Annotated in this window: 191 protein-coding genes, 2 tRNA genes, 1 other RNA gene and 4 pseudogenes (2 of these 198 cut by a window edge); 128 read left to right on the top strand and 70 right to left on the bottom strand. The window is 73.3% G+C overall.

From position 1 onward, the window contains the following. On the bottom strand, positions 1-331 hold the 5' portion of the coding sequence (locus PVK37_RS11535) for an HDIG domain-containing metalloprotein (protein WP_275033852.1). 275 nt of this gene lie to the left of the window's left edge; 331 of the gene's 606 nt are visible here — the first part of the coding sequence; the start codon lies at positions 329-331; the stop codon falls past the left edge of the window. Positions 332-664: 333 nt separating this feature from the next. Here PVK37_RS11535 and PVK37_RS11540 point away from each other — a divergent pair, with 333 nt between their 5' ends. The 9 genes from PVK37_RS11540 (at position 665) to ahcY (ending at position 9,979) form a co-directional block, all read left to right on the top strand. Then, positions 665-868 (top strand): hypothetical protein, encoded by a 204-nt coding sequence (locus tag PVK37_RS11540; protein ID WP_275033853.1) that lies wholly within the window; start codon positions 665-667, stop codon positions 866-868. A 98-nt stretch (positions 869-966) separates the two neighbouring features. Further along, on the top strand, positions 967-1,647 hold the full coding sequence (gene nfi / locus PVK37_RS11545; RefSeq protein WP_275035087.1) for a deoxyribonuclease V: 681 nt from the start codon (positions 967-969) through the stop codon (positions 1,645-1,647). 99 nt (positions 1,648-1,746) lie between these two features. Further along, positions 1,747-2,922 (top strand): hypothetical protein, encoded by a 1,176-nt coding sequence (locus PVK37_RS11550; RefSeq protein ID WP_275033854.1) that lies wholly within the window; start codon positions 1,747-1,749, stop codon positions 2,920-2,922. A gap of 60 nt (positions 2,923-2,982) precedes the next feature. Beyond that, positions 2,983-4,368 (top strand): phosphomannomutase/phosphoglucomutase, encoded by a 1,386-nt coding sequence (locus tag PVK37_RS11555; RefSeq protein ID WP_275033855.1) that lies wholly within the window; start codon positions 2,983-2,985, stop codon positions 4,366-4,368. A gap of 62 nt (positions 4,369-4,430) precedes the next feature. Beyond that, the gene (locus PVK37_RS11560; protein ID WP_275033856.1) at positions 4,431-4,610 is read left to right on the top strand and encodes a Trm112 family protein; all 180 of its coding nucleotides are present in this window, start codon (positions 4,431-4,433) and stop codon (positions 4,608-4,610) included. Beyond that, positions 4,607-5,803 carry an SIS domain-containing protein gene (locus tag PVK37_RS11565; protein WP_275033857.1) on the top strand — a complete coding sequence of 399 codons (1,197 nt, stop codon included), beginning with the start codon at positions 4,607-4,609 and terminating at the stop codon, positions 5,801-5,803. The genes PVK37_RS11560 and PVK37_RS11565 overlap by 4 nt, the downstream gene beginning before the upstream one ends. A gap of 67 nt (positions 5,804-5,870) precedes the next feature. Beyond that, positions 5,871-6,935, top strand: a complete 1,065-nt coding sequence (locus tag PVK37_RS11570) for a cation diffusion facilitator family transporter (protein WP_275033858.1) — start codon at positions 5,871-5,873, stop codon at positions 6,933-6,935. Between the two features lie 2 nt (positions 6,936-6,937). Continuing rightward, on the top strand, positions 6,938-8,182 hold the full coding sequence (manA, locus tag PVK37_RS11575; protein WP_275033859.1) for a mannose-6-phosphate isomerase, class I: 1,245 nt from the start codon (positions 6,938-6,940) through the stop codon (positions 8,180-8,182). Between the two features lie 297 nt (positions 8,183-8,479). Then, positions 8,480-9,979 (top strand): adenosylhomocysteinase, encoded by a 1,500-nt coding sequence (gene ahcY / locus PVK37_RS11580; protein WP_275033860.1) that lies wholly within the window; start codon positions 8,480-8,482, stop codon positions 9,977-9,979. A gap of 115 nt (positions 9,980-10,094) precedes the next feature. Here the strand turns inward: ahcY and PVK37_RS11585 are convergent, their stop codons facing one another. Further along, positions 10,095-10,250, bottom strand: a complete 156-nt coding sequence (locus PVK37_RS11585) for a hypothetical protein (RefSeq protein ID WP_275033861.1) — start codon at positions 10,248-10,250, stop codon at positions 10,095-10,097. Positions 10,251-10,424: 174 nt separating this feature from the next. On the opposite strand from PVK37_RS11585, the gene mtrA reads away from it, so the two are divergent. The 5 genes from mtrA (at position 10,425) to hpf (ending at position 16,329) form a co-directional block, all read left to right on the top strand. Continuing rightward, a complete protein-coding gene (mtrA, locus tag PVK37_RS11590) occupies positions 10,425-11,114 on the top strand; it encodes an MtrAB system response regulator MtrA (RefSeq protein WP_275033862.1) in 690 nt (229 codons plus the stop codon). Positions 11,115-11,184: 70 nt separating this feature from the next. Beyond that, positions 11,185-12,918, top strand: a complete 1,734-nt coding sequence (mtrB, locus tag PVK37_RS11595) for an MtrAB system histidine kinase MtrB (protein ID WP_275035088.1) — start codon at positions 11,185-11,187, stop codon at positions 12,916-12,918. After that, entirely contained in the window at positions 12,915-14,747 is a 1,833-nt protein-coding gene (locus PVK37_RS11600; protein ID WP_275033863.1) for an LpqB family beta-propeller domain-containing protein, read from the top strand. The genes mtrB and PVK37_RS11600 overlap by 4 nt, the downstream gene beginning before the upstream one ends. Before the next feature lie 5 nt (positions 14,748-14,752). Continuing rightward, a complete protein-coding gene (locus tag PVK37_RS11605) occupies positions 14,753-15,454 on the top strand; it encodes a ComF family protein (RefSeq protein WP_275033864.1) in 702 nt (233 codons plus the stop codon). 248 nt (positions 15,455-15,702) lie between these two features. After that, complete coding sequence (hpf, locus tag PVK37_RS11610; protein WP_275033865.1) at positions 15,703-16,329, top strand: ribosome hibernation-promoting factor, HPF/YfiA family; 627 nt, start codon at positions 15,703-15,705, stop codon at positions 16,327-16,329. 95 nt (positions 16,330-16,424) lie between these two features. Here the strand turns inward: hpf and PVK37_RS11615 are convergent, their stop codons facing one another. Then, positions 16,425-17,534, bottom strand: coding sequence for a GNAT family N-acetyltransferase (locus PVK37_RS11615; RefSeq protein WP_275033866.1), 1,110 nt, complete (start codon positions 17,532-17,534; stop codon positions 16,425-16,427). A 26-nt stretch (positions 17,535-17,560) separates the two neighbouring features. Then, a complete protein-coding gene (locus PVK37_RS11620; RefSeq protein ID WP_275033867.1) occupies positions 17,561-18,730 on the bottom strand; it encodes a GNAT family N-acetyltransferase in 1,170 nt (389 codons plus the stop codon). 168 nt (positions 18,731-18,898) lie between these two features. Here PVK37_RS11620 and secA point away from each other — a divergent pair, with 168 nt between their 5' ends. Continuing rightward, complete coding sequence (gene secA, locus PVK37_RS11625; RefSeq protein WP_275033868.1) at positions 18,899-21,820, top strand: preprotein translocase subunit SecA; 2,922 nt, start codon at positions 18,899-18,901, stop codon at positions 21,818-21,820. A gap of 132 nt (positions 21,821-21,952) precedes the next feature. Here secA and PVK37_RS11630 read toward each other — a convergent pair whose 3' ends face one another. Both PVK37_RS11630 and PVK37_RS11635 read right to left on the bottom strand, forming a co-directional pair. After that, positions 21,953-22,549: an Rv3235 family protein gene (locus PVK37_RS11630; protein ID WP_275033869.1), complete on the bottom strand. Its 597-nt coding sequence runs from the start codon at positions 22,547-22,549 to the stop codon at positions 21,953-21,955. A 111-nt stretch (positions 22,550-22,660) separates the two neighbouring features. Then, positions 22,661-22,891, bottom strand: coding sequence for a helix-turn-helix transcriptional regulator (locus PVK37_RS11635; RefSeq protein WP_275033870.1), 231 nt, complete (start codon positions 22,889-22,891; stop codon positions 22,661-22,663). A gap of 190 nt (positions 22,892-23,081) precedes the next feature. Between PVK37_RS11635 and PVK37_RS11640 the strand changes: the two genes are divergently transcribed. After that, the gene (locus PVK37_RS11640; protein ID WP_275033871.1) at positions 23,082-23,591 is read left to right on the top strand and encodes a DUF6912 family protein; all 510 of its coding nucleotides are present in this window, start codon (positions 23,082-23,084) and stop codon (positions 23,589-23,591) included. 45 nt (positions 23,592-23,636) lie between these two features. Here the strand turns inward: PVK37_RS11640 and PVK37_RS11645 are convergent, their stop codons facing one another. Beyond that, the gene (locus tag PVK37_RS11645) at positions 23,637-24,782 is read right to left on the bottom strand and encodes a hypothetical protein (protein WP_275033872.1); all 1,146 of its coding nucleotides are present in this window, start codon (positions 24,780-24,782) and stop codon (positions 23,637-23,639) included. A gap of 269 nt (positions 24,783-25,051) precedes the next feature. Between PVK37_RS11645 and pruA the strand changes: the two genes are divergently transcribed. From pruA to PVK37_RS11685, 8 genes are all read left to right on the top strand, one after another. Further along, on the top strand, positions 25,052-26,680 hold the full coding sequence (gene pruA, locus PVK37_RS11650; RefSeq protein ID WP_275033873.1) for an L-glutamate gamma-semialdehyde dehydrogenase: 1,629 nt from the start codon (positions 25,052-25,054) through the stop codon (positions 26,678-26,680). A 429-nt stretch (positions 26,681-27,109) separates the two neighbouring features. Continuing rightward, positions 27,110-27,628 (top strand): PadR family transcriptional regulator, encoded by a 519-nt coding sequence (locus PVK37_RS11655; RefSeq protein ID WP_275033874.1) that lies wholly within the window; start codon positions 27,110-27,112, stop codon positions 27,626-27,628. Positions 27,629-27,902: 274 nt separating this feature from the next. Then, entirely contained in the window at positions 27,903-29,024 is a 1,122-nt protein-coding gene (prfB, locus tag PVK37_RS11660) for a peptide chain release factor 2 (RefSeq protein WP_275033875.1), read from the top strand. Positions 29,025-29,143: 119 nt separating this feature from the next. After that, positions 29,144-29,824, top strand: a complete 681-nt coding sequence (gene ftsE, locus PVK37_RS11665) for a cell division ATP-binding protein FtsE (protein WP_275033876.1) — start codon at positions 29,144-29,146, stop codon at positions 29,822-29,824. Positions 29,825-29,920: 96 nt separating this feature from the next. Continuing rightward, a complete protein-coding gene (gene ftsX / locus PVK37_RS11670) occupies positions 29,921-30,796 on the top strand; it encodes a permease-like cell division protein FtsX (protein ID WP_275033877.1) in 876 nt (291 codons plus the stop codon). Positions 30,797-30,977: 181 nt separating this feature from the next. Further along, positions 30,978-31,457 carry an SsrA-binding protein SmpB gene (gene smpB, locus PVK37_RS11675; protein ID WP_275033879.1) on the top strand — a complete coding sequence of 160 codons (480 nt, stop codon included), beginning with the start codon at positions 30,978-30,980 and terminating at the stop codon, positions 31,455-31,457. Positions 31,458-31,551: 94 nt separating this feature from the next. Next, positions 31,552-31,928: a transfer-messenger RNA gene (gene ssrA / locus PVK37_RS11680) on the top strand. A 118-nt stretch (positions 31,929-32,046) separates the two neighbouring features. Continuing rightward, positions 32,047-33,012 (top strand): hypothetical protein, encoded by a 966-nt coding sequence (locus tag PVK37_RS11685; protein WP_275033881.1) that lies wholly within the window; start codon positions 32,047-32,049, stop codon positions 33,010-33,012. 145 nt (positions 33,013-33,157) lie between these two features. Here PVK37_RS11685 and mdlC read toward each other — a convergent pair whose 3' ends face one another. After that, positions 33,158-34,753, bottom strand: coding sequence for a benzoylformate decarboxylase (gene mdlC, locus PVK37_RS11690; RefSeq protein ID WP_275033883.1), 1,596 nt, complete (start codon positions 34,751-34,753; stop codon positions 33,158-33,160). A 134-nt stretch (positions 34,754-34,887) separates the two neighbouring features. Further along, positions 34,888-35,691, bottom strand: a complete 804-nt coding sequence (locus PVK37_RS11695) for an S-methyl-5'-thioadenosine phosphorylase (RefSeq protein WP_275033885.1) — start codon at positions 35,689-35,691, stop codon at positions 34,888-34,890. A gap of 201 nt (positions 35,692-35,892) precedes the next feature. On the opposite strand from PVK37_RS11695, the gene PVK37_RS11700 reads away from it, so the two are divergent. Both PVK37_RS11700 and PVK37_RS11705 read left to right on the top strand, forming a co-directional pair. Further along, positions 35,893-36,483 (top strand): YqgE/AlgH family protein, encoded by a 591-nt coding sequence (locus PVK37_RS11700; protein ID WP_275033886.1) that lies wholly within the window; start codon positions 35,893-35,895, stop codon positions 36,481-36,483. A 98-nt stretch (positions 36,484-36,581) separates the two neighbouring features. Further along, a tRNA-Ala gene (locus PVK37_RS11705) sits at positions 36,582-36,654 on the top strand. 65 nt (positions 36,655-36,719) lie between these two features. Here PVK37_RS11705 and PVK37_RS11710 read toward each other — a convergent pair. Further along, complete coding sequence (locus PVK37_RS11710) at positions 36,720-39,605, bottom strand: hypothetical protein (RefSeq protein WP_275033887.1); 2,886 nt, start codon at positions 39,603-39,605, stop codon at positions 36,720-36,722. 220 nt (positions 39,606-39,825) lie between these two features. On the opposite strand from PVK37_RS11710, the gene PVK37_RS11715 reads away from it, so the two are divergent. Together PVK37_RS11715 and PVK37_RS11720 are read left to right on the top strand one after the other, a co-directional pair. After that, entirely contained in the window at positions 39,826-41,145 is a 1,320-nt protein-coding gene (locus PVK37_RS11715; RefSeq protein ID WP_275033888.1) for a hypothetical protein, read from the top strand. A gap of 144 nt (positions 41,146-41,289) precedes the next feature. Then, positions 41,290-43,188 carry a vWA domain-containing protein gene (locus tag PVK37_RS11720; RefSeq protein ID WP_275033890.1) on the top strand — a complete coding sequence of 633 codons (1,899 nt, stop codon included), beginning with the start codon at positions 41,290-41,292 and terminating at the stop codon, positions 43,186-43,188. 119 nt (positions 43,189-43,307) lie between these two features. On the opposite strand, the gene PVK37_RS11725 is transcribed toward PVK37_RS11720, so the two are convergent. The 4 genes from PVK37_RS11725 to PVK37_RS11740 form a co-directional block, all read right to left on the bottom strand. Continuing rightward, positions 43,308-43,700, bottom strand: a complete 393-nt coding sequence (locus tag PVK37_RS11725; RefSeq protein ID WP_275033891.1) for a PAAR domain-containing protein — start codon at positions 43,698-43,700, stop codon at positions 43,308-43,310. 39 nt (positions 43,701-43,739) lie between these two features. Then, positions 43,740-44,417 (bottom strand): helix-turn-helix transcriptional regulator, encoded by a 678-nt coding sequence (locus PVK37_RS11730; RefSeq protein WP_275033892.1) that lies wholly within the window; start codon positions 44,415-44,417, stop codon positions 43,740-43,742. Then, positions 44,414-45,763 (bottom strand): COG1470 family protein, encoded by a 1,350-nt coding sequence (locus tag PVK37_RS11735; RefSeq protein ID WP_275033893.1) that lies wholly within the window; start codon positions 45,761-45,763, stop codon positions 44,414-44,416. The genes PVK37_RS11730 and PVK37_RS11735 overlap by 4 nt, the downstream gene beginning before the upstream one ends. Positions 45,764-45,869: 106 nt before the next feature. Next, positions 45,870-46,502, bottom strand: coding sequence for a Pvc16 family protein (locus PVK37_RS11740; RefSeq protein WP_275033894.1), 633 nt, complete (start codon positions 46,500-46,502; stop codon positions 45,870-45,872). A 177-nt stretch (positions 46,503-46,679) separates the two neighbouring features. Here PVK37_RS11740 and PVK37_RS11745 point away from each other — a divergent pair, with 177 nt between their 5' ends. The 14 genes and pseudogenes from PVK37_RS11745 (at position 46,680) to PVK37_RS11810 (ending at position 63,685) form a co-directional block, all read left to right on the top strand. After that, positions 46,680-48,239: a phage tail sheath family protein gene (locus PVK37_RS11745; RefSeq protein ID WP_275033896.1), complete on the top strand. Its 1,560-nt coding sequence runs from the start codon at positions 46,680-46,682 to the stop codon at positions 48,237-48,239. A gap of 130 nt (positions 48,240-48,369) precedes the next feature. Beyond that, positions 48,370-48,852, top strand: a complete 483-nt coding sequence (locus PVK37_RS11750) for a phage tail protein (RefSeq protein ID WP_275033898.1) — start codon at positions 48,370-48,372, stop codon at positions 48,850-48,852. Then, positions 48,839-49,243: a hypothetical protein gene (locus PVK37_RS11755; protein WP_275033899.1), complete on the top strand. Its 405-nt coding sequence runs from the start codon at positions 48,839-48,841 to the stop codon at positions 49,241-49,243. Before PVK37_RS11750 ends, PVK37_RS11755 begins: the two co-directional genes overlap by 14 nt. A gap of 107 nt (positions 49,244-49,350) precedes the next feature. Then, on the top strand, positions 49,351-52,617 hold the full coding sequence (locus tag PVK37_RS11760) for an eCIS core domain-containing protein (protein WP_275033900.1): 3,267 nt from the start codon (positions 49,351-49,353) through the stop codon (positions 52,615-52,617). A 128-nt stretch (positions 52,618-52,745) separates the two neighbouring features. Next, positions 52,746-53,231 carry a phage tail protein gene (locus PVK37_RS11765; protein ID WP_275033901.1) on the top strand — a complete coding sequence of 162 codons (486 nt, stop codon included), beginning with the start codon at positions 52,746-52,748 and terminating at the stop codon, positions 53,229-53,231. Positions 53,232-53,279: 48 nt separating this feature from the next. Continuing rightward, complete coding sequence (locus PVK37_RS11770; RefSeq protein ID WP_275033902.1) at positions 53,280-54,413, top strand: phage tail protein; 1,134 nt, start codon at positions 53,280-53,282, stop codon at positions 54,411-54,413. A gap of 1,255 nt (positions 54,414-55,668) precedes the next feature. Further along, positions 55,669-55,821: pseudogene (locus tag PVK37_RS31865) on the top strand (phage baseplate assembly protein V); the annotation flags it as partial. A 147-nt stretch (positions 55,822-55,968) separates the two neighbouring features. After that, positions 55,969-56,346, top strand: a complete 378-nt coding sequence (locus PVK37_RS11780) for a hypothetical protein (RefSeq protein ID WP_275033905.1) — start codon at positions 55,969-55,971, stop codon at positions 56,344-56,346. A gap of 8 nt (positions 56,347-56,354) precedes the next feature. Continuing rightward, positions 56,355-56,783, top strand: a complete 429-nt coding sequence (locus PVK37_RS11785; protein WP_275033906.1) for a GPW/gp25 family protein — start codon at positions 56,355-56,357, stop codon at positions 56,781-56,783. Next, positions 56,783-58,723 carry a putative baseplate assembly protein gene (locus PVK37_RS11790; protein ID WP_275033907.1) on the top strand — a complete coding sequence of 647 codons (1,941 nt, stop codon included), beginning with the start codon at positions 56,783-56,785 and terminating at the stop codon, positions 58,721-58,723. Before PVK37_RS11785 ends, PVK37_RS11790 begins: the two co-directional genes overlap by 1 nt. Continuing rightward, a complete protein-coding gene (locus tag PVK37_RS11795) occupies positions 58,723-59,283 on the top strand; it encodes a phage tail protein (protein ID WP_275033909.1) in 561 nt (186 codons plus the stop codon). Before PVK37_RS11790 ends, PVK37_RS11795 begins: the two co-directional genes overlap by 1 nt. After that, a complete protein-coding gene (locus PVK37_RS11800) occupies positions 59,267-61,444 on the top strand; it encodes an NADase-type glycan-binding domain-containing protein (RefSeq protein ID WP_275033910.1) in 2,178 nt (725 codons plus the stop codon). Before PVK37_RS11795 ends, PVK37_RS11800 begins: the two co-directional genes overlap by 17 nt. 121 nt (positions 61,445-61,565) lie before the next feature. Beyond that, on the top strand, positions 61,566-62,969 hold the full coding sequence (locus PVK37_RS11805; protein ID WP_275033911.1) for a hypothetical protein: 1,404 nt from the start codon (positions 61,566-61,568) through the stop codon (positions 62,967-62,969). A 14-nt stretch (positions 62,970-62,983) separates the two neighbouring features. Then, on the top strand, positions 62,984-63,685 hold the full coding sequence (locus tag PVK37_RS11810) for a hypothetical protein (RefSeq protein WP_275033913.1): 702 nt from the start codon (positions 62,984-62,986) through the stop codon (positions 63,683-63,685). Between the two features lie 204 nt (positions 63,686-63,889). Here PVK37_RS11810 and PVK37_RS11815 read toward each other — a convergent pair whose 3' ends face one another. Then, the gene (locus PVK37_RS11815) at positions 63,890-67,375 is read right to left on the bottom strand and encodes a BTAD domain-containing putative transcriptional regulator (RefSeq protein WP_275033914.1); all 3,486 of its coding nucleotides are present in this window, start codon (positions 67,373-67,375) and stop codon (positions 63,890-63,892) included. Positions 67,376-67,834: 459 nt separating this feature from the next. Here PVK37_RS11815 and PVK37_RS11820 point away from each other — a divergent pair, with 459 nt between their 5' ends. Further along, complete coding sequence (locus PVK37_RS11820; protein WP_275033915.1) at positions 67,835-68,461, top strand: helix-turn-helix transcriptional regulator; 627 nt, start codon at positions 67,835-67,837, stop codon at positions 68,459-68,461. A gap of 93 nt (positions 68,462-68,554) precedes the next feature. Here PVK37_RS11820 and PVK37_RS11825 read toward each other — a convergent pair whose 3' ends face one another. Beyond that, positions 68,555-69,772, bottom strand: coding sequence for a hypothetical protein (locus tag PVK37_RS11825; RefSeq protein WP_275033916.1), 1,218 nt, complete (start codon positions 69,770-69,772; stop codon positions 68,555-68,557). A gap of 86 nt (positions 69,773-69,858) precedes the next feature. Continuing rightward, positions 69,859-70,257 carry a hypothetical protein gene (locus PVK37_RS11830; RefSeq protein WP_275033917.1) on the bottom strand — a complete coding sequence of 133 codons (399 nt, stop codon included), beginning with the start codon at positions 70,255-70,257 and terminating at the stop codon, positions 69,859-69,861. A gap of 392 nt (positions 70,258-70,649) precedes the next feature. Between PVK37_RS11830 and PVK37_RS11835 the strand changes: the two genes are divergently transcribed. Then, positions 70,650-72,119 carry a family 16 glycosylhydrolase gene (locus PVK37_RS11835; RefSeq protein WP_275033918.1) on the top strand — a complete coding sequence of 490 codons (1,470 nt, stop codon included), beginning with the start codon at positions 70,650-70,652 and terminating at the stop codon, positions 72,117-72,119. Here PVK37_RS11835 and PVK37_RS11840 read toward each other — a convergent pair. Continuing rightward, a complete protein-coding gene (locus PVK37_RS11840; protein WP_275033919.1) occupies positions 72,095-72,217 on the bottom strand; it encodes a hypothetical protein in 123 nt (40 codons plus the stop codon). The two genes, PVK37_RS11835 and PVK37_RS11840, sit on opposite strands and share 25 nt — an antisense overlap. 41 nt (positions 72,218-72,258) lie before the next feature. Between PVK37_RS11840 and PVK37_RS11845 the strand changes: the two genes are divergently transcribed. From PVK37_RS11845 to PVK37_RS11920, 16 genes are all read left to right on the top strand, one after another. Further along, positions 72,259-73,506: a hypothetical protein gene (locus PVK37_RS11845; protein WP_275033921.1), complete on the top strand. Its 1,248-nt coding sequence runs from the start codon at positions 72,259-72,261 to the stop codon at positions 73,504-73,506. A 469-nt stretch (positions 73,507-73,975) separates the two neighbouring features. Next, positions 73,976-74,821, top strand: a complete 846-nt coding sequence (locus PVK37_RS11850) for a phosphatase PAP2 family protein (protein ID WP_275033922.1) — start codon at positions 73,976-73,978, stop codon at positions 74,819-74,821. Beyond that, positions 74,818-75,762 (top strand): glycosyltransferase, encoded by a 945-nt coding sequence (locus PVK37_RS11855; protein ID WP_275033923.1) that lies wholly within the window; start codon positions 74,818-74,820, stop codon positions 75,760-75,762. The genes PVK37_RS11850 and PVK37_RS11855 overlap by 4 nt, the downstream gene beginning before the upstream one ends. Positions 75,763-75,938: 176 nt before the next feature. Continuing rightward, complete coding sequence (locus tag PVK37_RS11860; RefSeq protein WP_275033924.1) at positions 75,939-77,858, top strand: delta-60 repeat domain-containing protein; 1,920 nt, start codon at positions 75,939-75,941, stop codon at positions 77,856-77,858. A gap of 341 nt (positions 77,859-78,199) precedes the next feature. Continuing rightward, entirely contained in the window at positions 78,200-80,008 is a 1,809-nt protein-coding gene (locus tag PVK37_RS11865) for a hypothetical protein (RefSeq protein ID WP_275033925.1), read from the top strand. Further along, a complete protein-coding gene (locus PVK37_RS11870) occupies positions 80,001-80,942 on the top strand; it encodes a glycosyltransferase family 2 protein (RefSeq protein ID WP_275033926.1) in 942 nt (313 codons plus the stop codon). Before PVK37_RS11865 ends, PVK37_RS11870 begins: the two co-directional genes overlap by 8 nt. Beyond that, a complete protein-coding gene (locus tag PVK37_RS11875) occupies positions 80,935-82,902 on the top strand; it encodes an O-antigen ligase family protein (protein WP_275033927.1) in 1,968 nt (655 codons plus the stop codon). Before PVK37_RS11870 ends, PVK37_RS11875 begins: the two co-directional genes overlap by 8 nt. A gap of 29 nt (positions 82,903-82,931) precedes the next feature. Continuing rightward, the gene (locus PVK37_RS11880; protein ID WP_423791071.1) at positions 82,932-84,560 is read left to right on the top strand and encodes a lipopolysaccharide biosynthesis protein; all 1,629 of its coding nucleotides are present in this window, start codon (positions 82,932-82,934) and stop codon (positions 84,558-84,560) included. A gap of 49 nt (positions 84,561-84,609) precedes the next feature. After that, positions 84,610-85,503, top strand: a complete 894-nt coding sequence (locus PVK37_RS11885; RefSeq protein WP_275033929.1) for a sulfotransferase domain-containing protein — start codon at positions 84,610-84,612, stop codon at positions 85,501-85,503. Between the two features lie 99 nt (positions 85,504-85,602). Continuing rightward, complete coding sequence (locus tag PVK37_RS11890) at positions 85,603-86,259, top strand: class I SAM-dependent methyltransferase (protein WP_275033930.1); 657 nt, start codon at positions 85,603-85,605, stop codon at positions 86,257-86,259. 64 nt (positions 86,260-86,323) lie between these two features. After that, complete coding sequence (locus PVK37_RS11895) at positions 86,324-87,751, top strand: hypothetical protein (RefSeq protein ID WP_275033931.1); 1,428 nt, start codon at positions 86,324-86,326, stop codon at positions 87,749-87,751. Between the two features lie 489 nt (positions 87,752-88,240). Continuing rightward, a complete protein-coding gene (locus PVK37_RS11900) occupies positions 88,241-90,661 on the top strand; it encodes a glycosyltransferase (protein WP_275033932.1) in 2,421 nt (806 codons plus the stop codon). Beyond that, positions 90,658-92,259, top strand: coding sequence for an ArnT family glycosyltransferase (locus tag PVK37_RS11905; RefSeq protein ID WP_275033933.1), 1,602 nt, complete (start codon positions 90,658-90,660; stop codon positions 92,257-92,259). The genes PVK37_RS11900 and PVK37_RS11905 overlap by 4 nt, the downstream gene beginning before the upstream one ends. Continuing rightward, the gene (locus tag PVK37_RS11910) at positions 92,256-93,737 is read left to right on the top strand and encodes an alkaline phosphatase family protein (RefSeq protein WP_275033934.1); all 1,482 of its coding nucleotides are present in this window, start codon (positions 92,256-92,258) and stop codon (positions 93,735-93,737) included. The genes PVK37_RS11905 and PVK37_RS11910 overlap by 4 nt, the downstream gene beginning before the upstream one ends. Further along, the gene (locus PVK37_RS11915; protein WP_275033935.1) at positions 93,734-96,262 is read left to right on the top strand and encodes an endo-1,3-alpha-glucanase family glycosylhydrolase; all 2,529 of its coding nucleotides are present in this window, start codon (positions 93,734-93,736) and stop codon (positions 96,260-96,262) included. Before PVK37_RS11910 ends, PVK37_RS11915 begins: the two co-directional genes overlap by 4 nt. Before the next feature lie 68 nt (positions 96,263-96,330). Next, positions 96,331-97,992: a CBM96 family carbohydrate-binding protein gene (locus PVK37_RS11920; protein ID WP_275033936.1), complete on the top strand. Its 1,662-nt coding sequence runs from the start codon at positions 96,331-96,333 to the stop codon at positions 97,990-97,992. A 161-nt stretch (positions 97,993-98,153) separates the two neighbouring features. Here the strand turns inward: PVK37_RS11920 and mgrA are convergent, their stop codons facing one another. Next, positions 98,154-99,152 (bottom strand): L-glyceraldehyde 3-phosphate reductase, encoded by a 999-nt coding sequence (gene mgrA, locus PVK37_RS11925; protein ID WP_275033937.1) that lies wholly within the window; start codon positions 99,150-99,152, stop codon positions 98,154-98,156. A gap of 106 nt (positions 99,153-99,258) precedes the next feature. Between mgrA and PVK37_RS11930 the strand changes: the two genes are divergently transcribed. The 4 genes from PVK37_RS11930 (at position 99,259) to PVK37_RS11945 (ending at position 104,336) form a co-directional block, all read left to right on the top strand. Then, positions 99,259-100,218, top strand: coding sequence for an aldo/keto reductase (locus PVK37_RS11930; RefSeq protein ID WP_275033938.1), 960 nt, complete (start codon positions 99,259-99,261; stop codon positions 100,216-100,218). A gap of 75 nt (positions 100,219-100,293) precedes the next feature. Then, positions 100,294-101,733: a sigma 54-interacting transcriptional regulator gene (locus PVK37_RS11935; RefSeq protein ID WP_275033939.1), complete on the top strand. Its 1,440-nt coding sequence runs from the start codon at positions 100,294-100,296 to the stop codon at positions 101,731-101,733. A gap of 72 nt (positions 101,734-101,805) precedes the next feature. Beyond that, positions 101,806-103,767: a vWA domain-containing protein gene (locus PVK37_RS11940; protein ID WP_275033940.1), complete on the top strand. Its 1,962-nt coding sequence runs from the start codon at positions 101,806-101,808 to the stop codon at positions 103,765-103,767. 101 nt (positions 103,768-103,868) lie between these two features. Continuing rightward, entirely contained in the window at positions 103,869-104,336 is a 468-nt protein-coding gene (locus PVK37_RS11945) for a hypothetical protein (RefSeq protein WP_275033941.1), read from the top strand. Positions 104,337-104,399: 63 nt separating this feature from the next. On the opposite strand, the gene PVK37_RS11950 is transcribed toward PVK37_RS11945, so the two are convergent. Further along, complete coding sequence (locus PVK37_RS11950; protein WP_275033942.1) at positions 104,400-104,684, bottom strand: DUF427 domain-containing protein; 285 nt, start codon at positions 104,682-104,684, stop codon at positions 104,400-104,402. 72 nt (positions 104,685-104,756) lie between these two features. Here PVK37_RS11950 and PVK37_RS11955 point away from each other — a divergent pair, with 72 nt between their 5' ends. The 14 genes from PVK37_RS11955 (at position 104,757) to PVK37_RS12020 (ending at position 122,504) form a co-directional block, all read left to right on the top strand. Continuing rightward, positions 104,757-106,211 carry an FAD-binding oxidoreductase gene (locus PVK37_RS11955; protein ID WP_423791072.1) on the top strand — a complete coding sequence of 485 codons (1,455 nt, stop codon included), beginning with the start codon at positions 104,757-104,759 and terminating at the stop codon, positions 106,209-106,211. Continuing rightward, the gene (locus tag PVK37_RS11960) at positions 106,208-107,545 is read left to right on the top strand and encodes a class I SAM-dependent methyltransferase (protein WP_275033943.1); all 1,338 of its coding nucleotides are present in this window, start codon (positions 106,208-106,210) and stop codon (positions 107,543-107,545) included. The genes PVK37_RS11955 and PVK37_RS11960 overlap by 4 nt, the downstream gene beginning before the upstream one ends. Before the next feature lie 75 nt (positions 107,546-107,620). Further along, positions 107,621-108,178, top strand: coding sequence for an ArsR/SmtB family transcription factor (locus tag PVK37_RS11965; RefSeq protein ID WP_275033944.1), 558 nt, complete (start codon positions 107,621-107,623; stop codon positions 108,176-108,178). Further along, positions 108,171-108,998 (top strand): SRPBCC family protein, encoded by an 828-nt coding sequence (locus tag PVK37_RS11970; RefSeq protein ID WP_275033945.1) that lies wholly within the window; start codon positions 108,171-108,173, stop codon positions 108,996-108,998. Before PVK37_RS11965 ends, PVK37_RS11970 begins: the two co-directional genes overlap by 8 nt. Positions 108,999-109,081: 83 nt before the next feature. Next, on the top strand, positions 109,082-109,315 hold the full coding sequence (locus PVK37_RS11975) for a zinc-ribbon domain-containing protein (protein ID WP_275033946.1): 234 nt from the start codon (positions 109,082-109,084) through the stop codon (positions 109,313-109,315). 430 nt (positions 109,316-109,745) lie between these two features. After that, entirely contained in the window at positions 109,746-110,951 is a 1,206-nt protein-coding gene (locus tag PVK37_RS11980; RefSeq protein WP_275033947.1) for a hypothetical protein, read from the top strand. Further along, positions 110,948-112,459 carry a hypothetical protein gene (locus PVK37_RS11985; RefSeq protein ID WP_275033948.1) on the top strand — a complete coding sequence of 504 codons (1,512 nt, stop codon included), beginning with the start codon at positions 110,948-110,950 and terminating at the stop codon, positions 112,457-112,459. The genes PVK37_RS11980 and PVK37_RS11985 overlap by 4 nt, the downstream gene beginning before the upstream one ends. Positions 112,460-112,589: 130 nt before the next feature. Then, a complete protein-coding gene (locus tag PVK37_RS11990) occupies positions 112,590-114,137 on the top strand; it encodes a glycosyl hydrolase (protein WP_275033949.1) in 1,548 nt (515 codons plus the stop codon). A gap of 233 nt (positions 114,138-114,370) precedes the next feature. After that, positions 114,371-116,650: a putative bifunctional diguanylate cyclase/phosphodiesterase gene (locus PVK37_RS11995; RefSeq protein ID WP_275033950.1), complete on the top strand. Its 2,280-nt coding sequence runs from the start codon at positions 114,371-114,373 to the stop codon at positions 116,648-116,650. 148 nt (positions 116,651-116,798) lie between these two features. Further along, a complete protein-coding gene (locus PVK37_RS12000; protein WP_275033951.1) occupies positions 116,799-117,425 on the top strand; it encodes a hypothetical protein in 627 nt (208 codons plus the stop codon). A 158-nt stretch (positions 117,426-117,583) separates the two neighbouring features. Then, positions 117,584-118,342 (top strand): MerR family transcriptional regulator, encoded by a 759-nt coding sequence (locus PVK37_RS12005; RefSeq protein WP_275033952.1) that lies wholly within the window; start codon positions 117,584-117,586, stop codon positions 118,340-118,342. Between the two features lie 102 nt (positions 118,343-118,444). Continuing rightward, entirely contained in the window at positions 118,445-118,591 is a 147-nt protein-coding gene (locus PVK37_RS12010) for a hypothetical protein (RefSeq protein WP_275033953.1), read from the top strand. Between the two features lie 447 nt (positions 118,592-119,038). Further along, entirely contained in the window at positions 119,039-122,287 is a 3,249-nt protein-coding gene (locus tag PVK37_RS12015) for an RHS repeat domain-containing protein (RefSeq protein ID WP_275033954.1), read from the top strand. A 34-nt stretch (positions 122,288-122,321) separates the two neighbouring features. Next, positions 122,322-122,504 carry a hypothetical protein gene (locus PVK37_RS12020; protein WP_275033955.1) on the top strand — a complete coding sequence of 61 codons (183 nt, stop codon included), beginning with the start codon at positions 122,322-122,324 and terminating at the stop codon, positions 122,502-122,504. 67 nt (positions 122,505-122,571) lie between these two features. Here PVK37_RS12020 and PVK37_RS12025 read toward each other — a convergent pair whose 3' ends face one another. Both PVK37_RS12025 and PVK37_RS12030 read right to left on the bottom strand, forming a co-directional pair. Beyond that, on the bottom strand, positions 122,572-125,691 hold the full coding sequence (locus tag PVK37_RS12025; protein ID WP_275033956.1) for a DEAD/DEAH box helicase: 3,120 nt from the start codon (positions 125,689-125,691) through the stop codon (positions 122,572-122,574). A 54-nt stretch (positions 125,692-125,745) separates the two neighbouring features. Next, positions 125,746-126,180: a VOC family protein gene (locus PVK37_RS12030; protein ID WP_275033957.1), complete on the bottom strand. Its 435-nt coding sequence runs from the start codon at positions 126,178-126,180 to the stop codon at positions 125,746-125,748. Positions 126,181-126,351: 171 nt separating this feature from the next. Between PVK37_RS12030 and PVK37_RS12035 the strand changes: the two genes are divergently transcribed. The 4 genes from PVK37_RS12035 (at position 126,352) to PVK37_RS12050 (ending at position 130,813) form a co-directional block, all read left to right on the top strand. Beyond that, the gene (locus tag PVK37_RS12035; RefSeq protein WP_275033958.1) at positions 126,352-127,608 is read left to right on the top strand and encodes a DNA sulfur modification protein DndB; all 1,257 of its coding nucleotides are present in this window, start codon (positions 126,352-126,354) and stop codon (positions 127,606-127,608) included. Between the two features lie 177 nt (positions 127,609-127,785). Beyond that, a complete protein-coding gene (locus PVK37_RS12040; protein WP_275033959.1) occupies positions 127,786-129,105 on the top strand; it encodes an AAA domain-containing protein in 1,320 nt (439 codons plus the stop codon). A 269-nt stretch (positions 129,106-129,374) separates the two neighbouring features. Further along, positions 129,375-130,058, top strand: coding sequence for a hypothetical protein (locus PVK37_RS12045; RefSeq protein ID WP_275033960.1), 684 nt, complete (start codon positions 129,375-129,377; stop codon positions 130,056-130,058). After that, positions 130,055-130,813 carry a hypothetical protein gene (locus PVK37_RS12050; RefSeq protein ID WP_275033961.1) on the top strand — a complete coding sequence of 253 codons (759 nt, stop codon included), beginning with the start codon at positions 130,055-130,057 and terminating at the stop codon, positions 130,811-130,813. The genes PVK37_RS12045 and PVK37_RS12050 overlap by 4 nt, the downstream gene beginning before the upstream one ends. 360 nt (positions 130,814-131,173) lie before the next feature. Here the strand turns inward: PVK37_RS12050 and PVK37_RS12055 are convergent, their stop codons facing one another. Beyond that, entirely contained in the window at positions 131,174-131,674 is a 501-nt protein-coding gene (locus PVK37_RS12055; protein WP_275033962.1) for a flavoprotein, read from the bottom strand. A 101-nt stretch (positions 131,675-131,775) separates the two neighbouring features. Between PVK37_RS12055 and PVK37_RS12060 the strand changes: the two genes are divergently transcribed. Continuing rightward, positions 131,776-132,438 (top strand): hypothetical protein, encoded by a 663-nt coding sequence (locus PVK37_RS12060; protein WP_275033963.1) that lies wholly within the window; start codon positions 131,776-131,778, stop codon positions 132,436-132,438. Between the two features lie 16 nt (positions 132,439-132,454). Here the strand turns inward: PVK37_RS12060 and PVK37_RS12065 are convergent, their stop codons facing one another. Together PVK37_RS12065 and PVK37_RS12070 are read right to left on the bottom strand one after the other, a co-directional pair. Continuing rightward, the gene (locus PVK37_RS12065) at positions 132,455-134,797 is read right to left on the bottom strand and encodes an isoamylase (protein ID WP_275033964.1); all 2,343 of its coding nucleotides are present in this window, start codon (positions 134,795-134,797) and stop codon (positions 132,455-132,457) included. 156 nt (positions 134,798-134,953) lie between these two features. Then, positions 134,954-136,132 (bottom strand): endonuclease, encoded by a 1,179-nt coding sequence (locus PVK37_RS12070; protein ID WP_275033965.1) that lies wholly within the window; start codon positions 136,130-136,132, stop codon positions 134,954-134,956. Positions 136,133-136,328: 196 nt separating this feature from the next. Here PVK37_RS12070 and PVK37_RS12075 point away from each other — a divergent pair, with 196 nt between their 5' ends. The 3 genes from PVK37_RS12075 (at position 136,329) to PVK37_RS12085 (ending at position 140,489) form a co-directional block, all read left to right on the top strand. Continuing rightward, positions 136,329-138,212 (top strand): metallophosphoesterase family protein, encoded by a 1,884-nt coding sequence (locus tag PVK37_RS12075; protein WP_275033966.1) that lies wholly within the window; start codon positions 136,329-136,331, stop codon positions 138,210-138,212. A 281-nt stretch (positions 138,213-138,493) separates the two neighbouring features. Next, positions 138,494-138,997 (top strand): ArsR/SmtB family transcription factor, encoded by a 504-nt coding sequence (locus PVK37_RS12080; RefSeq protein WP_275033967.1) that lies wholly within the window; start codon positions 138,494-138,496, stop codon positions 138,995-138,997. Positions 138,998-139,019: 22 nt separating this feature from the next. Then, positions 139,020-140,489 (top strand): serine hydrolase domain-containing protein, encoded by a 1,470-nt coding sequence (locus tag PVK37_RS12085; protein ID WP_275033968.1) that lies wholly within the window; start codon positions 139,020-139,022, stop codon positions 140,487-140,489. Between the two features lie 100 nt (positions 140,490-140,589). Here PVK37_RS12085 and PVK37_RS12090 read toward each other — a convergent pair whose 3' ends face one another. The 4 genes from PVK37_RS12090 to PVK37_RS12105 form a co-directional block, all read right to left on the bottom strand. Then, a complete protein-coding gene (locus PVK37_RS12090; protein ID WP_275033969.1) occupies positions 140,590-142,020 on the bottom strand; it encodes an amino acid permease in 1,431 nt (476 codons plus the stop codon). A 120-nt stretch (positions 142,021-142,140) separates the two neighbouring features. Then, the gene (locus PVK37_RS12095) at positions 142,141-142,959 is read right to left on the bottom strand and encodes a YqeB family protein (protein WP_275033970.1); all 819 of its coding nucleotides are present in this window, start codon (positions 142,957-142,959) and stop codon (positions 142,141-142,143) included. Then, on the bottom strand, positions 142,956-143,744 hold the full coding sequence (locus PVK37_RS12100) for an ABC transporter permease (protein ID WP_275033971.1): 789 nt from the start codon (positions 143,742-143,744) through the stop codon (positions 142,956-142,958). Before PVK37_RS12100 ends, PVK37_RS12095 begins: the two co-directional genes overlap by 4 nt. Beyond that, on the bottom strand, positions 143,741-144,640 hold the full coding sequence (locus PVK37_RS12105; protein WP_275033972.1) for an ABC transporter ATP-binding protein: 900 nt from the start codon (positions 144,638-144,640) through the stop codon (positions 143,741-143,743). The genes PVK37_RS12100 and PVK37_RS12105 overlap by 4 nt, the downstream gene beginning before the upstream one ends. A gap of 133 nt (positions 144,641-144,773) precedes the next feature. Between PVK37_RS12105 and PVK37_RS12110 the strand changes: the two genes are divergently transcribed. The 6 genes from PVK37_RS12110 to PVK37_RS12135 all read left to right on the top strand — a co-directional run bounded on the left by PVK37_RS12110 (position 144,774) and on the right by PVK37_RS12135 (position 150,189). Then, positions 144,774-146,030: a sensor histidine kinase gene (locus PVK37_RS12110; RefSeq protein ID WP_275033973.1), complete on the top strand. Its 1,257-nt coding sequence runs from the start codon at positions 144,774-144,776 to the stop codon at positions 146,028-146,030. Further along, entirely contained in the window at positions 146,009-146,821 is an 813-nt protein-coding gene (locus PVK37_RS12115; RefSeq protein ID WP_423791073.1) for a response regulator, read from the top strand. The genes PVK37_RS12110 and PVK37_RS12115 overlap by 22 nt, the downstream gene beginning before the upstream one ends. Before the next feature lie 79 nt (positions 146,822-146,900). Beyond that, the gene (locus tag PVK37_RS12120) at positions 146,901-148,325 is read left to right on the top strand and encodes an ATP-binding protein (RefSeq protein ID WP_275033975.1); all 1,425 of its coding nucleotides are present in this window, start codon (positions 146,901-146,903) and stop codon (positions 148,323-148,325) included. Between the two features lie 82 nt (positions 148,326-148,407). Further along, positions 148,408-148,857, top strand: a complete 450-nt coding sequence (locus tag PVK37_RS12125) for a hypothetical protein (RefSeq protein WP_275033976.1) — start codon at positions 148,408-148,410, stop codon at positions 148,855-148,857. A gap of 157 nt (positions 148,858-149,014) precedes the next feature. Then, complete coding sequence (locus tag PVK37_RS12130; RefSeq protein WP_275033977.1) at positions 149,015-149,656, top strand: DUF6642 family protein; 642 nt, start codon at positions 149,015-149,017, stop codon at positions 149,654-149,656. 68 nt (positions 149,657-149,724) lie between these two features. Continuing rightward, positions 149,725-150,189, top strand: coding sequence for a PPOX class F420-dependent oxidoreductase (locus PVK37_RS12135; protein ID WP_275033978.1), 465 nt, complete (start codon positions 149,725-149,727; stop codon positions 150,187-150,189). A 27-nt stretch (positions 150,190-150,216) separates the two neighbouring features. Here PVK37_RS12135 and PVK37_RS12140 read toward each other — a convergent pair whose 3' ends face one another. Then, complete coding sequence (locus PVK37_RS12140; RefSeq protein ID WP_275033979.1) at positions 150,217-150,858, bottom strand: NAD(P)-dependent oxidoreductase; 642 nt, start codon at positions 150,856-150,858, stop codon at positions 150,217-150,219. Between the two features lie 138 nt (positions 150,859-150,996). Beyond that, the gene (locus PVK37_RS12145; RefSeq protein WP_275033980.1) at positions 150,997-152,229 is read right to left on the bottom strand and encodes a serine hydrolase domain-containing protein; all 1,233 of its coding nucleotides are present in this window, start codon (positions 152,227-152,229) and stop codon (positions 150,997-150,999) included. A 66-nt stretch (positions 152,230-152,295) separates the two neighbouring features. Here PVK37_RS12145 and PVK37_RS12150 point away from each other — a divergent pair, with 66 nt between their 5' ends. From PVK37_RS12150 to PVK37_RS12165, 4 genes are all read left to right on the top strand, one after another. Then, positions 152,296-152,889, top strand: coding sequence for a pentapeptide repeat-containing protein (locus tag PVK37_RS12150; RefSeq protein WP_275033981.1), 594 nt, complete (start codon positions 152,296-152,298; stop codon positions 152,887-152,889). 56 nt (positions 152,890-152,945) lie between these two features. After that, positions 152,946-153,395, top strand: a complete 450-nt coding sequence (locus PVK37_RS12155; protein WP_275033982.1) for a pyridoxamine 5'-phosphate oxidase family protein — start codon at positions 152,946-152,948, stop codon at positions 153,393-153,395. A 266-nt stretch (positions 153,396-153,661) separates the two neighbouring features. Next, positions 153,662-154,573, top strand: coding sequence for a hypothetical protein (locus PVK37_RS12160; RefSeq protein WP_275033983.1), 912 nt, complete (start codon positions 153,662-153,664; stop codon positions 154,571-154,573). Positions 154,574-154,699: 126 nt separating this feature from the next. Further along, positions 154,700-155,008, top strand: a complete 309-nt coding sequence (locus PVK37_RS12165) for a hypothetical protein (protein WP_275033984.1) — start codon at positions 154,700-154,702, stop codon at positions 155,006-155,008. A gap of 91 nt (positions 155,009-155,099) precedes the next feature. Here the strand turns inward: PVK37_RS12165 and dacB are convergent, their stop codons facing one another. Both dacB and PVK37_RS12175 read right to left on the bottom strand, forming a co-directional pair. Further along, complete coding sequence (gene dacB, locus PVK37_RS12170) at positions 155,100-156,692, bottom strand: D-alanyl-D-alanine carboxypeptidase/D-alanyl-D-alanine endopeptidase (protein ID WP_275033986.1); 1,593 nt, start codon at positions 156,690-156,692, stop codon at positions 155,100-155,102. 70 nt (positions 156,693-156,762) lie between these two features. Further along, positions 156,763-157,509 carry an MIP/aquaporin family protein gene (locus PVK37_RS12175; protein WP_275033987.1) on the bottom strand — a complete coding sequence of 249 codons (747 nt, stop codon included), beginning with the start codon at positions 157,507-157,509 and terminating at the stop codon, positions 156,763-156,765. 309 nt (positions 157,510-157,818) lie between these two features. Here PVK37_RS12175 and PVK37_RS12180 point away from each other — a divergent pair, with 309 nt between their 5' ends. Continuing rightward, the gene (locus tag PVK37_RS12180) at positions 157,819-158,106 is read left to right on the top strand and encodes a HesB/IscA family protein (RefSeq protein ID WP_275033988.1); all 288 of its coding nucleotides are present in this window, start codon (positions 157,819-157,821) and stop codon (positions 158,104-158,106) included. Positions 158,107-158,181: 75 nt separating this feature from the next. Here the strand turns inward: PVK37_RS12180 and PVK37_RS12185 are convergent, their stop codons facing one another. The 9 genes from PVK37_RS12185 to PVK37_RS12225 all read right to left on the bottom strand — a co-directional run bounded on the left by PVK37_RS12185 (position 158,182) and on the right by PVK37_RS12225 (position 170,127). Then, a complete protein-coding gene (locus PVK37_RS12185) occupies positions 158,182-159,408 on the bottom strand; it encodes a beta family protein (protein WP_275033989.1) in 1,227 nt (408 codons plus the stop codon). 49 nt (positions 159,409-159,457) lie between these two features. Continuing rightward, positions 159,458-159,787 carry a CU044_2847 family protein gene (locus PVK37_RS12190; RefSeq protein WP_275033990.1) on the bottom strand — a complete coding sequence of 110 codons (330 nt, stop codon included), beginning with the start codon at positions 159,785-159,787 and terminating at the stop codon, positions 159,458-159,460. Between the two features lie 21 nt (positions 159,788-159,808). Continuing rightward, positions 159,809-161,110 carry an ABC transporter substrate-binding protein gene (locus PVK37_RS12195; RefSeq protein ID WP_275033992.1) on the bottom strand — a complete coding sequence of 434 codons (1,302 nt, stop codon included), beginning with the start codon at positions 161,108-161,110 and terminating at the stop codon, positions 159,809-159,811. Beyond that, positions 161,107-162,240, bottom strand: coding sequence for a hypothetical protein (locus tag PVK37_RS12200; RefSeq protein ID WP_275033994.1), 1,134 nt, complete (start codon positions 162,238-162,240; stop codon positions 161,107-161,109). The genes PVK37_RS12195 and PVK37_RS12200 overlap by 4 nt, the downstream gene beginning before the upstream one ends. Further along, positions 162,237-163,784: a VWA domain-containing protein gene (locus PVK37_RS12205; protein ID WP_275033995.1), complete on the bottom strand. Its 1,548-nt coding sequence runs from the start codon at positions 163,782-163,784 to the stop codon at positions 162,237-162,239. Before PVK37_RS12205 ends, PVK37_RS12200 begins: the two co-directional genes overlap by 4 nt. A gap of 3 nt (positions 163,785-163,787) precedes the next feature. After that, on the bottom strand, positions 163,788-166,028 hold the full coding sequence (locus PVK37_RS12210) for a serine/threonine-protein kinase (protein WP_275033996.1): 2,241 nt from the start codon (positions 166,026-166,028) through the stop codon (positions 163,788-163,790). Beyond that, positions 166,028-167,956: a S1 family peptidase gene (locus PVK37_RS12215; protein WP_275033997.1), complete on the bottom strand. Its 1,929-nt coding sequence runs from the start codon at positions 167,954-167,956 to the stop codon at positions 166,028-166,030. The genes PVK37_RS12210 and PVK37_RS12215 overlap by 1 nt, the downstream gene beginning before the upstream one ends. 78 nt (positions 167,957-168,034) lie before the next feature. After that, on the bottom strand, positions 168,035-169,036 hold the full coding sequence (locus tag PVK37_RS12220) for a hypothetical protein (RefSeq protein ID WP_275033998.1): 1,002 nt from the start codon (positions 169,034-169,036) through the stop codon (positions 168,035-168,037). Beyond that, positions 169,000-170,127 (bottom strand): transporter substrate-binding domain-containing protein, encoded by a 1,128-nt coding sequence (locus PVK37_RS12225; protein WP_275034000.1) that lies wholly within the window; start codon positions 170,125-170,127, stop codon positions 169,000-169,002. The genes PVK37_RS12220 and PVK37_RS12225 overlap by 37 nt, the downstream gene beginning before the upstream one ends. A 384-nt stretch (positions 170,128-170,511) precedes the next feature. Between PVK37_RS12225 and PVK37_RS12230 the strand changes: the two genes are divergently transcribed. Further along, positions 170,512-170,904, top strand: coding sequence for a cupin domain-containing protein (locus PVK37_RS12230; protein ID WP_275034002.1), 393 nt, complete (start codon positions 170,512-170,514; stop codon positions 170,902-170,904). A 65-nt stretch (positions 170,905-170,969) separates the two neighbouring features. Continuing rightward, entirely contained in the window at positions 170,970-172,751 is a 1,782-nt protein-coding gene (locus PVK37_RS12235) for a glycoside hydrolase family 15 protein (protein WP_275034003.1), read from the top strand. 60 nt (positions 172,752-172,811) lie between these two features. Here PVK37_RS12235 and PVK37_RS12240 read toward each other — a convergent pair whose 3' ends face one another. Beyond that, entirely contained in the window at positions 172,812-173,870 is a 1,059-nt protein-coding gene (locus PVK37_RS12240; RefSeq protein WP_275034004.1) for a DNA polymerase ligase N-terminal domain-containing protein, read from the bottom strand. 72 nt (positions 173,871-173,942) lie between these two features. On the opposite strand from PVK37_RS12240, the gene PVK37_RS12245 reads away from it, so the two are divergent. Continuing rightward, positions 173,943-174,731 (top strand): aldo/keto reductase, encoded by a 789-nt coding sequence (locus PVK37_RS12245; protein WP_275034005.1) that lies wholly within the window; start codon positions 173,943-173,945, stop codon positions 174,729-174,731. 33 nt (positions 174,732-174,764) lie between these two features. Here PVK37_RS12245 and PVK37_RS12250 read toward each other — a convergent pair whose 3' ends face one another. Further along, positions 174,765-175,883 (bottom strand): glycoside hydrolase family 12 protein, encoded by a 1,119-nt coding sequence (locus PVK37_RS12250; RefSeq protein ID WP_275034006.1) that lies wholly within the window; start codon positions 175,881-175,883, stop codon positions 174,765-174,767. Between the two features lie 272 nt (positions 175,884-176,155). Here PVK37_RS12250 and PVK37_RS12255 point away from each other — a divergent pair, with 272 nt between their 5' ends. From PVK37_RS12255 to PVK37_RS12270, 4 genes are all read left to right on the top strand, one after another. After that, positions 176,156-177,262, top strand: a complete 1,107-nt coding sequence (locus tag PVK37_RS12255) for an FAD-dependent monooxygenase (protein ID WP_275034007.1) — start codon at positions 176,156-176,158, stop codon at positions 177,260-177,262. A gap of 301 nt (positions 177,263-177,563) precedes the next feature. Then, a complete protein-coding gene (ctaD, locus tag PVK37_RS12260) occupies positions 177,564-179,321 on the top strand; it encodes an aa3-type cytochrome oxidase subunit I (RefSeq protein WP_275034008.1) in 1,758 nt (585 codons plus the stop codon). 298 nt (positions 179,322-179,619) lie between these two features. Then, positions 179,620-179,850: a cation:proton antiporter regulatory subunit gene (locus tag PVK37_RS12265; protein WP_275034009.1), complete on the top strand. Its 231-nt coding sequence runs from the start codon at positions 179,620-179,622 to the stop codon at positions 179,848-179,850. 7 nt (positions 179,851-179,857) lie between these two features. Continuing rightward, positions 179,858-181,333, top strand: coding sequence for a cation:proton antiporter domain-containing protein (locus tag PVK37_RS12270; protein ID WP_341483430.1), 1,476 nt, complete (start codon positions 179,858-179,860; stop codon positions 181,331-181,333). A 162-nt stretch (positions 181,334-181,495) separates the two neighbouring features. Here the strand turns inward: PVK37_RS12270 and PVK37_RS12280 are convergent, their stop codons facing one another. From PVK37_RS12280 to PVK37_RS12305, 6 genes are all read right to left on the bottom strand, one after another. Beyond that, positions 181,496-182,932 carry an ATP-binding protein gene (locus PVK37_RS12280; protein ID WP_275034010.1) on the bottom strand — a complete coding sequence of 479 codons (1,437 nt, stop codon included), beginning with the start codon at positions 182,930-182,932 and terminating at the stop codon, positions 181,496-181,498. Further along, on the bottom strand, positions 182,929-184,587 hold the full coding sequence (locus PVK37_RS12285) for an NAD(P)/FAD-dependent oxidoreductase (RefSeq protein ID WP_423791074.1): 1,659 nt from the start codon (positions 184,585-184,587) through the stop codon (positions 182,929-182,931). Before PVK37_RS12285 ends, PVK37_RS12280 begins: the two co-directional genes overlap by 4 nt. 103 nt (positions 184,588-184,690) lie before the next feature. Further along, positions 184,691-185,905, bottom strand: coding sequence for an MFS transporter (locus PVK37_RS12290; RefSeq protein WP_275034012.1), 1,215 nt, complete (start codon positions 185,903-185,905; stop codon positions 184,691-184,693). Between the two features lie 64 nt (positions 185,906-185,969). After that, positions 185,970-186,551, bottom strand: coding sequence for an isochorismatase family protein (locus PVK37_RS12295; protein WP_275034013.1), 582 nt, complete (start codon positions 186,549-186,551; stop codon positions 185,970-185,972). A gap of 82 nt (positions 186,552-186,633) precedes the next feature. After that, positions 186,634-187,920: a nicotinate phosphoribosyltransferase gene (locus PVK37_RS12300; protein ID WP_275034014.1), complete on the bottom strand. Its 1,287-nt coding sequence runs from the start codon at positions 187,918-187,920 to the stop codon at positions 186,634-186,636. Between the two features lie 16 nt (positions 187,921-187,936). Next, a complete protein-coding gene (locus PVK37_RS12305) occupies positions 187,937-190,627 on the bottom strand; it encodes a LuxR C-terminal-related transcriptional regulator (RefSeq protein WP_275034015.1) in 2,691 nt (896 codons plus the stop codon). A gap of 440 nt (positions 190,628-191,067) precedes the next feature. On the opposite strand from PVK37_RS12305, the gene PVK37_RS12310 reads away from it, so the two are divergent. From PVK37_RS12310 to PVK37_RS12320, 3 genes are all read left to right on the top strand, one after another. Continuing rightward, a complete protein-coding gene (locus PVK37_RS12310) occupies positions 191,068-192,624 on the top strand; it encodes a hypothetical protein (RefSeq protein WP_275034016.1) in 1,557 nt (518 codons plus the stop codon). Positions 192,625-192,946: 322 nt separating this feature from the next. Further along, the gene (gene clpS / locus PVK37_RS12315; RefSeq protein ID WP_275035091.1) at positions 192,947-193,237 is read left to right on the top strand and encodes an ATP-dependent Clp protease adapter ClpS; all 291 of its coding nucleotides are present in this window, start codon (positions 192,947-192,949) and stop codon (positions 193,235-193,237) included. Positions 193,238-193,239: 2 nt separating this feature from the next. Then, positions 193,240-193,734, top strand: a complete 495-nt coding sequence (locus tag PVK37_RS12320; RefSeq protein ID WP_275035092.1) for a DUF2017 domain-containing protein — start codon at positions 193,240-193,242, stop codon at positions 193,732-193,734. A gap of 141 nt (positions 193,735-193,875) precedes the next feature. Here the strand turns inward: PVK37_RS12320 and PVK37_RS12325 are convergent, their stop codons facing one another. Further along, complete coding sequence (locus PVK37_RS12325; protein WP_275034017.1) at positions 193,876-194,736, bottom strand: aldo/keto reductase; 861 nt, start codon at positions 194,734-194,736, stop codon at positions 193,876-193,878. 180 nt (positions 194,737-194,916) lie between these two features. On the opposite strand from PVK37_RS12325, the gene PVK37_RS12330 reads away from it, so the two are divergent. From PVK37_RS12330 to PVK37_RS12340, 3 genes are all read left to right on the top strand, one after another. Beyond that, entirely contained in the window at positions 194,917-195,405 is a 489-nt protein-coding gene (locus PVK37_RS12330) for a M67 family metallopeptidase (RefSeq protein WP_275034018.1), read from the top strand. Between the two features lie 73 nt (positions 195,406-195,478). After that, positions 195,479-195,829, top strand: a complete 351-nt coding sequence (locus tag PVK37_RS12335) for a MoaD/ThiS family protein (protein ID WP_275034019.1) — start codon at positions 195,479-195,481, stop codon at positions 195,827-195,829. A gap of 11 nt (positions 195,830-195,840) precedes the next feature. Continuing rightward, positions 195,841-196,806, top strand: coding sequence for a PLP-dependent cysteine synthase family protein (locus PVK37_RS12340; protein ID WP_275034020.1), 966 nt, complete (start codon positions 195,841-195,843; stop codon positions 196,804-196,806). A 94-nt stretch (positions 196,807-196,900) separates the two neighbouring features. Here PVK37_RS12340 and PVK37_RS12345 read toward each other — a convergent pair whose 3' ends face one another. After that, positions 196,901-197,470 carry a hypothetical protein gene (locus PVK37_RS12345; protein WP_275034021.1) on the bottom strand — a complete coding sequence of 190 codons (570 nt, stop codon included), beginning with the start codon at positions 197,468-197,470 and terminating at the stop codon, positions 196,901-196,903. A gap of 259 nt (positions 197,471-197,729) precedes the next feature. Between PVK37_RS12345 and PVK37_RS12350 the strand changes: the two genes are divergently transcribed. The 5 genes from PVK37_RS12350 (at position 197,730) to PVK37_RS12370 (ending at position 202,488) form a co-directional block, all read left to right on the top strand. After that, a complete protein-coding gene (locus PVK37_RS12350; RefSeq protein ID WP_275034022.1) occupies positions 197,730-198,479 on the top strand; it encodes an MBL fold metallo-hydrolase in 750 nt (249 codons plus the stop codon). Positions 198,480-198,573: 94 nt separating this feature from the next. Then, complete coding sequence (locus tag PVK37_RS12355) at positions 198,574-199,719, top strand: glycosyltransferase family 4 protein (protein ID WP_275034023.1); 1,146 nt, start codon at positions 198,574-198,576, stop codon at positions 199,717-199,719. A 134-nt stretch (positions 199,720-199,853) separates the two neighbouring features. Beyond that, positions 199,854-200,582, top strand: coding sequence for a ribonuclease PH (gene rph / locus PVK37_RS12360; RefSeq protein ID WP_275034024.1), 729 nt, complete (start codon positions 199,854-199,856; stop codon positions 200,580-200,582). Then, entirely contained in the window at positions 200,579-201,196 is a 618-nt protein-coding gene (gene rdgB, locus PVK37_RS12365) for an RdgB/HAM1 family non-canonical purine NTP pyrophosphatase (RefSeq protein WP_275034025.1), read from the top strand. The genes rph and rdgB overlap by 4 nt, the downstream gene beginning before the upstream one ends. A gap of 239 nt (positions 201,197-201,435) precedes the next feature. Beyond that, on the top strand, positions 201,436-202,488 hold the full coding sequence (locus PVK37_RS12370) for an AEC family transporter (RefSeq protein ID WP_275034026.1): 1,053 nt from the start codon (positions 201,436-201,438) through the stop codon (positions 202,486-202,488). 169 nt (positions 202,489-202,657) lie between these two features. Here PVK37_RS12370 and hutH read toward each other — a convergent pair whose 3' ends face one another. The 6 genes from hutH to PVK37_RS12400 all read right to left on the bottom strand — a co-directional run bounded on the left by hutH (position 202,658) and on the right by PVK37_RS12400 (position 210,564). Next, positions 202,658-204,196 carry a histidine ammonia-lyase gene (gene hutH / locus PVK37_RS12375; protein ID WP_275034027.1) on the bottom strand — a complete coding sequence of 513 codons (1,539 nt, stop codon included), beginning with the start codon at positions 204,194-204,196 and terminating at the stop codon, positions 202,658-202,660. Then, complete coding sequence (hutI, locus tag PVK37_RS12380) at positions 204,184-205,398, bottom strand: imidazolonepropionase (RefSeq protein WP_275034028.1); 1,215 nt, start codon at positions 205,396-205,398, stop codon at positions 204,184-204,186. Before hutI ends, hutH begins: the two co-directional genes overlap by 13 nt. Beyond that, the gene (locus PVK37_RS12385) at positions 205,395-206,750 is read right to left on the bottom strand and encodes a formimidoylglutamate deiminase (RefSeq protein ID WP_275035093.1); all 1,356 of its coding nucleotides are present in this window, start codon (positions 206,748-206,750) and stop codon (positions 205,395-205,397) included. Before PVK37_RS12385 ends, hutI begins: the two co-directional genes overlap by 4 nt. Beyond that, positions 206,747-207,997 (bottom strand): allantoate amidohydrolase, encoded by a 1,251-nt coding sequence (locus PVK37_RS12390; RefSeq protein ID WP_275034029.1) that lies wholly within the window; start codon positions 207,995-207,997, stop codon positions 206,747-206,749. The genes PVK37_RS12385 and PVK37_RS12390 overlap by 4 nt, the downstream gene beginning before the upstream one ends. Before the next feature lie 6 nt (positions 207,998-208,003). Beyond that, positions 208,004-209,653, bottom strand: coding sequence for a urocanate hydratase (gene hutU, locus PVK37_RS12395; protein ID WP_275034030.1), 1,650 nt, complete (start codon positions 209,651-209,653; stop codon positions 208,004-208,006). Between the two features lie 71 nt (positions 209,654-209,724). Then, positions 209,725-210,564, bottom strand: coding sequence for a MurR/RpiR family transcriptional regulator (locus PVK37_RS12400; protein ID WP_275035095.1), 840 nt, complete (start codon positions 210,562-210,564; stop codon positions 209,725-209,727). Between the two features lie 199 nt (positions 210,565-210,763). On the opposite strand from PVK37_RS12400, the gene PVK37_RS12405 reads away from it, so the two are divergent. The 4 genes from PVK37_RS12405 to PVK37_RS12420 are packed head-to-tail and all read left to right on the top strand — an operon-like array spanning position 210,764 to position 214,012. Further along, positions 210,764-211,597 (top strand): class I SAM-dependent methyltransferase, encoded by an 834-nt coding sequence (locus tag PVK37_RS12405; protein ID WP_275034031.1) that lies wholly within the window; start codon positions 210,764-210,766, stop codon positions 211,595-211,597. After that, positions 211,594-212,136, top strand: coding sequence for a hypothetical protein (locus tag PVK37_RS12410; RefSeq protein ID WP_275034032.1), 543 nt, complete (start codon positions 211,594-211,596; stop codon positions 212,134-212,136). The genes PVK37_RS12405 and PVK37_RS12410 overlap by 4 nt, the downstream gene beginning before the upstream one ends. Continuing rightward, positions 212,133-212,960 carry an MOSC domain-containing protein gene (locus tag PVK37_RS12415; protein ID WP_275034033.1) on the top strand — a complete coding sequence of 276 codons (828 nt, stop codon included), beginning with the start codon at positions 212,133-212,135 and terminating at the stop codon, positions 212,958-212,960. The genes PVK37_RS12410 and PVK37_RS12415 overlap by 4 nt, the downstream gene beginning before the upstream one ends. Before the next feature lie 53 nt (positions 212,961-213,013). Next, positions 213,014-214,012, top strand: coding sequence for an expansin EXLX1 family cellulose-binding protein (locus tag PVK37_RS12420; protein WP_275034034.1), 999 nt, complete (start codon positions 213,014-213,016; stop codon positions 214,010-214,012). 33 nt (positions 214,013-214,045) lie between these two features. On the opposite strand, the gene PVK37_RS12425 is transcribed toward PVK37_RS12420, so the two are convergent. The 3 genes from PVK37_RS12425 to bcp all read right to left on the bottom strand — a co-directional run bounded on the left by PVK37_RS12425 (position 214,046) and on the right by bcp (position 215,215). After that, positions 214,046-214,120, bottom strand: a tRNA-Leu gene (locus tag PVK37_RS12425). After that, positions 214,111-214,707, bottom strand: a complete 597-nt coding sequence (locus PVK37_RS12430; RefSeq protein WP_275034035.1) for an HNH endonuclease signature motif containing protein — start codon at positions 214,705-214,707, stop codon at positions 214,111-214,113. Before PVK37_RS12430 ends, PVK37_RS12425 begins: the two co-directional genes overlap by 10 nt. 31 nt (positions 214,708-214,738) lie before the next feature. After that, complete coding sequence (bcp, locus tag PVK37_RS12435) at positions 214,739-215,215, bottom strand: thioredoxin-dependent thiol peroxidase (RefSeq protein WP_275034037.1); 477 nt, start codon at positions 215,213-215,215, stop codon at positions 214,739-214,741. A 184-nt stretch (positions 215,216-215,399) separates the two neighbouring features. Between bcp and PVK37_RS12440 the strand changes: the two genes are divergently transcribed. The 4 genes and pseudogenes from PVK37_RS12440 to PVK37_RS12455 all read left to right on the top strand — a co-directional run bounded on the left by PVK37_RS12440 (position 215,400) and on the right by PVK37_RS12455 (position 218,139). Beyond that, positions 215,400-216,116, top strand: a complete 717-nt coding sequence (locus PVK37_RS12440) for an energy-coupling factor ABC transporter permease (RefSeq protein WP_275034038.1) — start codon at positions 215,400-215,402, stop codon at positions 216,114-216,116. After that, positions 216,113-216,460: pseudogene (locus tag PVK37_RS12445) on the top strand (PDGLE domain-containing protein); the annotation flags it as partial. The gene PVK37_RS12440 and the pseudogene PVK37_RS12445, both read left to right, overlap by 4 nt. Positions 216,461-216,613: 153 nt before the next feature. Beyond that, a complete protein-coding gene (gene cbiQ / locus PVK37_RS12450) occupies positions 216,614-217,384 on the top strand; it encodes a cobalt ECF transporter T component CbiQ (protein WP_275034040.1) in 771 nt (256 codons plus the stop codon). Further along, positions 217,381-218,139: an energy-coupling factor ABC transporter ATP-binding protein gene (locus tag PVK37_RS12455; protein ID WP_275034041.1), complete on the top strand. Its 759-nt coding sequence runs from the start codon at positions 217,381-217,383 to the stop codon at positions 218,137-218,139. The genes cbiQ and PVK37_RS12455 overlap by 4 nt, the downstream gene beginning before the upstream one ends. On the opposite strand, the gene PVK37_RS12460 is transcribed toward PVK37_RS12455, so the two are convergent. From PVK37_RS12460 to PVK37_RS12475, 4 genes are all read right to left on the bottom strand, one after another. Continuing rightward, complete coding sequence (locus PVK37_RS12460; protein WP_341483431.1) at positions 218,123-219,454, bottom strand: hypothetical protein; 1,332 nt, start codon at positions 219,452-219,454, stop codon at positions 218,123-218,125. The two genes, PVK37_RS12455 and PVK37_RS12460, sit on opposite strands and share 17 nt — an antisense overlap. After that, positions 219,451-220,167, bottom strand: coding sequence for a DsbA family protein (locus PVK37_RS12465; protein WP_275034042.1), 717 nt, complete (start codon positions 220,165-220,167; stop codon positions 219,451-219,453). Before PVK37_RS12465 ends, PVK37_RS12460 begins: the two co-directional genes overlap by 4 nt. Continuing rightward, on the bottom strand, positions 220,160-220,687 hold the full coding sequence (locus tag PVK37_RS12470; protein ID WP_275034043.1) for a MauE/DoxX family redox-associated membrane protein: 528 nt from the start codon (positions 220,685-220,687) through the stop codon (positions 220,160-220,162). Before PVK37_RS12470 ends, PVK37_RS12465 begins: the two co-directional genes overlap by 8 nt. A 227-nt stretch (positions 220,688-220,914) precedes the next feature. Continuing rightward, positions 220,915-221,442, bottom strand: coding sequence for a sigma-70 family RNA polymerase sigma factor (locus PVK37_RS12475; RefSeq protein WP_275035097.1), 528 nt, complete (start codon positions 221,440-221,442; stop codon positions 220,915-220,917). Positions 221,443-221,744: 302 nt separating this feature from the next. Between PVK37_RS12475 and PVK37_RS12480 the strand changes: the two genes are divergently transcribed. The 4 genes and pseudogenes from PVK37_RS12480 (at position 221,745) to PVK37_RS31870 (ending at position 226,193) form a co-directional block, all read left to right on the top strand. After that, complete coding sequence (locus PVK37_RS12480) at positions 221,745-222,392, top strand: zf-HC2 domain-containing protein (protein WP_275034044.1); 648 nt, start codon at positions 221,745-221,747, stop codon at positions 222,390-222,392. Positions 222,393-222,427: 35 nt separating this feature from the next. Beyond that, the gene (locus PVK37_RS12485) at positions 222,428-224,101 is read left to right on the top strand and encodes a copper resistance CopC/CopD family protein (RefSeq protein WP_275034045.1); all 1,674 of its coding nucleotides are present in this window, start codon (positions 222,428-222,430) and stop codon (positions 224,099-224,101) included. Positions 224,102-224,116: 15 nt separating this feature from the next. Further along, a pseudogene (locus tag PVK37_RS12490) lies at positions 224,117-224,843 on the top strand (YcnI family copper-binding membrane protein). Between the two features lie 153 nt (positions 224,844-224,996). Next, the gene (locus PVK37_RS31870; protein WP_423791030.1) at positions 224,997-226,193 is read left to right on the top strand and encodes a hypothetical protein; all 1,197 of its coding nucleotides are present in this window, start codon (positions 224,997-224,999) and stop codon (positions 226,191-226,193) included. Positions 226,194-226,318: 125 nt separating this feature from the next. Here PVK37_RS31870 and PVK37_RS12500 read toward each other — a convergent pair whose 3' ends face one another. Continuing rightward, positions 226,319-227,641: a glycosyltransferase family 87 protein gene (locus PVK37_RS12500; RefSeq protein WP_275034046.1), complete on the bottom strand. Its 1,323-nt coding sequence runs from the start codon at positions 227,639-227,641 to the stop codon at positions 226,319-226,321. Positions 227,642-227,748: 107 nt separating this feature from the next. Here PVK37_RS12500 and orn point away from each other — a divergent pair. After that, positions 227,749-228,106, top strand: a pseudogene (gene orn / locus PVK37_RS12505) (oligoribonuclease). A 187-nt stretch (positions 228,107-228,293) separates the two neighbouring features. On the opposite strand, the gene PVK37_RS12510 reads toward orn, so the two are convergent. The 4 genes from PVK37_RS12510 to PVK37_RS12525 all read right to left on the bottom strand — a co-directional run. Next, the gene (locus tag PVK37_RS12510; protein ID WP_275034048.1) at positions 228,294-228,620 is read right to left on the bottom strand and encodes a hypothetical protein; all 327 of its coding nucleotides are present in this window, start codon (positions 228,618-228,620) and stop codon (positions 228,294-228,296) included. A 109-nt stretch (positions 228,621-228,729) separates the two neighbouring features. Continuing rightward, positions 228,730-229,818: a hypothetical protein gene (locus PVK37_RS12515; RefSeq protein ID WP_275034051.1), complete on the bottom strand. Its 1,089-nt coding sequence runs from the start codon at positions 229,816-229,818 to the stop codon at positions 228,730-228,732. 273 nt (positions 229,819-230,091) lie between these two features. After that, on the bottom strand, positions 230,092-230,505 hold the full coding sequence (locus PVK37_RS12520; RefSeq protein WP_275034052.1) for a GntR family transcriptional regulator: 414 nt from the start codon (positions 230,503-230,505) through the stop codon (positions 230,092-230,094). A 138-nt stretch (positions 230,506-230,643) separates the two neighbouring features. Then, a protein-coding gene (locus PVK37_RS12525) for a hypothetical protein (protein WP_275034053.1) crosses the window boundary here: on the bottom strand, positions 230,644-230,686 show its final stretch. 200 nt of this gene lie beyond the right edge of the window; 43 of the gene's 243 nt are visible here — the last part of the coding sequence; its start codon lies beyond the right edge, outside the window; it ends in the stop codon at positions 230,644-230,646.

Here is a 230,686-nt window from a genome sequence, read left to right on the forward strand (position 1 = left end):
CGGTGTGACACGAGCAGAACCGGCGGAGCACCTCCGGGAACCCGAGGGTCCGGAGCAGTTCGTGCCCCAGCAGCCCGTGACGGATGTAGTTCCGCTGGTCGAGGGTGCCGGTGGGGCTGTACAGGCGGTAGACGCCGATGTCGTGCAGCAGGCCGCCGGCCCGGACGAGCGCGACGTCGAGCGAGTGTTCCCGGCCGGCCAGGAGTTGTTCGGCGATCCGGGCCACGATCTCGCAGTGGGTGTGGACGAGAGCGAAGGCTTCGGCGGTCGGCGCGAACCGTTCGTGCAGCGCCCGGATCTGGCTGTCGGTGGGAATCCCGAGGCCGCTCATCGGGGCTCCTGTCCGTGTCGGAGGGACGTACCTGGCGCAGTGTCCCAGGTGCCGCCGTCGACGGCCAGCGGCCCGGTTCGCGCCCGGGGAAAGGCCGTGCGCCGCCCGCGACGGGCTTCCGGCAAGCCGGTGGCCAGCGGAAATCCGGCCAACACGCCCCATCGGACACCTGGTCACGGCACCTGTCGCCCGTAGCGTTGACCTTCGTTCACCGGCACCAGCCGGTCTGGTCGTGGGAGCGGCGGATGCCGGGCACACCCCTGTTCCCCGAACAGTCGTGGGCACCCCCCGGGGGCCGACGGGCGACGGAGACGGCCGGAAGGGCGGGTGGAGATGAGCGTTCTGCGCCCAGGCGACGAGAAGTACCACTACAGCGACGGCTCGCACCGCTGGATCCCGCCGGATCCGGACTACGACCAGGCGGTCTGGGACGAGCAGGTACGGCAGCATCAACGCCGTCACCTGGCGGGTGAGCTGCCGCAGGCCGTCGTCTCGGCCCGCCGGTCGACGGAGTTCCGGGACGTGGTGCCGGACTGACTCCGGAATGCCTACCGAACTAGGGTCGTCCGGTGGAGATCGGTGGACGTGGCGACGACGGGGACGAACGGCGGGTGGACGGGCGGCTGACGGCGGTGCTGTCCGCGCAGCCGACGAGCGTCGCGGAGGCGTTGCGCGTACAGGATCTGCTGCGACCGTTGGCGGACCTGGTCGGGCCGGGTCCGGTCGCGCCCGCGACGGTGGCCGGCCTCGACGTCGCGTACGCGGAGGGTGGCGACCGGCTCGCGGCGGCGGTGACCGTACTGGACACCCGGACCCTGCGGGTCGTCGACCAGGCGGTGGCGACGGGCCGCCCGGCGTTCGACTACGTGCCCGGCCTGTTCGCCTTCCGGGAGTTGCCGGCGCTGCTGGCCGCCCTGGACCGGCTGACCACCCGCCCGGAGGTGCTGGTCTGCGACGGGCACGGGCTGGCCCACCCGCGCCGGTTCGGGCTGGCCTGCCACCTGGGCGTACGCACCGACCTGCCGGCGATCGGGGTGGGCAAGACCCCGCTGGTGGGGGTCTGGGAACCGCCGGGCGAGCGGCGCGGCGCGTGGTCACCGCTGGTGGACGGTACGGAGACGGTGGGGCGGGTGCTGCGTACCCAGGACGGGGTGAAGCCGGTGTTCGTCTCGGTGGGACACCGGATGAGCCTGGCGAACGCGACGGAGCTGGTGCTGGCGCTGGCGTCGCGGTACCGCCTGCCGGAGACCACCCGGACCGCCGACCGACTGTGCCGGGCCACCCTGACCGGTGCTTCCCCGGCTGCCCGGGGGTAACGCTCGACACCTGCCGAGCTGCGACGACAGGAGCGGATCGGACTTCGGTAGTAGCCTGACGGCCGGACCCCACCCGGGGAGAAAAACGGCGAGGTGATCATGACGGTACGTCGGGGAGTGGCGCGGCTGGTGGTGGTCGGTGCGCTGCTGGGCGGCGTGTCGGTCGTCGGCGCGACGCCGGCGCTGGCCGACGGGGACACGGTCCGGGTGCGCGCGAGCGGCACCTTCACCGCCGGTGGTTCGCCCGGGTCGGTCTCGGTGGAGGTGCGCCGGCGTACCGAGGGTTGCGTGCTGCTCCGTACCGGGCTGCGGATCCGGCTGGAGGGGGTACGCGCCGACCAGGTCGAGGCGCAGGTGTCGGTGGACGGCCAGTGGTGGCCGGTCCCGGTCTCCGCCGGCGACGTGCTCACCACCCAGCGGACCTCGCCGGCCAATCCGACCCTCTGCAAGGGTAAGAGTGTCACCGTCAGGTACCGGCTGGCCTTCCTGCCCGGGGCGCCCGCCGGACGGCTGACCGTCGCGGGGGAGGCGGTGACCGCGACCGGCCAGCTGATCGGCCGCAACGCGGACACGTCCCAGGTCAAGGCGGGCCGGAACGCGAGCCCCAGCCCGACTCCCACGAAGAAGCCGACCCCGACCCCGAGCCCGGAGGTCACCGAGGAGCCGGCCGCCGGGGACCCGGCGATCGGCCCGACGCTGGCCGCGGTGGGTTCCGGCGGCGGGCAGGCGGCCGAGGAGGCCGGCTCCGGGGGCGGCCTCTCGATGGTGATGGTCTTCGGGGTGGGCCTGGTCGTGGTGGGGCTCGGCCTGATCGTCCTGCTGTTCCGCCGGTCCCGGGCCGACCGCCGGGACGACACCGACTCGTCGTTCGCCGGTCCGCCGGAGATCCCGCTGCCCCGGAACCCGGGCGGCACCACCTACCGGTCGGGAGGCGGCCAGCCGGGTGCCGGGCCGCCGGCCGGCTACCCGGTGCCGGGGACCCAGGCGGGCTACCCGGGGACGCCGGCCCGCGGCACGGTCTATCCGTCCGGTTCGGGTGCCGGCGCGCAGCCGCCCGGCGCGGGCTATCCGTCCGGTACGGGCTATCCGCCGGGTGCCGCCACCGGCGGGCAGCCGCCCGGCACCGGCTATGCCGGCGGTGGGCATCCCGCCCCGGGGCAGCTGCCGCCGTCCGGCACGGTCTACCCGTCCACCGGGCGTCCCGGTACGCCACCACCGCCGGAAGCCGCCGGCGGCGGGGACTCGACGACCGTGATGCCTCGCCTACCCGAGTAGAAGGCGAGACCTCCGATACGCTCAGTGTCGTTGACGACCTGCGGCAAGGGAGCGAAACCGGTGTCTGATCTGTCCCAGATCGTGAAGGCGTACGACGTCCGTGGGACGGTGCCGGACCAGTGGGACGAACGGGTCGCCGAAGCCCTCGGCGCGTCCTTCACGCACCTGCTGAACACCACCGACGAGCCCGGTGACCAGGTGGTCGTCGGGTACGACATGCGGGCCAGTTCGCCCGGCCTGGCCGCCGCGTTCGCCGCCGGGGTGCGCGCCGAGGGGCGTTCCGTGGTGGAGATCGGTCTCGCGTCCACCGACATGCTCTACTACGCCTCCGGCGCGCTCGGCCTGCCCGGCGCGATGTTCACCGCCAGTCACAACCCGGCCCAGTACAACGGCATCAAGATGTGCCGGGCGGGGGCCCGCCCGATCGGGCAGGACACCGGCCTGGCCGAGATCCGGGAACGCGCGCAGGCGCTGCTGGACAAGGGTGAGTCGGCCCCGCCGGACGCGCCGGCCGCCCCGGTCGAGCGGCGTGACCTGCGGCCCGAGTACGCGGCCCACCTGCGTGGCCTGGTCGACCTGCGCGGCATTCGGCCGTTGAAGGTGGTGGTGGACGCCGGCAACGGGATGGGCGGACACACCGTGCCGAGTGTGCTCGGCGACGCCGTCCTGCCGGCCCTGCCGCTGGAGATCGTCCCGCTCTACTTCGAACTGGACGGCAGCTTCCCCAACCACGAGGCGAACCCGCTCGACCCGGCGAACCTGGTGGACCTGCAGAAGGCGGTCGTCGCGCACGGCGCGGACGTGGGGCTGGCCTTCGACGGGGACGCCGACCGCTGCTTCGCCGTGGACGAGCGGGGCGAGCCGGTCTCCCCGTCCGCGATCACCGCCCTGGTGGCCGCCCGCGAGCTGGCCAAGCAGCCGGGCGCGACGGTGATCCACGGCCTGATCACCTCCCGCGCCGTTCCGGAGATCATCCGCGAGCACGGCGGCAACCCGGTGGTGGCCCGGGTCGGGCACTCCTTCATCAAGGCCGAGATGGCCCGGACCAACGCGATCTTCGGCGGGGAGCACTCGGCGCACTACTACTTCCGGGACTTCTGGTTCGCCGACACCGGCATGCTCGCCGCCATGCACCTGCTGGCCGCCCTCGGCGGGCAGGACCGCCCGCTGTCCGAGCTGGCCGGCGCGTACGAGCGCTACGTCGCGTCCGGTGAGATCAACTCCACGGTCGCCGACCAGGCCGCGAAGGTCGCCGAGGTGCGCGCCGCCTACCCGGACGCCGAGGTCGACACGATGGACGGCCTCACCCTGCGCTTTCCCGACGGGTCCTGGTTCAACCTGCGCGCCTCGAACACCGAGCCGTTGCTGCGGCTCAACGTCGAGGCACCCACCCGGGAGCGGATGGTCTCCCTCCGTGACGAGGTGCTCGACCGGGTTCGCCGATAAGATCGCGTGCGCCGGTCGGTCGGACCGATCGGTGAAACCACATACGTGGAAGGAGCCGCGCCGTGGCCCTGGATCCGCAGTTGCTGGAGATCCTCGCCTGTCCGGACACGCACCACGCCCCGCTCGACTACGACCCGCAGGCCCAGACCCTCACCTGCACCGAGTGCCACCGCATCTTCGAGGTGCGCGACGACGTGCCGGTGCTGCTGCTGGACGAGGCCCGCCCGGGGCGGCCGTCGTGATGGAGGGTACGGCCGGCGTCAGCGGTCGCCGTGACGCCGACGAGGCACTGCTCGACAACCCGGACGCGCTCGCCGAGCAGGACCCGGGCGGCATGCTCCGGCACACCGCCAACGCCGGGGCCCAGGTCCGCGAGACCGCCGCCCTGGCCGCCGAGGCCAACCTCCAGGTGCTCGCCGACGAGGGGCGGCCCCGGGCGGTGGTGATCGCCGGCATCGGTACCGCGGGCCGGACCGGGGACGTGCTCGCCACGGTCGCCGGGCCGCGCTGCCCGGTACCGGTGATCCCGCACCGCAGCGCCGGGGTGCCCGGCTGGGTGGGCGCGGCGGACGTGGTGATCGCGGTCAGCGCCTCCGGTCGCAGCCCGGAGGCGCTCGGCGCGGCCGAGGCGGCCCACCGCCGGGGCGCCCGGCTGGTCGCGGTCGGGGCCCCGGACTCGCAGCTCCAGTCGGTGGCCGAGCGGGCCCGTGCCCCGTTCATCCCGGTGCCCCGTCGGGCCCCGGCGCGGGCCAGCCTCTGGGCGCTCACCGTGCCGGTCCTGCTCGCCGCCCGTACGCTCGGCCTGGTGAAGGTGAACGAGGCCGATCTGGCCGAGACGGCGGCCCGGCTCGACGCCGACGCCGACCGGTGCCGGCCGACCGCCGAGTCCTTCGTCAACCCGGCGAAGTCCCTGGCGCTCGGCCTGGCCGGTTCGATCCCGATCGTCTGGGGTTCGTCCCCGCTGGCGACCGTGGCGGCCCGCCGGTTCGGCGACACCCTCTCGGCGAACGCCCGCTACCCGGTGGTCGCCGGGGCGCTCGGTGAGGCCGGTCGGGGCCGGGTCGGCCTGCTCGACGGGGTCTTCGGCGGGCTGGTCGAGTCGGCGCGGGACATCTTCGCCGACCCGGACGACGAGTCCGACGGCACCACCCGGCTGCGGGTGGTGCTGCTGCGCGACGGTGGGCTCAACGCCGACGACGACTCCGACGAGCCGCTCGCGGTCGAGGAGCGTCGGGCGGACGCGGTGCAGACCCTCGCCGAGCGGCGTGGGGTCCGCTGCGACGTGGTGACCGCCGAGGGCGGTTCCGCGCTGGAGCGGCTCGCCTCGCTGGTCGCCGTCCCGGACTTCGCCTCGATCTACCTCGCCCTGGCACACGGCCTGGACCCGATGGCGGTACCCGCCGTCTCAGAGATGAAGGAGCTGGCGAACCAGTGACCGAGTGGACCCCCCGGCCCGGCAGGACACTGCCGTGCGCCGCCACCACCCTCGCCGGAGCGACGGCGTGAGCGCCGGTGGCGGCACCAAGGCGATCGTCGCCGCCCTGTTGGCGAACGTCGGCATCGCGGTGACCAAGTTCGTCGCGTTCCTGCTGACCGGATCGTCGTCGATGCTGGCCGAGTCGATCCACTCGGTCGCCGACTCCGGCAACCAGGGTCTGCTGCTGCTGGGGGGTCGCCGGGCCAAGCGCAGGGCCACCCCGCAGCACCCCTTCGGGTACGGCCGGGAGCGCTACGTCTACGCGTTCATCGTGTCGATCGTGCTGTTCAGCCTCGGTGGGCTCTTCGCGCTCTACGAGGCGTACCACAAGTGGCACGATCCGCACGGGATCGACAGCTGGCAGTGGGTGCCGGTGACCGTGCTGGTGGCGGCGATCATCATGGAGTCGTTCTCCTTCCGGACCGCGATCGTGGAGTCCAACCACGTCCGGGGCAAGGCCAGCTGGGTGCAGTTCGTCCGGCGGGCCAAGGCCCCGGAGTTGCCGGTGGTGCTCCTGGAGGACCTCGGCGCGCTGGTCGGCCTGGTGCTCGCGCTGCTCGGGGTCGGGATGACCCTGATCACCGGCAACGGTGAGTGGGACGCGGCCGGTACGGCGGCGATCGGTGTCCTGCTGGTGGTCATCGCGGTCATCCTGGCCATCGAGACCAAGAGCCTGCTGCTCGGTGAGGGCGCCGAGGCACAGGACGTGGCCGCGATCGAGAAGGCGATCAACGAGGGTGGCGAGGTCGAGCGGATCATCCACATGAAGACCCTCTACCTCGGCCCGGAGGAACTGCTGGTGGCGGCCAAGATCGCGGTACCACCGTGGGAGACGGCCGACGACCTGGCCCAGGGCATCAACGCGGTGGAGTCGCGGATCCGGGCGGCGGTGCCGGTAGCCCGGGTGATCTACCTGGAACCGGACATCTACTCGGTGGCCGCCGCGCAGGCCGGCAGCAGCAGTGCCGTACAGGCGGGTGACAGCGGTGCCGGGCAGGCGGGTGACAGCGGTGCCGTGTCGGCCGGCAGCGGTACCGCGGCGACGGCGGCACCGGCGGCCGCGACCGGCGACGGGCAGGCCGGGCACTGAGCATGGAGCTGCTGCACGGGCCGATCCGGGACTACGCATGGGGGTCCCGGTCGGCCCTCGCCGAACTCCAGGGCCGACCGGCGCCCAGCGCGGGCCCGGAGGCGGAGCTGTGGCTGGGCGCCCACCCGGGTGCCCCGGCCGAGGTGGACCGGGACGGCGGCCGGGTGAGCCTGCTCGACCTGCTCGACGCCGATCCCGGGCACTGGCTCGGCGCGGAGGTGCTCGACCGGTTCGGCCCCCGGCTGCCGTTCCTGCTCAAGGTGCTGGCCGCGGACGCGCCGCTGAGTCTCCAGGCGCACCCGGACGCGGAGCAGGCCCGCGCCGGGTACGCCGCGGAGCAGGCCAGCGCCGTGACCGGCGCGGAGCAGGCCAGTGCCGTGACCGGCGCGGAGCAGGCCAGCGCCGGGTACGGCGGCGACCAGGCCCGGGTCGCCGGGCCGCGCAACTACGTCGACCCGTACCACAAGCCCGAGCTGCTGGTGGCGTTGACGCCGTTCGACGCGCTGTGCGGTTTCCGGGATCCGGCGGCCTCGGCGCGGGCGTTGGCCGGGTTCGGCGTACCGGCGTTGGCTCCGGTGGTGGCGGCGCTGCGGACCGGTGTGTCCGGGCTGCGGGAGGCGGTCCGTCTTCTGCTGGCCTGGCCTACCCGGGAGCGGGCCGGGCTGATCGGTGCGGTGCTGGCCGGGGCGACCGCCGGTCCGGACGCGGAGCTGGTCCGCGAGCTGGCCGCCCGCTACCCGGAGGACCCCGGGGTGCTGGTGGCGGTGCTGCTGCACCACGTCCGGCTGGCGCCCGGTGAGGCGATCTGGATGCCCGCCGGCAACCTGCACGCCTACCTGCGGGGCACCGGCGTGGAGTTGATGGCGGCGAGCGACAACGTGCTGCGCTGCGGGCTGACGCCGAAGCGCGTGGACGCCGCCGAGCTGTTGCGCGTGCTGCGGTTCGAGGTGCTCGACGATCCGCTGGTCGCCCCCGAGCCGGTCGGGCCCGCCGTGGTGACCTGGCGGGTGCCGATCGACGATTTCGTGCTCTATCGAGTGGCCGTGGAGCGGGCCGATCCGCCGGTGCGGCTGCCGTTGCCGGGCCCTCGGGTGATCCTCTGCACGGCCGGGACGCTCACCGTGCGCGACGATGCCGGTGCGGTGACGCTGGGCCGGGGTCAGGCGGCGATCGGTGCGGCCGGGACGGGCGCGCTGGTGGTCGCCGGCACCGGTGAGGCGTACGTGGCAGGGGCTGGCCTGCGCTGATCCCTGCCGGTGGACGTGTTTCCGGCCACCCGCACCCTCGGGTGAAACACCAGTATTCGGGCGCAACACGCATGACGGAAATTACGGAAATGCTTGACGGTGGTGGGCTGTCGGTGTGAGCCTATGGGTACGCACCGTTATCGCGACGCAGGTCGGAGTACGGGCGGGGAACCAAACCGGGGGGATGCGCGGGGCGGCCGATGCTGGACGGATTCTCCGTCTACGCTCGACCGCCCCGCGCGCTGGCTCGCGTAAGGTGGAGAGCCGCCCAGGAATCCCGTTCCGACAGGAGCTTTCATGACCAGCACCCTCCCGGCGTCCGCGAGCAGCGCGCCGTCCGAGGCCCGGCCGCGCACCCTCGCGGAGGGCGACTTCAAGGTGGCGGATCTGTCGCTCGCCGAGTTCGGGCGCAAGGAGATCCGGCTCGCCGAGCACGAGATGCCCGGCCTGATGGCGATCCGCCGCGAGTTCGCCGACGCGCAGCCGCTGCGGGGCGCGCGGATCACCGGCTCGCTGCACATGACCATCCAGACGGCGGTCCTGATCGAGACGCTGGTCGCGCTGGGCGCGGAGGTCCGCTGGGCGTCCTGCAACATCTTCTCCACCCAGGACCACGCCGCGGCGGCTGTCGTGGTCGGCCCGGACGGCACCCCCGACGCCCCGGCCGGGGTCCCGGTGTACGCCTGGAAGGGCGAGACCCTCGAGGAGTACTGGTGGTGCACCGAGCAGGTGCTGGCCTGGCCGGACGGCCACGGGCCGAACATGATCCTCGACGACGGCGGTGACGCCACCCTGCTCGTCCACAAGGGTGTCGAGTTCGAGAAGGCCGGCGCGGTGCCGCCGGTCGAGTCCGCCGACTCCGAGGAGTTCGCGGTCATCCTGGGGGTGCTGCACCGCTCGCTCGCCGAGGACGGTCAGCGCTGGACCCGGATCGCGGCCGGCATCAAGGGCGTGACCGAGGAGACCACCACCGGCGTGCACCGGCTGTACGAGATGCACCGCGACGGCAAGCTCCTCTTCCCGGCCATCAACGTCAACGACTCGGTGACCAAGAGCAAGTTCGACAACAAGTACGGCTGCCGGCACTCGCTGATCGACGGCATCAACCGGGCCACCGACGTGCTGATCGGCGGCAAGATGGCCGTGGTGCTCGGCTACGGCGACGTCGGCAAGGGCTGCGCCGAGTCGCTGCGCGGCCAGGGCGCCCGGGTCGTGGTGACCGAGGTCGACCCGATCTGCGCCCTCCAGGCGGCGATGGACGGCTACCAGGTCGCCACCCTCGACGACGTGGTGGAGCAGGCGGACATCTTCATCACCGCCACCGGCTGCTTCGACGTGATCACCAACGAGCACATGGCCCGGATGAAGCACCAGGCCATCGTGGGCAACATCGGTCACTTCGACAACGAGATCGACATGGCCGGCCTGGCCAAGCGGTCGGACGTCACCCGGGAGAACATCAAGCCGCAGGTCGACGTGTGGCGCTTCGACGACGGCCACGCCATCATCGTGCTCTCCGAGGGCCGGCTGCTGAACCTGGGCAACGCCACCGGGCACCCGAGCTTCGTGATGTCGAACTCGTTCGCCAACCAGACCATCGCCCAGATCGAGCTGTACACCAAGACCGACGAGTACCCGGTCGGCGTGTACGTGCTCCCCAAGCACCTGGACGAGAAGGTGGCCCGGCTGCACCTGGACGCGCTCGGCGCGAAGCTGAGCACGCTGACCAAGGAGCAGGCGGCGTACCTCGGCGTCTCGCCGGAGGGCCCGTTCAAGCCGGAGCACTACCGCTACTGAGCACCGTCCGACGCGACCGGGCCGGCTGGGTGACCAGCCGGCCCGGTTCCGTCCCGTCCAGGGCCGGTCGTCCGGTTCCGGCCCCGAAGCGCGGAACGGTCCGGCGGGGTCGTGGTCAGTCCCGGTCGCGTCGCAGGCCGACCCGGATCCAGGTCCAGACGCACCACACCAGCCAGCCGATCGACACCGCCGCCGCCAGCGTGCGCATCCGCAGCGCGCCGAGCAGCAGTACGACCGCGAGCACGGCCAACCACGGGCCGAAGGTCCGCATACCGGTCCTCTTCCTGGACCGTCCGGGTGGGCGGCGCGGCCGGTGGACCGCTCCGCACCCGGTGGGTCCGAACGCTGCTGATCGGGGCAGTTCTGTGGCAAGCTTGCCGGCGCGGAACGCCGCACCGGTGACACCGGTCCCACGATGACGAACGGGGATGGAAATATTAATCCCATGAGAGCACGGGTACTGGTGGTCGACGACGATCCTGCGCTGGCGGAGATGCTCGGCATCGTGCTGCGCAGCGAGGGGTTCCAGCCCTCCTTCGTCGCCGACGGGGAGCGCGCCCTGGCCGCCTTCCGGGAGAACCGGCCCGACATCGTCCTGCTCGACCTGATGCTGCCCGGGATGAGCGGCATCGACGTGGCCCGTGCGATCCGGGGCGAGTCGGGTGTGCCGATCGTCATGCTGACCGCCAAGAGCGACACCGTCGACGTGGTGCTCGGGCTGGAGTCCGGCGCGGACGACTACGTCGTCAAGCCGTTCAAGCCGAAGGAACTGGTCGCCCGGATGCGGGCCCGGCTGCGTCGGGGTGAGGACTCCGCGCCGGAGATGCTGACCATCGGCCCGCCGGACAACCAGATCACCATCGACGTGCCGGCGCACACGGTGAGTCGCAACGGCGAGGAGGTCAAGCTCACCCCGCTGGAGTTCGACCTGCTGGTCGCGCTGGCCCGCAAGCCGCGTCAGGTCTTCACCCGCGAGGTGCTGCTGGAGCAGGTCTGGGGGTACCGGCACGCCGCCGACACCCGGCTGGTGAACGTGCACGTGCAGCGGCTGCGTGCCAAGATCGAACCGGATCCGGAGCGGCCGGAAATCATCCTCACCGTGCGGGGCGTGGGCTACAAGGCGGGGACCGGATAGCCTGGGGCGCACTGTGCGTGACTCCCCGACCTCCGCCGACCCGGCCGCCGTGCCCCACCGGTCCACCGCCGTGTGGGAGTTCTGGCACGCCCTGCTCAGGCGGGTGACGCAGCTGACCGCCGGCCTGCGGCGCACCTGGCGGCGGTCGCTCCAGGTGCGCGTGGTCACCATCACCCTGGTCACCTCCAGCCTGCTGGTCGGTGGCTTCGCCTACCTGATCGCCGACAAGATCACCGGCATCCTGCTGGAGAACGCCGAGACCGACGTGCTGCTCCGGCTCACCAGCGGGCGGGAGTACTCCGAGAAGCAGCTGCGGATCTTCCGGCAGCCGCAGGAGGCGAAGCTCCAGGAGACCCTCGACGGCACGGTGAACTACCTCGCCGGTGGCGGTGACCCGGCGCAGACCGGCGGCGTGGTGGTCGCCATCACCGTCGACGGGCACCAGGGTGTGCTCAGCCCGCGTACCTCGCCCAGCGTGCCCGACGTGAACCCGTTGATCAGCCCGGAACTACGCGCCGCCGTCGCCGACGGTCAGGTCGCGCACCAGATCCGTACCGGCCGGCTCACCGGAGGACGCACCACCTACCTGGCGTACGGCTCACCGGTGCCCACCCAGTTCGGCCAGGTCGAGCTGTACTACTTCGTACCGCTGAACCGGCAGGCCGAGACGGCGGGTGACGCGCGGGCCACCGTGGTCGCCACCGGGGTCGCCCTGGTGCTCCTGCTCGGCCTGCTGGCCGCCCTGGTGACCCGGCTGGTGGTCAGCCCGGTCCGGGCGGCGGCCCGGACCGCCCAGCGTCTCTCCGCCGGGCTGCTCGACCAGCGGATGACGGTCAACGGCGAAGACGACCTGGCCCTGCTCGCCGCGTCGTTCAACCAGATGGCGACCAACCTCCAGCGGCAGATCCTCCGGCTGGAGGAGATGTCCCGGATCCAGCGCCGGTTCACCTCCGACGTGTCGCACGAGCTGCGTACCCCGCTCACCACGGTCCGGATGGCGGCCGACCTGATCTTCGCCGAGCGGGACGAGTTCGACCCGGCGGTGGCCCGTAGCGCCGAGCTGCTCCAGGCCGAGCTGGACCGGTTCGAGGAACTCCTCACCGACCTGCTGGAGATCAGCCGCTTCGACGCCGGGTTCGCCATGCTCGACGCCGAGCCGACCGACCTGGTGCCCGTGGTGCACCGGGTGGCCGACCGGCTGGGCAGCCTGGCCGAGCGGGTCGGCGTGCCCCTGGAGCTGGACGTGCCGGGCGTGCCGGTGATCGCCGAGGTGGATCCCCGCCGGGTGGAACGGGTGCTGCGCAACCTGGTCGGCAACGCCGTGGAGCACGGCGAGGGGCGGCCCGTCCGGATCACCCTCGGCGTGGACGAGACGGCGGTGGCGGTCACCGTGCGGGACCACGGCGTCGGGCTGAAACCGGGGGAGGAGAAGCTGGTGTTCAACCGGTTCTGGCGGGCCGACCCGTCCCGGGCCCGGCAGACCGGCGGCACCGGGCTGGGCCTGTCGATCAGCCTGGAGGACGCCCGGCTGCACGGTGGCTGGCTGGAGGCGTGGGGGGCACCCGGCCAGGGCGCCCAGTTCCGGTTGACCCTGCCGGCCCGGGCCGGGGACCGGCTGACCACCTCGCCGCTGCGGCTGGTCCCGGCCGACGCGAACCTGCCCTTCACCGGCCCCCGGGCCGGCGAGCTGCTGGCCATCGGGCCGGGCACCGGCGGTGCGCTGGCGGTCGGCCCGGCGGCCGACGGTCCGCTGGCCATCGGGCCCGCGCCGGGCGACGGTGACCGGGCCGAGGTGGGCAGGTGAACCGGCCCGCGCAGCGGCGGCTGCTGGCCGCGCTGGCCGTCGGCGCGCTGCTGGTCGGCGGGGCCACCGGATGCGGCATCCCGGAGTTCTCCGAGGTGCGGGTGGACGGCCCGGGGCCGGTCGGGGAGGCCGGTTCGATCAACGGCCGGCCCAGTGAGCCGCCCGCGCGGGGGGCCAGCGGCAGCGACTCCGCCGCCTTCATCCTGAACTACCTCTCCGCGCCGGCCGGTGAACCGAACCGGGCGTACACGCGGCTGCGGCAGTACATCGCCCCGGAGGACCGCGACCAGCTCCAGGAGAAGCAGGGCAGCGACTTCGCGGTCAACGTGGTCCGGCTGCTGAAGGACCCGGTGACCACGGTGAACCCGCAGGGCACCACGGGCGAGAAGGCCACCTTCTCGGTCCGGATCGAGGTGCAGCAGGTCGGGTTGCTGCGGGCCAACGGCACCCTCGCGGCCCCGGTGGCGACCGAGACGTTCTACGACGTCAAGCTACAGGCCGCCGCGGCGGCCGGCTCCGGCGACGAGGACGCCGGCTACTACGTGGTCGACCCGTCCAGCACGCTGCTCCTCAGCGACCAGGCCCTCCAGCAGTACTACGAGTCGTACCCGATCTACTTCTGGAACTCCGACCAGACCCGGCTGGTGCCGGACCAGCGCTACCTTCCGCTCGCGGTGCCCCGGGAACGCCGGGTCACCGAGGTGGTCGGCTGGCTCACCGACGGCCCGGCGGAGTGGCTGGCCCCCACGGTGACCCGGCTGCCCGACGGCACCCAGCTGATCAACAACGCCACCGAGACGGACGGCCGGTGGGAGATCGACGTCGCCATGCCGGGCGAGGACGGCGCGAAACTCGACCGGCTCGCCATCCAGCTCGCCTGGTCACTGCCGGACATCGACGGCCCACTCGACCTGAAGGTCCGCAACCAGGTCCGGCGGAGCCTGCCCAGCCTGGCCGAGCACCGGGGGCTGTTCGACGCGTACCTGGTCGAGGGGGCTCCGCAGCGGCTCTGCGTGTACGAGGGCGGGGTACGCCGGCTCGCCTTCGTCGGCGAGACCAGTGGGCCCGACCCGATCGACGCGGCGAGCAACCGGAACGTGGTGACCGCCGGGCTCAGCCGCAGCGGTGACGGGCTGCTCGCCGCGCTGGTGGTGACCGACGGCAAGCGGCAGCGGCTGGCGGTCGGAGCGGGCGAGGCCCCGGTCAGCGTCCAGGAACGCAGCGCCGCGTCGTACGCCTCGATCGGCCGCCCGGTCTGGTTGAAGACCCCGGTCGGCGGGCCGGCGCGCGGGTTGGTGGTGGTGGACGGGAAGCTGCACCGCTTCGACGCCCATGCCCAGCTCACCGAGGTTCCGCTGAGCCTGTCCGGGACGGTCACCGCCGTCGCCGTCGCGCTGGACGGGCACCGGATCGCGATGATCGTCGGTGGTGGGCTGTACGTGGCGGCGGTGAGCCTGGACGGCGGTGTGACCGCCGGCCCGGCCCGGGAGGTGCCGACCTCGCTGACCAGACTGTCGGCGGTGGACTGGTCCGGGGAGAACCGGCTGGTCCTGGCGGGTGTCAAGGGGCAGCCGGCGGTCTACGACATCAGCGTCGACGGAGCGGGCGCGGAGATCGCCCTGGCGACCGAGGTGGGCGCGACCGTCACCCACCTGACGGCCTACCCGAACAACCCGGTGGAGACCTTCGACCGCAGCCCGATCATGTACGAGGCGAACCGGGTGGCCTGGGCCGGCCCGATCCGACAGATCCAGCGGGAGGATGTCCAGAACCCGGCGGCCGGGGAGTCCGCGCCGGGCAACCCGACCGCGCCCTTCTTCCTCTTCTGATCCGCATGCCGGGCGGCCTGTGGGCGGAACTGACCGACCTGGTGCTGCCGGTGGAGTGCGCCGGCTGCCGGGGCCGGGGCGCACTGCGGTACGGCGTCTGTGCCGACTGCGCGGCCACCCTGGAGGCGTTGCGTCCGGTCCCGGTCCGCCCCGATCCGGCACCCGGCGGGCTGCCGCCCTGCGTCGCCCTGGGCGGGTACGGCGGGGTGCTCCGGGAGCTGCTGCTGGCGTACAAGGAACGGGGCCGGCACGGGCTGGCCCGACCGCTGGGCGGCCTGCTGGCCGACGTGGTGGCGACGGCGGTCGGTGCGGTCCGGCCGGTGCTGCTGGTGCCGGTGCCGGACACCGCCGCGGCGGCCCGCGCCCGGTACGGCGACCATCTGGGGCGGCTGACCCGGCACACGGCGGCCCGGCTGCGGACGGCGGGCTGGCCGGTGCGGGTGCGTCGGCCGGTGCGGGCGCTGCCCCGTCCCGACTCGGTGGAGCTGGACCGCGCCGGCCGGGCGGCGGTCGCCGCGTCGGCGTTCCGGCTGCGGGCCTGGCCGCCGGTCGGCCCGGTCGGCCCGGAGGTGGCGGTGGTGGTGCTGGACGACATCCTCACCACCGGGGCCACCCTGGCGGCGGTGGCCCGGACGCTGGGCGCGGCCGGGCTGTCACCGACGGTCGCGGCGGTGCTGGCGGCGACCCGACGGCGCTCCCGTTCGTGACGCTGAGTGACGTCGATTCACCCCATCGTGGGGGAGGTGTGAAAATTTCTTGTCGGTCGTGACAACGAGGGGTGACTGCTGGGCAAGGAGGAGTTAGCGTTTCGGTGTCGGGGGTAGGAGGGTTCCCACCCACCCGCTCCCGGCGGTGAGAGGAGGCGTAGCCGTACCAACACCGGTCGACGCCGAACGGGTGCTCCCAGGGTCGACCGGGTCAGGATCTTCTAGACCATCCGATCGAGGGAGGTCACATGGACATCGTGGTCAAGGGCCGTAACGTCGAAGTGCCGGACCATTACCGGGTACACGTAGCAGAGAAGCTCGCGAAGATCGAGCGCTACGACCACAAGCTCATTCGTGTCGATGTCGAGCTGTTCCACGAGCGCAACCCCCGCCAGGCGGACCACTGCCAGCGCGTCGAGATCACCTGCGTCTCCCGCGGGCCGGTGGTCCGGGCGGAGGCCTGCACGAGCGACTTCTACAGCGCACTCGACGCCGCCATCGCCAAACTGGACACCCGGTTCCGTCGGGCAGCCGACCGCCGGCGGGTCCATCGCGGACGGCACGCCCCCATCTCCGTCGCCGCCGCCACCGCCGGGCTACCGGTCGCGGACCTCGGCCAGCCGACGTTCTCCACACCGGCGTCCGGCACCGCCACCGCGGTCGCCGAACGGGCCGACGAGTACGACGACCAGCCCTGGCACATCGCGCGCGAGAAGGTACACGCCGCGCAGCCGATGACCGTCGACGACGCCCTGTTCCAGATGGAACTGGTCGGCCACGACTTCTACCTGTTCCAGAACAAGGAATCCGGCCGCCCCTGCGTGGTCTACCGGCGACGCGCCTACGACTACGGACTCATCTCCCTCGACATCTGAGCCGGCGCGGGGGTCGCGGCACCGCCGCGGCCCCCGTACCACGTCCGCCGACCCGACCACCGGCGAGCCAGGACCGTCAGCCGCCGGCCCGGCCGTCAGAGCAGATCCTCCGGGAGCATCCCGTAGATCGCCGAGTCGACCCGGGTGCCGTCCGGGCCGGGCAACCGGCCGCGCTGCACCCCCTCCGGGCGGAAGCCGACCTTCTCCAGCACCCACTGCGCGGAGACGTTCTCCGGCCGGGTACCGGCCCAGAGCCGGGCGATCCCCGCCGTGTCGAACGCCCAACCGGCCAGCAGCCGTACGCCCCGGGTGAGCAGGCCGCGTCCCCGCCACTCGGGCAGCATGCTCGCGCCGAACATGGCCTGCCCGGTGACCGGCTCGTCGTACCGCAGTGCCAGGCCGCCGCCGACCTCGCCGCTGGCCGCGTCCACGACCAGCAGGTCCGCCCCGGTACCGAGCAGCCAGTTGCTCTCCGCCAGTTGGCACCGGCGGGCGATGTCGGCCCGGCCCGGCGGCTCCGGCGGCACCCGGTTGGCGACCACCTCGGGCAGGCTGTGCAGCCGGTACATGACGTCGACGTCGTCCGGTCCGACCATCCGTAGCCGCACCACACCGTCACCGAGCCCGTCGGCGGGCAGGTCCGGCAGCGGGCGGGGGGCCGGCCCGTCCGGGTCACCGGCGAGGCGGACCCAGGCGAGCAGGTCACGTCGGTCACCGTCGGCGTGCCGGCTGGCGGCCCGGCGTACCCCCTCGTGGCGGTAGCCGGCGGCGAGCGCGACCCGCTGGCTGGCCGCGTTCTCCGGCTGGGTGAGCAGCTCCAGCCGGACGAATCCGCTGGCCAGGGCGTGTGCGGTGAGGGCCCGGGTGGCGGCGGAGGCGACGCCGCGCCCGCGCGCCCACGGGGCCACCCAGTAGCCGATCTCGGCCTGGTCGCGCAGGGCCACCACCCGGTCCAGGCCGACCGCGCCGAGCAGCCGGTCCGACTCCGGGTCGGCGATCGCGTACGCGGCCCCGCCCCGGGCCCAGGTCGCCGGATCGCCCTCGGTGAGCCACCAGCGGGCGTCCGCCTCGGTGTACGGGTGCGGCAGCCCGCCCAGGAACCGCTGGGTGAGCGGGTCGGCGCAGCCGGCGGCGATGTCGGCGAGGTCGCTGTCCCGGTACGGCCGCAGCCGCACCCCGTCGCCCTCGATCACCTGTGGTTCCATCTCGTTCCTCCCGTTCGATCCCCGTGTCAGGCCGGGCGGTGTCCGGCCAGGTCCTCGGCGACGACCGCGCCCACCCAGGCGTCGACCCGGGTGTCCCGGTACGGGATGGCGGCCCGCGCGGTGCCCTCCATCCGGAAGCCGGCCTTCTCGGCGGCTCGCCGGGAGGCGGTGTTGCCGACGTTGGCCCGCCACTCGATCCGGGCCAGCCCGAGCGTGGTGAAACCCCAGGCGGTCAGCGCGGCCAGCGCGGCGGGCAGGTAGCCCCGGCCCCGGGCGTGCGGCGCGGTCAGGAAACCCACGTCGCCCAGCGCCGGTTCGACCGGGGAGATCCGCAGGTCCACGTTGCCCACGTAGGCGTCGTCCGGGTCGGCGATGGTGAAGCAGGCGGCCCGGCCGGCGGCCCAGGAGGACCGGTGGTAGGCGAGGTACCGCTGCGCGTCGGAGTGCCGGTACGGGTCGGGCACGCTGGTCCAGCGGATCGACTCCGGGTCCCGGCAGGTCGTCGCCAGGGCGTCGAGGTCGCGTTCGTCCATCGCCCGTAGCCGCAGTTCGACGCCGCGTACGGTGGCGAACAGCTCGGGGTGCGGCCGGCCGAAGACCGCCGCCCGGCGGGCGTCCAGGCTGCCCGGACCGGCGGGGCCGACCGCGCCGGGCTCGGGGACCTCGCCGGGCAGCAGCGAGCCGATCCAGGCGTCCGGGCCGCCGTCGTCGGCCGGGTCGGCCAGCCGGAGCTGCCCCTCGACCCGGAACCCGGCGCGCAGCGCGGCCAGCCGGGAACCGTGGTTGCCCAGTTCGGCCTGCCAGACCAGCCGGCGCAGGCCGAGCTTCCCGAACCCCCAGCGGGCGACCGCCCGGGTGGCCCGCGCGGCCACGTTCCGGCCCCGGGCCCACGGGGCGGTCCAGTAGCCGATCTCCGCGGAGCGGAGGGCGTGGTGGACGGAGACCAGTCCGCAGGAGCCGAGGAGCTGGCCGGTGTCGGCGGCGCAGACCGCGAACGCCGCCGAGGTCCCGGCGGACCAGCCGGCGGGGGACACCTCGGTCACGAACCCGAGGGCGTGCTCGGGCAGGTACGGGCGGGGTACGGTGGTCCAGCGCTGGATGTCCGGGTCCTGGCAGGCCCGATGCACGTCGTCGGCGTCCGTGGCCCGCCACGGGCGCAGCAGAAGGCCGTCCTCGATGATCTCCACAGGCTCCACGGAGTCATCGTGCCCGACCGTTCGCGCTGGGCGTAACCGCATATCCGGGCCCTCGTGTGCGGCACGCCTCTTATGTCGGGTTCCGTGAAGCCTACGTACGCCACCAGTGACCATTGCGCCGATGGAGCGCCTACGATGGTTCGAGACTGTCTAGGGGAGCGTTGATCCGTGTCGATTCTGGAAAAGGTCCTTCGCGCCGGCGAGGGCCGCATGGTGCGCCGGTTGAAGGCCATCGCCAACGCCGTCAACTCGATCGAGGACGACTACGTCAACCTCACCGACGACGAGCTGCGCGACATGACCGACCAGTTCAAGGAGCGGATCGCCGACGGCGAGTCCCTCGACGACCTGCTGCCGGAGGCGTTCGCGGTGTGCCGGGAGGCCGCCGCCCGGGTGCTCGGCCAGCGGCCGTACGACGTCCAGGTGATGGGTGGCGCGGCGCTGCACTTCGGCAACATCGCCGAGATGAAGACCGGTGAGGGCAAGACCCTGACCTCGGTCATGCCGGTGTACCTCAACGCTCTCTCCGGCCTCGGCGTGCACGTGGTCACGGTCAACGACTACCTCGCCCAGCGGGACGCCGAGTGGATGGGCCGGGTGCACGAGTTCCTCGGCCTGACCGTCGGCGTGGTCCTGCCGAACCGGCCCGCCGCCGAGCACCGCGCCGCGTACGAGTGCGACATCACGTACGGCACCAACAACGAGTTCGGCTTCGACTACCTGCGTGACAACATGGCCTGGTCGAGGGACGAGTTGGTCCAGCGCGGGCACAACTTCGCGGTGGTCGACGAGGTCGACTCGATCCTCATCGACGAGGCCCGGACCCCGTTGATCATCTCCGGCCCGGCCGAGCACTCCGCCCGCTGGTACGGCGAGTTCGCCGCCGTGGTGGCCCGGCTCCAGGCCGGCAAGGACGGCGAGGGCGACTACGAGGTCGACCACGCCAAGCGCACCATCGCGGTCACCGAGCGCGGCGTCGCCAAGGTCGAGGACCGGCTCGGCATCGACAACCTGTACGAGTCGGTGAACACCCCGCTGGTCGGCTACCTGAACAACGCGATCAAGGCCAAGGAGCTCTACAAGCGGGACAAGGACTACATCGTCAGCGACGGTGAGGTCCTGATCGTCGACGAGTTCACCGGTCGTATCCTGCACGGCCGCCGGTACAACGAGGGCATGCACCAGGCGATCGAGGCCAAGGAGGGGGTGGAGATCAAGCAGGAGAACCAGACCCTGGCCACCATCACCCTCCAGAACTACTTCCGCCTCTACACCAAGCTGTCCGGCATGACCGGTACCGCCCAGACCGAGGCGGGCGAGTTCAACAAGGTCTACAAGGTCGGCGTGGTGAGCATCCCGACCCACCGGCCGATGGTCCGGCAGGACAAGGCCGACGTGATCTACAAGACCGAGAAGGCCAAGTTCAACGCGGTCATCGAGGACATCGCCGAGCGCCACCAGGCGGGGCAGCCGGTGCTGGTCGGCACGGTCTCGGTGGAGAACTCCGAGATCCTGTCCACCCTGCTGCGCCGGCGCGGCATCCCGCACGCGGTGCTGAACGCGAAGTTCCACGCCCGGGAAGCGGAGATCGTCGCCCAGGCCGGTCGTAAGGGCGCGGTCACCGTCGCCACCAACATGGCCGGCCGTGGTACGGACATCCTGCTCGGCGGCAACCCCGAGTTCCTCGCCGCCAACGAGCTGCGGCAGCGCGGGCTGGACCCGGCCGAGCAGCCGGAGGAGTGGGCCAAGGCGCTGGAGGAGGTCCTGCCGCAGTGGAAGCAGGCCTGCGACGCCGAGGCCGAGGAGGTCGCCGGCGCCGGCGGGCTCTACGTGCTCGGCACCGAGCGGCACGAGTCGCGGCGGATCGACGACCAGCTCCGCGGCCGGTCCGGCCGGCAGGGTGACCCGGGCGAGTCCCGCTTCTACCTCTCCCTCCAGGACGACCTGATGAAGCGGTTCCGGGCCGGCGCGGTCGAGGCGGTGATGGAGCGCTTCAACATCCCCGAGGACGTGCCCATCGAGTCGAAGATGGTCACCCGCCAGATCCGCAGCGCCCAGGCCCAGATCGAGGGCCAGAACGCCGAGATCCGGAAGAACGTCCTCAAGTACGACGAGGTGATGAACAAGCAGCGCCAGGTGGTCTACGCCGAGCGGCTGCGGGTGCTCAACGGCGAGGACCTCTCCGACCAGGTCCGCAACATGATCGACGACGTGGTCGGGGCGTACGTGGTGGGCGCCACCTCCGACGGCTACGCCGAGGACTGGGACCTCGAACAGCTCTGGACCAACCTCAAGCAGCTCTACCCGGTGGGTGTCACCATCGACGAGCTGGCCGAGGAGGCCGGTGGCTCCCGCGCCGGCCTCGACCAGGACTTCCTGGTCAGCCGGCTCAAGGAGGACGCGCACGCCGCGTACGACCGCCGGGAGGAGACCCTCGGCACCGAGGCGGTCCGCCAGCTCGAACGGATGGTCCTGCTCCAGGTCATCGACCGCAAGTGGCGCGAGCACCTGTACGAGATGGACTACCTCCAGGAGGGCATCAGCCTGCGGGCGTACGCCCAGCGCGACCCGGTGGTGGAGTACCAGCGCGAGGGCTTCGACATGTTCGCCACCATGATGGACGGCATCAAGGAGGAGACGGTCGGCTTCCTCTACAACCTGGAGGTCCAGGTCGAGGAGCCCACGCCGGAGCCGGAGCAGGTCGCGCTGCTGGAGAAGCCGGTCGAGATCCGGGCCAAGGGCCTCAACCGGGCTCCGCAGCAGCAGGGCCTGCAGTACTCCGCCCCGACCATCGACGGCGAGGCCGGCGCGGGCGCGGTGGCGGTGGAACGGCCCGAGGAGGAGCCGCCCCGGCAGTCCGCCCCGGCGCTCGGGCTGGGCGGGCCGAGCCCGGCGGGTCCGCCGCGGGGTGCCGCCCCGCAGCGTCCGGCGGCCGGGCTGCGCGGCCCGGCCCCGATGCCGAGCGCGGCCCGGCGGGCGGCGACCGGTCAGGCGGAGGCGGGCAACGGCCCGTCCCGGAACGCGCCCTGCCCGTGCGGCTCCGGCCGCAAGTACAAGCGCTGCCACGGCTCGCCCAACGGCGGCAACTGACCCGGCGCCACCTCACACAGCACGCCCGAGGGGCGGCCACCACACCCGGTGGCCGCCCCTCGGCGCGTCCGCCGGCCCCGGCTGTCGGCGCGTCCGCCGGCCCCGGCTGTCGGCGCGCCGGGGCAGGTCAGGTCAGAGGATGTGCAGGACCAGACAGATCCAGCCGGGCGCGCGGCGTTCGAGGCGTACCGCCATCGCCCAGCTCCGTCCGGAGGGTACGGCGAGCACCGCGGCGGCCTCGATGACGTCGGGTCTGGGCTGGCAGACCCGGAGCCGGCGCAGCCGCACCACGGGACGCGTCGAGCGGCGTCGGACCGGCCCGAGCCGGGCGATCGCCCCGGCCAGTTGCTCCAGCACGGCGGTGGTACGGGTCGGGTCGGTGAGGATCCGTAGCTGGGTGGGGGGCCGGTGGCCGTTGAGCACCTCGACGCAGGTGCCGACGAAGCGGTGGGCCACCCGGGTGGCCTCGGCGGTGGCGGTGGCGGGCACCCCGACGGCCGGAGCGGTGGGGCGTGCCGGTCGAGGGGCCACCGGCCGGCGGGTGGGTCGGGCGGCCGGCCGACCGGGTGCGGGACGGACGCCTCCGGTGAGGTCGAGCGCGAGCTGGGTGGCGGACGGACGGGGCCAGAGGTCGGCGAGCTGGTCGTCGGCGAAGGGCGGGTCGAGCGGGGGCGCGGGGCGTAACCGCACCGGGGGACGCGGCGGCACCGGACGGCGGGAGTCGACCATCAGATCCCCCTGATTCTTTTGTTTTCCTACGTTTGCCTCCGACAGCTTTCATCTTCGAGCATCGAGACGCTTCGGTCAATGTCGATCGGTGAACGGCCGGTTACCCCTCGGCTACCCGTCGGTGTCCCGCTCGACCAGCGGGTTGGCCCTGATCCACTCGGCTGTCTCCGCGTACGCGCGTTGGATGTACTCCTCCAGCCGGGCCCGTTCCACCCGCCACTGTCCCCGACCGCCGATCTTGATCGCGGGCAGGTCGCCGCTACGTACCAGGTGGTAGACCTGCGAGTCGGAGACGTTCAACTCGGCCGCCACCTCGGACAGCAGGAGGAACCTCGGTTCCATCTCAGACCCCTCTGGTCGCCGGCGTTTGCATCAGTTTGCCACCGGTCGGCCCGATGACCCACCGGGCTCGTGGCGGGGTGGCTTCCCGGGGGCCGCCAGGGGGTGTATTACGGTCACGGCGCTGGCACGGCCGACGTCCCGACCCCGGTACGTCGCAGCCGGCCGGCCGGAGAGGGCGGGGAGACCAACGGTGAACGACGATCTTGTCCGGGTGTACGTGCCGGCGACCGTGCCGATGCTGGCCCGCCTGCCTGAGCAGGGCCTGCCGGCCGGGGAGGCGCACGCGGTCACCCCGGCCCTGCGGGAGTGGTACGCCGAGGGCGACGAGGAGGAGCTGGAGTACGTCGCGTTCACCCGGGCCGCCCAGGACGCGTTGCGCCTGCTGCACGACGACCCGTCCGCGCCCCGCCGCCGGGTGGTGGTCTCGGTGGACCTGCCGGCCGGCCTGGTGGGCCGTGGTGACCAGGCGCTCGGGGCCAGCACCGTACGCCTCGACCAGCCGGTCCCGGTCCGGGCGGTGGCCGCCGTGCACGTGGACGGCGACGAGGCGACCGGTGACGTGGCCGCCGCGGCGGCGGTGGTGATGGAGGCGCTGGCCGGTGACCAGGACGCCCAGTTCACCGTCGACGGCGCGGAGGATCACGAGCTGGAGTGGTACGACGTCACCGAGCTGGAGCTGCTGCTGCGTACCGTCTCCTGACCGCTCAGCGGGCGGCGGCGGACCCCTCGTCGGCGTCCTCGTCGCTCAGGTCGCGGCGGACGCCCCGTCGGCGTCCTCCTCGTCGTCAGCGGCGGGGGCCGGGCCGAGGGTGCGCCCGAAGGCGATCAGCGCGGTGAGCGCCCCGACGAACAGCACCCAGATCCCGTTGTCGATCCGGGAGGTGCCGAGGGTGGTCTGGGCCACCGCGTCCGCCTCGCTGAGCGCGCCGGCCAGGTCGAGCAGCGAACGCCCGCCGATCCGGATGATCACCTCGGTGAGCAGCAGGAGCAGCCCGGCCCCCGCCCCGGCGACCAGGTACCCGGGCCAGCGCCCGGCCGGGGCGTCCGGGTCGCGGCGCAGCGCCCGGCGGCGGGCCAGCCGCAGGTAGCCGAAGGCGAGCAGCCCGGCCAGCAGCCCGGCGGCCAGCGACTCGGTGCGGGACACCCAACGGGCCGCGTCGACCATCGCCTCCTGGGTGCCCTCGCCCCCGTACAGGACGAAGAGCCGGTCGCGGAGCTGGCTGAACGCCACCACGAAGACCAGGACGGCGAGGGTGCCGGTGACCACGGCCCCGACCACCGGGGCGTTGCGGGCCCCGGCGAGCGCGCCCCCGACGACGGCCGCGGCGGCGGTGCTGCCGGCGATCACGTTCGTGGTGGCGTTGTCGGCGTAGAACAGGTTGATCGCCACCGCGGTGGCCGACCCGACGAGCAGGCCGGCACCGACGGCCACCACGAACCGTAGGGTGGCCCGGTCGGCACCCCGGCGGGTGAGCAGGTTCGTCACCGCCAGCGCGATGCCGGCCCCGGCCACCAGTGCGGCCGAGATCACCCCGGGCAGGGCGTACGCGGAGAGGCTGATCGCCGTCACGCCGGCCTGGGCGGAGTCGATCGCGGCCCGGGTGGACCAGAGCATCGCGGTCAGCCAGCCCGCCGCGAGGACCGCCAGCAGCAGCGCCCCGGGCGCGCCCGGGGCCGCGGTGACGCCGGGCCCGTCCGTGGTCGCCCGCTCGTCGGCCCGCCCGGCGTCGACCGGTTGCTTCCGGTCCACGTCGGTGGCGGCGGCGTCGACCGGCTGGTCCGGTTCCGCCCGGGTGCCGGCGTCGACGGGCCGGTCCGGTTCCGCCCGGGTACCGGTGGTGACGGGCTGGTCCGGGTGCGCGGCCGTGGAGCTGCCGGGCTGCTGGGTCATCGTCTCCCCTTCGAGGCGGGCGCACGCCGGCGCGACACCGGTACGACACGGCGGCGCGGCGGGCAGGTCACCGGCCACCCAGGGTACGCGCCCGCCGGAGCCGGCCCGGTCGGGCGGCGACCGGCTAGGTGGGCGGGGCGGCGCGTGAAAGAATCGCCGCAGGTCCCGTCGCCGTGATCCGGTGAGGCGTCGACGCCCGGCGGCCGGCTGTCCAGCCGGTGGTCGCGGGGCCGGTTTCGCCACCGCCGTCGAGATCGCCAGGAGCTGTGATGGACGCCGTGTTCTCCGTACCCGAGCCGCGCAACGAGCCGGTACGCACCTACGAGCCGGGTAGCGCCGACCGGGAGCGGCTCCAGAAGCGGCTCACCGAACTGGCCGCCGAGCGGCTGGACCTGACCATGACCATCGCCGGCGAGCAGCGGATGGCCGCCGGCGGGCGGATCGACGTGGTGCAGCCGCACCGGCACGCGCACGTGCTGGGGGTCACCGGGCACGCCGACCAGGCCGACGCGCGGGCCGCGGTGAAGGCGGCCCTGGACGCCGCCCCGATGTGGCGGGCGCTGCCGTTCGAGGAGCGGGCGGCGATCTTCCTGCGGGCCGCCGAGCTGCTGGCCGGGCCGTGGCGGGACACGTTGAACGCGGCCACCATGCTCGGTCAGTCCAAGACCGTGGTCCAGGCGGAGATCGACTCGGCCTGCGAGTTCGTCGACTTCCTGCGGTTCAACGTGCACTTCGCCCGGAAGCTGCTCGAGGAGCAGCCGCTGTCGTCGCCGGGGGTGTGGAACCGGTTCGACCACCGGCCGCTGGAGGGCTTCGTCTACGCGATCACCCCGTTCAACTTCACCGCGATCGCCGGCAACCTGCCGTCGGCCCCGGCGCTGCTGGGCAACACGGTGGTCTGGAAGCCGGCCCCGACGCAGCAGTTCGCGGCGCACTTCACCATGCGGCTGTTCGAGGCGGCCGGCCTGCCCCCCGGCGTGATCAACATGGTCACCGGGCGGGGTGAGGAGGTCTCCGAGGTGGTCCTCGCCGACCCGGACCTGGCCGGCATCCACTTCACCGGTTCGACCAAGGTGTTCCAGCACCTCTGGCGGACGGTGGGGGAGAACATCGCCCGGTACCGGGGCTACCCCCGGCTGGTCGGCGAGACCGGCGGCAAGGACTTCGTGGTGGCGCACTCCAGCGCGGACGTGGACGCCCTGCACACCGCCCTGATCCGGGGCGCGTACGAGTACCAGGGGCAGAAGTGCTCGGCGGCGTCCCGGGCGTACGTGCCGCGCTCCATCTGGGAGGGCGGGCTGCGGGACCGGCTGGCGGCCACCGCCGAGTCGCTGACCTACGGCGACGTGACGGACCTCTCGAACTTCGGCGGCGCGGTGATCGACGCGAAGGCGTACGACCGGCACACCGCCGCACTGGAGCTGATCAACTCCGACGACGCGTGCCGGGTGCTGGCCGGTGGCACCGCCGACGACTCGGTCGGGTGGTTCGTCCGGCCGACGCTGTTCGAGTGCACCGACGGCGCGCACGAGACCTTCACCACGGAGTACTTCGGGCCGATCCTCGGCGTGCACGTCTTCGACGACGCCCGCTTCGACGACGTGGTGGCCCAGGCCGAGTCGGTCGCGCCGTACGCGCTGACCGGGTCGATCTTCGCCAACGACCGGCGGGTGGTGGACGCGGTGGCGGAGAAGATGCGGTACGCGGCCGGCAACTTCTACGTCAACGACAAGCCGACCGGGGCGGTGGTCGGGCAGCAGCCGTTCGGTGGTGCCCGGGCCAGCGGCACCAACGACAAGGCGGGCTCCTGGCACAACCTGGTCCGCTGGATGTCCCCCCGGACGATCAAGGAGACGTTCGTCCCGCCGACCGACCACGGCTACCCGCACATGGGCTGAGCCTGTCGGGCGTCCGACGCCCCGACCGACCCGTCGCCGACGGGCCGTCCCCCGCCGGGCTCCGGTGGGCGGGCGGCCCGTCGGTGTGGTGTGCGCGACCTCTCAGGAGGGTTTGGGAGCGGTCCGGGGTGTCCGGTGGATCCGGCTGGGGCGGCCCGACCGGCCGGCGGGGCCGGGCCCCGGGGCCGGCGGGCCGGCTCCGGGAGTGGCGCGCCGAGGCGGAATACCGTCGAAACCGGACAGCGAACCCAGCCGGTCGTATACTCTACGTGACGAAATGATCATCGCGTGCGGTCACTTGCAGTGCCGCAACTCATCGATTCTCCTCAATGGACTGTCGTGCGCCGACAGTGCACTTAGGAAGTCACCACGAGTGGTGATTGTGGCAAATCCTGGACGCCGGGTCTGCAAAGTGGCAGCGTAATGGGCATGGCGGATTCCGGAATCAATCCCACAGCGGCGGCCCTGCTCGGGCTGCTCCACGAGGGTCCCATGACAGGCGGCCAACTGATGGCCGCCGCCGAGCGCCGACTGGCGCCCTACTGGTCGATGACCCGCAGTCAGGTCTACCGAGAGTTGCCGGTGTTGGCCGAACGCGGACTGGTGCGGATGGGCAAACCCGGCCCACGCTCCAGCCAGCCGTACGCCATCACACCGTCCGGAAAACGGACATTCTCCCGCTGGCTCGCCGAAGGGCCGGGCCGGGACACCGTCCGGAACCCGGTCGCGCTGCGGATCGCCTTCGGCGAGCTGCACTCGGCCAGCCAACTGCGCAACCTCTACACCTCGGCGAACGAGTACCACACCGAGGCGCTGGCGCACGTACGCGAGCAGGTCAAGAACGCGAAGAAGGAGGGCGCGTCGTTCGACGCGAGCGCCCTGGAGTTCGCGGTCGCGTACCACAAGGCCGCGCTCTCCTGGCTGAAGAACGCCCCGGTCCCCGGCTGAGCGCCGATCCGCCACGGCCTCCGTCCGCCGGCTGCGGGGTGGGTCCGCTGCCCACCCCCACGGCGTTCCCCTCGCCGGCCACCCCCGGCCGCCCCGCGCACGGCAACGGGTCCCGTCCCGGCCGTGCCGGTCGTGCGTGCGGGTCCCGGTTCGGTCGTTCCGGTCGTGCGGTGCGGGTCCCGGCCGGTCGTCCCGGCCGTACGGTGCGGCTTTCCGGTGCACGACGCGGGCCTCGGAGGGTCCGCTCCCGTCCACGCCGGTACGCTTGGCTGTCGTGACCGCTGCCGATTACGCCGAACAGCTCAAGGAACTCGACGCGACCCTGCGCAACATCGAGGCCGTCCTCAACCTCGACCGCTTGCACGAGGACAAGGCCCGCCTCGAGCAGGAGGCCTCCGCCCCGGACCTCTGGGACGACCAGGCCCGTGCCCAGCAGGTGACCTCCCAGCTGTCGTACGTCAACGGCGAGATCAGCAAGCTGGGCAGCCTGCGCTCCCGGCTCGACGACGCCCGCGTGCTGCTCGAACTGGCCGAGGCCGAGTCGGACGCCGGGGTGCTCACCGAGGTGGAGACCGAGATCACCGGGCTGACCAAGGCGATCCAGGAGATGGAGGTCCGCACCCTGCTCTCCGGCGAGTACGACTCCCGGGAGGCGCTGGTGGCGATCCGCGCCGGGGCCGGTGGCGTGGACGCCGCGGACTTCGCCGAGATGCTGCTGCGGATGTACCTGCGCTGGGCCGAGCGGCACGGCTACCCGACCGAGGTCTACGAGACCTCGTACGCCGAGGAGGCCGGCCTGAAGTCGGCCACCTTCGCGGTGAAGGTGCCCTACGCGTACGGGACGCTCAGCGTGGAGTCCGGCACCCACCGGCTGGTGCGGATCAGCCCGTTCGACAACCAGGGGCGGCGGCAGACCAGCTTCGCCGGGGTGGAGGTGCTGCCGGTCACCGAGCAGACCGACCACATCGACATCCCCGAGAACGAGATGCGGATCGACGTCTACCGGTCGTCCGGGCCGGGCGGGCAGAGCGTCAACACCACCGACTCCGCGGTGCGGATCACCCACATCCCGACCGGGATCGTGGTGACCTGCCAGAACGAGAAGTCCCAGCTTCAGAACAAGGCGTCCGCGCTGCGGGTGCTCCAGGCCCGGCTGCTGGAACGCAAGCGCCAGGAGGAGCAGGCCAAGCTGGAGGGGCTCAAGACCGACGCCGCCGGCTCGTGGGGCGACCAGATGCGCTCGTACGTCCTGCACCCGTATCAGATGGTGAAGGATCTGCGTACCGAGCAGGAGACGGGCAATCCGAGCGCCGTTTTCGACGGTGAACTGGACTCCTTCATCGAAGCCGGCATCCGGTGGCGGAAGCAGCAGCAACTCGCCGCTGACGCTGTGTAACCGGATCTGGGCGGAGCGCAGTGGTCGATCTTCGCTTAACCCGCTAAATCGGCGACACCACGGCGATCGGCGGGGCGTGGGGGACGCCCCGCCAGTCACACGGCGTAGACTCCCCTTCCGTGATTCAGCTTGAGCAAGTGACGAAGACGTACCCGAAGGCGTCCCGCCCGTCGCTCGACAACGTGTCCGTCTCGATCGAGAAGGGCGAGTTCGTCTTCTTCATCGGCCCTTCCGGCTCCGGCAAGTCCACCATCATCAAGCTGCTGCTGCACGAGGTCACCCCCAACAAGGGCAAGGTCATCGTGAACAGCAAGGACGTCACGTCGATGCGGTCCTGGAAGCGGCCGCACTTCCGGCGCTCCATCGGCTGCGTGTTCCAGGACTTCCGGCTGCTGCCCAACCGCACCGCGTACGAGAACGTGGCGTTCGCCCTCGAGGTGATCGGCAAGACCAAGGCGGTGGCCCGCCGGGTCGTCCCCGAGGTGCTGGAGCTGGTCGGTCTGGGCGGCAAGGAGCACCGGTACCCGCACGAGCTCTCCGGTGGTGAGCAGCAGCGGGTCGCGGTGGCGCGGGCGTTCGTGAACCGTCCGCTGATCCTGCTCGCGGACGAGCCGACCGGAAACCTGGACCCGGACACCTCCATCGAGATCATGCGTCTGTTGGACCGGATCAACCGCACCGGCACCACCGTCGTGATGGTCACGCACGACTCCAACATCGTCAACCAGATGCGGCGCCGGGTCATCGAGATCGAGAGCGGCCGCATCGTGCGAGACCAGGCCCGCGGCGTCTACGGCTGAGCCGGCCATCACCGGGTGGGCCCGGCCCGCCCCGCTGGCCCGGATCGCCGCCCGATCTGACGACGAACACTTGCCGGAGACCCGGAGGAATTCCCGATGCGCGTGAAGTACGTGCTGTCCGAAGTACTGGTCGGACTGTGGCGCAACGTGACCATGACCATCGCGATGATCATCACGATGGCCGTGTCGCTGACCATGCTCGGTGCCAGCGGTCTGATGTACCGCCAGGTCGCCGACATGAAGGACCTCTACTACGAGAACATCGAGGTGTCGGTCTTCCTCAAGACCGACGTGCCCGTGGACCAGAAGGACTCGCTCCAGGCCAAACTGGAGGGCGACCCGCTGGTCAAGGAGGTCATCTACGTCGACAAGGAGGAGGCGTACGAGCGCTTCCAGCAGATGTACGCGGACGCGCCGGATCTGGTGAAGGCGGTCCAGGCCGACGTGCTGCCCGAGTCGTTCCGGCTCAAGCTGAACGACCCGGAGCAGTACCGGACGATCTACGACCAGTACAAGGACGACGCGGCGGTCGACGAGATCGTCGACCAGAGCGCCCTGCTCGACAAGATCTTCAACATCCTCACCGCGATCCAGAACATCGCGCTGGCCGCCGCCGCCGTGATGGCGATCGCCGCCCTGCTGCTGGTCGCGAACACCATCCAGGTGGCCGCGTACAGCAAGCGCCGTGAGGTCGCGGTGATGAAGCTGGTCGGTGCCTCCAACTGGTTCATCCAGGCGCCGTTCGTGCTGGAGGCCGTGGTCGCCGGCCTGATCGGTTCACTGCTCGGCCTGCTGGCGCTGGTCGGGGCGAAACAGTTCCTCTTCGACGGGTCGTTGCAGGACCTCCAGGGCCTGCTCTCCCCGGTCACCTGGGGCGACATCCTGGTGATGTTCCCGCTGATGGCCGGCGTGGGTGGCCTGGTCAGCGCGGTCACCGCCTGGGTCACGCTCCGCTTCTACCTGCGGGTCTAGTCACGGTACGGGTCACCTCCGGCAACAGGTGAGGGCCCTCCGGCACCGGGAACAAAAGGTGCCGGAGGGCCCTTTCCGTTCAGGTAACATGGCGGGCTGTCCGCCAACGTGATCAACGAGGTCGCGCGCAAGGGGCGACCCGGACGTCCGTGACGTCCGGTACGAGAGAGGAGTGGCGTCGATGCCACGGGAGAAGGGGCGCAAGGTCGTCGCCTCCAACCGCAAGGCGCGGCACGACTACACCATCCTCGACACGTACGAGGCGGGCATGGCGCTGACCGGTACCGAGGTCAAGTCGCTGCGGGCCGGGCGGGCCTCGCTGGTCGACGCGTTCGCCCAGGAGCGCAACGGCGAGCTGTACCTGCACGGCATGCACATTCCGGAGTACGTGCAGGGCACCTGGACCAACCACGAGCCGCGCCGCACCCGCAAGCTGCTGCTCAACCGGCTGGAGATCGACCGGATGATCGGCAAGACCCGGGAGAGCGGGCTCACCCTGGTGCCGTTGCAGGTGTACTTCTCGGACGGCTGGGCCAAGGTCGAGATCGGCCTGGCGAAGGGTAAGAAGGCGTACGACAAGCGTCAGGACCTGGCCAAGCGGGACGCGGACCGGGAGATCCGGCGCGTGGTGGGTCGGCGGGGTAAGGGGATGGGTGACTGATCCGTCCCCGTCCGTCCGGTCGGGGGCCTGGGGATGAAACCCGTTGCGGTAGGCGTTAGGCTTGGTGAGGCTGCCGACAGGGGCAGCGATCCGAGGGGGTGACTGGTTTCGACTTCGTGCGTTGCGGCAGGGGAAGCGAGCCGAGGAAGCCGACGTCGTCTCGTGAATCGGTCGTCGGAAAACAATAAGCGCCAAGCAGAATCGCGCTGACTTCGCTCTCGCCGCCTGAGGCGGGTAGCTAAGTCTGTCGGCCTGGGAGTGCCTTCGGCCCAGTTAGCCGGCATCAGCTAGAAGGCTGGCCAATCGGACCCGGTCGCGGGGTCCGTGCGGCGAGATCAATCAGCGACTGGGCCCGTCACACCGACTCGCTCGCGTGATCGGAGGGGCCGAGTAGAGGCACAGCGAGCTGCGCTCGGAGAAGCCCTGACAAGGCGGCGAAGGACCCGGGTTCGATTCCCGGCACCTCCACCCCGGTCGATGCGCCCCGGTCCCACGTTCCAGGGACCGGGGCGCATCGCTGTCCGCGCCCCTGCCCACCTCGCTGCCGGCGGTGGGGAACCGGCGGGGTGGTGAGCTGCGTCGAAGAGGCATGCGTCGACGAGTACTCCTGCTGGGCCTGCCGATCGTGCTGGCCCTCACCGCTTGCGCCCAGAACGGTGGGACCACCCGGCCGGTGGACCAGACCGACCGCTGGGAGTCGTTCCGACAGCGCGCCACCCAGGTCGCCGAGGCATGGCAGCCCGGCGAGGTCTGGACCACCGGGTACGTCCCGTTGCAGGGCGCCACCGTACTGGCCGGGGACCCGAAGTTCACCCCGGAGACCGAGCAGGCGTTCCAGGCCGGCTGGTACCGCGAGCAGGTCGCCATGTCGGCCGCGGTGCCGAAGGCGGGCACGATCCGCTTCCCGGACGGGACGCTCGACGTGCCGCTGGTCAGCGCCGCCGACGCGTACCGGCAGATCGACCTGGGTGACCCGCCGCCGTGCGAGGGCCGACCGAAGGCGGCCGGCCCGACCGAGCGGCCGGGGCCGGACGGGCCGAGCGCCGAGCCGGGGCCGGACGGGCCGGTGAGCAGCACCCCCGCCCCGGTGGCCTGCATCCCGTTGACCGTCACCGGCGTCAAGCTCGGCACCGCCGAGATCCGGACCAGCCGGGGGGAGGCCACCGTACCGGCCTGGCTGTTCACCGTGGAGGAACTGGCGACGCCGGTGGCCCGGTTGGCCGTGGCGGCGAGCGCGGTCAGCGCCGTACCGGCGGGGGACGGGCCCAGCGCGCCACCCGCGCCCGAACTGGCCGCCGCCCAGAACGTCATCTCGATCGACGGTGCCGAGCTGAAGTGGCGGATCGGCGTCGGGGCCTGCGACAGCGGGTTCGAGCCGCTGGTGGCCGAGTTCGACGACGCGGTGGTGATCGGTGGCGGGGTGGTCCGCAGCACCGGGGTCTGCACCGACCAACTGCTGCTCAAGCCGGTCGAGGCGACGCTGAAGGAGCCGCTCGGCGCCCGCGTCGTGCTGGACGTGGTGACCGGCGGGCCGGTGTCCCTGCTGGGCGGCTGACGGCCGGGTCCGGGCCGGGGCCGCCGGGCCGTCCGGTTTGGGGCCGACGGGTCCGGGCCGGGGCCGCCGGTCCAATCCGGGGCCGGCACGGACAGCGCCGGCGTCGGCGGTCGACGGCGGCGCGGCCCGCCGCCGTCGGCGACGACTACAGCAGCGCCGGTACCTCGGTGCTGATCGGTACCGGGACGACGGTGGGCCGGTCCGCCGCCAGCCCGGCGGTGAGCGCGGCGGCGATCTCGTCGGGGGTACCGGCCACCGTGGCCGCACAGCCGTAGCCGGCCGCGATCGCGGTGACGTCCAGTCCGGGCAGGTCCAGTCCGGGCACCCCCGGGGTCTGCTTGTGCGCGGCGAACGACCTGAGGATGGCGTACTGCTGGTTGACCGGGATCAGCACCACCAGGGGCAGCCGCAGTCGGGCGGCGGTCCACAGCGCCTGTACCGAGTAGTGGAACGAACCGTCGCCGATCACCGCCACCACCGGCCGGCCGCGTCCGGTGTCCCGTTCGGCGAGGGCGATGCCGACCGCGGCGGGCAGCCCGAAGCCGAGCCCGCCGCTGGCCATGGTGAAGTACGACGCCGGACGCCTGACCCGGAACCGGCGGCGCAGCGCGGCCAGGTTGGACGGGGACTCCTGCACCAGCACCCCGTCGGCCGGCCAGTGCGCGGCCAACGTGGCGAAGAACGCGTCCGGGCTCAGCGGCAGGCCGGTCTCCGGCGGCGGCGGATTCGGGCGGGCCGGTGGCGGTGACCGGTGCGGCGGCGGCAGCAGGTCGCGCAGCGCCTCGGCGGTGAGCCGGGCGTCGCCGAGCAGACTGTCGCCGACCGGGGCGCGGGCGGCCTCGTCCGGGTCGTCGGTGACGTGCAGCAGCCGGGTGCCAGGCGGCAGGTACCCGCCCGGCACGTGCGGGTAGTAGCGGAACACCGGCGCGCCGACCACCAGTACGGTGTCGTGGCCGTGCAGCTTCTCGGCGAGCGGACCGATGGCGTACGGCAGCACCCCCTGGAACTGGGGGTGGTCCTCGGGGAAGCCGGCCCGTTCCGGGGCGGGCGCCGACCAGACCGGGCAGCACAGCCGCTCGGCCAGGGCGACGGCCGCCGGCCAGCCGTCCGCCCGGTCCATGGCCGGGCCGACCACCAGCGCGGGATGGTCGCTGGCGGCGAGGATCCCGGCGAACTCGCGCAGCCGGGCCGGGTCCGGGGCGACCCGGGTCGCCACCGTCCGGACCTGCGGGGGCGGGTCGGCCGGCTGGTGCCAGTCGTCCAGTGGCAGGGAGAGGAAGACCGGCCCGGCCGGCGGTTGCACCGCGGTGGCGTACGCCCGCATCAGCGCCGCCGGGATGTCCTGCGCGCGGACCGGCTCGTGGCTCCACTTGACGTACGGCTGGGTCAGCTCGACCGCCCGGGGGCTGGACAGCCGGGGTTCGATCAGCAGCATCTCCCGGGTCTGCTGGCCGGCGGTGACGATCAGCGGGGTGCGGTTGTGCCAGGCGGTGACCAGGTTGCCCATCCCGTTGCCGGTGCCCGGGGCGGTGTGCAGGTTGACGTGCGCGGGTCGGCCGGTGGCCTGGGCGTACCCGTCGGCCATCGCCACCGCGGACGCCTCCTGGAGGGCGTGCACATAGCGGAAGTCGGCCGGGAAGTCCTGGAGGAACGGCTGCTCGGTGGAGCCGGGGTTGCCGAAGACGGTGGTCAGGCCGAGGGCGCGGAGCAGGTCGTAGCTGGTGTCGCGGACCGTCGCCATCGCTCGGCCTCCGTGCCCTCGTCCGTGCCCCCGTCCGGTCGGGTGCGTCCGGTCGCCGGAGCTGGGTGGGCAGCTCCGACAGGCCGAATCTATCGGGCAGAAGACGCGATTATTCGCTTATCGGGCATAACCCCTCAGGGGAGGGGGAACGGGAGGGTGATGCCGTCCAGCGCGGTCGCGCAGGGGCAGTCCCGCTCGGCGGGCAGGGCGGCCACCGCGTCCAGCAGGACGCCCCGCAGCCGGTCGGTGTTCTCCGCGAAGACCCGGAACACCTCCTCCTGGGTGACCGCGTGCCCGCCCTCCACCCCGGCGTCCAGGTCGGTCACCAGGGCCACCGAGCTGTAGCAGAGCGCCAGCTCGCGGGCGAGCACCGCCTCCGGGTGGCCGGTCATGTTCACCACCGTCCCGCCGATCGCGGTGAACCAGCGCGACTCCGCCCGGGTGGAGAACCGCGGCCCCTCGACCACCACCACCGTGCCGCCGTCGACCGCCGGCACGCCCCGGCCCGCCGCCGCGTCCAGCAGGGTACGCCGGCCGGTGGGGCAGTACGGGTCGGCGAACGAGACGTGCACCGCACCCCGGTCGTAGTAGGTCTGCACCCGGCCGGTGGTCCGGTCGATCAACTGGTCCGGCACGACGAACGTGCCCGGCCCCAGCTCCGGCCGGAGCCCGCCGACCGCACAGGGGGCCAGCACCCGGCGTACCCCGAGCGAGCGCAGCGCCCACAGGTTGGCCCGGTACGGGATCAGGTGCGGCGGGTGCCGGTGGTCGCGCCCGTGCCGGGGCAGGAAGGCCACCCGACGGCCGCCCACCTCGGCGATGGTGACCGCGTCCGACGGCGGTCCGTACGGCGTCTCCACCCGGTGTTCGACGGCGTCGTCCAGCAGGGCGTAGAGGCCCGAGCCGCCGATCACCGCAAGTTCCGCCGTCGGCTCCATCGATTCTCCCCGAACTCGCCCGACTACCCGTCGGTCAGACCTTAGCCACCATGCAAGGTGCAGGCTATGGTGCGAGGCATGGCGGTGAGAACGTGGACGGGCGCGCGGCACCGGGTGGAACCGGTGTGCGCGCCCACGTCCCGGCACGGGGCTCCTCAGTGGCGCGTCCGCCCGGCGGCGCGTGGTTAGGGGATGGTCGACATGCAGGGAGAGGGACAGGCGATCGGCGGGCGTGCGATGGCCTCGATGACCGGGCAACTGCTGGTCGCGACCCCGGCGCTGAAGGACCCCAACTTCGACCGTACGGTCGTGCTGCTGGTGGCCCACGAGCCGGGCGGGGCGCTCGGCGTGGTGCTCAACCGGGCCACCGAGGTGCCGGTCGCCGACGTGCTCGGGGACTGGAGCGCGCTGGCCCGCGAGCCGGCCGTGCTCTTCGAGGGCGGCCCGGTGCAGCCCGACTCGGCGATCTGCCTGGCCCGGATGCGCAACCCGGTACGCCGGCTGCGGGGCTTCCACCAGGTGCTCGGTGCGGTGGGGACGATCGACCTGTCGGTCGACCCGGAGCGGCTGCGGGAGAACATCGCCGGCATCCGGGTCTTCGCCGGCTACTCCGGCTGGGGTGCCGGCCAACTGGAGCAGGAGATCGAGGAAGGCTCCTGGTTCGTGCTGGACGCCCTGCCCGGGGACGCCTTCGTCGACCGTCCCGACGACCTGTGGCCGATGGTGCTGCGCCGGCAGGGCGGCATGATGGCGGCGGTGGCCCACTTCCCGCCGGACGTCTCCCTGAACTGATCTCGCCGCGCCCCGGGGAGGGCCCCCGCGAGATGACCATGGGAGCCGGTGTGTGTATAGTTTCCTGCGTGCCCGGGGGAACCGGGGCACACCGGCAAGGGGCCGTGGCGCAGCTGGTAGCGCACCACACTGGCAGTGTGGGGGTCAGGGGTTCGAGTCCCCTCGGCTCCACCCTTGTGGCAACGCCCTGGTACGGGATACCTCCCTGACCAGGGCGTTCGGCGTTCCTGAGCTTCTCAGGCCACCTGCTCGCTGTGCAGGTCGATGGTCTCCACCCGCAGGCCGGTGCCCTCGAGCAGCCGGATGACCTCCTGCCACCGGGCCGCACGGTCCGTGCAGATCGTCATCGTCTGGCCGGTGTCCGGCTGCCGCCCCTGTTCGTTCAGCTTCCGTAGGTCGTGCCGTTCGGCGCTCCGGTCGTACCGGGCCAGGTGCCGGACCAGCTTGAGTCGCTGGTGCAGGTCGTGGACGTGCGCGGTGACGGTCGGGTCGATGTCGGGGCCACCATCCCCGGCCGGGCGGTCGCCGTCACCGGAGGCGGTCACCCGCACGGCCACGATGCCGCGCACGGTAGCCGGCCCGTCCCCGGTCGCCGGTCCGTCCGGGGCCGGCACCCGTTCGACCCGGACGGCCACGTCCATGCTGGCCGGCGAGGCGTGGCCGTTGCTGCCGTGGTCGATCACCAGATCGGCGAAGGTCGGCACGCGGGGCGGGAACTCCCGGTCGGTGGGGACCACCGGGGTGACCATCCGGGTGACCAGGCGGCTGAACTTCGCCCGGTCCAGCCAGTACCAGGCCCGGTCCGTGCAGATCCGGTCGACCACCTGCCAGATGGCGTCGTCGGCCTGCAACCAGGTGATGGCCTCGTCCAGCGACACCTCGTGGGCCGACTCCCGACGCCGGTGCCACTCGCGTTCCAGCCGGAGCGCGCCGGTGAACAGCAGCTCCCTGGCGTACGCGGCGGTGCGCGCCGTGGTGACGCTCTCCGGAGGCAACTGGGCGATGTCCAGCGGGTGGTACTCGTCCTGCTGGAGATACCGCAGTGAGGGGCGGCTGCGCAACCGCCCGAGGTCAGGGTCGCTGCTCGTGATCCAGGTGAGCAACCGGGACGCCATCCCGTCACCCCCGGCCGGGATCAGCTTGAGCTGGGCGTTCATCCCGCTGTCCGCGCTGGCCAGGCTCGCCCGCAGCGCCTCGATCGCGCATTCGGTGAGGGCGTCCACCTCGGGAGACCGGGCACAGTGCGCAGGCGGGACGAACGGTGCCGGTCGGGTCTCCGACTCGTCCCGGGGCGTCCGCAGGTAGCCGTAGAGCGCGTAGGCGTAGGCGCAGGCCGCCGTGTAGTGGTCGAGATAACTGAACCGGGGCACCGGCAGCCAGCGGCGCTCCGCCGACCTGATCGCGGCGGCCAGCGTGGCGCTGTCGGCCGGCCATTCGTGCAGAAGCCGACGGAGTCGCCGTCGGGCCGGCCAGGTCCACCAGTCGGTGAGGGAGCCTGCCTCGGCGACGGCCCGGCTCGGCGCTCCGGTCAGCGGCGCGGTCGGGTCGTGACGCCAGTCGTGCAGGGCCCGGGCCAGCCGGAGCGGGGCCCAGACGTCCCGGGCCAGCCGGAGCACCCGACGGGTGATCTCCGACCGGGTGCCCGGCACCAGCCAGGTGAAGACCAGATCCTGGTGCAGCCGGTACAACTCCTGGAGCGCGGCGAGCTGGAAGAGCACCCGCATGCTCGTCGGGTTCTGGAGCATCAGACGCACCTGCGCCCGTCCGCCTTCGGCGTCGGTCCGGTCGGCGTAGGCCAGCACGGCCGGCCAGTAGCGGTCGGTCAACGAGTCGGTCAGCCGCTCCCTGGTCTGCCGGTGGAAGGTCTTCCGGTCGCCCTGCCGGTCCTCGACGAACCACTCGTGGGCCAGCCGTTCCGAGTACGCCAGCGTCCGCGCGTACTGGTACCGCAGCCGGGCCGTCTCCCGGTGCCGACGCAGGTACCGGAAGCTGGACACGGCGAACCGGAACGGCGACAGCCACCGTTCCCGGTGCCGGCTCCACAGCGTGCCGGTGTAGCGTCCGGGCAGCTCGTCGACGGTGAGCGCCTCCTCGTAGGTGCTGAGCGCCTCCACGAACAGCCCGAGATCCTCCTGCACGCTGGCGACCATCATCCGGATCTCGACGTTGAACGGGTCCAGCCGCAACGCCTCCCGGTACCACCACAGCGCCTCGTCGAGCTTGCGGTCGTCGTGCCGCTTACGCCCCTCGTTGTACGCCTCGAACAGCTCCGTCGGCAGGTCCCGCCCCCGCCAGGTACGCCAGGGAGGGCAGCGGACCATCCGGGTGACCGGCAGGATCTTGGCCATCGTCCAGTAGGCGGCCTTGCAGGTGGCGTCCTCCCAGCTGTCGCCCCACTCGGTGGTGGTCGCGCTGCCGGTCGCGCCGGCGTACGACATCACCGTCACCGAAAGGCCGTACCGGGGCTTCTGGTCACGCCTCTGGACAGTGCCACTGATCAGGTACCCGGACCTCGGCACCTGCCGGAACAGCATCCGGATGATCCCCCACGGTCCGTCGCCGGTGCGCGGGTCGGCCGCGATGTCGAGGAAGTTCTGTGCCGCTGGTTTGCCCGTCCCGGCGTACGGCGGGTAGATGTTGGTCGCGGCGAGCTGGGCGGCGAACCGGCTCTTCAGGTAGACCCGCAGCCCCTCGTCCTGGTTCGCCGCGTTCGCGAAGTCGGCGATGTCCACCGGGCCGGGCCGGAACGCCAGCCACTCCCGCCGCCAGCGCCACCAGGCGGCAAGGAAGCAGCCGGTGAGCAGGAGGACGCCGAGGCGCTGCCACAGCGGGAGCTGCGGGTGACCGAGGAGCGTGGCCAAGCCGAGCAGGAACTGCCGGACCGGCTCGATCGGCCACCACCAGCCGGCACCGTCGGCCGGCCTGGTCGCGCCGATGCGCCAGAGCACGACCAGCAGCGTGACCAGGAGCGCCGCCATCGGCCAGCCCCAGCCCGCCTCGTGCGGCAGTGGCAGGGGTGCCCGGTTGGTCCGGCCGGTCCAGGGCACGATCCGGTACGGCGTCGGCGCGTCCCAGCCCGGCGGGCGCAACCGCCTGCCACGTCGTTCGGTCCTCGTCGGCATTCGACCGCAGTCCCCCGATAGCTGCCCTGCCCGGTGCGCTCGCGCTGGTTCCAGGCTAGGCAGGCCCGGCCGGCGGGGAGGGGGAAACCGGCACACCGAACCGGGATTGCCCACTGAGGCAGACTCCGTTGCCCGGAAGACCGCCGGGCGTACGTGTCGACGGCACCCACGGTTGCGAAATCGTGGCCGCGTTGACTGTCGCCGAGTGAGATGAGCGGTCATGACCTGGGCAGAGACGTACTGGAACGACGCTACCGCCGACCCCGCGTACTTCGCGGCGGTGAGCTTCGACACCGTCCTCGACGGTGACTACGGCAGCCGGCTGTTCGGCGCGTGGATCGAGGACAATCACCCGCACGGGCAGTCGCTCGCGTTGATCCGGGCCCTGGAGTACCTGCTCGTCACCAACGCCTTCGCCGACGACGCGACCGACACCATGCAGCTCCTCGCCGACCGGATGGCCCGGCCCTGGGACGACGAGGCGATGGAGGCCGCCCTCGCCGCGACGGCCGCCCGCTTCGGTGACCTGCACGTGCCCCTGCGGATCGACGACGACTCGGACGTGGAGGCGCTCTTCGAGGTGCTCACCAGCGGCGACGAGGTCTTCTCCTGGTGGCGCGAGCAGCTCCGGGAGGCCGCCGTCGGGGTGCTCCGCGACGGCGGGACGCTGGGCGCCTTCCTCGACGACTGCGTCGCCCTCGCCCACCACGCGAAGAGCGACCCGACCGGGCAGCCGTCCGGGAAGGGCAAGGAGAAGTACGACGACAGCGACAGTGACAGCGACTACAGCGACGGGTACCTCGACGACGACCGGTACGCCGTGCTCCTCGCCGACGACGACGCCGACCTCGACCCCGGATTCGCCCGGACCCCGCCGGCCAGCGAGGACTCCAGCGACGACGAGGGCATGGTGACCGTGGTCCGGAAACGGGGCACCACGTTCAGCGAGCCCGAGGAGGTCGCCGAGAAGCGGTACCCGTGGCTGCACCACACCTTCCGGCTGGCGGTGGCCTTCACCCTGAACCCCGAGGCCAACTCCCGTCTCGGCCAGACGTTCACCTGGGACGAGGCACAGGAGCACCTCCGCCAGTGGGGGGTGGACATCGACGAACTCGTCGACCGGATCGGTCAGGCCACCCAGAACCCGTACGTGAAGATGTACCGGGACGAGCGGCTGATGATCTCGGTGAACGGCACCACGGTGGAGGTGACCGCGACCATCGACTCGGCCCTCAACGCGCACAACTCGGGGATCATCGCCACCCTGGACAGCGAGGGCGCGTTCACCCACTACGTCCAGTTCAAGGACCTGGTGATGTTCTACACCGACGAGAACGACATGAACACGCCGATCTACAACGTGCTCAAGACGTTCGGTGACCCGTGGGCCGGTGGCAACGCGGAGAGCTACGTGGTGCGGCACGGCAAGGGGCGTAAGGCGTACTTCACGGTCACCCCGGTCCGGGCCAGCCACCAGGGCAGCGTGGTCGCGGTCGTGAAGCGTTGCTCCGGCGGCATGGACGTCAAGATCCTGAACTGAACCGACCCGGGCGGCACCACGGCCCGGCCCGGACGCCGGGGCCGTCGGGTGCGGTCGGTGCTGCCCGCAGGGGCAGGAGGGACTGCACCCAGGTCTGCCCGGCCGGCGCTGCGGGGCGGGGAGCGGCCCGACTGTACTACCGGTATGGCTGTCTCCGGCTCCCGTCCGCTGCGTGCCGCGTCGGCGCTGGCCGTCGTGGCCCTCCTGGTGGTGAGCGTCGCGCCGGCCGCGTCCGGCGGGCTGCGCGCGGCACCGCCGGCCGCCGACGGCGCGGAGTTCCGGATCAGCGTGGCCGACGCCCCCGCCCCGGCCCCCGGCATCCGCTCGGCCCCGCCCCCCGACCCCGGCTCCGTCCCGAATCCCGACCCCGGCTCCGTCCCGAATCCCGGCCCTGGCTCCGCCCCGGACCCGGCTGGTATCGGGGTGGGCCTGACGCCGGGCGGCTCGGCGACGCTCACCCGCACGGTGACCACCACGACCGTGCCGCCCCGCCCGGACGTGGTGCTGCTCGCCGACACCACCGGCAGCATGGGACCGGCCCTGGCGGACGTGAAGGCCAACGCCCGCCGCATCGTCGAGGACATCAGCGCCGTGCAGCCGGACGCCCGGTACGCGGTCGCCGAGTACCGCGACAGCACCGACGGGTACGCCTTCCGGCTCAACCAGGACCTGACCGGGCAGCCCGCCGCCGTGCAGGAGGCGGTGAACACCTGGACCGCCGCCGGTGGCGGGGACATCCCGGAGGCCAACCTCAACGCGCTGGCCCTGGTCGCCACCGGCGCGGTCGGCTTCCGTACCGACAGCAGCCCGATCGTGGTGATCTTCGGTGACGCGCCGTCCCACGACCCGAGCTTCGGCCACGACCTCGCCGGCACCGTCGCGGCGCTCACCGGCCGGGGCATCCGGGTGGTGGCCGTGGACGTGTTCACCGCCCCGTTCTCCAGCCTCGACCAGACCGGACAGTTCACCGAGATCACCACCCGGACCGGTGGCGTGCTGCTGAAGGCCGCCGAGGCGGGCGACGTGTCGAACGCGATCCTCGCCGGGATCAAGGCCATCCAGGCCACCGTGACCGTCCGGGTGTCCGACTGCGACCCGCAGCTCACCGCCCGGGCCGACCCGGCGGAACGGACCGTCGACAGTGGCGGCAGCGTCGACGTCACCCTCACCGTGGCGGTCGACCCGGCGGCCCGCAACGGCGAGTACGCCTGCCGCGTCGAGTTCCTGGTGGACGGCATCCGGCAGGAGGGCAGCCCGGACCGGCTCACCGTGACGGTCACCGGGGCCGCCCCGGACGTGCCGGTGCTGCACTCCGACACGACCCTGCTCGACCTCGGCGAAGCGGCCCTCGGCGTCGCCACCCCGGCCCGCCGGGTGACCCTGCGCAACACCGGCGACTATCCGCTCAGTGTCGTCGCGGCGCTCGGCACCACCCCGCCGACCGTCCCGCCGGCCTCCGGACCGGCCGTAGCGCCGGCTTCCCCGCCGACCGTCCCGGTGCCGCTGCCGGTGACCGCGGTCGGCACGTCGTCGTCGCCGCAGGTCGCCGCCGCACCGGTGGGGGTCTTCACGATCAGCGGGAACACCTGCGGCCCCGTCCTCGACGTCGGTCGATCCTGCACCCTGGACGTCGGCGCGACGCCCCGCACCGTCGGGAACGTCGGCACGGTGCTCACCCTGGCCGCGTCGACCGACACCGGCGGCCACGCCGCGCAGGAGTTGGCCGTACAGGTCACCGGGCGCAGCCCGAGCCTCCAGTTCAACCCCGGCGTCGGCCGCCCGGGGCAGGTGGTGACCGCCCTCGGCCGGGACTTCCCGCCCGGCCAGCCGGTCGCGCTGACCTGGGCCGGGGACAGCGGCGAGGTGACCGTCACGGCCGACGCGACGGGCCGGTTCGCCGTACCGCTGGTGGTCTTCGCGGACGGCCCGGCCGGCCCCCGGCTGGCGGTGGCGGCGGCGCCGGCGGTGGGCACGGTGACCAGCGGGGCGTTCCTGGTGCAGTCCCCGACGTCCCAGCCGGGCGTCTTCACCCGCCGACGCTGACCGGCCCGGAACCGTCCGCAGCGGGACGCGGACCGGAGCGTCCGCGGCGGGACGTGGCCAGAGGCGTCCACGTCCGGGGGCATCGGCGGGGCAGCCCTCCGGGGCGTGGGGCGGGAGGGTCAGGCGACCAGGACCTGGCCGGTGGCCACGATGGTGCCGTTGGGCGCGGGTGCCGGATCGTTGCAGGTGTTGACCTTGTCGCCGTGCCGGGCGGCCGGCTTGCCGTTGATCAGCACCGTCGGGCTGCCGGCCAGCACCGTGCCCTGGTTGGTCGGCGGCACCTGGAACGGGCCGCCGGTGGGCACGTGCGGGGGCGAGTTCACCGCCCCGCTGCCCACCACGGCGGCCGGTTTCCCCTCGATCAGCACGTCGGTGCTGCACCCGGTGGCGATCGTCCCGGCGAACGGCATCGGGGTCGGGGTCGGCACCGGCCCGACCGGGGACGGGATCATGATGATGTGGGTGTCGGTGCCGACCACCTTGTCGCCGAGCTTCGCCGCGGGTACGCCCACCGGTGTCTCCTCTCGAATCAGGCCCGCGCGGACAGCGGGTCAGATCAGGCCCTCGCGGATGGCGTGCGCCACCGCCTGCGTCCGGTTCCGGACGCCGAGCTGCACGGTGATCTCGTGCACGATGTTCTTGATGCTGCGTTCCGAGTAGGACAGGTCCCGGGCGATCGTCGCGGTGTCCGCGCCGGCGGCGATCATGCGCAGCACGGCGAGCTGACGCGGCGACAGGGGCAGGATGGTCAGCCCGCGCGGGGCCAGCACCTGCCGCTGTGCCCGTCCCACCCGGGTCAGCAGCGAGCTGAGCAGGTCGGTGGGGAGCCGCGCCTCACCCCGGGCGGCGGCCCGCACCACCTCGCGCAGCAGACCCGCGCTGCTCTCCGCGCGGCGTACCATGCTCAGCCCGCCCGCCTCGATCGCCCGCAGCCCCGCCGTGTCGTCGAGCTGCCCCACCACCAGTACCGGCCGGGGACGCGGTCCACCGGCCGCCGCCAGCGCGTCGAGCTGGGCCAGCAGCCAGTCGTCCACGGTGTCCCCGACGACGACCAGCACGTCCGCCGTGGCGTCGTCGCCGGTCACCAGCACCGGGGGCGTACCGGCCGGGTCCCCGCCGGCCGGGTCGGCGCCGAGTTGGGCGACCACCCCGGCCTGCGAGATCGGGTCCCGGGCCCGGACCGCAACCCGCACCGGCGTGCTCGCGCCGTGCACCTGCCCGCCGCTCATCGGCCGGCGGAGGGGCTGGCGGACGGGCTGGCCGGCACCGACACCAGTTGGCCGGCGAACCAGGCGGCCGGGGTGCACGCCGTGCTGCCCGGGTTGGTGCACTTCACCGCGACGGTGACCGGCTGCTCGGCGGTGAACTTCAGCGGCTGCACGAAGTGGTAGTCCAGGTCACGGAAGTTGTTCAGCCCGGTCTCCAGCAGCACGGTGTCCCCCCGGCGCACCTGGAGCACACCCGCGTCGCCGTGCGGGTTCTGCAACACGATGTCGGTCACCCAGAGCACCTTCTTCGCCGCCGGCCGGTAGCTGGCCAGGGCGAACTCGTTGGAGGTGGGGGAGGCACTGGTGGCGATCCGGAAGTCGGCGGCCGTCTCCGGGTCGGCGTTCTCCAGCGTGGTACCACCCGGGCCGCGCCCCCCACCCTCCGCCGGTGAAGCGGACGAGCCGCCCGGCGACGGGCTGGGCTTCGGCGCGGCGGACGCCCCGGCCACCGCCTGCTCGGCCTTCTCGGCGGTCTGGGCGGCCTCGCTGGCCTGCGTCTTCACCTCGGCGACCTGCTGGCTGAGCTGCTCGGTCTGCACCTGGGCGGCCTCCTTCGCGGTGGACTGCACCGTCGGCTTCAGCACCGCGAACCAGAGCGCCACCAGGGCCACCGTCACCGCGACGGCGACCAGCACCACCCGGGGCGACCAGGCGGGCAGCACCGCCCGCTGCACCAGCAGCCCGTCGCAGGTGATCGGCTCGGTGTCCGGCCGGGTGACGGCCACCTGGAACGGCAGGTTCCGGTCCGGCCCGAGCAGGAACCGCTTCTTCGGACGTACCCGCAGCTTCACGAAGGTGGCGGTGCCCGGACGCAGCACCGGCGCGGCCGGCCGGACCCGGAAGTCCAGCAGCAGGTCCGGGTCGGTCGGCAGCACCTCGACGGTGGCCTCGGCGTTGCCGGTGTTGTCGACGACCACCTGGTGCGCGCCGGAACGCCGGGCCCGGGACGTGCGGGGCACCAGCTCGGCGGCCAGCTCCACGAACGGCAGTACGGTGACCCGGCCCTCCTCGACCACCGAGCCGTCCGGATCGGCCTGGCCCCGCACCCGTACCCCGAAGTCGACGGTGCCGGCCGGTACGGTCGCCGACCGGGGCGGCCGGAACGTGACCCGGGCCTCCTCCTCGGTGCCGGGGTAGAGGTTCATCGTCTTCGGTTCGACCTCGGCCCAGGACCCGGTGTCCCCGACCACGTCCAGGGTGAACTGGTCGACGACCGAGGCGGTGTTGCGCACCCGTACGGTGCAGCCGACCTCGTCGCCGGCCGCGACGGTCAGGTCGGTCTGGACAAGTCCCACAGCGACGCTCATGCCGGGCAGTCTGGCCGGCGTACCGGTGCCGTCGGCACCGCGACCGAGGAACACCAAGGGGCAGACCCGGCTACCTCATCGGGCAACCGGCCGGGTGCCACCGGGTTCAGCCGGGCTCGCTGATCCGGCCGGGCCGGTGTCGCGCCGGGCGCGGACCACCACCGGCACGATCGCCGGGATCGCCACCCGGGCGGCCGGCGCTGTTCACGCTCACCTCGCGCGGCGCCGGGGCCAGGTCGGTCTGCGTCTCCGGCACGAACGGGACCAGCAGTTGCAGGTGCAGGCCGGTACGGGCCGCCCCGCCGTACGCCACCCACGCCGACCCGGTGTCCCCGTCCCGGCGCGGGGCGCTGCGCACCAGGACCGCCTGGTTCGCGCGGGCCAGCGCCCCGGTGTGGAAGCGGACCGGCAGCGCGGTGCAGCTGGCACAGCCGACCAGCAGGTCACCGAGGAGACGGTGTTCCCGCTCGGTGTCCGGGCCCCACGCGGTCAGCAGGTAGCTGAACCGGTACCGCCGTCCCGGCGGCCGGCGTCCGGTCACCTGCCCACGGTCGTCCCGGAACTCGTCCCAGGTCGCCGAGACGCCGGTCGCGTCCTCCTCGACGTCGAGCAGGAAGGCCGAGACCAGCTCGCCGGTGCGTTGCGCGCACCGGTCCGGCGGGTCGAAGACCACCGGCACCCCGGCCGGCAGGTAGCTGCCCAGCCAGGCCCGGACGGACAGATCCACATCCCAGATCACCGGTCCACCCTGCCGGCCGCCCGGCCCGGCCCGCGTCGGCGGCCGGGCAGGCCGGTGGGGCGGATCGGCTGCCCTTCGGGGCAGTCGGGCCTTCCCCCGTGGCGGACCTGCGGGCAGCGTGCCGGGCCGTACGCCGTTGGCATGCTCGCCGCATCACACCGTCGTACAGGAGGTTCGATGCCGACGTATCTGTCGCCGGGCGTCTACGTGGAGGAGGTGTCCTCCGGGTCGAGGCCGATCGAGGCGGTCGGGACGGCCGTCGCCGCGTTCGTCGGCTTCGCCGAGAAGGGACCGGTCGACGAGCCCACCCTGATCACCAACTGGTCGCAGTACACCAGGGTGTTCGGCGGGTTCGTGGCCGGCGCGTTCCTGCCGCTGTCGGTGTACGGCTACTTCCTCAACGGGGGCGGCTCGGCGTACGTGGTCCGGGTGGGTGGCACCCACGACGGCGACGCCGGACCGGCGGGCGGGGACGGGACGTACGCCACCGCGGCCGTGCCGGCGGGCGGCGACAACGGGAAGGTCTCCTTCACCGTCCGGGCCGCCCTGCCCGGCGCGCCCGGCCAGGACCTCTCGGTCGAGGTCACCGACGCCTCCGAGGGCGGTGACGACGCCTTCAAGCTGGTGGTGAAGCAGGCCGGCAAGCCGGTCGAGACGCTGGACAACCTGACCACCCGCCGGGGTTCCGGCAACGTGGTCACCGCCGTGAAGCAGCAGTCCAAGCTGATCCAGATCGAGGAGGTCAAGGGGGCCACGCTCGCCCCGCCCCGCCGCGGCACCGAGGTCACCCTGGCCGCGCCGGCCCTGCCGGCCACCACCGACGGTGAGCTGCGGGTACGCGCCGAGGACTACGTCGGCGACGTCAGCGACCGGACCGGTTTCGCCGGGCTGGAGGCGATCGAGGACGTCACCATGCTCAGCGTGCCCGACCTGGCCGCCGCCTACCAGCGGGGAGCCATCGACGACGAGGCGTTCAAGGCCGTCCAGCTCGCGATGATCGCGCACTGCGAGCTGATGGGCGACCGGGTGGCGATCCTCGACCCGCCGCCCGGCCTGCACCCGCAGCGGCTCAAGGAATGGCGGCAGGACGTCGCCGGCTACGACTCGAAGTACGCCACCCTCTACTGGCCCTGGGTGAAGGTGATGGACCCGGCCCAGGGGCGGGCGGTGTTCATGCCGCCCAGCGGCCACGTCGCCGGGGTGTGGGCCCGCAACGACGACACCCGGGGCGTGCACAAGGCCCCGGCCAACGAGATCATCCGGGGCGCGCTGGCCCTGGAGAGCGGCCTCACCAAGGGCGAACACGACCAGCTCAACCCGATCGGGGTCAACTGCATCCGGGCCTTCCCCGGGCAGGGCATCCGGATCTGGGGGGCCCGGACCCTCTCCAGCGACGCCGAGTGGCGTTACCTCAACGTCCGGCGGCTGTTCAACTGGATCGAGAAGTCGATCCTGCTGGGCACCAACTGGGTGGTCTTCGAACCCAACGACCCCCGCCTCTGGGACGCGGTACGCCGGGTCATCACGATGTTCCTCCGCCGGGTCTGGCGCAGCGGTGCCCTGATGGGGGACACCTGGTCGGAGGCGTTCTTCGTCAAGTGCGACGCGGAGAACAACCCGCCGGAGAACCTGGACGCCGGAATCCTCACCGTCGACATCGGCATCGCCCCGGTCAAGCCGGCCGAGTTCGTGGTGTTCCGGCTCTCCCAGCTCTCCCAGGGCGCGGGCGACAACTGACCCGATCGACGTCGGGCGACAACGTACCCGGTCGACGTCGATCGGCCCGGGTGACGGCGGGCGACCTCGGCGGGACCCCCGCCGTCGGCATCGGCGGACCTGAGCGACTTCGAGACGAGGAGGGACGGGCGTGGCCGGACAGGGCACCCAGGACCCGAAGCAGAACACCCAGATCATCAGCGCCGCCGTGTTCCGGCTGGAGGTGCCGGGCATGTCGGCGATCAACTTCGCCGAACTGGTCGGCATCAGCAGCGAGGTGGAGAACGCGGAGTACCTGGCCGCCGGCCCCACCGGGCCGATCTTCTCCCGGCACTTCGGGCGGACCAAGCCGCCGACGGTCACCCTCAAGCGGGGGCTGGACCTCAACGGCGACCTGTGGCTCTGGCACCAGAAGGTACGCAACCTGATGTACGACGCGTACCGGGACTGTGCGCTGAAGCTCTACGGACCCGGCGACGACCTCAACGGCGACGCCCGGTTGACGTACATGATGACCAACGCCTGGCCGTCCAAGGTGGAGGTGAGCGGGGTCAAGGCCGGCGCGACCGACATCGTGTACCAGACGGTCACGCTGATGTGTGACGACCTGTTCGACTTCAATGCGCGGATCTGACCTCGCCGGGCCCGCCGTCGGACCGGCGGCGGGCCTGCGTACCGAGTACCCGTTCGTGCTGCCCCGTGGCCTGGTCGACGACCGGGGCGGGGTGCACCGGGAGGGCGTGATGCGGCTCGCCACCGCCCGCGACGAGATCAACCCCCAGGGCGATCCCCGGGTACGGCAGAACCCGGCGTTCCTCACCGTGCTGCTGCTGGCCCAGACGGTCACCCGGATCGGCACGGTACGGGTGGTCGAACCGGCGGTGATCGAGCGGCTGTTCGCCTCCGACCTGGCTTTCCTCCAGGACCTGTACCGCCGGATCAACCAGCAGGGCCACACCGAGGCGGAGGTCGCCTGCCCGCACTGCGGGGGCCAGTTCGCGGTGGACCTGGCAGGGGCCGCGTAGACCGAGCTGACGGCCCGGCCGTGCCCCCACGGGAACCCCCCGACGGAATGCGGGGGCCGCCGACGTTGCCGCACCAGTCGTACCCGATCTGACGAAGGAGGTGGGTCATGGCCTGGCCGCTCCGGCTCCGCCGGCCGTTCCGGTCACCTCGCGCGACGACCGGGCCGACCGCCCCACCCACCCCGACCGAGTGGTCGTCGTCGGCGGGATCGTCGTGGGCCGAACCGGTGGTCGGCGCGGCGGCCGGGCCGATGGTCGGGGCACGGGCCACCGTGGGGCCCGGTGGCGGCTGGGCCACCGGCCGCGACCTGGCCGGGTCGGTGCCCCCGCTGACCGTCGCCCCGTTGCCGGCCATGGTCACCGTCGGCCCACCCCGGATCACGGCGGCGGAGGCGCTGCTGACGGCACCGACCGTCCCGGACCCCGGCCCGGCATTCCGGGGCCGACCCGCCGGCCCGGCCGCCGGTCCTTCGGGAACGGTGGGACGCCGTGCCGAGCCCCAGGCCACCATCCGCGTCCTACCGGTGGTCACCCCGTCGGTCCCCGACCGGGCCACGCTGACCACGACCGGCCGGGACGCCGTCGGCGCACCCCGACCGTCCGAGGCCGCATCCCCGACCCCCGACCCAGCCACCGCCCGCCCAGCCAAGCCCGACCCAGCCACCCCCGACCCAGCCACCCCCGACCCAGCCACCGCTGACCGGGCCGCCATTGACCGGGCCACCCCCGACGCACCCGATGCGGCATCCGACGCGGCGGCCCGGTCCGCCGCCCGGTTCGCCGCCGCCGGCCTGCCCACCGCCGAGGTCTGGCCGCCGCCCGGGTTCGAGGACGTCTACCGGGCCGCGGAGATCACCCGGGCGGCGGAGGCGGCCTACGCGGCTGCCCGTACCCGTTCGGGTTCCGCGCCGGGGCGGGAACAAGGCGCGCCGTACCCCACCGACCGGTCGCCCGGCACCGCCGGATCTCCGCCCGCGTCACTACCCGGACCGTCAGACGACCCGTCGACCGGCCCGCTGGACGGGCTTTCGTCCGGCTCACTGGACGGCTTTCCGTCCGGTCCGCTGGACGGCCGGACGCTCCGCCCGGTCGAGGTGGTCTCCCGGGCCGCCCGGACGGCCCCGCCCCGCCCGGCGTCCGGGGTGGAACCAACCGTCGCCGCCGGACCGGGCGACAGCCCGTCGGCCACCGCCGGCCGTACCGACACCGACAGCGGGAACGGGAACGCCGCAGCCGAGCGGCTGGCCCCGGCCACCCCGAGGCGGCCCGCCGGCCCGGCGGGCGCGGGGGAGGGGCCGGCCGCGCTGTCACCGGCCCGGTTCCTGACCCGCCGGGCGGACACGCCGCCGGTGTCCACCGACACCCGGCCGGAGCCCACCCGGCCGGCGTCCGCCGAGCACCCCGGCGCGACGACCCGGGCCGGATCACCGGCCGGGCCGCCGGTCGGGGACACCGTTCCGGCGGTAGCGTCCGGGCCGGTCGACTCTCCCGGTCCGGTGGGGCTGCCGTGGCCGGTGGACTCCGTGCCGGACGCGCTGCCGCCGACGCAGGTACGAGGCTCGCTGGCCGCCGCCGTACCGGTGGAATCCACCACCCGACGACCGGCCCACGTCCCTGAGCCTGTCCACGTCCCTGAGCCTGTCCACGTCCCTGAGTCGGTCCACCTCCACGAGTCGGGCCACGCCCCTGAGTCTGCGGGCGTCCCGGTCGACGATCCGCTGTCGCTCCCGCCGGCCGGTGTCGCCGGCCCCGGGCAGCCCGGGACGGTCGGGGCGACGACGACCACGGGCGCGCCCACCCCTGGAGCTTCCGCCCCGTCCGCGCGGTACCCGGCACCCCCGGCCGGGCCGGCCACCGGTACGCCGGTGGTAGCGGACCCGTGGCCGGCGCCGGTATCCGTCAGCGGACCGGTGCCGGTCACGGCCGGTCGGGCCGCCCCGACGGCCGAGCCGTCCACGATGGGGACACCGCCGGCCGGTCCGTCGGGTCGACCGCCGGCCGTGCCACTGCGGCACCGGGCCGACCTGTCCGACCTACCGGAGCGGGCCGCGCCGCCGGCGTCATCCCCACCGGCTCCACCCGGGATGCCCGTCCCGACCATGCTGTCCGCCCCGACCATGCTTCCCGAGCCGGCGGTACCGTCCGTCCCGGCCGGACTGCTCGTCGCCGGGCAGCCGGAACCGGTGCCTGCCGCGCTGGTGGCCGGCTTCCGGCACCGGTACGGGGTGGACGTCTCGGACGTACCGGTGCGGCGCGACCCGGCGGCCACCCTCGAGGTACGCCAGGCCGGTGCCCGCGCCGCGACCCGCGACGGCGAGGTGCTGCTGCCGGCGGACGCCGGTCCGCTCGACGCGCCACCGGTACGGGCGTTGCTGGCCCACGAACTGGCCCACGTGGTGCAGCAGCGGGTGCTCGGTGCCACGCCCCCGGCCGAGTCGACCGCCGTCGGGCGGGACCTGGAGGCCCGTGCCCTGGCCGCCGAGTACGCCTTCGGCGACGGTTCGCAGCCGGCCGGCCTGGGCGCGGCGGTGCCCCCGCTGCCCCTGGTGGCCCCCGGGAGCCCCGGCCTGTCCGGTGGCCCGTCCGCTGGCCCGGCTGCGCCGGTGGCCGGCCGGCCGGCCGCTCCGCCGACTCCGCCGACGGCCGGCCCGCTCGGTACGACCGGTCCGAGCGGCCCCATCGGCGCGGCCGGAGCGGCCAGCCCGGTCAGCCCCATCAGCACGGCCGGTCCGGTCGGCACCTGGGGGACCACCCCGGGCGGCGGCCTGACCTGGCGGGCCGACCCCGGCCGGGCCACCCCGGGCGGTCCGGCGGCGGCGACGTCGACCGGTCCGGGCGGTTCGTTGCCGGGCGCTGCGCCCCTGCCGGGCGGCCCGGCGGCTCCGACCGGGCAGCCACTGCAACGGGCTCCGGCGGGCGGCTCCGTCGACGCCCTGGCCGACCTGCGTGAGCTGGTCCGGGCCGAGGTGGCCCGGCAGGAGGACCCGCAGTCGGACGGGCCGGCCGGGCCGGACCTGGACCCGGCGTCGGCGCTGGCCGTGCTGCGGGCCGAGGTGGCCGCCGCGACCAGCCCACCCGCCGTCGACCGGGACAGTGGCCGGCTGGCCGAGGTACGTGGCGCGGTGGAGCAGCTCCGCGGTGAACTGCGGACCGCGAGCGGCCGGGAGGAAGCGCTGGTGGCCCGCCTCGACCGGGACGCCGCCGAGGTGCGTGCCCTGGTCCGGGACCGGCTGCCGACCCGGTCCGTCGACCTGGACAGCCCCGCCGACCTGGAGGAACTGGCCGCTCGCCTGTACGGGCGGTTGCGCGGTCGGCTCCGGCAGGAACTCCTGGTCGACCGGGAACGCAGCGGACGACTGACCGGCTTCGGCTGATCCGGGCCGACCAGCCGAGCACCCCGACGGGCACCCCGACGGGCACGCGGACGGCGAGCAGACGGACGGCGACGACCAGGCAGACGGCGAACAGGCAGACGGCGACGAGCAGGAGGAGGACGACAACGATGGCGGGCGGTCTCTCCACCGGGGCCCGGTTCATGGGCGGCTTCTTCGAGGTCACCGGGGTCAATCACCGGTACCTGGTGGTCATCGACGACGAGCGGTACAACCTCGGCTCCTGGTCGCGGGTGTCCGGGCTGGGCGTGACCTGGCAGGTCTGCGAGTACCGGGCCGGGGACAGCAACGACGTCTTCAGCTACGTGGGCACCCCGAACTACAGCCGGATCCGGCTCAGCCGGGCGGTCTGCTTCGACTCGCAGGTGGTCCAGGAGTGGCTCTGCCAGCAGGCCCGGCGGTACCGGCCGCTCAGCGGCAGCATCCAGCTCGTCGACAGTCTCGGACTCAAGATCGTCGGTTGGGAGCTGAAGCACTTCTTCCCGGTCGGCTGGTCGGTGTCCGAACTCGACCCGAGCCGCGCCGGGGTGGCCGTGGAGACCCTCGAACTGGCCCACACCGGATTCCTCGACGACGACGTCTCCTTCTCCCTCTGACCCGACGAACTCTCCCTCTGACCCGGCGCATCCCGAGAAAGGACAGCGATGGCGATCTCCGCAGGGCAGCTCGGCGGGATGCTGGGCGACCCGAACCAGACCGCGCAGGGGCTGGCCTCCGGCGGTCTGGCCCAGCTGTTCCGCAGCGGGCCGGGCGTACGGCGGACCGACAAGCTCGGCCTCGCCATGCGGTTCCAGGTGACCATCGGCGACGTCAAGCTCGGGCTGTGGCGGTCCTGCCGGGGGCTGCGGGCCGACTTCAAGCCCGAGGTGGTCCGGGTGACCGGGGACTACGTCGGCCAGTACCACCTGCCGGGCGAGGTGAGCTACCCGCCGGTGGTGCTGGAACGGGCCGTGCACCGGGAACACTCGGCGCAGTTGCAGCAGTGGCTGGTCGGCGTGCTGCGGTCCTGGCAGGACGGCACCGGCGACGACACCCGCACCACCGCCCGGATCACCCTGCTCGACGCTGACGGCGAACCCGTCAACAGTTGGCTGCTGTACGGGGTACGGCCGTCCTCGTGGACCGGGCCGGACCTGGCCGCCGACACCAACCAGGTGGCGGTGGAACGCCTGGAGCTGGTACACGAGGGTTTCTTCCCCGACCTCCAGGCCCGGGCGGAGACCGCCGAGCTGTCCGAGCCGACCATCGGCACCGTCTCGTTCGCGTACAACCCGGCGAAGATGACCATTACCCGGTCCTCCCGACCCAGCCAGTTGATCGGGCAGGGCCGGGGCGTGGTGCTCGCCTCCGACGACGCGCTGCGGGTGATGGCCGGTGAGGTGCTGCTGGTCGGCGCGGGCGTGGCCGGGGACGTGCAGAAGCTGATCGCGTTCTCCGGCCAGCAGGCGGGCAACGGCGGCGGTGGCCCGGACGCCCGGCAGGACGTGCTGCCCAAGCTCACCTTCACCTGGGGCAAGCTGTCCATGACGGTCAACCTGAGCACCCTGAACGTCAACCTCACCCGGTTCGACGGGCAGGGCCAGCCGGTCCGCGCCCAGGCCACCCTCGACCTGGTCGTGATCGAGGGGGAGATCTTCCCGAGGACCCCCGGCGCGCCGGTGCCGCCCCGTACGGTACGGACCGATCCGGCGCAGTGGCGGCAGCGCGCGGCGGCCAGCGGCATCGACGACCCGATGCGGGCCCAGGCCAGGGGCGCGTCCGTCGGGGCCCGGCGGTGAGCGGGGCGGCCGGCGTGGACCGGCAGCACCTGCTCTGGGGTACGGCCGTGCTGCGGCCCCGGGTCACCACCGGCACCGCCGGCCGGGACCTGCCGGACCCGGTCGCCGCGCACCTGGTCCGGGTGGTGGTGGACACCCAACTGGCCCTGCCCGACATGTTCGAACTGACCTTCGTCGACGTGGACGGCGACCTGCTCACCCGGGCCGGTCTCCAGCTCGGCACGGCGGTGCAGGTCTTCGGCCCCAGCCAGGACGGCACCGCCGAGCACCGGCTGATCAGCGGCGAGGTGACCGCCCTGGAGGGACGCTTCGTCGACCTGGCCGCGTACGTGGTGGTGCGTGGCTACACCCACGACCACCGGCTGCACCGGGTCCGGCGGACCCGGACCTTCCTCAACCAGTCCGACGCGGACATCGCCCGCCAGGTCGCCTCCGCCGCCAAGCTGACCGTCGGTACCGTCGACGCCACCGGCGGCAAACACGCCCACCTGTCCCAGGTCGACCAGACCGACTGGGAGTTCCTCGCCGGCCGGGCCCGGGAGATCGGGTACGAGCTGGGGGCCGACGGCGACCGGTTCCACTTCCGCCGGGCCGCCACCGCGCGGGCGGGCGGCAACGCGCTGCCGTTGACGTTCCGGGGCAACCTGCGCCGGTTCCTGCCCCGGGTCACCGCCGGCAACCTCGCCCCCGAGGTCGAGGTACGTACCTGGGACCCGGTGGCGGCGACCGTGGTGGCGAGCCGGACCGAGACCACCGCCGACGGGGTGAGCCTGGGTGCCGGCCGCACCCCGGTCGCCGCCGCCGACCCGTTCGTGCCCCGGGCCGCACCGGCCCCGCCCCGCCCCGGCGACAGCGCCGTCGGTGACGTGGGACCGGCCCCCGGCCCCCGGGCGCACGTCCTGGTCGGCCGGGGTCTGCCGGTACCCAACCGGGCCGACGACGCGGTCCGGCAGGTGGCGGCGAGCCTCGCGGCCAGCGTCGGCGGTTCGTTCGCCGAGGCCGAGGGGGAGACGCTGGGCGACGCCCGGCTGGTCGCCGGCCGGGCGGTCCGGGTCGACGGGGTGCCGGCGCCGTTCGCCGGCACCTGGACGGTCAGCGCCGCCCGGCACGTCTTCGACGAGACCACCGGCCCGGGGTACCGGACCGAGTTCACCGTCGGCGGTCGCCAGGACCGCTCACTGCTCGGGCTGGCGGGCACGACCGACGGGACCGGGGGCGACCCGGGCCGGCCCGGGTCGACGGGGTGGTCTGCGGGGTGGTCAGCAACGTCAAGGACCCGCAGGAACTGGGCCGCGTCAAGCTGGCCCTGCCCTGGCTGTCGCCCGACCACGAGACCGACTGGGCTCCGGTCGGGCAGTTGTTCGCCGGCCCGGCCGCCGGCGCGTTCTTCGTACCCGAGCCGGGTGACCAGGTGCTGGTCGCCTTCGAGTTCGGTGACGTCCGCCGCCCGTACGTGCTGGGCAGCCTGCCCAGCCGGCACACCGGGTACGGCCTGGACGGCTCGTCCGGAAAGCCGGGCGCGGCGGGGGTCAAGTCGGTCGGGCAGACCAGCTCGGTGATCCGGCGCGGCCTGCTCTCCCCGTCCGGCAACCGGCTGGTCTTCCACGACGAGGTGCCGCCCGGCGGCAAGGGCCAGCCCACCGCCGCCAACGTCGTCCTCGGCACCAAGGGCGACAAGCTCGCCCTCGCCCTGGACCAGGTGGCCGGCGAGGTGACCCTGCGCTGCGCGCCCGACAAACCCGGCAAGCTGCTGATCGAGTGCACCGGCCAGACCGCCGTGGAGATCAAGGCCGGGCCCGGCGGCAGCATGACCCTCGACGGCGGCACCAGCCTGAAGCTCAAGGCCAAGACGGTCGACATCGACGGTACGCAGATCAATATCAGCGGCACCGCGGCGACCGCCATCAAGGGCAAACCCATCCAGCTCAACTGAGGAGTGCCATGCAGGCCGACGTCATCGGCACCGGGTGTGCCTTCCCGCTGCGGGTCCAGCCCCACGGCGGGCTCGCCATGGTCGGCGGGACCGCCCTGCTGGAGCAGGCGATGTGCGTGATCCTGGCGACGTACCCGGGCGAACGCCCGATGCGGCCGGAGTTCGGTTCCCGGCTGCGCGACTTCGTCTTCGAACCGACCACCGGGCAGACCCGTCGCGCCGTCGCGGTCGAGGTCCGTACCGCGCTGGAACGGTGGGAGACCCGGGCCGAGATCGACGAGGTCACCGTCACCGACGACCCGTCCGGCGGCGACGGGCTGCTGCACATCGAGGTCCGGTACCGGGTACGCGGCACCGACGACCCGCACAGCCTGCACCTGGACCTGCGCACCCTGCCCGGCGACGGTGCCCCGGCCGGTACGGAGGTGCTCGGCTGATGGCGCTGCCCGCCCCCGCCCTCGACGACCGCGGGTACGACGACCTGGTCGCCGACGCCCGTCAGCTCATCGCGGACCGCTGCCCGGAGTGGACCGACCTGCACCCGGCCGACCCCGGGGTGACCCTGATCGAGACCTTCGCGTCCCTGACCGACCAGCTCATCTACCGGCTCAACCGGGTGCCCGACCGGCTCTACGTGAAGTTCCTGGAGCTGATCGGGGTACGCCTGGTGCCACCCACCGCGGCCCGGACCGCCCTGACGTTCTGGCTCTCCACGCCGGCCCGCGCCACCCAGGTCGTGCCGGCCGGCACCCAGGCGGTCACCGTCGCCGACGGCGACGAGCCGCTGGTCTTCACCACCCTGGCCGACCTGACCGTGCCGCCGTGCGCGCTGACCCACCTGCGGGTCCGTACCGCCGACGGGCTCACCGACCAGACCACCGCCCTGGAACTCGGCGGCCCGGTGCCGGCGTTCTCCGCCGTACCGCAGCCCGGCGACGAACTGCTGGTCGGGCTGGACCGGGCGGTCGGCGGCTGCGCTCTCCGGCTGGAGTTCGAGGGCCGGGTCGACGGGGTGGGCGTCAACCCGCTGCACCCGCCGCTGCGCTGGGAGGCGCGCGGCGCGGACGGCTGGCGGGAGTGCGAGGTCAGCCTGGACGAGACCGGCGCGCTGAACCGGCCCGGCGCGATCCTGCTGCATGTACCCGGGGACCACCAGGCCACCCTGGTCGACGGCGTCCTGGCCGGCTGGCTGCGGGCCCGGGTGGTGCCACCCGGGGAGGGGCAGCCCGGCTACCGCGCGTCGCCGATGATCCTGGGGCTGGCCGCGAACACCGTCGGAGGTACCACCGAGGCGGTGCACGCCGACCTGGTCGACGACGAGCAGATCGGCGAGTCGGAGGGGGTACCCGGCCAGCGGTTCCCGGTGTCCCGCCGGCCGGTGCTGGTCGGGCTCGGCGACCCGGTGCTGGAGGTCAGTTCGACGGACGGCTGGCAGCCGTGGACCCCGGTCGACCACTTCGCCGGCAGCGGCCCGGACGACCCGCACTTCCTGCTCGACGGGGTCACCGGCGAGGTGGTGCTCGGCCCGGCGGTCCGGCAGCCGGACGGCACGCTCCGCCGGCACGGTGCCGTACCGGCCCGGGGTGCCCGGCTGCGGCTGCGCCGGTACGCGGTGGGCGGCGGCAGCCGGGGCAACGTCGGCGTCGGCGCGGTGTCCGGGCTGCGCACCTCCGTGCCGTACGTGGCCGGGGTGGAGAACCGCCGCCCGGCCAGCGGCGGGGTGGACGGGGAGACCCTGGACGAGGCGCGCCGCCGGGGGCCGCTGACCCTGCGCAGCCGGGACCGGGCGGTGACCGCCGAGGACCACGAGGTGATCGCCCGGCAGGCCGCCCCGGAACTGGCCCGGGTCCGGTGCGTGCCCAGCGACGGCGACGGCCCGCCGACGGCCCGGATCCTGGTCGTTCCGGCCGCGCCGGCCGAGCGGGGCCGGCTGCGGTTGGAGGACCTGATCCCGGCCGAGGCCAGCCTGGCCCGGGTGGCCGAGCGGCTGGACGCCACCCGGCTGATCGGTACCCGGGTGGTCGTCGAGCCGCCCCGCTACCGGGGGGTGACCGTGGTGGCCCGGGTGGTCGCCCGCCCCCGGGTCCGGCTCGACCGGGTACGCGAGGAGGGCCTGGCCGCCCTGTACGGCTTCCTCAGCCCGCTGACCGGCGGCGGCCCGGACGGGCGGGGCTGGCCGTTCGGCCGCCCGGTGCAGGCCGGTGAACTCTTCGCGGTGCTGCAACGGGTCCGGGGCGTGGAGCTGGTGGAGGACCTGCGGCTGTTCAGCGCCAACCCGGTGACCGGGGAGCGGGGCGCCGAGGCGGGCCGGATCGACGTGGAACCGGACAGCCTGGTCTTCTCCTTCGAGCACCAGCTCCGGGTGGAGGAGCACTGATGCGCGGCCTGGCCGACGTACGGATGCCGTACCCGATCGCCGGTTTCCTGCCCGCCCTGTTGCAGGAGGACGACCTGCTGGTGCGGTGGACCGAGGGCCTCGACGAGGTGCTCGCCCCGGTGGTGTCCACGCTGGACTGTCTCGACGCGTACCTCGATCCGTGGCTGGCCCCGCCGGACTTCCTGCTCTGGCTCGGTGAGTGGGTCGGCGCGTACCTGGACGAGAACTGGCCGGTCGACCGGCAGCGGGCGATGGTGGCCGCTGCGGTCGCCACCCACCGGCTGCGCGGCACGGTGCCCGGTCTGCGGGAACTGCTGGAGCTGGCCACCGGCGGCGAGGTGGAGGTCGTGGACTCGGGTGGGGTGAGCTGGTCGACCCGCCCCGACCCCTCCGCCGACCCGGCCACCGAACCGGACCCGCCGGCCCGGCTGCACGTCCGGGTCCGGGCGACCGGACCCGACCCGGTACCCCGGCACGCCCTGACCGAGCTGATCCGCGCGGCCGTGCCGGCGCACGTCGTGACGACCCTGGAGGTGGCCGATCATGATCGTCTGTCGTGAGTGCGGCAACCACAACGGTGACGCCGACACCTTCTGCGGTTCCTGCGGAAGCTTCCTCGAATGGACCGGCGAGAAGACCACCCCGAAGATCACTGTCGAGGACGTACCGGAGCCGGAACCGGAGATCCGGCAGAAGCCGACCCTGTTGCAGCGCATCGCCGGGGTGATCGCGCCGCCCCCGGGCGGATCCGCGGTCGACGACGGCGTGGTCCGCGCCTCGGACGGTACGGCCCGGGGACCGGTGGCCCGCCCCGGGCTGGGTGGGCTCTCCGGTCCCGCCGCCCCCGGCCCGACGGGACCCCGGCTGGGAGCCACCGGCGGCGGACCCCTGTCCCCGCCGGGCACGCGTCCCGGTCCGCCGGGTCTCCGCCCCGGTCCACCCGGTACCGGGCGGCCGGTCCCGCCGGGTCTCGGAAAGACCACCCCGCCGGAGGGCGGGCGGCCGGTCCCGCCCGGGGTCGGGAAGACCGCGCCGCCCGGGACCGAGAGGGCTGCGCCGCTCCGGCTCGGGAAGGCTGTGCCGCCGGGGACCCGTCCCGGGCCACGGTCGACCCCGCCCGGTGTGCCGGGTGGCGGTGTCCCCCGGCCGGCGGGTCCGCCCGGGGCGCGCTCGCTCCCGCCGGGCCTGACCGGCACCCGGCCGGTCGCCGATACCGGCCCGACCGGTGCCCGGCCGGGTGCTGGCGGTGGCCCGACCGGCCAGGCCCGGCCGGGGGCCGGGTCCGCTTCCGGGCCGGTACGCCGCCTGCCACCGCCCCCGCCCGGGGTGGCGAACGCCCGGCTGCCCGGTGCGGCCGAGCGTCCACCGGGGCTCCGGCTCGGCTCGTCCACGCCCGTCGCCGGTACGGCCACCGGTCCGGGGATCGGCTCGTCCACGCCCATTGCCGGTACCGCCACCGGTCCGGGGCCAACTGCCGCCGATCTGATGGCTGCCGATCCGGCTGTCGCCGATGCGGTGGACGCGGACCCGGCCGTCACCGACCCGGCTGTCGCCAACCATGTGGACGTCGATGCGGGGGACGCCGATCCGGGGAGGGCCGACCCGGACGGAGCCGTGACCGGCTCGGCCGCCCGGCCGGAGGAGGCCGGGCCGAGGGCCGCCGACGTCCTGCCGGCCGCCCCGCCCCGGCGGCGGGTGCTCGCCGCCCCACACACCAGCGCGCTGGTCGCCACGACCACCGGCTCCACCGGCCCCAGCGCCAGCGGGTCCACCGGGTCCAGCGGCGGTGCGGCGCGGACGACTGCCGGTCGCCGACCGGGGCCGGCCGGTACCGGTGGTGCGGCGGAGGTGGAACCGGAGGAGGTGACCCCGCAACCGGTCCGGCCGCGGACCGGCGTCCCCGGTCGTCGCGCGCCCACCCGGCGGCTGCAACCCGGCGACCTGATCTGCGGCGGGTGCGGTGAGGGCAACCCGCCGACCCGGCGGTTCTGTAGCCGCTGCGGGGACTCGCTGACGACCGCCGAGGTGGTCCGCCGCCGCTGGTGGCAGCGGCTGCTGCCGCGTCGGGGGCCGAAGGTCACCGAGGCCGGGGTGCGCCCCGGTACGCCGGGCGGTGGCTCGGGCGGTGGGCCGGGCGGCGTACTGGTCGGCCTCTACCAGCGGGTGAACGGGGTCGTCGCGGTGCTGCTGTTCGCGCTCGGCATCGCGTACCTGATCTATCCGCCGTTGCGGGAACGGGTCAACTCGGTGGTGCTGCCGCCGGTGAAGGACGCCCGTGCCTGGGTCGACCGGAAGCTCAACCCCCGGTTCGTGGCGGTCCGGCCGGTGGAGGTGACCGGCAGCGCCTCGGTCGGTGACCACGGCCCGGGGCTCACCGTCGACCAGTACCGCAACACGCACTGGCAGGCGCGCTGGGACGCCGAGCGGCCGCCCACGGTCACCCTGCGGTTCGGGGCCGAGGTCGACCTGCAACGGCTGATCGTCATCGCCGGTACGGCGGAGAAGTACACCGAGTCGCACCGGCCGGCGAAGCTGCACCTGGTCTGGTCCAACAACCGGTCCGACACGTTGACCGTGCAGGACACCGGCGAGCCGCAGACCCTGACGCTGTCCGCCGCCGAGGGGGTGACCAGCGTGCAGATCCAGGTCACCGACGTGTTCCGGGCCGCCACCGGCACCGACGTGACGGTCAGCGAGTTCGAGTTCTTCGCCCGGGAGTGACCGGCCGAACCACCCACCCGGGATCGCCGGCCGGGCCGTTCGCCCGGGAGTGCCGAGCCGGGCCCACACCAGCCACCACCGTCGGTCATCCGTCCGGCGGCCAACGAACGGAGGTACGTCCGTGACAGAAGTAGCCCTCGCCCTGAACACCACCGCCGGTCTGATCAACTTCTTCCACGGCCAGCTCAAGAGCCTGACCGACGGCGCGTTCCGGGTCAGCGGATTCAGCAACGCCGGCTTCCACGACGACGCGACGCTCAGTCAGCTCACCAGGCCGGTGCCCATCCCGAACGGTCAACTTCCCATGGTCCGGGGCAACCAGTCGAAACAGCACGTCTACTGGCTGCGCTACCTGCGCCGGGGCATCGGGATCACCGACAAGAAGCGGGTCTGCGTCGACCTGCTGGTCCGCTTCACCACCTTCGACTACGTGCCGAAGGACGGGCAGCAGTTGACCCAGCAGGAGACCCAGGCCCTGCGGGAGACCCCGCTGTGGGGCATCGCGAACCTGGGCATCACGCTGATGCCGAGTGGCCGGGGCCGCAACCCGTTCAACAAGTTCAACGAGCTGGGCAGCCTGGAGTTCGACGTCACGGCGGCGAGCGAGGGCATGCCGTACTTCCGGATCAACTACCGGGTGCAGCACCAGGCCAAGAGCGTCATGGGCGCCACCCTCGCCCTGAACCACAACGACAGCGGCTCGTTCCTGGTGCACAGCAACGGGGCCTTCGAGATCAGCCCCGGTGAGGGCCGGACCCCGAAACACTTCCGGATCACCCCGTTGAGCGGGAGCACGCACGACCGTCCGTCGGCCATCGGCCAGGTCGTCCAGCAGACCGTGAAGATCCCCTTCAAGGCCACCGGGGTCGAGCTGGGTGGGGCCGACCGGGGGGTGCGGATGCCGGCCGACGTGCCGGTGTACAAGAACATCAAGATCCACGAGTTCGCCAACCTGGACGGGCCGAACTCGATCGTCGCCGACGACGGTCAGCAGCGGGTGACCGCGCACGCGGTGGACGAGCAGGAGAGCGCGTTCCGGCTGGAGTACCGGCGGAACGGCGGGGTGGTCGGCAGGACCGTCCACACCAAGATCCGCGTGCTGCTGCTGTTGAGGTTCACCACGGTCTCGTACCTCACCCCGCCGAACAACGGGCAGCAGCAGATCATCCACCAGCACGGATCGCGGTACATCGGATTCCGCAACGTCTCCCTGGAAGTGCTGGACGTCGGCCGGGGCAACCCGGACGTGGTCGGCGAGCACGGCGAGAAGTACGACGTCAGTGCGGTGAAGAACCGGTTCGGCGAGGAGTCCGAGCTGTTCTTCGGCCCGTCCGTCCGGACGAGGCAGGGGGAGCCCGGCGCGCAGGTCTGGATCGACTGGTGGGCCAGCCACGCGGGTGCCAAGGGGAAGTCCAAGGCGCACCACAACAGCGGCAACCTCCGGCTGACGGTCAACCCGTCCGGCAGCCCGGTGCTGCTGCTGGAGGGCAAGGAAAGCAGCGACTACTTCGTCGTGACCGGCTGAGTGGAGGAGACGAGATGAGCGACTACCCGGAGACCTTCGACCCCACCGGGCCGGGGACGGCGGAGCCGTACCACTACGTGAACTGGACGGCGGTCAGCGTGCAGCGCGTCCTCGCCACCCACCCGGACACCTCCTGGGAGGCCCTGCCGGACCTGCTCGGCCAGGCGTGGAGCGCCCCGAACTGGTACCAGGACAACGCGTGGCTGGCCGACTTCTACACCACCGTCTACGAGCACTCCAACGGTCTGGACCCGGTGCACGTCTTCACCGTGGACGAACTGGGTGAACCGGCCACCGACCTGGCGCGGATCATCGACGCGGTGGTGCAGAGCTGGCTGACCCCCGTGTACCACGCCGACCCCGCCTACGACGACCCGACCGACCCGACGTACGACGGGCAGACCGACCCTGCCTACGACGGACAGACCGACCCGACGTACGACACCGTCGACTCCGCGTACGCCGCCGACCCGTCCTACGACGGGCAGACCGACCCGGCGCAACCGTACGGACCGGACGGTGAGTGGGCCGACGGGCCGGACGGTCCGACGCCGGAGCCGCTGACCGACCTCGACCCGGACGCCGCCCGGGCGGCGCTGGCCCGGGTGGTCGACGACGAGGCGGACGACATCTCCGACGAGGACCAGCAGGTCCTGGCGACGGTGCTGACCGTCGAGGAGTTCCAGTACCTGGCCCGCGAGTTCGACCTGGTGTGACCGGACGGCACCGGCCGGGAACGGTCCCGGCCGGTGCCCCGACCTCTGTCCCGCCCGGCCACCGGCGTGACCATCAACCCGGTGGCCGGCCCACGTCGCCCCGCCCTGTGGACGGCCACGTCGCCCCGCCCGGCGGCTGGCCGATGTCGCCCCCCGCGGCGGCCGGGACACGTCGGGCCTCCGCTGGACGCCCGGCGTGCCGGCTCAGCGGGTGAGCCGCTCGGCTTCGAGCCGGTACGCGGCCTGCCCGGTCGCGGTGTCGTCGTCGGCCGCCGCCAGGTCGGCGAGCAGCCGCAGGGCACGGATCTGGCCGTGCAGGTGGCCGGTCTCCCGGTGCGTCGCCAACGCGTCCCGGGCCGTCCTCGTCGCCTCCGCCGGGTCGTCGTCGCGCAGCGCCTCGGCGAGGGTGAGCAGGGCGTGGCCCTCCCACACCCGGTACCCGGCGGCGCGGGCGATGTCCCGGGCCCAGGCGGCCACCGCACGGGCCTCGACCCGGTCGGTCCGCCGGTGCGCCTCCGCCAGGCCGATCAGCGACTCGGCCTCCTCCCCGCGCGCCCCGGTCGCCCGGGCCAGGCCCAGGGCCCGTCGGTGCTCGGCCAGCGCGGCGCTGTCGTTGCCCCGCCGTAGCTGTGCCGCACCGAGCACGTTGCGGGCGGCGGCCTGCTGGGCCGGATCGCCGACCGACTCGGCCAGCTTCAGGGCGGCATCGGCCAGTCCGGTCGCCCGGGCCAGGTCCCCGCCGTGCAGGTGCAGGGCCGCCAACCGGCGCAGACTCTCCACCTCGGTCGGCCGGTAGCCGGTCTCCCGGCTCAGTGTCAGCGCCTCGCCGAGGTGGGCCAGGGCGTCGTCGTACCGGCCCAGGGCATGCTCGACCTCGCCCAGGTTGCTCAGCCCGATCCCGGTGTACATCCGCATGCCGGTGCGCCGGGTCAACGCCAGACCCTGCCGGAAGACCTGCTCCGCCTCCCGCAGCCGGCCCATGTCCCGGTAGATCACCCCGAGGTTGCCGAGGCTGCTGCTCAACCGTTCGTCCCCGCCGAGCCGTTCGTGGATGCCCACCGCCCGGCGGGTCAGCTCCGCCGCCTCGGCCAGCCGTCCGGCCCGCAGGTGCATCAGGCCGCAGGTGCCGTACGCCGCCGCCAGCCCTTCCGGCCAGTCCGCCCGGCTGGCCGCCTCGATCATCCGGGTGGCGTGTTCCAGGCCCACCCGGTACTCGCTGCGGCGCAGGTGCAGGCTGGCCAGCCCGAGCCGGCTCGCCGCCTCGCCGGTGTGGTCGCCGGCGAGTTGGGCGGCCCGCAGCGCGTGCGTCGCCGCCACAAAGCCGTCGTTGTGCGGCCGGAACTGGTAGTAGCCGCGCAGCGCGTCGGGGATCCGCCAGGCGGCCGGGTCCGCGCCGTGCTCGGCGGCGTGCCCGACCACCCGGACCAGGTTGGCGCGTTCGGCCTCCAACCAGGCCATCGCCGCGCCGGCCGAGACGAACCCCGGATCCCGGTCGTCGGGGTCGGGCTCGCCGTCCGGCGGCAGGCGCACCATCTGCGGGTAGATCGCGGCGGCGGCGGCCTCGGTGCGCCGCCGGCACCAGGCGTACAGGCGGCGGGTGGCCGCGGCCAGCTCCGGGCCCGGGTCCTCGGTGACCGCCCGCTCCACCGCGTAGATCCGCAGCAGGTCGTGCAGGGTGTACCGGCCGGTGCGGGGCTGCTGCACCAGGTGCGCGGCGGCCAGCCGGTCCAGTTCCCGCGCGGCGGTGACCTCGTCGACCGCGGCGATGGCGGCGGCGGCCGCTGCCGTGACGTCCGCCCCGGGCGCCGGCCCGAGCAGCCGGAACAGTCGCCGTGCCGAGCCGGGCAGCGCCGCGTACGACAGGTCGAAGGCGGCCCGGACGGCGGCCTGGTCGTCACCCTCCACCCGGAGCCCGGCGAGCCGGTTGCCGGCGGTCAGCCGGGCGGTGTGCGCGCTGATCGGCTGGTCGGGGTGGTCGATCAGGTTGGCGGCGGCGATCCGCAGGGCCAGCGGCAGCCGGGCGCAGACCTCCGCCAGCTCCTCGATCTCGGCCTGGTCGGCGGCCACCTGGTCGGCCGGGATGATCCGGTTGAGCAGGGCGCTCGCCTCCGGCCCGGTGAGCACGTCCAGGGCGATCCGGCTGGCCCCGTCGACCGCCACCAGCCCGGAGAGCCGGTCCCGGCTGGTGACCAGCGCCAGACACCCGGGCGTACCCGGCAGCAGCGGTCGCACCTGGTCGGCGGTGGCGGCGTTGTCCAGTACCAGCAGCATCCGCCGGCCGTCGAGCATGGTGCGGAACAGCGCGGCGGCCTGACCCGCGTCGACCGGGATCTGCTCGGCCGGTACGCCGAGCGCGTGCAGGAAACCCGCCAGCGCCTCACCCTCGCGGACCGGGCTGGCCGTCGAGTAGCCGCGCAGGTTGACGTAGAGCTGCCCGTCCGGGAAGTGCCGGCGGACCCGGTGCGCCCAGTGCACGGCCAGGGCGGTCTTGCCCACCCCGGCCATGCCGGTGATGGTGGCGATGACCACCGGCCCGCTGGCCCCGCTCGACCCGGTCAGCATGGCGTCGAGCGCGGCGATCTGGTGGGACCGGCCGGTGAAGTGGGCGACGTCGGTGGGTAGCTGCGCGGGCGGGTGGTGACCGGCCGGCCGGGACGGCGGCGGCGGTTCGGCCGGCCGTGCGGTGGCGGCAGTGCCGGTGGCGGTGCCGGTCCGGGGGCCGAACACCGGCAGGTCCTGCCGGAGGATCCGCAGCTGTGCCTCGCGCAGCTCCGGGCCGGGTTCGACGCCGAGCTGCTCGGCGAGCCGGTCGCGCAGTTTCCGGTGCAGGGTCAGCGCCCGGGCCTGCTGTCCGCAGGCGGCGAGGGCGAGCATCAGCCGGGCGTGTACCTGCTCGTGCAGCGGTTCGTGGCTGGCGACCGCACTGAGTTCCCGTACCGCCCGGTCCGGTAGGCCCAGCTCACCGGCGAGCGTGGCGTAGGTGACCGCGGTGGCGATCCGGCGGCGGTTGAGGGCGGCGGCGGTCGGATGCTGGGCCAGGCCGGGCCCCAGGTCGGCCAGGACCGGGCCACGCCACAGGGCCAACGCCTCGGCCAGTCGGTCGAGGCTGGTCAGGTCACCGGCGACGCTGCCCTCGGCCCGGCCGATCGCGGTAATGAACCGGGTCGAGTCGAGCTGGTCCGGCTCGACCCGGAGGCGGTAGCCGCCGCCGGCGTGCACGATGGTCGTACCGCCGGTGTCCGGCCGGGAGAGCACCCGCCGCAGCCTGGCCACGTAGGTGTGCACCAGGTTCAGGCAACTGTCCGGCGGGTCGTGCCCCCACAGCACGTCGACGATCTCGTGCCGGGAGACGATCGTGTCCGGGTGCAGGGCGAGCAGCCCGAGCAGCATCCGTTGCCGCCCGGAGCCCAGCGGCACCGGCTCCGCCCCCACCTCGATGCTCAGCGGGCCGAGCACCCCGATGCGCAGCAGGTGCGACCGGGCGGGCGGCACCGGGACGGCAGGTTCCGGACCGGAACGGCCGACGGCCTCGGCGAGCCGCCGCAGCGACTCCGGGCGCGGGTTGCGGACCCGTCCCTGCTCGATGTCCCGGACCGCCCGGACGCTGATCCCCGCCCGGTGCGCCAGTTGTTCCTGGGTCAGTCCGGCGCGTAACCGCCGGAGCCGCCACTCGTCCCCGTTTTCCCCCATCGGGCTCCCCTGTCACGGCTCGGCGACGCCCCCGACGCCTCTGCCAGACCACGATTCTGCCGGTTCTGCCGGTCCACGACCAGGATCGGCGACGCCGGCCACCAGCCAAAGTGGAGATCGAACTGCCGATGGTGCACCGTGGACGGCCCGTCCGGGCACCGGTTCTGCCGGTTTCTGCCGGTGCCCGTCCAGCCTGCGGTTGCCCTTAGGGGCATCGGCGCAGTTCCCGCCACTGTGCCCGGACAGGGCCATCGACGCCGGTTGCGTCCAGTACGCCTCCAGTGTCGGCGCGGGTGTGGTCTCTACCGTTTGAGACCGGGTCGGACCGCCATCGCCTGCTGGTTCCACCCGCCCACCCCGACCCACCCCGCCCCGCCACGGGGCCGCCCGGCGCGTCCACCAACCGGACCCGACCGGCGTCCCGTGGCGGAGGCACGCGCTGACCAGTGAGGAACCACCATGACCGGACGTGCGCAGGTCTACATCCGTACTCCCGACCCGATCTCCACCGCCGGCATCACCGCGGCGCTGCGCGGCCGGGCGGAGATCGAGGTGGTGACCGAGCAGCAGGTCACCACCGACACCGTCGGCGTGGTCGCCGCCGACACGCTCGACCACGACACCCTCGACGTGATCCGGGCCGTCCGCCGGCTGGGCTGCCGCCGGTTCGTGCTGGTCGCGGCGGTCGAGTCGGACACCACCCTGATCCCCGCGGTGGAGCTGGGCGTACGGGCGCTCGCCTCCCGGGTCGAGGCGACCAGCCACAAGTTGGCGCAGCTGGTGGTCAGTACCGCCGGTGGGGGCGCCGCGATGTCACCGGACGTGCTCGGCCGGCTGGTCAAGCAGGTCACCCGGTTGCAGCAGACCGTGCTGGCCCCGCGCGGCATCGACGTCAACGGGCTGTCGACGCGGGAGAGCCAGATCCTGCGGCTGGTCGCCGACGGCATGGACACCCGCGAGGTGGCGACCAAGCTGAGCTACTCGGAACGGACCGTCAAGAACGTGCTGCACGACATCACCACCCGCTTCCAGCTCCGCAACCGCACGCACGCGGTGGCGTACGCGGTCCGCGAGGGCCTGATCTGACCGTCCGCCGCCAGCGGCGTTACGAGTACGGCGAGGCACCGCTGCCGGCCCGGTCCTCTCGTGCTGTGGAAGCCGGCCGGCCCGGGGGTGGAGCTAGCCGGGAAGGCTGGTCGGGCGGCGGTTGGGGCCGACCGGTCGGTCGTCCTCTTCGATTGCCGCCAGGGCGAGGGCAGCCAGCCGGAAGCACCAGCGGCGGCGGTCCGGGCCGAGGTTGTCGTAGGTGGTGCAGACCAGAGACTGGCTGAGCAGCGAGAGCCGGGCCTGCATCCACCATCCGGGCGTCCGGTCCGGTCGGCTGTAGGCCAAGCCCTCCTCGTGGATGATCTGCGCGAAACCGGCGGCCGGACCGCGCAGGGTGGGCGGCCGCCCCCGTTCGGGGCGGACCAGGTAACCGGCCAGCGCGTCAGCGTCACTCCCGGTGAGCTGCGGTAGGAAGCGCAGGACGGTGGACAGCATCAGGAAGACCGGGTCCCGGGCCAGCGGCGCTCTTGATCGGTACGCGCTCAGGTCGACGAGGGTGAAGTCGTCGGGAAGCGAGCCGCCGGTGGGCGAACAGGGCACCAGCACGTTGCGGCCGTGCAGGTCGCCGTGGCTGTGCCCAGCGCAGTAACTGACCGGTTGGGCGTGGTGCCGCGACGTCGGGTCGAACAGGCGTAACGGGTCCGGCAACGGGCGACCATCGGCCGCGAGGCGGCGTGGATCGTTTGCGGTCGGTCGGAACCGGCCGGCCACCGTTAGTACTTCGGTCAGCGCGTCGACGGCCTTCATCTCCCCTGTCACGTACGCCCCGAGGTTGGTCTCCTCGACCGGCTGACCGGATTTCCTGCGGGGGGAGCCAGCGGCGTTCCACCTTTGGACGACGGCGCGCACCACCGCCCGGTACGCATGGACCAGGTCGTCACCCCGCAGTTCGTCCAGGGTGCGGACCTTGCCGCCGCCGTTGACCAGTTCCTGAAACATGAGCTGCCGACCGTCCCGAAGATGAAGCGCACGGAACGGTTGCCCGGCGAGGTGCCGGCGGAACTCCCCGGCGTTCCGGAGCGCCGCCCGGTGCCGGTCCGGCTCGCGGCTGTCCAGGTCAACCGGGAGTACCTTCACGAACAACTTGCGGGTCAGCGGGCGGGGACGGTACGGCGTGACGGCCTCGGTGTAGGCGACCTCGAAGAGTTCGGCGGTGGTGCCCCGGGCGCGATGCGGCCGCGACGGCGAGCTGATCGTGCCGTCGAGCGCGGTCGCCCACCGCACCAGGGCGTCAGAGATCGCCGTGTCTCCTACGTAGTCCGCGAACTGCTTGCCGATGTTGCCGCTCACCTCGCCGATAAGCCCTTCAGAGGAAAGCGGACCCTGCCGACGGGCGACCGGGTCCGGGGCCGCCCGTCCGTGACGTCCCGGACGCTTCAGACGTCCGTGCCGGGGATCGGCAGTTCGATCACCTCGTCACCCCGGTGGGACCGGGCGTCCCGCAGCGCCTTGCCGAAGACGTTGCAGCCGAACAGGACGTCGTTCTCGGCGTGCTGGACCTTCTGCAACCGGGTGAACGTGTTCGTTGCTGGACCATGCTGGTCGGGCGCGAACTCCACGCCGGCCAACAGTTGCCCGACGGTCCAGCGCGGCGTGACGCATGGTTGCTCGCCGGCCGGGCAGCGCTCCGGCCAGGATGCGAGGAAATCGAGGAACCCGTACCGGCTGGCCTCCCGGTGCTCCTCCTCGGTGAGCAGGAGCTGGAACCGGACCGCGAAGGCCACCCCGCCCACCCCCGTGCGTCGCACGATGTCCTGCTGGGCGCGACGGATCATCAGCTGCACCAACTCCGGGAACCCCCTTCCGTCCCGCGCCAGGGCGGTCGTCGTCAGGAGAAGGATCGTAGGGCGATGATCGTGTCCCCTGTGGACGTTCACTGCGGCCGGGGCGGCGACCGGCCGGTGGGTACGACCCGTGGCGTACCGCTGGAGGGAAGCTGGCGGGCGGCGGTGGGGTGCCGGACCCGACGGCCCTGACCTGCGCTTCGTGACCTTGGGTGCGGGTGTGGTGTCACGGGCGTCACCGTGTCCCGTACCGCTGCGGGATGGCGCTGTCCTTAGCGGACCCTTAAGTTGCGGTTCGGTGCTGGTGAAGTTCCGGCCGTCCGGTGCCCGGCTGCCGTTACCTTCTCGACAGGACCTCCAGTCGACCTCACCCGGGGGATCGGATGATACGACGAGGCTCAGCGATCGCGCTGGTCGCCGCCGGCACCACGGTGATGCTGGCGGTGTCCGTGCTGCCGCTCTTCGCCGACGAGAACACCTCCGTCACGGTGGACCCGATCGCGGACACCACCGCGACCCAGGTCGTCCAGGACGGGGACAACAGCGTCAAGACGACGCTGGCGAGTTGCCCCCGGCTGTGTGACCGCAACCCGAACGGCCGCCGGGACGCGTTGCTCGAGTTCGCGCTGACCGCGTTGCCGCGCGACGCCCGGGACGTCCGCGCCACCCTGCGGGTGCACGCCTGGCAGCCGTTCGACGCCCGGGTGTTCGCCCACTTCGCGGCCGGTCCGGCGAACTTCGTCGGCACCTGGGCCGAACGTCCGTCCCTGGGACCGGCCCTGGACGGGGTGAACCAGGTCGACAAGGGCCACAACGAGTGGGACGTCTCCGCGGCGATCACCGGGAACGGCTCGTACACGTTCGCGCTGACCCAGCAGGACCTCGCCACCCGGATCTACTGGGCGTCCCGGGACAATTCGCGACCGGAACTGCGTCCGGAACTGGTGGTCACGTACAAGGGCGGGGGACGGCCGGCCCCGTCCCCGAGCCGGACGACGGTCGCGCCGAAGCCGGTACCGACGACGGCGTCGCCCCGTCCGACGGTGGCGCCGACCACCGCCAAGCCCAGCCCGACGGCCAGCCCGAGCCGCCCCGCGCCGAGCCCGACGACGACCACCGCCCCGCCGCCCGGCTTCGACGTGCCCGGCTGGCGGCTGGTCTGGTCCGACGAGTTCAACGGCACGTCGATCGACCGGTCCAAATGGAATCACCGGACCAACGAGGCCCGGGACATCGACCGGGGCTGCAACACCAACAGCCCGAAGAACACCTTCGTCGCCGAGGGCGTGCTGACCCTGCGTGCGCTGCGCGAGACCAGCGTGTGCAGCTCGCAGACCCGGCAGTACACCCAGAGCTACCTGGACACCATCGGCCGCCACTCCTGGAAGTACGGGCGGTTCGAGGTGCGTGCCAAGTCGCCCAACGGGCCGAACAACTCCAAGGGGCTGTGGCCTGCGTTCTGGCTGCGTCCGGAGGACGGCGGCAAGGGCGAGATCGACGTGGTCGAGCTGCCCGGCGGCGACAAGTACCACCGGGCCGCCACCACGGCGATCTTCTACGACTACAGCCCGGTCAAGCAGGACCAGCGGCACAACCTCCCGACCGGCTACCCCGGGGACGGGTTCCACACGTACACCACCGAGTGGGAGCCGGACGCGATCCGCTGGTACATCGACGGCCGGAAGGTGTGGGAACGCAACCGGTCCACCACGCCCTGGTTCGACGAGGTGTTCCACAAGCCGTACAACCTGCGGCTGAACTTCCAGGTCGGTGGCTGGCTTGGCGACCCGGACGGCTCGACGGCCTTCCCGGCCGACTTCCGGGTCGACTACGTCCGGGTCTGGCAGCGCTGACGCGCGGCCAGGGTGGCGTCGGCGGGCACCCTGCTGCCGAGCACCAGGGTCACCGGCGCGCTGACGCGTACCCGGCTGTCCGGCGACCCTCCGGTCACCTATCGTTCCGTGGACGGACGCGGGCGAGGGGACGACACAGGTGGCGGCGGAGCGGCGTGGCAGCGATCCCCGGGAACGGCAGGACGGGATCGGCTGGGTGACCCGGGCGGTCTTCCCCGATCCGCGGCTGCGGCTGTCGGTCTCCCGGGACCGGCACGGCGGCGGTGACCGGGAGTCGTCCGGCGCGACGACGGTGCGGTACGCGGTGGTGCCGTCGGTGGACCGGGCCCGGTTCCTGCTGCCGCTCGCCTCCCGCCGGGTGGGGGCGGCCTCGACCTGGGCGTACAACGCCCTGCGTCCGCCCCGGGTGCGGCTCAACCGGCTCGCGGTCGGCCTGCTGGCCGGGGTGGGCGCGACCGGAGCGGCCGGGATGCCGGTGCTCACGGTCACCGTGCCGGACGGTGTGGACCGGGCCGAGGTGCTGCTGGTCGACCGGCTCGCCACGCTGCTCGGCGGTCGGCTGCACGCCGCGATCGGTATCCGTCCGCCCGACCCGCACCACAAGCCGACCCTCCAGCTTTTCGACGACCGGGGGCGGCCCCGCGGGTACGCCAAGATCGGGTGGAACGACGCGACCCGGGCGATGGTCCGGGCCGAGGCGGACGCGCTGCGCGACCTGCCCCGCGACGGTGCCGGCCTGCCGGACGCGCCCCGGCTCCTCGGCCAGGTCGACTGGGGTGACCTGGCGGTGACCGTGGTCGCGCCGATGCCGCCCGGGGTGCGCGGGCTGCGCCGACCGGACGAGCCGCAACTCGCCGCGATGCTGGCGGTCGCCCGGCGGGGCGGGCCACCGGCACCGGTACGCCCGCTGCGCGGCTCGCCGTTCCTGGCCGACCTGACCGCGCGGGCGGAACGCGCCGGGGGCCCGGTCCGGGACGCGCTGGCCGCGCTGGTCGCCCGGGACGGCGACGTGGCCCTGGAGTTCGGTGACTGGCACGGCGACTGGGTGCCGTGGAACCTCGGCACGCACCGGGGGCGGCTGATCGCCTGGGACTGGGAGAACAGCGGCAGCGACCGGCCGGTCGGTTTCGACCTCGCCCACCAGGGCTTCCAGAGCGCGCTGTCGCTGGCCGGGCGGCCCGCCGCCGAGGCCGCCGACGGGATGCGCGCCCTGCTCGACCGGCACGGCGCGGCCCTGGGACTGGACGCGGGCCGGCGTCGGCTGGTCGGGGACGCGTACCTGGTCGAGCTGTGGCTGCGGACCGCCGAACTGGCCGCCGGTGGCGGAGGCTGGAGCCCGAAGCTGCACCCGGCCCTGCTGGACGTCCTCGCCGAACGGCTGCGCTGACCGACGGCCGCGCTGAGCTGTCCGGCTGCGCTGACCGAACGACCGCGCTGAGCTGTCCGGCCGCGCTGACCGAACGACCGTGCTCGCCGAACGACCGCGCTGACCGAACGACCGTGTTGAGCTGTCCGGAATCCGACCGCCCGGACCATCCATCATGCGCTTAATCGGCTGACCGTCCCTACCGATTCCTTTCGAATTCCTTTACTGTTTCACCGCTCGATCGTGGTTTCCCGGGGCATTCGTGGGTTCGCAGACACACGCCGGGTGACCGGATCGGCGGGGCATCCGGTGGGGGCACGGGATGAGCCGGGCACCTGCGGTCGACGACCGGAGGTGGTCCGGGTAGCCGGGCGGTGACGCTCCGGGACGGTTCGCCGTGCCGGAACGACGGTCGCTGGTCAGCTTGCCGCCACCTGTCCCGCCCGGATCGGGGCCGGACGACCGTCGGTACCTGCCAGGAAGGACGCCCGTGGCGCTGATCTACCTCTTCGCCGTGCTCGCGGTGCTCGTACCGCTGCTGCTGGTGCCGTTGGCCGCCACCCGTTGGGTGCCGGCGGCGCTGCGGGGCCGGTTCCTCACCCGGCTCCGGGACGCGGCGAACGCGCTGGTCGGCATCTTCGGCGCGAAGGGTGCCGCGGTGGTCGTGCTGCTCGCCGGATCGGCCGCGGTGATCACGATCTGCTGGCCGCTGGGCGAGGCGTTGTCCCGTCTCGAACCGAGCGTGGACGTGCCGGTCTTCGAGTACATCCACGCCCGGCGGCACGACACCTGGGCCGCCATCAACGACTTCTACACGCCGCTCGGTGACCGCGATCCGCTCAAGGTGGTGAGCGTGGTCGCGGCGGTGCTGTTCGCGCCGTTCTGGAAGCGTCGCTGGTGGATCCCGGTCACCGCGATGCTCGGCCAGTACCTGCTGGAGCAGTACACCCAGCAGATCCTCGCCACCGTGGTGGACCGGGGGCACCCGCCGACCGACCTCGGCACGTACCCGTCCGGCGGGTGCGCCCGGGTGATGCTCACCTTCGGCACCATCTTCCTGCTGGCCGACCTGACCTGGCGGATCTCCCGGCCCGGCCGGATCGCCATGGCGACCGTGCTGGCCCTGCTGGTCTCCCTGGAGGGCTACAGCCGGATGTACGCGGAGAAACACTGGCTCACCGACGTGATCGGCGGGTACATCTTCGGCAGCCTGCTGATCGCCGCCTGGGCGTTCGCCCTCTGGACGCTGACCGGGCGGACCGCCCGACCTGAGCCGGACCCCGACACCTTCCCGGCCGAACGGGTGCCGGCGGGCGGCCGGGACCGGCGTCCGTGACCACCCTGCTGGTCGCCTCCACCGGTGGACACCTCGCCGAACTGCACGACCTGGCCCCCCGGCTCGGCGTGCGCGACGACTGCGTCTGGGTGACCTTCGACTCCCCGCAGAGCCGGTCCCTGCTCGACGGGGCGGAGGTCATCCACGTCCCCCCGGCGACCAGCCGGGACCTGGTCGGCGCGGTCCGTGACCTGGTCGCCGCCCGACGGGTGCTGCGCGGCGGCCGGTTCAGCCGGGTGGTCAGCACCGGGGCCAGCGTCGCCGCCTCGTTCTTCCTGCCGGCGGCCCGCGCCGGCCTGCCCTGCCACTACATCGAGAGCGCCACCCGCACCGTGGGGCCCTCGCTGACCGGCCGGCTGGTCGCCCGGCTGCCCCGCACCGACCTCTACACCCAGTATCCGGGCTGGGCCGACGACCGGTGGCGGTACGGCGGCTCCATCTTCGACACGTACACCGCCCGCGAGTTGCCGACGACGCGACCGGTCTCCCGGGTCGTGGTGGCCCTGGGCACCCAGAAGTACGGCTTCCCCCGCCTGCTGGAGCGGCTGGTCCGGATCGTTCCCGGCACCGCGGAGGTGCTCTGGCAGGTCGGGTCGACGCGGATCGACCGGATGCCCGCCGACGCCCGCCGCCAGGTGCCGTTCGCCGAGATGCAGCAGGCGATGCGGGAGGCCGACGTGGTGGTCACCCACGCCGGGGTCGGTTCCGCGCTCACCGCGCTGCGCGCCGGGCAGCGGGCCATCTACGTCCCGCGCCGCCGGCGGTACGGCGAGCACGTCGACGACCACCAGGTGGAGATGGCCCGGGAACTTGACCGGCGCGACCTCGTCCTGGCCCGGGAGGCGGACGCGGTCACCGAGGCGGATCTGACCCTCGCGACGAGGTGGACGATCAGCGCCCGAACGGAGGTGACGCCCTTCCGATGGACGAACCCCACCTGATCCGCGGCGGTCCGGGCGAGCCGAGCTACGGCTCGGCCGGACCGGTCGGTTGATGCGCGCCGGTTCCCGGCGCAGGAAGCTACGCCTGTCTCGATTTCTTTTTTGGGGGCCCAGTGTCAGAAAGAACTCCACCCCGGCCGAAACGGAGAGCGGCCGCGGTCCGCTGGCTCGCCGCGTTGTCCGTCCCGGCCCTGGTCGCCACGCTGCTGGTGGCGACCCCCGTCGCCGCCGCCGGACTGACCCCGGTGGCCAGCACCCTCACCTCGGCGAACCCGGCCGACACCACCCCGCACGCGCAGAACGGCGACGTCAAGGCGTTCGCCGAGATCGGCAACACGGTCTACGTCGGCGGCAGCTTCACCTCGGTCAAGAGCCCCGGCGCGGCGAGCTGGACGGCGCGCAACTACCTCTTCGCGTACGACCGGGCGACCGGCGCGCTGAAGACCGACTTCACCCCGGTGCTCGACGGCGCGGTGCACGCGCTGGCGGTCAACCCGGACGGCAAGCTGATCGTCGGCGGGGCGTTCAAGAACGTCAACGGGGTGGCCCGGCTGAACCTGGTGGCCCTCGACCCGGCCACCGGCGCGACGGTGGGTTCCTTCGTCGGCCGCAGTGACGGCGGTCTGGTGCGGCGCACCATCGTGCGCGGCAACCAGCTCTACATCGCCGGGGCCTTCCACTGGGTCAACGGCACCTACCACTCGCTGCTGGCCCGGCTGAACGCCACCAGCGGCGCGATCGACGCGACCTTCCAGATCGACGCCGCGGTGGCCCGGACCAGCAGCGAGCTGGTGTGGGGTCTGGACGTCACGCCGGACAACTCGACCCTGGTCGCGGTGGGCAACTTCACCGAGGTCAACGGGCTGCCCCGCAACCAGGTCGTGCTGGTCGAGCTGGCCGGCACCCCGACGGTCGCGGACTGGAGCACCCAGCGTTACGTGCACCCGTGCAGCAGCTCGGCCTTCCCGTTCTACGCCCGGGACGTCGACTTCTCCGACGACGGCAGCTACTTCGTGATCGTCGCCGACGGCGGCCTGGCGAGCGGGGCGTACTGCGACTCGATCGCCCGGTTCGAGACCGCCAGCCGGGGCAGCGCGATCGACGGCACCTGGGTCAACTTCACCGGCCACGACTCGGTGACCTCGGTCGAGGTGGCCGACAACACGGTCTACGTCGCCGGGCACTTCCGCTGGCTGAACAACGCCAACGGCAACGACAAGGCCGGGCCGGGCGCGATCGACCGGTACGGCTACGGCGCCCTCGACCCGATCAACGGCATGCCGCTGGCCTGGAACCCGGGCCGGGGCGGCGCGCCGTCGGGCACCACCAACTGGGGTCCGGTCGTCTGGGAGCTGTGGCGGGGCAGCACCGGCGTCTACGCCGGCTACGACAACGACGGCACCGGCGGCGAGTACCACGGCCGGATGGCGCTCTTCCCGCTGGCCGGCGGCCGGGTCGCCCCGGCGGTCAACGCGCCGCAGACCACCCCGGGCTTCCTCTACCTCGGCGGCACCAGCGGCCAGCTCACCCGGGTGCCGTTCGACGGGGCCTCGACCCTGGGCACCGCGACGGTGGTCAGCCAGCCGAACCTCACCTCGGTGGGTGCGGCGTTCGCGCTGCACAACAAGCTGTACTGGTCGAAGACCGACCCGGCCGCGCCGAGCGGCAGCTCGCTCCAGGTGTCGATGTTCACCGGCGGTACGGTGGGCGCGCCCTGGCTGAGCAGCGGCTACAACAGCTGGTTCACCCCGGCCACGATGACCGGCGCGTTCTACCTCGACGGCCGGATGTACTACACCCGGTCCGGGCAGAACAAGCTCTTCTTCCGGTACCTGGAGCCGGACGGCTCCACCATCGGCTGCACCGAGTTCACCATTCCCAGCCAGGGCGTGGACTGGACCCGGGTACGCGGGCTGACCTGGGTGGGCGGCAAGATCGTCTACGGCGTGCGCCCGCTGCTCGGACTCGGCAGCGGCAGCCTGTGGGCGGTGCCGTTCGACGAGACGGCGGTGGACGGGGCCGCCGCGGTCCAGCTCTCCGCGGGCTCGACGGACACCGACTGGTCCAGCTCGACGCTGTTCTACGCCACCTCCTGATCCACCGCCCGGTCCGTCGGCCCGCCCTGCGGGGCACCGGCGGACCGGGCACCGGCGGCCGGTTACCCGGCGATCCGACAGACCGGCGTCCGGCCCGCCGGGTAACCGGAGAAACCGGGCATCCGGCCCGTCCGGTCACCGGTGGGCCGGGCGCACCGGCCCGTCCGGCCAGCCGGCTCCGGGCCGTCGGGCGGGTTCCGTAGGACATCCGACGTACCTCAGCCGACCGGGGGGAGGACCCCGGGCGAATCGTGGACGACAATAGGAGGAACGACCGTCCGTGAGCACGGGCTGACCCCCGGCCCACGGCCCCCGCCGCAACCCCCCAGAGGACCTGATTGATGGACGCGACCGACGTCGCCCGGCAGCGCCCGGTCGGCCTGGCCGATCTCGCGCGGATCCCGCTGCGCCGCTGGCGCACCGTGCTCGTCTCGATGGGGCTGCTGTTACTCCTGGTCGTCGCCTACCTGGTGGTGGTGCCCGCGGTGTACACCGCGACGACCGTGGTGGTGGTCCGGCCGGTGGTGACCGACCCGTTCTCGCTCCCCGCCGGGGGCGCCGACCGGGCGGTCAACATGACCGCCGAGAGTGGCATCGCGACCAGCAACGACGTCATCGACCGGGTGGCGGTGATCACCGGCCGGGACACCGAGGACGTGGGTGACGCGCTGAAGGTGGAGACGCCGGTCGGTGGGCAGCTCATGCGCTTCACGTACGCGGGGCAGAGCGAGGGCGAGGCGGTCGCCGGGGCGAACGGCGCGGCCGAGACGTACCTCAACCTCCGCAAGGGGATGTACGAGGACCAGCGCGCCGCCGTGCTCAAGTCGTACGACGACACGATCGCGCTGGTCACCGCGCAGCGGACCACCACCCAGAAGGAGCTGCCCGCCCAGGGCGGCGGCGGTTCGTCCCCCCGGACCAGCGCGTTGCTCGACCAGATCCGGGCGCTCAACGACCAGTTGGCCCAGCTCGCCGAGCAACGCTCCAAGATCGCTTCAGCGGACCTCAGCCCCGGATCGGTGACCAGCGCGGCCCGGGAACCGGTCCCCTCGAACCGGGACGCGGCCCTGCTCTTCGTGCTCGCCGCGCTGCTCGGTGGTGCGCTGGTCGGCGCGCTGGCCGCCTTCGTCCGGGAGGCGATGGACCGCCGGGTCCGCTCCGCCCACGAGGCGAGCGAGATCATCGGCGCGCCGCTGCTCGGCTCGGTGCACCGGGCCGGCAAGGGCGACTCCACCATGTCCGACATGCGCTATCTGGCGCTGGCGTTGAGCCAGTGGGTGGAACGTCCGCGACCGGTGCCCCTCGTCCTGCTCTCCAGCGGCGAGGACGAGGGCCGGGCCCAGGTCAGCGCCGGGCTGGCCGCCGCGTTGGCCGAGGCCGGCCACGAGGTACGCCTCGGTGGCTCACCGGAGAGCCTGGAACAGATCCGGCCGGTGCTGCTCGCCGCCCAGCGACGGGTCCCGCCGGCCGCGCTGCCGGCCCCCCGGTCGCGGGTCGGCACCCCGAGCGCCCCGTCCCCGGCCGAGGTCGGCCCGGGTCCCCGCCCGACCGAGGCCCGCCCCGGTGTCCGGCTGCCCGAGGCCGCCCCGGGTTCCCGCCCGACCGACGGCACCGGCATGCCGCGGTCGATGGAGGACACGGTGCAGATCTCGGCGGTCCGCAAGCCCCGGCCGGCCGACGGCGTCACCCCGCCCGCCTCACCCGACGACACCGTGCTGATCACACCGGTCCGCAAGCCCCGCCCCAGCCCGGGGCCGGAGGCCAAGAACGGCGCGGTGTACCGCTCCGGCACGGTGGCCGACCCGCCGAAGCCGGCCGCTCCGCCGGCACCGACCGCCTCGGCCAGCGTCCCGGTCACCGCGGCGGCACCCGCCACCCAGGCCGACGACCGCACCATCCGGATCGGCGGTGGCGTCGTCCGGCTCATCCGTGACCTCGACTCCGCCGACGAGCGCGGCCTGGTGCTGCTGGACGCCCCGGCGGCCACCCGCGACGACCGGGGGGTACGCATCGCCCGGGACGGTTTCGCCGTCCTGGTCGCCGCCCGGGACCGCACCCGGACGGCCCAGCTCGGCCGGCTGATCGAACGGCTGCGCGCCGCCGGGGTGAACCCGGTCGGCTTCGTGTTGACAGGGGACGGACGTGACTGACCAGACTCCGCCGACCGACGAGGCGTACCCCCGGGTGACCGCGGTGGTCGCCACCCGGGACCGGCCCGGCCTGCTGGAGCGGGCCGTCCAGGCGGTGCTGGACCAGGACTACCCCGGCGAGGTCGAGTGCGTGGTGGTCTACGACCACTGCGACATCCGGCCGCTGGACGTCCGGGTGCCCGAGCGGGGACGGACCCTCAGCTACGTCAACAACACCCACCGGCAGGGGCTGCCGGGTGGGCGGAACACCGGCGCGGACGTGGCGACCGGGGAACTGATCGCCTTCTGCGACGACGACGACCTGTGGCTGCCGGCCCGGCTGCGCCGCCAGGTCGAGCTGCTCCGGGCCCGGCCGGACGCGGCGGCGGCGAGCTGCGGCATCCGGTTGCAGGGCCCCGGCATCGCCAAGGAACGCCGGCTCGACCGGGACGAGGTCACCCTGACCGACTTCCTCGCCGACCGGGTGATGGAGGTGCACTCCAGCACCATGCTGGTCCGGCGGACCACCTGGGACGCGATCGGCCCGGTCGACGAGGAGATCCCCGGCGGGTACGGCGAGGACTACGAGTGGCTGCTGCGGGTCGCCGCGCACGGGCCGGTCGTCATCGTCCCCGAGGTGCTGGTGGTGGTCGACTGGCACGGCGGGTCGTTCTTCTTCGGCCGCTGGGCCACGATCGTCGACGCGTCCCGCTACCTGCTCGCCAAGCATCCGGAGCTGGCCGGCAGCCGGACCGGCCTGGCCCGGATCCACGGCCAGATCGCCTTCGCGCTGGCCTCCGGCCACCGGCGTCGGGAGGCGCTGCGCGAGCTGGTCCGGGTGGTCCGGCTCAACCCGGCCGAGAAGCGGGTGCTGGTGACCCTGCCGGTGGCGCTCGGTCTGCTCTCCGGTGAACGGGTGCTGAGCCTGGCCCAGCGGCGGGGACGCGGTGTCTGACCGGAAGACCCGGGCCGACGTGTCGGTGGCCCCGCTGCCGCTGTGGCCGTTGACCGTGATGTTCGGTCTGCTGCCGCTCTGGTGGGCGCTCGGCGGGTTCTACCTCGGTTGGCCGGTCTTCGGGCTGGTGCTGCTCGGCCTGCTGGTGACCCGGGGGCGGATCGCGTTGCCGTTCGGTGCCACCACCTGGCTGCTGTTCCTGGTGCTGGTGCTGCTCAGCGCCACCCGGCTGGACCGGGCCACCGCGTACCTCACCTTCGGTCTGCGGTTCGCCTGGATGTTCACCGCGCTGGTGGTCTGCGTCTACGTCTACAACCTGGCCCGTGAGGGGCTGTCCTGGCAGAAGCTGCTGCGCCCGCTCGCGCTGTACTGGCTCGGGGTGGTGGCGCTCGGCTGGCTCGGTGTGCTGATGCCCACCTTCGCGCTGACCACCCCGGTGGAGATGCTGCTGCCGGGGAACATCGCCGGGGAACGCTACATCCAGGCCCTGACCCACGTCCGGGCGAACGAGTTCAACCCGCTCTCCCGGGCGCCGATCTACCGGACCGCCGCGCCGTACCCGTACACCAACAACTGGGGTACGGCGTACGCGCTGCTGGTGCCGTGCGTGGTCGCGTACCTCACCTCGGTGCGCGCCGGGGCGCTGCGTACCGTGCTGATCGTCTCGCTGCCGCTGTCGATGGTGCCGGCGTTCATGACGTTGAACCGGGGGATGTTCCTCGGCCTCGGGATCGGCCTGACCTATCTCGGCTTCCGGGCGCTGGTCCGGGGCAACGCCAAGCTGATCGCGTCGATCGGCGTACTGGTCCTGGTGGTCTGGGTGGTCAGCCTGGTGGTCCCGGTCCAGGAGATGATCGACGCCCGGGTGAGCAGCACCGACACCAACACGGACCGGATGGATCTCTACATCCGTACCCTGGAGGCGGTCGCCCGGTCGCCGCTGCTCGGGTACGGGCAACCGAACAGCGTCGACACCATCAAGGTCGAGGAGCCGCTGGGTACCCAGGGCATGTTCTGGCAGGTGCTCTACAGCCACGGGGTCCCGGCGTTGGCGGTCTTCCTGTTCTGGCTGGTCATGATGGTCCGACGGCTGTCGCTGGCGGTCTCCCCGGCCGGTCAGTGGCTGGGTGTGCTGCCGGTGATCGCGCTGGTGGTCATCCCGGTCTACGCCTACATCGACCCGAACATGTCGGTGCTCTTCTTCGCCGTGGGCGCCGCCCTGGCCGCGATCGCCGGCCCGGTCAACCGGGAGCCGGCCCTGCCGGCCGGTACCGACCGGCGACCTCGGGTGCCGGACCGACCCCGTTGGGAGCTGCCCGCCGAGCGGGCCGCCGTCGGCCCCGATCCGGCCGGCGCGGTCGGGAACGCCCCGGCCCGGGGAGTGGCCGTCCCGGCCCGGGGAGTGGCCGTCCCGGCCCAGGGAGTAGCCGTCCCGGCCCGTGGGGTGGCCGTCCCGACCGGTACCACCGACACCACCGACACCGTCCCGGTAACCCCGGTCGGCCCGGCCAAGGGGGTGGCCCGGCCGGTGGCCCCGGTCGATGCCGTACCGGCGACCGGCCGGGCGCTTCCGGCCAGCGGCAGCGCCGCCGTCGACCGGCCCCGACCTGCCCCGGGCGGTCCACCGGGTGCCGCATCGCCAGCGGGCGCTCCGGCGGCCCCGGGCGGTCCACGGGCTCCCGGCGCTTCACTGGCCCCGGGCGGTTCACCAGCCCCGGGCGGTGCGGCGGTCGTTGGCGGTCCACCGGCCCCCGGCGGCGCGACGGCCCCCGGCGGCGCGACGGCCCCGGGCGGCGCGGCGGTCGCTGGCGGTCCGGCGGCACCTGCCGGTCCGGCGGTTCCGGGCGGTCCGGCGGTTCCGGGCGGTCCGGCGGCTCCGGGTGCGGTGGCTTCGGGAGGTACGGCGACTGCGGGGGGCACGGTGGTGGCACGGGCATCGGTGCCGGAGCGACGGTCGTGACCGGTCCCGACGGGCAGCGGCGGGCACCGATGGGTGCGGGCCGGCCCGGGACGGAGACCGTACCGTCGGTGGACGCGGCGGCCGGTCCGGCCGGTCCGGCGGTTCCCCGGCCCCGACGGCCGGTCGAGCCGGTCGCAGGTTCCGGCCCGACCGACGGCACCGGACGCCACGAGGTCCGCAGCGGCACCCGCAGCGGGATGGTCGGGCTGGCCGGGGCGGCGGTCAACGGCCTGCTCGGCTTCGTGCTGACTGTGGTGATCGTCCGCGGTTTCGGCCCGGCCGGGTCGGGCGCGATCTTCACCGCGATCGGGGTGGTCACGATCGTGGGTGTGCTCTGCTGCGTGGGCGCGGACACCGCGCTGGTCTGGGCGCTGCCCCGGCGACGTACCGGCGCGCGGGGCGACGCGGCGCGCCTGTTGCCGGTGGCGCTGGTGCCCACCCTGCTCGGGGCGACGCTGGTCGGCGCGGTGGGTGTGGCGCTGGCCGGGACGCTGGCGCCGGTGCTGTTCGACCAGCCGGGCGGGGACGGCCCGGCGCTGCTCCGCCTGGCGTTCGCCACCCTGCCGGCGACCGTGGCGATGACCGTGCTGCTGGCCGCGGTACGCGCGGTGCGCCCGGTGACCGGGGTGGTGGCGGTGCAGTACGTCTTCGTTCCGCTGGCCCGGCCGCTGCTGGTGCTGGCGGTGATGGCTACGGGTGCCGGCGTGGTGCTGGCCTTCGGTGGCTGGCTGCTGCCGGTGGCCCTGGCCGCGCTGATCTGCGCGGCGATGCTGGTCCGGCCGCTCGGGCTGGCGGCCGGGGCCAGGTTGCGGCCGGAGCGGCGGGACTGGCGGACCTTCTGGGGTTTCGCGCTGCCCCGCGCGGTGTCGGCCACCATCGACGCGAGCAGTCTGTGGCTCAGTGTGCTGCTCACCTCGGCGCTGGCCGGTCAGGCGGCGGCCGGTGTGCTCGGCGCGGTGGGCCGGTACGTGCTGGCCGGGCTGCTGGTCATGCAGGGGTTGCGGGTCGCGACCGCGCCGCAGCTCTCCCGCCTGCTGGGCGGGGGCCGGACCCGGGACGCCGTCCTGGTCTACCGCCGGGTCACCATGATGATCATCGTGCTGTCCTGGCCGGGGTACCTGCTGCTCGGCGTCTTCGCCCCGGGCTTCCTGAGCCTGTTCGGCGCGGAGTTCGGCGCGGGCGCGACGGCGATGGCGGTGCTGGCCGGTGCGATGCTGGTCAACTCCGGGGTCGGGATCGTGCAGACGTTGCTGCTGATGAGCGGCAACAGCGGGCGGCACCTGATGGCCGCGTTGACCGGGCTGGTGCTGAACGTGGGGCTCGCCGTCGTCCTGGTGCCCCGGCACGGGGTGCTGGGCGCGGCGGTCGCCTGGACGGTCGGGATCGTCGCGGAGAACCTGCTGGCCGCCCGGGCGGCCCGGCTCGCCGTCGGTGAGCCGTTGCTGACCCGGCCGCTGCTGGTGGCGGGCGCGCTGGCCGGTGGGAGTACGGCGGTGCTGGCCGTGATCGCCGCCACGGTGGCCGGGCGTGGCGTGGCCGGGCTCGCGCTGGCGGTCGCGCTGCTGCTGGTCGGTGGTGCTCTCCTGCTGCTGGACGGCCGGGTACGGCGCGTGGTCCGGGCGGCCCTGGCGGCCCTGCGCCCGAAGCCGGCGGGATGACCGGCACGACGACGGAGGCCGGGACGGCCGGCACGACGGAAGGAGTCCGATGACGATCCGGGACCGGGCCAAGGGTGTACTGCCCGAGGGGGTGCGGACGCGGGTGCGTGGTTCGCTGACCCGTTACGGCGAGTGGACCAGTGACCAGCGTCCGCTGCCGGACTTCCTGATCGCCGGCACCAAGCGTGGCGGCACCACCTCGCTCTGGCGGTACCTGCTGGAGCATCCGCTGGTGCCCCGGCTCTTTCCGGCCTGGAACACCAAGACCTCGCACTACTTCGAGGACACCTTCCACCGGGGCGAGGCGTGGTACCGGTCGCACTTCCCGACCCGACGGCAGCGGCGGGCGTTGGAGCGCCGGCACGGCGGGCCGACCCGGGTGGGGGAGGCCGCGCCGCTGTACATGTTCCATCCGCTCGCCCCGCAGCGGGTGGCCGACCTGATCCCCGAGGTGCGACTGATCTTCCTGCTCCGGGATCCGGTCGAGCGGGCGTACTCGCACTGGAAGGAGCGGCGGACCGAGGGGAAGGAGCCGTTGGACTTCGCCGAGGCGCTGGCCCGGGAGGAGGAGCGGACCGCGGGGGAGCGGGAGCGGCTGATCGCCGAACCGGGCTACGTCAGCGAGGCGTACGACTGGTACACCTACCGGGCCCGGGGCCGCTACCTGGAGCATCTGGAGCCGTGGTTGGCGCGGTTCGACCGGGAGCAGCTGCTGATCCTGCCCAGCGAGACGCTGTACCGGGAGCCGGCCGCCACGTACGCCCGGGTGCTGGAGTTCCTCGGCCTGCCGCCGTACCGGCTCGACCGGTACGAGGTGTTCAACGACCGGCGCAGCAGCGCGATGGACCCGGCGGTCCGGGACGAGCTGACCTACTACTTCGCGCCGCACAACGACGCCCTGGCGCAGCGGCTGGGGACGAGTTTCGACTGGTCGTCCCGGTGAGCGTGGGGGGAGCGTCCGGGGTCGGGGTCGGAACGGGGAGGTGCCGCGTCGGGCCGTTCGGCCGATGACAGCCTGCGGGTGGCCGCGCACGATCGTCGAATGGCAGTGCACTCGCTCCGGTTCCGGCTCGTCGACTCGCCCGACTCGTACGGTGCGAAGCGGCGGGCCAGGCGGGCCGCCTGGCTCTCCGAGACCTTCCCGGACCTGGCCGACATGTCGGTGCTGGATCTGGGCGGCCGGGTGAGCAGCTGGACGAAGGTGCCGGTGCGCCCGAAGCACGTCCACGTGGTGAACCTGGAACCGCTGCCGGAGGAGTTGCCGGACTGGCTGGAGGCGGACCACGCGGACGCCTGCGAGCTGCCGCCGGAGATCATGGCCCGCCGGTACGACCTGGTTTTCAGCAACAGCGTGATCGAGCACGTCGGCGGGTACGAGCGGCGTCGCCGGATGGCCGAGGCGATCCGGATGCTGGCTCCCCGGTACTGGGTGCAGACCCCGTACCGGTACTTCCCGGTGGAACCGCACTGGGTGGCTCCCGGGATGCAGTTCCTGCCGGTGCCGGCCCGGGTCGCGGTGGCCCGGAAGTGGCCGCTGGCGTACACCCCGGGCAAGTCGTACGAGGCGGCGATGAAGCAGGTGCTGACCACCGAGCTGATCGGTCGGGCGGAGATGCGGTACCTCTTCCCGGACGCCGTCGTCCGTTCGGAGCGGCTGCTCGGGCTGACAAAGTCGTTGATCGCGGTCCGGACCGGGTGAGGTTCCCCGCCGGCCCAGCGTGTCGTTAACTGCGAAAACGGACATTCCCGGCTAAAGTGGTCGGATGTTCCGGCGTCTGGTCGTCCTGCTCACCATGCTGCTGACCATGGTGGTGCCCGTGGTCCTGCCGTCGTCGGCGCGGTCCGCGCCGCCAGCCTCCGGCCGGTCGGCGTCGGTCGGCCCCGGGTCGCCCGTCTCCGGCCGGCCCGCGCCGGCGGTCCCGGGTCGGTCCGCACCGCCCGCCGCGGGGTCGCCCGCCGGGTCCGCGCCGGCCCTGGTGGACGACTTCGCGCTCGCCGCCGACCCGTCCCCGGTGCCGGTCACCGCCGGGTTCCCGGCCCGGTTCACCGTCACCAGCACGGTCACCTCGGGGTCGTCGCAGGCGGTCGCCCTGCGGGTCACCAACCTGCCCTACGGGGTGTCCGCCGTCTTCACCCCGGCCACCATCGTCTCGGGCGACCAGGCCCGGCTGACCGTGCACACCACCCTCTCCGCCCGCCCCGGCACCTTCGGCCTGGTCGTCGAGGGGGTGGGCGACGTGGTGACCCGTCGGGTCACGGTGACCCTGGTGGTGCGTACGCCCCCGACGGTCCGGGCCGCCTTCTACTACCCGTGGTTCCCGGAGGCGTGGCGGCAGCAGGGCCTCGACCCGTTCACCAACTACCGGCCCACCCGGGGCCTGTACAGCGTGGACGAGGCGACCGTCCGGCAGCAGGTGGCCGAGATGCGCGAAGGCTGGATCACCCTGGGCGTCGCCTCCTGGTTCGGCCGGGGCACCACCACCGACCGGCACTGGCCGGCGCTGATGGCCGGCGCGCGGGACACCGGTTTCGGCTGGGCCCCGTACTACGAGCCGGAGGGCACCTCCGACCCGACGGTCTCCCGGCTCGTCGACGACCTGCACTACCTGCGTACCACCTACGGCGGGGCGCGCTCCCCGCTGACCGTCCTGCCCGGCGGCGCGATGCTGGTCTTCGTCTACAACGCCAACGACCTGACCACCGCGGCCGGTTGCGACACGGTGAACCGGTGGAACGCCGCCCGGGACCGCCTGCTCGCCCAGTACGGCGAGGGCCTGCACGTGGTCCTCAAGGTCTTCCCCGGCTACCGGACCTGCGCGGGCACCGCCCGGATCGACGGCTGGCACCAGTACGGTCCGGCCAGCCCCGAGGCGGACTTCTCCGCCGCGCCCGGCGAGGGCGCGTACACCGTCTCGCCCGGCTTCTGGAAGGCCGGCCTGCCGTACGGACGGGCACCGTTCCTCTCCCGCAACCGGGACCGCTGGCGCTCCAGCGTGGCCCGGATGAACGCCTCGACGGCCCGCTGGCAGTTGGTGACCACCTGGAACGAGTGGGGCGAGGGCACCGCGATCGAGGCTTCCTCCGGCTGCCGGACCCCTACCCCGGCCGGGACGCTGTGCGACTGGAGCGGCGACGGAATCTCCGGGTACGTGGCCGACCTGCGGGCGGTACCTCCGGCCGGACTTGGCTGACGTTCCGGTCAAACAAGCGCCCTGCATTCCACTTTCGGGTTGTCCGGTAGTGGATTTTCCGGCCGGTGGTCGGGCTGGTTCTACGGCCCGGAAAGTCGAATGAGGTTCAGCTATGGAAATTCCATCGACGGTCTTTCGGTAACGTCGGCGGAATTGTTTCGGCGATTACCCGGAAGCTGATCTTCGCAGCGCTTGAGCTGCTCGGATAACCATATGAACGTGAACGTGCCGCGACGGAAAGCGGCGTCCTCGCTGTCGCGTTGTCGACTGTTTTCGTGGTGGACCGCTCGGGTTCACCCCTCCTACGCTTCCGCTATTCGAGCCGTTAACCGGGCGCATTGCCCTGTTCGGTGTCGACGGCGTTCTTTCCTGGCGGGTGGATCCCTGAATTGTCGTCGAATGCGGCGCGATTCAATCGTCAAGCGTCAACATTTAGGGGTTTGGATGACAAGAGCTGTCCTCGGACCGTCCCGGACACCCGTACCCCCGGTGGATACGGCGACCGGACCGCAGCAACTGGGCGGACCCGACAACGCCCGGCCGCCCCGGCTGAGCGTCGTCGTGCCCACCCGGAACGAGGCGGAGAACATCCCGCTGCTGATCAAACGGCTGGCCCCGCTGGTCGTCCCGCTCGGCGCGGAGATCCTCGTGGTCGACGACAGCGACGACGACACCCCGGACGCGCTGTCCCGGGCCGCCGTCGACGCCCCGCTGCCGGTCCGCCTGCTGCACCGTCCGGCGTCCGCGCGTACCGGCGGACTCAGCGGCGCGGTGCTGCTCGGCGCGGAACACGCCCGCGGCGAATGGATCATGGTGATGGACGCGGACCTCCAGCACCCGCCGGAGTCCGCCGCGATGCTCGCCACCGTCGCCATGCGGCACGACGTGGACGTGGTGATCGGCACCCGGTACGCCGGCAACGGCTCCCGGGAGGGACTGGACGGCGTGTTCCGCGAGGCCACCTCGTCCTGGGCCACCCGGCTGGTCAAGAGCATGTTCCCGCGCCGGCTCGCCACCGTCAGCGACCCGATGAGTGGACTGTTCGCCTTCCGCCGGTCCGCCGTCCGGCTGGACCGGATGAACCCGGTCGGCTTCAAGGTCCTGCTGGAGCTGCTGGTCCGCCACCCGGGGGCCCGGGTCGCCGAGGTCGCGTACGAGATGGCGACCCGGCACGCCGGCCGGTCCAAGGCGTCCCTGCGGGAGGGGGCGAACTTCCTGCGTCACCTGTCCCGGCTGCGTGGTCAGCGGCTGGTCGGCCAGATCCGCACCCGCCCCCGCACCCTGCGGGACCGGCTGCACGAACTGGGCCGGCTGGTGGCCTTCGGCCTGATCGGGCTCTCCGGCATGGTGGTGAACACCGCCGCGCTGTGGTTCTTCTACGAACCCGCCCAACTGCACCACCTGCTCGGCGCGGCGCTCGCCACCCAGCTCTCCACCACCTGGAACTTCCTGCTGGTCGACAACCTGATCTACCGCCGGCAGCGCCGCGCCGGCCTGGCCGCCCGGGCCAGCCGCTTCTTCCTGCTCAACAACGTCCTGCTGCTGCTGCGCCTGCCGGTGCTCCAGGTGCTGGTCTGGGCGGGCGTCGGGGTGCTGGCCGCCAACGCGGTCACCCTGGTCGCGCTCTTCCTGCTCCGCTTCGTGGTCAACGACCGGGTCATCTACACCGCCGACGACCGGGGCCGACGTGACCCGGTCCGGATGCTGGTCAGCGTGGACGGCACCGAGGCGCGGTCCGCCCCGTCCCGCCGCCGCTACCAGTACCTCAAGTACCGGTACGACATCGCCGGCGTGGTCACCATCGGCTCCCAGATCCGCCTGCCCGAACTGGAGTTCTTCCGTGCGCAGTGGGTGGCCGGTGCCGACGTGGACATCGCCGTCCGGGTCGCCGACGTGGGTGGCCGCGGCCCGCAGCGCCGCGCGGCGATGACCCAGTACGCCAGCCAGTCGGTGCTCCGGTACGAGGAGCAGCTGGGCCGGCTCGGCGCGAACTTCCGCATCCAGCTCGGACCACCGATCGACATCCAGGTCGGCCCGCTGCTGGCCCGGTCCCCGCACGTGGTCTACACCAACATCATCGAGGCGCTGCTGCGCTTCGTGATGGTGTCCCGGGGCCACATGCTGCTGCACTCGGCCTGCGTCACCCTCGACGGCGTCGGCGTGATGCTCTCCGCGCTGACCGACACCGGCAAGACCGCCACCGTGCTGCGGCTGCTGCGCGACCACGGCGGGCTGTTCCTCTCCGACGACATGACCATCGTCCGGCCGGACGGCGTCGCCTTCTGCTTCCCGAAGCCGCTGACCATCAGCGCGCACACGCTCCGCGCGGTGCAGGCCCAGGACCTCACCCCGCAGGAGTGGCGGCGGTTGCAGTTGCAGAGCCGGCTGCACTCCAAGGGCGGCCGGTCGCTGGCGTTGACGCTGGCCCGGTTCAACCTGCCGATCATGGGCATCAACGCGATCACCCAACTGGTGGTCCCGCCGCCGAAGTACAGCGTGGACCGGCTCGTGCCGTGCCGGATGGGCACCAGCACCCGGGTCGAGGAACTGTTCGTGATCGAGCGTGGCGCGCCCGGCATCGGCGACCTGGACCACGCCGAGACGGTGAACCGGATGATCGACAACACCGACGACGCGTACGGCTTCCCGCCGTTCCGGTACCTCGCCCCGTCGATCACCATCGCCGGGCAGGGGTACGCCCAGCTCCGCGAACGGGAGCGGGAGATCCTGGCCGGCTTCCTGTCGAACGTCCGCAGCCGGGTGATCTCCTCCGACTGCTTCGGCTGGGCCGACGACATCCCCCGGCTGCTCCGCGCCGAGCGGGGCGAGGCGCCCACCAGCGCCGTCGTGCCGTCGCCGGTGTGGCCGCACTGGGACGCCCACCTGGCGAGCGCCGGGGGCGCGGTGTGAGCGTCACCGGTACCCCCTCCGCCACGCCCCCCGGGCAGCGCGGCGAAACCCTGCCGCTGCCGGCGCCCGGCCGCGACGACACCCCGGCACCGGCCCGGCCGGAACCGGAGGCCACCCGCCGTCGCTGGGCGGCGCTCGGCATCCTGGCCGCGATCGCCGCGCTGGCCACCTTCGTCCGCGCGTGGCAGCTCGACGCCCTCGGCTTCAACAGCGACGAGGCGGTGTACGCCGGCCAGGCCGCGTCCCTGGCCGGCAACCCCCGGTACGCCGAACTGTTCCCGGTGTTCCGCGCCCACCCGATGCTCTTCCAGGCCATCCTGTCGCCGTTCTTCCGGACCGGCGAGGTGGACCTGGCCGGCCGGGCGGTGGTGGTGGCCTTCGGGGTCGCCACCGTGCTCGCGGTCTACCCCCTGGGCGTACGCCTCTACGGCCGGCGGGTCGGGCTGGTCGCCGCGCTGCTGCTGGCCGTCATGCCGTACCACGTGCTGGTCACCCGGCAGGTGCTGCTGGACGGGCCGATGGTGTTCTTCGCGACGCTGACCCTGTACTGCCTGGTCCGGTTCGTGCAGCAGCAGCGGCTCGGCTGGTACCTCGCCACCGCGGCGATGCTCGGCCTGACCATGCTGACCAAGGAGACCAGCGTCATCCTGGCCGGCAGCGTGTACGCGTTCCTGGCGCTCACCCCGATGGTGCGCCGGCCGGTCCGGATCACCCTGGTGGCCCTGCCGGTGCTGGCGGCGGTCTTCGCGGTCCACCCGGTCTCGCAGGCCCTCGCCGGGCGCAGCAGCACCGGGCGGAACTACCTGGTCTGGCAGCTGTTCCGCCGACCCAACCACCCGATGGGGTTCTACCTGGAGAACGTGCCCACCGCGGTCGGGCTGCTGGTGCTGGTGGTGGCGCTCGCCGGCCTGCTCTGGGCGCGGCGGCGCGCCTCCTGGCGGGAGACGCTGCTGCTGTGCTGGATCGCCGTACCGGTGGTGTTCTTCCAGCTCTGGCCGGTGAAGGGCTTCCAGTACCTGCTGCCGGCCGCCGTACCGCTGGTGGTGCTGGCCGCCCGGGGCCTGGTCACCCTGCCGGTGCCCGGCCGGTTCCCGGCGCTGGCCCGGCGGACCCCGCAGCTGCGGCTGGCCGCCGTCGCGGTGGTCGCGGCCAGCCTGCTCTGGCCCTGCTGGGACGCGGTCAACCACGCCGGCCGGGCCACCTTCCTGGCCGGTTCCGGCGGGGTGCCCGGCGGCCGGGAGGCCGGCCGTTGGCTGGCCGGGAACACCCCGGAGGGCTCGGTGATCATGACCGTCGGCCCGTCCATGGCGAACATCGTCCGCTACTACGGCAGCCGGCAGAGCTACGGACTCTCGGTGAGCCCGAACCCGCTGCACCGCAACCCGTCCTACACGCCGCTGCTCAACCCGGACGCCTCACTGCGCGCCAACGACCTGCACTACGTCGTCTGGGACTCGTTCTCCGCGCGGCGCTCGGAGTACTTCTCCGAGAAGCTGCTGACCCTGGTCCGCCGATACCACGGCCGGGTGGTGCACACCGAGTACCTCGACGGCCCCGACCGGACCCCCGTGATCATCATCTACGAGGTGCGACCGTGACATCCTTCACCGCCCCTGCCGGCAGGGGCCGCCCCGCAACCGGCCGCCGTCCGCTCGGTGCCGCCCTGGCCCTGCTGCTCGCCACCGCCGCGCCGATCGCCGCGATCCCGGCCGCCCCCGCCCAGGCCGCCCCCGCGCCGATCGTCGCCGCTGGCCCGGCTGCTGCCGCTGGCCCGGCCGCTGCGGCTGAGCGGGCGCCGGTCGCGCACCCGCCGGCCGTCGCCCCGGGCGGGCAACCGGCGACCAGTACGCCGATCAAGCACTTCGTCTATCTGATGCAGGAGAACCACACCTTCGACAACTACTTCGGTACCCGGCCCGGGGTGGACGGCATCCCCGCCGACGTCTGCATGCCGCTCAAGCGGGGCCAGCGCGAGCCCTGCGAGAAACCGTTCCACATCGGCGACCGGGGGGCCATCGACCTGGACCACTCGGCCGAGGCGTTCCGCACCCAGTACAACGGCGGGAAGATGGACGGCTTCGTCGAGGGGGTGAGCAAGCAGGGCAAGGACGGCCGGATGGCGATGGCCTACTACGACGACCGGGACATGCCCTACTACTGGAACGTCGCCGACGAGTACGTCATCTTCGACCGCTTCTTCAGCTCGTCGAACTCCGGCAGCATCCGCAACCACATGTACCGGGTCACCGGCGGACCCGGCCTGCCCGGCGCGGAGATGATCCCGTCGACCGGCTGGGGCGACATCCCCACCATCTTCGACCGGCTGGAGGCCGCCGGGATCAGCTGGAAGTTCTACGTGCAGAACTACGACCCGACGATCACCTTCCGGACCCGTACCGCCGAGGAGGAGATCGACCGGGGCGCGCAGGTGATCTGGGTGCCGCTGCTGGCGTACGCGCGCTACATCGACGACCCGAAACTGTTCAGCAGGATCGTCGACCTGGACGAGTACTACGAGGACGCCGCCAAGGGGGAACTGCCGGCGGTGGCGTTCGTCGCCCCGGCCGGCAACAGCGAACACCCACCGGGCAACATCCGGGCCGGGCAGACCCTGGTCCGGTCGCTGCTCACCCAGCTCATGCGGTCACCGCTGTGGGACTCCTCGGCGTTCTTCTGGTCGTACGACGACTGGGGCGGCTGGTACGACCACGTCACCCCGCCCCAGGTCGACCGGTACGGCTACGGCTTCCGGGTGCCCGCCCTGCTGGTCAGCCCGTACGCCCGCCGCGGGTACGTCGACTCCACCACCCTCGACTTCGCCTCGGTGCTCAAGTTCATCCAGGCCAACTGGGGGCTGAAACCGCTCGCCGACCGGGACCGCAAGGCGGCCAACTTCCTCGGCGCGTTCGACTTCACCTCGCCACCCCGGCCCGGCCACCTGCTCAACACCGAACGGAACCCGGTGCCGGTGAGCCGACCGGAACCGGAACCGGTCTACGCCTCGTACGCCATGGCGGTGGCCCTGGTCGGCGCGCTGGTCGCCGGCGCGGCGCTGCGGGGACGGAGGTCGCGGTGAGCACGCCGATCCACCGGCTGCTGGTGCTGCCGCTGCTCGTGGCGGCCGGTCTGGTCGCGTTGACGCCCGGGGGGGCCGCCGCCGACGGCGCGCGGTCCACCCGGCCCGGCGTACTGCGCATGCAGACCGTGCCGCCGCTGCCCGGCGTGCAGGTGCGGGTCGACGGCAACGTCGCCCGCTCCGACGCGCACGGCCGGATCGCCGTCCGGGTCCGCAACTTCCTCGACCTGGAGAGCCGGCTCGTGATCCCCGAGGTGCTGGTCAGCCCGGACCGGCGGGCGATCTTCGACCGCTTCCGGGGCAGCCCGGACGCCGGGGTGAAACGGGTCGTCGAGATCGGCCTGCGGACCGTCCGGAAGGTCTCCTGGAGCTTCGTGGAACGGTTCGGCGCCCCGGTGCCCGCCGACCGGATCACCGAACTGCGGCTGCGCAGCAGCACCGGCGAGATCCACCACATCAGCGGGGCGGAGCTGACCCAGCCGCGCTGGGTCGCCGAGAGCCGCACCCAGCAGGGCCCGCGTGGGCTCGCCTCGAAGCAGCTGTACTTCGTGGTGGACAGCGTGGTCGTGGACGGTACCTCGGTGGTGAACCGGGCCGCGCAACGGTTCGTGCCGTGGGAGCAGCAGGCGTGGACGATCCAACTGCTGTTCTTCAAGGTGTCCTTCACCGCCACCGACATGATCTTCAGTCGGCAGGCCGGGGACGGCGTGCTGCTGACCCGGGCGGACGGTCGGGTCGAGCGGCTCCGGTTCGCCGACGACGGCACGGTGCTGGTCCCCGACCTGCCCCGGGGCACGTACGAGGTGAAGCCGCTCGGTGGCGGGGTCTCCTTCGCCCGGCCGGTCAGCATCAGCCGGGACCAGCAGGTCATGCTCAGCGTGATCAGCCCGCTCGACCTGGGTCTGGTGATCCTCGGCCTGCTGGCCGTGGCGGTCGGCCTGATCGTGGCCGGTCGGCCCCACCTGGCCCGGTCGCTGGTCCGACCCGCCCGGATGCTGCTCCGCCCCGGCCGGTCGCTGGTCCGCCCCGGCCCTGCCGCCCGGTTCCGGCGGCTGCCCGTACCCCGGCTCGGGCGTCGGCCCGACGACCCGCCGGGCCGACCCACGACGCCGGACCAGACGGTGCCGGTACCGGAGCAGGTAGTCGCGGTGCCGGAGCAGGTGGTACCGGACCAGGCCGTCGCCGCGCCGGAGCAGGCGGCCCCGTCGGTGCGCCCCGCCGCTGCGTCCGGCGCGGAGCCGGCGACGGAGCCGCCGTCCGAACCGGAACCGGACGTACCGGCCCGGACGACCGGCGGACGGCACAGCGCGGCGGTGGCGGTCGTGGCGCTGCTGGCCGTGCTGGCTCCGGTACCGGCCGCCCACCGGCCGGCACACGCCGCCGTCGCCCCGCCCGCCAGCCAGTCCAACGCGACCGAGTCCGACGCGGCCCCGTTCAAGGCGGGTCGGTCCGTCGTCGGGCGGGCCGGTGCGCCGGGTGCGGTGCCGGTGCTCGCCTACTACTACATCTGGTTCAATCCGTCCTCCTGGAACCGGGCGAAGACCGACTACCCGCGGCTCGGCCGGTACTCCAGCGACGACACCGAGATCATGCGCCGGCACGTCCGGATGGCGAAGGCCGCCGGTATCGACGGTTTCCTGGTCTCCTGGAAGCAGACACCCCAGCTCGACGCGCGTCTCGCCAGCCTGGTCGACATCAGCCGGCAGGAGGACTTCAAGCTGGGCATCGTCTACCAGGGGCTCGACTTCGCCCGTAACCCGCTGCCGTTCGGGACGGTCCGCGCCGACCTGGCCCACTTCGCCGACCGGTACGCCACCGAGCCGGTCTTCGACATCTTCGACAAGCCGGTGGTGGTGTGGACGGGCAGTGAGAAGTTCACCGCCGAGCAGATCGACGCGACCGTCGGGGAGGCCCGCCGCCGGCTGCTCGTCCTCGGCAACGCCAAGAACGTCGACACGGTGGCCGCCACCCAGGACGTGCTGGACGGACAGGCGTACTACTGGTCGTCCGCCGATCCGCTGAAGGAGAAGGCCGACCGGAAGCTGGCCGCCATGTCGGAGGCGGTGAAGCGTACCGACGGACTGTGGATCGCCCCGGTCGCGCCGGGCTTCGACGCCCGGATGATCGGCGGTCGGCGGGACGTGGACCGGCGCGACGGCGACACCTTCCGGTCCTCGTTCGCCGCCGCCCAGGGCTCCGCACCCGACGCGCTCGGCGTGATCAGTTGGAACGAGTTCAGCGAGAACACCCACATCGAGCCGAGTGAACAGTACGGCGAGAGGTACCTCGACGTCCTCGCCGACCTGCTCGGCCGCACCGTGGACCACGACGTGCTGATGGAGAGCCACGCCACGTCCGACGCCGAGCCCTGGGGGCTGCCGGCGTGGGCGGCGCTGCTCGCCACCGCCGCCGCGGCTGCGGTGCTGCCACTGTGGCTGGTGTACCGCCGCCGCCGGGCCCGGTCCGCGGTCACCCCACCGACCCAGCGGGGGACCGCCCCGCAGGTGGATCCCATGGACCTCTGACGCCCCGCCCCGGCGTCGTCGACGACGCCGGGGGCGGGGCCGCCGGGGGCGGGCGAGGAGGAGAGAAGATGACACGGACAACGCGCGGTCGGCTCGTCCGGCCGGTGGTGGTGCTGGGCCTGGTGGTGGCGGCGCACTCCGTGCTCGCCGCCCCGGCGACCGCCGCGACGACACGGTCCCCGGCCGCGACGACACGGTCCCCGACGGTGGCCGCGACGACCCCAGTCCCGGCGGCGGCCGCCGCCCTGACCACGACCCGCGGCCCGGCGGCCGACGGTCCGACCACCCTGGCGGCGCTGTACCCGGTCGCCGACGCGTGGGTGGACAGCATCAACCCCACGGCCAACCACGGCACCGGCTCCTACCTGAAGGCGGACGGCCTGCCCGTCGCGGTGGCGTACCTCCGCTTCACCGTCCAGGGGGCCGGGACCGACCCCTCCGGCGTGCTCCGCCTCCACCTGGAGACGGCCAGCAGCACCGGCGTCGAGGTCCGGGCCGTCGACGACACCACGTGGGAGGAGAACACGCTGACCTACCACAACGCGCCGCCGACCGGGGCGGTGGTGGGCAGCAGCGGCCCGGTCGAGGCCGGCACCTGGGTCTCGGTGGACGTGTCGTCGCTGATCACCGGCAACGGCCCGGTCACCTTCGCGCTGACCACCGGCAACGACACCGGCATCCGGATCACCAGCCGGGAGGGGACGCAGAAGCCGGAACTGCTCGTACCGGCCCCGCCCAATCCGTCGCCGTACCTGGTCACCCGGACCGGGTCGACCACCTACCAGGCGGTCTCCCAGGTCACCGGGTTCACCTACACCGGACGGCTGAAGACGGTGGTGGAGAGCGCGGTCACCGAGCTCGACGGTCGGGGCGGCGGCACAATCCAGTTCGACTCCGGCACCTTCGACCTCGGTACCGACTACTTCAAGCTCGTCGAGATCGACGACGTCACCTTCGTCGGGGCGGGCATGGACCTGACGTTCATCCGTAACTCCAGCAGCGCCAGCGCCGACACCGAACCGTTCAACACCAAGGGCGCGGTGCGGATGGTCGTCCGGGACCTCACCGTCTCGGCCGGCGGCCCGGCCCGGTCCACCAGCGACGCGCTGGACTTCGACGACGGGATCGACGTGCTGGTGGAACGGGTCCGGGTGAACGCCGCCCGGGGCCGGGGCATCGTGTTCGACGGCAAGAACCAGGGCTGGAGTTCCACCGGCAACACCGTGCGGAACTGCGTCGTCACCGGTACGTTCAGCGACGGCATCGAGCTTCTCTCGGCCAGTCGGAACACCGTCAGCGGTTGCCAGATCAACCACGTCGGCGGGCACGGCATCCAGGTGAACCGTTCCTCCAGCGGTGCCGACCAGCCGAACAAGACCTCCGACCGGAACCTGGTGACCGGCAACGTCGTCGACCACGCCGGTCAGGACGGCGTCAACGTCGACGGCGGGGAGGCCAACCAGATCATGAACAACCGGATCACCAACAGCTCCGACACCTCGACCGGCCGGGACGGCATCCGGATCACCACGCCCACCGGGGTGCCCTGTCTGGACAACGTCGTCGCCGGCAACGTCGCCACCGACGACCAGGTGATCAAGACCCAGCGGTACGGCCTGTACGTCGCCTCCAGTGAATGCCGGACCACCGTGGTCGGGCCGGGCAACGACTTCGCCGGCAACCGCTCCGGCACGATCCGCGACGCCGGCACCGGCACCATCTACCACTGACCGGCCCTACCGCCGGCCGAATTCGGGCCGGGTCCCACCCCGGGGCCCGGCCCGGAGGCACGCTCCGACCGGGGGCGGTCGCGCCGGCCGGCGCGACCGCCCCCGGTCACGGGCTGACAGACCGCCTTGCCTGGTGGCTAGCGGCCGTCCGCCTTGCGTGGCTAGTGACCGTCGACCAGGATCTGGTCGATCTCGGCCAGCTCCTCCGCCGACAGCGGCGGCCGGGTCGCCGCCGCCAGGTTCGCCTCCAACTGACCGACGCTGCTCGCCCCGATGATCAGGCTGGTCATCCGGGGGTCGCGCAGCGCCCAGCCGAGCGCCAGCTGGGCCAGCGACCGGCCGCCGCGCCCGGCGACGTCGTGCAGCGCCCGGACCGTCGTCATCGTCGAGGCGTCCAGGGCGCTCTCCGAGAGGAAGTTGCTGGTTCGGATCCGGGAGTCCGCCGGTACGCCGTGCAGGTAACGGTCGGTGAGCAGCCCCTGGGCCAACGGGCTGAAGGCGACGCAGCCGGCCCCGACCCGCTCCAGGGTGTCGAGCAGGCCGTCGGTCTCCGTCCACCGGTTGAACATCGAGTACGACGGCTGGTTCACCAGCAGCGGCGTACCCAGGTCACGGAGGATCTCAGCCGCCCGCGTGGTCTGCGCCGAGTCGTAGTTGGACACCCCCACGTAGCGGGCCCGGCCGGAGCGGACGACCGCGTCGAGCGCGCCCATCGTCTCCTCCAGCGGGGTGTCCGGGTCGAAGCGGTGCGAGTAGAAGATGTCGACGTGGTCCACGCCCAGCCGGCGCAGGGACTGGTCCAGCGAGGAGATCAGGTACTTGCGGGAGCCCCACTCGCCGTACGGGCCGGGCCACATCCGGTACCCCGCCTTGGTGGAGATCACCAGCTCGTCGCGGTACGGCGCGAGGTCGGTGGCGAGCAGCCGACCGAAGTTCTCCTCCGCCGAGCCGGGCGGGGGGCCGTAGTTGTTCGCCAGGTCGAAGTGGGTGACGCCGAGGTCGAAGGCGCGCCGGACGATGTCCCGCTGCCGCTCCCACGGCCGGTCGTGGCCGAAGTTGTGCCAGAGCCCGAGCGAGACGGCGGGCAGCAGCAGGCCGCTGCGTCCACACCGCCGGTAACTCGTCGCCGCGTACCGGTCCTCCGCCGCCACATACTCCATGCCCCGACCCTAACCCCGTCGCGAGCTGGCCGATCGTCCGGCCGCCGCCGCTCCGTGTTCCCGGATGCCGCCGGCCGGGCCGCCGGTGGGCGGGTAGCGTCGGATCATGCGCTACGTCTCCCTGGACACCCCCAAGCCCATCTCCCGGATCGGTCTCGGCACCTGGCAGTTCGGCTCGAAGGAGTGGGGCTACGGTCCGGAGTACGAGCAGCGGGCCGCCCAGATCGTCCGGCGGGCGCTCGACCTCGGCGTGACCCTCTTCGACACCGCCGAGCTGTACGGCTTCGGCCGCAGCGAGCGGATCCTCGGCGCCGCGCTCGGCGACGACCGGGCGAAGGTCGTGCTGGCCACCAAGATCCTCCCGGTGCTGCCGATCGCGCCGGTGGTGCAGCAGCGGGCGGTCGCCTCGGCGGGCCGGCTGGGCGTCAGCCACATCGACCTGTACCAGGTGCACCAGCCGAACCCGGTGGTCGGCGACCACACCACCATGCGCGGCATGCGGGTGTTGCAGGACGTCGGCCTGGTCGGCGAGGTCGGGGTGAGCAACTACAGCCTCCGCCGCTGGCAGTTCGCCGAGGTGGCGCTCGGCCGGCGGGTGCTCAGCAACCAGGTCCGGTACAGCCTCGTCGACCGTGGGCCGGAGAACGACCTGCTGCCGTACGCCGAGCGGACCGGCCGGATCGTCATGGCGTACAGCCCGCTCGCCCAGGGTTTCCTCTCCGGCCGGTACGACGCCGGCAACCCGCCGTCCGGGGCGGTCCGCCGGGCCAACCCGTACTTCCTGCCGGAGAACCTGACCCGGGGCGCCGCCCTGATCGGCACGCTCCGCGAGGTGGCCGCCGCGCACGACGCCACGCCCAGCCAGATCGCGCTGGCCTACCTGCTGCGCCATCCGAACGTGGTGGCCATCCCGGGGGCCTCCAGCGTCGAGCAGATGGAACGCAACGCCGCCGCGGCCGAGATCGACCTGACGGACACCGAGTACGACGCCCTGCTCGCCGCCGCCCGCGGGTTCCAGCCGGTCACCGGCCTGGCCGCGGTGCCCCGTCTGCTCCGTCGGGGGTGACGGCGGGTCCGGCGGTCGGATCGGCGCACGAATTGTGCTGCGGATACCGTCCCGACGTGAGCTAGCTTTGGTCGGGTGACTGCGCCTTCCCAGGTACCTCCGGTCCCACCGGCCGACCTGCCCGGCACGCTCGGCGAGCTGCGCGCGACCGGACACCGATACCGCACGGTCAAGCAGGAGCTCCGCGACAACCTCCTGGCCCGGATGCGGGCCGGTCAGGACCGTTTCCCCGGCATCGTCGGGTACGACGACACGGTGCTGCCCGAGGTCGAGCGGGCCCTGCTCGCCGGACACGACATGGTCCTGCTCGGCGAACGCGGTCAGGGCAAGACCCGCCTGATCCGGACCCTGGCGACGCTGCTGGACGAGTGGACGCCGGTGATCCCCGGCTCGGTGCTCAACGAGCACCCGATGCACCCGCTCACCCCGTCCTCCCGGGCGGCGGTGGCCGAAGCCGGTGACGCCCTGCCGGTCGGCTGGCTGCACCGCTCGATGCGGTACGGCGAGAAGCTCGCCACCCCGGACACCAGCGTCGGGGACCTGGTCGGCGACGTGGACCCGATCCGGATCGCCGAGGGGCGCACGCTCGGCGACCCGGAGACGATCCACTTCGGGTTGGTGCCGCGTACCAACCGGGGCATCTTCGCCGTCAACGAGCTGCCCGACCTGGCCGAACGGATCCAGGTGGCGCTGCTCAACGTGCTGGAGGAACGCGACATCCAGGTCCGGGGGTACCAGCTTCGCCTGCCGCTGGACCTGCTCCTCGTCGCCAGCGCCAACCCGGAGGACTACACCAACCGGGGCCGGATCATCACCCCGCTGAAGGACCGCTTCGGCGCGGAGATCCGTACCCACTACCCGCTCGACCTCGACCTGGAGCTGGCGCTGATCCGGCAGGAGGCGCAGCTCGTCGCCGAGGTGCCGGAGCACGTGCTGGAGGTGCTGGCCCGGTTCGCCCGGCTGGTCCGGGAGGCCCCGGAGGTCGACCAGCGGTCGGGTGTCTCGGCCCGGTTCGCGGTCGCCGCCGCCGAGACGGTGGCCGCCGGGGCGCTGCGCCGGGCCGGTCTGCTCGCCGCCGAGACGCCCTCCCTGGCGGCGGTGGCGCGGGTCGGCGACGCGGTGCCGGTGGTCAGCACGCTGCGCGGCAAGGTGGAGTTCGAGAGCGGCCAGGAGGACCAGGAAGCCGAGATCCTCGCGCACCTGCTGCGTACCGCCGTCAACGAGACCTTCCGGTCCCGGCTGGGCGGGCTCGACCTGTCCGGGTTCACCGCGCTGGTCGCCGAGGGCGGGGTGGTCGAGACGGGCGAGCTGGTCAGCGCGGCCGACCTGCTCCGCCAGGTGGGCACGGTGCCGGGGTTGGCGAAGGTGCTGGACCGGCTCGGGATGGGCGACGCGCCCACCCCGGACGAGGCCGCCGCCGGCATCGAGTTCGTGCTGGAGGGTCTGCACCTGGGCCGCCGGCTGGGCAAGGACGTCACCGACGACGGCCGCGCCCGCTACCGGGGCCGGAGCTGACCCCGGCACGCTGGGAGGACCGCCCGCTGCCACGGTGGCCGGGCGGGGAGCGAGGGAAGGCGGGTGCGGGGCATGGCCGGCAACCGGTTCCGGTACGGGCAGTGGCGGGGCGGTCCCGACCCGCTGGCACCCCCCTACGACGTACGGGCGGCGGTCGACCAGGTCGGCGCGGAGGTGCTGGACGGCGGGAGCCTGCGGGCCGCGCTGCGGAACCTGCTGCGGCACGGTCCGCAGGGCCGGCGCGGGCTGGACGACCTGGTCGCGCGGGCCCGGCGGCTGCGGCGGGACGCGCTGCGCCGGGGTGACCTGGACGGGGCGGTGACCCGGGCACAGGCCCTGCTCGACCAGGCGCTGGCCGCCGAGCGGGACGAGCTGCGCGGCCGGGACGGCGACGACGCCCGGTTCGCCGAGGCGATGCTGGACAACCTGCCCCGGTCCACCGCCCGCGCCGTGCACGAGCTGGCCGGGTACGACTGGGCCAGCGACGCGGCCCGGCAGACGTACCAGCGGATCCTCGACGGGCTCCGGGGTGACGTGCTGGAGCAGCGGTTCGCCGGGCTGCGGGACGCGGCGCGGGCCGCCGCCGACCCGGAGGTGCAGCGCCAGCTCGTCGAGATGATGCGCGACCTGAACGACCTGCTGGCCCGGCACGCCCGCGCGGAGGACACCACCGACGCGTTCGCCGAGTTCATGCGCCGGCACGGCGAGTTCTTCCCGGAGCAGCCCCGGGACGTCGACGAGCTGGTGGACGTGCTGGCCCGCCGGTCGGCGGCCGGGGAGCGGCTGCTGCGGTCGCTGTCGGACCGGCAGCGCGAGGAGCTGGCCGGGCTGATGCGGCAGTCCCTCGGTGACCGGCTCACCGGTGAGCTGTCCGCGCTCGACGCCAACCTGCGTACCCTGCGGCCGGACCTGAACTGGGCCCGGGGCGAGCGGGTCCGGGGCGGGCAGCCGCTGGGGTACGGCGAGGCGTCCGAGGCGCTCGGCGAGATCGCCGACCTGGACGACCTGCTGGACCAGTTGGGCCAGGAACACCCGGGCGCGACCCTGGACGACGTGGATGTGGACGCGGTGGCCCGGACCCTCGGGCGGGACGCCGCCGACGACGTCCGCAACCTTCAGGAGCTGGAGCGGGAGCTGCGCCGGCAGGGCTGGGTGAGCCGGGGCGCGGACGGTCTGACGCTCAGCCCGAAGGCGTTGCGCCGGCTCGCCGGCACCGCGCTGCGGCAGGTCTTCGCCGACCTGACCGCCGGGCCGCGCGGCCAGCACGACCTGCGGTCCGCCGGGGCCGCCGGTGAGGTGAGCGGGGCGTCCCGCCCCTGGGAGTACGGCGACGAGCAGCCCCTAGACGCGGTGCGTACCCTCACCCGGGCGGTGCGCCGGGCCGGGCCGACCGTGCCGTTGCGGCTCACCGCCGACGACTTCGAGGTGCTGGAGACCGAACGGCGGGCCTCGGCGGCGGTGGCGCTCTGCGTCGACCTGTCCTTCTCGATGATCTCGGAGGGGCGGTGGGGGCCGATGAAGCAGACCGCCCTGGCGCTGTCCCACCTGATGGCGACCCGGTTCCCGCAGGACGCCCTCCAGATCATCGGCTTCGGTCGGGCGGCGCTGCCGCTGACCCAGCAGGAGCTGGCGGCGGTCGAGCCGGATCTGGTCCAGGGCACCAACCTCCAGCACGCGCTGAAGCTGGCCGGACGGCACCTGCGCCGGCATCCGGGTGCGGAGCCGGTGGTGCTGGTGGTGACCGACGGCGAGCCGACCGCGCACCTGGACCCGGAGGACGGTCAGCCGGTTTTCCACTGGCCGTCGCTGCCGCAGACGATCGCGTTGACCATCCGGGAGGTGGACCGGCTGACCCGGTACGGGGCGGCCCTGAACATCTTCATGCTCGGCGAGGACGAGGGGCTGTGCCGGTTCATGGAGGGGGTGGCCCGCCGGTCGCGGGGGCGGCTGTTCACCCCGGACCCGGAGGATCTCGGCGAGTTCGTGGTCTCCGACTACCTGCGTACCCGGCAGGGCCGCCGCCGGGCCGCCTGACCGGCCCGCCCTGACCGGCCCGGGGCCGGGGTGCCCGCCGTCGGTCTCCCCGATCGGGGAAACCGGCCGGCGGGCCCGGTGGGCCGCCCTACGCTGGGCGGGTGGAGACCGCCGCGCTGCGCCGGACGTACGACGTCCTGCTCGCCGAGGTCGCGGCGGGCGGGTTCGGCCCACCTCCGGCCGGCGCGCTCGACGCCGGGCAGATCGTCGCCCACCTGGCCGCCAACGACGAGCTGATGAGCGAGGCGACCGAGGCGGTGCTGGCCGGTTCGGAGTTCGCCTACTACGACCTGGTGGACATCCACCGGCCGCAGTTGGACGCGCTGACTGCCCGGCACGGTGGGCTGGCCGGGCTGATCCGGCTGTTCCGGGAGACCAGCCAGCGGTTGTGCGGGTTGACCGAGCAGCTCGGCCCGGCGGCGGGCACGCTCGTCGAGACCCACCTGCGGGAGGGTGCCGAGCTGACCGTGGCCGAGGCGCTGCCCTGGGGGCGCGTCCTCGACCTGCACGGCCGGGTGCACCTGCCCCTGCACCTGGCGCAACTGCGTGCCCTGCGCCCGACCGGCTGACCGGCGGGCTCACCTGCTGACCAGCCGGCCGGCGGGCTGACCGGCCGACCGGCGGGTGGGGTGTCAGTCGACGACCGTGACGTCCTTCCAGAAGGCCACCCGGTCGCGCACCATCTCGGCCTTTGCCATCGGCTCCGGGTAGTACCAGACCGCGTCGGCGCTGGTCCGGCCGTCGTGCTCCAGGCTGTAGTACGAGGCGCTGCCCTTCCAGGGGCAGAAGGTGTGGGTGGACGACTCGCGCAGCACGTCGTCGCGGAGCGCGGACCGGGGGAAGTAGTGGTTGCCCTCGACCACCACCGTGTCGTCGCTCTCGGCGATCACCAGGTCGTTCCAAACGGCTTTCGGCATGTCGTCCAGGCTAGCCGGCGTGGCCGGGCCGCCGGATCGTGGCGGGAAGCGTAGAGTGATCTCGTGTGCGCGCTGCGTGTGGAGCGGGCGGGTGAACCGCACGAACAGGCAGGTGACCGCCATGGACGGGCGGTCGACTCACTCCGTCGGTCGTATGCCGCGGTGCCCCCCGGGGCACCGGTCCGGCTGGCGAAACGCACCTCGAACCTGTTCCGTCCCCGGGCGGCGGTCACGTCGCCGGGTCTGGACGTCAGCGGTCTGACCGGGGTGCTAGGCGTCGATCCGGTGGCCCGGACGGCCGACGTGCAGGGCATGTGCACCTACGAGGACCTGGTCGACGTCACCCTGGCGTACGGGTTGATGCCGCTGGTGGTGCCGCAGTTGCGCACCATCACCCTGGGTGGGGCGGTGACCGGCCTGGGTATCGAGTCGACGTCGTTCCGCAACGGCCTGCCGCACGAGTCGGTACGCGAGATGGACGTCCTCACCGGCGCCGGCGACCTGCTGACCGTACGCCCGGACGGGCCGCACGCCGACCTCTTCGCCGCCTTCCCGAACTCGCTCGGCAGCCTCGGGTACGCCACCCGGCTGACCATCGAGCTGCAACCGGTCCGTCGGTACGTGGCGGTGCGCAACGTCCGGTTCACCGACCTGGACGCCCTGGTCGACGCGATCGGGCAGGTGACCGCCACCCGCGCCTGGGCGGGTCGACCGGTGGACACGATGGACGGGGTGATGTTCCACCCGGACGAGTCGTACCTGGTGCTGGGCACCTTCACCGACGACGCCACCGACGCCCTCGACGGCGGCCGGCCGGCCGGTGGTCGGGGCGGGCCGGCCAGCGACTACACCGGCCCGGACATCTACTACCGGTCGCTGCCGCTGCGGCGACGCGACCTGCTCACCACCCACGACTACCTGTGGCGCTGGGACACCGACTGGTTCTGGTGTTCCCGGGCGTTCGGCGCGCAGCACCCGGTGGTGCGGCGGCTGTGGCCGGCGCGCTGGCGGCGCAGCGACGTCTACCACCGGCTGGTCCGGCTGGAGCACCGTTACGGGGTGGCCGCCCGGGTGGACCGCTGGCGCGGCCAGCCACCCCGGGAACGGGTGGTGCAGGACGTGGAGATCCCGCTCGCCGGCACCGCCGACTTCCTGCGGTGGTTCGCCCGTGAGGTGCGGATGTCCCCGGTGTGGCTGTGCCCGTTGCGGCTGCGTGAGCCGGCCGGCCCCGGCTCGGCCCGGGTCTGGCCGCTGTACCCGCTGCGTCCCGGCCACACCTACGTCAACGTCGGTTTCTGGGGGACGGTGCCGATCGCCGACGGGGCGGCCGACGGCGACGTCAACCGGGCCGTGGAGCGGGCGGTGGCGGCCGCCGGCGGGCACAAGTCCCTCTACTCCGACGCCTACTACCCGCGTGACGAGTTCGACCGACTGTACGGCGGGGACGCCTACCGCGCCGTCAGGGACCGCTACGACCCGGAGCACCGGTTGACCGGACTGTACGAGAAGGCGGTGGCACGACGATGAGCCTGACCGACCGCGAGCGTGGGGGAAGCGCCACGCCGGAAACCCCGCCGGCCGGGGGCCGGCGTCGACCGCCGTCGGTGGCGGACGTCGTCCGGGCGGTCACCGACGGGGGCCCGCCGGTGCGGATCACCGGGTACGACGGCAGCACCACCGGGCCGGCCGACTCCGGCATCACCCTCCAGATCCGCTCCGAGCGCGGCCTGTCGTACCTGCTCACCGCGCCCGGTGACCTGGGCATGGCGCGCGCGTACGTCAGCGGGGACCTGGCCCTGACCGGGGTGCACCCGGGTGACCCGTACGAGGCGTTGCGGCTGCTCAAGGACGAGCTGCGGCTGCGTACGCCGTCGTTGACCGAGGCGGTGGAGCTGGTCCGGGGGCTGGGCTGGGAGCGGTTGCGTCCGCCGCCGCCTCCGCCGCAGGAGGCGGTGCCACGGTGGCGTCGGCTGGTGGCCGGGCTGCGGCACTCCCGGGTCCGGGACAGCACCGCCATCTCGCACCACTACGACGTCTCCAACGCCTTCTACGAGAAGGTGCTGGGCCCGTCGATGACGTACACCTGTGCGGTCTACCAGGGCCCGGACGACACCCTGGAGCAGGCCCAGGCGGCCAAGTACGACCTGGTCGCCGGGAAGTTGGCGCTGAAGCCGGGGATGCGGCTGCTGGACGTGGGCTGCGGCTGGGGCGGCATGGTCCGGCACGCCGCCCGGGAGTACGGCGTACGCGCGATCGGGGTGACCCTGTCGAAGGCGCAGGCGCAGTGGGCGCGGGCGGCCATCGAGCGGGAGGGGCTGGGTGAGCTGGCCGAGGTGCGGTACCTGGACTACCGGGACGCGCCCACCGGGCCGTTCGACGCGATCTCCTCGATCGGGCTGACCGAGCACGTCGGGGTGCGCCACTATCCGGCGTACTTCGGCGCGCTGTGGCAGCGGTTGCGGGTCGGTGGGCGGCTGTTGAACCACTGCATCACCCGGGCCGACAACCGGGCCCCGCACCGCTCCGGCCTGTTCATCGACCGGTACGTCTTTCCGGACGGCGAGCTGGCCGGGCCGGGCCGGCTGGTCAGCGAGGTCCACGACGCCGGGTTCGAGGTGCAGCACGAGGAGAACCTGCGCCGGCACTACGCGCTGACCCTGGCCGCCTGGTGCCGGAACCTGGTCGCGCACTGGGACTTCTGCGTGGCCGAGGTCGGTGCGGGTACGGCCCGGGTGTGGGGGCTGTACATGGCCGGCTCCCGGTTGGCCTTCGAACGCAACGGCATCCAACTGCACCAGGTGCTCGCCACCCGGCCCGGCCCGGACGGCGGCAGCGACTTCCCCTTCCGCCCCGACTGGTGAGCCGGGAACGGCCCGTCCGGCCGTTCGGCGATCTCATTGACAAGCAGAATTTTTACGTACAGGATGGTTTTCGCCATGAGAGACGTCCTGTACCTCGAAGAGCTGGCCCAGGCCGAGACGCTGCTCAAACCGCAGCGGATCGAGGTGCTGCGGCAGCTCGCCGAGCCGCACACCTGCACCGAGGTGGCCCAACGACTCGGTCAGACCCCGCAGCGGGTCTACTACCACGTCCGCCAGCTGGTCGCCGCCGGGCTGGTCGAGCAGGTCGCCGAGCGCAAGGTGCGCGGCATCCACGAGGGCATCTACCAGGCCAGTGCCCGGTCGTACTGGCTCTCGCCCCGCCTGGTCGGCCGGCTCGGCCTGCGCCGGGCCCAGGACGAGCTGAGCCTGGGCTACCTGCTGGACCTGGTGGAGGAGGTCCAGGCGGACATCGCCGCCCTGGACCGGAACGCGCCGGAGCTGCCCTCGATCGGGGTCTCCGGAGAGATCCGGGTGCCCGCCGAACGCCGGCAGGAGTTCCTGGCCGACCTGCGGTCCACCCTCGAAGACCTGTTCACCCGCTATGGAGGCGCCGAGGGGGACGCCTTCAAGCTCGCTGTCGCCTGCTATCCCAAGGGGGAGAACGATGACTGAACCGATGACCCTCCGGGTCCGCCTCGACGCCCCGGTCAAGATCGTCCACCACGCCCTCACCGACCCCGCCGAGCTGCGGGTCTGGCTGACCGAGCACGCCGAGGTCGAGCTGCCGCACCGGTACGCGTTCTGGGGGCGGCACACCCCCGAGGGCGACGCCCCGCATCAGCGGCTGGAACACGTCGACGACCACGGGCTGTGTTTCACCTGGCTGCTGGACGGCGCGGAGACCACCACCACCATCACCCTGGCCGAGGACGGCCCGGACGCCACCCTGCTCACCCTTTCCCAGACCCACTTCGACTTCGCCGACGTGATCAGCGGGGCGGTGCGGGGGGTGCTCCAGACCTGGTGGGCGCTGGCCGTCACCAACCTCGCGGCCCACCTGGAGGGGCGTCCGCTGCTGCCGAAGGTCGACTTCACCTCCACCGACCTGCGCGGCGAGCTGCTCATCGCCGCGCCGATGGCCGCCGTCTGGACCTCGCTCACCGACTCCGAGCAGGCCAGCGCCTGGTTCGGGTACCCGATCGGGATCGAGCCCTGGGTCGGTGGCCGGTACGCGATGGGCGGGCTGGAGGCACCCGACCCCGCGAAGATCGTCGACCTGGAACCCGGCCGCCGGATGTCGGTCGACTGGGGGCCGGCCGGGGTCGCCACCTGGGAGTTGGCCGAGTCGGCCGGCAGGACCCGGCTCACCTTCGTGCAGAGCGGCTTCGACGAGCAGCGTCCGCCGTACGCCGCCTGGGGTGGCATCGTCTCCGGGCTGGGTGAGCTGCGCCGCTTCCACGAGATGCCGGACTGGCAGTCGATCTGGCGCTGAGCCCACGGCCGTCGGCGGTGCACGCTTTCCCGCCCGTGGGCGGTCGACGGTTCCCGCCCGCCTGACCGGGGTACTGCCGGGGAATGTTCCTCATCTTCGGACTCCGTACCTCGGTCAAGCGGTCGGGTGTGGTCAGTGCCGTCTGCCGCAACTGCGGCCAGCACGCGGCGCAGGTGATCACCAAGCGGTCGACGAGGTTCAGTCTGTTCTTCGTCCCGCTCATCCCGGTCCGTACCCGGTACGTGCAGCAGTGCTCGTTCTGTGGCGTCGAGTACGCCGTCTCGAAGGACGAGGCGCGCCGCCTCCCGGTGGGCTGAGGTGGCCCGCTTCCTCTGCTGGCTGATCGGTCGTCCGATGACGGGGTCCACGGACGGGGGCGGGGCCGGTGCGCCCACGTACACGGTGCCCCGGCCGCCCTGCACCCCCGGCCGCCGCCGGCACCGGCGTCGCCGCCGTCCGGCCGCCGGGGCCCGGCTGCCCCGGTCCCCCTGGAACCGTTCCACCGGACGCTAGCGACGCCGCCCGCCTGCGCCGGGGGCCTCGGCCTGCCCGCCGGTCAGGGTGGGCCCCGGGTGCCCGTGCCCGGTGCCCGTGCCGAGGTCCATCGTGATGGTCGGGTACCCGGTGGTGTGGCTACTACCGGTGACGAGGTGTGCGTAGACGCTTCGGGGAGAGGTGCCCTGATCCGGGCCGCCACCGGGTGCCGGTGCGGGCGCGCCGGGAGTGGAGCGCCTATCGTGGCCTGTCGTGACGAGCACCGAGCAGCGACTGGCCGCCATCCGGGGCGACGTCCCGGCCCGCCGGCACAACGCCCGGACCATCGCCGCGTTGACCGGCAACCCGGGCTGCACCCGCCGGGCCGTGCTGGACAGCGCCGGGGTGGACAAGCCCAAGCTGGCCGAGCGGATCGGTTTCCCGGCCCGGTTCGGGCAGTCCCGGTTCGCGATCAGCCGGGGCAACGCGTTCGAGGCGCAGGTCAAGTCGGACGGCGGTACGGAGCTGCTGCGCCTGGTCGCCGAGCGGGTCGGGGCCGACCCGGAGGAGCCGGCCACCTGGACGGACCTGAACGCCGCCGACCCCACCGACCGGTACGACCGGTCCCGGGACCTGCTCACCACGGCGGGCGACGCCCCCGCCCTGTTCGACCACCCCCTGCTCAGCCTGGAGGTCGCCGGCCAGCGGGTGTACCTGGAGCCGGACCTGGTGGCCGCCCGGCTCGCCGGCCGGTGGCACGTGGTGGAGATCAAGTCTTTCCCGGTGGTCGACGGGCAGGCCGACCCGGCCAAGGTGGCCGCCGCCGCGATCCAGTCCGCCGTCTACGTGCTCGCCCTGCGGGAACTGCTCGCCGCCGCCGGGCACGATCCGGAGCTGGTCTCGCCGGACGTGGTGCTGGTCTGCCCGCGTGACTTCGCAAACCAGCCGGTCGCCAGCCTGGTCGACGTCCGTCGGCAACTGCTGGTGCTGCGTCGGCAACTGGACCGGATGGCCCGGATCGACGCGCTGCTGGCCGGCGTACCGGAGGACTTCACCGCCGATCCCACCGCCGAGCCGGCGGCCCTGGTCGCGGCACTGCGCACGGTCGAGGCCCGGTACGCCCCCGACTGTCTGGCCGCCTGCGAGCTGGCGTTCTTCTGCCGGGACGAGGCGCGCGGCCAGACCGGGGCGCTGGGCCGGCCGGTCCGGGAGGCGCTCGGCGGGGTGGCGACGGTGGCCGACGTGCTGGCGCTGGCCGACGGTGTCCGGCCCGCCGAGCCGGGGCAGGCGGAGGCCGCCGCGCTGCTACGGGCCGCCGCCCGGCTCCGCGCCGAGGCCCTCGCCCAGTCATCGTCCGGCCCCGGAGCCTTCGCCCAGCAGCCGGCGGGTGCCGGAGCCCTGGCCCAGCAGCCGGCGGGTGCCGGAGCCTTCGCTCAGCCCTCGGCGGGTGCCGGAGCACTGGCCGGTCGGTCGGCGTGAGTACGCTCCGCGCGCTCGCCCGGGTCCGCGCCCAGTACGTCGGACGGGCCGAGCGGGTCGCCACGGTCCGGCACCTGCACCTGTCCGACCGGCCGCTGGTGCTGGTGCCGTTGGCGCTGGCCGGGGAGGCGAACGCCCCGCTCGCGGCCCTGGTCGGCACCGCGCCCGACGCCGGGAGGCTGCTGCTGGTGCCGCAGCCGCGTAACCGGGACCAGCGGTTCGCGTTCGCCGCCGAGCTGGCCGGGATCGTGCTGCCGTGGATCGACGCGCACCGGCAGGTGACCGAGGCGGTCCCGGTCGACCGGGGTAAGGACGTCCGGCACCGGTACGTGGACGCGCCGCAGGTGCTGGTGCCGAATCCGGCCGGGGTGACGTTCCTGCGGCTGTTCGGGCGGTCCACCCGGTTCCGCCGGCCGGACGGGGAGTACCCGGTGCACCCGTCGGTGCCGGTGCTCGGCCGCTGGCTGACCTTCTTCGCCGAGCGGGCCGAGTATCCGGGGTCGGCGGCGCTGTTGGCGATGACCGAGGCGTTGACCCTGCACTGGGCGACCGGGCAGAGCGTGGTGGAGGATCTGCACCTGCCGGCCCTGCTGGGCTGGATCGATCCGCCGCCGGGGTCGACCGGCGCGCAGGCCGCCGCCCGCGCCGAGGATCCGACGGTCTGTCCGCCGGCCGGTCCGGCCACCGATCCGGAGTTCGACAACCGACGCCTGTTCCCGGCGATCGAGGCGTACGCGGCGGCCGGTGACGACGCCGACGCCCGCCGGGCGGCGTACGCGGGCCTGGCGGGCCTGCTGCGCGACCAGCTCACGCCGACCTGGGAGCTGATGTGGCGCGGCGTGGCGTTGCTGCGTGACCTGCCGGCCGGGGCGCGGGTGGCGGGCCGTTGGGCCGGCGACCGGGACGCCTTCACCGGCTTCGCCGAGCACGTGGACGCGGGCGGCGCGCCGCAGCCCCGGCGGGACGGCGCGGTGGCCGCCGCCCAGAAGCTGCACCGGCTGGAACGGGCGCTGACCTCGTACGCGGTGCAGCGCGCCTACGACGATCCGCTGGTGATGGCCGAGTACCGGCTGACCGGTGAGGCGTTCGTGGGGGACGTGACGCTCGCCGATCCGACCCGGGTGGACGACACCGGGAAGCGGCCGGTGCTGCGGCCCCGGATCCAGCTGGTCACCGACGAGCCGGTGGTGGTGCCGGTCGGCGCGAGCCTGTACTCGCCGGCCCGGCCGGGGCAGAAGGCGAAGGTGGTCTTCGTGACCCCGGCGGACGGGTCGAAGACCGAGGTGGTGCTGGAACTCTCCGGCGGGATGGGGCGCGGGCTGACCCCGTCGCCGGGCAGCGTGCCGGAGGTGGGGGAGCGGCTCTGCTACACCACCCTGTCGGACGCGTTCCTGCCGGCGGGGACGTTCCCGGCGGTGGAGGAGACCCCGTGGACGCACGGTGGCCCCCCGGTGGCCGCCGGGGAGTCCACCGGGGACGACGCCGACGCGGTGGAGGAGTGGGCCTGAACGCCCGGGTCAGCGAAATAATCCATTCACACTCTTGAAACTGAACCGGTTAAGTAGTTCAGTGGGGGGTGCGGCCCGGAGCCCCCACCGGGTCCGCGCACCACCACCCCCTACCCGGAAACAGGTGACCATGCGAAGCAGCAGACTGCGCCTCGCGCTGAGCGCCGCCGTGGCCGCGCTCGCCGCCGCCTCCGTCCTGACGGTGACCGACCCCGCCCAGGCCCACACCGTCGCGCCGGTCAACGGCAACGCCAGCGCCGCCACCCGCAACGTCCTCAACTGGCTGGCCCACCTACCCAACCGCAGCAGCAACCGGATCGCGTCCGGCTTCTTCGGCGGGTACAGCAACCACGGCTTCTCACTCGCCCAGACCGAGGAACTGCGCGCCGCCACCGGCCAGTACCCGGCCTTCCTGAGCTGTGACTACGGTGCCGGCTGGGCCACCGCCAGCGATCCCACCTCACTGATCGACTACTCCTGCAACAGCAGCCTCAAATCCTGGTGGGCCAGTGGTGGCCTGGTCACCATCAGCGTCCACTCGCCCAGCCCGGCCAACGCCAACGGCGGCGGGCTGAACACCCCGATGGGCAACTTCGCCGACCTGCTCAACCCCGGCACCGCCGCCGGGGCGCGCTGGCGGGCCCTGACCGACAAGATGGCCGCCGGCCTCCAGGACCTGGAGAACGCCGGGGTGCCGGTGCTGTTCCGGCCGTTGCACGAGGTCAACGGCGACTGGTTCTGGTGGGGCAACCGCGACCCGAACACGTTCCGCCAGGTGTGGCAGCAGATGTACACGTACCTCACCGTCACCAAGGGGCTGGACAACCTCATCTGGGTGTACTCGGCGGACTTCAGCCGGGGCAACCGCACCGCCTACTACCCCGGGTCGTCCTACGTGGACATCGTCGGCATGGACGCGTACGACGACAACCCGCAGACCTCCGGCATCCAGGCCGCCTACGCCGAACTCGTCGGGCTGGGCAAGCCGTTCGCGTTCTCCGAGATCGGCCCGGACAGCCAGGGCTCCTTCGACTACGGCCGCTGGGTCACCGCCTTCCAGCAGAACTACCCGGCCACCACGTACTTCCTGGCCTGGAACGACGGCTGGGGACCGGCCCGCAACCAGGGCGCGGGCACCCTGTTCAACAACTCGTGGATCGCCAACCGGGGTGAGGTGGACCTCGGCACCGTCACCGAACCGGGCGGCACCAACCCGCCACCGGGCGGCGGCACCCTGCTCAGCGGCTTCGAGTCCGGTACGGACGGTTGGACCGGCGGCAACGTCACCGGCGGCCCGTGGCGGGTCACCGAGTGGGCCGCCCAGGGAAGCTGGTCGCTGAAGGCCGACGTCAACCTCGCCGCCGGCCCCAGCTACCTGCACCGGATCACCGGCACCAGCCTCGCCGGCCGGACCGCCCTGCGGGCCACCGCCCGGACCGCCCCCTGGGGCAACCACGGCGCGGGCACCCAGGCCAAGCTGTACGTCAAGACCGGGCCGGGCTGGCAGTGGTACGACGGCGGCACGGTCACCGTCAGCTCCACCGGCACCACCCTGACCCTCGACCTGGGCGCGGTGGCGAACCTCGGTGACATCCGCGAGATCGGGGTGCAGTTCGTCCCGGCCGGCGGCGCGAGCGGCGGCTCCGCCGTGTACGTCGACAACGTCACCGTCCAGTAACCCCACGGTCCCCGGACCCCGGCGTGCCGACGGCGCGCCGGGGTCCGTCCACTGTCACCGGAATGTTTCGGTACGGTCCGAGCGGGCTGTTCCGGGGCACGCCGACTGAGCAGGGGATCAGTTCAGTGGTAGCCAGGGACACCGGACGCTGGCTAGGCTTTGCTCGTTCGCCACCCGTCACCGGTACGCGCCGTCGGAGCGTGGACTCAGGAGAGAGAGTCGGAGCGATCGCCGTGCCACCGCAGGAGGTGAACCGGGACGCCGTCGTTTCGACCGGGCGGTCCCGCCCCGAACGCGTGGCCCTACTCGGCGTGCTGCTGGTCGTCCTGGTCGAAGCGATCTGGTTGGTCGCCCGGCTGCCCAACGCCGCGCTCGTCGCCGACGGCGGCGCGGTCGTGGTGGCGAGCTGGGCCTCCGTCGCCTGTGCCGCCGTCGCCTACCGGAGCCCGCCGCCGCTGCGCCGGTTCTGGGGGCTGCTCGCGGCCACCATGGCGCTCTCCGCCGTGGCCCGGGCGCTCTGGGCCCTGCACCGCACCAGCAGCGGCGACATACCGCACACCCGGCTGGTGGGGCTGGTCTTCATCACCGGGATCGTCCTGGGCACCACCGCGTTCCTGCTGAGCCCGTCCGCGCCGCACAGCACCGTCGGGCGGGGCCGGGCCGTGCTCGACGGGGTGATCGTCGGGCTCTCCCTGGTGCCGATCGGCTGGGTGGTGGTCTTCCAGGACATCGCCGCCGACGAACTCACCGAACCGGAACACACCCTCGCCCTGGTCTTCCCGATGCTGGACCTGGTGCAGCTCACCATCCTGGTGGCGGTGGCCGGTCCGTCCCGCCCGATGTGGCGTCCGCTGGCCGTGCTCGGGGCCAGCCTCTGCGTCCGGGCCGCCGCCGACATCGGCTACGTCTGGCTGCTCGCCCACGACAGCTACGTCGCCGGCCACCCGATCGACCTGGGCTGGCCGCTGACCTGCCTGCTGGTCGGCCTCGCCACCCGCCACGCGGCCCCGCCCGACCACGCGCACCTCGACGAGACCACCATCCCGCCGGTGCCGCCCTGGTGGCGGGTGGCGCTGCCGTACCTGCCGGTGGGCGGGGCGATCGTCGCGGTGCTGCTGGCCCGGCATCCCACCGGGCAGACCCCGCCACTGGTCCTGGTCTGCGTGCTGGCGCTGCTGGCGGTGCTGGCGCTGCGGCAGGGGCTGGCCGCCAACGAGAACCTCCGGCTGGTGGCCCGGCTGCGCCAGCTCGCCTACGCCGACCAGCTCACCGGCCTGCCGAACCGGCTGATGTTCACCCGCAGGCTGCGCCGGGCCATCCGCGAGGACGCCCCGGTCGCCGTGCTGCTGCTCGACCTGGACGGCTTCAAGCAGGTCAACGACCGGTTCGGGCACGCCACCGGCGACGCGCTGCTGGTCAACATCGCCGACAAGATGTGCGAGGCGGTCGACGGGGACGGCACGGTGGCCCGGCTCGGCGGCGACGAGTTCGCCGTCCTGGTCGACGGGGACCGGCCGGTGCCGCCGGAACGGCTGGCCGAGCGGCTGCTCACCGCGCTGAAGCCGGCCGACGACGAGGAGGACGTCGGCACCCACCCGTCGGCCAGCATCGGCATCGCCGAGTACGGCCCGCAGCACGCCACCCACAGCGACCTGCTGCGGGACGCCGACATCGCCATGTACGCGGCCAAGGCCGCCGGTAAGTCCGCGTACCGGACCTGCACCCCGGAGCTGCGCGAGTCGGCGGTGAGCCGGGCCGAGCTGATCGCCGACCTGCGGCGGGCGGTCGACGAGGAGCAGTTGGAGTTGCAGTTCCAGCCGATCATCGACCTGGGGACCGGCCAGGTGCACAGCGCCGAGGCGTTGGTGCGCTGGCGGCACCCCCGGCTCGGGACGCTGGCGCCCGGCCGGTTCCTGCCGCTGGCCGAGGAGACCGGCCTGATCCTGCCGATCGACCGCTGGGTGATCCACGAGGCGTGCCGGGCGGCGGCCATCTGGCGGCGGGGCGCACCCGAGGCGACCATCGCGGTGAACATCGCCGCCGCGCACCTGCGCCGGCCGGACCTGATCGCCACGGTCACCGGCGCGACCGCGGCCGCCGGCCTCGCCCCGCGCGCGTTGACCCTGGAGCTGACCGAGTCCGCGCTGATCGAGGGGAGCGAGTCGGTGCTGGACCGGCTGCGTCAGCTCCGTGAGCTGGGCATCCGCATCGCCATCGACGACTTCGGCACCGGGTACTCGTCGCTGAGCTACCTGCACCGCATCCCGGCCACCGAGCTGAAGATCGACCGGTCGTTCGTGGCCCGGCTCGGCGAGGACGCGCGGGCGTACGCCACGGTCAACATGGTCAGCAGTCTCGCCGAAGCCTTCGACCTGCGGGTGGTGGCCGAGGGGGTGGAGACCGACCGGCAGCACGACGCGGTCGCCGCGATCGGCTGCGCCCACGGTCAGGGCTACCTCTACGGCCGACCGGGCAGCCTGGCCGACCTGAGCACCAGCCTCACCGGCTCCTGACCCGGCCCGGCCGACCCGGATCAGAGGGCCGAAGGTCCCGGAGCAGCACGGGATATTCGGCCCTGTCTCTGCATGGAGCTGTAGCGCGACGATGGATCGGTAACCGACACATGGTCCCGCACACCGCTTCGAATCTGGGGAGATCGACATGAAGCGCCGTACTCTCGACATCCTGTTCAGCATCGGCGGCCTCGGCCTGGCCGTCCTCCTGCTCATCGTCGGCCTGGTGCTGTCCGCCAACGCCAACTTCGCCAACGACTACGTCCGGGACCAGTTGAGCGAGCAGAACATCCGGTTCACCCCGGCGGCGAACCTCTCCGCCGAGGAGAAGAAGGCCGACTGCCTGGTGGAGAACGCCGGCAAGCTGATGACCAGCGGCAAGCAGGCCGAGTGCTACGCCAACGAGTACATCGGGCTGCACCTGAAGTCGATCGCCGGTGGCGAGACGTACGCCTCCCTCGGCACCCCGGAGCGCGAACTCCAGGCGAAGGTCACCGCGGCGCGGCAGGCCAACGACCCGGCCCTGCCGGAGCTGGAGAAGCAGCTCGCCCAGGTCCAGGGCCAGCGGGAGACGGTGTTCAAGGGCGAGACGCTGCGCGGCCTGCTGCTCACCTCGTACGGTTTCAGCGAGTTCGGGGTCAAGGCCCAGCAGGGCGCGCTGGCCATGTACCTCGGTGCCGGGCTGCTGTTCCTGCTCTCGGTCGCCGGTTTCGTGCACGCCGCCCGTACCCCGGCGACCGCGACCTTCGCCGCCGCCGAGAAGGTGCGCGTCTGACCTGCGCCACGCCTCGACGCCCCCGGTCCCGCGGCCAGCGGAACCGGGGGCGTCGGCGTTCGGGCCCGGCGCGGCAGGCCACCGCCGGCGCGCAGAATCGGACTTGACCCTCACGTAACGGCAGGCGGGAGCCTGGGGCGCAGAGAAGGGAGGGAACCATGGCGCACACGGTGGGAGAGGTGGCCCGGCTGGCCCGGATCACCGTACGGACCCTGCACCACTACCACCAGATCGGGCTGCTGTCGCCGAGCGGACGGACCCCGGCCGGGTACCGCCGGTACGACGACGCCGACCTGGACCGGCTTCAGCAGATCCTCTTCTACCGGGAGCTGGGGTTCCCGCTGGAGGAGATCGCCGCCATCCTCGACGACCCGGGCACCGACCCGGTGGCGCACCTGCGCCGCCAGCACGAACTGCTGACGGTCCGGGTCAAGCGCCTACAGGAGATGGTGCTGGCGGTCGAGTTCGCGATGGAGGCGAAGAAGATGAACATCCGACTCACCCCGCAGGAGCGGTTCGAGGTCTTCGGTGACTTCGACCCCGACACGTACGCCGAGGAGGCCGAGCAGCGCTGGGGCGGCACCGAGGCGTACCGGGAGTCGGCCCGGCGGACCTCCGGCTACAGCAAGGAGGACTGGGCGCGGATCAGGGCCGAGGTCGAGGACTGGGGACGGCGGCTGGTGGCGCTGATCGAGTCCGGCGCCCCGGCCGACGGACCGGCGGCCATGGAACTGGCCGAGGAGCACCGGGCGCACATCAGCCGCTGGTTCTACGAGTGCAGCTACGAGATCCACACCGGGCTGGCCGACATGTACGTGGCCGACCCCCGGTTCACCGCCACCTACGAGCAGCTCAGGCCGGGGCTGACCGGGTACCTGAACGAGGCGATCCACGCCAACGCGATCAGCCGGTCGTGAGGTGTCCCGGGATCCGTGTCGGTGCCCGGCGCTAGCCTGACGGCCTGCCCCGGCGGTGCGTGACCGTGCGGCGGCCGGCGTCGAGTCCGTCAGGGAGGTCCCGTGCTGATCATCGCCGGCACGCTGCACGTCGAGCCCGCCGCCCGGGAGGAGTATCTCGCCGCCTCCCGGGCGGTGGTCGCCAAGGCGGTCGCCGAGGTGGTCGCCATCCTCGACGCGTCCCGCATCTCCACTGTCGAGGCCCCCTGAGCTGTGGCGTTCGCCGTCCGCCCGCTCCCGGAGGACGCGACCGGCGTTCGACCTCTCCTGTTCCACCGGGCGTCCACCCCGACGCCGACGCGTTGACAGCGATCATGTCGATCGATAGCTTTCAGTGAAGGTTGTCGTACGACAACCATTACACGGGGGCTCTTCATGAAATCGTGCGCTGTGGCGTCCATCGAATCCTGACCGCTGCGCCCACCGGGGCATGACGCTGCCCTGGGCTGGGGACAGTCGCCGCTTCTCGCGGTGCCGCACCACTGGCAGCGGTCGAGGAACGCCGTGCCGCGGCGGACACCTGCCATCTTTCCGAACCGACCACCCGTCGTGCCGTGACGCGGTGGCCGGTGACTCACGCATGGCACCGACCCGATGGAACCGTCCATCGGAGTGCGCATAGGGAGAGCAATGGGGCAACGTAGTGCAGTAGTGGGGGTGGCCGTCGCCGTGGCCGTCGCGTCGGCGCTGGTCGCGCCGGGCGGCAGCCGGGCGGAGGCCGCGCCGGGCGGCAACCGGGCCGGTGCCGCGTCGACGAAGCCGTCACCGGCCGTCGAATCCGAGTTCTCACCGCGATCCGGGTCGAAGACGTGGCTGTTCGACTCACCGAAACGCGCCGCCAGCCCGCGCGTCGCCGGGGCCGCACCGTCGGTGCCCAAGGGGACCGGGCCGGTCCGCAACGGTACCGAGATCTCGTTCTCGCTGACCGACCGGCTGGAGACCAAGGTCAACGTGGCCTCCGGCAACCTGATGCTCGCCAGCACCGAACTGACCCTGCCCGGCGTCGCCCAGAACCTGACGATCGGCGCGTCGTTCAACAGCCTGCTGCTCGGCAGCGACCTCGAGGTCGGGGCGCACGGCCCCGGCTGGCGTACCCGCTCCGGCGTGGACGTGAAGCTCTACCCGGCCGACGACGGCTCGGTCACCTACGCCGCCGCCGACGGTGTGGTCGGGAAGTTCACCGCGTCCGGCTCCGGCTACACGTCCCCCGGCGAGTTCAAGGCCACCCTCGCCCACGAGGGCACCGGGTGGAAGCTCACCGAACACGGCGACGGCCGGAAACTCTTCTTCACCTCCGCCGGCCTGCTCGACAAGACCGAGGACCGCAACGGCAACGTCACCGACTTCGCGTACAGCGCCGGGAAGATGACCACGGTCACCTCGGACCGGGGCGTGACCAGCGCCCGCACCGCCACCGTCAGCTACACCGGTGACCGGCTCGTCTCGTACCGGCAGTCCGACGGGTACGGCACCCTCCGCGAGGTCAGCTACGAGTACGACAGCGCCAACCGGCTCGCCGCGATCCAGAGCGCGGCCTCGTCCCGCCGGGTCACCTTCGAGTACGACACCAACGGTGACCTGGTGAAGATCTGGCCCAAGGACGACGCGTACGTCACCATCACCTACGACGGCCAGCACCGGGTGACCTCGGTGAAGCAGGTCCTCAACCACGTCACCGGGGACGGCGTCACCACCCGGTTCGCCTACCCGACGGCGTCCCGGACCCTGGTCGCCGACGCCCGGCAGGACCTGTCCCAGCCGGTCTCGGCGGTGCCGCACACCGTCTACGACCACAACGCCGACAAGCGGGTCACCGACGTCACCGACCCGGCCGGCAACAGCCGCAGCAAGCAGTACACCCCGTACCAGGACATCAAGTCGTCGACGTCGCCGGAAGGCGCGGAGATCACCAACACCTTCGGGGCGAACGCCGGCGAGTCGGTCACCAAGTCGGTGTCACCGACCGGGGCCAGCGCCGAGGCCGCGTACGCGAACGCGGCGACCTCGACCAACCCGACGGCGAACTTCCAGCCCTCCTCGTCGATCGACACGCAGGGCAAGACGTCCACGTACACCTACAACGGGGCGGGCAACCGCACCGCCACCGCCGACGCGCTCGCCGCCGAAGCCAAGGTCGAGTACAACAGCAACGGCACGGTGAAGAACTCCACCGACCCGGGCAACACCGGCAACCCCACCACCTACACGTACGACAGCAACAAGCAGGTGACCAAGGTGACCCCGCCGACCGGCAACGGCCTGGCCGAGAAGACCTTCACCTACGACGACCTGGGTCGACTCAAGACCGTCACCGACGGCTGCGTCACCACGTACGACTACAGCAAGGACGACCGGATCGCCAGCATCAGCTACTCCGGCTGCGCGACCACCACTCCGGTCACCTTCTCCTACGGCCGGGCCGGCAACGTGATCAGCCGGACCGACGCCACCGGCACCACCACCTGGGTCTACGACAACCTCAACCGGACCCGGCAGCGCACCGACGCCGGCGGCACCCTGGACTACCGGTACGACGCGGTCGGCAACCTCACCGAGCTGACCGACGGCCGGGGCACCACCAGCTACTACTACAACACCCGCAACTGGCTGGTCCGGATGGACACCGCCGGCGGCACCCGCTACAACTTCTCGTACGACAAGGACGGCAACCGGGAGAACACCTGGTTCGCCACCAACGACACCAACAGCGCGTACGCGCTGCGGGTCAAGACCGTCTACGACCGGTCGGACCGGCCCACCCGGATCACCGCCACCCGCAACTCGGCCAGCCCGGCCACCGTCTTCGACGTCTCCTACTGTCACGCGAAGTACGTCGCCGGGCAGGGCTGCTCCACCGAGAAGACGGACGACACCGGACTGCGGCAGTGGCAGAAGGACGAGACCACCGGCGCCGTCACCCAGTTCAGCTACGACGACGGCAACCGGCTGACCAAGGCCACCAACCACCACGGCAAGACCTACGAGTACGGGTACGACACCAACGGCAACCGGACCAGCGTCAAGGTCGACGGCACCACCACCCAGACGTTGACCTTCAACACCGCGAACCAGGTCACCACCACCAACAACACCTACGACGGCCGGGGCAACCAGACCAAGACCAGCGCCCCGTCGATCGGCACGCTCAGCTACAACGCCGCCGAGCAGATGACCGCCACGTCCGCCGGCAGCGGCTCGACCAGCTACACCTACGCCGGCAGTGACCAGGTCGAGCTGACCGCCGCCGGTACCACCACCCTGCGGTACGGCCTCGAGGACCAGCACGGCATGCCCTGGTTGCAGTCGTGGAACCCGAACGGCACCCCGGTCTACGCCGAGCGCGACGGCCTCGGCACCCCGCTGGGGCTGCGGATCGCCAACACCGACCACGCGTACGTGCTGGACGGGCTCGGTTCGGTGGTGGCGATCGTCAAGGCCGACGGCACCGTGTCGGCCCGGTACACCTACGAGCCGTACGGCAAGCTGCTCACCAGCGACGAGTACAACCTGCCGCACACCAACCTGATCCGCTACGCCGGTGGCACGTACGACCAGAGCAGCACGCTCACCAAGTTCGGGCAGCGCTGGTACAACCCCGTCCAGGGCCGGTTCACCCAGCAGGACAACCTGAGCTTCATCGGTAACCCGCAGAAGGGCAACCGCTACGCCTACGCCGCCTGCAACCCCGTCAACTACACGGACCCCACCGGCCTCGATACGGGGAACGAGTACGTCGACTCATGTCTGACCAAGGGCTTTGGGGGAGCGGTCGCCGGGGTCACCGCAACCGGGCTGGGGGCGTTGTTCGGTCCGGTCGGGTGGGGCGTCGTGATCGCCTCCGCACCGATCGGGATGATCACCGGCTGCCTCGGTGGTTTGACCGAGACCTACTTCGAGAACAACTAGTTCCCTGGCTGCCACCTCCAGAAGGAGCGGACCCGTGAAACGATCACCTCTCGCCGTGATCCTGATCAGCCTGGGCGCCGTCGCCGGATTCGCGCTCGCCAGCACCGTGGGTGACCGAAACCCGGAAACCTTCGTGGTGGTATCAGCAGTGTTCATTGTCCTGGTGCTGGTCGTTGCGCTGATCCAGCTGATACGGCGAGGACCGGGCCGCCGCTGACGACGCCATGTGAACGCCGCCGGGCGAAGGACCGTTCCCTGGTCCTCCGCCCGGCGGTCGGGAACGCTCAGGCGGCGAGAGTCCGGGCGGCGGCGTACACGTCGGCGGGGAGCGGGTGGGCCAGCTCCCACAGGATCCGCATCGGCCGGTCCCCGTGGTGCTCCCGGTACGTCATCGGCCCCGCGTACAGATACGGCGGCGCGCCCAGGTCACCATCCGGCACCCGGCTCTGCCGCACGAACAGGTGCACCGTCGAGCCCTGCGCGGCATGGTGCACGTACCGCTGCCCGGTCGGCGAGTGGGTCGACGTGGTGCTCTGCGACTCCCACTGGAACAGGGTCTCGGTGACCGCCCGGTCGGCGTACATCGTGGTGGGGGAGTAGTGCCGCTCGGACTTCACCAGCGTCACGAAGAACAGGTCGGCCTGCTCGGCCGCCAGCCACTTCACCCCTTCCCGCAGCGACGTCGGGTTCGGCATACCGAACGCCGCGCACGCCTCGTTGCGGCTGTACCGGGCGTGCACCCGCAACGGCAGCCGGGGCGACGGTGCCGGCCGGGTGACCCGGCGGATCCGGTCCCGCAGCACCCCGGCCACCTCCCGCAACTCGGCGCGGCGTGCCGGTTCGGCCCGCAGCCGGGCCAGACCCTCGGCGGCCCGACCAGGCGGCAGCCGGTGCCACAGTGACACGTACAGCATGTCCCGCAGCCGCCCCGACCGTACCGGTCCCGGTCCGTCGTCAGCCGGCCGGAGCGGGCCGTCCCCCTGGCCCGGGTCGTCGTCGGCCAGCTCCAGCAGCAGGTCCAGCCGGTCCGGGTCGTCCAGGTGCAGCATCCGGCCTATCGCCCGCCCCAGCTCCCGGTCGTCCGGGCCGGGAGTCGAGGCGTCCAGCCCGGCCAGCCGCCGCAGTCCCGCCCAGCCACCCAGGCCCGCCGAGCGGTACAGGTCCTCGATCTCCAGGCCGGTGTCGCGGAGGAACTCCGCCAGCGGTACGTCCCCGAGCCGGCGCAGCTCCGCGACCAGGCCCTTCCGGGAGGTGGGCAACGCCCGTTCCAGGTTACGCAGCACCACCTCCTTCGCCACCCGGTCCAGCGCGATGTGGCAGCCGCTCGGCAACGACGGGAAGTCGTCCCGGACCGCCTCGGTGACGCCCCGCCGGCTCAACCCGGTCAACGCCCGCCAGCGCAGGTCGAACCGGAAGTCGGCGTGCTGCGCGCCGATGAAGTCCAGCACGGTCAGGCACGCCTTGTCGTCGTCCAGCCGCAGGCCCCGGCCGAGCTGCTGGAGGAAGACCGTCGCGCTCTCGGTGGGCCGCAGCAGCAGGATGGTGTCCACCATCGGCAGGTCGACGCCCTCGTTGAACAGGTCGACCGTGAACAGCACCCGCAGCTTCCCGGCCCGGAAATCGCGCAGCAGCGCGTGCTGGGCGGGCCGGTCGACCGACGACGTCACCGCCGCCGACGGTACGCCGTGCCGGGAGAACCAGTCCGCCATGAACTCGGCGTGCCCGATGCTCACGCAGAAGCCGAGCGCCCGCATCCGCCCGACGTCGACCTTCTCCCGTACGGCGGCCAGAATGATCCGGGCCCGGGCGTGGTTGCCGGTGTAGACCCCGGCCAACTCGTCACGGTCGTAGCCCTGTCCGCGCCGCCACCGCACCACCGACAGGTCGGTGTCGTCGTGCAGGCCGAAATACTGGAACGGGGCCAGCAACTGCCGCTCCAGCGCCTCCCACAGGTGCAGCTCCACCGCCGCCCGGCCGTCGAACCACCGCCGCACGTCGCCGCCGTCGGCCCGGTCCGGGGTCGCGGTCAGTCCCAGCAGTACGCGCGGCCGCAGCCGCTCCAGCAGCCGGGCGTACGTGGGCGCCTCGGCGTGGTGGAACTCGTCCACGATCACCATGTCGTACGCCCCGGGGTCGATCTCCCGGCGGTGCAGCGACTGGACCGACGCGAACACGTGCCGCCACCGCCCCGGCGCTTCGCCGCCGACCAGCAGCTCACCGAAGCTGCCGTCGCCCAGCACCTGCCGGAACGTCGAGCGGCTCTGGGTGAGGATGCGCTCCTGGTGCGCGACGAACAGCAGCGAGTCGACCCGACCGGCACGGGCCAGCCGGCGGTAGTCCAGCGCGGCCACCACCGTCTTGCCGGTGCCGGTCGCCATCACCACCAGGTTCCGCCAGCGCCCGTGCACCAGCCGCTCGGCGTCCAGGTCGGCCAGGATCTCCGCCTGGTACGGGTACGGCCGCACGTCCACGCCGCTGATCTCGGTGCCGGGGCCGGCGGGCCGTTCCCCGCGCAGCGCCAGCCGCAGCCGCTCGGCGTCCCGCCCCGGGTGGTACGCCTCGAACGCCACGTCGTTCCAGTAGCCCTCGAAGGTCGCGGTGAACGTGTCGAGCACGTGCGGCTGCTCCGCTTCGGCGACCCGGACGTTCCACTCGACCCCGTCCACCAGCGCCGACTTCGACAGGTTCGACGAGCCGACGTACGCGCTGCTCAGGCCGTTGCCCCGGCGGAACAGCCAGGCCTTGGCGTGCAGCCGGGTGGTCCGGGTGTCGTACGAGACCCGCACCTCGGCCCCGAGTTCGACCAGCCGGTCCAGGGCCCGCTGGTCGGTCGCCCCCAGATACGTCGTGGTGATCACCCGAAGCTTCCCGCCCCGGTCGATCAGCTCCCGGATCGCCGGCTCCACGATCCGCAGTCCGTACCACTTCACGAACGCGCAGAGCAGATCGACCTGCTCGGCCGACGCCATTTCCCGGACCACCTCGGACCCGATCCGGGGCTGGTGCCGTCCGTTCACCAGCAACGCGCCGGTGGACAGCGGGGCGGTGGGGCGTACCGGAAAACTCGGTGCGGCGGGCGGAGCCGGCGGGGCCGCGATGGCGTGCAGCAGGTTCCGGGCGTCGAGAATCTGGTCCTCGACGCCGGTCGCGGCCGGCGCGAGCGCGGCGATGCCGGCGGCGATGGCGTTGGCGACCTCGACCTGCCGAACGAGCTGGTCCGGACCACCCGGTACGGCGCGCAACGCCCGCCGGGCCAGCGTGGCGAGGTGCCGGGCCAGCACGTCCGGCGCGTCGGCCGGCTCCAGCTCATCGTGCCGGACCAGAGCCGGGTCGACCTGTCGCAGCCGCTCGGCCAGCTCACGCGTGATCAGATGCTCGTAGATGCCCCGGCCCGGTACGGTCACCGCCGCACGCTATCGACTGTGGACGGCACGCGGCGTCCCGGGTCGGTCTCGCTCTCAGCGCGGCCCGAAGTCGGGGACGGTGAGCGTGCCGTCCGGGGCAAGGGTGAACCCCGGGTTGTGCGCGATCTCCCAGACGTGCCCGTCCGGATCGGCGAAGCAGCCGGCGTACCCACCGTAGAAGGTCTCCCGGGCCGGCCGGGTGATCGTCGCCCCGGCGGTCTCCGCCACGGTCAGCACCGCATCCACCTCATCCCGGATACGCACGTTGTGCGCCAGGGTGATGCCGCCGAACCCGTCACCGGTCGGGTTGCTGAGGCCGGCGTCCTCGGCGAGCTGGTCGCGGCCCCAGAGCACGACAACCAGACCGCCGGCCTGGAAGAAGACCGTCCGCTCGACCTCCTGGCCCTGCCAGCCGAGCCGCTCGTAGAACGTCCGGGCCCGGTCCAGGTCGGCCACGCCGAGCGTGACCAGGCTGATCCGCTGTTCCATCCCCGCACCGTACCGCCGCCGTGTCGCGTGCTTCGGGCTATCGCCAAAAGATGAACGTTGATTCGACGCGTAGTACGTGCTCTTGGTGACGTACTACGTGCTCTTCAGGACGTCCTACGTGATGTGCTAACGTCGGCGGCTCGATTCCACAATGGACGGAGCTTGTCACAGATGCTGACCGCCGAGCTGGGTCTCACCCAGCATGATTCCCTGACTGCCGCCCAGCAGGCCGCAAGTGAAGCGGCGTCTGCCTGTGGCGGCCGTTCCTTCACCTGTGTGGTTTTCCAGCAAGGTGGACGGCTCATGCTCACTACCGCGTTCTCGAACGCGTTCCTCGTGAAGCATGTCGTGGCCGAGCCTGCTGCCAAGGGTGGCAACCCCCGAATGGCGACGAACCGCCCGATGGACTCGACGCATGTGCGTGCGATCAGCAAGTACCTGGTGGAGAACGAGCGAAACTACATCCTGCCGCCATTGACGCTGAATGTCCGTTCTGTCCCGGCTATTCACGTTCCACGTGGCAACTTCGCCACAACGGTCGGGTTCGTTGTCATCGGTGACGAGACCAGGTTCTCCGTGACCGATGGACAGCATCGGCTCGCCGCGATTTCGAAGGCGAGTGAGTCGCTGAACGGCCCTGACTCTATGTTCATGAGTGAAAGCGTGTCCGTGGTCATCGTTGTCGAGCCCGACCTTGCTCGAATCCATCAAGACTTTGCTGACGCGGCTCAGACGAAGCAGATCCCGGCAAGCCTTCTGGCGGCCTTCAACACCCGAGAGCCGCTGAACCGAGTGTTGACCAAGATCGTGGACGGCTCGAGGCTGTTCCATGGACGAATCGACGAGACTTCGAAGAGTCTGTCCAAGAACTCCCCTGCGATCTTCCTGCTCAACCAGGTTCGGGGGATGGTGAAGGAGCTGCTTTTCCGCGACTACGCCCTGAGCGAGTCGAGCATTCCTGCCAGGAGCAATCAGGTGATAGGCTCGACCTACAAGCAGGACGCTTTCGTTGAGCGGACCCTCTCGATGATGGACATCCTGACCAAACACATGGCGCCGTGGTCGGTTATTTCGGAGCTACCTACCTCGGGTGGCCCGGCCAATCAGGTGGTAGATTTCCGAAGGCATTACATCAACATGACTGCCACTGGGTTGGTGATCATTGGTCACGTCGCCTATGAAATCGAGAAGAACCAAGATCCGGAATGGCGCATCGATCGCTACGTAGACCTTGCTACCAAGGTCGACTGGCGGCGGGAGGCCGAGATCTGGCGAGGCAACATCATCTCGGGCGACAAAATCAGTACGACTCGCTCGCCAGGGCGGCTCGCTGCCAAGAGGGTGATGTCCGCGATCGGGTTGCCTTCTGTCGATGTGGCCGACGGCGCGATACCTGGCATCGACCCTCTGGTTGGCGCCGGAATCTAGTGGCCGAAATTGCACTTGCTCCGTGTGTCTGGGCCGCATCGGATGCGCGGAGCAAGGCTCTTCGGGGTTGTCGGGCCGACACCAGAGGCCCGTTCTCTCGCTAATGAGAACCCCTTCGAAGGCTGTCGGAATCGGCGGGTAGTGTCCGTACGGTCGGCATGCAAGGAGGTGGAGTCGATGCGGGCTGCCCTGGAACTGCCGCCGGCAGTGGAGGCGGAGCGGGTTATCACGGCCGTCCTGGCCGACCTGCGCTCCGGCGACCACCGGGGCGTGGTGGTCGACTCGCCGCCCGGGGCCGGCAAGTCCACCCTCGTGGTCCGGGCCGCCGCCGAGCTGGCCGGGGCCGGCGAGCCGCTGATCATCATCGCGCAGACCAACGAGCAGGTGGACGACCTGATCGACCGGCTCGCCCGCAAGGCCCCCGGGCTGCGGATCGGCCGGCTGTCGGCCGGCGACTACCGGCCGTCCGAGCGGATCACCGCGCACGAGACGGTCCGGGTCGCCGCGAAGGTCGCCGACCTGGGCGGTCCGGCCGTCATCATCGGGACGGCCGCCAAGTGGGCCACCGTCACCGAGGGCTCCTGGCCGTGGGCGATCGTGGACGAGGCGTACCAGATGCGGTCCGACGCTCTGCTGCGCGTGGCCGGCAGGTTCGAGCGGGCCCTGTTCGTAGGGGATCCCGGGCAGCTCGACCCGTTCTCCACCGTCGACGTGGCGCGCTGGACCGGCCTGACCTGGGATCCGATGCAGTCGGCGGTGGCGGTGCTGTTACGCCACAACCCGGACCTGCCGGTGCACCGGCTGCCGGTGTCCTGGCGGCTGCCCGCCTCGGCGGCCCCGGTGGTGGCGCGGGCGTTCTACCCGTTCACCGGGTTCCGGGCCGGGACCGGGCCGGACGACCGGGTGCTGACGTTCACCGAGGCCGGGCCGGGCGACACCGTCGACGCGGCGGTGGAGCTGGCCGCCACCTCCGGTTGGGCGCTGTACGAGCTGCCCGCCCGGCACACCCTGCGTACCGATTCCGAGGCGGCAGCCGCCTGTGCTGCCCTCGCGCTGCGGGTGTTGCAGCGCGGCGCGGTGGCATACTCGTCCGGCGAGTCCTCCCCGGTCGACGCGTCCCGGATCGCCGTCGGGGCCGCGCACCGCGACCAGGTCGCGGCCATCCGCGCCCGGCTGGGCGAGGCGGGTGCGGGCGTCACCGTCGACACCGCCAACCGGCTCCAGGGCCGCGAGTACGACGTGACGATCGTCCTGCACCCGCTCTCCGGCCGGCGGGACGCCACCGGGTTCCACCTGGAGTCGGGGCGGTTGTGCGTGCTGACGTCCCGGCACCGGCACGCCTGCATCGTGGTGGCGCGGGCCGGGATCGCGGAACTGCTGGACGCCCACCCGTCGACCGAGGTGGTGCACCTCAACGTCCCGGTCAAGTTCCCCGACGGCTGGGAAGCGAACCAGTCGATGCAGTCGCACTTTCTGGGCACTCGAGTATCCGTCTGACGTGTGCGCTGTCGTGCCGGTAGCCGGTCGTGGTGCGACCGGTGCGGTGTGGACGGCAGCGACGGCGCGATGCCTCTCCCGGATCTTCGGTAGTTCCCATCAGGGGCTGGACTGATCGAGGACAGCGGACTTTGTGGGGCATCAACAGTCGGTACCGGCCACGTACCATGGGTGACTGTTCCACAGCGGTGGGTCCAGGGCGGAGAGTCGGGATGGCGGTCAGGAAGCTGATCAGACGTATCGGCTGGCTGACCATGGTGACGATCTGCGTGTTCTCCCTCGCCGCTGTGGTGCTGATCGTCGGTGTGACACTGCAACTGCGGGGCCTGCAGGACGCGGCCAACGTCGCCCAGTTGGTTTCGGTGGTGCTGGCGGTTCCGCCCCTGGTGGTTCCGCTTGTCGTCTGGCTGCGTACGTCGAGAAGCGAGCAGCGGAACTTGCGGGGCAGCGGGCCGGAAGCGCCGGCCACCGACGAGACCAGTCCGCTCCGCGTGGCCGCCGAGGTGAAGGACGTGGAGGAACTCGCCCGGCGGGACGACGGTCGTCTCCTGCCGATCAGCGGTCACAGCCTGCGAATTATCGTCGAGTCCACGGACGGCACCGTCGTGCTGAAGGGGCTACGCCCGGTCGTGGTCTCCCGTGATCGGGTTGACGCCACGCGGATACCCAAGCCCACGTTGGGCATCGTCGAGCCACGTCGGTTCACGATGCACCTGGACGCGGATCCGCCGAGGGTTCACCCGCAGCGGGCCGGGGTCGACTTCCCGTTCTCGGTTTCGCCGTCCGACCCCGAGGTCATCGACGTGACGGTGGAGCTGCGCCGTGACCAGGTCAGCTGGTATCTGCTGCTCGACTGGACACGGCACGGCCGGAGCGGAACGTACCGGATCATGGCGGCTGGTCAGCCCTTCCGCACCATCGGACGGAACGGACTCAGGGAGGTCATCAGGTGAGCGCGATGGGCATGACCGCCGTACTGCTACTGATGATCGGCGGTGCGTTGGGGCTGATCGCGTGGCATCGGAGCAGCCGACCAAGGAAGGTCCAGCCGCAGCCGCAGCCGCAGCCGCAGCCGCAGCCGCAGCCGTCGGGCGAGTCCGTTCCACCGCCCTTGCCGACTGCGGTCGATGGTGCCGGCCCTCGCGTCGAGGTGGCGGCCCGCTTCGACATGGACAGCTGGCGGCACTGCCACCCGAGCACGGCACTGGGGCCGGACCCGATCGACGTGCCGGCCAGCGGCTACCAGCTCTATCTGCGGGTGGTGTCCCACGAACCACACCTCAGCGTGCGCGTCACCCTCAGCGCTGCGGTGATCGACGAGCTGCCGCTCGGTGAGGCGGAGGTCGCGATCGGCAGCCGGATCGAGGCTGCTGTACCGGACGTCGAGATTCTGCTCGATACACAGCCCCCGCTGATCCGTCCGACCGTCGGCCCGGACGGCAACGCTCTCCGTCCCGACGTGACGTTTCCCGCCGTCCTCGCCCCGGGCGAGACGCGAATCTGGCGCCTGGCCCCGTTGACCGACTCGCAGAGCCTGATGAGATGGCGGCTGAACGTGGCTGCTGTCACGACGGAGAGTGAGACCCTGGTTCCCGTTCCACAGGTCGTCACGGGCGATCACGGCTGGGTGAGGTTCAGCCCGGACGGCACCTCCGCACGGGTTCCGCACCCGGGCAGCCGCCACTGGCGGCCACACGCTTCTGCCTGACCGCTTTCCGCTGCGCCGTCCGTCCGCCGAACCCCGTACGACCGGCCGACCAGCAGGCCCGCCTTCTCCCACGATCCTCGGGGAGGCGGACGGAGGAGGTGACGCGTCGACCGTGCCGCTGCGGCATCACTGACCCGGCCGAGACGTGTACGTCTGCGGCCGCCGGTTCCCGGATCCAGCTGCCGGGCAGCTTCTGGCGCGGCGGCCGGCTTGCCAGCTGGCTGGTCGACACGAGATGCGGCATCTGGGGCGGTCATCCTTGTCGGAGACGCCAACATGCCGCATGTTGTGACGGGTGACGGGTGACGGGTGACGGGTGACGGGTGACGGGTGACGGGGCGGGCGGCCTGGCGGGTGGTGTCACGGTTTCGTGGGGCGGAGGGTGTCCACGACCGGCTGCCAGCCGTCGCGGCGTATGTCGGGCAGGTCGGTGACCTGGACGCCGGCGTCCCGCAGCAGCCGGAGGTGCCCGGGGTAGGCGGGGTGGTTGCCGAGGTCGCCGACGCGGGGGAAGGCGTGCACCGGTACGCCCGCGCCGAGCGCCTCGTTGAGGATGCCCAGGGCGAGGGTGTCGTTGACGCCGGTCGCCCACTTGTTGATCACGTTGAAGGTGGCCGGTACGACGGCGACGGCGTCGGCCTCCGGATGCGGCTCGGGGTCGCCGGGCAGCCGCCACTCGACGCGTACCGGGTGGCCGGTCCGTTCCGCGAGGGCGGCGCGGTCGAGCCAGGTGGCGGCGGTGGGGGTGAGGATCAGGCAGACCGTCCAACCGTCGGCGATCAACAGGCCGACCAGATCGTCGATGTGCTGCGCCGGTCCAGCGGCGGATACCACCAGGTAGAGCACGGGCTGACTCGTCATGGGATCACGGTACGGGGGCCGGCCGCGACCTTCCTTTCGATCGGTGGACGTGAGAACGTTGTTGCCGGAACGTGTGCTCCTGGACACGGGGGGTGAGCGGCGTGGGGGTTGCCGACGGTCCGTCCCGATGGTCGATCGAGCGGTTCGGGCCAACCCTGGCGGCGGCGCTGTGGCAGCGGATCCCGGCGGCGCTGCACCGTGCGGTCGAGTTGGCCCGGGACGCGCACGAGGCGTCCGAGTTGGACACCGATCACGCCTTCGGGCCGGTCCGCTGGAAACAGCAGTACGAGGTGCTGCACGAGCACCTGCGGGACCTGCCCGACGTCACCGACGTGCATCCGCCGGGCGCGCAGGTGCGGGTCACCGTCTGCCGTGGTCACGTCCTGCTGCCCTGGCGGTACGCCAAGCGCGGGAACGTGGACCTGGCGAGCGTACATCCGGGTCGTGATCTGGGCCGGCTCGCGCGGGATCTGCTGGTGCTGTTCGGGCCGGAGCCCGCCTACCGGGAGGTGCCGTTGCCGATGATGCCGGTCACCCCGGACGAGTCCCGGGAGCGGGGGCCGCTGCGCGAGGCTGTCGAGGGGGTCGCCGCCGACCCTAGGGTGCTGCTGGTCGGGTACGCGGCCAACTCGGAGGACGGCCTGCTGCGGGTGTCCTGGGGGGAGGCGGCGCTGGCGCGTGGTGACGTGTTGGAGTGGCGGCACGTGGAGGAACTGCCGCTGTCCGGCGAGCCGTCCCGGGGGCGGCCGGCTCCGCTCGGCTGAGCCGGGGCGGCACCCGCTACTTCGCGATCAGGAGGAGCAGGCTGCGGCCGCGCAGCAGGTAGCTGGTGCCCTGGCCGCCGATCAGCGCCTCCGACCCGGGCGCGGCCACCTGGTTCGCCCCCTCTGCCCAGCTCGCGGTGTCGGTGACCCGGTACCACTGCTTTCCGGTGCCCGGCGACGGGAGGGTGAAGTTCACGTCCCCGGACCAGCCGTTGTAGCCGACGTAGATGGCCGACGCCGGGTCGCCGAACTCGGTGCCGTCGATCCGCCAGGCCAGCGCGTGGTTGCCGGCGTTGCCCCAGTACGCCCCGTCGGGTGCGGTGCCGGCCGGGGTGAACCAGGCCAACTGGGCCAGGCCGTTGCCGTTGGTGTCGGCGGCGGAGTAGAAGTTCGCCGGGCGCAGCGCCGGGTGGGCGTGCCGGAACGCGGCCAGCCGGGCGGCGAAGGTCCGGAAGGTGGTCTGGTCGGCGGTCGGGTTCCAGCCCAGCCAGTTCGCCGACGAGTCCAGGTTGTACGGGTTGTTGTTGCACCGCATTCCGCGCAGTGTCTCGTCCCCACCGGTGATCATCGGGGTGCCGGCGGAGAGCATCAGGAAGGCGTGCCCGTTGCGGGCCGCCCGGCGCTGGTCGGCGGCCACCCCGCCGTGGTCCCAGGAGACGTTGTCGTCGCTGCCGCCGTCGGAGGGGCCGTACGGCCAGGGCTGGGTGTTGTTCTTGCCGTTGCAGGCGTACAGGTCGGCCAGGGTGAACCCGTCGTGGGCGACCATGAAGTTGACCGAGTGCCAGGGCCGCCGGCCGTCGTCGCCGTACAGGTCGGAGGAGCCGGCGAACCGGTCGGCGAGCTGCCCCGGGGTGACCGGGTCGACGCCGAGCTTGTTCTGGTCGCGGCGCAGGGTGTCCCGGTACTGGCCGTTCCACTCGGCCCAGCCGGCCGGGAAGTTCCCCACCTGGTAGGTGCCGTTGCCCAGCGCCCACGGTTCGGCGATCCAGTCCACTCCCGCGCCGCCGCCGGCCGGGCGGGACGGCATCTCCCGGGTGATCCGGTTGAGCGCGGTGTTCGGGTCGGTCTTGTTGTACGTGAAGCAGCCGTGCTGGCAGGTGTTGCCGAGCACCGAGGCGAGGTCGTGCCGGAACCCGTCCACCCCGAGGGTGTCCTTCCAGTACGCCAGCGAATCGACGATCAGGTCCTGGGCGACCGGATTGTAGGTGTTGTAGTTGCCGCCGACGCCGGTGTTGTCCCAGGACGACTGCCGGTCGGCGGTGAGCGAGTAGTAGGTGGGGTTGTCCAGTCCGCGCCAGGAGACGATGTCGTAGACGTTCGACACGCCGGCGCTGTAGACGCCGCCCTCGCCGGTGTGGTTGTAGACCACGTCGACCAGCACCTTGATCCCGGCGTCGTGGAACGCCTTGACCATCTGCTGGAACTCGCGGGTCGGTCCGCCGGGGGAGCGGTCGTAGGCGTACCGCCGGTCCGGGGCGAAGTAGTTGACCGTCATGTAACCCCAGTAGTTGTCGCCGGCCGTGCCGGTGGGGTCGACGTCGTTGGTGTCGTTCTGGGTCTCCTGCAACGGGAGGAACTCCACCGCGGTCACCCCGAGCGAGGCCAGGTAGGCGGCCTTCAGCCCAGCGCCCCGGTAGGTGCCCCGGTAGGCGGCCGGCACCGCCGGGTCGTTCATGGTCAGGCCGCGCAGGTGCACCTCGTACACCAGGTCGTCCTTGAGGGGCCGGGTCGGCTTGCTGCCGTACGCGGGGGTGGTGGCGGACAGCACGATGCCCTTGGCGGCGTGCGGTCCGCTGTCGATGGTTCGGTACGCCGGCCCGGAGGCGTACGTGGTGGAGCTGGTCATGCCGGGGCGCAGCGGGTCGTGGCTGATCTCCCGGGCGTACGGGTCGAGGAGCAGCTTGTTGGGGTTGAACCGGTTGCCGGCGGCGTCCACGTCGGCGACGAACCCGGCCGTCGAACCCTTGGTCCAGGAGGCGCTGTACGGCCAGTTCGGCCCCCAGGCCCGGTAGCCGTAGTAGACGGTGCCGGCGATCCCGGCGGCCCGCAGGGCGCTGACCTCGACGGTGGCGCTGAACACCCCGGAGGCGTCCCGGGTGAGCAGGTAGGAGGCGTTCTCGCTGGTGCCGGTGGGTGCGGCGTAGAGGTTGACGGTCATCCGGGTGGCGGCCGACGAGTACACCCGGAAGGTGATCCGGGCCCCGGTGCCGTCGTAGCGCGCGCCGAGGGTGCGGGCGTCGATCGCGGCGGCGGCGGGCGGTGGCGCGACGTCGAGCACGGGCGTGACGACGGCGGTCAGGGTGAGGCCGACGAGGGCGGCGAGGGTGGCCCGGACGCGCCGGGCTCGGGGTACGGACATGGCCTGCTCCGACGTCCGGGGGTACGGGCGCTGCAAGACCTTGCAGCGATTGCCGAAAAGATAACAGTCGATTTCAGGCCGGTAAAGAGTTCGCCGTGCGTCGATGCATTGCGGCCGGCCCCGGGAGCCGTTCCGGGGCCGGCCGCGCTGCCCGGCTCAGCCCCAGATCGAGGTGGCCCACTCCGGGTGGTCGACGAACGGGTTCCGGTTGCCCTGCCAACGCTCGTAGATCCGCTGGTTGCGGCGCTTCTCGAAAGTGTCCGGCGGGTCGGCCTGGTGCCACTGGAGCAGCACCGACATCTTGCCGTGGTACGGCGCGGTGCCGTTGTTGACCGAGTTGTTCAGCTCCAGGTTCGGCCAGCCGTCGGTCCCCTCGTACCGGATCGCCATGTACATGATCATGCGTGCGACGTCGCCCTTGACGGCGTTGCGCGGCTCGAACGAGTCGGCGTCGCTGTAGCTGCCGGGGGCCTCGGCGACCGCGCTGCCGCCGAGGTCGAAGTCCTTGTTGCCCCGGGTCGAGTTGACCGTCACGTCCTCGGGACGCAGGTGGTGCACGTCGGTGCCCGGCCCGGTGGAGGTGCCGAAGTCGCCGTGCGACTTGGCCCAGACGTGTTCCCGGTTCCAGTCGTTCGCGCCGCCGCCGTTGCTGCTCTTGCTCTGCGAGCGTCCGGAGTAGAGCAGGATGACGTTATTCGCGTTCGCCGGGTCCTGGTCGGTGTCCTTGAGCGCCTCCCACGCCTGGTCGTAGGAGAGCTTCGTGTGCACCCTGATGATCGAGTGCAGGGAACTCCGCAGCGCGGTGCCGGTCTTGCCGATCGCGCTGGCGTAGTACGTCGTGTCGTAGTCCCCGCCCGGGACGGTGCCGGTCGGGCCCGGCGTGGGCGTCGGCGACGGGGTGGTGCCGCCGCCGAGGCTCATCGCGGTCGGTGACTTCAGCCCGCCGTGGCTGAAGTACGCGGTCAGCACGCCGGTCGCGGTGATCGCCTTCCCGCGCAGGCCCGGGTTGGTGAGCAGCCCGAACTGGGTCCGGTACGCGCTGGTGATCTGGACGTAGAGCATCCGGCCGGTGCTCGTCTCGGCCGCCGAGTCGGCGATGGCGATCGCGGTGTCGGCGGTGAAGCCGGAGGTGAGCACCGTGCTGCTGGCCGTGGGCTGGCCGATCACGTACCCGGTGACGGTCGCCGTGCGGCCGTCCTGGGCGGCGAGCGCCTGGGCCACGGTCAGGGTGGTCGCGGCGGACGCCGAGGTCGCCACGACGGGTGTCGCCACGGCGACGGTCAGCGCGAAGGCGGTGATCAACCGCCCGGGTCGCGAGCGGACTACGCTCCTCATATTCATGCCCAGCGATGCTATCGGCAGTGACGTGAACAGCGGGAGATGTCGAGGGCAACATTCCACGAGGGAACGAGAACGCGGTGACGCGCCGTGACCGGGTGAACCGCCCGGCCGGCTCCGCTTCACCCCGTTGCGTGGTGCCGTTCACCCGGCCGGCGGCCGGACGTCAGGCGGGTACGTTGAGCTGCAGGTCATGACCGAGAACCACCCTGACCTGCCCGCCGACGACGACCCGACGAACCTCACCCGCCGTAATGTGCTCGCCCTCGCCGGCGGTGCCGCCGTCGCCGCGGGGATCGTCGCCGGCACCGCCGCGCCGGCCGCCGCCAGCCCCGCCCACGGCCCGGACCCCGCCGGGGACGTGCCGCCCCGGCTCGGCGGCCGGCCGCTGCTCTGCGAGCCGTACCTGCTCGACCCGCAGGCGGACAGCGTCCACGTCGTCTGGCACACCGAGGAGTACGGCATCACCCAGGTGGTGCTGGTCGGCCCGGCGGTGGCCGCCCTCGACGACACCGCCGCCCTCGCCGCGGCCACCGGCCGGCGGGCCGCCGGCCCCGGCTGGCGTCGGCTCACCGCCGACACCGCCCGGCTGAGCCGGACCCGGGAGGACGCCGGCTCGGCGGTACCCGGCCGCACCTACACCGCGGTGGTGGACCGCCCGGTGTACCGGCACCTGGTCCGGGTGACCGGCCTGCGGGCCGGCGAGCGCACCCCGTACCGGGTGGTCGCCGTCGACCACCTGGGCCGGGCCACGGTGACCGCCGCCTACTCGCTCGCCCCCGCCGTGCCCCGCCGCAAGCCGGTGAAGCTGCTGCTCACCAGCGACCACCAGCTGATGGGCATGACCCCGGCCAACCTGGAGAAGGTCGCCGAGACCGCCGGCGTCCGGCTGGACGGCGTCCTGGTCGCCGGTGACCTGGTCAACATCCCGGACCGGGCCAGCGAGTGGTTCGACAGCACCAACGGGCGGGCGTTCTTCGCCGGGCTGACCGGCCGGGCCGACCGCACCATCGCCGGGCGCACCTACCGGGGCGCGCCGCTGATCCAGCACTCGCCGCTGTTCCCGGCCATCGGCAACCACGAGGTGATGGGCCGCTGGTCCGACACCGACGGGCTGAACGCCCAGTTCAACGACCCGCAGCCGATCGAGGTGGCCCGCCGCCGCTGGCTCCAGACCCGCCCGGCCGGGATCGACGAGCAGACCTGGCTGCGGTTGAACTCCTGGGACGTCACCACCTACGAGGAACTGTTCCCGTACCCGCGCAGCGCCGACGGCGGGCCGCGCTGGTGGTCCCGGACCATCGGCGACGTGCACCTGATCACCCTGTTCGCCACCCAGATCTGGCGTTCACCCGCGCCGAACACCCGGGGCAAGTTCTCCGAGGCCCCGGCCGACCTGGCCGACGAGTCGAAGTGGGGCTACGGCCAGCACATCTTCGAGCCGGTCAGGCGGGGCTCCCGGCAGTACCGCTGGCTGGAGAGGGAACTGGCCTCCAGCGCCGCCCGGCAGGCGAAGTACCGGGTGGTCATGTACCACCACCCCGGGCACGGGCTCGGTGACAACTCCGCGCCGCCGTTCACCGACCCGGTGCAGAAGATCACGCGGGACCCGGTGACCGGCGCGGTGACCGCCGTCAGCTACACGTACCCGCTGGCCGACGACCACATCCTGCGCGACCTGGAGCCGCTCTTCTCGGCCGGCGGCGTGAACCTGGTCCACAACGGGCACTCGCACCTGTGGAACCGGTTCCGCAACGCCGACGGGGTGAACTGGCTGGAGACCTCGAACGTCGGCAACAGCTACGGCGCGTACGACGCGTCCAGCGGGGCGTCCCGCAACCTCCCGGACAGCCCGGACAACATCCGGCAGGGCGACCCGGGCGGCCTCACCCCGATCGTGCCGACGATCGCGCCGCTGACCGACGCCGCCGGCAAGCCGCTGCCGTACGTGTCCAGCAACGACATCACCGTCTTCTCGCTGCTCGACTCGGCGGCCGGGGTGGTGCGCTCGTACCGCTCCGACACCCGGCAGCCGGACGCCCCGGTGATCCTCTTCGACGAGCTGCCGCTGACCTGAGCCGCCCCACCCCGACGGCACGGACGGCACGCCGGCCGCCCCCGGACACGGTCCCGGGGCGGCCGGCGGCTGCGGTTCGACGGGTCGGCACCGACCCGTCGTCTCAGGTCAGGCCCAGGCGGTGTACGTGGATCCCGCCTCGCCCCGGCACAGCAGCGAGGGGCTGTAGATCACCCGCCGGGCGGCCACCTGGTGGCTGGACCTCCCGGAACACGTCCGGCGGAGTGCCGCCTGCTGACCCCCCGTTTGTTCGTAACTACGTAACTACGTAGTATCGAGCCATGGGTTCGCTGGAGGATCGGGTAACCGCACTGGAAGCGCGGGTCGCGGAGCTGACGGAGCAGCGGGCCGCCGCGCCGCCCCCGACCGCCGCCGCCGACACGTTCTGGGCGCTCGACGGGCTCAAACGGCGACTACCCGAGGGACACCCCGGCGCGGTCCTCTACACCGGCACCGTCGACCTCGGCGAAGGCGAGCGGTACGACTGGCAGTACGGCCTGCCCGTCGACGACGTACTCGCCGAGGACTGGACCGAGGCCGCCCCCATGCTGACCGCGCTGGCCCACCCCGTCCGGCTGCGGCTGCTGCGCGAGATCCTCGGCGGCCGGCGCGGCACCGCCGAACTCGCCGGGATCGAGGAACTCGGCACCACCGGCCAGCTCCACCACCACCTACGCCAGCTCACCGCCGCCGGCTGGCTGCGCAGCGCCGGCCGGGGCCGGTACGCGGTCCCCGCCGAACGGGTGGTCCCGCTGCTCGCCATCCTCACCGCCGCCCGCCGCTGACCCCGGCCGGAAGGAACACGTCATGCGCACGTCGACCATCGCCACCATCCTGGTCGGGCTCGTCGCCGGGGGGATCGCCCTGGCGGGCATGCCCCGGCCACCCCACCTCACCGACCGGACCACCGGGGACGCCGACCTCGCCGCCGCCGTCCGGGACGCCGTCGGTGCCACCGAAGGGCTGCGCGGGCTCTCGGTGGCCCTGGTCGAACCGGGCCGGATCCGGGTCGCCGGGCTCGGCGCGCGGAACCCCGCCGGGGCACCCGTCGAAGCGGACACCACCTTCGAGATCGGCTCGGTCACCAAGCCGCTCACCGGCATGCTCCTCGCCGACCGGATCGCCGCCGGCGTGGTCCGTCCCGACGACCGGCTCCGCGACGCGCTGCCGGCGGTGACCGGCCCGACCGGCGAGGTGACCCTGGCCGAACTCGCCAGCCACCGCGCCGGCCTGCCCCGGGTGCCGATCACCTCACCCGTCCACCTGGCCCGGATCTGGTGGGCGAACCTCGCCGCCGCCGACCCGTACGCCGGGCAGGACACCGCCTGGCTGGTCCGGGCCGCCAGCAGCACCGAACCGGGCGACGGGCGGGGCGAGGTGAACTACTCCAACTTCGGCGCGGCCCTGCTCGGCCAGGCGCTCGCCGCGCAGGCCGGCACCAGCTACCCGGAGCTGCTGGACCGGGAACTGCTCACCCCGCTGGGCATGCGCCACACCTCCGCCCACCTGGACGGGGCGGCCCCGCCCGCCGGGCACGCCACCGGCAGCCGGGCCGGCGGCCGACCGGCCGACCCGTGGACCGGCTCGGGCTGGACCCCGGCCGGCGTCGGCACCTGGTCCACCGCCGGGGACCTCGGCACCCTCGTCGCCGCGGTCCTCGCCGGCACCGGGCCGGGCGCGGACGCCACCACGCCCCGTTTCGACGCCGGTGACCAGGGGCGCATCGGGTACGGCTGGTTCACCACCCGGCACGGCGACCGGGAAATCGTCTGGCACAACGGCGGCACCGGCGGATTCCGGGCGTACGTCGGGCTGGACCGGGCCGCCGGCCGGGGCGTGGTGGTGCTCGGCAACACCGACCGTAAGGTCGACCCGATCGGGCTGCGGCTGCTCGGCGTACCCGGGAAGGACCTGGCCGGCACGGACGGCGTCGGCCTGCCCGGCTGGGTCGGGGTCGGGCTGGCCGTGACGCTCAGCTTCATGGGTGGCTGGTCGCTGGTCTCGATCGTCCGGCGCGGCCCGGACCGGCTGACCCTGGCCGGTACGGCGGTCTCGGCGCCGGTGTTGTTGCTGCTCGCGTACCGGCTGGGGGAGTGGACGCTGGTGCCCGGCTGGGTGTGGGCGGCCGGCTGCGCGGCGAGCGCCGCCGCGCTGGTGTCGGCCGTCCGCCGGTGGCCGGCGTTGCCGCTGGTGGCCGGGGCGCCGCCCTGGCGGCGGTGGGGCGGCACGGCGGTCGAGCTGACGCTGGTCGTACTGGCGCTGCTGGTCGTGCTCTGACCCGCGCCGCCCCGGGGCCGGTCGACCACCCCGGGGCCGGCGTGACCACCCCGGGGCCGGCGTGACCACCCCGGGGCGGCGCGGCTACCGCCGCCCCGGGTCAGTCGGTCGCCCCGTCCGGGCCCGCCCGGAGCCGGGAGCGGCGGTAGCCGTACAGGGCGTAGACGACCGCGCCGATCAGGAACCACAGCCCGAAGCGCAGCCAGGTCTCCGCGGCCAGGAAGGTGATCAGCCAGAGCGAGAAGACCGCCCCGAGGGCGGGGACGACCGGCATCCCGGGCAGCCGGAAGGTACGCGGCGCGTCCGGCCGGCGGTACCGCAGCACGATCACCGCGACACAGACCACCACGAAGGCGAGCAGGATGCCGATGTTGGTCAGCTCGGCGGCCTGCCGGATCGGCAGGAAACCGGCGATCACCGCCGAACCGGCCCCGACGATCCAGGTGACCCGGCTCGGCACCCGCCGCACCGGGTGCAGCTTGGCGAACCAGCCGGGCAGCAGACCGTCCCGGCTCATCGAGTACCACACCCGGGTCACGCCGAGCATGAAGGTGAACATCACCGTCAGGATGCCGATGATCGCGCCGACCGCGATCACGCTGGCCAGCCCGGAGAGCCCGACCGAGGCGAACGCCGACGAGAAGCCGCTCTCCGGGTCGATCCCGGTGTAGTTCTGCATCCCGGTCAGCACCAGCGTCGCCAGCACGTACAGCACCATCGAGATGGCCAGCGAGTAGAGGATCGCCTTCGGCATGTGCCGGCGGGCGTCCTTCGACTCCTCGGCGGCGGTGCTCATCGCGTCGTACCCGAACACCGCGAAGAAGACCGTGGCCGCGCCGGTCAACGCGCCCCCCACCCCGAACGGGAAGAACGGCGAGTAGTTCGCGGTACGCACATGGAAGAAACCGACCACGATCACCAGCAGCACCACGGCGACCTTCAGCCCCACCACGACCGTCTCGAACCGGGCCGCGCTGCGGATGCCCCGGTTCAGCAGGAACGCGATGAGCAGGCAGAGCAGTACGGCGAACAGGTCCACCACCCGGCCGTCTCCGGTGCCGGGCGCGCCGAGCATCCACTCCGGCAGGTCGACGCCGAGTTCACCGACCAGGAAGCCGAAGTAGCCGGAGATGCCGATCGCCACCACCGCCACGATCGCGGTGTACTCCAGCAGCAGGTCCCAGCCGATGAACCAGGCGACCGCCTCGCCGAGCACCGCGTAGCTGTAGGTGTACGCCGAACCGGCCCGGGGGATCATGCCGGCGAACTCGGCGTAGGACAGCGCCGCCGCCGCGCTGGCCACCCCGGCGATCAGGAACGACAGCAGCACGGCCGGTCCGGCGGTCTGGTTGGCGACCGCGCCGGCCAGCGCGAAGATGCCCGCGCCGATGATGCCGCCCACCCCGATCGCGGTGAGCTGCCAGAGCCCGAGCGACCGGGCCAGCCCGTCGTCGCGCTCCTCGGTGATCTCCTCGACCGGTTTGCGGCGGAGCAGTCCCCGGCCGACCGTGGTACGCCGTGCGGAGGTCATCGCCACCCCCTCATTCGATCCACTGTGCTCGATGACCGTGCGGATACCCGGTTACCGTCCGACGCAACCACCGTCGGGGTCGGAACCGACCCGAGCGCCGATTTCTTCCAGCGGGGTGGATCAGTCGGGGGCGGTACCGGTCCGGCGGACGTACTGGCGGTCGGCCTCGTCCCGGACGACCAGGCCGATGCCGGCGAGTTCCCGGCGCAGGTCGAGGGCGTCGTCGCGGCGGCGACGTTTCAGGGCGTCCTGCCGGGCCCGCAGCAGCGCGTCCGCCCCGGCCGGCAGGCCGGGCAGGCCCGGCACCCAGCGCCGCCAGTCCGTCCGGTGCGGGTCCTCCGCCACCCACGGGTACCCGTGCGTCCGGAACGCGGTCCGCAGTCGCCGGCCGCTCAGGTCGGACTTCTCCCGGACCAGTTCCTCGTCGTCCGGGCCGAGCAGGACGAGCTGCCGGCCGTCCAGGTGGACCGCCCGGACCGTCGCCCGGGGCAGCTCCCGGGTCCGGCCGTTGCGGCGCAGGGCCACCCGGTCGGCGCCGACGCGGACGACCAGACGTTCCCAGCTGGCGACACCGGCCAGCGCCAGCCCGGCGAGCACGCCCAGCGTGAGCGCACCGACCGTGGCGGGCGGCTCGGGCAGTTCGGTGTACCAGCGGGCCAGCCGCCGCAGCGGGCGCCACGGTACGTCCACCAGCCAGGGCGCGAAGGCGGTCAGCAGCCAGCCGGCCCCGGCGCCGAGCAACGGGAAGCCGGCCCAGAACACGGCCAGCTCGCCACCGCCGCCACCGACCACCGTCGGCACCCCCGGCCCGCCGGACCGGTTGGAGCCACCCGGCCAGCCCGACCGCTCCGGCCGGCTGGAGCCGCCCAGCCAGCCCCGCCAGCCCGACCGGTCCGACCGGCGGAAGCCGCCCGGCCGGACCGGGTCACGGCCGGTCACGACACCTCGCGCCGCATCGTCCGGACCAGTCCGGCGACCAGCGGTACGACCAGCCACACCAGCAGCGACACGCCGAGTCGGGCCCACTGCCCCGCGGTGACGTCCGGCGTGGTGAGCGGCGCCATCGTCACGGTGGTGTCCAGCCACTGCGCCGGCTCGCGCAGCGCCTTGATCATCTGCCCGAGGACGGACCAGACGGTGGGCAGCACGAAGTACAGCACGATCGCCAGCGGGGTGTTGCCCAGCAGCAACCCGAACCCCATCCCGATCAGCACGTTCGCCACCTGGAACACGAGGGCGTGCAGCAGCAGCGAACCGGGCACCGACCAGGTGCCGGCCCCGCCGGTGAGCCCGGCGACGGCGGTGGCGGTCGCCGCGACCGCCACGCTGGCGACCACCGAGACCGCCGCCGCGAGCACCACCGCGACGAGCTTCGCCGCCACCACCCGGTGCCGGGCCGGGACCAGGGCGAACGTGCTCAGCGCGGTCCGCTGCGACCACTCCCCGGTGACCGAGAGGATGCCCAGTACGGGCAGCAGCAGCCCCACCGGCAGCAGCGACGGCTCGAAGAAGGCCCGGAAGGTCTGCTCGGCGTCGGGCAGGACGAACAGTTGCACGGTGGCGATCGCGGCGGCGGCCAGCACGATCACCACCAGCAGCCAGCGCCCGGCCCGGGTGTCGGCGAGCTTGCGCAGCTCGACCCCGGTCAGCCGGGCCAGGGACGGGCGTCGTTCGGTCGGGACGACGGACGGCGTCCGGCGTGCCTCGGCGGTCAACGTGGTCATCGGACGGCCTTCCTGGTCGACTGGTCGGCGGTGAGGGTGAGGAACAGCTGCTCCAGGCCGCCGCTGCCGGCCGGACGCAGTTCGAGCAGCGCCACCCCGGCGTCGGCGGCGGCCTGCCCGACCGCGCCGGCCTCGGCGTGCACCAGCAGCCCCCCGTCGGTGCTGCTGGCGGCGTCGAGCCCGGCCGAGGCCAGCGCGGCGCGCAGCGCGTGCGGGTCCCGGGCCCGGACCAGGGTGCCGGCCCCGGCGAGCAGCTCGTCCCGGCCGCCCTGGGCGACCACCCGGCCGCCGCCGATCACCACCAGGCGGTCGGCCACCGCCTCCACCTCGCGCAGCAGGTGGGAGGAGAGCAGTACCGTCCCGCCCCGGTCGGCGAAGTCGCGCAGCAGGCCGCGCATCCAGAAGATCCCCTCCGGGTCCAGGCCGTTGGCCGGCTCGTCCAGGATCAGGATCCGGGGGTCACCCAGCAGCGCGTGCGCCAGGCCGAGCCGCTGCCGCATCCCCAGCGAGTACGCCCCGACGCGGCGCTTGGCCGCCGCCGCGTTCAGCCCGACCCGGTCCAGGGTCGCCGGCACCCGCGCCGGGTCGACGCCCATGGTGCGGGCCGCCAGGGCCAGGGTCTCCCGGCCGGTACGCCCGGCGTGCTGCGCCGAGGCGTCCAGCAGTACGCCGATGCGGCGGCCCGGGTTGGGCAGCCGGCGGTAGGGCACCCCGTCGACCGTGGCGCTGCCGGACGTCGGGGACGTCAGACCGCAGATCATCCGCATGGTGGTGGACTTGCCGGCCCCGTTCGGACCGAGGAAGCCGGTCACCGTGCCCGGTGAACAGGTGAAGGACACGTCGTCCACGGCGGCGTGCGGGCCGTACCGTTTGGTGAGGTTCTCGACCGAGATCATGCCGTCGAGGCTGCCCCCGCCACCCGGCCATCCGCTGCGGCCGGGAGTGCCGGACCGCACCGACCTTGGTCGACGTGTCGGACTCGACTTTGGTCGGTACCGGCGGCCCGGTGACGCTCCGTAGCATGGGGGCATGAGCAGCGCCGTCGCCGTACCCGATCATCCCTGGCTGCTGCCCGGCGTACTGGCCCGGCCGGCGGACCCGACCCGGCGGTCCGCCCGGCGGACCATGCGGGACTGGCTGGTGGACGTCCTCTGCTTCGTCCTCGCCCTGGGCTGGACGGTCGTGGCGACGGTGGACGCCGCCTCGCCCGAACCGCAGTTCGCCACCCGGCTGCCGTACGGGTGGATGATCCCGGCGGACGCGGCGCTCGGGGTGCTCTTCGCCGTCCTGCTCTGGTTCCGGCGGCGCTGGCCGGTGGCGCTGGCGGTGGCCTCGCTGCCGCTGACCGTCTTCTCGATGGCCTCCGCCGTCTCGTCGTTGATCATCTACTTCACGGTGGTGGTGCACCGCCGCACCGCCGTGGCCATGGTCGTCACCGTCGCCGGCCTGCTGACCAACCTGGCCTTCAGCCACCTGCGCCCCGACCCGAACCTGTCGTACTGGGCGACCACCGCCTGGGGAGTGGTGTTCAGCCTCACCGTGCTGGCCTGGGGCATGTTCGTCCGGGCCCGCCGACAGTTGATCGTGTCGCTGCGGGAACGGGCCGACCGGGCCGAGGCCGAGCAGCAACTCCGGGTCGCCCAGGCCCGGCAGGTCGAGCGGACCCGCATCGCGCGGGAGATGCACGACGTGCTCGCCCACCGGATCTCCCTGCTCAGCCTGCACGCCGGGGCGCTGGAGTTCCGCCCCGACGCACCGCCCGAGGAGGTCGCCCGCGCCGCCGGCGTGATCCGGGGCAGCGCGCACGCCGCCCTCCAGGACCTGCGCGCGGTGATCGGGGTGCTCCGGGCCGAACCCGCCGGAGCCGCCGCCGTACCGGAACGACCGCAGCCCACCCTTGCCGACGTGCCGGCGCTGGTCGACGAGTCCCGGGCCGCCGGGGTCCGGGTCGAGCTGCGCGACCGGGTCGACACGCCCGACGCCGTCCCGGCCACCGTGGGCCGCAGCGCGTACCGGATCGTGCAGGAAGGGCTGACCAACGCCCGCAAGCACGCCCCCGGTGCCCTGGTCACCGTCGAACTGGCCGGTGGGCGGGGCGACGGGCTGACCGTCGAGATCCGTAACCGCCGTCCGGTACGCGAGGCGACCGACCCGGAGATCCCCGGTACCGGCACCGGGCTGGTCGGGATCGCCGAGCGGGTCCACCTCGCCGGGGGACGCCTCACCCACGGCCGGGACTCCTCCGGTGACTTCCGGCTCGCCGCCTGGCTCCCGTGGCCGGCATGACCGGCCCGGACGCTGCGGGCGGCGGGACCGGTGTGCCCGGCGGGACCGGTGTGCCCGGCGGGGCAGGTGTGCCCGGCGGGGCAGGTGTGCCCGGCGCGGCCGGGCCTGGTGGGCCCGGCGGGCCGCCGGTCCGGGTGCTCGTCGTGGACGACGACCCGCTGGTCCGGGCCGGGCTGTCGATGATCCTCGGCGGCGCGCCGGACCTGCGCGTGGTCGGCGAGGCCGGCGACGGCAGCGAGGTGCCCGCCGCCGTCGCCGCGTACGCGCCGGACGTGGTCCTGATGGACATCCGGATGCCCCGGGTGGACGGGCTGGCCGCCACCGAGGCCCTGCGGGCGCTGCCCGACCCGCCCGAGGTGCTGGTGCTGACCACCTTCGACGCGGACGACCAGGTGCTCCGGGCGCTGCGGGCCGGGGCGGGCGGGTTCCTGCTCAAGGACACCCCGCCCGCCGAGATCGTGCAGGCGGTCCGCCGGGTCGCGGCCGGCGAGGCGACCCTCTCGCCGACGGTCACCCGCCAGCTGATCGCCCACGTGACCGCGTCCACACCAACCGAGGCCCGCCCCGACCCGAGGCGGGACCGCGCGCTACGCCTGCTCGCCGGGCTCAGCCAACGGGAACGGGAGGTCGCGGTCGCGCTGGGCCGGGGCCGGACCAACGCGGAGATCTCCGCCGAGCTGTTCATGAGCGTGGCCACGGTGAAGGCGTACGTGTCGAGGCTGCTGACGAAGCTGGAACTGAACAACCGCGTCCAGGTGGCCCTGCTCGTCCACGACGCCGAACTGGTCTGATCCGGTTCCGACGGTCCGCCTCCGCGATACACTCATCGTTGAGTGTTTCACGCGTGAGGGTATCGGCGGTGAGTGTTTCGTGGACGGCTTCGTGGGGCGTACCCGGGAACTCGGGCTGCTGGACGGTCAGCTGAAGCGGGTGGTCCGGGGCGGCCGGGCGGGCCGCCCCGGACGGGCCCTGCTGATGCGGGGCCGGCGTCGGGTCGGCAAGTCCCGGCTGGTCGAGGAGTTCGTGGAGCGGGCCGGGGTGCCGTACCTCTTCTTCACCGCCTCCGGCCAGCCCAGCGTGGAGGCCGACCTGGCGCTCTTCGTCGAGGCGGTGGCGGCCTCGACCCTGCCCGGCGCTCCGCTCTTCGCGGCCCAACAGCCGCGCACCTGGGACGCCGCGCTGACCCTGCTCGCCGCCGCGCTCCCGGTCGACCGGCCGAGCGTGGTCGTGTTGGACGAGATGCCGTACCTGATCGCCACCGATGCCGGCTTCGAGGGAACCCTCCAGAAGGTCTTCGACCGGGAGTTGTCCCGCCGTCCCGTACTGCTGGTCTGCGTCGGCTCGGACCTGGGGATGATGGAGGCGCTCAACGACTACGGGCGGCCGTTCCACCAGCGCGCCACCGAGATGGTCGTCCCGCCGCTGAGCCCCGCCGACGCCCGGGACATGCTCGACCTGCCGGCCGCCGAGGCGTTCGACGCCCACCTGGTCACCGGCGGCCTACCGCTGATCATGGACGAGTGGCCCGCCGGGGCCACCCTGTTCGACTACCTCGCCGAAGCGGTCACCGACCCGACCTCCGCTTTGCTGGTCAGCGGGGAACGGGCGTTGGCCGCCGAGTTCCCGGCGCAGTCCCAGCCCGGCGCGGTGCTCCGGGCGATCGGCTCCGGCGAGCGCACCTTCTCCCTGGTCATGCGGGCCGCCGGCGATCTGCCCCAGGCGTCGCTGACCCGGGCGCTGCGCACGTTGAGCGCCAAACGGATCATCGAGGTGGCGGTGCCGCTGTCCACCAGAGCGTCCCGGGAGACCCGGTACAGCGTCGCCGACCCCTACCTGCGGTTCTGGCTCTCCTTCCTCGGGCCGTACCTGGCGGAGATCGAACGCGGGCGGGGAGACCTGACCCTGGCCCGGATCAGGGCGAACTGGCTGTCCTGGCGGGGCCGGGCGGTCGAGCCGTTGGTACGGGAGGCGCTGCGCCGACTGCCCGAGGGCTTCCTGCCGGCGGAGACGGCGGTGGTGGGCGGGTACTGGACCAGGACGAACGACCCGGAGATCGACCTCGTGGGGGCGGACCGCGCCCCGGTCGCCCGGCGGATCACCTTCGTCGGCTCGGTGAAGTGGCAGGAGAACCGGCCGTTCGACGGGCACGACCTGGGGCGGCTGCTGCTGCACCGCACCCGGCTCCCGGGCGCGGACGAGCAGACCGTGCCGGTCGCGGTGTCCCGCAGCGGTGGGACCGTCGAGGGGGTACGTGTCCTGTCGCCGGAGGACCTGCTTCTCGCGTACCCGGATTGAACCGTGTCCGCCGGTGGCCCGTACCAGTGGGCGAGCGGTGCGGCGCATCGGCCGCCCCGCCGCCGAGCGACGGGAGCCTGTCGTGCCAGTTGGCGAGGAGTCGACGGATCCGATCGACCGGGCGCTGGGTGATCTGCCACTGCCGGTGCCCCTGACCCCCGAGGACGTCCGGATCGCGGTCCGGGCTGTGGTCGTGCACGCCGCCGAGGAGTGGCCGGCCGGGCCGAGGTGCCGCAACGACGGCCTGCCGTACCCGTGCCGGCTGAGCCGCTGGGGACGGCGGGTGCTGGAGACGCACGGGCTCTCCGAACGGCAGGTGGACGCGCTGGTCCGGCACGGTAACCCGTTCGTCCGGGTACCGTTCCCGTTCGTCGTGACCGGCCCGACCAGGGTCACCCGCCCGGGGCCGTACCCGGCGCGTGACCCGGCGGTCCGGACTGCGTCCCCGGCCCGGCCGGTCGCCCGGCCCGGCGGCCAGGGCCGCCCGGCGGCTCCCGGGGTCCCCGCGCCGCGCTGGCCGCAGGCGAGCTGAGGGACCCGGGCCGGGCCACCGGACGCACGGCCGGACGCCCCGGTCACGGCCGGTCGACTGCTCGGCCCGTTGTCGCAGGTCACCTCGGCGTGCCATGGTGCGGCGGTACCGGCCGATCGGCGGTAACGTCACGCAGCGGGGCGACGCGGGAGGTGGCATGGCACGGGGCGGGATCTTCTGCCTGGAGGGCCAGTGGCACCGTGACCTGCACGAGCGGGGCTCGGTGCTGCCGACGTTGGAGCTGCTGGAGCGGCTCGGCCGGATCCGGTTCATCCACAAGGACGCCGCCACCCCGGACGAGTTGAACTTCTTCCTGGACCGGTGGCTGCTCCGCCAGTACGCCGACTACCGGGTCGGCTTCTTCGCCATGCACGGCACCCCGAGCCGGCTGCACCTCACCGACTGGCACTCCGTCGAGCTGACCGACGTGGCGGAGAAGATGGCCGGCCGGTGCGAGGGCAAGCGGATCTACTTCGGCAGCTGCTCGGTGCTGCGCGCCTCCGACGCCGTACTGCGGGAGTTCCTGGCGGTCACCGGGGCCGCCCTGGTCTGCGGGTTCACCCGGGACGTCGACTGGGTGGAGTCGGCCGCCTTCGAGACCGTCCTGCTCGACGTGCTCGCCAACGGCCAGCAGCACAACGCCGCCGAGCGGCGGATGGGCTCGGCGCACTGGGCGCCGCTCGCCTCGTACCTGGGATTCCGGGTGATCTACGCCAACGGCCGGGCGTGGCGGCCGACGAACCGGCCCCGGGTGCCCGCCCAGGCGGTCGGGGAACCCTCCGCCGCCCGACCGCGCTGAGCCCCCGCCCCGCCGACCCGCGCCGGGGGAGCGCTGCGGCCACGGCGCGGCGCTGGTAGAAACGAGCGATGGCACGCAGCATCGCGACGAACAACCAGGTGGACCGGTCGGGTCTGATCGACTTCCTCGCCGCACGGCACCGCGCGGTGCTGATCACCATGCGGGCCGACGGGCGACCGCAGTCCTCCCCGGTCGCCTGCGGGGTCGACGGCGCGGGCCGGTTGGTGATCTCGACGTACCCGGAGCGGGCCAAGGTACGCAACATCCGCCGGGACCCCCGGGTCTCCGCCTGCGTGCTCTCCGACGACTGGAACGGGCCCTGGGTGCAGATCGACGGTACCGCCGAGGTGCTCGACCTGCCGGAGGCGCTGGAACCGCTGGTGGAGTACTTCCGGAGCATCTCGGGGGAACACCCGGACTGGGACGAGTACCGGCAGGCGATGGTCCGGCAGGGCAAGTCGCTGATCCGGGTGACGATCGACTCGTGGGGGCCGGTCGCCACCGGCGGATTCCCGGCCCGCCTGGCCGACTGACCGGCCGCCGCCCGGTGCGCTGTCGGCTCAGTAGGCGGCGGTGAACCGGGTGTTCAGGTGACGCGGGTTCTCGATCTCGTCCAGCACCGCCACCGCCAGGTCCTCGTACGACAGCACGGACCGGCCCTGCGCGTCGGTGACCGGATGGTCGCCGCCGGTGCGGTACCGGCCGGTGCGCTCGCCGGGGTGGAACTCCAGCGGTGGCGGCGAGAGGTACGTCCAGGGCACCCCGTCGGCGGCGGAACGGTACAGGTCCAGCGCCTCGGCCTGGCCCAGCGCCGGGTCACGGTAGCGGTCGGGGAAGTCCGGCGCGTCGAGGAACCGGGTGCCGTCCGGGGCGAGCAAAGTGGCCCCGCCGCCGAGGTGGATGATCCGGGGCGGATCGGGCACCTCGCGCAGCGTCGACACCAGCGTCCGGGCCGCGTCCGGCCAGAGCGTCCGCTCGCCACCGCCGACCGCGACCACGAAGACGTCCGCCTCCGGCGCGAGTTCGCGTACGCTGCGCGCCGAGGTGACGTCACCGGTGACCACCCGGGCCTCCGCCGGCAGGTACGTGACCGCCTCCGGACGCCGGACCGCGGCGGTGACCCGGTGCCCACGGCGGACCGCCTCGGCGGTGATCCGGGAACCCGCGGTGCCCCCGGCGCCGAACACGACGATGTTGCTCATGGCCGCCTCCCCGCCTGATCGACGTGCTCCGCCTCCAGGCTAGGGAGCGGTCACCCCGGCTGTCGGCGGAACGGCGATCCCGGCCCGGCCGGCGACCGGGCCGGACCCCGGACCGGTCGTGGCCCGGCCGGCGGTGGTTCAGTCGACCAGCGCGGAGTAGACGAGCTGGCGCAGTTGCGCCCGCAGCGGGTAGGTGCTCGACGGCAGGAGCTGGGTGTAGAGCTGGGCGGTGATCTCCTCGGCCGGATCCACCCAGAAGGCGGTACTGGCCACCCCGCCCCAGTAGTACTCGCCGACGCTGCTCGGCACCCGGCTGGGGATGGGATCCTGCACCACCGCGAAACCGAGGCCGAAGCCGATCCCGTCGAAGATCGACTCGGCGAACCCGCCGACCGAGAGGGCGCCCAGGTCCTGCCCGCCGGGCAGGTGGTTGCGGGTCATGAAGCGTACGGTGCGCGGGCCGAGCAGGCGTACCCCGTCCAGCTCGCCGCCGCGCAGCAGGAACTGGGTGAACCGGTGGTAGTCGTACGCGCTGCAGATCAGGCCGCTGCCGCCGGCGTGCAGGGTCGGCCGCTGCCGGGCGGCGGCCCCGAGCTGCTCGTGCCGCAGCAGCCGGCCGGTGCGCGGGTCGGGCACGTAGAGCGCGCCGAGCCGTTCGGCGTCGTCCCCGTCGACCCACCAGTGCGTGTCGGTCATGCCCAGCGGGCGGAGGATCCGCTCGGTGAAGAACTCGTCGAGCCGCTGCCCGGAGACCACCTCGACCAGCCGGCCGAGCACGTCGGTGGCGACCGAGTACCCCCAGGCGCTGCCGGGCTGGTAGAGCAGCGGCAGCTCGGCCAGGGCCACCGAGGCGGCGGCCAGGTCGACCCCGGCCGGCCAGTGCAGGTCGTAGCCGGCCGCCCGGTACAGGCCGTCGACCACCGAGGTCTGCATGAAGCCGTACGTCAGGCCGGCGGTGTGGGTGAGCAGGTGCCAGACCCGGATCGGCTCGACCGCGGGCACGGTGTACGGCTTGGCCGCCGAGCCCTTCGCGTAGACCCGTACGTCGGCGAACTCGGGCAGCCAGCGGCTGATCTCGTCGGTCAGCTCGAAGCGGCCCTCCTCCCACAGCATCATGGCCGCGACCGAGGTGACCGGCTTGGTCATCGAGTAGATCCGCCACAGCGTGTCCGCCTCGACCGGGGCGCCGGACTCCACGTCCCGCAGCCCGTAGGTGGACGAGTGGGCGACGTGTCCCCGTCGGGTCACCACGATCTGCCAGCCGGAGAGTTGCCCGGCGGCCACGTACCGGCCGAAGTGCTCGTCGATCCGGGCCAGCCGGGCCGGGTCGAAGCCGATCTCGTCCGGGTCGATGTTCCGCGACACCTTCACACCCCCGAACCTACTAGCCGGTACGTCGGACGGAAAGTGTCGGTGGGCTTCTCTAGGGTGAGAGCCGTGCCGGAGCTGACCGAGGACGCCACCTTCCGCCACGACGACTGGTACGCCGAGGAGATCGTCGACCGGCACTTCGTGCGCTGCTCCTTCCACGACGTCGACCTGACCGAGGCGACCACCCGGGGCGCGGTCTTCACCGAGTGCGTCTTCGGCGGGGTCCGGTTCAACGCCTCCCGGCACGTCGACTCGGCCTTCACCCGGTGCACGTTCACCCGGTGTGTCCTCTTCGACGCCGAGTTCACCGGCTGCAAGCTGGTGGGCAGCACGTTCACCGAGTGCGAGCTGCGTCCGCTGCGGGTGGACGGCGGGGACTGGTCCTTCGTCGCCCTGCCCCGGGCCGACCTGCGGGGGGCGCACCTGGCCGGCGTACGGCTGCGGGAGGTCGACCTGACCGGGGCCGACCTGACCGGTGCCACCCTGACCGGCGCGGACCTCTCCGGCGGGCAGTTCGCCGGGGCCCGGCTGACCCGCTGCGACCTGCGCGGCAGCGACCTGAGCGGGTTGGATCCGACGCTGGTCGAGCGGGGCGGCGCGCTCATCGACCCGGAGCAGGCGCTGGTGCTGGCCCGGGGGCTCGGCTTCGAGGTCCGCTGACCACCGCCGCCGGAAAGCCGTCACCGGCTGTCAGGTATGACTGCCATCCTCAGGGCATGGCATGGTGGTCGGATCTGGTGGACGAGGAGCCGGACTTCGCGCGGCGGGTGCGGGCCCGCTTCGCGGTCCGCAAACACGGGACGATGGCGACGCTGCGGCGGGACGGTTCGCCCCGGATCAGCGGGACGGAGTTCGAGTTCGACGCGGGGGACCTGCGCCTGGGCAGCATGGCGGGCGCGCTGAAGGCGCAGGATCTGCGCCGGGACCCCCGGGTGGCGCTGCACTGCCCGAGCGAGGACCCGCCGGAGGACGACCCGCCCGGCTGGGCCGGTGACGCCAAGATCGCCGGGATCGCGCACGAACTGCCACCCGGCGAGGACGGGTCGCACCGGTTCCGGATCGAGCTGACCGAGGTGGTGCTCACCCGGGTCGGTACGCCGGCCGACCACCTGGTGATCGAGAGCTGGCACCCGGGGCGCGGGCTGCGCCGCCGGCAGCGTCGCTGACCGGTCACCCGTAGGGTGGTCGTCGGTGCGGAACCCGCCACGTCCACCCGCCGTTCCCCGGGCCGACCGGGACGACAGCGGTCGATCGCCGACGGACCCCACCAACCGGTGAAGGCCGCCACCGTGGACGGGTACCCTCCTGGTGTCCACGGGGGAGGATGCCGGCGACCGCGGCACCGAACCGGCACCGGGCCGACGGCACCGTGGACCGTCGTGCGGTTCGTGGCCAGCGTCGGTGTGGCCCGGACGGGAGCGGAGGTTCCGTGGTGCGAGTCGGCTCCGACGAGTCCGGGCCGAGCCCGGCGTACCGCCCCACCGGCCGGACCCGGGTGGCCCTGCGGCGGCTCGCCCGGACCCGGCAGCGTCGCCGCTGGGCGGTGGCGGCGCTGGCCGTCGTGGCCGGACTGGTGGTGTCCGTCCCCTGGCTCGCGGCCCGTCGGACGGTGCCGGACGGCCCGGATCCCGCCGGCCCGCCGGGCGCCGCCCGGTCGTGGCCCAGTGCCCCGGCCGCCCTCCCCACCGGGGCGGACCTGGGCGCCGCGCTGCCCTCACCCGGCCTGCAACCCCGCCGGCGCTGGCCGACGCCCCCGCCCGCGCCACCCACCCCGTCCCGGACGCCGACGCCGGCGGTGCCGCCGCTGCTCGACGTCCGGCACGCGGACGCACCCGCGGTGGTGGACCTGAGTGCGGTGGGCGGCCGGGACTGGGTCCACTGGGGACTGCGCGGCGGCGACTCGGTGGTGCGCAAGCGCGACGGTTCCGGCGAGATCGTCGACCGGGGCGGCTCGGGCGGCCGGGGCGGCCACGACACCAACCCCGAACTGTTCCGCTGGCGGGACGGCACCCCGGTCCGGTCGATCGCCGGTACCTCCACCGGCGTCTACGCCTGCGGGGCCGGCAACGGGTTCGCGCTCGCCGTGGCCGGGAACGGTGAGGTGCGGACGGTCCGGCTCTACGCCGGGCTCTGGATGGCCCGGGGGCGGCTGGAGGCCCGGCTGTCCACCGGTGGCCCGGTCACCACGGTCCGGCTGGAGGACCCGCACACCAACCGGACCGCCGAGTTCACCGTGCGGTTCCGGGCGCCGCCAGGGGCGAAACTGCTGGTCGACTGGCGGGTCGAGCACGCCTTCGACCGGCACTGCGGCAACGTCGACCTCCAGGCGGTGGCGCTGCACTGAGCCGACCCGGTCGGCGGCCGGCGGTTCCCCCGCGGTGTCGCGCCGGGACAGTTTGTCCGTCGCGCTGCGTCCACCCGATCGTAACTTCCTGTTCGGCAGAACCGACGATCTCGGGAGGCTTCGCAGATGAGCGTCACTACCGCTCGCACCGTCCGGCCGGTCACCCCGCACGCCGACGGCGGCCCGGCCGGGGAGGTGCTCCGGGAGATCCCCCTTCCGCCGTACGTCACCGGTGAGGACGCGCAGTTCGCCGTCCGGGCGGTGGTGGTGCACGCCCCGCGTCGCTGGTCCGGCGGGATGGTCTGCCGCAACGACGCCAGCCCGTACCCGTGCCGGCTGCACCGCTGGGGTCGCCGCGTGCTGGCGCTGCGCGGGCTGCGCCCGGCGGAGATCGACGCCCTGGTCGAACGCGGCGACCCGACCGCCCCGGCGTGAGCAGGGGCCCGGCCGACCCGGCAGGGCCCCTGCCCGGCACCATCCGGCAGAGGCCGGCCGGCACCATTCAACCGGGGCCGGCCGGCACCACTCAGCAGGTGATCGGCTTGTGCCAGGAGCACTCCAGGCCCTCGGGGGTACGCGGGGTGTCGGGGACCGTCGGCGGCGTGCGCCGCGCCGTGCTCACGTCCTTGCCGGTGTACGAGGCGAGCGTGACGGCGATCTGGTCCTCCAGGTTCTTCACCGAGGAGGCCAGGTAGTTGTTGAGCACGACGGAGAAGACGAGCAGTCGTCCGTCGGCGTCGGTGACGTAGCCGGACAGTCCGGAGACCCCGGTCAGGCTGCCGGTCTTGGCCCGTACGTTGCCCGCCGCCGGGGTGCCGCGCATCCGGCTGCGCAGGGTGCCGCCGACGAACCGGTCCGCCTCGCCGGCCACCGGCAGGGCGGCGTACCAGTCGGCGAACCAGGGCTCGGAGCGGACGGCGACCAGCAGGTCGACGAACTCGGCCGGCGGGATCAGGTTGCGCCGGGACAGCCCCGACCCGTCGCGTTGGCGCAGGGTGCCGGTGTCCATGCCGGCGTCGGCGACGTACTCGCTGATGGCGGTGAGCCCGGCGGACCAGGTGCCCGACCCGGACAGCACCCGGCCGATCTCCTTGGTCAGCACCTCGGCGTGCCCGTTGTTGGACAGCTTCAGGAACGGCACCATCAGGTCGGACAGCGGCATCGAGTCGTGGCGCGCGACGTTCACCGCGTCGGCGGGGGTGGCCCGGCCCAGCACGGTACGCCCGAGCACCCGTACCCCGTGCCGGCCCAGTGCGGCGCGGAACACGTCGGCGGCGTACCCGGTCGGCTCCCAGACCGTCACCCAGTCGCGGGCCGGGGCGGCGTCGAGGGCGATCTGTCCGGTCACCACGACGGTGTTGGTGCCGTGGGCGCGTTCGAAGGTCACGTCGGTGGTGCCGGTGGCGACGGTGGTGGCCCGGTTGTCGATCCGCAGGTACCCGGTCGACGGGGTGAGGCTGATCTCCGGCCGGGCTCCGGCGCTGGCGCCCGGCGTCGCGGTGACGATCACCGTTCCGGCGTCGTAGTCGGTGTCCGGGGCGACGGTGAGCGCGGAGACCTGTGCGGCGTAGTAGTACGGCTCGTCGTCCCAGGTCCAGTCCGGGCCGAGCCGGGTGGCGTCGTAGCGGGTGTCGTCGGCCACCAGGTTGCCGCTGACCACCCGTACGCCGGTCGCGGCGACCCGGGCGGCGAGCGCGTCGTAGTCCGTGGCGAGCATGGTGGGGTCCCCGCCGCCGCGCAGGTAGAGGTCGCCGGTGAGGATGCCGGCGCGCTGGTTGCCGTCCCGGCGGACGTCGGTGGTGAACCGGTGTCCGGGGCCGAGCAGTTCCAGGGCGGCGGCCGAGGTGAGCAGCTTGGTGTTGGACGCCGGGATCAGCCGCCGATCGCTGTTGCGCTGGTAGACGGGCTCGCCGGTGCTGGCGTCGGCGACCATCACGCCGGTCTGCGCGCCGTCGAGCCGGCTGTCGGCGAGGATCGCGTCGATGGTGGCACTGAGCCGGGTTTCGGCGGGGGTGGGGGCCTCGGCGGTGGCGGTCGGTGCCCCGCTGGTGGTGGCGGTGACGACCGCCGTGGCGAGGACGGCCGCGGCGAGCGTCCGAACATAGCGACGACTTTGCATCAGTCGATGCTGTCATGAAGGTTCTTTTCGGAACAGCCTCGTGATCGAAGGTTTATGCCGATCGCTGGGGCTACTGACCGGGTGGCCCGTCCGGTGGCTGCCCGTGCGGTCTGCTCTGCGGATTCTCCGGCGCACCGCGCAGCCGGGGGGAACGGCTGAGCACCAACGGAGCCACCAGGGCGGCCAACGCCCCGCCGAGCAGCGGGAAGACGATGAACAGCCACAGTTGACGCAGGGCCGCGCCACCCTGGAACAGGGCCGGGCCGAAGGACCGGGCCGGGTTGACCGAGGTGCCGTCCAGGGTGATGCCGACGAGGTGGGCGGTGGCCAGCGCGAGGCCGATCGCCAGCCCGGCCATCAGGGCGTGCTCGGCGCGGCTGGTCACCACCAGCACCACCAGGACGAACAGGAACGTCAGGACGGTCTCCAGCAGCATCGCGCCGCCCCGGTTGATGTGCGCGCCGTAGCCGTTGCTGCCCAGTGTCCCGGTCTGGTCGACCACGTCACCCCAGCGGGTCAACGCCCAGAGCAGGAAGCTGGCGAGGGTGGCCCCGGCGAACTGGGCGACCCAGTACCCGGCCGCCCCGCGTACCGAGATCTTGCCGGAGAGGAGGACGCCGAGCGTCACCGCCGGGTTGACGTGACTGCCGGAGAGCGGGCCGATCGTGTAGACCAGCGCCAGCATGACGAAACCGAAGGCCAGGGCCACCACCACGACGCCGCCCTGGACGCGGGCGGCCACCGCGCTGCCCACTCCGAAGAAGACCAGCAGCGCGGTACCGAGGAACTCGGCGAGATAACGACGGGCGTCGTCCATGCAATCAGCATATTGTGGGATTTGGGATACGAGGGCCGTTCCGGCGAGTTCCGCACTCCACCCGCCGCTGGCCGCCCGGTCCGGCGGCTGGCCGGCCGCCCGCCGTCACCAGCCGCTGACCGGCCCCAACTTGACGGATCCGGCCCCAGCGGGCACGGTGGAGCCGAGGGTGCCGGATGAATTGCCCCGTTCGTGGCAAGTGGCCGCCCGCTTCCCGGCGTGCCCGCACGCCTCCGCCCGATCGAGGGCGCGACCTTCCAGCCCATCGCGGGCACCGACCTGTCAGCTCATCCAGCGAGGAGTTCCGCCGTGCTCACCATGACCGACAACGCCGTACTCGTGATCCGTGATCTCGCCGCCCAGCAGGACGTCTCCGACGCCGGCGGGCTGCGCATCGCGGCCGACACCGCCGCCGGTTCGCTCACCGTCGAGCTGGTCGAGCAGCCCGCCCAGGGGGACCAGGTGGTGGACACCGACGGTGCCCGGATCTTCCTCGACTCCGACGCCGCCGAGCTGCTCACCGACACCTCGGTCGACGCCTCGGTCGACGACGAGGGGGTCGTCCAGTTCGGCTTCACCGAGAAGCCCGCCCACTGACCGGACGGCACGCCCCGCGCCGGCCTGCCGGGCGCACCGCCCCGTGCCGTCAGCCAGCCGGACGGCCCGGTCGCCTCAGTCGGGTCCGTCGTCCCGGAACGGGCGGGCCGACCGGCCACCGGGCCCGGTCCGACGACTCCGCCGTACGCCGGGCCGGTCCGCGCGTCCGCGCTGGTCCGAAGCGGTGGACGGCGGCCAGACCGGCGGCGACGGTGGCCGGCCGGGCGGCGGCGGTGGTCCGCCGGGACGGCGCAGCTCGGCCAGCACGTGGGCCAGATGGTGCGACGTGCCCCAGGCCGCCCAGATGGCGGCCGAACCGGACCCGGCCGCGCCCCGGGCCCGGCGCAGGATCTCGTGGTCCCCCCAGGAGAAGGCGCCCCCGACGGTCGGCCAGTACGGGGCGGAGACCACCGCCCGGCACAGGTCGGCGACCCGGTCGTCACCCCGCCCGCCCCGCCGCGACCAGCGGTACACCCACCAGGTCCCGTCCGCCGTGTACCGCATCGTCCCGTCGGCCGGGTACCGGTCGGCGGGTGATCCGCCCGCCCCGGGACCGGTGACGGCCGGCGAGATCCCGTAGTCGCCGTAGCCCAGACCCAGGTCGGCGAGGTTCCGCCAGAGCAGCCAGTCCCAGCGGACCAGCGGGACCGGCCGGTCGTCGGGCAGGCCGGGCAGCGTGGCCGGCACCGCCCCGGCGGCCACCGTCACCGACCGCCAGGCGTGCCGGCGCGCCCAGCCGGCGAGCCGGCGGACCCGGGGTTCGGTCGCCCGCACGTCGGCCGGGCAGCAGACGTCACCGACGTCGATCAACAGGTCGCACTGTTCCGGTACCAGCCCGGCCCGTCGCCAGATCCGCTCCGCCGCGCCGGTGGCCGCGTCCGGGCCCCACCGGTCCGACCGGAGCCGGAACCGGACCAGCACCCACCCGAGCTGGGCGCGGGCCGCCGCCCCCTGCGCGGCCAGCCGGTCGTCGCTGTCCACGAGCCCGATCACCGGCACCAGTGGTACGTCCTGATGCCACCACCGGAACGTGGTCCCGGAGTCCGGCAGGGCGGCCAGGTCGACGGCGGGGACCAGCCCGGCGGGCAGCTCGCGGAACAGGTCACCGGGGCCGCTGCCGCTGCTGGCCGGGATGGCGCTGGTGGAGGCGGTGGCCCGGCTGGCGGGGACGGTGAGGACCGGCACGATCAGCGCGGCGGCAGCGCCGTCCAGGTGGCGCAGCGCCGCCAGATCGCCCCGCCCGACGGTGAGGATCGGCCGGTAGACCGGCTCCGCCGCGCGCCCCCTGTGGACGGACACCATGCTCCACGCTATCGAGCAATCGCCGCATGGGAAAGTGTCGATCGACGGGTCAGGCGGTGGTCTCCCCGGACCGGTTCCATCGGACGGTCACCTGGAGCTGCCCCTGCACCCCGGTACGGGCGATCACCGCACCCGCCTCGGCGGTCAACTGGACACCGAAGCTGATCTCCACCTCGTCCGGCCGGTCCGCCATGGACCGGAACTGGCCGAGCGCGGCCGACGCGGCGTCACGGACCTGGCCGATGGCCCGGTCGAAGCTCACCCCGACCTTCCGGACCAACCCGTCGGCGCTGGTCGCCGGGGTGATCCCGGGGGGCGTGTCCACGGCCACCAGCACCGTGCCGCCACCGTCGAGCGCGAACTCCACCACGTCGGTCATCGATCACTTCCTCGTCGTCGCCTACCTGGTCAGGCAGGGCAGGTCCAACCATTCCTCGTTCGGAATCCGGCCCCGAACGGTATCGAGCTCGCTCAACAGCGCCCCCAGCGCCTCCGGCTCGTCCAGGTAGCGCAGCACGGCCCGGTGGAACGCGGCGGTCATCGCCGCCGGCATCAGGTCCGACGCGTCCCGACAGAGGGTGCCCCGGCGCAGCGTGTCGGCGATCCGCCGGGACACCCCGTCCGGGTGGTCCGCCGGACGGGTGCCCGCGTTGAGGGTGAAGGCCATCCCACCGCTGGCGTCCCGCCAGGTCCGCCGGGCCCGTTCCCCGGACAGGAACCGGATCAGCGCGCGGGCCTGCGGGGTGTCGTCGAACATGCCCACCACGTCCTCGGCGATCTCGGTGGTCGGGCCGGTGCCGGCCCGGTCCGCGAAGGGCGGGAACGGGAAGAAGTCGAACCGGTCGGGTGCCCGTCGCCGGTAGTCGCGGACGATGTAGGAGCCCTGGTGGTCCAGATGGCACACCGGCTTGTCGGCGAACATGTCGAGGCCGGCCACGTTGAACGTGGTCAGCAGCGCGTTCGGGGTGCTCCGCCCGGCCCGGGTCACCTCGCTCCACGCCTGCCAGACCGCCCGCATCTGCGGTGAGTCCCAGGCCAGCCGTCCGGCTGTCCACTCCCGGTAGAGCTGCGGCCCCCAGCGGTGCAGCAGGAGATCCTCGATCCAGTCGGTGCCCGGCCAACCGGACAGCGGCGGCGCGCCCATGCCCAGACACCACGGCGTGGACAGGTCGGCGCTGACGTCGACCAACTCCTCCCAGGTGGCCGGGGGACGCCGGGCCAGGGCGGGCTGGCGGTCGCGCGCGTACCAGACGAGGCTCTTCGGGATCACGTTCACCGAGAGCCCGTACGTCCGGCCGCCGAGGGTGACCAGTTGCGGTGCCAGGTCCGTCCGCCCACCCGGGTCCAGCACGTCGTCCAGCGGGTACAGCTTCCGGCCCCGGACGTACGTCTGGAGGTCGTTGAGGCGCGGCAGCACCGCCACCTCGGGCGGGCTGCCCCGCTCGACCCCCGAGCGGAGCACCTGACTGACGTCACGGGTGCCCTGGTAGTCCACCTCGATGCCGGTCTCCTCCGCGAAGACGTCCAGCACCGCGGTGAAGGCGGCGGCCTCGGTGTCCGGGGACATCGAGCCGTCCGGCAGGCGTTCCTCGGGCCAGGAGGCGATCACGGTGACCCGACCGGCGGGGGAGTCCGCGCAGGCCGTCAGGCCACCGGTGACGAGCAGGACGGGGGCCAGCAGGAGTCCGATCTGACGTCTCATCGCTCGTGGTACCGGTATTCGTCCAGGCGCGGCTGGAAGCCGAGCAGCACGGTCACCGCGACGCAGAGCGCCGCGACGGGGATCAGGAACTCGCCGGCGAAGCTGGTGGCCGCCGCGGTCGCCCGGTCGGTGGCGTCCTGCCCGCCGAGCCGGGCCGTCCGGTCCAGTTCGGCGGCCGTCGCCCGGCGTGCGTCGGTCACCTGCTCCGACTCCCGTCCGGACGGGACGCCGTCCGGGGCGACCCGGTCGACGGTGTGCCGGCAGCCGCCGAGCGGCTCGCAGGCGGCGGTGAGCTGCCCGGCGAGGCGACCGGCGTCCAGCGCGGCGAGGGTGGTCAGGTGCGCGCTGCGGGCCCGTTCCACCGTCGCGATCTCGGACCGGACGTCGGCGAGCCGGTCGGCCGACCAGAGACTCGACGCGGTGGCGGCGCCCATCACCACCACGAAGAAGGTCGCCAGCAGCAGGGGGGCGTTCAGCCGACGCCGGAACCGGCGACGCAGGTAGGTCTGCGCCACCACCAGCAGCCCGGCCAGCACGAGCACCGGCAACAGCCACACCAGCGCGGTGACCGGCCTGGTCCAGACCCGGTTGGTCTGTTCGTCGAACGCGGCGACCTGCGCCTCGCGGAGCCGGTCCAGCCGGACCAGGATCTCGGTCAGCAGACTGGCGGCGTCCCAGAGGGCGGCGGTACCGACCGGGTTGGCCGGATCGTCGCGTAGCCCCACGTCGGCCCGGGAGACCAGGCCGGTGTAGGTGACCAGCAGCGCCTCGACCACCTGGATGTCCCGGCTGCCCTCGGCACCGGCCGCGTTGGCCTCGGCCACCCGGGCCAGATGCTGCCCGGCGCTGGCGATCTGGTTCTGGTACTCCTCGCCGGGGCCGCCGAGCAGCCGGGTGCCGTCGGAGAACCCGTCCAGCGCCGCGCCGTGCGCTGCCCGCAGGGCGACCTGCGTGTCGTGGACGGCCAGGATCGACGGTACGGACTGGGTCGCGACCGCGTCGGCGGCCCGGTGCACCCCGAGGAAGACGGCGAGGCAGCCGGCCACCGTGACCGCAGTCCCGACCAGCAGGGCCCGCAGCAGCCGGCGCAGCGTACGCCAGGTGGTGCTGGTCAACGCGGTCCCGGTCACGTCGGCACCGCCCCCGGACCGCCGGCGACGGCGGACCCCGACCGACCGGCGGAGTTGTGCTCCGACCGACCTGCGGTGTCGGGACCCGGACCGCCGGTGGCGTCGGGACCCGGACCGCCGGTGGCGTCGGGACCCGGACCGTCGGCGGCCTCGAACGCCGTGCCGCAGCGTTCGCAGAACCGGGCGCCCGGCGGGGACTCCCGGCCACACCCGCAGATCCGGGACGGACCGTCGGCCGGCAACGGCGGGGCCGCGTCGTCGTGCCGGGTGTACGACGAGTGGACCGCCACGTTGATCAGATCGAGCCGGTGCAGGTCGTCGCGGAGGCGCACCCGCCCCGCCGGGGCGTCCACGACCTGCACCAACTGCGCCAGTTCCGCCAGCCGGTGGGAGTCGCCGGTCTCGGCGGCCAACCGGACCGCCCGGCCGAGCAGCCCCACCGCGGCCGACCGGTCACCGGCGTCGTACCGCTCGCAACCGGCGGCGATGAGCTGGCTCAGTTCCTCCTGCCCGGTGAAGTGCGCGACCCGGGGGTCGACCTGGCTGGACAGGGTGAGGTCGTCGGTCCAGTGCACCAGGACGGTCACCGGTCGCGCCGGCCGGGCATCGCCCACCAGCAGGTCGATCCGGGCGACCAGCAGGTTCTCGCCCCGGGGCCGGTCCGTGCCGTCCACCGACAGGCAGAGGTGGTACTCCCGGCGCTCCGTGCCCCAGGACCCGGTCGGGTGGTCCACCGTCCGGTGGTCGACCGGCACGCCGGTCAGCTCCAGCACCGTCGGGTGGACCTGTCGGCAGAACAGCACCCGGCTCGGGGCCACCGTGGTGATCCGGAGGCGGGCCTGCGGCACCTGCTTCGCCAGCGCGGCCCACATGGTCCGGCGGAAGTCCGCCGCCAGGTCGTCGGGGCGGCGGACGGCGGCGGCCGTACCCCCCAGCACCTCGGCGATCCGGGTCAGTTCCCGGGGCTCCCAGCCGTCACCGATGCCCCGGGTGTCGCAGACGAACTCGCCGGCGCAGGTGGCGAGGACCTCCTCCAGCCGGGTGCCGCTCTCGTGCTGGTTACGGCCGTCGGTGAGCAGCAGGGCGTGCCGGATCGCGTCGGGATGCGCCGAGAGCAGCTCCCGGACCAGCTCCAGCCAGGTGCCGATGGCGGTACCACCGGCGGGTACCAGCCGGGCGAGCGCCCGCCGGGCCTCCGCGCGGGTGGTGTCCGTGGCGGTGGTGAGCCGGGGTTCGGCCGGGTAGACCACCCGGGCGGTACGGGTTCCCTCGACCAGGGCGAAGCGCACCCCGTCGGGCAGCAGGGCGATCGCGGCGGCGGCGGCCCGCCGGGCGGCGGCGATCTTGGTACGGGGATGCGTCATCGACTCCGAACAGTCGATCACGATGACCTCGGCCAGCGGTGCCCGAGCGGCTCCGCCCGCCGCCGGAACCTCGACGGCGTGCGCGGCCACGGTGAGCACCCCGTGCAGCTCGCGGTCGGTGGGGGCCAGGAAACGGTCGTGGTCGAAACGCAGCTCGAAGCCGAGGGGCGTGGTCTCCACCGGTCACTCCTCACGCAGTCGGAGCAGGGTCAGCGGCCGTACCGCGTTCGCCTGGTCGACCAGTACGTCGTGGTCGTTGGGGGTGCGGGCCTGCTGCCGGGCCAGGACCCGGAAGGACCGGGCCAGCCGCCGCCGCAGCCCGTTCGCCGAGGGCGGTTCGCCGAGGACCGGACCCGGGTCCAACCCGCCCGCCCCACTGACCAGCACCCGGTCCAGCGCCGCCTCGAGCACGATGGTGGTCAGCCGGTCCCGGGCCTCACCGTGCCGGCTGCCGTCGTCGAGCCGTACCTCGGCGAGCCGGCGGACCGCGTCGTTGAGCGCCGACGCGTCCGGCGGTACGGCGCCGATCCGGGCGGTACGCACCCGGACGGCGGCGATCCGGGCGGCGTCGTGGTGCCGGGAGACATGGGGGACCGCGTCCAGGACCTCCACCGCCCCGTCCCGGTCCCGTTCGGCCAGCCGCAGCCGGGCCAGGCCGAACGCCGCGCTGGCCGCCAACCGGTCCCGCTGCCACACCGCCCGGTAGAACCGGGCCGCCCGGACGGTGTCGCCCCGGTGCTCCGCGCAGTACGCCAGGGCCAGCTTCGGGGCGACCTCGCCGGGCAGTTCCCCGTACGCCGCGTCGAACAGCCCACCGGCCCGGGGCACGTCGTCGCCGTGCAGCGCGAACAGCGCCTCGTGCCAGGTCACCCGCCAGTCGGCGGGGGCGTCCGCACCGAGCTGCCGGACGGCGGCGTCGAGCGCGTCCCGGGCCCCCGCCGGGTCGCCCAGCTCCAGCCGGGCCCGGCAACGCGTCAGCTCGATCTCCACGGACCGGTCCCCGAAGGCGGCCAGACCGGCCAGCAGGCTCTCCGGGTCGGTGGCGTCCACGGTGGTCAGGAAGGCCGCGGCGGGGTCACCGGGGTCGGGGTGGGGGACCGGCAGGCCCCGGGCGACGGTCGCCGGGGCGGGGCGGCCGTACCCGGGCAGGGCGCTGCCCACCGGGTCGGTCCAGTGCGTCAACGGCGGCACCGCACCGAGCCCGGCGTCGAACAGCGCGGTACCGGCCGCGAACACCGTGGACGGTGCCGGCTGGTCGTGCACCGACCGGGCCGGTACCAGCTCCCGGAGCACCCCCTCGAGCTGCCCGGTCATCTCCCGGGCGGAGGCGAAGCGGCGCGCGTACCGGGGGTGCCGGGCCCGCCGGACCAGCCGGACGAACGACTCCTGTCCGACGTCGACGTCCGGGACCGGCTCGTCCGGCCCGGGTACGGTGATCCCGCTCAGCTCCGTCAGCAGCATCCCGACCGCGAACAGGTCGGACCGGACGGTCGGGCCGTGCTCCGCCAGTTCCCGCTCGCCGACCTGGTACCGCCGGGTGCCCACCAGCGGGCTGGCCCGGTCGTCGGCCCGCCGGACACTGCCCATGTCGATCAGCTTGATCCGGTCGGCGGTGCGGATCACGTTCCCGGGGTGCAGGTCGGTGTAGAGCAGGCCCCGGGCGTGCAGGTAGTCCAGCGCGGCGAGGATCTCGTGGGCGTACGCGAGCAGGTGGTCCACCGGCAGCGTGACGCCGGGCCGGGCCGGGTCGTCGGCGGCCCGGCGCAGCTCCTCCAGCGACATCCCGTCGAGGTACTCCATCACCAGGTAGCTGGTCTGCCCGCCGAACAGCCGGTCCGGCGCGGTGACGAAGTTGAAGATCCGGACGACGGCGGGATGGTCGAGCGTGACCAGGTGCCGTCGCTCGGAGACCTCCACGGCCAGGGCCTGCGGGTCGTTCTTGTTGTTCAGCCGTTTCAGGGCCACCCGGTTGTGGTCCAGGTGGGTGTCCTCGGCCAGGTACACCTGACCGAGCCCGCCCCGGCCCAGGTAGCCGACCACCACGTACTGGTCGGCGACCGTCTCACCGCGCTTGAGGGCCGGTACGAAGGCGAACGGGGTCTGGCACCGGCTGCAGTAGCCGTGGTCCAGCCGGTCGGCCCCACCCCGACCGACCGGGCCCCGGCACCGGTCGCAGATCCGCCGGTGTTCCGGCACCTCCGGGTCGGCCAGCAGCCGGTGCTCGGTGGGGAAGAACAGGACGGGCAGGTGGACCAGGCCGGCGACCTCCCAGGTGCCGCCGGTAGCCGGTGCCGTGGCCGACGGCACCGGTCCGCCGGCCCGGTCCGGTGGCGGTTCCGCCCGGCGGGGGGCCAGCCCGCACACGTCGCAGAAGCCGATCTCGCCCAGGCTGCCCGGACAGCCCGGGGTACGGGTGCAACGCATCAGCCGGACCTCCCGTCGCCCCGGGCGTCGAGGGCGGCCCGGACCGCGGCGGCGTACCCGTGCACCGCCCGGTCCGCCTCGGTCAGGTCGCACGGGCCGGCCCAGAGCAGTTCGTGCGCCCGGCGGTAGTGCCCGCCCAGGGTGCTGTCCTCGGTCAGCCCACCGGCCGTCGCGGCAGCCTGGTACGCGTTCAGCAGCCCCTGTAACCGCCGGTGCTCCCCGAGGCCGCGGTCCAGTTCCCGGTTCACCTGCTCGACGCGTCGCAGCGCCCGGTCGGCGGCGCGTTCGAAGGCGGTGAGCCGGGCCAGCAGCGCGCCGGTGTCCGCGCCGGCGGTGGTGGCGGCCCGCAGCCGGGTGAAGCCGATCCGCAGGCTGGTCGCCTCGGCGGGTACCGCCGGCACGCCGGCCACCCGCGCGGCGGCCGTCTGGTGGCGTCGCCGGGTCCGGGTCTCGGCCGACCGCAGGCTGCTGATCCGCCGGTCCAGCAGCCCCAGCCGGGACTGCACCGCCGGTTGCCGGAAGCCCAGCAGGACCCGCAGGTCCCGGTGGGCCGCCCGGTCGACGATCGGCCCGACCACCGTGTCGAGCAGCGCCGCCGGGTCGGTGGCCGCGTCGATGTTGTCGATCAGCAGGGAGCGGGGCGACGCCTCGCCGAGCCGGGCACCGTGGTCCGGTACGACCGGACCGGCCGGCGGTTCCGGCCCGGCCGTACCGGACGACGGACCGGCCAGGTCCAGGATGCGTCGGGCCACGTCGGGGGCGCTGCGACCGGCGGCGTCCACCGCCAGGTCGACGCCGAACGGTGGTACGGCCGGCTCCGTCAGGTCGACCGCCCCGGCGGCGACGCACCCCCGATCCGTCCCGGGACCGCCGGTCGGGTCGGGACCGCCAGTCGGGTCGGTCGGGTCGGCGGCGTCGGCTGGCCCGGCCGGGTCGGCGGTGCCTTGCGGCCCGGCCGGGCGGGGGGTGCGCTCCGGCCCGGTCGGGTCGGCGGTGCCCTGCGGCCCGGTTGGGCGGGGGGTGCCGGCTGCGCCGGTGGGGTCTGCCGGGTCCGGTGCCCCGGACCCGGCCGCGGTGCCGGTCGGGTGGTCGGTGGGCGGTGCGACGAGTTGCCGGTCGGCGGAGCGGATGACCCTTCGGATCGCCGCCGAGGTGGTCGACCCGGCGTGGCCGGTGACGATCACCAGGACGTTCTGCGCGGAGCGGCGGGCGAAGAAGTCCGCCAACAGCCGGTCGATGTCGAGCCGGTCGATGTCGAGTCGGTCGGGCGGTCGCCGGACCGGCTCGTCCACCACCCAGGCCGCGACCGCCGGCACGTGCCGCACGATCGTGGGCACCGGCACCATGTACGACCGGCCGGCGGCGGGGTCGGAATGGTAGGACACCACCATGCCGACCACGTGTCCGGTCCCGGCGTCGACCACGGCCGCGCCGCTGAACCCGCCACGCACCCAGTTGCCCGGGTCGACCAGGTCCAGTTGGATCTGCTCGGACCCCGGTCCGGTCTGTCCGGCGAGGACGGCCCGGACGGTCTCCCCGTGCACGAACCCGGCCGGGAACCCGTACGCGTAGACCGGTCGTCGCCAGTCGTCGCCCAGCCGGACCAGCCGGGCGCCGGTCGTCTCCGGTACCGGGCCGGCGAGTTCCAGCAGGGCGACGTCGCCCTGGCCGTGTGCGTCGACCGGCGCCCAACCGTCGACGGCCACCTGGGCCGGCACCGACGGCGTTCCGGGCCGCCGGACCAGGTCGATCATGACCTTGGTCTCCGGTACGGGCGGGTCCGCCCCGGCCCGGCCGGCGGCCGGGTCGACGACGTGGGCGCAGGTGAGGACGTGCCGGTCGCCGAGCAGGGTGCCGCTGCCCAGGATCATCCCGTCGCCGCGGCGTACGCGGACCGGCCATGGCTGATGGCCATGGATGTCACTCACCCTCCGAAACTAGGTGAACATCAATCACCGGCGATCGGGAATGTAAAGGATGTGACTGACGGGAGATCTGCCGGTGGGTCAGGAACCGGTGGCCGGGCGGCCGGTGCAGGGCTGGTCCGGCGCGGTGACCGGCCGGCGCGGCATCATCCAGTCGAGCGTGGTCTCCTCCACCGGCCAGCCGTGCACCGTCACCCGGCTGAACGGCACCCGCGCGGCCTCCGGGCAGAGCGTCTGCGTCCGGACCAGGCCGTTGGGCAGGAACCGGACCACCCCACCGGCATCGAGGACGATCGTCGAGGTGTCGGTCACGGTGATCAACTGTCCGAGCACCACCCCGGTCGGCGTCCGGTCGCCGGCGGTGGGCGCGACCTCCACCGCCGTGGTGGGCAGCACCGGCACCCGCAGGAACACCGCCCCCATCACCAGCGGCAGCACCGCCGCCACCGCGTACGCCAGGGTGTGCGTCAGGGCCGGCGCGATCCACCGGGGCAGCGGCCCGGTGAGCACGGTGGCCGCGGCCGGCGGCACGGCCAGCAGCGCCACCGTGCTCCACTCGCCGGACCGTACCGCCGCCCAGATCGCCGGGGCGAGCACCGCGTACGCCAGCACGGCCGCCGCCACCGGCAGCGCCGACCCGACCAGCAGGATCCGGGTGGGCTGGTCCGGTCGCAGGTACCGGGTCCGCAGCGCGAGCAGCCAGAGGGCGAGCATCAGCAGCGTGGGCAGGAAGCGCAGCTGCCAGGTCAACGCGGCCAGCGCCACCGCCGCGGTGAGCACCCAGCCGGGGGTGCGGGCGGTACCGGAGGCCAGCAGGGACCGTTCCGGGTCGAACCGGTCCGGCGCGCTCAACCGCAGCAGCCGGCCGAGCACCCCGACCACCAGCACGGCCAGCGGTGCCGCCCAGACCAGCGCGATGAGCAGCGCGCTGAGCAGGCCGAGCGGGCTGACGTACTGCACCAGCAGCAGCATCGTCGACATGTCCTGCCGGCTGAGCTGCCACAGCCGCAGCACCAGCAGCAGGACGGGGAACGCCGGCAGCAGGGTCAGCAGCCACTGTTGCGCCTGGCGCGCCCCCACCATCCGACGCGGACGGACACCCGTGGCGGGGCCGGTGGTGATCCGGGGTGACCCGGTGGCGGTAGCGCGAACCTCTCCCACGGCCACTGCCGTACCTCCACCTTCCTCGGCTCCGGTTGCTGCTCCTCGGCCACCGGCTGGGGGAGGTTGTACTCCTGCTGCCAGCGGAGGTTGGCGTCGTACGCGGTCTCCCAGCTCCGGTCCTTGGGGTCCGTGGCCGAGGCGTGCAGCGCCAGGTCCACCAGGTCGCGCAGGTCCCGGTTGGCCGCGTTGACCCCCCACTTCTCCTGTGGGGAGGAGCCGATGTCCCAGTGCCGCAGCGGCTTGGCGTTGCGCAACGTGGCCGGGAACGGGTTGTCGCCCCGGCCGCCGGTGACGAAACCGGCCAGGATCGCCGCGTCGGTGGTGACCGCGTCCACCTTGCCGTCGTACAGCTCCTGGACGCACTCGCTGATCCGGTTCCGACCGATCGGCCGCGCGCCGGCCTCCCGCAGCCGGGCCTGCGAGGTCGACGTGGTCAGCGTGCACACCCGCTGGTCACGCAGGTCTTCCAGGCTGCTCACCGGGCCGTTCTCGGTGGCCAGGGTGATCACCGACTGCTCGGTGTGCAGGTACGGCGCGGAGAAGATCGCGCCCTCCTTCTCCCGTTCCTCGGTGATGCTGTAGGAGGCGATCACCAGGTCGACGGCGACGAACCGGTTGTTGTGGAAGGCCTGCCGGCGGGCCCGGTCCTCGCTCTCGATCGGCAGCAGCACCACCTGGCTGCGGGCGAATCCCAGGTAGCCGGCGATCAGGTAGGCGACGTCGATGTCGAAGCCCCGCCAGCCGCCGCCCTGGAGGGACTGGGCGATGCCGGGCTGGTCGTCCTTGACCCCGATGAGCAGCTCACGTTTGCCCTTCAGGCCGGCCCGTTCCAGTAGCTGCTCCCGGGTGGGTGGGCCGAGGCCCAGCACGATCGGCACCAGGGCCACCGCCAGTACGCTCAGCACGACCGCCAGCGCCACCAACCGGACCTGACGCGAGCGTGGGGTACGCGCCGGTGTCGGATCCGGGCCGGCCGGATCCGCCCGGCCGGGTCCACTCTCCTGACTCACCCTGATCCTCCCCGCTGCCGCACCCGGTGACCGGCCCTCCATTGTGGGGTTGGCGGCCCGGACGCGGGTACCCGGCCCGCCGGACGGTCGAGGTGGAGTCGAGGGGGACCCGCCGGACGGTCCAGGTGGAACAGGGCGGCCCGGACACGAGCGCGCGGCGCCGTCGCGACCCCCGGGGAGTCGTCACGTCGCCGCGCTCTGGCCGTCTCCCGTCGTCGCAGCCTGCGGCGGTACGCCAACGGGGACCTGGCTCGACCGGTCGTGCTCGGCCGGTACGACATGCATGATGCCCGCTTCCGACGGACCCAAACCTCGCCGCTGTGGAAAAGCCCACCCGGGCCCGGTTGCGGCGTGACCCGGGCCGGTTCCGGGTATGAGCGCGGCATGGAGCACTACACGATCGCCACCGTCGCCGAGCAGAGCCCCGACTTCCGGCGGGTGCTGTGGACCGGCAAGCAGACCCAGCTCGTGATCATGACCATCCCGGCGGGTGGGGAGATCGGCGAGGAGGTGCACGAGGACATCGACCAGATCCTGACCTTCGTCAGCGGCACCGGCGAGGCCCGGGTGGCCGGCGAGAAGAAGGCCGTCGCCCAGGGCGACCTGGTGGTCGTACCGGCCGGCACCAAGCACAACTTCGTCAACACCGGGCCGAACCCGCTGGTCCTGTACACCGTCTACGGCCCGCCGGAGCACGCCGACCAGGCCGTACACCGGACCAAGGAGGAGGCCGACGCGATGGAGGCGGCCGGCAGGGACGAGCCTCCCGCGTCCTGATCCCCACCCGGCGGCCGGGGCGCCCCGGCGGGCCTGAAACCCGGGGATCGGGGTACGCCGGCCAGGTGGACCGGCCGGCGATCTCCGACTACGGCTTTCTCTCCGACTGCCGCTCCGGCGCGCTGGTGGGCCGGGACGGCTCGGTCGACTGGTGGTGCCCGGACCGGTTCGACGCGCCGGCCGTCCTCGGTCGGCTCCTCGACGCACGTGCCGGGCACTGGCGACTCGGCCCGACGGCACCGGGGCGGGTGGAGCGGGAGTACCTGCCGGACACGCTGGTGCTGCGTACCGTGCACCACACGGCGGCCGGCAGCGTCGCGGTGACCGACGCGTTGGCCGCCGAACCGGGCGCGCGCGCCCACGAGCTGGGCCTGAACTCCCCGGCCGTGCTGGTGCGGGTGGTCGAGGGGCTGACCGGACGGGTCCCGATGTGCCTCGACTTCGCCCCCCGCCCCGAGTACGGGCTGCTCACGCCGTACCTGCGGGAGTTGCCCGACGGCGGGGTCCGGGCCGAGGCCGGGCCGGTCGCCCTGGTGCTGCGTGGCGGGGTGCCGCTGCGCGCCGACGGCCACCGGGTCAGCGCCGGGTTCGCGGTCACCGCCGGCCAGCGCCTCGGGTTCGACCTGGCGTACGCCCCGGCGTACGGCGGGGTGCCGGCCCGGTTGGACCCGGTCGCTGCGCTCGCCGACACCGTGGCGGCCTGGCAGGCGTTCCGGGAGACGCACCGCTACCACGGCCGGTACGCCGGCCAGGTCCGGCACAGCGCCACCGTGCTCCAGGGCCTGACGTACGCCCGCAGCGGTGCGGTGGCCGCCGCCCTCACCACCTCCCTGCCGGAGCGGCTCGGCGGGGACCGCAACTACGACTACCGCTACTCCTGGCTGCGCGACTTCGCGATGACCCTGCACGCGCTCTGGGTGGCGGCCTGCCCGGACGAGGCGTCCCGGCTGTTCGCCTGGGCGGCCCGGTCGATCGGCCGGCTCGGCGACGCGCCGGTGCCGATCCTCTTCGGCCTGGAGGGCGAGCGTGACCTGGCCGAACACGACTGTGTCCAGTTGCGCGGGTACGCCGGCAGCCGCCCGGTGCGGATCGGCAACGACGCCTGGCGGCAGCGCCAGTTGGACGTCTCCGGCGAGGTGGTGTCGGCGGTCTGGCGGCTGCGCGACTACCTCGGGGAGCCGCTCGACGAGGAGCTGCGGGAGATGGTGGTCGGGTTGACCGAGCAGGTGGCCGCGACCTGGCGGCTGCCCGACCGGGGCATGTGGGAGGCCCGCGACGACGAGCGGCACTACCTCACCTCCAAGGCCCTCTGCTGGGTGACCATGGACCTCGCGGTGAAGCTGGCTCCGCGCCTCGGCGGTGGGGTCGACCTGCCCAGGTGGACGGCGGTCCGGGACGAGATCCGGGCGACCGTGCTGGAGCGGGGCTGGAACGAGCGGGTCGGCGCGTACACCGGCGCGTTCGGCTCCGACGAGCTGGACGCCTCGGTGCTCTTCCTGCCGGTGGTGCGGTTCCTGCCGGCCACCGACCCCCGGATGCGGGCCACCATCGCGGCGGTGGAACGGGAACTCGGCACCCCGGACGGCCTGGTACGCCGTTGGGCCACCGACCCGGGTGGCTTCCTGCTCTGCTCGTTCTGGCTGGTGGAGTGCCTGGTGATGGCGGGCGAGCCGGCCCGCGCGGAGGCGATCTTCGAGCGGGTGCTCGGGTACGCCAACGATGTCGGGCTGCTCGCCGAGCAGGTCGATCCGACCACCGGTGCGCCGTTGGGCAACTTTCCGCAGGCGCTGTCCCACATCGGGCTGATCAACGCCGCCTGGCGGTTGACCGACCCGACCGGCGGCTGACCGGTCCGGGACCGCGCTCACCGGACGGCCCGGCAACAGGACCGCGGGGCCCGACCCCGGTCAGCCGGCGTCGACGCTGCGCCAGTGTGGACTGCGCCGGCCCGGCTCGTACGCCGCGTCCAGCCGCTTCGCCACCACGCCGGGCAGGCCCTGGGCGCGGGCGGTCGCCAGGGTCTCGTCGCCCGCGCCCGGGAACCAGGGCGTGGTCTGCCAGTGCGGGCCGCCCAGGGCCAGCCCGTCCAGCAGCTCCCGGCGACCCGCGTACGGCACGCTCAGGCTGGCCACGCCGTCCAGCCAGAGCAGGTCGAAGACGAGGTACTGGCCGGTCGGGTCGGCCCGGCCACCGGAACGCGGCCGGGGCGGCCGGACCCGCCCGGCGGCGTCGATGTCGACCAGTACCCCGTCCAGCACCGCCTCGGTCGGGGCCAGCGCCTCGGCCATGCCCCGCAGCCACGGGTACGTCCCGGTGACGTCCCGCGCCCCGTCGGCGGCGACCAGTCGCAGCCGCCCACCGGAGACGTACGCCACCGCGCGGACCCCGTCCCAGCGCAGCTCGTATCCCCAGGCGGCCCGGTCGGCCGGCAACCGGGCGGCGGCGGTCGGCCGCATCGGGTCGAGCGTGTCCGGCATGCTGGTCCAGCCGGGCGGGGCCGGGTCGGTGCGCCGGACCATCCAGTCCCGGTCACCCTTCCCGGTGGCGAACAGCGCGTACCGGCCGGTGGTGCGTTCTCCGTCGAGCACCACGATGACCTCGTCGTCGCGCCACTTCTCGCACCGGTAGGTGCCCCGGTCGTGGATGGTCATCCGGCCGCCGCCGTACTCGCCGGCCGGGATGTCGCCGGAGAAGTCCAGGTACTCGATCGGGTGGTCCTCGGTGTGTACGGCCAGGTGGTTGCGCCCCGGCTCGCGGGGCAGCCCGCGCGGCACCGCCCAGGAGACCAGCACCCCGTCGCGCTCCAGCCGCAGGTCCCAGTGCAGCGCACGGGCGTGGTGCTGCTGGATGACGAAACGGGCCTGCCCGTCGGGGCGGTTTCGCCGTCGGGGCGTCCGCTCCGGCACCGGCTCGGGGGTGCGCTCCGCGTCCCGCTTGCGCCGGTACTCCCGCAGCCGATCCGTCATGCCCACATTCTCCGCCCGAACCGGGTGCGCCCGCACGGGCATGAGGGCCCCCGAGGGGGGTACGGCAGGGGCATGGACGACACCGACCAGCCCGACGTGGTGCTCTCCGGGGAGGTCCGGATGCCGCTGCTCGGCTTCGGCACCTGGCAGGCGACCGGCCGGGCCGGGTACGACGCCGTGCTGGCCGCCCTGGACGCCGGCTACCGGCACCTGGACACCGCCACCATGTACGGCAACGAGCAGGAGGTCGGGCGGGCGGTCCGGGACAGCGGGCTGCGGCGGGAGGACGTCTTCGTCACCACCAAGATCCCGGCCCGTGAGGCGGGCCGGGAACGGCAGGTGCTGGAGGCGAGCCTGGCCGCGCTCGACACCGACCACGTGGACCTGTGGCTGATCCACTCGCCGCCCCGCTCTCCGGCCGAGAGCACCGCGATGTGGCGGGAACTGCTGGCGGTACGGGACGAGGGCCTGGCCCGCGCGGTGGGGGTGAGCAACTACTCGACGCCGCAGCTCGACGAGTTGATCCAGGCCACCGCCGAGGCGCCGGTGGTCAACCAGATCCGGTGGGGGCCGGCACTGTACGACGCCGGGCGGCTGGCCGAGCACCGGGAACGCGGCATCGTGCTGGAGGGCTACAGCCCGTTCAAGTCCACCGACCTGGGTGATCCGGTGCTGGCCCGGATCGCCGCCGCGCACGGCGTCACGCCCGCCCAGGTGGTGCTCCGCTGGCACGTCGAGCACGGCATCCCGGTGATCCCCAAGTCGGTGACCCCCGACCGGATCCGCGCCAACGCCGACATCTTCACCTTCTCCCTCACCCCGGACGAGGTCTCGGACGTGCAGGGCGGGGGCCCTTCCTGAGTACGCCGGAAGGGCCCCCGCCGGGCCGCGTCGTCAGGAGCGGGCGCAGGCGGTGCCGTTGAGGCTGAAGCTGCTCGGCGCGGAGTAGCTGCCGTTCGTCGACACCTGGTGGCCGAAGTTGACCGAGGCCCCGGGGGAGATGGTGCTGTTGTAGCTGACCGGTCGGGCGGTCACCGTGCTGCCGCTCTGCGTCACGGTAGCGTTCCACGCCCCGGTGACCTGGTGCCCGGACGGCAGGTCGTAGGTGAGCGTCCAGCCGTTGACGGTGCCGGAGCCGGTGTTGGTGACGGTCACCTCGGCGGTGTAGCCGTTGTTCCAGGTGCTGGTCGGGGTGTACTTCACCGCGCAGGAGCCACTGCCCGGCGGCGGGGTGGTCGGGTTCGGGTTGGGGTTGCCGCCGCCGTTGACGCTGGCCGAGAAGGAGTTCACCGCCAGGCCGACGCCGCCGGACCAGGGCTCGAATCCGGCCTGGATGCTGGTGAGGTACCACGAGTTGGTGATCGCGCCCCGGTTGCGGACGTCGTTGATGAAGTCGAGGACGCTGAAGTTCAGGCTGTTGATCGGGGACGGCGCGACGTACGAGATGACGTTGTTCGAGCCGTTGCTGCCCTGCCACACCTCCCAGGTCCGGCCGACCAGGTTGGTGCTGCCGACCCGGGAACCGATGGGCTGGATGGAGCCCTGCCGGTTGAGCCAGATCATGATCTCCATCTGGTTCACCCCGTCCCGCTTCGGCGAGGGGTCGAGCCAGATGTCGTACGAGGCGTTGTAGGTGCCGCTGGCGTACGTGTAGTTGATGCTGCTGGTGGCGCTGCTGATCTGGCTCACCTGGATCGGCAGGTTGGTGCCGGGGGAGCAGTTGGTGTAGTGGCAGCCGAAGAAGACCGACGGGTACGCGGTCGGGGCCCCGTTGGTCGGGTTGTTGCCGTCCTGGCGGGTGAGCTGGAAGCCGGTGCTGGTGACGTTGATGCACTGCTGGGCGGAGGTGCCCCAGCGGTTGTTCTGCACCACGTACCGGTTCTGGATCACCGTGGAGCCGTACTGCTCGCAGATCTGGGTGTCGGCGGAGGCGGTGCCGCCGAGGGCGACGGCGACGATCGAGCCGGCCGCGAGGAGGCCGGCCGCCGCGATGGCGCGGAGGGTACGTTTCATGATGTCGCTGCTCCTTGACTCTCGGCGTGGGGGACGCCGGAACCTGCCGGGGGTGGTGATACGACGCGGGAGCGCTCCCAGGTTCAGTCGACACATTTACATGCCTGAAACTCCGGCGCAACTGGAGTCCGGCACCCGCTCGGCGAACGGGACATTCCTACTCGTCTGAAGGGGAGATCCCGCGCCATCCGATCGGATCTTCCGTGCGTCGATTGCAGGGAGTAGTCTCTTGCCTTCAACGCGTGCCGCTCCCCTCGGAGGCGTACACCAGCATGGCTGGATCCCCCCTGCGCATTCTCGTCGTCGGCGCGGGCATCGCCGGGCTGGCGGTGGCCCGGGCGCTACGGATGGCGGGCTTCCGCCCCGACGTCACCGAGAAACTGCCCGCCACCGACCTGCCCGACAGCGGCCTCTACCTCCCCGGCAACGCCGCGCGGGCGTTGCGCGGGCTCGGCCTCGACCTGCCGGTCCGGCCGCTCGGCCAGGTCATCCACCGGCAGCGCTTCCTCGACGCCGCCGGCACCCCGCTCTGCGAGGTGGACCTGACCGGCCTCTGGGCCGGCGTCGGCGAGTGCCGGGCGCTGCCCCGCAGCGACCTGCACCGGGTACTGCTCACCGGGGCCGGCGGGGCGGTCCGGCACGGGGCCGAGGTCCGCAGCCTCGACCTGACTCCGGGCGCGGTCACCGTGACCTTCCTCGACGGCACCGTCACCGAGTACGACCTGGTCATCGGAGCCGACGGACCGCGCTCCGCGGTCCGGGCCCTGGCCGCGCTCGGCGGACCGGCCCGGCCGGCCGGGCAGATCGTCTACCGGGGCGTGGTCCGGGGCGGCCCACCGCTGGCCGAGTGGACCGCGCTGCTCGGCCAGCGCGCCGGCTTCGTGGTGATGCCGATCGGCGGCGGACGCCTCTACTGCTACGCCGACGAGGCCGGCACCGTGCCGCCGGCCGACCCGACGGCCCGGCTGCGCGAGGTGTTCGGCTCCTACGGCGGCCCGGTGCCCCGGGTGCTCGACGCGTTGACCGACGTGCACGTCGGGCTCACCGACGAGGTCGAACTGGGACGCTGGTCCCGGGGACGGGTGGTGCTGGTCGGCGACGCCGCGCACGCCACCGCGCCGACCCTGGCCCAGGGCGCGGCGATGGCCCTGGAGGACGCGGTGGTGCTCGCCGAGTCGCTGCGCGCCGCCACCAGCGTCGACGCGGCCCTGGTGGCGTACGAGAGCCGTCGCCGGCCGCGCACCAAGTGGGTGCGGGACCGGACCCGCGACCGGGACCGGACCCGGGACGTGCCGCCCGCGCTGCGCGACCCGCTGCTGCGCGGCCGGGGCGGTCGCATCTTCCAGGAGCACTACCGGCTGCTCGTCGATCCGCTGTGACCGTGACCCCGGCGTCGGCGTCAGGACCGCCCGGCCGACCCTCCCGGCGTCGGGGCCGGCTGGCCGGCCTTTCCGGCGTCGGGGCTGCCGGCCGGGCCTTTCGACATCGGGGCCGGCCGGCCGGTGCCCTCCGCCTCGGGGACCGCCTCCCGGGCACCGGGGCGGACCAGCCGACGGACGCGGGGCGTGTCCGCCCACCCGGCGCGGCGTGTCCACCTGCCGGGGACTATCCTTCCTTCGGACTACGGCTCGCAATTACCAGCGCGTGCCGAGCGGGACGAACGAGAACCGGAGGCCACTCGTGACCACCGTCGCACCCAAGCCGGTCGTGACCCGGCCCTGGCCGGTCCGAGAGCCGGTGAAGGGCTCGGCCCTCGCGCGGATGCTGCGTACCACGGACGCGAAGCAGATCGGGATCATGTACATGGTCACCGCGTTCGCGTTCTTCATGATCGGTGGCCTGATGGCCCTGATCCTCCGGGCCGAGCTGGCCCGCCCCGGCCTGCAGTTCCTCTCGCCGGAGCAGTACAACCAGCTCTTCACCATGCACGGCACGATCATGCTGCTGTTCTTCGCGACGCCGATCGTGTTCGCCTTCGCGAACTACGTGGTGCCGCTGCAGATCGGCGCGCCGGACGTGTCGTTCCCCCGGCTGAACAGCTTCGCCTACTGGCTGTTCCTCTTCGGCGGCACGATGGCGGTGGCCGGCTTCCTCAGCCCCGGCGGCGCGGCCGACTTCGGCTGGACCGCCTACACCCCGCTGAGCACCGACGCGCACTCGCCCGGCATCGGCGCCAACATGTGGGTGGTCGGTCTGGCCATCTCCGGTCTGGGCTCCATCCTCGGCGCGGTCAACCTGATCACCACGATCCTGACCCTGCGCGCGCCCGGCATGACCATGTTCCGGATGCCGATCTTCACCTGGAACATGCTGGTCACCAGTCTCCTGGTGATCCTGGTCTTCCCGCTGCTGGCCGCCGCGCTCTTCGCGCTGGCCGCCGACCGCATCCTCGGCGCGCACGTGTTCGCCCCCGAGACCGGCGGCCCGATGCTGTGGCAGCACCTGTTCTGGTTCTTCGGTCACCCCGAGGTGTACATCATCGCGCTGCCGTTCTTCGGCATCATCAGCGAGATCATCCCGGTCTTCTCCCGCAAGCCGATCTTCGGCTACAAGGGTCTGGTCGCCGCCACCATCGCCATCGCCGGCCTGTCGATGAGCGTCTGGGCGCACCACATGTTCGCCACCGGCCAGGTGCTGCTGCCGTTCTTCAGCTTCCTGAGCTTCCTGATCGCCGTGCCGACCGGTATGAAGTTCTTCAACTGGATCGGCACCATGTGGCGCGGCCAGATCAGCTTCGAGACCCCGATGCTGTTCTCGCTCGGCTTCCTGGTCACCTTCCTCTTCGGTGGCCTGACCGGCGTCATCCTGGCCAGCCCGCCGCTGGACTTCCACCTGCACGACTCGTACTTCGTGGTGGCGCACTTCCACTACGTGCTCTTCGGCACCATCGTGTTCGCGGTCTTCGGCGGCATCTACTTCTGGTTCCCGAAGATGTTCGGCCGGATGCTCGACGACCGGCTCGGCAAGGTGCACTTCTGGCTGACCACCATCGGCTTCCACACCACCTTCCTGGTGCAGCACTGGCTGGGCAACGAGGGCATGCCCCGGCGGTACGCCGACTACCTGCCCACCGACGGCTTCACCACGCTGAACATGATCTCCACCATCGGTGCGTTCATCACCGGTATCTCCACCCTGCCGTTCATCTACAACTGCTGGAAGTCGTACAAGACCGGCCCGGTGGTCGAGGTGGACGACCCGTGGGGTCACGGCAACTCGCTGGAGTGGGCCACCAGCTGCCCGCCCCCGCTGCGGAACTTCGACCGGATGCCCCGGATCCGCTCCGAGCGGCCCGCGTTCGACGCCAAGTTCCCCGAGCTGGCCGCCGGCCAGTCGCTGGCCGGTCCGCCCGAGGGCGGCGCCAAGCCGCTGACCAGCGAGTCCGACGGCGGCGCGAGCTACCGCGAGGACGTCGAGAGCGACACCGACCGGCGCTGACCCGCCCACGCACACACCACGCGGGCGCCGCACCCCCCGACCAGGGGGCGCGGCGCCCGTCGCGTGTCCGGCCCCCGGCCTGTACCTCCGACCCCCGGACCGCAGCACCCACCGCCCGCGCGTACCCCCGACCCCGGGACCGCGGCACCCGCCGCCCGTCCGGCCGCACCCCGCCCGGTGTACCGCCTCCCACCAGGGCTGTCGTGCCCGGTGCCGGCCGGGCCCACCCGCACCCGGGCCGGTGAGGTCTGGGTAACGGAAGGTGGACCGGCACCCGTCGCTGTGGGATAGTCCCCGGGTGAATCGCGGCATCGAGGTGACCGAGCTGTTCGGCATCGGTACGAAGTACGAGATCACCTGCACCCGGCGGCAGCGGTTGGCGGTGGTCGTCCTCAAGGACGGCCGTCGTGAGCTGTACGCCTTCGAGGCCGGCAACAACGGCGACGAACCGAGCGCGGTGATCCAACTCGACGAGGACGAGGCCCGCCGGGTGGCCGCCGTCCTCCTCGGCACCTACTTCCAGGACTGACCGGACGATGAGCGCGGAACTCGTCGCCCTGGGCGCGGCCGGGGTCGCCGCTGGCCTGCTCGCCCGGGGCGGACGGCGGCTCGCGCTACCGACCATCCCGGCCTTCATGGCCGCCGGCATCGTCCTCGGCCCGTCGGTGACCGGGATCATCGACCATCCCGAGGACATCGAGCTGGTCGCCAAGATCGGCCTGGTGGTGCTCCTGTTCCACCTCGGCATCGAGTTCCCGGCCGAACAGGTGCTCGCCAGCGGCAAACGGATGCTGCTGGCCGCCTTCGCCTACATCGGCCTCAACGTCGGCGGTGGCCTCGCCCTGGGCTTCACCATCGGCTGGGGTACGCCGGAGGCCCTGGTCATCGCCGGTGCGGTCGGCATCTCCTCCTCGGCGATCGTGACGAAACTCCTCGTCGAGCTGAGACGGCTGACCAACGCGGAAACCCCGGTCATCCTCGGCGTCATCGTCGTCGAGGACATCTTCCTCGCCCTGTACCTCGGTCTGCTCGGGCCGGTGCTCGGCGGAGCCACCTCGCCGGCCGCGATGCTCGGTGAACTCGGGCTGACCTTCGGCTTCATCCTCGGCCTGATGCTGCTGGCCCGCTTCGGTGCCCGCGCCGTGCACGCGGTCGTCCGGTCCGACGAGGACGAACTGGTCACCGTCATCGCCATCGGCCTGGCCATCCTGGTCGCCGGCTTCGCCGAGCAGCTCGGCGTCTCCGACGCGATCGGCGCGTTGATGATCGGTCTGGTGGTGTCCCGTACCGCCGCCAAGCACCAGATCGAGCGGTTGATCCTGCCGGTCCGGGACGCGTTCGCCGCGATCTTCTTCGTCGTCTTCGGGGCGACCATCCAGCTCGACGCCCTCGGGCCGGTCCTGCTGCCGGTCGCCGCGGCGGTGGTGCTGTCACTGGTGATGAACGTGCTCGGCGGGGTGGTGCTGGCCCGGTCGCACGGCCTCAACCAGCGGTCCGCCGCCAACGCGGCGCTGGTGCTGCTCGGTCGGGGCGAGTTCTCGCTGATCCTGGCCACCCTGGCGATCGCCGCCGGGCTGGACGAGCGGATCGGCCCGTTCGTGGCGCTGTACGTGCTGGTGCTCGCCCTGGTCGGGCCGATCCTCGCCGCCCGGTCGCACCGGCTGTCGGTGGCGCTGCCCAACTGGCTGCTCGGTGGCAGTTTCCGCTACGTGGGACAGGAGACGATGGTGCGTAGTTGCCCGCACACCGACGTGGAGGCCGCCGAGCCGGTCTCCGACGGCTGCGACGACTGCCGGGCGCTCGGGGACACCTGGGTGCACCTGCGGTCCTGCCTGACCTGCGGGTACGTCGGCTGCTGCGACGACTCGAAGAACAAGCACGCCACCCGGCACCACGAGTCGACCCAGCACCCGGCGATCGTCTCCATCGAACCGGGCGAGTCCTGGCGCTACTGCTACCCGGACAAGGTCCTGACCCCCGGCACCCCCACCCCCAACCACCCCCGCCCCTAACCCCCCCCCCCCCCCCCCCCCCCCCCTCCCCCTGGCCCTCCCCGGCCCCCGCCCCCGGCGCGTTGATCATGAAGTTGTTGTCACGACACGCCGGGCGGGGTGACAACAACTTCATGGTCAACGGGCGGGGACGCGCGGGATCAACGGGCGGGGACGCGCGGGTCAGCTGGTGGGGGGATTGGTGGGGGTGGTCAGGGGGAGGAGGACGCGGAAGGTGGTGGCGCCGGGTGCCGACTCCACCTGGATGTCGCCGTGGTGCTTGTGCACCACGATCCGGTACGAGATGTCCAGCCCCAGGCCGGTACCCTCACCGACCGGCTTGGTGGTGAAGAACGGCTCGAAGATGCGGGGGCGGACGTGCTCCGGGATGCCCGGCCCGGTGTCACCGACCTCCACCACCAGGCAGTCGGCGTCCCGGCTGGTCCGGACGGTCAGCGTGCCGGTGCCGCCCATCGCGCCCAGCGCGTTGTCCACCAGGTTCGTCCAGACCTGGTTCAGTTCCGCCGCGTACCCGGGCAGCGGCGGCAGGGTGCGGTCGTACTCCCGGACCAGTCGCACCCCCGGCGGGATCTTCGCCTTGAACATCACCAGGGTCGCGTCGAGCAGGTCGTGCACGTCCACCACCTGGTACGGCGCCCGGTCGAGCTGGGAGTACTGCTTGGCCGCCCCGACCAGCCCGGAGATCCGGCCCACCGCCTCGTCGATCTCCCGCATCAGCAGCTCGGTGTCGACGGTGTAGGTCAGCCAGCGCAGCGCGTTCTCCAGGTTGTCCCGCCCCACCGCCGGCTCGATCCGGGTCAGCCACGCCACGTCCAGCCCGCCGGCCACCAGGGTCGGCGCCAGGTCCCAGCCGGCGGTCACCTCGTGCTCGTCCAGCCAGTCGGTCAGCTCGTCCTCGGCGTCGCTGGCCGCCAGCGCGGACAACGTCGGCGCGTCGGCCGCCCGCTTGACCGCGTCCTCCTGCAACGCCACCAGCTCGTGCAGGCCCCGCGCGTCGAGCCGGCCGTCGGCGATCATCGCCAGCTTGTGCCGCATCGCCGCGACCCGTTCCCGCAGCACGGCGGTGGCCCGGACGGCCGCCCCGGCCGGGTTGTTCAGCTCGTGGGTGAGCCCGGCCGACAGCGCGCCCAGCGCCAGCAGCCGCTCCCGTTCTCCGACCCGGGTCTGCGTCTCCCGCATCCCGATGAACAGCCCCTCCAGCAGGTGCATCGCCATCGGGAACCAGGTCCGCACCGCGTACGCGAACGTCTCGGCGGGCAGCACCAGGAAGGTGGCGTCGCTCACCGCCCGCAGCGAGTTCAGGTACACCTGCGGCACGTCCAGGTACGCCTGGGTGGCGCCGCCGTACACGCCGCGCTGGCTGGTGCGGATCACCTCGACCTCGTCGCCCCGGACCCGCCGGGACATCGACACGGTGCCGTCCATCAGCACGTGGAAGCAGGTCGCCGGCTCACCCTCGAGGTAGACGGCCGACCCGGCGGCGCGGGTCTCCACCCGGCCGCGCTCGGCCAGCCAGTCGAGCTGCCCGGCGTCCAGGGACTCGAACAGGAACAGGGACCGCAGCTGCGCGGTGGTCGGGCGGACCGGCTCGCTGCTCACTGCGACTCCAGGTAGCGGTGCACCAGCGACACGGCCATCGCGCCCTCGCCGACCGCCGAGGCGACCCGCTTGACCGACTCGGCCCGCACGTCCCCGGCGGCGAACACCCCCGGCAGGCTGGTCTCCAGGTGGTACGGGTCCCGGGTCAGCGACCAGCCGGGCGGTCGACGACCGCCGGCGACCAGGTCCGGGCCGGTCACCACGAACCCCCGCCGGTCCCGGACGACCACGCCGTCCAGCCAGTCGGTCCGTGGCTCCGCGCCGATGAAGACGAACATCCAGGAGGCGTCCACCTCCCGGGTCTCGCCGGTCCGGGAGTCGGCCAGGGTGAGCCGCTCCAGGTGGTCGGTGCCCGAGCCGGCGGCCACCACCGTGTACGGGTGCACCACCACCGAGTCGATCCGGTCCAACTGGTCGATCAGGTACCGGGACATCGACGCGGTCAGGTCCGCGCCCCGGATCAGGATGTTCACCCGCTTGGCGTACCGGGAGAAGTGCACCGCCGCCTGCCCGGCGGAGTTCGCCCCGCCGACGATGTACACCTCCTGGTCGACGCAGCTCGGGGCCTCGGTGGCGGTGGAGCCGTAGAAGACGCCCCGGCCGGTCAGCTCGGCCAGGCCCGGCGCGTCCAGCACCCGGTACGACACCCCGGTCGCCAGCACCACCGTGTGCGCGGCGATGGCGCTGCCGTCGCCGAACCGGATCAGCTTGGCGGAGCCGGTGTCCGTCAGCCCGGTCACCTCCCGGGTGGTGAGCAGCTCGACGTCGAACTTCAACGCCTGCCGGCGGGCCCGGTCGGTGAGCTGCGCCCCGGACACCCCCTCCGGGAAGCCGAGGTAGTTCTCGATGCGGCTGCTCTGCCCGGCCTGCCCGCCGGTGGCCCGCCGCTCCACCAGCACGGTCCGCAGCCCCTCCGACCCGCCGTACACGGCCGCGCCCAGCCCGGCCGGGCCGCCACCGATCACCACCAGGTCGTAGAACTGCTCGGCCGGGGCGACCCGCAGCCCGACCAGCTCGGCCAGTTCGGCCTCACCGGGCCGGGACAGGAGCCGCCCGTCCGGGGCGACCACCACCGGCACGTCCTCGGCCGTCGCGCCGGCCGCGGCGAGCAGCCGGCCGCCCTCCGGTTCGTCGGCGAGCAGCCACCGGAACGGCACCAGGTTGCGGGCCAGGAAGTCCCGTACCGCGAACGACGGGGCGGACCAGCGGTGCCCCACCACCCGCAGTTCGGCGCTGGCCGCCTCCGGGGTGGCCGCCCAGGCGTCCAGCAGGGCGTCCACCACCGGGTACAGCTTCTCCTCCGGGGGATGCCACGGCTTGAGCAGGTAGTGGTCGAGGTCGACCACGTTGATCGCGTCGATCGCCGCGTCGGTGTCCGCGTACGCGGTCAGCAGCACCCGGCGCGCGGCGGGGAAGAGGTCCATCGCGGCCTCGAGGAACTCGATGCCGGTCATCTCCGGCATCCGGTGGTCGGCGACCAGCACCGCCACCTGCTCGCCGCGGAGTTTGATCTCCCGCAGCGCCTCCAGCGCGCTCGGACCGGAGTCGGCGCGGACCACCCGGTAGCGGTCGCCGTAGCGCCGCCGGATGTCCCGGGCCACGGCGCGGGAGACCGCCGGGTCGTCGTCGATGGTCAGGATCACCGGGTTCGCCACGCCACCCATGAAAGCACCTCGGCCGGGGCAGCCCCCACCACCCACTCTCCGGGCAGCCCAACGTAGCCCTCGGCGGCCCGGCGCGGGGCGGCCCCGGGCCCACTCAGCGCGGGGCGGCCACCAGGTCGGGGGTCGGCTCGGCCGGGGCCGGCTGCCGCCGGTGCCGCAGCTCGGCGGGGAGCACGGCCAGGGCGACCAGCAGGCCGATCAGGCCGGTCGCGGCGAACCCCCAGGCCGCCGCCGAGCGGTCGATGACCGCGCCGGCCAGCGGCGCGCCGATCGCGATGCCGACGGTGATCGACGACCCGTGCAGGCCCATCGCCTCACCCCGGACCGCTGCCGGGCTGAGCCGGCTCACCGCGTCGGCGGTGGCGGCCATGGTCGGCGCGCAGAGCATGCCGGCGGGGAACAGCGCCAGGCAGAGCAGCCACCAGTGCGACCCGGCCAGCCCGACCGGCACGGTGCACGCCGCCAGCGCGGCCAGCAGCAGCAACGGCGACACCGGGCGGCTCAGCGCCCCGAACGCGAAACCACCGATCAGCGAGGCGACCGCCCAGACCGCCAGGACCACGCCCGTCCAGCCGACCTCGCCGCCGGCCCGCAGCGCCGCCACCACCGCCACGTCGGTACCGCCCAGCACCAGCGTGCCGGCGGCGCTGACGGCGAGCACCGCCACCAGCCGGGCGGTCAGCCACTCCCGGCGGGGCACCCGCGCGGCCGGCGCGGCCCGCTCCTCGTCGGTGCGTACCGGTGGGTTCAGCACCAGCAGCGCCAGCCCGGCGGCGACGATGCCGCCACCCACCGCGTACAGGGTCAGCCGGGGCGAGACCGCGGTGGACAGCGCCACCGCCAGCGCCGGCCCGATCATGAATGACAGCTCGGTCGACATCGAGTCCAGCGCGTACGCGGGCCGACGGCGGTCCGCCGGTACCAGGGCGGCGATGGACTGCCGGATCACCGAGAAGATCGGCAGGGCGAGCAGCCCGGCGACGAGGGCCGCCGGCAGCAGCAGCCCGTACGGCAACTGGGCTGCGGTCGACCAGAACACCGCCTCGGCGACGGTGGTCAGGATCAGCACCGGCTTCAGGCCGCGCCGGTCCACCAGCCGCCCCAGCAGCGGCGCGCCGAGCGCGGCGCCCACCGTCATGGCCGCGCCGACCAGGCCGGCCGCGCCGTACCCCCGGTCGAGGACGAGCAGCACGTAGAAGGTCAGCGCCACGCCCGCGGCGGTGTGCGGGACCCGGGCCAGCACCGACACCAGCAGGAGCGGCCGGACACCGGGCAGCGCCAGTGCCGCCCGGTAAGGTTTCAGGTTCATTTCGGTGCGTACCTCCGGCGGACATCGTCGCCGTCGGGTACGACACAAGCCAGCGGATTAGCCGCTATGCGTCCCTGATCACAGGATCGCCGTGCAGGGTGACCCCGGCGCCGTCCATCGCCCGCAGCGCCACGTCGGTGGTGGCCGGGGCGACCGCGGCGGTCAGCTCCAGCAGCACGGTGGTGGCGAAGCCCTCCCGGGCGGCGTCCAGCGCGGTGGCCCGGACGCAGTGGTCGGTGGCGATGCCGACCAGGTCGACCCGGTCCACCCCGTGCCGACGCAGCCAGTCGGCCAGGCACTCGCCGTCGGCGGCGTGCCCCTCGAACCCGGAGTACGCGGCGGCGTGCTCGCCCTTGTGGAAGATCGCCTCGACCCGGGAGGTGTCCAGCTCGGGGTGGAACTCGGAACCGGCGGTGCCGACCACGCAGTGCACCGGCCAGGAGTCGACGAAGTCCGGCGGGTCACCGAAGTGCGCCCCCGGGTCGACGTGGTAGTCCTTGGTGGCGACCACGTGGTCCCACCGGTCCGGTTCGGTGGCGAGCAGCCGGGAGATCCCGGCGGCCACCCCGGCCCCGCCCGCCACGGCGAGCGAGCCGCCCTCGCAGAAGTCGTTCTGCACGTCGACGATGATCAGCGCGTTGGCCATCGGAGTCTTCCTTCCAGGGGTGTGGTCGGCCGGCCGGGCTTGCAGGGGGTGTGGTCAGCCTGTCCGGCTTCCGGGGATGCGGTCAGCCCGCAGGGACGACGGTCACCGGGACCGCCGGGTCGCCGGCGGAGAGCTTCAGCCCCTCCCAGGGGATGGAGATCAGGCACTGCCGCAGGTGCTCCCGCGACTCGGCCAGGGTGGGCAACGCGACCGGCTCGCCCTCCACCAGGTACGACCGCTGGAGCAGCCGGTCGTGCGCGGCGCGGTCCGGCACCCCCTGCGGCACGATGACCTCCTCGGTGGCGGTACCGGTCGGCTTGTGCCGCCGGACCGCGACCTTGCGGCCGCCGATGGTGGCCTTCTGCTCGGAGCGCTTCACCACCGGGCGGCCCTCCACCTCGACCAGCTTGTAGACCAGCCCGGCGGTGGGCGCGCCGGAACCGGTGACCACGGCGGTGCCCGCGCCGTACATGTCGACCGGCTCGGCGGCGAGCGCGGCGATGGCGTACTCGTCCAGGTCACCCGAGACGATGATCTTCGTTTCGGTGGCGCCGAGCGAGTCCAGCAGCTCCCGGGACTGCTGGGCGATCACCGCCAGGTCCCCGGAGTCGATCCGGACCGCCCGCAGCCCGGTGCCGGCCACCGCGATCGCGTTACGGATGCCCTGGCTGATGTCGTACGTGTCGACCAGCAGCGTGGTGTCCTTGCCCAGCGTGGCGACCTGCGAGGCGAACGCGGTCCGCTCGTCGTCGTGCAGCAGGGTGAACGCGTGCGCGGCCGTACCGGCGGTCGGGATGCCGTACCGCTGGCCGGCGGCCAGGTTGGAGGTGAACCCGAACCCGGCCAGGTACGCCGACCGCGCGGCGGCCACCGCCGCCTCCTCGTGCGCCCGCCGGGAACCCATCTCGATCAGCGTCCGGCCCCGGGCGGCGGTGACCATCCGGGCCGCCGCGGCGGCCACCGCGCAGTCGTGGTTGAGCACCGACAGCACCAGCGTCTCCAGCACCACGCACTCGGCGAAACCACCCGAGACGGTGAGGATCGGGGAGCCGGGGAAGAACAGCTCACCCTCGGCGTACCCGTCGACGTCGCCGGTGAAGCGGTAGTCCGCCAGCCACCGCGCGGCGGTCTCGTCCACCACCCCGGTCCGGCGCAGGAAGTCCACCTCGGCGGGATCGAAGCGGAAGTCGCGGAGCAGGTCGACCAGCCGGCCGGTGCCGGCGACCACGCCGTAGCGGCGTCCGGTCGGCAGCCGCCGGCTGAACACCTCGAAGACGCACCGGCGGTCGGCGGTACCGTCCCGCAGGGCGGCGCTGACCATGGTCAGCTCGTAGTGGTCGGTCAGCAGCGCGGGGCGAAGGGTGCTCACGTCCCCAGCCTAGAGTTCAGCGCGGCAGCCCGCCGTCGTGCCCCGGGATGGAGCGCAACGCGGCCCCCAGTTCGGCCCGTCCGGCGACCCCGAGCTTGCCGTACACCCGCTGGAGGTGGTTCTCCACCGTCCGGGGCGAAAGGTACAGCCGCTCGGCGATCCGCCGGCTCGCCACCCCCTCGGCGGCCAGGTTGGCGATCTCCCACTCCCGTTCGGTCAGCGCGGGCTGCGCCAGCCGCAGCGCCGGGGTCCGCACCAGCTCACACCGGCCGAGCAGGTCACCGAGCCGGTCGTGGGCGGCCGCCGCGCCCGTCGACCGCTGCCGGCGCAGCCGGTGCAGCGCCAGCGCCGCCGCCTCCGCCGCGTAGAGGGTCAACTCCAGCGCGGCGAACTCGTCGGCGACCGCCAGCAGTTCGGCGGCCGACCCCGGGGACTCCTCGGCGGCGGCCCGGGCGTGCCGGGCCAGCAACGGCGGCAGCACCCCGTCCACCTGCTCGGTCAGCTCGGTCAGCCGCTGGGCGACCGTCCGCCGGCTCCCGTCCGAGCAGGTAGGGCCGACCGGATGCTGGGCCTGACCGAGCCGGACCAGGTCGTGCAGGACCAGCACCTCGTGCCCGGCGAACCCGTCGTCGCGGAGCCGGTCGGCCAACTCCCCGAGATGCTTCGCCGCGCCGGACAGGTCACCGGTCACCGCGAGCACCGCGCCGCGCGCCTGCTCCAGCCACGGGTAGAGCACCGCCATCCCGGGCGCGTGGGTGCGGTCCGCGTCCGCCATCGCCTCGGCCGCCTGTACGCCGTCACCGCGCAACGCCGCCGCCTGGGCCCGTTCCGCGTGCGCCAGACCGGCGTACACCCGGCTGGTGGCGAGCACCGCGCAGGCGCCCAGCCCGGCCTTGAGCGCCTCGGCGCTGCGGCCCCGCAGCCGCGCCGCGTACGCCTGGAGGATGCCGAGGTACCCGGTGCCGAGCCGGAAGTCGCCCGCGCCGGCCAGGTCGGCGAACTCGTCGACCACGATCGCGTCGATGCCGACCAGCTCCCCGGCCAGCATCAGCCGGGTGCCCCGGGCCAGCTCCAACGCCAGTTGCAGGTACGGCATGTCGGCCCGCCACTGGGCCGCCTCCGCCTCGACGGTGGCGATCGCCGCCGCGCTCAGCGCCAACCGGCCCTGGGCCGCCTGGAGGTGGGCGAGGGTGCAGCGGGCCAGCTCCCGGGCGGCCAGCCCGGCGGCCGGCCGGTCCAGCACCGCGCAGCTGAGCCGCTGCGCGGCGGCCAGGTCGAGCCGGTGCAGCCGCATGATCGCCTCGAACGCGTGGACCCGGGCCCGGTCGGCGATGTCGGTCAGCTCGGCGGCGCTCGCCGCCAATTCCTCCACTGTGGACTCCTGGCGCAGCCCCCAGTAGCTGACCATGCCCCGCACGGTCAGCCACCGGCCGTACCGGTGGTCCTCGGCGTCCACCTGACCGGCGACCGCGTCGAGCACCCCGACCGCCTCCTCCGGCCGGTCGGCGAACATCAGGATGGTGGCGAGCAGCTCGGCAGCGGCGTACCCACCGTCGGCCTCCAGGGCCGCGCGTGCCAGCCGGGTCGCCAGCGGCACGTCGTACCGGGCGAACGCCTGGCCGGCCGCGCCGAGCAGCAGCGCCGGATCCTGGGCGGTACCGGAGTCGAGCCGCCACACCGCCACCCGCAGCAGGTCGTCCCGACGCCGCTTGCCGGCCGCCTCGATCAGGTCGGCGAGCCGGGCGCGCAACCGGCGGGTCCGGACGACCGGGCACTGCCGGCGCAGCACCTCCCCGTACAGCGGGTGCCCCAGCCGGACGTTGAGCCGCCGGTCGTCGCGGATCACCGAGATCAGGCCGCGTTCCTCGGCGGTCTCCACGTCGGCCGGCTCGGCGGCGCTGGTCAGCAGCTCCAGCCCGAGCGGCTCACCGAAGGCGGCCAGCTCGACCACCGTCCGGACCCCCGGGGTGAGCTGGCCGATCCGAATGTCGATCAGGTCGGTGAGGCTCGGGGCCAGCTCCAGCCGGCCGGTCCAGCGCCAGACCCCGTACGTCTCGGCGAGTTCGCCGCTGGCGAGCGCGGCGAGCACCAGCTCCCGCAGCAGCAGCGGGTTGCCGCCGGACAGCCGCCACAGCCGGTCCGCCGAGCAGGTGTCGGGCGGCCCGTCCAGGATGGCGGCCAGCAACCCGGTGGTGTCGGGCAGGTCCAGCGGGCTCAGCTCGGCGTGGTCGACCAGGTCGTCGGTCCACAGCGCCCGGATCGGCAGCGGCACCTGCTCGCCGTTGCGCAGGGTGCCGAGCACGGTGGCGTTCTCGACCCGGGCGATCAGGTGCACCAGCGCGGCCGAGGGTGGATCGAGCAGGTGCGCGTCGTCCACCGCCAGCACGATCGGCCGGCCGGCGGCCTGCTGCCGCAACGCCGCCACCGCCCAACGCAGGATCCCGGCGGGGGAGAGCCCCTGCGGCTGCTCGGCCGGCAGGACCTGCACCAGACCGCCGAACGGCAGCGCGGCCGTGGTGGCGCTGGCCGCGACCGACCAGATCGCGTACCGGTCGGTGGGCAAGGCGGCGAGCCCCTCCCGGAGCAGGCGGCTCTTGCCGATGCCGGCCGTACCGCTGAAGAAGAGCCCCCGGCCGCCCCCATCGGTCACCGCGGTCAACAGGCGGCGAAGTTCCTCCGCCCGGCCGACGAACCCCCACCGACTCATCGAGGCAGCATATCCATCGAGTTCGGTACGCGCTCAGTCCGTCACGGACCGAAGTTGAGTAACTTTACTATTACCCCTGAGTACCGGTGGGGTCACCGGCGGGCCGGGTCCGCTCGTAGGCTGCCGAAGCCGGATCCGGGCGGCGTGGGCGCCGCCCTGCCGACGTGACACCGGCCGACCAGTCCAGGAGGCCACGCGCGATGAAGCCGGGTCCGGTCCGGGGCGACGCAGCCCCGGACGAGACCACCGACGAGCCCGACCGACCGGTGCCCGGCACCCGCCCCGCCATCCCCGGTCCGCCATCGCTCCCCACCCGGGCCGGCCCGCCGTCGGCCGCTGCGCCGTTGGTCCCTGCCCCGGCTGGTTCGCCGTCGGTCCCCGCGCCGGCCTCTGTGCCGGCCGGACCGCCGTCGGTCCCTGCCCCGGACGAGCCGTTGGCCGTGCTCGCCACCGGGCCGGCCAACGCGACCCGCCGGGAGGTGCTGGCGGCCCTGCTCGACGTCCAACCGGCCCTGCTCGCGGTGCCGGACGACAGCTACCTGGTGGCCCGGTACGCCCCGGCCCCCACCCGGGTCGCCTGGGTGCCCGGCTACCGGCAGCCGCACTCGTACGGGGCCGACGCGCTGGCCGTCGGGCCGGCACTGTCCCGACCGCCCCGCCGGGTCGAGCTGAGCCTGCCGGCACCGCTGCTACGGCACACCGCCGTGGTCGGCGCGCCGGACACCGACCTGCTCGGGGTCGCCGGGTTCCGGGTACTGCTCGACGCGGCCGGCCGGGGTGGCGCCCTGCTCTTCGTCATCGCCGCCGACCAGGTCTTCACCCCGGCCGAGCTGGATTTGCTGGCCACGGCGGCCCGGACCGGGATCGAGGTCTTCTTCGTGGTGCCCCCGGGTGCCAGCGGCGGCCCAGCTCCGCAGGCAGCCGGCGTGCCGGCAGCGGCAGACGACGTGGTGCCGGGGGCCGGTCGCGTGCCTGCGGGGACGGATGGCTCGCCGGCGGTCCCGGACGGCGTGGTGCCGGAGGCGGGTGGCGCACCCGTGCCGTCGGACACGGGTGGCGTGGCGTCAGAGGCGAGTGGCGTGACGTCGGAAGCGCGTGGCGTGCCGGCGGAGACGGGCGGCGGGAACGACACCGGCGTCCGGGCGCTGCGGGCGGCACTGCTCGCGGCCGTACCCGAACTGGTCGGGGCACCGTGGCGGACGACGCGTCCCGACGATGTCGACGCCCTGCGACGGACCCTGGTCGACTGGGCGACCGAGGCGGCACCGCGCCGGCTCGGCGGCGGCCCGCCGCCGGTCGCCCGGCCGCACCGCGCCGTGCCGGTCGCGGTTGACATCGACGGTCCCGGATGGGCTGACCAGCTCGACCGGCAGGCCCGCACCGACACCCAGCGGATCCGCCAGCACGTGTCGCTCGAGCTGGCCAACATCCACCTGCGGGCGGTACAGGAGATCGTCTTCGGGGCCGGCTGTGCCGGGCTGCCGGGGATGCTCGACCGGGAGGTGCACGCCCTGTCCCTGCTCGCCACCGCGCAGTGTGACCTGGCGGTGCGTCGGATCGTCACCGACGCCTTCACCGCCGTGTTCGGCGTACGCCCGGACGAGACGTCCTACCGGCGGATCTGCGCCGCCGTCCGGGCCGAGCTGCCCGACCACCGGCCGGGCCGGGGCCTGGCCCGGGTGCTGCTGGTCACCAGCACCGGCGGGGTCGCCGACCTCAGCGGAACCGGCGCGGTGGAGGCGCTGGACTGCCATCCCGGCGCACCCCACGACGGCGTCCTTCCGCCGGTCGCGGTGGCCCTCTCCGGTGGCTGTTATCTGCACTGGCGGGGGCCGGGCAACGCCGACCAGGGCGAGGCCCGGTCCTGGGTGCAGCGGGTGTTGCGGGAGATCGAGCGGGAACTCCAGGCGGAGGTGTCCCGCCGCGTCGAGGCGGTCCGCCTCGCGTTGGGCGCGGTCCTGTCCGACGCCGTCGACCATGGCATCCTGCTCGCGTAGCGGTGGTCCGGGCGGTGCCGGTGCGGGCCGTACCCCGCACCGCCCGTCCGTGCTGGCTGTGGACCGTGAGTGCCGCCCGTCCGTGCTGACTGGTGGGAATCGCGACCGGTGCCACCCGTCCGTGCTGACTGGTGCGGATCGCGACCCGCGTCGTCCGTCCGTGCTGGCCGCTGGCCATCACCGGCACCCCGTGTCCGCGCTGGCCGGTGCCGCTCTGGCCGGCCCCGCCCGGGGTCGTGCGGCGGCCGATCCGGCCGCCGATCCGGGTCCGCCCGGCGTTCCGGTTCATCGCAATCCCGGTTCCGGTGGCACGATGGGTGGCATGGCGGCTCCACAGGTGGCACCGGTCGAGACGCCGGGCACCGAAGAGGTGCCGGTCTCGGACCGGCAATGGGTGACGATCGTATGGGACGATCCGGTCAATTTGATGACGTATGTGACCTGGGTCTTCCAGAAGCTCTTCGGGTACAGCCGGGAGAGGGCCGAACAGTTGATGTTGGACGTGCATCACAAGGGCCGGGCCGTGGTGTCCACCGGGGCGCGGGAACGGATGGAGCACGACGCGTCGCAGCTGCACGCGTACGGCCTCTGGGCGACGGTGGACCGCTCGTGAGCATGTTCCGTTGCCGGGGCGGCCACTATGTCGCCACCTTCGCCGTGGACGAGGTCCGCGTACTGCGCAAGGTCGCCTCCGAGGTGGTCGGGTTGCTCACCGACGGCTTCGACCACAGCGATCCGGTGGTGGGCCGGCTCTTTCCCGACGTGTACGCCGACGACGCCGCCAGTTCGGCCGAGTTCCGCCGGTACACCGAGGGTGACCTCAAGACCGCGAAGATCGACCAGGCCGGTGCGATCCTCGCCGCCCTCCCCGACGAGCAGGGTGGCGAGGTGCGCCTCGATGCCGAGGCTGCCGAGGCGTGGCTACGGGCGCTCAACGACGCCCGGCTGGCGATGGGGGTCCGGCTCGGGGTCAAGGAGGGCACCGATCTCGGCGCGGAGTTGGACGAGGCGGTCGCCGCCGACCCGGCCTCGACCCGGGTGTTCCAGCTCTCCGTGTACGCCTACCTCGGCTACCTCCAGGAATCCCTCCTCAACGCCCTCCTCGACTAACCCCCCCCGGCCCCTTGGCCCGCCCCGTTGATCATGAAGTTGTTGTGCTCCGCTCCGGCGTGTCGCGTCACCAACTTCATGATCAACGGGGCGGGACGAGGGGGCGCGCGGGTGGGGGAGGGGGAGGGGGACTGGGGTGGGTTAGGTGGTGGTCAGGGTGGTCAGGTCCTCGGGGGTGAGGGCCAGGTGGGGGGCGGCGGCGGAGTCGCGGATGGTCTCCGGGCGGCTCGCGCCGGGGATCGGGATCACCACCGGGGCGAGGGCGAGCTGCCAGGCCAGGCAGACCTGCTGCGGACTGACCCCGTGCTGCTCGGCGATCCGGGCGAACGGTGCGAACCGCTCACCCAGCCCGCCGGCCTTCCCGATCCCGCCCAGCGGTGACCAGGGCAGGAACGCGAGCCCCAGTTCGGCGCAGAGCCGCAGCTCGGGCTCGCTGCTGCGGAAGGCGGGGGAGAACTCGTTCTGTACCGAGACCAGGTGCGCGCCGAGGATGTCCCGGGCCAGTCGGATCTGCTCCGGGTCGGCGTTGGAGATGCCGGCCATCCGGATCTTGCCGGCGTCGGCCAGCTCCTTCAGCGCCCCGATCGACTCGGCGTACGGGACCTGCGGGTCGGGCCGGTGGAACTGGTACAGCCCGATCGCGTCCACCCCGAGCCGCTTGAGCGAGGCGTCACAGGCGGCCCGCAGGTGCTCGGGTGAGCCGTCCAGCGCCCACGCGTCCCCGCCGGGGCGGGTGTGTCCGCCCTTGGTGGCGACCAGCACCCCCGAGGTGTCCCCGCCGTACCCGGCCAGCGCGCGGGCGATCAGCGACTCGTTGTGCCCGAAGTCGTCCGACCCGACCGAGTACGCGTCGGCGGTGTCGATCAACGTGACGCCGGCGTCCAGCGCGGCGTGGATCGTGCGGACGGCACGCTCGGGGTCGGGGCGTCCCTGGACCGACATCGGCATGGCGCCGAGCCCGATCGCGCTGACCTCGACCGAGCCGATACGGCGGTACTGCATGGTCGACCTCCTCCTGCCGGGTGCCCGGACAGGTTCCGGACACCCGGGACAGCATCCCCGGCGGACCGGCCGGGGAAACCGCGCCGGGGGTCGTGGAGGTGGCGGGGCCGGCCGGGTGGCCGGCGAAGGGTGACGGCTGCCACCTTCGGTCCGCTCCGGTCAGGCGCTAGGCTGGGGGACGTGCTGAGCATCGACCGGTCGATCGTCGACGCGATCGTCGCGCACGCGCGTCGGGACCACCCGGACGAGGCGTGCGGCGTCGTCGCCGGCTCCGCCGGCAGTGACACCCCGACCCGGCACATCCCGATGGAGAACGCCGCCCGCTCGATGACGTTCTACGAGTTCGACTCGATGGAGCAGCTGCGGGTCTGGCGGGAGATGGACGACCGCGACGAGGAACCGGTCGTCATCTACCACTCGCACACCGCGACCGAGGCGTACCCGTCCCGGACGGACATCTCGTTCGCCGGTGAGCCGGGAGCCCACTACCTCCTGGTCTCCACCCGTGACCCCGACACGGAGGAGATCCGCTCCTTCCGCATCGTGGACGGGGTGGTGACCGAGGAGCCGGTCCGGATCGTGGATGCCACCGTGGACCCGCACGCCGTCCAGTCCTACATGTTCGGGCAGAGCCCGGCGACGGTCGACTACGAGTGTTCCGACCGCTGAGCAGTCTTCAGCACCCGGCTCACCCTTTCGTCCGTCACCTTCCGGCACACCCGAACGAGGAGTTCACGACATCATGGCCATCGAGGTTCGCATCCCCACCATCCTGCGCAGCTACACCGGCGGCGCGAAGGTCGTCGAGGGCGCCGGGGACACCCTGGCCGACCTGCTCGCCGATCTCGACAGCCGGCACGGCGGCCTGCGTGGCCGGCTGGTGACCGAGACCGGCACCCTGCACCGGTTCGTCAACGTCTACGTCAACGACGAGGACGTCCGCTTCCTCGGCGCGCTCGACGCCAAGCTCTCCGACGGGGACACCGTGACGATCCTGCCGGCCGTGGCCGGTGGCGCGCTGGGCTTCGCCGCGATGGCGGCGATGAGCGGGCACGGCAGCGTCGGTCGCGCCTCCTCCGTCGCCGCCCGCTGAGGCGGCCCGCCATGGCGCGGTACGACAGCCTGCTCGACGCCTGTGGTGGTACGCCCCTGGTCGGGCTGCCGCGCCTGTCGCCGACGGTGCCCGACGGGGCACCGCCGGTGCGGCTCTGGGCGAAGCTGGAGGACCGGAACCCGACCGGCAGCATCAAGGACCGGGCGGCGATGTTCATGGTCCAGGCGGCGGAGCGGTCCGGACGGCTCCGCCCGGGTGACACCATCCTGGAGCCGACCAGCGGCAACACCGGCATCTCGCTGGCCATGGTGGCGAAGCTGCGCGGGTACCGACTTGTCTGTGTGATGCCGGAGAACGTCTCCACCGAGCGGGTGCAACTGCTCCGGATGTACGGCGCGGAGATCATCTTCTCGCCGGCGGCCGGCGGGTCCAACCAGGCGGTCGCCACCGCGAAGCAGATCGCCGAGGAGCACCCCGACTGGGTGATGCTCTACCAGTACGGCAACGAGGCCAACGCGCGGGCGCACTACGAGACCACCGGGCCGGAGCTGCTGCACGACCTGCCCACGATCACTCACTTCGTGGCCGGGCTCGGCACCACCGGCACCCTCATGGGCACCGGGCGTTACCTGCGGGAGAAGGTCGAGGGCATCCAGATCGTCGCGGCCGAACCGCGCTACGGCGAGCTGGTCTACGGCCTGCGTAACATCGACGAGGGCTACGTCCCCGAGTTGTACGACGCCACCGTGCTCACCCGGCGCTTCTCGGTGGGCACCCGGGACGCGGTGCTGCGGACCCGGCAGCTGGTGGAGGTGGAGGGGATCTTCGCCGGGTTCTCCACCGGCGCGATCCTGCACGCCGCCCTGGCCGTGGCGCACCAGGCGGTACGGGACGGCGAGCGCGCCGACGTGGCGTTCGTGGTCTGCGACGGCGGCTGGAAGTACCTTTCCACCGGTGCGTACGGCGGCACCCTCGCCGACGCGGAGGAGGCCCTCGAAGGCCAGCTCTGGGCCTGACCCGCTGCGGAGGGTCGGGTTCTAGGTGCGGAAGGCCGTCCAGGGGCGGAGGTCCTGACCCCCTGCGGTGGGCTGTTCAGGGGCGGTGGGTCGTTCAGGGCAGGCTGATGGTGAGGCCGGCACTCACCCCGACCGCCAGGTTCGCCAACCCGAGGGCGGTCCACGGCAGACCGGCACGGGCGTGCCCGCGCACCGCGAGCGCACCCAGGACGATCCCGCCGAGACCCAGCGCCGTGACCGTCGGCTGGTACCACGACGGGGTCTGGCCGGCCAGTACCAGCACCAGGCCGCGCAGGCCCGAGGCGAGGGCCACCGCGTCCAGCGCGGTGGCCCAGCCGCAGATCGCCAGCAGCCGGCGGCCGTCCGTCCCGACCGACGGTGCCCGGTGGGGCGTCCGGTGCCGTCCGCCCGCCCCGGCACGCCGGTACGACCGCCGTTCGTCCGGCCTGCCCCACGGGTACGGCCGTGGTCCGTCCGGCCTGCCCCACGGGTACGGTCGTGGCTCGTCCGGCCTGCCCCACGGGTCGTGCTGTGGACCGTCCGGCCCGGTCCAGGGGCGTCGTCCGTCCGGCCCGGTCCACGGGTACGGGTGTGGCTCGTCCCGGGCTGCCGGGTGCTCCGTCGGTGCGGGTGTGGCCGGTGGCTGCTCCGCCTCGGTCAGCACGATCCGTCTCGCCCCCGTGGTCCGTGTCCCGTCGCCGGTCGACGGGCCTCACGGTGTGCAACGGTCCGAGGGGCCGGTCGTGACGGTGGGCAAGGGCGGGACATGGAGGGGTGTCACGTTGGCGACAACTTCGATCAGATCATTCTTGCCGCCGGCCGGTCCGGCGTAGGCTGCGCAGCGTGGCGTACGCGTCGGTAGAGATCATCGGCGGGGCGAGTCTCGACGGGTCGACTACCGGCAGTGGCAACGGGGCGACCGCATGAGATTGACCGTGCTGGGTTGTGCGGGAAGTTTTCCCGGCCCCGAGTCCGCCTGTTCGGCGTACCTCGTGGAAGCCGCCGGCTTCCGGCTGCTGCTCGACTTCGGCACCGGCTCACTGTCGGCTCTGCAACGGTACGCCGGGCTGCACGCCCCGGACGCGATCGTCCTGTCCCACCTGCACTGCGACCACATCCTCGACGCCGCCTCCTACGTGGTGGTCCGCCGGTACGCCCCGGACGGCCCGTACCCGCCGCTGCCGGTGTACGCCCCGGCGGGCGCGCCCGACCGGCTGCACGCGGTGTACGGCACCCAGGAGCAGGGTGGCGTCGAGGACGTCTACCAGTTCTACGCCCTGGAGCCGGGCACCTTCCCGATCGGCCCGTTCACCGTCACCGTCGACCGGATGAACCATCCGGTCGAGACGTACGGGGTGCGGCTGGAACACGAGGGACGCATCCTCTGCTACTCGTCGGACACCGCCCCCTGTGAGCCGCTGCTGCGGCTGGCCCAGGACGCCGACGTGTTCCTCTGCGAGGCCAGCTATCTCGACGGGGTGGAGAACCCCCCGGACCTGCACCTGACCGGCCGGGAGGCGGGCGAGGCGGCCACCAAGGCCGGCGTCGGTCGGCTGCTGCTCACCCACCTGGTCACCGCCTGGGGCAGCGAGGCGCAGACCGTCGAGGCGGCCGCCGCCACGTACGCCGGCCCGCTGGAGGTCGTTCGGCCCGGCTGCCGGTACGACGTCTGACCCCCGGCACCGCGTACCGTTTCGTGGCGCACTGTTCGCCGGCCGGTCAACGACCGGACGGCCGGAGCACCGGTGCCGCCCGCACGGTGGAAGCATGCGGATCGCCATCGTCACGGAGTCGTTTCCGCCGGACGTCAACGGGGTGGCGCACTCCGTGGCCCGGGTCGCGGAGCACCTGGTGGCGCGGGGCCACGAACCGATGGTCGTCGCCCCCGCCCCGTCGGGCGGGCACGGTCGGCGGCTCGTCGACGACCTGCCGTACCCGGTGGTCCGCATTCCCAGCGTGCCGATGCCCCGGTACCGCAGCTTCCGGCTCGGGCTGCCCGGTAACCGGCTCGCCGACACCCTGCTGTCGTTCGCCCCGGACGTGGTCCATCTCGCCAGTCCGTTCGTGCTCGGCGCGCGGGCCGCGACGCTGGCCGCCCGGCACCGGCTGCCGTCCGTCGCGGTCTACCAGACCGACGTCGCCGCCTACGCCCGCGCGTACCAGGTCGGCTGGGGTGAGGTGGCGGCCTGGCGGCGGCTGCGGGAGATCCACAACAGCGCGGGCCGGACCCTGGCCCCGTCCACCCGGGCCGCCGCCGACCTGATCGCCCACGGCGTCGAGCGGATCTGGCTGTGGCGGCGCGGCGTCGACGCGGACCTCTTCCACCCGGACCGCCGCGATCCCGGCATCCGCCGCCGGCTCGCCCCGAACGGGGAGGTGCTGGTCGGCTACGTCGGGCGGCTCGCCCCGGAGAAGCGGGTGGAACTGCTCGCGGCCACCTGCCGGCTGCCCGGGGTACGGGTGGTGGTGGTCGGCGACGGGCCGGCGCGGCGGGAACTGGCCCGGACCCTGCCCGGGGCGGTCTTCCTCGGTACCCGGCACGGCGAGGAATTGGCCCGCCTCTACGCCAGCCTCGACGTCTTCGCGCACACCGGCCCGCACGAGACCTTCGGGCAGACCGTGCAGGAGGCGCTGGCCAGCGGGGTACCGGTGGTCGCTCCGGCCGCCGGGGGACCGGTCGACCTGGTGCAGTCCGGCGGTACCGGACTGCTGGTGCCGCCCGGCGACGGCGCGGCGCTCGCCGCGGCGGTGGCCGACCTGGCCGCCGACCCGCAGCGCCGCCGGGCGTACGGGGCGGCCGGGCGGCGGGCGGTGGGCCGCCGCAGTTGGACGGTGATCGGGGACGAGCTGATCGGCCACTACCGGGCGGTGCGTGCCGCCGCCCAGCCCAGCGGGCTTCCAGCCGACGCCTGACCCGCTCGGTGCCTGATCCGGCCGACGCCTGATCCGGCCGGTGCCCGGTTCGGCCGAAGTGGGGTTCGCTCCGGCGGTCCGGGCTGGTGGACACCCCAGAAGAGTTCGATCACGCGACCGCATAGAGTGCCTGCATGGCACGACCTGACGGGCGGCGGCCCGACCAACTCCGACCGGTGACGTTGCAACGGGGCTGGAGCACCCATCCCGAGGGATCGGTCCTGGTGGAGTTCGGTGGCACCCGGGTGCTCTGCACGGCCAGCGTGACCGAGGGGGTGCCCCGCTGGCGGCGTGGGTCCGGCCTGGGCTGGGTGACCGCCGAGTACGCGATGCTGCCCCGGGCCACCAACACCCGCTCCGACCGGGAGAGCGTCAAGGGCCGGATCGGTGGGCGTACCCACGAGATCTCCCGGCTGATCGGCCGGAGCCTGCGGGCGTGTGTCGACCTCAAGGCGCTCGGCGAGAACTCGATCGTGCTCGACTGTGACGTCCTCCAGGCCGACGGCGGCACCCGTACCGCCGCCATCACCGGCGGATACGTCGCCCTGCACGACGCGGTGACCTGGCTGGCCGCCCGCAAGGCGCTGGCCGGGAAGCCGGAGAAGGTGATGCACCGGTCGGTGGCGGCGGTCAGCGTCGGCGTCATCGCCGGTGAGGCCCGGGTCGACCTGAACTACGACGAGGACGTGACCGCCGAGGTGGACATGAACGTGGTCTGCACCGGCGCCGGCGACTTCGTCGAGGTGCAGGGCACCGGGGAGTCCGGGGTCTTCGCCCGGGGGCAGCTCGACGCCCTGCTCGACCTCGCCGTGGCGGGCTGCGCGGAACTGGCCGAAGCACAGCGGAAGGCACTGGAGTCATGAACAAGGTCCTGCTGGCGACCCGCAACCGGAAGAAGCTGATCGAGCTGCAGCGGATCCTCGACGGCGCGCTCGGCGCGCACCGGGTCGCGCTGCTCGGCCTCGACGAGGTGGCCGACTACCCCGAACTGCCGGAGACCGGCCTCACCTTCGGTGAGAACGCGCTGATCAAGGCGCGGGAGGGCTGCCGGCGCACCGGCCTGCCCACGGTCGCCGACGACTCCGGGTTGGCCGTGGACGCCCTCAACGGCATGCCGGGGGTGTTCAGCGCCCGCTGGTCCGGCCGGCACGGCGACGACCAGGCCAACCTGCAACTGGTCCTCGACCAGATCGCCGACCTGCCCGACGAGCACCGGGGCGCGGCGTTCGTCTGTACGGTCGCCCTGGTCCTGCCCGGCGGCAAGGAGCACCTGGTCGACGGCCGCCAGCCCGGCCGGCTGCTGCGCGCGCCGCGCGGCGAGGGCGGCTTCGGGTACGATCCGATCTTCCTGGGCGAGGGCCAGACCCGGACCAACGCCGAGCTGACCCCGGCGGAGAAGGACGCGATCAGCCACCGGGGCAAGGCGTTGCGTGACCTGGCCAAGCTGGTCGCCAAGGTGCTCCCGCCGGTGGCCTGACCGTCTGCCTGGTGCTGCCCGGCTCTCTGCCTGGCGCCCGCCCGGGTGGCGCCTGACCGCTGCCTGCCCGCCTGCCCGCGACCTCTGGCCGGACCGCCGACCGGTCATCTGCCTGGCCGTCCGGCCGCCCGCCGTCCGGCCGCCCGCCGTCCGTCCGGCCGCCCGGCGGTCGCGTACCGGCGGTCAGGCGGGTACCGTCCGCCGGTGGGTGCGGTCGGGGCCGCCCGGGAAGGAGCGAGGTGCCGGGCGTCCTGACGGGCTTCGCCGTCATCGTGGCAGTCGTCGTGGTCGGGTGGTTGGTCGGCCGGCGCGGCGTGCTCGGGCCGGAGGCGTCGACCGTACTGGCCCGGGTGTCGTTCTTCGTGGCGACCCCGGCGCTGCTGTTCCTCACCGTGGCCCGCGCGGACGTGCTCGGGCTCGTCTCGTCCGCCCTGGTCGTCACGGTGCTGACCGTCGTCGTGGTGGCCGGCGGGTACCTGGCCGTGGCGCTGCTCTGGTGGCGACGACCCGCACCGGAGGCCACCATCGGCGCGCTCTCCTCGTCGTACGTGAACGCGGCCAACATCGGCATCCCGATCGCCGGGTACGTGCTCGGGGACGTCTCGGTGGTCGCGCCGGTGATGATGCTCCAACTGGTGGTGCTGACCCCGCTCGCCTTCGCGGTGCTGGAGACGACCGCCGGAGCCCGGGATCCGGCATCCGGCACCGCGGACCCGCCGTCCGGCGGCCCGGCAGATGGCGGACCGGACCGCCCGCCGTCCGGCAGCCAGGGCGGCCCGCCGTCCGGTAGCCCGGACCGCCCGGCGGCCGGGGGCCGGCGGTCGCTGGTACGGGTGGTGGCCCAGCCGGTAGCCAATCCGGTCACCGTCGCCTGCGCCCTGGGGGTGGTCTGCTCCCTGACCGGTTGGCTCCCGCCGGAACCGGTGCTGCGGCCGGTCGAACTGGTGGCGGCGATGGCCGTCCCGGCCGCCCTGCTCGCGTACGGGCTGTCGTTGTCCGGCGCGCCGCGCCCCGGTGCCGGGGACACCGGCCGGGAGGTCTGGCTCGCCGTGTTCCTGAAGGCGGTGGCCCAGCCGGCGGTGGCGTACCTGGTCGCCCGGTACGCGCTCGGGCTGCCGCAACCGGTGGTACTGGCCGCGACCGTGACCGCCGCCCTGCCCACCGCACAGAACGTCTTCGTCTACGCGGTCCGCTACGACCGGGGTGTCGTCCTGGCCCGGGACGCGGTGCTGCTGTCGACGGTGGCGGCGGTGCCGGTGCTGCTCGGCATCGCGCTGCTCGCCGCCCACTGAACCGCACCGGCCGACCCGCGCCCGCCGAGCGCATCGGCGGCGGGTCCGCGCCCATGCAGCCGGACCGGGGCCGGCCCCGCGCCCGTCGAGCCGGGGCCGGCGCGTGCATGTCGGCCCGTGCCCATTGAGCCGGGGCCGGTCCGCGCCTGCCGAGCGTGACTGGGGCCCCTCACCCCAGCGTGCCGACCTCGCGTTCGATCGCGGTACGCAGGGCCGGGTCGCGGACCACCTCGCGGGCGGCCTCCATCACCGGGGCGAGGAAGACGTCCGGCCCGGGTTCGCCGGCCGCGTCCCGCAGGGCGGCCACCGCGGCCCGACCGGCCGGCGACGGGGTCAACGGGGCCCGCAGTTGCAGGCCGCGTACCGCCGCCAGCAACTCCACCGCGAGCAGGCTGGTCAGGTTGTCCAGGACGGTACGCAGCTTCCTGGTCGCCGCCCAGCCCATCGAGACGTGGTCCTCCTGCATGCCGCTGGTGGGCAGCGAGTCCACCGAGGCGGGAGCGGCCAGCCGCCGGTTCTCCGCGACGATCCCGGCGGCGGTGTACTGGGCGATCATCAGCCCGGAGTTCACCCCGGCGTCGGGGGAGAGGAACGCCGGCAGGTCCCGGGACCGGGTGACGTCGAGTAGCCGGTCGACGCGCCGTTCGGCGATCGCTCCCACCTCGGCGGCGGCGATGGCGAGGAAGTCGGCGGCGAAACCGAGCGGCGCGCCGTGGAAGTTGCCGGTCGACTCGACCCGCCCGTCCGGCAGTACCACCGGGTTGTCGACCACCGACACCAGTTCCCGGGCGGCGACCTGCTCGACGAAGGCCAGGGTGTCCCGGGCCGCCCCGGCGACCTGCGGCGCGCAGCGCATCGAGTACGCGTCCTGCACGGCGTGCGCCAGGTCGTCCCGGTGCGAGTCCATCACCGCAGAGTGCTGGAGCAGCCGGTGGATGTTCGCCGCCGACACCGCCTGCCCGGGGTGCGGCCGGATGGCGTGCAGCTCGGGCAGGAACGGCCGTTCCGAGCCGAGCATCGCCTCGATCGCCAGGGCGGCGGTCACGTCGGCCATGGTGAACAGGTGCGCGGCGTCGTGGATCGCCAGCAGCAGCATGCCGAGCATGCCGTCGGTGCCGTTGATCAGGGCCAGCCCCTCCTTGGCGGCCAGCGCGACCGGGGTCAGCCCGGCCCCGCGCAGCGCCTCGGCGGCCGGCACCCGCTCCCCGGCCGGGCCGAGCACCCAGCCCTCGCCGAGCAGCACCAGCGCGCAGTGCGCCAGCGGCGCCAGGTCCCCGGACGCGCCCAGCGAACCGTGCTCCGGCACCCACGGCGTGACGTCGTGGTTGAGCAGGTCGACCAGGGCCTCGGCGAGCAGCGGGCGCACCCCGGACCGGCCCAGGGCGAGCGAGCGTACCCGCAGCAGCATCATCGCCCGGACCACCTCGCGGGGCATCGGCGCACCGACCCCGGCGGCGTGGGAACGGATCAGCGCGTGCTGGAGTTCGGCCCGGCGTTCCGGCGCGACGAACGTGTTGGCGAGCGCGCCGAACCCGGTGGAGACCCCGTAGACCGGCCGGCCGGCGGCCTCGATCCGGTCGACGATGGCCCGGCTGGTCGCCATCGCCGCCACGGTGGCGGGATCGAGGACGACCTTCGCGGTGCCCCGGGCCACCGCAAGCACGTCGGCGGCGGTGATCCCGGTGGGCTGGACGACTACGTTCGACATTGCGGCACTCCGTTGTGCAGGACCTGGCGGATCAGTGGCACCCCCGGCCGGTAGGCCAGGTGCAGGTGGGACGGGGCGTCCAGGATGGTCAGGTCGGCGCGCGCCCCGACCTCCACGACCCCGACGTCGGTACGGCGCAGCGCCCGCGCGCCACCGGCGGTCGCGGCCCAGACCGCCTCCGCCGGGGTCATCGCCATCTCGCGTACGGCGAGCGCGATGCAGAACGGCATCGACGACGTGTACGACGAACCGGGGTTGCAGTCCGTCGCCAGCGCCACGGTCACCCCCGCGTCGAGCAGCCGCCGGGCGTCCGGGTACGGCGACCGGGTGGAGAACTCCGCCCCGGGCAGCAGGGTGGCGACGGTGCCGGTGCCGGTGCCGGTGCCCGAGGTCCACGGCACCTCGGTCGAGGCCAGCGCGTCCACGTCGGCGTCCGTGAGGTGGGTGCAGTGGTCGACGCTGGCCGCCCCCAACTCCACGCCGAGCTGCACGCCCGGCCCGGGGCCGAGCTGGTTGGCGTGCACCCGTACCCCCAGCCCGCGCGCCTGGCCGCAGGCGAGGATCGCCCGCGCGTGGTCGGCGTCGAACGCGCCCCGCTCGCAGAACACGTCGATCCACTTCGCGTACGGGGCGGCGGCGTGCAGCATCGGCCCGCAGACCAGCCCGACGTAGTCGTCCGGCCGGTCGGCGTACTCGGCGGGGACGACGTGCGCGCCGAGGAAGGTCGTCTCCCCGGTCACCTCGGCGGCGATCCGCAGCGAACGGGCCTCGTCGGCGACGGTCAGCCCGTACCCGCTCTTGATCTCGATGGTGGTGGTGCCCTGCCGCAGCGCCTCGCCGCGCAACCGGCGTACGGTGCCGCGCAGCGTGTCGTCGGAGGCGGCCCGGGTCGCGCCGACCGTGGTCCGGATGCCGCCCCCGGTGTACCGCTGCCCGGCCATCCGGGCGGCGAACTCGGCGGCCCGGTCCCCGGCGAACACCAGGTGGGCGTGGCTGTCCACGAAGCCGGGCAGCACCGCCGCGCCGTCGGCGTCGATCCGGCGGCCCGCGGCCGGCGCGATCGCGGCCGGACCCACCCAGGCGATCCGGTCCTCCTCGACCAGCACGGCCGCCCGCCGCCGGATACCCAGTGGCCCGCCCTCGCCGGTCCCGGCCACGTTGGTGACCAGTTCCCCGATGTTGTCGACCAGCAGACTGCTCATGAGGGCAGCACCGCCCGGACCGTGTCGGCGAGTGCGGCGGGCACGTCCACGGCGACGTGCCGGCCGTCGCGGACCACCACCCGGCCGTCCACCACCACCTGCGTGACGTCGGCCGCGCCGGCCGCGAAGAACACCCCCACCGGCGGTACGCCGGCCGTGCGCGGGCTGTCCAGCCGGACGGTGACCAGGTCGGCCCGTGCCCCCGGGGCGAGCCGGCCGGCGTCCCGCCAACCCAGCGCGGTGTGCCCGGTGACCGTCGCCGCGTCCCGCAGCTCGGCCGGCGTGAAGTGCCCGCGTCGCCGGGTGCGCAGCCGCTCGTCCAGTTCCACCGCGCGGGCTTCCTCGAACAGGTCGATCACGGCGTGGCTGTCGCTGCCCAGGCTGAGCGGGCTGCCCGCGTCGGCGATCCGGCGGGCCGGCCCGATCCCGTCGGCCAGGTCCCGTTCGGTGGTCGGGCACAGGCACACCCCGGTGCCGCTGGTGCCGAGCAGACCCACGTCGGCGCTGGTCAGGTGGGTGGCGTGCACCGCCGTGGTGGCCGGTCCGAGCACCCCGTGCTCGGCCAGCAGCCCGGCCGGGGTGCGCCCGTACGCGGCCCGGCAGGCGTCGTTCTCGGCCGGCTGCTCGGACAGGTGCACGTGCAGCGGGGCGTCGTGCCGGCGTGCCCACCCGGCGACCGTGCCGAGCTGCCCGGCGGGGACCGCCCGCACCGAGTGCACGGCCGCGCCGACCCGGGCGTGCTCACCGGCCGGGGTGAACCCGTCGACCCGTTCCGCCCACCGGTCCGCGTCGCCGTCCCCGAAGCGGCGCTGCGGCCCGGTCAGCGGTCCACCGTCCACGGTGGCGGTCAGGTAGCAGGTGTCCAGCAGGGTGATCCGGATGCCGGCCTGGGCGGCGGCCTCCACCAGCGCCGCGCCCATCGCGTTCGGGTCGGCGTACCGGCCGCCGTCCGGGCGGTGGTGCAGGTAGTGGAACTCGCCGACGCAGGTCACCCCGGCCAGGGCCAGTTCCGCGTAGACGGCGCGGGCCAGCGCCAGGTAGCTGTCCGGGTCGAGCCGGTCGGCCACCGCGTACATGGTGTCCCGCCAGCTCCAGAAGTCACCCCGGCCGCCGTGGGTACGCCCGCGCAGCGCCCGGTGGAAGGCGTGCGAGTGGGCGTCCGCCAGGCCGGGCAGGGTCAGGCCGGGCAGCCGTACCGCGTCGGCGAGCACCTCGACCCCGGCGGCCGGCGGCTGCCGGTCGGTCAGCGGGAGGACGGTGGTGATCCGGCCGCCGTCGGTCTCGATCAGCACGTCCGGGGTGGGTTCGGCCCGGTCGGGCAGCCAGGCGTGTTCGGCCAGCCAGCGGGTCACCGGCATGTCAGCTCTTCCAGTACCCGGGCCAGGGCGGTCACCCCGGCGGCGCAGTCGGCGTCGGTGGCCGCCTCGGCGGGGGAGTGCGACACCCCGGTCGGGTTCCGGACGAACAGCATCGCCGTCGGCAGGTGCCCGGCCAGCACCCCGGCGTCGTGGCCGGCGGCGGTGGGCAACGTCGGCGCGTCCAGCAGGTCGGCCAGCCGCCGGCCCAGGTCGGCGTCGAACCCGACCAGCGGGGTCACCGACTCCTCGGTCAGGGTGACCCCGGTGCCGTCCCGGCGGGCCCGCTCGACCGCCTTGGCGTGCACCGCCGCGACCAGGCCGGTGAGCGTGTCCGGTTCGGCGGCCCGCGCGTCCAGCCAGCCGGTCACCCGGGACGGGACGGCGTTGGTGGCGTTCGGTTCCACCCGGACCCGCCCGACGGTGGCGTGCGCGCCGCGCAGCCGGGCCTCCTTGTTCGCGGCCAGCACGGTGAACGCGTAGGTGAGCATCGGGTCGCGGCGGTCGGCCATCCGGGTGGTACCGGCGTGGTTGCCCTCACCGTCGAAGTCCAACCGCCACCGGCCGTGCGGCCAGATCGCCGACGCCACCGCCACCGGCGCGGCCCCGTCGACCAGCGCCCGGCCCTGCTCCACGTGCAGCTCCACGAACGCGGCGAACCCGGCGAGCAGGTCCGGTCGCGCCCCGACCGGGCGGTCACCGAGCGCCTCGGCGAAGCTCACCCCGTCGGCGTCGCGCAGCCCGGCCGCCCGTTCGACCGGCATCGCCCCGGTGAGCAGCCGCGACCCCAGACACGGTACGCCGAACCGGGCCCCCTCCTCCTCGACGAACGCGCCGACCACGACCGGCCGGGCCGGGGTGACCCCGGCGGCGCGCAGCTCGTCCACGGCGAGCAGGGCGCTGACGATGCCGAGCGGCCCGTCGTACGCGCCGCCGTGCGGCACCGAGTCGAAGTGGCTGCCGGTGAGCACCGCGCCGGTCGCGTCCGGGTCACCCCAGCGGGCGAAGAGGTTGCCGTTGCCGTCGTCGGTGACCGGCATGCCCCGCCGGTCGGCCTGCGCCCGGAACCACTCCCGCAGCCGCCGTTCCGGCTCGGTCAGCGCGTACCGCAGGTAGCCGCCGGTGCGCGGGTCCCGCCCGACCGGGGCGATCTCGTCCCACAGCGCCCGGAACCGGTCGGCGAGGGCCCCCGTCGTCCGGGTCCGGTCCGGTTCCGGCGCACCGGCCGTTCCGGTGTACGTCACCAGGGCCTACCCCTCGGCCATCGGGATGCGGACGCCGGTCTGCTCGGCGACCTCGTGCGCCCGGTCGTACCCGGCGTCGACGTGCCGGATCACCCCCATCGCCGGGTCGTTGGTGAGCACCCGTTCGATCTTCTGCCCGGCCAGCGGGGTGCCGTCGGCGACGCAGACCTGACCGGCGTGCAGGGACCGGCCGATGCCCACCCCGCCGCCATGGTGGATGGACACCCAGGACGCCCCGCTGGCCGTGTTGACCAGCGCGTTGAGCAGCGGCCAGTCGGCGATGGCGTCGGAGCCGTCGGCCATCGCCTCGGTTTCCCGGTACGGGCTGGCGACGCTGCCGCAGTCCAGGTGGTCGCGGCCGATGACGACGGGGGCCTTCAGCTCGCCGCTGGCGACCATCTCGTTGAACCGCACACCGGCCCGGTCCCGTTCGCCGTAGCCGAGCCAGCAGATCCGGGCCGGCAGGCCCTGGAAGGTGACCCGCTCGCCGGCCAGCCGGATCCACCGGGCCAGGGACTCGTTCTCCGGGAACAGGTCGAGGATGGCCCGGTCGGTGGCGGCGATGTCGGCCGGGTCACCGGAGAGCGCCGCCCACCGGAACGGCCCCTTGCCCTCGCAGAACAGCGGCCGGATGTACGCCGGCACGAAACCGGGGAAGTCGAACGCCCGCTGGTACCCGCCGAGCTGCGCCTCGCCCCGGATCGAGTTGCCGTAGTCGAACACCTCCGCCCCGGCGTCCAGGTACCCGACCATCGCCTCGACGTGCTTCGCCATCGACGCCCGCGCCCGGTCGGTGTACTCGGCCGGTTTGGTCCGCGCGTACTCGCGGGCGTCGGCCAGCTCCACCCCCTCCGGCAGGTACGACAGCGGGTCGTGGGCGCTGGTCTGGTCGGTGACGATGTCGATCGGGCAACCCCGGCGCAGCAGGTCCGGGAAGATCGTGGCGGCGTTGCCGACCACCCCGACGGAGAGCGGCAGCCGGTCCCGCTTGGAGATGACCGTCCAGGTCAGCGCCTCGTCCAGGGAGTCGGCGACGATGTCCAGGTACCCGTCGCGGACCCGGCGCTCCAACCGGGACCGGTCCACGTCCAGGACCAGGCACACCCCGCCGTTCATGGTGACCGCGAGCGGCTGCGCGCCGCCCATGCCACCGCAGCCGGCGGTCAGCGTCAGCGTGCCGGCCAGGCTGCCACCGAACCGCTTGGCGGCGACCGCGGCGAACGTCTCGTAGGTGCCCTGGAGGATGCCCTGGGTGCCGATGTAGATCCACGAACCGGCGGTCATCTGCCCGTACATGGTCAGGCCGAGCTGCTCCAGGCGGCGGAACTCGGGCCAGGTGGCCCAGTCGCCGACCAGGTTCGAGTTGGCCAGCAGCACCCGGGGCGCCCACTCGTGGGTGCGGACCACCCCGACCGGCCGGCCGGACTGCACCAGCATCGTCTCGTCGTCGCGCAGGTCGGTCAGGGTCCGCACCAGCGCGTGGTACGACGGCCAGTCCCGGGCCGCCTTCCCGGTGCCGCCGTACACCACCAGGTCCTCGGGGCGTTCGGCCACCTCGGGGTCGAGGTTGTTCATCAGCATCCGCAGGGCGGCCTCCTGCGGCCACCCCCGGGCGGTACGGTCGGTGCCGCGCGCGGCGCGGACGGGCTGGTACATGTCGATCTCCTCTCAGTCGAGGAACACGGACGGTGGGCGGCTCGCCCGGTGGACGACCGCCGGTGGACGGCTCACCCGATGAACAACTGTCGGCGGGCGGCGGACGCCTCGAACGCCTCCAGCCGGGCCTGCGTGTCGGTCGGGGCGGCGTCGCAGATCGCCTGGAGGACCACCATGGCCAGGGTCATCGGCGCGGTGTGCAGGTCGAAGACCAGGTCGGTGCCGACGGCGGCGGGCAGCACCAGCTCGGCGTGGTCGGTCGCCGGGCTGACCGGCGAGTCGGTGATCGCCACCACCCGCAGGCCGGCGTCCCGGGCGGCGTGCAGCGCGTCGAGGGTCTCCCGGGGGTAGCGGGGCAGCACGAAGGCCAGCAGCGCGTCCGCCCCGGCGGCGGCGGCCTGTTCCAGCCGGTCGGTGAGCAGGCTGCCGCCGGTGTCGAGGACCCGCACGTCCGGGTGCACCTTGGCGGCGAAGTACGCGAAGTAGGCGGCCAGCGGTGCGGCGGCGCGCAGCCCGAGCACCGGCAGCGGGCGGCTGGCGGCCAGCAGCGCGCCGGCGCGGGCGATCCGGTCCCGGTCGGCGAGCTGCCCGGCGAGCCGGTCCAGGTTGCCGATCTCGGCCCGGACGGCGCGCTGGAGTTCGTTGTCACCGGCGGTGGGTTCGGCCGGTGCGGCGCCGGTCAGTTCGCGGACCCGACGGCGCAGCGCGGGGTAGCCGTCGTGGCCGAGGGCGACCGCGAACCGGGTCACCGACGGCTGGCTGACCCCGGCCAGCTCGGCGACCTCGGCGGCGGACAGGTAGGGCACGGTGGCGGCGTGCTGCACCAGGCAGTGCGCGATCCGCCGCTGGGTCGGGGTGAGCCGGACACCGTGGAACAGGTCCAGCAGCCGATCGGTGGCGGCGGCCGTCATGGTGGCCGTTTCATTCACGCTCTGACTCTATGCATGAAAACTTTCACCGGGCAAGGCTGGCGGTCCCCCACCACCCCCATGAGCAGGAAGATCACCCATCGGCTGTCCGATTCGTGACGGTTTCCAGGTGCCCGCCCGGTCAGCCTGGCCGGAAACTCATGCTGGCGCCCGCCCCAGGTGGGGGTGGTAAAACCCTTCCGTGGACGCAACCAAGCTTCGTCGGGCCATCGCCCGCACCCGGCTCGCCCCCGTGGCGGCCTTCCCCAAGCGGCTGGCCCGGGTCGCCCGGCACGACACCAAGCTGCTGAAGGTCTCCGCCCGCTGGCTGGTGACCTCACGGGAGCACCACAACTACACGTACGACCTCACCTGGCTGAGCAAGAACCACCTCGCCTGGTTCGTCAGCGTCGTCTGCGACACCCCGATCAAGCAGGTCCGGACGTACCTCCAGGAGATCGAGAAGGACGACGCGCTGCGCCGGCACATCGAGCAGACCACCCAGGGCGCCGCCCGGCGCGGCCTGGCCGACCGGCAGGTCCGCTACGCCCGGCGGATCGGGTGGTACGCCATCGTCCGGGCCCGCAAGCCACGACACATCGTCGAGACCGGCGCGGACAAGGGCCTCGGCAGCTGCGTCCTGGCCGCCGCGCTGCTGCGCAACGCCGCCGAGGGACACCCCGGCCGGGTCACCTCGCTCGACATCAACCCCGAGGCCGGCTACCTCGTCCACACCGCCCCCTGGTCCGAGGTGATCGACCTGGTCATCGGGGACTCCATCGCCTCCATCAAGGCCCTGGACACCCCGGTCGACCTGTTCCTGCACGACAGCGACCACAGCAAGGCCCACGAGAAGCGGGAGTTCGACGTGGCCGAGGCGAAGCTCGCCCCGGGCGCCATGCTGCTCACCGACAACGTCACCGCCACCAACGTCCTCGCCGAACACGCCGAACGCACCGGCCGGCGCTTCCTCGCCTACCGGGAGACCCCGATCAACCACTGGTACCCCGGAGACGGCATCGGCGTCGCCTGGTGAACACCCGGTCCGACCCGCGTCCGTCCGACCCGCGTCCGTCCGACCTGGCGGTGGCGGCCGACCTGGTCGGCACCCTGCACGAACTGCACGTCGACCTCGGCGAGTACGCCCTCCGGATCTGGCACGACTACGACTTCGGCGGCGACTCCCAGCTCCACCCGTACGTCCACACCGAGCCGCACGGGGCCGGGCACCGGGTGCGGCTCTGCAACGACCTGGAGGTGTGCCCGCGACCGGCACCCGAACCGGACGCGAACAACGCCTTCCAGATCCACCTGCTGCTCGAGTTCACCCCGGACCGGGCGGTGGTCGAGACGCTGGTCGAGGCACACCTGGACGTGTCGTTCGGCGACCACGGCCCCGGGTCGTACACCCTGTACCGGCACCGCACCACACACCCCGACGTGCCCGGGGCGCTACGGGCCGCTCGGGAACACGCGCTCGCCCTCTTCCGCACCGACGACTACCCGGTCCTGCTCGGACTGCCCCCGTGGCGACCGCCGCACCAGCGGTCGACCCCGACGGAGACACCGTCGTGAGGCTGGCATCCGTCCACACGTACCCGGTCAAGGGGTGCCACCGGCTCGACCACGACACGGCCCGGGTCGAACCCTGGGGCCTGGCCGGCGACCGACGCTGGATGATCGTCGACGCCGACGGCGTCGGGGTCACCCAACGCCGGTACCCGGTGCTGGCTACCCTGCGACCGGTGCCCCGGCCCGGCGGGCTGCTGCTGCGCGGCCCCGACCGCCCCGACCTGGACGTCCCCGACCCGGCCGAGGTCGAGCCGGTCGGCGTCCGCACCTTCCGGCACCGGAAGATCGACGTCGACGCGCTGCCCGCCGGCCCGGCCGCCGACGCCTGGCTCACCACCCTGATCGGCCAACCGGTCCGGCTGGTCCGGCTCGCCCGCCCCACCCGCCACATCCCGCTCGGCGACCGCCGGTACGACCCCGGCGACCAGGTCAGCTTCGCTGACGCCTACCCGCTGCTGCTGACCGTCACCGCCTCGCTCGACGCGCTCAACGGTTGGCTGACCGAGGCCGGGGCGGCACCGGTGCCGATGAGCCGGTTCCGGCCCAACGTGGTCGTCGACGGCGCACCCGCCTGGGCCGAGGACACCTGGACCGGCCGGACCCTGCGCATCGGCGACACCACCTTCCGCGCCGGCGACGGCTGCGACCGCTGCGCCGTCACCACCGTCGACCAGGAGACCGGGGTACGCGGCGGCAAGGAACCCCTGCGTACCCTGGCCCGGCACCGCAGGGTCGACGGGGCGGTCCGGTTCGGAGTCAACCTGGTACCCGTCGGCCCTGGCACGGTCACCGTCGGCGACCCGGTCCGGATCACCCCGGACACCTGACCCCCGACCGGGCCGCTTGTCCGGACGGTGGCGGTACGGCAGCATCGACGGGCGTGACCGACCCCTGCGCCGTCCCCCGCCCCGGCCCCGGCCGCCGACGTCGGGCCACCCACCCCGGGCGCGGCCGGTGGCTGGCCGGCGGCGCACTCACCGCGCTCGCCGCCGTCGTCGCCCTCGGACTGGTGCTGCGCGCCGGGGAACCACCGGCCCCCTGTTCCGCACCCGCCCCGGGACGGGGCGACGCCGGGACGTGGCCGGTGCCGGTGGCGGCCGTCACCGGAGACGGCAAGGCCACCTTCTACGACTCGAAGGGCGCGGGCGGCAACTGCGCGTACCCGGCCGCCCCGACCGACCGGCTCTACGTCGCCCTCGGTCCCGCCGAGTACGCCGCCGGGGCGGCCTGCGGCGGCCACCTCGACGTCACCGGTCCGAAGGGGACGGTCCGGGTGCTGGTCATGGACCAGTGCCCGGAGTGCCCCGCCGGGCACCTCGACCTGTCCCGGGAGGCGTTCGCCCGGATAGCCGACCCGGTGCGGGGCGTCGTCCCGGTCAGCTACCGGCAGGTGGTGGACCCGTCGCTGACCGGCCCGCTCACCTTCCGGATCAAGGAAGGCGCCTCGCAGTGGTGGTTCGCCGTGCAGGTCGCCCGGCACGGCAACCCGCTGCGCGCCGTCGAGGTACGCCGGAACGGCACCTGGCGGGCGGCCACCCGGCACGACTACAACTACTGGATCATCGAGGCGGGGGCCGGACCCGGCCCGTACGCCATCCGGGTCACCGACGTGCGGGGCCACCGGGTCACCGCCGAGGGCGTCCGGCTGGCCCCGGGCGAGGTGCAGCGCAGCGACGTCCGGATGTACGGCGGCCCGGCCACGGCAGCCCGCTCGTCCGCGCCCGGCCGGTCACCGTCGCCCCGGCCCACCACCGCCGGCCCCACGCCGAGCCCGACGCTCGGGCCGACCGGAACCGCCGCGCCGACCGGTACGGAACCGGCCGACGCGCCGCCGTCGGCCGGCCCCGTCCAGGCCGCACCGCGAGCCTGCGGCGGGTGAGAGGGGCCGACCAGCGGCCGAGGATGGTAAAGGTAGGGCCGGCGGGATTCGAACCCGCACTGTTGCGGACCTAAACCGCACGCCTCCTGCCAGTTGGGCTACGACCCCGGGATGTCGCCGACCACCATCCTCCACGACCACTGTGGCTGACGAGGTAGTCGTCTGCCGATCGGGTAGCCGGTAGGCGTGACAGCACTAGCATCGTAGACCACGTCGGGGGCGACCACCGGAGGGCGACGAGCACCGGCGTAGGTGGCGGTCTGACTGTGGCAGTTCGGGCAGAGCAGGCGCAGGTTGTGCGGCCGGTTGTCCAGGAAGTCACCGTTGATGTGGTCGACGTGCAGGGTCAACGGTGCGCCCTGCCAGGTTGCTCCGGTGCCACATCCTTCACACGTCTCCGGTAGACCGATCGTGGCGAGCGCCCGCTTCAGTCTGGTGCCGGGGATCCGTCGCGTCCCCTCGGGAAGTTTCACCAATAGGTCGGGGGCCGGGATGCGCCTGCCGCGCGCACCCCGGTTGTGAGCCTGACCTGTGAAGTGGGAGGTGTCGATGCCGAAGCGTTTGAGCTGGCGGCTGATGTGCGCGTGGGAGCCACCGCTGAGGCGTACACCGAGCAGACGCAGCACCTCGGTGACGTTGCGGGCGCGCGCGGCCGCCTCGGCCAGCGCCTCGGGGGAGTACCGGTACCGGACCACGTACGGAACGTAGTGGCCCGGTACGACAGTTTCAGTCCAGCCCGAGGTCGCGCCGCAGTTTGGCGACGTGCCCGGTGGCCTTCACGTTGTAGAACGCCCGCTCGATCTTTCCGTCCTCGTCGACGACGAAGGTGGACCGGATCACCCCGGTGACGGTCTTGCCGTACATCTGCTTCTCGCCGAACGCCCCGTACGCGGTGAGTACCGCCTTGTCCGGGTCGGAGACCAGCGGGAAGGTGATCGCGTCCCGGTCCCGGAACCTGGCGAGCTTCTCCGGCTTGTCCGGGGAGATGCCGACCACCTCGTAACCGGCGGCCTGGAGGGAGGCGAGCGAGTCGCGGAAGTCGCAGGCCTGCTTGGTGCAGCCGGGGGTCATCGCGGCGGGGTAGGCGTACAGGATCACCTTGCGGCCCCGCAGGTCGGCCAGGGCGAGCGTGCTGCCGGTGTCGGTCGACAGGGTGAAGTCCGGCGCGGGGTCGCCGGGGCTGAGACGGTGCGGCGCGGTCATGCCCGTGACCCTACCGCCGCCCCGGTGCCCGCCGGTGCGACCCGCTCCGCCCGGCGGTGCCTGCCTGTGCGACCAGGCAGGTGATCGACCTCATGGCCTTGTTGCCAACCCTTGGCAACAACACCTGGCCGCCAATAGGGTGAGCTGTCGGCGGGGTGCCCCGCCGACCTACCGGGGAGGTGGAGTGGACAGCCTGGCGATGCACATCTCGAACGGGATCATCAACGGTCCCGTCGCCGCGGTCTTCGCGGCGCTCGCGCTCGCGGTGCTGACGGTCTGCGTCCTGCGCGGACGGCGTGACCTCGACGACCGGCTCGCCCCGATGGCCGGCCTGGTAGCGGCCTTCATCTTCGCGGTGCAGATGCTCAACTTCCCGATCTTCACCGCCGGGGTCAGCGGCCACCTGATGGGCGGCGCGCTCGCCGCCATGCTGGTCGGCCCCTGGGTGGGCGCGCTCTGCGTCGCGGTGGTGCTGGTGGTGCAGGCCCTGGTGTTCGGCGACGGCGGCGTGGCGATGCTCGGCCTGAACATCACCAACATCGCCCTGATCGGCACTGCGGCGGCGTACCTGCTGATCGCCGCGCTGCTGCGGGTACTGCCCCGCACGCCGACCGGTCTCGCGGTGACCGCCTTCGTCTCCGCCCTGCTCAGCGTGGTCGTCGCCGCGATGGGCTTCGTCGGGCAGTACTGGCTCGGCGGCACCGTCGACCTCGGCGGCAACCTCGGTGGGCTGGCCGCCACCATGGCCGGCACGCACCTGCTGATCGGCATCGGCGAGGGTCTGATCACCGCGACCACCGTGGTCACCGTCGCCAAGGTCCGTCCCGATCTCGTCTACGCGCTGCGCGGGCTGCGTACCGCCCCGGCGCGCCCGGTACCGGCCGTCGGAGGTGTGCGGTGAGGAAGCGTCCCTGGGGTTTCGTCGTCGGCGGGCTGCTGGTGGCCCTACTGCTGGCCGGGGTGGTCAGCAACTACGCCTCGTCGCACCCGGACGGGCTGGACTCGTCGCTGCGGGAGGGCTGCACGTTCGACGCCGACGACAACATCACCGGCGGTGACTGCCCGGCCCGGCAGGAACGGGAGCACGAGATCGGCGGCCCGCTGGCCGACTACGGCATCTCCGGCATCGACAACGACTTCCTCGCCACCGGGCTCTCCGGGGTGCTCGGCGTGCTGCTCACCTTCGCCGTCGGCGCGGGCGGCTTCTGGCTGCTCCGCCGCCGTTCCCCGCAGCGCGACGGCGACGCCCGTGACCCCCGTGACGGCGACGGCCGCGACGACGGCCAGCACCACGACGACGGCCAGCAGAGCGGGGCCGAGCAGCAGAGCGGGGACCGACACCGCGCCGATCGTGGCGGGGCGCCCGCCGCCGGCCCGGTCGGCTGAGCAGCGTACGCCGTGGGCACCGGACACGCGCACGTGCTGCACCGGCCGGGCACCTCGCCGGTGCACCGGTTGCCACCCGAGGTCAAGATCGTGGCGATGGTGGTCTTCACCGTGGCCGTGGTCGCCACCCCCCGCGAGGCGTTCTGGGCCTTCGGCGGGTACGCCCTGCTGGTGGCCGGGGTCGCCGCGCTGGCCCGGATCGGCCCGGGTTGGCTGCTCACCCGGTCGCTGATCGAACTGCCCTTCGTGCTGTTCGCGTTCGCGCTGCCGTTCCTCGCCGCCGGTGACCGGGTCGACGTGTTCGGCCTGGCCCTGTCCGTGGAGGGGATGTACGGCGCGTGGAACATCATCGCCAAGGGCACGCTCGGCGTGCTCGCCTCACTGCTGCTGGCCGCCACCACGACCGTACGGGACCTGATCGTCGGCCTGGACCGGCTGCGCTGCCCGCAGATCCTCACCCAGATCGCCACCTTCATGCTCCGCTACCTGGACGTGCTGGTCGGCGAGGCCCGGCGGATGCGGGTGGCCCGGATCTCCCGGGGCGACGACCCCCGTTTCCTGTGGCAGGTGCGTGGCTTCGCGGCCGGCGTCGGCGCGCTGTTCCTGCGCGCCTTCGAACGCGGCGAGCGGGTCTACCTGGCGATGCTCTCCCGGGGCTACACCGGCCGGATGCCGGTGGTGTGGTCCGGTGCTGGTGCGGCGACGGCCGGGCAGTGGCTGGTCGCGGCCACCGTGCCGGTGCTGGCGGCCGGGATCGCCGCCACCGCCGTCGTGCTGACATGATCGGGGACGTGCAGAGCCCTCCCTCGCTGGACGTCCGTGACGTCCGGTACGCGTACCCGGACGGTCACGTGGCCCTGCACGGGGTGGACCTGACCGTGCCGCGCGGCGACCGGGTGGCCCTGCTCGGGCCGAACGGGGCCGGCAAGACCACGCTGGTGCTGCACCTCAACGGCATTCTCGTCGCCACCGGGGGGAGCGTGACCGTCGGCGGGCTGCCGGTCAGCCAGGACCGGGCGACGCTGGCCGAGATCCGGCGGCGGGTCGGCATCGTCTTCCAGGACCCGGACGACCAGCTCTTCCTGCCCACCGTCGCGGAGGACGTGGCGTTCGGCCCGGCCAACCTGGGCCTGCGTGGGGCCGAGTTGGCGGCCCGGGTGGACGAGGCGCTCGCCGCGGTGGGCATGGCCGAGCACCGGGACCGGGCCCCGCACCACCTGTCGTTCGGTCAGCGCCGCCGGGTGGCGGTGGCGACGGTGCTCGCCATGCGGCCGGAGATCCTGGTGCTGGACGAGCCCTCCTCGAACCTGGACCCGGCGTCCCGCCGCGAGCTGGCCGGGATCCTGCGCGCCCTGCCGGTGACCCTGCTGATGGTCACCCACGATCTGCCGTACGCGCTGGAGCTGTGCGACCGGTCGGTGATCCTGGACCAGGGCCGCATCGTCGCCGACGGGGCGACCACCGACCTGCTCGCCGACTCCGATCTGCTGGCCCGGCACCGCCTCGAACTCCCGTACGGCTTCACCGTCCGCCGCTGACGCTCCCGCCGGCCCGACCGTCGGGGGCCGCGGCGGTGCCGGCCGGACCCTCGATGGGCGCGGTGGCCGGGCTTTCCGCGTGCCCGGTGGCCGGGCTCCCGGGATTCGGGGTTGCGCGGCTCGCGGTGGCACGGCTCTCGGCGTGCAGCCGGAACACCCCGGCCAGGACGGCGCCCGCCCCGACGAGCAGGATCAGCGTGACCACCAGCCGGGCCGGCGTGGCGGGCCAGGGCAGCGGCGGGACCGACCGGGCCAGCACCGCCGCGTTGGTCACCCCGGCGAACAGCGCCAGACAGGCCCCGGCCAGCGCCAGCGCGAAGTCCGCCGCCGCGCGGCGGGCCACCGCCCACGCTCCGGCGGCCACCGCCCCGAGCCCGGTGATCAGGGCCCAGAGCTGCCCGGTCAGCAGGCCGCCGAGGAGCTCGCCCGGCCCCTGCGCCCCGGCGTCGAGGGCACGGCCGACGGCGACCGCGACGGCGGCCAGCCCACCGGTGGCGAGCAGGCCGCCCAGTACGGCCAGCGCCCGGCCGCCGGCCGCCCGCCCGGCCGGGACCAGGCCGAGCCCGCTCACCGCGAGCGCGCCGAGCGCGACCGCCACCCACCACAGGTACGCGTCCGGCGGCGGCACCCAGTCGAGGGTGCCGCGCAGCTCCACGGGGGTGTCCCCGTCGCGCAGCGGCACCACCCAGCCGCGTACCCGGTGTTCCCGGTCGGGGGCGGCGGTGACCTGCGGCGGGGGCGCGGACTCCCGCCACAGGGCCCGCTGGTCGTGCCACCGGGCCACCGGCCGGTCGGCGATCCGCTGCCAGGCCGGCTCGGCGGTCGGGTCCGCCTCGGCGGGCACGGTGGTCTCCCCGGCCAGGGTCCGGTTCAGGTACGTCGCCGGGGAGCGGGTGTTCTCGTACACCCCGTCCGGGCGTACCTGGAGGTAGGGCTCACCGGAGTAGCCGAGTACGGTGACCGTCCGGTCGGTGTCGTTGCGTAGTTCGAGCCGGGCGCCGGCCTCGACGACCCGGACGCTCAGCCCGGGGCGGGCGGGGGCGAGGCCGGTAACCGCGCTGCGGTAGTCGGTGCCGTTCGGGGCGTCCGCCCCGTGCGCCGTGGCCGGGGCGGCGGTGCCCAGCAGCGCGGCGGCGGCGAGCGCCAGACCGGCGCACAGCCTCCCGACCACCCGGGCCGCCGTGCCCCGTCCCGCCGCCGTCCGGGCCAACGTGCCCCGTCCCGTCGCCGTCCGGGCCGACGTGAGCCGCCCAGCCGCCGTCCGGGCGGGGGTGAGCCGTCCCGCCTTGGTCCGGGCGGCCGGCGCACGGCTCACCGGGAGGCCGCCTCGACGGCCGCGGTGAGGCCGGCCGGGCTACGGTCGGTGACCGGTTCGCCGTCGACCAGGATGGTGGGGGTACCGGTGACGCCGGCCCGGCTGGCCTCCTCGGTGACGTGTTCGGTCCACGGCTTGAAGGTGCCCTCCCGCAGGCAGGAGGCGAAGCCGTCCCGGTCGATGCCGACGCTCGCGGCGATCTCGGTCAGCTTGTCGTCGTCGAGTCCCGCGCCGCCCTCCGGTGGCTGCTGCGCGAACAGCGCCTTCGCGTACTCCCGGTACCGGCCGCCCTCGGCGGCGCAGCCGGAGGCGGCCGACGAGCGGGTCGAGTAGTCGGTGGTGGAGTAGCGGTTCAGGTAGGCCACCGGGTGGTACACCACCCGGGCCTTGCCCTCGGCGATGAGGGTGTCCAGGGTCGGGCCGGTGGTCTGCTCGAACTGCTTGCACGCCGGGCAGAGGAAGTCCTCGTAGACGTCCACGGTGACCGGCCCGGAACCGGCCACGACGCCGGTGCCGGCGTCGTTGGCGCCGGTGGGCGCGGTGTAGTCCGCCGAGCGTTGCCCGGCGAGGACGCTCCAGCCGATCAGACCGGCGATCACCAGCACCGCCACCGCGGCGACCGAGGTCCAGAGCGTCCGGCGGCGCCGCTGTTCCCGGGCGAGCTGCTCCCGGACCACCCTGGAGGCGGACTTCTGCCCCTTGCGACTACTCATCCTCGTCCTCCACGGGCGGTGCCCCGGCCAGCCACCCGTCCACCGAGACGGGGGTGCGGGGCCAGATCAGCAGGAATCCGGCGAGCGCCAGGAAACCCAGGTCCCGGAGGATCTCCGGGCCGTAGCTGGGGCTCTGGCCGGCGGCGAGTTCGCCGCCGGTGCCGAAGCACCCACAGTCGATGGCGAGTCCACGCGCCCAGGCGGAGGCGATGCCGGCGACGAAGACCGTCAGCAGCGCCGCGGAGACCCCGGCGGCGAGTCGGGTCGCCAGCCCCACCAGCAGCAGGACGCCGAGCGCCAGCTCCACGAAGGGCAGCGCCGCGCCGACCACGGTCGCCACGTCGTACGGCATGACCTGGTACGCGTGCACGGCGCGCCCGGAGGCGGCCAGGTCACCGACCTTGCTGCCACCGGCGAGGAACCAGACCGCGGCCAGCCCGAGCCGGGCGGCGACGGCGAGCCAGGGGCGCAGCGTGGCCCACCTGCTGCCCCGGGTGGTGGTGGGTGCGGTCACGCCCATTGGTCGTTCCGACCCGCCGGGAAGTTCCGTGCCGCCCCCGCCGGGAAGGTCCGTGCCGGGAAGGTTCGTGCCGCCGTCCCTGCCGGGAAGGCCCGTGCCGGGAGGGTCCGTGCTGTCCGTGCCGGGAAGGTCCGTGCCGTGGCCCGCCGGTAGGAGTCGACCAGGCTGCTCGACCGCACGTCCGTGCCGGTCCGTCACCGTCGGTGCCTCCTCGTCCCGCCCGGTCGTCAGCTGGTCAGGGCCGCGCCGACCGCGTCGACCAGCTCGCCCCGGGCCCGGGCCACCCGGGACCGGATCGTCCCCACCGGCACGTCCGCCACCGCCGCCGCCTCCGCGTACGACAGGCCGAGGACCTGGGTGAGGACGAACGCCTCCCGGCGGTCGGCGGGCAGCCGACGCAGCAGGTCGGCCGCGCCGAGGTGCCCGGCCGGGTCCGGGTGCGGGCGGTCGGTGTGCGCCTGCGCGGCGAGCCGTTCGTCGAGCCGTCGGTGGCGGACCACGGTACGCAGGTGGTCGGCGCAGGTACGCCGGGCGATGCCGAGCAGCCAGGTACGCGCGCTGGACCGCCCCTGGTACGACGGCAGGGCCCGGAAGGCCCGCAGGTAGGTCTCCTGGGTGAGGTCGTCCGCGCTGTCCGGGTCGATCAGGGAGGCGACGAACCGCCACACCTCGGCCTGGGTGGACCGGACGAAGGCGGCCTGCGCGACGGGGTCGCCGTCCCGGGCGGTCAACGCCCAGCCGGTCGCCGCGTCCACCGCCGGGGCGGGGCCGTCCGTGCCGACCGCCGGGGCGGGGCCCTCCGTCGCCACCGCCCGGGGCACCACGTCGGCCGGGCCGTCCGTCGGCACCGCCCGGGGCACCACGTCGGCCGGGCCGGGGTCGGCCCAGCCGGGGGCGGCCGGGGCGTCGGCGGTGCCGGCCTCGGCGGCGTGGCGCGGAGCGGGGATCACGACACCCCAGGTTACGCGCAGGGTACGGACCGGACAGGGACCTTCGGCCCTTCCATGGCGTGCGCCACGTCGGGAACTATTCCGGGCCCGGCGCCGACTATCCGACCATGACATGCGACGACGTACGCGCGGCGCTGTCGGCGCGGCTCGACGGCGAGGACCCGGGCGCCCCGCCGGCCACGCTGGACGCGCACACCTCCGGCTGCCCCGGCTGCCGGAGCTGGCTGGCCCGGGCCGAACAGGTGACCCGGCTGGTCCGGGTGCAGGCGGTGGCCGTACCCGATCTGACCGCGCCGGTGCTGGCGGCGGTGGCTGCCGACGCCGACGCGGCCCGGGCCGCCGCCACGGCCGCGGTACGGGCCCGGCGGCAGGTGCTCCGGGTGGCGGTGGGGGTGGCGGCGGTGGCCCAGCTCGCCGTGGCGCTGCCGATCCTGCTCGCCGGTCTGGGGGTGGGTGTGGTGGACCCGCACACCAGCCGGGAGATGGCCTCGTTCGACGTGGCGCTGGCGGTGGGCTTCGCGCTGGCCGCGTACCGGCCGGAGCGGGCGCAGGCGTTCGTACCGGTCGCGTTCGTGCTGGCGGTCTGCCTGGCCGGCACCAGCGCGGTGGACATCGCCAACTCGACGACCGCACTGGTGCACGAGATCGGGCACCTGGCCGCGGTGGTGCAGGCCGGTCTGCTCTGGGCGTTGGGCCGGACCACCCGACAGGTGGATCGACCGATGTCGACACCGGTGATGGCGGGACGCGGGTGAGACCGGGTCGCCGTATCCGGACCGTTTCGGCGAGCATGGCCGGTATGACTGCTGCGAAACGTCCTCGGTGTTCCCCGGTGGGCCGTCTGCTCGCCACCGTCGGCCTGCTGGTCGCCCTGACCGCCCTGCTGCTCGTCCCGGCCGGCCCGGCGAGCGCGCACGCGGTACTGGTGAGCAGCAGTCCGTCGGCGTCCTCGGTGGTGCCGAGCGCACCGGCCGAGGTGGTGCTGACCTTCAGCGAGGCGGTCCGGCAGGTCCCGGACAAGGTCCGGGTGATCGCGCCGGACGGGTCGCGGGCGGACCGGGGCGAGCCGAGCTTCTCCGGCGGGCTGGTCACCGTGAAGGTCGACCCGGCCGGGGCGCGCGGCACGTACCTGGTCAGCTACCGGGTGGTGTCGGCGGACAACCACCCGGTCTCCGGGGCGTTCACCTACTCGGTGGGCGCGCCGTCCACGCCGCCGGTGGACGCCGGGTCGGACAGCCGGGCCGACCCGGTGGTGGGCGTCGCGGTCAAGGTCGCCAGGTACCTCACGTACGCGGGGCTGCTCCTGCTGGTGGGGCCGGTGCTGATGCTCGGCGTGTTCTGGCCGAACCGGCTCTCCCGGCGCGGCCCGTCCCGGGTCGCCTGGGCCGGGCTCGGGGTGGTGCTGCTGGGCACCCTGGCCGGCCTGTGGACGCAGGTGCCGTACACCACCGGTGGTGGCCTGTTCGACGTCGGCGGCGCGGGGCTGCGGGACGTGCTGGGCAGTGACTTCGGGCTGGCGCACCTGGTCCGGCTGGGCCTGCTGGCGGCCTCGGCGTTCCTGCTGCGGCCGCTGCTGAGCGGGCAGGGCGGCCGGGCCGACCGGGTGATCCTGGGGCTGCTCGGCGGCGCGGCGCTGTTCACCTGGCCGCTGGCCGGGCACGCGGCGGCCTCGCCGGCCCCGCCGTTGACCGTCTTCGTGGACGCGGTGCACCTGGGCAGCATGGCGGTCTGGCTGGGCGGACTGGTGGTGCTCGCCGTGTTCCTGCTGCCCCGCGCCGACGAGCGGGAGCTGGGCGCGATCCTGCCGGTGTGGTCGCGGTGGGCGGCGCTGGCGGTGGCCGCGCTGCTGCTGGCCGGTACGGTGAACGGCCTGATCGAGGTGGGCGCGCCGGACAAGCTGGTCGAGACCACCTACGGGCGGCTGCTGCTCGCCAAGATCGTGCTGTTCCTGCTGGTGATCGGGGTGGCCGCGTTCTCCCGTCAGCTGGTGCGCGGCTGGCAGTCGGCGGCCCGGCCGAGGCCGATGCGCCGGGCCCTCTGGCTGGAGCTGGCCGTCGCCGCCGTGGTGCTCGGGGTCACCGCCGTGCTGGTGCAGACCCCGCCGGCCCGGACCGCCGGGACGGACGTCGCCGGTTCCCGGGCCACCTCGTTCACCGCCACGCTGACCAGCCCGATCTACTCCCTCCAGGTGGAGGTGGACCCGGCCGAACGCGGCAACAACTCGGTGCACCTGTACGCGTACTCGCCGGACAACAAGCCGCAGCCGGTGGTGGAGTGGAAGGTCACCGTCGCGTTGCCGTCGGCGGGGATCGAGCCGATCGACGTGCCGCTGCTGTCGTTGACCGACAACCACGCCACCGGGCAGATCAGCCTGCCGGCGTCCGGGGACTGGGTGTTCCGGTTCACCGTCCGGACGTCCGACATCGACCAGGCCACGGTGACCGCCACCGTGCCCGTACGTTAGGAAGGTCTCGATTCCATGATCCGCTACCGGCGTACCGCTTCCGCCGCCGTCCTCGCCCTCGGTGCCGTCGCCACCGCCGTGTTCGGCTTCGCCGGGCCGGCCTCGGCGCACGTCTCGGTGAACCCGAAGGAGGCGACCCAGGGCGGCTACGGCCGGTTCGCGTTCCGGTGCCGAACGAGAGCGACGCCGCCGCCACCACGAAGGTGGAGGTGGTGCTGCCGGAGAACGCCCCGGTCGGTTCGGTGTCGACGATGCCGGTGGCCGGTTGGACGGTGGCGGTGGAGAAGCGCAAGGTCGACCCGCCGGTGGAGGTGCACGGCAGCCAGCTCACCGAGGTGGTGTCCAAGCTGACCTGGACGGCCGCCGCGGGCGGCGGGGTCAAGCCGGGGGAGTTCCAGGAGTTCCCGGTGTCGATGGGGCCGCTGCCGCAGGTCGACACGATGGTCTTCAAGACCCTCCAGACCTACTCGGACGGCAACGTGCAGCGGTGGATCGAGGAGCCGACGCCGGGCGGTGAGGAGCCGGAGAGCCCGGCCCCGGTGCTGACCCTGACCGGGGCCTCGCCGTCGGCCGCCCCGGCGGCGCAGCCCGGGGCCGCCGACACCGACGACGACGCCGACGAGGGTTCCGACGGGCTCGCCGTCGGGTTGGGGTGGCCGGTCTGGTCGCCGGGCTCGCCGGCCTGGGGTTGGGCGGGGCCGCGTTCGCCCGTACCCGCCGGGAGGCGACCCCGGCATCCTGAGCTGCCGTTCCCGCCCACGCACCGGCCCGTCGGTTTCCGGCGGGCCGGTGTGGTGTCCGATGAGGAACTTGTCCGCTTGGGCCGGATATCCGGGGATTGTGCCGCTTGTCTGGGTAAGGTCGTCCAGGTACTCGCCAGAGGAGGACGACACGGATGCGGTTCGCGCGGGCGCTCGCCGGAATGCTGTTGCTGATCATCGGAGTGGTGGCGCTGGCCGCCGGTGGCGCGCTCTGGGTGGTCGCCCGGCACGCCGACCCCGACGGCGGCTTCCGGGCCCGGTTCGAACCGGTGCGGACCACCCGGCCCGCAGTGGTCGTCACCGACCTGGCCGGGCTGCTGCGCCGGGACGCGCCGTTCGTCCGCGCCGGGGCGAACCGTCTCCGGCTGACCGCGCGTACCGCCGACGGGCCCGCCTTCCTGGGGCTGGCCCCGACCACCGAGGTGCGGACCTGGCTCGGTGACACGCCGTACGCCACCGTCGACCGGGTGGCGGTGGCCCGGGGCGCGCTGCCGGTCCGGGTCGATCCGGTGGACCACGCCGGACCCGTCGCGCCGGCCCCCGAGCCGGTCGGCCGGCCACTCTGGGTACGCGAGGGCGTCGGCTTCCTGGAATGGGATCCGGCCGAGTTCGGCGACCGGCCGCTGAGTCTGGTGCTGATGCGTCCCGACGGCCGGCCCGACCTCAACCTGGACGTACGCGCCGAACTGCGCGCCGGCTGGCTCACCCCCGCCCGGTGGGCGCTGCCACTGGCCGGGGCGCTGCTGATCGCGCTGGCCCTGCTGGTGCTGCTCCGCCCGCCGCGTCCCCGGGAGGTGGTGTTCGTGGTCGAGCCGGACCAGGTGCCGGTGCTCGCCCAGCGGCTCGGGGTGACCTCGCTCAGCGCCCTCGGCGCGTCCGCCCGGGCCACCGGCGAAGCCGCCGCGCCGTCCGCCGTCCGGCCGCTGGTGGCGGTCGGCGCGGTCGCGCCCGACCGCCCCGCCATCGGCCCCGTCCCGTCCGACCGACCTGCCCCGACGGACCGCCCTGCCCCGACGGACCGCCCCGGCACCTTCGCCGATCGCTCCGCTGCGCCCGATTGCCCGGTCACGCCCGGCCGCCCCGTCACGTTCGTCGATCGCCCGGTCACGCCTGGCCGCGCGGCCTCGCCCGGCCGCCCGGCCACGCTCGCCGACCTGCCCGCCTGGCCGCCGCTGCGGGCGGCGGGTACCGACCCCGAGGTGGCGGACGGCCGTCCAGGCCCCGGGGTGACGGCCGGCCGTCCCGGCCCCGGGGTGACGGCCGGCCGTCCCGGCCCCGGGGTGGCGGACGGCCGTCCCGGCCCTGGGGTGGCGGAACCCGACTCCGCCTGAGGGCGGTACGGCGGATGGCCCTCCGTGCTGCCGACACGGAGGGCCATCTTCACCGGGGGATCGGTGCTACCTGAGAGAACGTCTGAGGTAGTTGTTGCCAGATTAGCTGCTAAAGAGGCTACTCGTCAGTTCTGTCCATTTGATGCAAGTTTCGAGTTCGGCCGCCACCGGCTCCAGCGGGCCGTCCGGGCCCGGGGCACGCCGGCCTCGGCCACCCGGTCCCCGGCGGCGGGCCGCACCGGCAGCACCACCAGCAGCAACAGCGACAGCAGCACGTACGTGTTGCGGGTCAGCACGTCGAACGGGTCGTCGGTGCGGGCCGGACCGACCCCCCAGTCCTGGAACGAGACCACCCCGTACGTGATGATCAGGCAGGTGGCCCCGGCCAGCACCAGCAGCCGACGGGCCCGGAGCCGGTGTTCCGCGCGGTCGCGCAGCCCCGCGTCGACCAGGATCACCACGGCCGGGATGAACCAGTAGATGTGGTGCGTCCAGGTGATCGGGCTGACCAGGCCACCGACCAGGCCGGTCAGGGTGAGCCCGGTGAGCGGGTCGCCGGCCCGGGCCGCCCGCCCGGCCCGCCACAGCCCGTACCCGGCGACCACCGCGACCAGCAGCAGCCAGACCAGCCGGTCCGGCTTCTCCGGCACGGTGAACCGGCTGAGCAGCCCGAACAGCGACTGGTTGCCGGTGTAGTCGGTCCGCCCCACCCGGTCGGTCGCCCACAGTTCGTGGGTCCAGAACCGCCACGAGTCCCGGGGCGCGAACGCCGCCGCCAGCAGCGTCGCCACCGCGGCGGTGGCGCTCGCCACGATCGCCGCCCGCCACCGCCGGGTCACCAGCAGATAGACGATGAAGATGCCCGGGAACAGCTTGAGCGCCGTCGCCAGGCCCACCGCCACACCGGCCCAGCGTCTGCCCTGGGGTACGGCGAAGAGCAGGTCGGCCAGGATCAGCACCACCAGCAGCATGTTGATCTGACCGAAGGTGATGGTCTCCCGGGTGCTCTCCACCGCGAAGGCCAGCAGCACCGCCACGACCAGCCCGAACAGCCGGGGCAGGTGGTGCCGGGTGAGCACCGGGCCGACCAGCCAGCGGGTGGTCGCCACCACGCCGACCATGGTCAGCAGGGTGAAGATCGTGATGGTAGCCCCGAGCGGCAACGCCGCGAACGGCCGCAGCAGCAACGCGCTGAACGGCGGGTACGTGAAGTAGAGCGCACCCTGGACCCGGTCGGGCTGGCTGTAGTCGTACAGCGGGTTGCCGTCCGCCCACCACCGCATCGCCCGCATGTAGATCTTCAGGTCGAAGAAGTCGTGCGTGAGCCCCGGCAGGTAGAGCGCGGGCAGCACGGCGGCGAGGGCCAGCACGGTGAGCAGGCGGCGGACCCTGCGACCGCCCGGGTCGTCCTCGACGAGGTCGGGCGGAACGGTGGGTTCTGCTGGCACGGGGAAACCCTAGCGGTCCTGCCCGGCGACGGTGCGCAGGCGCGGGGGGCCTGTGCTGCGCGTAGTCTGTTCCGGTGGCTGATCTTCTCGTCTGGATCGATTGTGAGATGACCGGGTTGGACCTCGCGCGGGATGGCCGACGCCGAGGACCTGGTGCTCGACTACGTCACCACGTACGTCAAGGATCCGCGTACCGCCCCGCTGTGCGGCAACTCGATCGCCACCGACCGGGGCTTCCTCGCCCGGGACATGCCCCGCCTCGACGGCCACCTGCACTACCGGATGATCGACGTCTCCTCGATCAAGGAGCTGTGCCGGCGCTGGTACCCCCGGGTCTACTTCGGCCAGCCGACCAAGGGGCTCGCCCACCGGGCGCTGGCCGACGTCCCACTACCGGCGTACCCTCTTCGTCCCGCTGCCGGCCCGGACGTGGAGACCGCCAAGGCGATCGCCGCCGAGTTGTAGCCGCCGCCGCCCGCGTCGACCGGGGAACCCGCTCGACGCGGACGGCAGGGGTGTGGCTATCATTGGTCGGCACGCCCGCCCGGGTCGATGATCCGGGCGAGACGCGCATGGTGGCTGTGTTGGCAGAGCACCGGGTTGTGGTCGGGTGTCGTGGGTTCAAATCCCATCAGCGAGTAGAGCAGGCAGGTCAGGACCGGCAATACGCCGGTCCGACCCGGCAGAACCTGCCGATGCGCAGCCCGAGACGGAACACCTTGGCGCGCTCCTGGGAGCTGGGGGCAGCGAGCATGTCCTGTGCGAGCAGGTACAGGGCCGGGAAGCCGAGGATCGCGGCGCAGAAGACGTGGATCAGCTCCAGTCGGCTGAGCCCGATGCTGCCCCCCGAGAGCAGCAGGACGACGACGTAGGCGCTCTTGATGGTGGCGAGCGTGCACATGATCTTCGTGATCCGGCGAGGGCCCCGCCGGGTCTGCTGCTGAGCGGTAGTGCTGGGACGGTTGAGCGTGTCGTACACGAACTGTCCTTCGGCGCTCGGAGGGATGGAGCAGCGACGGGGGTGCTCCTGCCGGATGCCCGGGTGGGTGCCGGCGCTTGTCCGCGCGAGGGGGCGGACGCCGGTCGGATCAGGCGGGGCGTGGATCCAGTCCACCGATGGGCCGGGCCGTGAGGTCGCTGCGGGCCAGGGCGACCGCGATGCGGTCGAGCGCCCGGTCGCCGTCACCGTGGGCCAGCACGGACGCGAGGAGCGTCTCGGCGTCGCTGCTCGGCGGCTTGAGGGCGGGGGGCTGCTGGGCGTTGGTCCACTGGCCGTGGGTGGGGTCAGGGCAGCCGGGTCGCCGCTTGGCGCTCGGGGTGGGCGCCGAGCTGCGGGCGGTCCGGTGTTCGGTCCGGGCCGGTGGCTTGTCGCACAGCCGGCGGTCGTCGTCGTCGGCCCGCTCGGTGGGGTCGCCGGCGTCGATTGCGGGGGCTGGGGTGGTGTTGGCCTCGGTCGGGCCGACGATCGGCGGCGGCTGTGGCGTGGCCGGCCCGGTGGGTTGACCGGTCGCGGGGGTCGGCGTGGGCCACGGTGCAGGGGCGGCATCCGGGGTCGGGACGGCCGGTGCCGGGGCGACCAGGTCGGGCAGGGTGATGGGCGGCAGGGTGATCGCGGGCGGGTCGATGACGACCGGCGGGACCGCCACCGGGGGGACGTCGATGACGATGGGCGGGACGGCGACCGGGGGCACGTCGATGACGATCGGCGGCAGGTCGACGGGCGGCACGTCGAGGATGGGTGCGGGCACCGGCGGGTCGGCGGGCGCCGGGCGTGCCGGCTCCGGGGTGGTGGGCTGCTCGGCCGGTGGCTGCTCGTCGTGGGGCTCGTCGGCCTGGTCGTCGCGCGGCTCGGCCGGCGCGGGTGCCGGGTCGGGGTTGGCGGGCTGCTCCGGCTCCGGGTCAGGCTCAGCGGGCTGCTCGTCACGCCGCGGCTGCTCCGGCTCCTGCGCGGGCGGCTCGTCGCACGGCTCGTCGGGGCGGTCCGGTGCTGGCCGGTCGCGGGCTGGCGCGGGCAGCACCCGGTCGACCACCTCGGCGACGTGCTCCACCACGGCAGGCACAGGCCGGTCGTCGGCGTGCGCCGGGCTGTCGAGGGCAGCCAGACCGAGGAGGGCCCCGCCGGTGAGGGCGGCGGCGAGGACAGCGCGGCGCAGCCACGCACGGACGATCATGGACATGGCCAGCACCTCCCCCAGGTCGGCCGTGGTGTCCCGTGGATCAGACTCAGCACACTAGTACGACTTGGCGATCAAGCAAACGCACGCGGTCACTTTCCTCACGGCAACTTCTTGAATGCAACTTGCATCAGTCGAAGCGAGTTGCGTCGATTACCCGGTCCGTCAGCATCCATGCTGGTATGCGCTTCACGGCCCGTCGGCCAGCGGCTACGCCCCGACGTGGGGCCCATGCGCCATCCGATCAGTGCGGCAGACCGGACAGTCCAGGATGGATCAGGCGGTCGTGAAGTCGCAGGTGTCGCCGCGGAACGGTCCTCGCGTCTGCGCTCCGACGTGGATCACCGCCACCGGCACGATCGCCCCCGGCTCGATACCCAACTCCACCCGCTCCGCGTCGGTCGGCATCCGTAGCCGGATCCGGGCGCTGCGCGGTACCCGGATGATCTGCCGGTGCTGCTGCTCCACCACGCGCGTACCGTAGCCGCGCTCGGAGACAACCAGCCCTTCTGTGCGCAGTACGTCCAGGGCCTGGCGGACGGTCTGCCGGCCCACGCCGTACTCCTGGGCCAGGCGCTTCTCGAACGGCAGCATCCCTCCTGGAGGGATCGCGCCGGAGGTGATCTGCTCGCGCAAGATGGCGGCGAGCTGCCGGTACGCGGGGTCGGGCTCGCCCGGTTGATCACTCACCGGACGGTACGGAGGCATGTCCGGATAACCCGTTCGGGTGACGCCGGATATCCGGATATCCCAACTGAGCTGGGTTAACGATGTCGGACACACACCGCCCCCGGACCATGACGGCCGGGGGCGGTCTGCGTTGCGGGGTCAGCGGGTGATGTCGCGGTGGAGTCGGCGGGCCCGGTTCCAG

This window comes from Micromonospora cathayae, from assembly GCF_028993575.1.
GTDB lineage: Bacteria > Actinomycetota > Actinomycetes > Mycobacteriales > Micromonosporaceae > Micromonospora > Micromonospora cathayae.

Coding starts and splice junctions, on each gene's coding strand:
- PVK37_RS11540 (WP_275033853.1), top strand. CDS start 665: ATGAGCGTTCTGCGCCCAGGCGACGAGAAGTACCACTACAGCGACGGC.
- PVK37_RS11550 (WP_275033854.1), top strand. CDS start 1,747: ATGACGGTACGTCGGGGAGTGGCGCGGCTGGTGGTGGTCGGTGCGCTG.
- manA (WP_275033859.1), top strand. CDS start 6,938: ATGGAGCTGCTGCACGGGCCGATCCGGGACTACGCATGGGGGTCCCGG.
- ahcY (WP_275033860.1), top strand. CDS start 8,480: ATGACCAGCACCCTCCCGGCGTCCGCGAGCAGCGCGCCGTCCGAGGCC.
- PVK37_RS11585 (WP_275033861.1), bottom strand. CDS start 10,250: ATGCGGACCTTCGGCCCGTGGTTGGCCGTGCTCGCGGTCGTACTGCTG.
- mtrA (WP_275033862.1), top strand. CDS start 10,425: ATGAGAGCACGGGTACTGGTGGTCGACGACGATCCTGCGCTGGCGGAG.
- PVK37_RS11605 (WP_275033864.1), top strand. CDS start 14,753: ATGCCGGGCGGCCTGTGGGCGGAACTGACCGACCTGGTGCTGCCGGTG.
- hpf (WP_275033865.1), top strand. CDS start 15,703: ATGGACATCGTGGTCAAGGGCCGTAACGTCGAAGTGCCGGACCATTAC.
- PVK37_RS11615 (WP_275033866.1), bottom strand. CDS start 17,534: ATGGAACCACAGGTGATCGAGGGCGACGGGGTGCGGCTGCGGCCGTAC.
- PVK37_RS11630 (WP_275033869.1), bottom strand. CDS start 22,549: ATGGTCGACTCCCGCCGTCCGGTGCCGCCGCGTCCCCCGGTGCGGTTA.
- PVK37_RS11635 (WP_275033870.1), bottom strand. CDS start 22,891: ATGGAACCGAGGTTCCTCCTGCTGTCCGAGGTGGCGGCCGAGTTGAAC.
- PVK37_RS11645 (WP_275033872.1), bottom strand. CDS start 24,782: ATGACCCAGCAGCCCGGCAGCTCCACGGCCGCGCACCCGGACCAGCCC.
- pruA (WP_275033873.1), top strand. CDS start 25,052: ATGGACGCCGTGTTCTCCGTACCCGAGCCGCGCAACGAGCCGGTACGC.
- PVK37_RS11655 (WP_275033874.1), top strand. CDS start 27,110: ATGGCGGATTCCGGAATCAATCCCACAGCGGCGGCCCTGCTCGGGCTG.
- ftsX (WP_275033877.1), top strand. CDS start 29,921: ATGCGCGTGAAGTACGTGCTGTCCGAAGTACTGGTCGGACTGTGGCGC.
- smpB (WP_275033879.1), top strand. CDS start 30,978: ATGCCACGGGAGAAGGGGCGCAAGGTCGTCGCCTCCAACCGCAAGGCG.
- PVK37_RS11685 (WP_275033881.1), top strand. CDS start 32,047: ATGCGTCGACGAGTACTCCTGCTGGGCCTGCCGATCGTGCTGGCCCTC.
- mdlC (WP_275033883.1), bottom strand. CDS start 34,753: ATGGCGACGGTCCGCGACACCAGCTACGACCTGCTCCGCGCCCTCGGC.
- PVK37_RS11695 (WP_275033885.1), bottom strand. CDS start 35,691: ATGGAGCCGACGGCGGAACTTGCGGTGATCGGCGGCTCGGGCCTCTAC.
- PVK37_RS11700 (WP_275033886.1), top strand. CDS start 35,893: ATGCAGGGAGAGGGACAGGCGATCGGCGGGCGTGCGATGGCCTCGATG.
- PVK37_RS11710 (WP_275033887.1), bottom strand. CDS start 39,605: ATGCCGACGAGGACCGAACGACGTGGCAGGCGGTTGCGCCCGCCGGGC.
- PVK37_RS11715 (WP_275033888.1), top strand. CDS start 39,826: ATGACCTGGGCAGAGACGTACTGGAACGACGCTACCGCCGACCCCGCG.
- PVK37_RS11720 (WP_275033890.1), top strand. CDS start 41,290: ATGGCTGTCTCCGGCTCCCGTCCGCTGCGTGCCGCGTCGGCGCTGGCC.
- PVK37_RS11730 (WP_275033892.1), bottom strand. CDS start 44,417: ATGAGCGGCGGGCAGGTGCACGGCGCGAGCACGCCGGTGCGGGTTGCG.
- PVK37_RS11735 (WP_275033893.1), bottom strand. CDS start 45,763: ATGAGCGTCGCTGTGGGACTTGTCCAGACCGACCTGACCGTCGCGGCC.
- PVK37_RS11745 (WP_275033896.1), top strand. CDS start 46,680: ATGCCGACGTATCTGTCGCCGGGCGTCTACGTGGAGGAGGTGTCCTCC.
- PVK37_RS11755 (WP_275033899.1), top strand. CDS start 48,839: ATGCGCGGATCTGACCTCGCCGGGCCCGCCGTCGGACCGGCGGCGGGC.
- PVK37_RS11760 (WP_275033900.1), top strand. CDS start 49,351: ATGGCCTGGCCGCTCCGGCTCCGCCGGCCGTTCCGGTCACCTCGCGCG.
- PVK37_RS11765 (WP_275033901.1), top strand. CDS start 52,746: ATGGCGGGCGGTCTCTCCACCGGGGCCCGGTTCATGGGCGGCTTCTTC.
- PVK37_RS11770 (WP_275033902.1), top strand. CDS start 53,280: ATGGCGATCTCCGCAGGGCAGCTCGGCGGGATGCTGGGCGACCCGAAC.
- PVK37_RS11785 (WP_275033906.1), top strand. CDS start 56,355: ATGCAGGCCGACGTCATCGGCACCGGGTGTGCCTTCCCGCTGCGGGTC.
- PVK37_RS11790 (WP_275033907.1), top strand. CDS start 56,783: ATGGCGCTGCCCGCCCCCGCCCTCGACGACCGCGGGTACGACGACCTG.
- PVK37_RS11795 (WP_275033909.1), top strand. CDS start 58,723: ATGCGCGGCCTGGCCGACGTACGGATGCCGTACCCGATCGCCGGTTTC.
- PVK37_RS11800 (WP_275033910.1), top strand. CDS start 59,267: ATGATCGTCTGTCGTGAGTGCGGCAACCACAACGGTGACGCCGACACC.
- PVK37_RS11810 (WP_275033913.1), top strand. CDS start 62,984: ATGAGCGACTACCCGGAGACCTTCGACCCCACCGGGCCGGGGACGGCG.
- PVK37_RS11815 (WP_275033914.1), bottom strand. CDS start 67,375: ATGGGGGAAAACGGGGACGAGTGGCGGCTCCGGCGGTTACGCGCCGGA.
- PVK37_RS11820 (WP_275033915.1), top strand. CDS start 67,835: ATGACCGGACGTGCGCAGGTCTACATCCGTACTCCCGACCCGATCTCC.
- PVK37_RS11830 (WP_275033917.1), bottom strand. CDS start 70,257: ATGATCCGTCGCGCCCAGCAGGACATCGTGCGACGCACGGGGGTGGGC.
- PVK37_RS11835 (WP_275033918.1), top strand. CDS start 70,650: ATGATACGACGAGGCTCAGCGATCGCGCTGGTCGCCGCCGGCACCACG.
- PVK37_RS11865 (WP_275033925.1), top strand. CDS start 78,200: ATGGACGCGACCGACGTCGCCCGGCAGCGCCCGGTCGGCCTGGCCGAT.
- PVK37_RS11880 (WP_423791071.1), top strand. CDS start 82,932: ATGGGTGCGGGCCGGCCCGGGACGGAGACCGTACCGTCGGTGGACGCG.
- PVK37_RS11885 (WP_275033929.1), top strand. CDS start 84,610: ATGACGATCCGGGACCGGGCCAAGGGTGTACTGCCCGAGGGGGTGCGG.
- PVK37_RS11890 (WP_275033930.1), top strand. CDS start 85,603: ATGGCAGTGCACTCGCTCCGGTTCCGGCTCGTCGACTCGCCCGACTCG.
- PVK37_RS11895 (WP_275033931.1), top strand. CDS start 86,324: ATGTTCCGGCGTCTGGTCGTCCTGCTCACCATGCTGCTGACCATGGTG.
- PVK37_RS11920 (WP_275033936.1), top strand. CDS start 96,331: ATGACACGGACAACGCGCGGTCGGCTCGTCCGGCCGGTGGTGGTGCTG.
- mgrA (WP_275033937.1), bottom strand. CDS start 99,152: ATGGAGTATGTGGCGGCGGAGGACCGGTACGCGGCGACGAGTTACCGG.
- PVK37_RS11930 (WP_275033938.1), top strand. CDS start 99,259: ATGCGCTACGTCTCCCTGGACACCCCCAAGCCCATCTCCCGGATCGGT.
- PVK37_RS11940 (WP_275033940.1), top strand. CDS start 101,806: ATGGCCGGCAACCGGTTCCGGTACGGGCAGTGGCGGGGCGGTCCCGAC.
- PVK37_RS11950 (WP_275033942.1), bottom strand. CDS start 104,684: ATGCCGAAAGCCGTTTGGAACGACCTGGTGATCGCCGAGAGCGACGAC.
- PVK37_RS11960 (WP_275033943.1), top strand. CDS start 106,208: ATGAGCCTGACCGACCGCGAGCGTGGGGGAAGCGCCACGCCGGAAACC.
- PVK37_RS11965 (WP_275033944.1), top strand. CDS start 107,621: ATGAGAGACGTCCTGTACCTCGAAGAGCTGGCCCAGGCCGAGACGCTG.
- PVK37_RS11970 (WP_275033945.1), top strand. CDS start 108,171: ATGACTGAACCGATGACCCTCCGGGTCCGCCTCGACGCCCCGGTCAAG.
- PVK37_RS11975 (WP_275033946.1), top strand. CDS start 109,082: ATGTTCCTCATCTTCGGACTCCGTACCTCGGTCAAGCGGTCGGGTGTG.
- PVK37_RS11990 (WP_275033949.1), top strand. CDS start 112,590: ATGCGAAGCAGCAGACTGCGCCTCGCGCTGAGCGCCGCCGTGGCCGCG.
- PVK37_RS12000 (WP_275033951.1), top strand. CDS start 116,799: ATGAAGCGCCGTACTCTCGACATCCTGTTCAGCATCGGCGGCCTCGGC.
- PVK37_RS12005 (WP_275033952.1), top strand. CDS start 117,584: ATGGCGCACACGGTGGGAGAGGTGGCCCGGCTGGCCCGGATCACCGTA.
- PVK37_RS12030 (WP_275033957.1), bottom strand. CDS start 126,180: ATGGAACAGCGGATCAGCCTGGTCACGCTCGGCGTGGCCGACCTGGAC.
- PVK37_RS12035 (WP_275033958.1), top strand. CDS start 126,352: ATGCTGACCGCCGAGCTGGGTCTCACCCAGCATGATTCCCTGACTGCC.
- PVK37_RS12040 (WP_275033959.1), top strand. CDS start 127,786: ATGCGGGCTGCCCTGGAACTGCCGCCGGCAGTGGAGGCGGAGCGGGTT.
- PVK37_RS12055 (WP_275033962.1), bottom strand. CDS start 131,674: ATGACGAGTCAGCCCGTGCTCTACCTGGTGGTATCCGCCGCTGGACCG.
- PVK37_RS12065 (WP_275033964.1), bottom strand. CDS start 134,797: ATGTCCGTACCCCGAGCCCGGCGCGTCCGGGCCACCCTCGCCGCCCTC.
- PVK37_RS12070 (WP_275033965.1), bottom strand. CDS start 136,132: ATGAGGAGCGTAGTCCGCTCGCGACCCGGGCGGTTGATCACCGCCTTC.
- PVK37_RS12075 (WP_275033966.1), top strand. CDS start 136,329: ATGACCGAGAACCACCCTGACCTGCCCGCCGACGACGACCCGACGAAC.
- PVK37_RS12080 (WP_275033967.1), top strand. CDS start 138,494: ATGGGTTCGCTGGAGGATCGGGTAACCGCACTGGAAGCGCGGGTCGCG.
- PVK37_RS12085 (WP_275033968.1), top strand. CDS start 139,020: ATGCGCACGTCGACCATCGCCACCATCCTGGTCGGGCTCGTCGCCGGG.
- PVK37_RS12090 (WP_275033969.1), bottom strand. CDS start 142,020: ATGACCTCCGCACGGCGTACCACGGTCGGCCGGGGACTGCTCCGCCGC.
- PVK37_RS12100 (WP_275033971.1), bottom strand. CDS start 143,744: ATGACCACGTTGACCGCCGAGGCACGCCGGACGCCGTCCGTCGTCCCG.
- PVK37_RS12105 (WP_275033972.1), bottom strand. CDS start 144,640: ATGATCTCGGTCGAGAACCTCACCAAACGGTACGGCCCGCACGCCGCC.
- PVK37_RS12110 (WP_275033973.1), top strand. CDS start 144,774: ATGAGCAGCGCCGTCGCCGTACCCGATCATCCCTGGCTGCTGCCCGGC.
- PVK37_RS12130 (WP_275033977.1), top strand. CDS start 149,015: ATGGCACGGGGCGGGATCTTCTGCCTGGAGGGCCAGTGGCACCGTGAC.
- PVK37_RS12135 (WP_275033978.1), top strand. CDS start 149,725: ATGGCACGCAGCATCGCGACGAACAACCAGGTGGACCGGTCGGGTCTG.
- PVK37_RS12140 (WP_275033979.1), bottom strand. CDS start 150,858: ATGAGCAACATCGTCGTGTTCGGCGCCGGGGGCACCGCGGGTTCCCGG.
- PVK37_RS12155 (WP_275033982.1), top strand. CDS start 152,946: ATGGCATGGTGGTCGGATCTGGTGGACGAGGAGCCGGACTTCGCGCGG.
- PVK37_RS12165 (WP_275033984.1), top strand. CDS start 154,700: ATGAGCGTCACTACCGCTCGCACCGTCCGGCCGGTCACCCCGCACGCC.
- dacB (WP_275033986.1), bottom strand. CDS start 156,692: ATGCAAAGTCGTCGCTATGTTCGGACGCTCGCCGCGGCCGTCCTCGCC.
- PVK37_RS12175 (WP_275033987.1), bottom strand. CDS start 157,509: ATGGACGACGCCCGTCGTTATCTCGCCGAGTTCCTCGGTACCGCGCTG.
- PVK37_RS12185 (WP_275033989.1), bottom strand. CDS start 159,408: ATGGTGTCCGTCCACAGGGGGCGCGCGGCGGAGCCGGTCTACCGGCCG.
- PVK37_RS12190 (WP_275033990.1), bottom strand. CDS start 159,787: ATGACCGACGTGGTGGAGTTCGCGCTCGACGGTGGCGGCACGGTGCTG.
- PVK37_RS12195 (WP_275033992.1), bottom strand. CDS start 161,110: ATGAGACGTCAGATCGGACTCCTGCTGGCCCCCGTCCTGCTCGTCACC.
- PVK37_RS12210 (WP_275033996.1), bottom strand. CDS start 166,028: ATGCGTTGCACCCGTACCCCGGGCTGTCCGGGCAGCCTGGGCGAGATC.
- PVK37_RS12220 (WP_275033998.1), bottom strand. CDS start 169,036: ATGGTGGGGGCGCGCCAGGCGCAACAGTGGCTGCTGACCCTGCTGCCG.
- PVK37_RS12230 (WP_275034002.1), top strand. CDS start 170,512: ATGGAGCACTACACGATCGCCACCGTCGCCGAGCAGAGCCCCGACTTC.
- PVK37_RS12240 (WP_275034004.1), bottom strand. CDS start 173,870: ATGACGGATCGGCTGCGGGAGTACCGGCGCAAGCGGGACGCGGAGCGC.
- PVK37_RS12245 (WP_275034005.1), top strand. CDS start 173,943: ATGGACGACACCGACCAGCCCGACGTGGTGCTCTCCGGGGAGGTCCGG.
- PVK37_RS12250 (WP_275034006.1), bottom strand. CDS start 175,883: ATGAAACGTACCCTCCGCGCCATCGCGGCGGCCGGCCTCCTCGCGGCC.
- PVK37_RS12255 (WP_275034007.1), top strand. CDS start 176,156: ATGGCTGGATCCCCCCTGCGCATTCTCGTCGTCGGCGCGGGCATCGCC.
- PVK37_RS12270 (WP_341483430.1), top strand. CDS start 179,858: ATGAGCGCGGAACTCGTCGCCCTGGGCGCGGCCGGGGTCGCCGCTGGC.
- PVK37_RS12290 (WP_275034012.1), bottom strand. CDS start 185,905: ATGAACCTGAAACCTTACCGGGCGGCACTGGCGCTGCCCGGTGTCCGG.
- PVK37_RS12295 (WP_275034013.1), bottom strand. CDS start 186,551: ATGGCCAACGCGCTGATCATCGTCGACGTGCAGAACGACTTCTGCGAG.
- PVK37_RS12305 (WP_275034015.1), bottom strand. CDS start 190,627: ATGAGTCGGTGGGGGTTCGTCGGCCGGGCGGAGGAACTTCGCCGCCTG.
- clpS (WP_275035091.1), top strand. CDS start 192,947: ATGGCGGCTCCACAGGTGGCACCGGTCGAGACGCCGGGCACCGAAGAG.
- PVK37_RS12320 (WP_275035092.1), top strand. CDS start 193,240: ATGTTCCGTTGCCGGGGCGGCCACTATGTCGCCACCTTCGCCGTGGAC.
- PVK37_RS12325 (WP_275034017.1), bottom strand. CDS start 194,736: ATGCAGTACCGCCGTATCGGCTCGGTCGAGGTCAGCGCGATCGGGCTC.
- PVK37_RS12335 (WP_275034019.1), top strand. CDS start 195,479: ATGGCCATCGAGGTTCGCATCCCCACCATCCTGCGCAGCTACACCGGC.
- PVK37_RS12340 (WP_275034020.1), top strand. CDS start 195,841: ATGGCGCGGTACGACAGCCTGCTCGACGCCTGTGGTGGTACGCCCCTG.
- PVK37_RS12350 (WP_275034022.1), top strand. CDS start 197,730: ATGAGATTGACCGTGCTGGGTTGTGCGGGAAGTTTTCCCGGCCCCGAG.
- PVK37_RS12355 (WP_275034023.1), top strand. CDS start 198,574: ATGCGGATCGCCATCGTCACGGAGTCGTTTCCGCCGGACGTCAACGGG.
- rph (WP_275034024.1), top strand. CDS start 199,854: ATGGCACGACCTGACGGGCGGCGGCCCGACCAACTCCGACCGGTGACG.
- rdgB (WP_275034025.1), top strand. CDS start 200,579: ATGAACAAGGTCCTGCTGGCGACCCGCAACCGGAAGAAGCTGATCGAG.
- hutH (WP_275034027.1), bottom strand. CDS start 204,196: ATGTCGAACGTAGTCGTCCAGCCCACCGGGATCACCGCCGCCGACGTG.
- hutI (WP_275034028.1), bottom strand. CDS start 205,398: ATGAGCAGTCTGCTGGTCGACAACATCGGGGAACTGGTCACCAACGTG.
- hutU (WP_275034030.1), bottom strand. CDS start 209,653: ATGTACCAGCCCGTCCGCGCCGCGCGCGGCACCGACCGTACCGCCCGG.
- PVK37_RS12400 (WP_275035095.1), bottom strand. CDS start 210,564: ATGACGGCCGCCGCCACCGATCGGCTGCTGGACCTGTTCCACGGTGTC.
- bcp (WP_275034037.1), bottom strand. CDS start 215,215: ATGACCGCGCCGCACCGTCTCAGCCCCGGCGACCCCGCGCCGGACTTC.
- PVK37_RS12455 (WP_275034041.1), top strand. CDS start 217,381: ATGATCGGGGACGTGCAGAGCCCTCCCTCGCTGGACGTCCGTGACGTC.
- PVK37_RS12465 (WP_275034042.1), bottom strand. CDS start 220,167: ATGAGTAGTCGCAAGGGGCAGAAGTCCGCCTCCAGGGTGGTCCGGGAG.
- PVK37_RS12470 (WP_275034043.1), bottom strand. CDS start 220,687: ATGGGCGTGACCGCACCCACCACCACCCGGGGCAGCAGGTGGGCCACG.
- PVK37_RS12480 (WP_275034044.1), top strand. CDS start 221,745: ATGACATGCGACGACGTACGCGCGGCGCTGTCGGCGCGGCTCGACGGC.
- PVK37_RS12485 (WP_275034045.1), top strand. CDS start 222,428: ATGGCCGGTATGACTGCTGCGAAACGTCCTCGGTGTTCCCCGGTGGGC.
- PVK37_RS31870 (WP_423791030.1), top strand. CDS start 224,997: ATGCGGTTCGCGCGGGCGCTCGCCGGAATGCTGTTGCTGATCATCGGA.
- PVK37_RS12515 (WP_275034051.1), bottom strand. CDS start 229,818: ATGTCCATGATCGTCCGTGCGTGGCTGCGCCGCGCTGTCCTCGCCGCC.